We start from the raw sequence: 230,686 nt of genomic DNA, 5'->3' as shown, positions 1-230,686 counted from the left end.
AAACAAAATTTCTAAGGAACAACAATAAATTTTAAAGTTCTATTTGAAAGCACGCGGATACAGAAAGCAGAACGTAATCACTCTATAGACAAGGGGCTAGGAAAAAACTCCCAGCCCCTTGTCTATACGCGAACAATGCAACATAAGTGTGCTCAAAAAAGCAGCCCCGCCGCCTACTGAAACAATCTTCTCAAATGTTTTTCCAGCATATTTCTCCAATCGAATAGAACGCGTCTGGCAATACATGGGTGAAGTAATGCAAATCTCCGCCGTATTCTTTCCCTGCTTCTTCATAAGATAGAAAAACTCCAGAAGTGCCGATACTTACCATTTCCATTTCCATGGAAACAATTCCAGCACCTAGAGCAGCGCAGGCATTGTCTGCCCCACCAGCATAGATATTAATAGTATTTTTAAAACCTAGTTCTTCTGTCAACTCTGTTTTCAACATACCGATTTTATCTGCAGATTCTACCAATTTTGGACAGAGCTCTTCTGGTAAATCAAACTTTCCAAGGATTTCTTTGCTCCATTCAAAAATTCAAAAGCTGCTTCTACACGATTTTTGGCAGTTTCCATCGGATCATCCGTAATTATGTACGTTCATTTACTCCTAAGCCAAACGGATCATTTCCTTCATTTACAAATGAATGCCAATAAGCGACAGCAAAACGCAGATGATCTTTCATCGTTTTTCCTAATACCGTCTCTTCAGGGTTATACTGTCGAAAAGCAAATAGATTTTCAGTGTCTTTACTTTCAGAGTTTATTTCCCTTACTAACTAACTGCAGAAAAGAGGATTTACCTTTTGTTGTTAATCGTTTTCATTTTGGGTTTAAAAAGACTCTTGTTATCGAGATACCTTTACAAATAATTACTTGATGTGCTATTTTTAAGTAGATTATTCATTTTGAAAACAAACTACTCACACTATCTTGATTTAAAGGAGAGTTTTTATGGTTACCGATAAATTTTCAATTCGAGGACAAAATGAAACACTCGTATTAAATACCATCATTCACCACCCTGCTATATCACGAGCAGCTATTTCACAAATGACAGGATTAAATAAAGCTTCTACTTCTGAAATTGTTAAAAAATTATTAGAAGACTCGCTCGTGTTGGAAACTGGCGCTGGAAATAGCACTTCTTCAGGCGGAAGAAAACCCATCTTACTTGAATTGAATCGTGAAGCAGGATGTTCGTTAAGTATTGATTTAGGATATGATTATATTTCTAGTATTCTCACTAATTTAAACGGCGAGATTATCGCTGAATTTACAGAAACAGGTATCACAAATAGAAAAGAAACAGTTGTTACAAAAATCGAGGAAATTGTTAAAAAGTTTGAGCACCACTATTCAAAACGTATTTTCCAATTAATCGGAATAACCATTGGGATACATGGTATTATTCACGAAAATAACATTATTTTTACTCCCTACTCCAATTTAGATGAAATTGACTTATCGAATGAATTAGAAAAAGTATTACAAATTCCTGTTTTTTTGGAAAACGAAGCGAATTTAAGCGCACTGGGAGAAAAAGCTTTTTCTACAACGAAACAAAATATCGTGAGCCTCAGTATCCATAGCGGAGTCGGTGCAGGTGTTTTGATTGATGGAGAATTGTATCATGGTAATCGTGGACAAGGTGGCGAGATTGGTCATATGATTCTTCAACCGTTTGGAAAACAATGTCCTTGTGGAAATCAAGGCTGCATGGAACAATATTGTTCAGAACTGGCAATCCTAAAAAACTACCGCGAAAAAATCAAACAACCTCAGGCAACTTTAAAAGATCTTACAATCGGATATGAACAAAACCATTCTACTGAAATAGAAGTTATTAAAGAGGCAGCGAATTATTTAGCAGTAGGTATGAATAATTTAATTGTTCACTTTGATCCAGAGGTCGTTATTTTTAATTCTACTCTTTTTGAAGAACTGCCTTTATTACTCCCACTTATTCAAGAAAATATGGTAAGTACATTCGCAAAAAATGTCCCACTAGAATTATCTCATATGGGAAAACAAGCTACTTTACTAGGAGGAACAGTCGTAAATCTACAAGAATTTTTCAATATTTCTAATTTAAATTTTTCAAACCTTGACTATTAAGTAGAAAAACGTAACGAACTCTTTCATAAAGATTTACGAAGCGCAGGGCATTTAAAAAGTTTGTTCTTTTGACCCTTTTATACGGATATGCTATGATTATTTCGAAGTCGAGATAATCGAATGTGCATTGATTTAGGAGGATACTAGATGAACTACCATCATATATTTATTAAAGGCGAAGAAAATCAACCCGTGTTTTTATTATTGCATGGAACAGGCGGAAATGAAGAGGACTTAATTCCTTTAGCAAGAATGATTAATCCAAAAGCGAGTATTTTAAGCCCACGAGGAAACGTATCTGAAAATGGAATGAACCGCTTTTTCCGGAGACTTGAAATGGGTGTTCTTGATGAAGTGGATTTAGAAAAAAGAACTCATGATCTGTATGAATTTGTAAGCGAAGCAGCATATGAGTATAATTTTAATCGTAAGGAAGTTGTTGCTTTAGGATATTCAAATGGTGCAAACATTGCAGCAAGTATGTTATACTTTTTTAACGATGCATTTAAGGGCGCGCTTTTGCACCATCCAATGGTTCCATTTCGCAATAAAAAAATGGTAGAATTAAATCAGCTTCCGATTTTTATTGGTGCTGGATCAAATGATCCAATCTGTCTCCCTGATGAGACAAATGCATTGATTAATGAGTTAGAAAATAAAAATAGCGATGTGACAACTTACTGGGGAAATGCTGGTCATTCTTTATCACAAGAAGAACTGCGGCATGCCGCTAATTGGTATAAAAAGTACTTTTCCTAGTATTTTTCATATTGAATGTTTTAGTAAGAAAGGAATGTGCATAAATGGATAAAACATTAGCACGTATCAATGAGCTCGCAAGAAAAGCAAAAACAGCCGAAGGATTGACAACAGAAGAAAAAACAGAACAAAAAGAACTACGTGAAAAATATATTAAAAACTTTCGTAGTTCATTAAATGAAGTTTTGTTAAATTCAACTGTCTATGACCCGGAAGGAACAGACGTTACTCCTGAAAAACTGAAACAAGCTCAAAGAGACATGCATTTAAAGAATGCACAAGAGCTGTTAAAAGAAAAGAATATTGTTTTTCTAGATGCTGATGATAAAAAAATGTAAGCAAAAAGGAGTTGAGACTTTCTCAACTCTTTTTTGTTGTCCAGCTTTTTTAGGTTGTTCTGTTAGGAGTTACTTACCAGCAAGCCTACGGGTGGCTTAGCACGTTTTCTCGCACTCTATTTAAATGTGTTCGAAAACGTAGCAACCCTATGACTTCAGAAATTCCTACAAGGTGTTTACACCTCTTCGGTATTTCTTCCAGCCTACGGGTGGCTTAGCACGTTTTCTCGCACTCTATTTTACCATGGCATTTTTATGGTTATGTTTTTATCGAATTCAGCTTGTAATTTACGTGTTTCAATGCGGGCTATTCTTCTTTTTTCGTAATCCCGACAAATAAATTTCTCTTCATTTGTTTCTGCTACAATACTAGGCAAGGAAAATTCATTTCCATCAAAGTTCTTTATCGCTACAAACGTCATAAAACAAGTCGCTGCCAAGTACCGTTCTCCACTGCGAAGATTTTCTCCAATGACTTTTGCAAAAATCTCTATCGATGATTTCCCTGCACCAGATACAAATGTTTCAATACATACAGAATCATCTACTAGCAATGGCTTCAGAAAGTTCAATGAATCTACTGATGCAGTAACATTTCCCACTCGACTAAAACGCTGTGCAGAAATTGATGCACAATCGTCTAATTGCTTCATTAATTCTCCGCCAAATAAACTTCCATGAGAATTAGCATGAAAGGGAAATATGCGGTGTGTTTGAATGACTCTCGTTTCGCGACAAAAACGGAAGTCTTTTTTGGTTCCTTCTGTCATTTTTGGATGCCCCTTTTGATAATAATAAAAAGCATATAGCTATTTTCTGCTATATGCCTTAACGCACTTCCTCGCACTCTATTTTAAATGTGTTCAGAAGTGCAGATTCCCTACCGCTTCCCAATCTCCTCCGGGGGACTTCATCCCTCTGCGGTGCTTGGTCCAGCGTACGGGAACCTGTGCGCACTTCTTCGCACTCTGTTTTAAATGTGTGCAGAAGTGCAGATTCCCTACCGCTTCCCAATCTCCTCCGGGGGACTTCATCCCTCTTCGGTGCTTGGTCCAGCGTACGGGAACCTGTGCGCACTTCTTCGCACTCTGTTTTAATATGCGCGTGCTAACCAAACTGTGTGTTTGGCAGGCTTACCACTTACAATACAGCTTTCTTTTTCCACTGAAGGATGGAACGGAATATTACGTGTTGTAAAACCTGTTTCTTCTTTAATTTTTGCTTCCGTTTCTAATTCGCCATCCCAACCAGCTAATACAAAGCCTGGCAATTCTCCAACAGCCCGCTTCTCTTCAATGTGCTGTTTCAATTCTTCTAAAGTGTTGATATGTGTATACTCATGCATTTGACGATTCTTGCGAGCTGTCTCAAGTAAACGAGTCTGCATCTCATCTAGCGCATTCTCAACATAATCAGTAATCCCTTCAAGCGAAACGGCTTCTTTCCCTTCAATATCACGCATTTTTATCATTACTTGGTTGTTTTCCATGTCACGGGGACCAAATTCAATACGCATTGGCACTCCACGCAGCTCCCATTCGTTAAACTTAAACCCTGGAGAATTATCGCTATCATCAATAATTGCACGAATTCCTTGCGCTTTTAAATCACGCAACAGTTCTTCAAGTCTCTCAACAATTTCAGGTTTCTTCTTCCATGGTCCTACGGGTACTAAAACAACCTGTCTTGAAGCAACTTTTGGAGGTAAAACAAGACCTTGTTCATCACCGTGTACCATGATTGTTGCACCAATTAAACGAGTAGATACTCCCCAAGAAGTTGTATGTGCATAAACATGTTCATTATTACGATTCAAATACTTGATATCAAATGCTTCTGCAAATTTTGTCCCCATATAGTGAGAGGTTCCTGCTTGAACTGCTTTCCCATCTTTCATCATTGCTTCTACGGAAAATGTATCAACTGCTCCCGCAAAACGTTCCGATGGTGTTTTTTGTCCTTCATAAACCGGAATAGCTAGTAATTCTTCAATTACTTCTTTATATACCGTCAACATTCTCATTGTACGTTTTCGAGCTGACTCTTCATCTTCGTGAGCTGTATGCCCTTCTTGCCATAAAAACTCAGATGTACGTAAAAACGGTAAAGTTTTCTTTTCCCAACGGAAGACGTTTGCCCATTGGTTGATTTCATATGGCAAATCACGATAAGAATTAATCCAGTCGCTAAAAGCAGTCCCAATCATTGTTTCAGATGTTGGCCGCAACGCTAATCGCTCTTCTAATTTTTCACCCGCTGCCTCTGTTACCCATGGCAATTCTGGACTAAAACCTTCGATATGATCTTTTTCTTTTGTAAAGAATGATTCAGGAATTAACATTGGGAAATAGGCATTACGAATCCCTTCTTCTTTAAAGCGTTTGTTAAATTCTTCTTGAATGTGTTCCCAAATTTCATATCCATCTGGCTTAAAAATCATGCATCCTCTAACTGGTGAATAATCCATTAAATCTGCTTGCTTAATGGTTTGGATATACCATGCTGAAAAGTCTTCTTTTTGTAAATTGCTCATCATCTTACTCCTTTATTTTAAATTTCTTTATTTGGTCAAAAAAAATAAGCACACTTCATCCTTATTTAAGGACGAAACATACTTTATTCCGCGGTACCACCTTGGTTGGCTTCATTAACAAGCCCTGCTTTATCTTGATAACGGCAGACAGCCGGTCATACTACGAATAATTTCTTCTAGGCAGGTTCTTTATAGCAGCGGGGGCTTTTCTTCCAGCCTTGGAAAAGCTCTCTTTACCCATTCTATACGTACTATTCCTAAATGTATGCATACATATTGTAAGGGAAATGACATTAGAATTCAATTGTTTCTTTTTCCAATGTCACTTCCTCATTAAATCAGACTAGTATATCTCCTTATTGCGGAAATACTCTTCTCTTAAAATACCATAGATGGCTGTATCGATACTTTTCCCTTTATGGATTCGGTGGCGGCGTAATACTCCTTCTTTTTGCATGCCAAGTCGAAGCATTACTTTTCCAGAAGCAGGATTTTCCACATCGTGTATTGCATATACTTTTTCAAGTTCGAGCATTTCAAAAGCCAATTGTAAAAGTGCGTTTGCTGCTTCTGTCATATAGCCTTGTCCCCAAAAATCTTTATTCAAAGTATAACCAATTTCAGCAGTTTTATGTTCAAAAAATACGCGAATATCAATGGTACCAATCATCTTACCTAATTTTTTATGTTCAATTGCAAACTTCCCAATTGGAGCTTTCATAAAGTATTCTGCAATGGAATTTTTTGTATGTTCTAAGCTTTGATGTTTATCAAATACATAACGCACTGTCTCTTCATCTGATGCATATTCATACATATCTTCTGCATCTTCTAAACGAATAGGCCTTAAAACGAGTCTTTCACAGTCTATCCATCGATTGCTTGCAAGCGCAAAATGATTATTCACCTGTACCAACTACCTTTTGTAATTTTTCTAATTCACGCATGGTATTATTCAGGTTCTCTTTGTGCCACTTCATTCCGATACCATTTTTAGCAAACTTCAAAGTCAACTCTTGCTCTTTTCCTAAAAATGTTGCAGAGTGCATCATCATGCCATTTTTAAGAATAATCCCTTCCAATTCTTCATGTGGAATAAAAATTGGTTCTGCTTTTTTATCAATTTTTCCAGAAATTTTGCTCAGCGGAATTAAAATAATGCGATTTTCTTCTAGGCTCATTACAAAATAAGCGCCTTTTACTAGTTGAGCGTAAGCTCCAAAAAGAAAAAAATGTCCGGCATTAGGCATCACCTGTCCATATACTAATGTTCGTTTCGTTTGTGGATTCAACAACCCTAGTTGCTCCATATGTTCATTTATTTCATCTATATTTAATATTAAGCCCATCACAGCCATCTCCTTGTACTTTTAATTTCGTGTTGAAATTTAAGTTTACTAAATCAATATAAAAAAAGCTAAAAATATCTCTTTATAGTTCTTCTATTTTCATCGTCTTCAAAGTAAATGCTTTTATTTGTTTCTAATTTGAGCTAAAATAAAATTAGGAGATAGTAATAATAGCACGGATATGTAAAAGGAGATGGAAAATATGTTAGGTGACTATACAAATATTTTAGTAGCAGTTGACGGCTCAGAGCAGTCAGAACACTCTTTTAAAAAAGCTGTTGCAATTGCCCAACGTAACAAAGCCAAACTCAAAGCTGTTTTTATTATGGACACACGTAATGTAGCCACTTCATCGCAATTTACATCTGGGATTAACCAAGATTTTTTTAACGATGTCGATACTTCTTTTGTTGACGAGTTAGTCAGATTTGCAAAAGATGCTGGTGTTGATGCAGACAAAACGATTACTAATGGAAACCCAATGACTTTAATTGCAGAAGCTTTTCCAGAAGAATTCGGTTCTGATTTGATTGTTATTGGTGCTACTGGGAAAGGTGCAATTACAAGAGCTTTAGTAGGATCAGTATCAAACTATGTAGTAAAACATGCTCCATGTGATGTTTTAGTTGTAAGATAATTTCGACTCTTTATTTTTAGTGTTGGTAGAATTGTATAACTACTTTTTTGAAATCTCTGTTGGAATAGAGAGTAAGTAGAACTTAAATTTCTCAATAATATAGGAAGAAACAAAAAACCGTTCCACTACATTAGTAGAGCGGCTTTTTGTTGTTAAAATCGCTAATTTTTTATATTTCAACACCATTTACTGTTTCTTGATCCAGCCATGCTCCATCGAAGAAGTGAACTTGATAAGGACCTTCGTCCGTTACATCATAATAAATTGTTTCGGTAAAGCTTTTACCTGGCTCGACTTCATTTAGCCAGAAATGACGATAACGCAGGGGAAGAAAATGCCCCTCGCCATCTGTCGCAGTAAAATAATTTGGGGCAATAAAAGTGGTAGCTGTTCCTTCGTTCACATAAAGTACTTCAACTTTCAAAACACTTTCTCCCAAAGCCTGCAAGTCTTCCTCTGGTTCAGTAACTTCTATGTTTGTTACCGTAACAACTTCCACGATGCCAGAATCTTCGTTTCTAAATGTTTGGGATTCCCCTTCATTTACTGATACAGCTGGATTTTCTATTATGGGCTCTTCATTTGGAATGAATGTAACCGTAACATAACTATTTTGTTCCAAGTCAGCTAAATCAATTCCCGTTTGGCCGTACTCAACGCGATCATCCGTTGTAAAAGTAATTTCTGTTTTCACATTTGGTCCCGGATATGGATAAGTAAAATACCACTGATTGTCTGTTGTTCGGATATCAACGGCAGTTCCTTCGATAATAGCAGTAACTTGATTTATCCCTTCTGCTTGACCTTCTAGTGCGTAATAATTATATTTGTCACCTTTTGTCTCGTTCTCTAAGACGCCCGAAACAAATTGTATGGTTTTATCTTCACTGACTTCTACTACAGCGCTGCTTTCATTCGTTTCATTATTTTTGCTTGAATCTCCATCGGCATCTGTACCAACACATGCTGATAATAAAAACAGAGTGCTCAGCAACAACCACGCGTATTTCCCCCTCATAACAAACTCCTCCTATTATACACATCGAATTAGCTGGTTCCTTACAGTAATTTTAGCAAATCCTTTCATGATTTCCTAATCATTCGAGACTAAACATATGAAATATCAAATATTTCAATTTCATACATCTCTTCTATTTCTTTTATTATTTGATCCACCGTTTGTTGCGCAACGAGTGTAGAGCTGCTGACAACTGAAATACCAACACACCCTATATTAAGGACATCTTGCTTAGCTACTTCCGCCAAGCTAGCGTTATGTCGTTGGTGCATACGTTTTGCAATACTTTTCACAGTACTTCGTTTATCTTTTAAAGAAAAAGAGTCTTGTATCAAAAATGAGATTTCTACATTAATAAATGGCATCTTTATTTCCTCCTTTGCATCCCTTAACTTTTCTTAAGAAATATTTTCATTGAATTATTTTATGTTTCCTGTTACATTTTACTAGTAACGAAAAACATTTCAACTGATAATGAAAACTAGATAGGTTCTTTGTTTTTATAAAATGAGGTGAAACTTTTGCATGAGAATGAAGTCTTGCATTATCAACAAGATTTAACGAACTTAAAATTGATTCGTTGGAACGAACTGCCAAACTTCGGTGTATATAGCGATCAAGTCTTGACTATTATAGAAAGTCAATTATCTTTCTTGTCTTCGGACGATCAGGAAAGAATTATTACCCCGGCAATGATAAATAATTATGTGAAATTAGGCCTGATTGAAAGGCCAATTAAAAAGAAATATTATCAGCTGCATATTGCTAAACTCATTGTCATTACTTTACTCAAACAAGTGCTACCTTTAACAGACGTTCAAAAAGGAATGTCTCTGCAAATATCGGTTAAAGGCAAAAAAGTGGCCTATGATTCTTTCTGCGACGAACTCGAACAGTCCTTTCATAATTTATTTAGTTGCTTAGGAAAAGAAATTGATTTCTCTTTTACAATTAATCAGATCCGGAACGAAAATATTGCCTTGAAAATGGTCACATTATCTTTAGCATCTAAGTTACTTACCCAAAAAATCATTGAATTTAATGGGCTCAATCAGTCCAATACAGAACGAATATATGTAGAAGAAAAAGGAGCGGTTTCATTTGAAAAATAATCGTGTAGCAATTTTAGTAGACTCATGTAATGATATCCCAGCTAATCTAACAGAGAAGTATGGCTTCTATACTATGCCTTTAATGATTAACTATACTGATCGATCTTACAAAGATGGCGTAGATATCTCTCCACAAGAAGTATATGATTCATTTAAAAAAGAAGTTCCTAAAACCAGCTTACCTTTAGGAAGCGAAATTGAAGAGCTCTTGAATCAAATAAAAGCGGATGGCTATACAGATGTACTAGCTTCTATCATCTCCAGCGGATTAAGTGGTACTTACCAAACGATGAAATTAACTGCAGAAGCTCGTGAAGATATGAATATACAAGTAATCGATACCCGAAACATTGGAATCGGATCTGGCTTTATTGCACTTTATGCTGCAGAGCAATTAGAAAAAGGCTACGATTTTGAAACAGTCGTTGAAAAAGCACGAGAAGCAATAAGCAAGTCCAGTGTATTTTTTGGTTTAGAAACCTTGGAATACTTGATTAAAGGCGGCCGAATTGGAAAGGTGCAAGGTATTTTAGGTAGTGCTTTAAAAATTAAACCAATCATCTCCTGTAATCCAGAAGGTATTTACGATACAGTTGCAAAAGTCCGTGGACGTAAGCAAAATATTGCAAAAATGCTTGAAATTGCAAAAGAAAAAGTTGCTGGTCATAAAGATTATTACATTGCTCTTTGCCATGGCGCTGCAGAAAAAGAGATGCTCCAAATGAAAGATAGCATTCAAGATTTAATCGCAAATGCTAAAATTTATTGCGAAGGCCAAATTTCCCCTGTTCTTGGTGTTCATACCGGTCCGGGATTGCTGGGAATTGGTGTTATGATTTTAGAATGAATTTTCTTTGGGGCTGGGAAAAAACTCCCGACCCCTCTAGTATTAACGAATAATAGTGGTGTAAACGTGCTCAAAAAGGCAGATCCGACATCCACTTCACGAATAATGCGCGGATGGTCTTCGTCCATCCTGTGCTGATTCGTTCCAGTGATTCGGATCTAAACGCCTTTTTTCCCACTCTCTTTTTTATTATAATTTTTTTCCTCAAATAGACAGTAAAATGCTTTCCTTCCTAGTAGCTTATATGGTGAAATTGGTATAAGATGAACGTATATAGAAAACCCTTTCAAAATTTAGTGAATGTGTTTAAGGAGGAGATGTTATTTATGAAGTATCGGAATTTAGGATCAAGCGGTTTGCGTGTGAGTGAGATTGCTCTGGGAAGTTGGCTTACCTACGGGAAATCAGTAGAAGATGATACAGCCCAAAAGTGTATCCAAACTGCATATGAAGCAGGAATCAATTTTTTTGATACTGCTAATGTATATGAACAAGGGGAAGCAGAAATTGTATTGGGAAAAGCTCTTGCAGAATACGATCGATCTAGCCTTGTAGTAGCAAGCAAAGTGTATTTCCCAATGGGTGACGGACCAAATGATCGCGGTTTATCACGCAAACATATTTTTGAGCAATGTGATGCAAGCTTAAAAAGACTAGGCATGGATTATATTGACCTTTATCAATGTCATCGATATGACCCTCATGTACCTCTAGAAGAAACATTATGGGCATTGGATGATTTACAGCGACAAGGTAAGATTCTCTACGCTGGGGTAAGTGAATGGCCTGCTGACAAAATTCAAGAAGCACATAAGATTGCAAAAGAACGTAACTTCCGTCCTCTTGTATCGAATCAACCTGCTTATAATATGATTGAACGTTTCATTGAACGTGATATTCTTCCTGTTTCTCAAGCAAATGGTATGGGACAAGTTGTCTTTTCACCTTTAGCCCAAGGAATCCTTACCGGAAAATATAAACCAGGCCAAGAAGCCCCATCCGATAGTCGGGCATCTAACTCAGAAATCGGCAGTGGTTTAAAGAAATATTTAGAAAATGAGCGTCTTTTAGAAGCAGTCCAAGAGCTTTCAAAATTTGCTCAACAACTGGATATAAACCTGACGCAATTAGCTTTAGCTTGGATTTTACGTCATCCAGGAGTTAGTTCAGCAATTATTGGAGCAAGTAAACCTGAACAAATTGAAGATAACATTAAAGCAGTGGACTTTGAACTGACCAAAGAAATTTTAGTTGGAATCAATGAATTACTACAGCCCATTAGTAATTTCGGACCACGAAATTAATCCTTTTATAAAAAGAAAAAAGCCTGTAAAATTTCCATTGTGGGAGTTTTACAGGCTTCTATTGCTTTTCAACAGACTAAGTTGTTAGAGCTTCTTAAAAAAATTTAATGAGAAAACACCAATTCCTGCAATTAGAAATCCTAAGCCTAGATAGCTAATCCAAATAGTCTTAGATCCTGCGTTAGGAAGAGTTTCTTGTTTTTCTTTTTCAGAAACTTGTTCTTTTGTTTTTGATGGTTCTATTTCTATGACATTGTCTATTTTATCCGGCTCTATTTCAACTGGTACTTCTGGTTTCACTATCTCAACTGGCTCTTCAGGGTCTACTGAATCTTCCGGTTCAACAGGCTGAACTGGTTCTATCGGCACTGTCGGTTCTTCTGGGTTGATAGGTTCCTCTGGATTTACTGGCTGTTCCAGGTCTTCCCCTTCTGTAAGTTGAATACCAGACACAGAATCACCATCTACCAATAATCGATACTCTACTGTTTCCCCATTGTAAAAAGTGAAGTGAAGACTATAAACTCCATCGCTCAATACATTCAAATAACTGCTGGTTAAGAAGATGCTACCTTCTGCGGGATTTTGATAAAATTCAAAGCCATTTTCTAAGTAATCCCACCAATCATTATGGGAAGCAATTGCTCCATCCTGATCTTTCGAAACAACTTTTTCTAATTGATTGCCATTAAATTCAGTCGGAATAGAAAGTCCAGTTGTTTTCTCTCCACTTGCTTCAGACATGACGGGAGTTTCGCTTTTCACAAGATATTGATGCCAGTCTGCTCCGTTCGTAAAGCTAAGTTGTAATGCCGCTACAACACCCGTATAGTTTTCCTCATATTGCTGAGTAATTTCATCTAAGAATGATTGTGACAGTATAATGCTTCCATCTTCATAAAAATAATCAGTACCACGCACAAGTTCTCTTTCTTCGAGATAGATGGCAACCAACTCTTGCCCATTTAATGTCAATTCAATTCCAACTTGTTCATCTTCCGTTTTATTACCTAAGAAAGTCGTATTCAATCCTGTTGCATAGGCTGAACGTGTATGCATGGATACCTCAATCATTTCTCCAAATAAGGGATTGTTCCACTCATAAGTATAACGATTTAAGTGTTGTCCGTTATCCCAAAGCATAGTGTTAAATCCCTTTTCTTGAGCATAGTGATTTAACATCTCTATGTATTTCAATGTTTCTCCTAGTTGATTCACATCATCACCTTTGTCATAACCCAATAAGCCGTATTCTCCTATGACAACACCGATACCATTTTGGGTAAATGTTTCATGGACGCGATCAAAAACAGAAATCATACTTGTCCGCGAAGTAACTTCATCCCATAATATTTCATCAAAACGAGTAATACCTACGTTGGCACTGTAGACCCACTCACTATAATAATGAATCGTTGCAATTAGATTCGGATCTTCTAGTGATAAAATATGTTGTTGTAAAGCATCCAAACGGTTTTGTGCATTGTCAGTCAGTAACGTTGGCAAGACGAGCATCCGGTCTGCATTATTTCCGTCTGAATTTCTGATAATATTATAGAAACTCTGATTCAGAGCAGTAAGTCGTTCAATGGCGACAGCATCGTCTACTCCATAAAATTGCGGTTCGTTAATAGATTCAAACATCACGCGATCGTCATAATCTTTAAAACGTTCAGCTAGCTGTTCCCAAATATTATTAAACTTCTTAAATTCCTCTGCCTCTGTATCCCCATTCCAATTTGCCAGCCAACTCCAGGAATCATGATGAACATTAACCATAATTAATAAATCTTCTTCCAGAGCATAATTCACAACTTTTTCATAACGATCAAGAAATTCTGAATCTATCACATTATTCTCATCGATTCTCATCTCTGTCGTAAATGGCAGTCGAATACTATCGAAACCTTTTGCCTTTACAGCTTGAATCAATTCACGCGTTACAATAGGATTTCCCCATGACTCTTCTCCCAGGTCTCCCCCTGTATCAAATCCATCAAAGGAATTTCCTAAGTTCCAACCGCTGCCCATTCGATCCACATATTTCTGAGAGGCTGTTTTTTCAGCTGCTTGAGTCTTTATACTATTATTTCCAAGTGCGACAAAAAACATACTAATAAAAATGGCAATAAATAAAGATTTCTTTTTCATCAAAGAATTCCACCTTTTCAGAGTTTTATTAGAAGAACGTACTAATTACTGAAATTTAAGGGTACAAAATAAAGGAGATGGGCGCAGAAAGAACTTCTACTACCCTATTAAAATGCGCCGAATTACTAATCCGACGCATTCCTATGACATTTCTGCATCATTTCATCTAGTAGGGAGTTTTTCAGCGTTTACTGAATGAGAATAATAGTGAATCTCATCCAGTGGGCCATGCTAAAGTTTCCACTAGAAGAGAATCGGTATTTATCTCATCTAGCCAGGCCAGTTCCCATTGTTCACTAGATGAGATTAGGGAAATAGCTGCGTGTGTTTGGTTGCTTCCATTAAATTCTGGTGAATTCATCTTGCCCCATAAAAGACGGGCAAAGAACTGTTCTTATGCGTTCAACATTTGACTAAGGGAAGGAAACTAGTCTATGCTTAATATTTTAACGTCAAAAGGACTTAATTTTGTTACAGCCTCAATCTTTTCTCCCGTTAAAATATCTTTATAACCAACGAAACTTGTCTCGATTTCTACCGTGTCATCGTAATGATTCAAAACAAAAATATATTCTTTCTCATCTTTCATTCGTTTCGTAATTTCAATACCTTCTGGATAATCTCCGAATCCCTTTATGTTCTTTTCATCAAGAATCAAGTTTACAATATCATCCAGTAATTCTGCTTCTGGAACAGTCCCTACATACCAAGCACTTCCTTCACCAAATGAATTTCGAGTAACAACTGGCATACCAGCATAGAAATTACTGTCATACACAGCGTACGCCTCTGCTCCTTCGAGATGGATTAAATCACTGACAAGTGAACCAGTATAATTTTCTTTTGTTAACTTTTCGTCTACGCGACGAATTTCATTGGTTGCTCCTGGAGCTAAGGCATCGATTTCTTCTACCCACACTCCCATTAATTTTCGTAAAGGACCGGGATATCCACCCAGATGAACATTGTCGCTTTGATCCACAATTCCACTCATAAAGGTTGTTAAAAAACTACCGCCTTTCGATACAAACGATTCGATTTTTTCTGTAATCCCCTCTTTTACCATGTAAAGAACAGGGGCAATCACGACATCGTATTTTTCAAAATCCGAATCCATATGAAGGATATCCACTGCTACATTTTTCTTGTAGAAAGCATGGTAATACTTTTGAATCTGCTCCACATAATATAAATCAACATTTGGTCCACTTGTATATTCAAGGGCCCAATAGTTATCCCAATCAAATAAAATTCCTACTTGAGCTGGTGTAGTTGCACCAATGAGCTTGTCCTCAAGTTGTTCTAATTCCGCTCCCAGTTGAGCAACTTCTCTAAACACTCGGGTATTTTCATGCCCCACGTGTCCAATGACAGCCCCATGAAACTTCTCACAACCGCCTTTTGAACGACGCAATTGGAAAAATTGGATACTGTCTGCCCCACGAGCAATTGCATGATAACTTTGCACACGCATCCGTCCGGGCGGCTTCAGAGCATTATAGGGCTGCCAGTTTTGTTGACTTGGCGTTTGTTCCATTAACATAAAGCTTTGTCCGTCTTTCATACCACGCATCAAATCATGATTAAATGATGTATGAGCCCAATCCGGTTCATAGCTAGGGTAATTATCCCAAGAAACGATATCCATTTCTTTTGCCCATTTAAAATAATCTAATCCCTTATAGGCTCCCATCATATTAGTAGTAACAGGTGTTTCCGGATCGAATTTTCGAATAGCATCTCGTTCCATTTTAAAATTATCTAATAGACTATCTGATTGAAAACGACGATAGTCAACCGCAATCCCGGCAAATGCCGTCATCGTATCACTGATTCCGTCTCCTAAATAACTGGGAGGAACGATATCATCAAAATCATACAAGGTATGACCCCAAAACTCCATGTTCCAAGCCTCATTCACGGCTTCAATTGTTGTGTATTTCTTTTGCAGCCAAACTCGAAACTCTTTTGCGCAGTTATCGCAATAGCATTCTCCACTGTATTCATTCGAGATATGCCATACTTTTAAGTTGGAATGATTGCCGTAACGTTCTGCTATTCGAAGAACCAAATCCCTTGCAAATCTTTGGAAACTAGGGCTATTTGGACAATGATTGTGACGATGACCAAATTTATGCTCTCGTCCGTAAAAATCGGTCCGGTTGACATCTGGATATTTACGAGACAACCAAGCGGGCAGAGCTGCAGTCGAAGTTCCCATAACAATATCGTAGTTTTCTTTTTCCAGCATGTTCATAATTTTATCTAATTCAGTAAAGTCATAGACCGCTTCTGAAGGCTGCAATCTTGCCCAAGAAAAAACATTAATGGTTGCAGAATTAATGTAGCCTTTACGGAAAATACGCATATCTTCCTTCCACATTTCTTCTGGCCATTGTCCAGGATTGTAATCCCCTCCGTAAATCATGCGGTCAAAAAATTGTTTTGCCATACGCTCCTCCTCAGATCGTTAATGAAATTACTACTTTTTCTTCTGATAGCAAAACTTTCGTGCCCCATTCATGATTTTCTGCATTTCCTGAATCCACAGAAACATTTGAGATGTTTCTAAGCACGACAGAATAAGTTGCTAATCCTTTGCTTTCAAGGGTTATTTTTTCTCCCTGACGACTTGCTTTTATATTTGCAGCTTCTCTTCCTGATAGGTCGTAAATCGATGTTGCGACTGTTTTTCCAGCTTCCAATTCAAATAAATGAATAGTTACATCTTTTGTATAATCGTACTCTGCTTGATCATCACGGAATCCTTCCACGATCAGACTGTTCGGACGAGCTAATAACGGTAAATGTAAGTAGTCGTATTGTTGATGGTACCATTGCTCTCCTTCTAACACTTCGTTGGTCAAATAGTTTGTCCAACGTCCTTTTGGAACATAGAAATCAGCCGTGCCTTCTTCGTTAAAAATTGGCGCTACCAATAAATCATTCCCTAACATATACTGTCTATCCAAGGTATGAGTACTTAAGTCTTCTGGGAATTCTAATACCATTGAACGCATCATGGGCACGCCTGTTTGATGAGTGTAAACAGATTCTTTCATAAAATATGGCATTAAGCGTAATTTTAGTTTCGTAAATTTGCGTGAAACATCCACTGCCTCTTCGCCATATAACCAAGGAACTTTGTATTCCCAGCTTCCATGATAACGACTATGGGAAGAAAGTAAGCCAAATTGCGTCCAGCGTTTATAAATATCCGGTGTACAACCCGTTTCAAATCCGCCGATATCATGACTCCAATAACCAAAACCGCTCATCCCAAATGACAATCCAGCTCTTAAAGACTCTGCCATTGATGGATAATCAGAGGTACAATCTCCTCCCCAATGCACAGGGAATTTTTGGCCGCCGACAGTTGCCGATCTTGCAAACAGTACCGCTTGATCTTCCCCTTTTTTCTCTTTCAATAAATCAAAGACAACTTCATTGTAAATTTGCGCATAATAATTATGCATGCGATGTGGGTCGGAACCATCATGATAAACACAATCAGTCGGAATACGCTCACCGAAGTCGGTCTTAAAAGAATCTACGCCCATATCTAATAATCTTTCTAGCTCACTTCGGTACCACTGAACAGCCTCGGGATTCGTAAAATCAACAATCGCAAGTCCCGCTTGCCATTTATCCCATTGCCATACATCTCCATTAGCGCGTTTGATAAAGTAACCTTCTTCCATACCAATATCAAATAACGGCGACTTTTGGCCGACATATGGATTGATCCATACACAAATCTTTAAGCCTTTTTCTTTCAATCGTGCCAACATTTTTTCTGGCTCCGGGAACATTCTTTTGTCCCAAGTGAAATTGCACCATTCGAATTCTTCCATCCATAGACAGTCAAAATGGAACACTTCTAACGGGATGTCTCGTTCACTCATACCATCAACGAATTGATTCACCGTTTCTTCGTCATAGTCGGTTAAGAAGGATGTACTCAACCATAGTCCGTACGACCAAGCTGGCGGTAAGGCAGGTTTACCAGTAAAATCTGTATAGTTTTCTACGACTTCTTTCAGATTGTCTCCTGCAATGATGTAGTATTGCATAATCTCGCCTGGAACACTGAATTGTACTTTCGAAACTTTTTCGCTGGCTACTTCAAAACTCACTTTATCGGGTGAATCAACAAATATTCCATATCCACGATTACTTAGATAAAACGGAATGTTTTTATACGCTTGCTCTGTTCCTGTCCCACCATCTTCGTTCCAAATATCGACGGTTTGTCCATTTTTTACAAACGGAGAAAACCGTTCACCCAATCCATATATTAATTCGCCGACTCCCAAGCCGAGCTGTTCACTGATGAAGGGTTCTTTTTGATCATTGATAACATAAGCCTGGCCGCGTGATCTACTTTCTGTTAACAATTCTCCTTTATAATAAAATTTCAAATGAAATTGCTCACCTTTTGCTGCTTCAACTGCTAGATCGCCATTACGGAATCGATATGCCTCTTCGCTTTCTATAATTTCAGGCTGTACATAATCTTTCTGTAATTCAAAATCTGGACCAAGATGGCGCATTCCTTTATAATGGTATACTTTCACGCCGACAATTCCTGAACGTGGTGCCGTTAATTCAATGGTCATCATTCCACCGTCTAATGACATCCCCTTGTGCCCTGTGTAACGGAATGGTGCATATAAAATTAACGTGTCTTCGGTTGATTTTGTTGTGTAAATATGAGCTGGATAGTTTACTTCGTATCCGTCTTTCACAAGCCAGCCGCCATTTGAATACTTCATTTATTTATCCTCTTTTCTACATTTGAATATTTTCGCCATTTTGTTGGATAACATGTTGGTACCAATAAAAACTTTCCTTCTTCAGTCGTTTCAAATCTTTTTCACCGTGTTCGTCTCGGTTCACGTATACAAAGCCGTAACGTTTCTTGTAACCATTCAACCAGCTGAGTAAATCGGTAAAGGACCACGCACAGTAGCCGATCATCTCCACCCCATCCGAGATGGCTTTTTTCATTTCGAGCAGGTGTTTTTCCAAATATTCAATGCGGACATTGTCCTGAATCGTCCCGTCTTCTTCCAGAACATCAATGGCACCCAGTCCGTTTTCCGTTACGAAAATTGGTAAACCGTATTGAGCATAAACACGACGCAGTGCTAGTCGGAATCCGACCGGATCGATTTCCCATCCCCACTCGGTTGTTTCCAAATACGGATTCGACACTGATTCAAACATCGGTACTTCCGGTGATTGCGCCTGCTCGTTTTTTGGCTGCATTAAGTACGGATCTGTCGCGGAAAATTCTTTTGTTTCTACATCCGTTTCTACTGTATTTTCCAGACGATTTTCACGAACAGTTCCCCCATGGTAATAATTGATTCCCATAAAATTCGGTTTTGCTGACAGCAATAATTTTTGGTCTTCCTCTGTTACTTCGGGTGCGATTCCTAACTTTTCTAGCTGCTTCATGACAAAAACAGGATATTCTCCCTTACAATAGACATCCAACCACCACTGATTATTGAAGGCATCATTATTTTCAGCCGCCAAAACATTCTCAGGACGTGCATTCAGCGGATAGCTGGGACCATATCCAAAACTTGGTCCAATCTGCCCTTGGGGAACCAATTCGTGGAAGAGATTGATTGCTTCTGCATTAGCCAAATTAATGACATGGTTGGCTTGGTACATCCGCTTCAAGTCCGATACATTCGGCGGATGACTCTGCCAGCGGTAGCCCATGGCTGTAAAAACATTTTGCTCGTTAAAGGTTACCCAATATTTTACTTTTTTACCGAACCGCTCAAACAAGGCACGGCAATATTTCTTAAATGCTGGGATGGTTTCACGAGATTCCCAACCGCCATATTTGTCTTGCAATGTTTGTGGCAGATCCCAGTGATACAGTGTCAGAACCGGCTCCACATTATGAGTGATTAATTCCTCAACCAAATTATCATAAAACTGCAGCCCCTTCTCATTCACTTCTCCTTCTCCATCCGGAATAATGCGGGACCAAGCTACCGAGAATCGGTAAGCTTTCAAGCCCATTTCTGCCATCAGGGACACATCTTCTTTATAGCGATTGTAGTGATCAACGGCCACATCGCCGTTCGTTCCGAGATAAGTTTTTCCAGGAATTTTGGTGAAGCCATCCCAGATAGAAGGTCCTTTTCCATCTGCATCATAACCGCCTTCTACTTGATAAGCCGCCGATGCTGCTCCCCATAGAAACTCATTTGGAAAGGAATCTAATTTTGTGTGTAACATGTCATTCTCCTCTCTCAAGCTTCGTGATTGCGCTTTACTTTTTCTGAAATCAAAACACAAGCTCCTCGCAATCCAGCTTCGTTATAATATTTACAATTTTGAATGATTGTTTTCATCTCTTGCCAACTATTATCCTTCTCCAGCTGTTTTATTAAGGTAGGTGTCAATGTTTCATCTGCGCTAATTCCTCCACCTAATAAAATTTTCTCCGGATTAAAAAAAGTCGACGAATTAAAAATAAGAGCAGCTAAATAGGTAATCCATTGTTCAAATAATTCCTGTACACCGCTATCGATTTCTTTTTCTTGCATAATGACTCGTGCATCCACAACTGTTTCTGGTGTGAGTCCTTTGTATTCCTTATAGTTACGAACAAGGGCACTTGTAGACGCTAATTCGTGGGCAGTCATAAATGGGTGATTTGCTACGTCAATGTGCATCAAACCGAACTCTCCTGCACGAAAAGTATTTCCACGGAATAACTCATTGTTTAAGACAATCGCTCCGCCGATTCCTGTTCCAATCGTAATGAGTAAAAAGTTGGCTGTTTCCTGGGCGTGTCCTGTTGCCTGTTCAGCCAAAGCTGCACAGTTCGCATCATTTTCTATTGCGATTGGATAAGATATATTTTGTTGCAGCACTTCAACAATTTTTTCTTCGTACAATGTATAAAGCGCTCCAGCCGTTATCGCTTTTCCTTCATTTGGATCAATGAACCCTGGCATACTCAGCCCAATTCCCTGTATTTCATAAGTGCGTTCGTATTCCTCTATCACATTTAGGATGGATTGATAAAAAGACTCTTTATCATTATGCGGCGTTGGAAACTCGTCCTTTTCCAGCAACTCTCCTTCTACTGAAAAAATACCCTGTTTAATAGCTGTTCCGCCAACATCAAAACAAATGAATGCCATATATTTTCCACCTTTCAAAAAATGAGAAGCGATATTCTTTTCCCAACACATAGGATGGTATGAAACTCTCCATCACTTCACATTCGGTCCAGTACACCGCTTCAAATTTTTATTTCTTTCCGTTTAGAATTGTATTAATTATTTCCCCACAACTCTAAGCGCTTATGTGTTAATTCAGTCATTTCCACTTCGGCATCTTTAATTCCCATGTTTTCTAGCTCTGTAATCATGCCATCCCAGATAGAATCAAAGTTCGCTGGATTTGCTAAGATTGCCTCTGTGATTTTTTGTGTAGTAAAGTCATCTGCTTTTTGTTGAATAATCGCAACATCACTGTTAGACGGAAGAACATATTCATACGCACGACCATGAGCCGGAATTCCTAATGTTTCTGTTGCAGGGAAGGTCTCTACCCACAAATCTACTCCATATGCTGCTAATGTTTCTTTTTCTGCTTCTGTATAATTAACCATGATGTCTTCTTTTGTATCGCGGCTAATTGATTGTCCGTTAGAGTCTACAGCACCGTTACCCCATTGTGGGAATGGATAAATATAAGCGCCGATACCTGCTTCAATACCATAATTAGGATTTGTTTGATTGTTTTTACGATCTTCATCTGTTTGCACACGCAAACCATCTACAACTTCGTAATGCTCTCCTTCGACTCCCCAGTTCACAAGAATCTGTGCTTCTTCAGAAGCCATCCAGTCAAGGAATTCAAATGCTTCCTCTTGTTTTTCTGAAGTTGAACTGATCGATATACCTGTTGCTCCTGTGAATCCATAGTCACGTGTACTTTGAGAAATGTATTCTTCTCCTAAAGTTACAGGAAGTGGTGCCCACAAACGGTTGTCTTTTTCATCTTGTTTTAAAACTGCGACAGCTTCTTGAACATCCCAGTCTTGGTCAGCCGTTCCTAATACACGACCAGAAGAAAGTTTTGCAATATACGTATCATATGTTTGTGTAAATGATTCAGGGTCTAATAGACCAATATCATTCATGTGGTTTAACCATTTAAAGTATTCTTTGAATTCCGGTAACAAGAATTTGTATACGGTATCGCCCGTTTCTTCATCAACATGCCATTGTCCATCATCTTGCAAACCTGCTGCAAAACCAGCTGGGTTTCCAACCGTGATTAACCAACGCCAGTCACTACCCAATAAACTCAATCCAATCGTTGATTGACCATCGATCTCTGGATAAGTTTCTACATAGCTCTTGATTGCTTCTTCATATTCTTCCAATGTTCTTATTTCCGGATAACCCAATTCCTTTAATACATCAAATTGAATTTGGAATGTTCCGCTTGTGGTTAAATATCTATTCTCTACGCCACCTGTTCCTAAGTGGTAGATTTGTGGATCATCTAAGCTGTTACGCAAGCGATCTAATTGATCGCCGTACATTGCTTTTATGTTCTCTCCTTTTTCTTCAATCAAGTCATCTAATGGAATGACAGCACCCGCATCAATTAATTTATTTATGTCCCCCTTACCGAAAATCATGTCCGGGTAATCACCACTTGCAATCATCAAAGGAACTGCTTGCTCATCCCCGCCGACAGGATGGGTGATTTCTAATTGTATGCCTGTTCTCTTGGTAATCTCTTGCGCTACTGGATTCGTAAAAGGATCATCCGTCGCTAAATCTGCACTAAAAAAAGTTAGTGTTGTTACTTCTTCGGTGTCTCCATCACTCGTTCCGATATCATCCGTTCCGGTATTCCCTGAACCTCCGTCACTTGCACATGCAGCCAGTAATAATGAACTTGAAAGAAGTAACGAAGTAAGCCAATGTTTCTTTTTCATGAATAAATCCTCCTAATAATTTTTTTATATTTGAGGCAATTAACTTTTCACTGCCCCTAATGTTAAGCCCGAAACAAAGTATTTTTGTAAAAATGGATAGACAATTAATATCGGCACTGTCGCAATAATCGTAATCGCCATCTTGATTGACTCTGGCGTTGTTCGTGCTGTCAGATTTGGATTCTGATTCATACCACTCACATCTGCAGCAGTCAGAGAATTTGCGTTATCCATTATTTTCATTAACTCATATTGCAGCGTTGTTAGATTATTATTACTTCTAGCATATAAATAAGTGTCAAACCAACTGTTCCATTGACCAACTGCCACAAAAAGCGCAACAGTAGCAAGTACCGGCATACAAAGCGGCATAATGATTTTCAGAAAAATCGTGAATTCACTCGCCCCATCAATTTTAGCAGATTCTTCTAAGGCATCTGGAAGCCCCTCTATAAAGGAACGAATCACAATCACATTGAATGCACTGATTAAAGCAGGAACAATATATACTGCGAAATTATTTATTAATCCCAATTCACGTATTAACAAATAGGATGGGATAAGTCCCCCACTCACATACATGGTCATTGTTAACATTATATTAATCTGCTTTCTGAAAACAAAATTCTTTCTACTTAAAACATAAGCTAAAACTGCACAAGAAAAGGTAGCAGTCAATGTCCCAATCAACGTCCGTAAAACAGAATTTCGAAAAGCAATTAAAAGACGATTATTGGATGAAAAAATCTCTTGATAATTTTTTAAGGTAAATTCTCTTGGGAAAATATGTAATCCACCGCGAGCTGTATCTGTTGCATCATTTAGCGAAACTGCTAGAACATTCAAGAAAGGATAAAGCGTTAATACGATAACGACTAGCATTATAATCGCTAAAATGAAATCTGTTTTTCCTGCTCGAGTAACAAGACTTTTCTTTTTTTTCGTTTTTGATTTTATTAAAGCAGCCATTCTACCTCTCCTTTCTACATGAGTTGGCCTTCACCGGTTCTTTTAGCAATGTTATTAAAAATAAAGATCAATACAATACTTACTACAGATTTAAAAATACCAATTGCAGTACCAAATGAATAGCGGAACATGCCGATTCCATAATCTAATGCATATTTCTCAATAACGAGTGCTTCATTTGCTACAATGTTATTTCCTAAAAGCATTTGCTTTTCAAATCCGATATTCACTAAATTTCCAATGCTCATGATCAGTAAAATAATGATAATCGGTCGAATGGAGGGGAGTGTGATATTCCACATTTGCTGCCAGCGATTCGCACCATCCACGCGGGCTGCCTCATACATTTCTTGATCAATACTAGTCATTGCTGCAAGATAGATAATCGCATTCCATCCAGTTTCTTTCCACACATCAGCTACAGTTACAATTCCCCAGAAGTAACCAGGCTGCGCCATAAAATTAATTGGTTTGTCAACGAGGTGAAGCGCTTGCAAAACTTCGTTAACAACACCTGTTGTGGATAAGGTTTGAATAACAATATTCGCTACTACTACCCATGAAACAAAGTGGGGTAAGTATGAAATTGTTTGTGTTAATTTTTTAAACTTAGAGAAACGAACTTCATTTAATATTAGAGCAAAACCAATGGACGATAGAGTACCAAAAAGCAAACCAAGAGAGCCCATTCCTAATGTGTTTTTCATTGCTGTATAAAATAGCGGTTCACTGAATAAGACTTGAAAATGTTTAAACCCTACCCATTCAGAACCAAAGAAACCATTTTGTGGTAAATAATCTTGAAAAGCGACTACCCAGCCAATTAATGGAGCATATGCAAATATCAATAGCCAAATCACAAAAGGAAGCGCCATGAAGATGAGTCCTTTTTGTTCTTTGATTTTCTTCCAAGTAATCTTCCTTTGTCGATTATTCCTCTTTTTCTTTTCAACGATGACCGCTTCTTCTATGATTTTCATACCTTCCATTCGTCTCCTCCTCCTTCTATTGTTATGCCTATACATATCATAGTTGTTATCGCTTACATAATAAACATGAAAAAACAGACATCAAACCAGTAAAAAATAGCTTTCCCATTTTTTAATGCTAATAATGACTTAAAAACATACTGCTATTTGACAATAAAATAAAAAAGGCTCTCTATTTTTTAGTGTTGTTAGAAGCGGAGCTGAACATCGGAAGCAGAATTTAAAATAACGACTTTCAAGCTCGATTTTCAGCCTGAAGGTCGTTATTTTAAGAAAATAAAGATGTTCAGCATTGAAATTTCTCTCGAATGTAGTTATTTTAAAAAAATAAAGATGTTCAGTCTCATAAATCGGTTTGAACGTCTTAAAAAAATTAACTCTCTACGAAAAAAGAGAGTGGGGAAAAAGGTATTACCATGATCATGTCCCGAAAAGGTACGCCCGCTGATAGTGCCCCCTAGAATCGGTCTACTTCTCACTAAAGTCGGAAACGTTCTATCTAGATGGAAAGATTCCAAAAAATCTTTTCACTACTATAACGAAAAACGTGTTCAAGCGAAATTAAACTACCGATTCCACGTAGTGTACAGGAAATCGGTAGTTTAGAGAGTGTTTTATGTTATCTCATTTTAGTAAATCAGTTTTATCTAGCTTATTTTTTGCTTATTCAAATACTTCTAACATCTCATAAAGCTGTTCTTTTTTCGCTGTGAACTCACGAATGCCATTTTTTTCAACGAGGTATTCTTCTTCATTTAAATCATAAAAATCAATGGTGTGAAGCAAGACTTCCCCTTCTGATTGAAATTGGTAAGTAATCGTTAGACTTGCTTCATCTTTGATTGGCTCTGAGCCATCATATGGATTTAAGTATTTAAGAGCAGCTAAATATTGGTAATTCTTACGAAAGGCTGCTTCATCCAGCTGGTCGCCGTTTAAAAAGAAGTCGGAGCTGATACTTACTTCGTCTTCATCATTGGTCGTTACCTCATGCTCTGCTTCAATTAACAAGGTCTTATCTGTTGTTTTTAATTTTACTTGCCGCAAGGAATCAAGTGGAATAATACTAATAAAATTATCCGTTATATCAAAGGGTGTTAATTGGAAGGTTCCGGCAAATAAGAGCGGAATACGGTAGCTTTCATTGGCTTCTTCCAGATGGACCAGTACGCTGTCTTCATCAGGTTCACCAAATACGAGAGTTTCCTGTCCGTCACTGCCGTTTAGTCTTAATGTAAAAAAGGTTTCAGCTTCGGACGGGATTGCTTCTTCCGTCGCCTCTCCTCTAAAGTTTTCTAAGCGTTCTAGAATAGCATCCATCGTTTGATATTCTATTGAAAATGGTGTGTCATAGACATCATGTAAAAACCAGCCACTAATAAAAGGTGCTGCTTCAACTTTAGAAAAATCGCTCGTTTGATTTAGTTCAAATGATTGACTTGGATCTTCAAATTGGATGGTTTCTAACATGCCAACTTTTAAATCAATAGCATCTTGCAAATAAACCTTCGAAAATTCTTCTAACTCCATTGGTAGTTTTGAAAATAACAGCCAATCTGTTGTCCCTGACATTTTCCCATAGTAGTTGCCTTCTGCGTCATGGTATAGGGACATCTCCACTTTTTCATCTTCTGAAGGATATAAGTCCAATTGTAAGAGTGTCTTTTCTTTAACGACAATGTCTGCTTCATCAACAATCGTGGCTTTCAAACTAACTACTTTCTCCAAGAAATTTGAAATAGCCATTTGGTCGAGCTGATCAATATCATCACTCACCCATTCATCATCGTTTGATTCAACACGATAAGAATCATTATTTTTTGTTGTGATTTCAAACGCGCTCAGCTGGGTAATCGCTTGAAATGGTTGAACTACTTTTTCTTCTGACGACTCAGCATCCTTGCTACAGCCTGCTACAAGACCTAAGATGAGTAGAAAGAGGCTTAACTTTTTAATCATCATGAGTTCCCCTTTCATAAGAACCGTTAATTTGAGAAAATTGCGATTCTAAATCAATAAACATCGTTTGATTCGATCGCATAATATAAAAGGCAATCAATGAAAAGAAAAATAAAAACATTTCACTAGGAAAGGCATAGAAAATAACCGCAAAGGCAATAATCGTCAACAAATTGCCTAGCTGTTTTCTAAAGTAACGCCACATAATAACCACAGCTGATCGATAGATATTGGCTACCGTAATTTCAAAAATTGCCAACATCGGAAAGCCAATCATCGAAAAGATAGCTAGGAGTACAAATACTAAGGCAAATATAATCGCAACTAGCACACTTCCCTTAGTGTAAAAATAAAAGGCATCGACTAAAACAATGACACTTAAGGTCAGCTGAATAACCCAAAAAACGAGACTGACCTTCAGATTATCCTTATAGCCCCTGAAAAAATCTTTGAGCGGTACTAAAGATTTTTGACGAACCAATACCCCCATGGAAAAAAAGAGTGCTGCCAGAGCTGGTCCAGTCGGGATGAGCGCTAAACTATAAATCAAGACATTCTCTACTAGCAATGGCACTGAAAAAAACACCACAAAAAACAACATATTCACTAATAGAAATAATAAATTGGTTGTTAGAAAATAGTAAAGGTAACGAAGTGCAGTATACAAATTACTATTTAAGATATTTTTATTTTTCAATCGTTACCCTCCCTTAAGTCTTTTTGAAATGATCGCGGGCTTTTCCCCACAATTTTTTTGAATTTTTTGTAAAAATAATCGCTATTTGTATAGCCTACTCGCTCCGCTATCTCATACACTAAAAATTGATTTTCCTTTAATAGTCGTTTCGCTTCTTCAATACGAATTAAATCCAAATAAGTTCGATAACTCATATTTTCTTGTAATCGGAATTTTTTTCCTAAGTAAGAATGACTGTAATTTAATTCTTTTCCTAATTCTTGTAAAGTCAAATTTTGATGATAATTCTTGCGAGTATAATCTTTCATTTCAGTAACGATGTCCCGATTATCATAAGCCGTATCAAAGAATCGACTAAAATCTATGAAAATTTCATTTAAGAAAATAAAGGTCTGATTTAATGATTGCTCACTTAGTATAATGGAAATAATATAACGCTTCTCCCTTTCCTTTAAAGGTAACGCTACTGTTTCTTCCATCTCATCACAATAATAATTAAATAAAGCAGCTAAATCTGCTTTGATGTCTCTTTCCATCCAGTCATTTTGCTTATAATAATATCCGATTGCTTGCAAATACGAATAAATTTTGTCTTTTTCATCATTTTTTATTGCCCATAACAACTGTTCTTTCCAGTCAGCTTTGTCAAAACCATCTGCTTGGTTATTTTTTTGTTCTTTCTTTTCCGCAATCGTCTGTTCAGAAAGTAGTTTGAGATCAGGATATAAATACCTTTTCTTCTTCAACCTGCGTACTTCTTGGTAAAGAATTGGCAGCTGCTCATACTGGTCGATTCCAGAGCTAACGATTAAATAGAGATTTTGATCCAATTGTGACAATTCTTCGCTCAGTTTCACAGCTACTTTCCGTACTTCTCGATTCGTTTGATTTACTACTAATGCGAAAAAAGTTGTCCCATGGTTAAATAAAAACCCCTCGCCAATCAGTAAGTTCTTGAACACTTCTGAGATGCTGCGACGATTAACTTTTCCGTTTTCATAATCACACCCAATTAATTGATAGTAGTCGTACGACAGCAAGGATACCAACTCATCATTTAACTGTCCGCTCAAGAGATACTCTTTTATTTTCGAGGAATGGGAATATTTTTCATAGAAAGCAAGTGTCTGCTTCTGCTTTTCTTTCTCCAGAATCCTTTGAGATATCTTTCGTAACTCTTCAATTAACTCATCTTCATCAATCGGCTTCAATAAATAAGATGAAACTCCTAGACGAATTGCTTCTTTCGCATAACTGAAATCAGAATAACCTGATAAAATTAAAAACTCTTTGTTCAGCCCCCTATCTTTCGCTTCTTCTACCATGCCGATTCCATCTAATACCGGCATCCGAACATCGGTCAATACCAAGTCAGGTTGAAGCTCGAGTATTTTTTCCATACCTTCCCTGCCATTCCTTGCATCACCGACTATTTTAAATCCCTCTTTCTCCCACTCGATAATATAAGCAAGCCCTTCGCGGACAATAGGCTCGTCATCCACAATTAAAACAGTATGCATGTTAAGAAGCTCCTTTCGTTATTATTCTTTGAGGAATCCGCATTTGTACGATCGTTCCCTCTCCTTCCATGCTGTCAATCGTCAGACCATATTCATTTCCATAAAAATGTTTGATACGTTGTTGAACATTATTAATCCCAATTCGATGACTTTCTGTATCTCCCTTTAAGACTTTCTGCAGCTCTTTTAATTTTTCAGGATGAATTCCCACACCGTTATCACGAATGATTATTTCCAGAAAGTCGGCTATTTCATTTACTTCAATTTCTAAGTTCCCGCATCCTGCTATTTTTTCCAATCCATGCACAAAAGCATTTTCAACTACCGGCTGAATGAGAAGAGGTAGTATAAAGTAGTCCGTTGCTGTATTTTGATGAATAACGTAATTAATTCGGTCGCCAAAACGAAGCTTTTGAATTTGTAGGTACATTTCAATAAATGCTAAATCTTCGCTTAGCGGCAGTTCCTCTCTTTGACGTTCCAAAGCTTTTCTCATCAGTTTGCTAAGAATTTTCACGATATCCGCTACTTCTTTATCGTGATTGCGCAGTGCTTTCATGCGAATCATTTCCAAAGTGTTGTATAAAAAATGGGGATTGATTTGACTGGAAAGAAGCTTAAATTCTGCCTCTTTTCGATCAAGTTCCCAGTTTTTTTGATCAATTTCATATTGGTATCTTTCCAACAACAGGAGCTGCAAACTCTCCATGGTTACATAAAGCTGCTCATATACCTCGGTTATTTCATCCTCTCCTGAAATTTCTTTCGGTATATCAAAATCACCATGAGCCACTTTTGTCATACTATCTTGCAGTTGAATAACACGGTTATTAAATGTACGAATAAAGGCAGCCAACATGAGTAACGTTATCATAAATACAAACCCGATTGCCAGATAAGCGATAATCAAGACACGATTTGCTTCTGCAACGATACTAGATGTCGGAACCGTTCCAACTGCTTTGAAGTCAGAATAAAGAGATTTTGGTATGGTTAATTGTTGAATGGTAAAGGTAATGTTCTTTGTTGTGCCTTTTATACTTTCATCTATTTCTTGATTGTTTAATAGTAAACGATATTGTTCGTATTCCGATTGAATATTTTCTACATGAGGGTGACTAAAAACTAATTCATCATCTAGTGTCAAGAAAAACGTGTTTCCAGAGTTTCGCAAAATCTCTTCAATTTTATCGTTGGAAACAGCGATATTTAATACACCCGTCAGTTGACCATTTTGAAAAAGGGAGCGTGTTAAATTCAAATAGCGGATTCCCGTCACAGAATCTTCTATATAACGCCAGACAATATGTCCCCTTTTTTCAATCGCATCTTGATACCAAACTGATTCAGATACTTCATCTGTAACAGGGTACAAACCAACACTGCTCATTAAGGAAGGATTATCCACGTATAAACGAATATGCTGAATTTCTTGATAGTACTTTAGATAGTCCGCAAATTGCTGGTAGTTTTGATATGCCTCAAAAACTTCATATGGATTTTCAAAGGTTGTACGAACGAGTTCCGCTAAACGTTCATCTTGATAGACCCAGTCAGAAACACGAATGATTGACTCCAAGGTTCCTGTTAATTCATTGGCTGTCCGTATCGTGTCTTGTTCAATTTCCTCCGTTTTTGTACGAATTTGATTTGCTCGAATTTCTACACTTAAATAGTATCCGACCAAAAGAATAGGTACAAATAAAATCCCGATATAGATCAAAAAAAGCTTTTGTTTGATTGTTTTTGGCCGAAACTTTTTTAACCATGTTCCCATTCCATCATTCCTTTTTTGTATCTTACCATTGTAACCTTATCTTCTTGTAATGAAATGCAAAGTTGTTTATTTTGCGAACGATTCTTTTCAGGCACTTCAATTACGATCTCCGTTTCCTTCTCCGTTACCAAATGAAGTTCAAACTCTTCTGTTTCCCGATTCCATTCAAATAATTCAACCCGAATCGCATCCGGCAGCCAAACTCCTTTTAGCTTCCCTTCTGAAAGCCAGTAAGGCACTGATTGAAAAACAACCAACTTCCCTTTTGCTTTTGGATATAAAAGAGCATCCTGGTAGATTCTAGGAATACTACCGTTTGCATCCACATTAAAAACATTTTGATTATTATAGTGTGCCGAAATCAATGAATCATAAAAAGCACGGTTCATAATAAATTGTTCCATACTTTCTTCCAAAGCTTTGTTTTTTTGAAGAGAAATGGCACACATTGCTGCGTGCATTCTGCCGTGTGACGATGTATTCCCACTATCTTCGTTATTTACCCATGCCTCCATCTTCCGTTGAAAGGCCTTGTTTGCTGCTTCCCACAAGATTGGTTCTGTCTCTGGAAGGATTTCTTTACTTTCAAATATCGGATAAAATTGAGAAAAATGACGATGGTTTTCATTCTCGTCTTTATGCCAATCAATCCATTCTTTCAATACGCCGTCATCATTCATCGCGTAGTTTGGAAGTTTTTCTAACAAAGATTGATAGTTTTCAGGCATTTTCTTTCCTGATTTTTGATAAATTTCCCAAGCATGGTATAGCGTCTCTTTTAATGCCGCAACGTCAAAAGTTGCATTATCTCCCATTCCATTCTCAGGAGAATAAGAGGGACGGAATAATACCTTATCATTTTCATCGATCATCTTGAAATCATCGTAAAATTGAATCACTTTTTTATAAAAAGGCAAGGCCTTTTCTCTGGCGAAAGCAAAATCATTCGTGTAATTTGTATACTCCGCGTAAAAATGTGCCAGCCAAGCAGCCCCACCAGTCCAAGTCACTAATGGCCATTCGTGATTCCAATGGACATGCTTGGCTGTTGTACTTGCATGTGCGGGAACCATATAACCTTGACAACCATAGTACTCCCTTGCATTCGCTTCAAAATCACTAAAATAATCTTCCAACCGTTTAAAGACAGCAGTTAATTCAGCAAACATTCCTAATCTTGCAAAAGAAGAAATAGCGAGTTGAACATTCGTATCAAAAGTATAATCGCCACTCCAAGCGGGTTCAAATGTCCCGGTCCAAATCCCTTGTAGATTCGGAATCGACTTTCCACTGCAAGAGAGCATGACATAGCGGCTCGCATCGTACAGTTTTTCAAATAATACTGGGGGGATTTTTTTCGTTTGTTTCATCTCTTCTAACAGATTATCGATACTGATAAGTCGGTTTTCTGAACAAACTAAGTCTAACTGAACTTTTTCAAAACGATTCCGGTGTTTTTTACAGCTTTCTTCAAACAAACTTTCTGATTTTTTTTCTGTATTCGCATGTTCATTCAACGAAATCCGACATATAATTTTTGTTGCTTGCTTCATTTCATATAGATTATTCCGATTGCTTATTTCACCATCCGTTTCAATTAAGCCGCTAGTGAAATAAGTAGTTCCGTCTCCATATTGATTTGTTTGTATCCAGCTGTTTTCTTTAATTGCTAGTTCTTGGAAGAGTTTTTCTTGTTGAAAGTCAACAATTGCTATTGTCGTAGAAAACGGCTGCTCTCCTTCCAGTTCAATGATTAATTCATTGGCAGTGGAAACATAGATCTTTCTTTGGATGTTATTTCCATCTTGATTTTGAAATAGATCAAATACAAATCCATTTGCATAATCCGTCCCTCTGCGATAGGAGCCATTTTTCATTTCTATATTTTGATGTTCCAGTTGAATTTGTAAAAGAGGATGAATTGGATCACTCATCGTTAAGCCTTGATAGCCTTCTTTGAGCGCTTGTTCTTCATACCATTTTATCGCGTTTTCATACCCTTCTTTTTGTATGCGCTTACGGAATTCTGCTAAATAAGGAGCCATGTGTGGCAAGTTTTCCATTTGATTCCCTTTTAAAAAGAAATCAGGCGCATTTAAAATCATTTGCGTCTGCAATGGTTGTCCATATAACATTCCACCAATTGTACCATTTCCTACAACAAATGCTTCCTCCCAACGTTTCCCATATTTTTCACTCCACACGCCGCGCTCTGGTAATGTAAGTTTCTGCATCTCATTTCTCCTTTAATAATTATACTTATTTTTATCATATCGATTTTTGCTTATAAATTCCATGTATGGATTGGCTTTTTTACAGTAAAAAATAGGAGTCCAGTATCGGATTACTCCCAAGAACCGGTCTCCTATTAATTTGTTTATTTTTCTATCCTCTTCAGCCATTCTTCTGCAATAACACCATGTCCTGCAACAGTAGGATGGACACCGTCATCTCCTGTTAAATAAGTATAACCTGTCTTCATTCCAAGAGAATTTAAAATGCCATCTAACGGGATGAATTCTACCGCAAATTCATTTGCTAATTTACGTACAATTTGGATACGCGGATCCAAGTCTTTCCGCCATTCTAAGCGATCGATGGGTTCGCTTAATACAAAAGGCTCTAAAATAATGATTTGTGCTTGTAGCTTTTCTTTTACTTCTGTCAATAATGCACGATATTTCGTTTCAAAACTGTTTAGATATTCTGATGTACCGAATGCATTACTGCCAATGGTATGCCAGGTATCGTTAATCCCAATCAAGATCGATACCACATCCGGCTTTAAATCTAAACAGTCTTCTTGCCACCGTTCTTCTAAATCAGTGATTTTATTTCCGCCTATCCCTTTATTTAAAAATTGGAGATTTAACTCCGGATAACGGGCGCTTAAAGCCCCCGCCACCATCAATGGGTAGCCAGAACCCAAGCTGTATAAATTAGAACGATCTCTTCCCACATCAGTAATGCTGTCTCCAATAAACAAAATTAAATCATCTTTTTTTAATTTCATAAATACATCACATCTCCTTGTTTGCGTTTACATACGAACGTATCTATTATAGCAAATTATAAAAGAAAAAAAACGGACAATCCACCTTGTACTATAAGGAAAGAGGATTTTCTTATTGTCACGCTGAAGATAAATACTTTTCACAAACAACTGATTCCATCCAATAAAATGTGCAAGCTTCAGATGTATTTTACCATTTCAAGCTTGCAGTTTTTTCAAAAGAGACACCTTCACAATGTTTTTTGAGGATGAAGCTTGCACTTTATCTAATTTCTGAGAGGCTGGCTTGCCGCTAGACATTGAGGGCAGAAAAAACTATACCACTCTACAAGAAAAGCGGACAAGTCCGCCTTGGCCTATGAAAAAATAGGAAATTTGACCCTGAATGAGCAGCGAAGCGCGCAATGGGGCAAATTTATCTTTTTTTCACTAGGTCAGGACTTGGAAGCTAGACATTGATGGCTGAACTTATAATCCCCTACTCTACAAGAAAAAGCCTCACAAATAAGTTGCGGGGCTTTTCTTGTATTTCTCTTATTTGCGGGCCTTACGAACTTTCAAAGTTTTCCCTTTGATGGTCCGATCTTGCATTTGGGAAATGACATAAGCGCCCTTCCCGTTCAAGATTTCTATGTATGTTACATTTTCCTGGATAGTGATGATGCCGATGTCTTCAGCTGCCACATCCTTGATACTAGTCAGCGTACCGACAAAATCAACAGCGCGCAGTTTTTTCTTCTTGCCACCGTTGAAATAAATTTTGGTGATATCCTTATTCAACTCTTTATTGCGGGCGGTTCTCGGTATAATTCGCGCCTGTATTTTCTTTTCAAAAGCAGTCTTCGCGCGAGTAACCATACGTTCATTGGGGGCAAATATTTCCGTTAGATCGCCATTTTCTTCAAAGGCATAGTCGCGGACTTCCTGCCACCGCCTCCTGTCATTCTCACTCACCATCGTCAACGCCAGTCCTGTTTTCCCTGCGCGGCCTGTCCGTCCTGTACGATGGGTGAAACTTTCCTTTTCAAAAGGAACATCATAGTTGATGACATGGGTAACATTTTCAATATCAATACCACGAGAAGCCACATCCGTCGCCACCAAGTAGCGGAGTTTGCCAGAGCGGAAATCATCCATGACAGCCAGACGATCGTCTTGATCCATGCCTCCATGCAACTTATCAATCGGTAAGCCTGCTTTACCTAAGTAAGCATCAACAGTATCAACAGCATCTTTAGTGTTACAAAAAATGATACAGGCATCCGGATTCTCAATAGTTAACCAATCTAACAGCAACTTATCCTTTGACGCATCCTGTGCTTTGATATAGGATTGCAAAATTTTCGGAGTATTCTCCACCGTTTTTTCCATCCTGATAGCAACACGATCGTTTCTCATGTGAAAACTAGCCAAACGATCCACTTCTGGAGGCATCGTCGCAGAGAACAACATTGTTTGGCGTTCTTTCGGTAAATAGTCGATAACAGCTTCCACTTGCTCTATGAAACCCATATTGAGCATTTCATCTGCTTCATCCAGAACCAAGGTGCGAATTTGCCCTACAACCAATGTCCCTTCTTGGAGATGCTCTAGTATCCGGCCAGGAGTACCCACGACGATGTGGCTTTTCTGTTTCAGTTCGGACTTCTGTATTTTAAAGGGAGACTTACCAAATACGGCAGTTGCTTTGATACGCTTCAACCGACCAATATTCATAATATCAGCCTTAATTTGCAAAGCTAGTTCCCGAGTCGGAACAAGGATCAGTGCTTGGGGTTTATTTTCTTCCCAAATCACCTGCTCGCAAATAGGTATTCCAAATGCCGCCGTCTTTCCACTGCCCGTTTGGGATTCGACAATAATGTCCTGCTTTTCCAAAGCCAACGGAATGACTTCTTCCTGTACCTTTGTCGGACTATAATAACGCAAACTCATAAGAGCTTTCAATATTTCAGGACTTGTCCCAAATGATTCAAATGTTTTCTTTTCCATATTTTCCTACTTTCTTTTTCTTCGCTGAACCAGTATAGCAGGATTGGAGGCGAAATAGTACTTTTTAATGAATCTGTTTATTAATTTTCTAGATTACGAAGCCTTTTTAAACATGATGGACGAGTTACAGTAGAAATCAGGAAGCTTTTAGGGTTTTTAGATGCGAATGATTCTAGCGCCAAATGGCATCAGGGCGAGCTTTGCGTGTTTAAAGTGTTGCAACCCAAAAGGAATTCCGATAATCGTTATACAGAAAATTATCCCCATTATCACTTCTTCCACTGCCATCACCAATCCACCTAAAAACAGCCAAACAATATTAATTAAAAGCGACATTCCGCTATCACTGTACTGAATATCTTTCCCAAATGGGGCAGCGGACATTTTCGCAAATTTAAAACATTGCACGCCCACCGGAATTCCTACAATTGTTATACACCAAAGAACCCCAATGATCGACCATGATAGAAAACTGATAAAACCACCTAAAACAAACCAAACGATATTTCCTAAAAATGACATAATTGATTCTCCTCCATTTAATGAACTTTTCTCTACATTAACCATTTTAAAGGAAATTTCCTTAGAGGACATCCGACTTCGTACTGATTTTTTTATGCCTTAAAGTTATAAATCGGCTTGAGAATCGCTTTTATTTCAAAAGAATCCTCTGTACGTTCTAAGATTTCTTTCATTGGTTTATATGCAAATGGTGCTTCATCCAAAGTATTTTTGCGGACAGATGTTGTATAGATATCTTTCATCGTTTTAACAAAATCACGCATTTCTAACTGTTTGCGCGCTTGCGTTCGGGATAGTAATCGGCCAGCCCCATGAGGAGCTGAGTAATTCCATTCTGGATTCCCTTTTCCCTTTGCTAGAATACTGCCATCCCTCATGTTAATTGGAATGACGATTTCTTCCCCTTTTCGAGCAGAAATCGAACCTTTCCGGAGAATCCTATTTTCGATATCAACGTAATTATGGATCACATCAAAGGATCTGCTGATATCCCAATTCATTGCTTCGATAATTTTCAAACTCATCGCTTTTCGATTTAGATATGCGAAGCGTTGTACAATCGCTATATCATGCAAGTAATCTTGAAGATCCTCACCAATTAAATAGGCAAATTCGGGATCTACATAATGATTTTCATCATTCTTATTATCTCGTTCGGCCCAATATTCTACTGCTTTTTGCTGATAATAGCTTGCAACGGAATGACCGAATGAACGCGAACCGGAATGAATGATCAAGAAATGGTTTCCTTCTTCGTCAATGTTCAACTCAATAAAATGATTTCCACCACCTAGCGTTCCCAGAGAAAGTGCTGCTCGTTCTTTATTTACATTTTCAGCTCGAATTTCATCTAAAGGAACGGAATCTATAAATCGATGAGGTTTCTGTCGAATTCCCGTCCCGCTTGGCACGTATTTGCGAATCATCTCATCCAAACGCTGCAAGTCTTTTCTTTTCAAATTTTTCTCAGTTAACTGTGCTACAAACATGCCACAGCCAATATCGACTCCCACTACATCGGGAACAATTTTATCTGAAAAAGTCATCGTTGTTCCGACTACAGCACCTTTCCCAATATGAGCATCTGGCATAATGCGAATTTGACTTCCTTTTGAAAAAGGATGATTTAATAAACGTTCAATTTGAGCAATTGTTTCTTCGTCAATATTTGTCGTAAAAACTTTTGCATCTGTAAACTGACCTGACAAGTGTAACTCATCTTTTTTCATGGTGTTTTTGTTCTCCTTTCCACTTTTATAACTGGCTTTCGTATACCCTCACTTCATGCAGGCGGTAACAGATTTTAGCAAGTTCCTCTTTTCGTTCAATCGGAGCTTCAAAATTAAAATTACGGATTCCATAAATTTCACCAATCTTAGGAAGATTGACATATTTTTGGATCACTTTGTCCTGAGCTGTTCCTTTTATAAATGCATTTAAATATGCTTCTCTGAATTTAAAGTTATTTTTTCGATACCAAGCAGTCGCGGCTGCATCATCTTGTGTCCAAACCTCAACCCTAGCAATTCCCACTGCACTCAACTTTTCTTTCGTTGCTTCCCATAATTGATTTGCAATTCCTTGTTTGCGGTAGGCAGGCAACACTCCTAAATGCCAGATAACTCCCCCGCGCTCTCCTTTAAAATAACAGACATCCCCTGCAATTTTCTCATACTCGCAGTCCAAAAAACCCACTACTTTTCCATCGTCTACTGCAACCATCTGAATCACTGGATTGTCATACTCTTCTCGAAAATTTTGCACATCATCAAAATACGAACTATCCAAAAAAGATAACACACGGCATTCAATCCAAGATTGCTTATCAGATCCGCTATATTCTCGAATTTTCATTTAAAATCCTCCTAAAAATACACTTTGATTCTCTTTAAAGTGTATCAAAATTCACAGAATAAAGAAATTTTCTAGCCATACGAGCTTTCCGTTTTCTCTCACTTCCATGGGTATTAAAATAGGCGGAAAAGCATGGTATAAAACGAAAAGACCAGAGCAGTTTCCCGCTCTGGTCTATCGTTTAGTATATTTTATTTAAATTTATCCAAATAAGCATTTACTACTTTTTCTGGTGTGAAGCCAAGTTCTGAAGTAACAGTGTTACCTTCACCACTTGCTCCCCAACGATCGATTCCGTATGCTAGTCCATCAAGACCTACATAACGTTCCCAACCAAGTGTTGCTCCCATTTCAATAGACATACGATTACGAACATCGTTTGGCAATACAGTTTCCTTGTATGCTACATCTTGTTTTTCAAATAGGAATGTACTTGGCATAGATACTACCGATACGTCTACTCCTTCATCTCTCAAAGCAGCTTGTGCATTAATCGCTAAGCTTACTTCTGAACCAGTCGCAATCAAGATACCATCTGGCTTTTCGCCTTCTTGAGGTGAAAGAACATAACCACCTTTACTTACGCCCTCTTTTGCATTCTCTTTCGTTCCTTCCAATACTGGAAGTCCTTGACGAGTTAATACAAGTAGAGTTGGTGTTGAATGAGACTCCATAGCAATTGCCCAAGCAGCACTCACTTCATTTCCATCAGCTGGACGAATTAAGTTCATATTTGGCATTCCACGGAAGCTGGAAATATGTTCCACTGGCTCATGTGTCGGTCCGTCTTCCCCAACTGCAACAGAGTCATGTGTCATTACATACGTTGCACCTAGTTGAGACAAAGCTGCCAACCGCATAGCTGGACGCAGGTAGTCAGTAAATACGAAGAATGTTCCGGCGTATGTTTTTGAACCACCGTGTAGCAAAATTCCATTCATCATTGCGCCCATTGCAAATTCACGAACCCCATACCAAATATTACGACCAGCATAATTATCTGCACTGAAATCTGAATCAGCTTGGTTCATTGTATTATTTGAACTTGATAAGTCAGCAGAACCACCCCAGAAATAAGGAATCGCTTCTCCTAAAGCTTGAATTGCTTCGCTGCTTGTTACACGAGTCGCCTTATCAGCATCACCAACTTCATAAACAGGAAGTTTTTCTTCCCATCCTTCTGGAAGCTTCCCAGCAAATGCGTCTTCAAATTGTTGTGCTAATTCTGGATATTCCTCTTTGTATGCTGCAAAAAGTTCATTCCATTCTTCTTCGGACTTTTGTCCTTTTTCAGTGATTGCTTCGTTAAAACGAGTCTGTACTTCTTCAGGCACATGGAAGTTGTCAAATTCCCATGCATAACTTTTCTTCGCGAAAGTTACACCTTCGTCTCCGAGCGGAGCACCGTGAACTTTATGCGTACCAGCGTTTGAGGCACCAAAACCAATAACTGTTTTAATTTCAATTAACGTTGGTTTGTCCGTTTCAGCTTTTGCTTCTTCAATGGCACGAGAAATCTCTTCTAAATCGTTTCCATCTTTTACAAGAATATGTTGCCATCCATAGGCTTCAAAACGTTTTGCAACATCTTCTGTAAATGCTTTTGAAGTTGGTCCATCCAATGAAATGTCATTTGAATCATATAATCCAATTAATTTACCTAATTTTAAATGCCCTGCCAAGCTTGCAGCTTCGTGGGAAATTCCTTCCATCAAGTCGCCGTCGCCACATAAGAAATAAGTAAAGTGATCAACAATTGGAAAGCTATCTTTATTATAAGTTGCAGCTAGATGTGCTTCTGCCATTGCCATACCAACAGAGTTTGCAATCCCTTGCCCTAATGGACCAGTAGTTGCTTCAACTCCATCCGTGTAATGTACTTCTGGATGTCCAGGAGTTTTACTTTCATATTGGCGGAAGTTCTTTAAGTCATCAATACTTACATCGTATCCTGATAAGTGCAATAAACTGTATAAGAGCGCAGATCCATGTCCTGCAGAAAGTACGAAACGATCGCGATCTGCCCACGAACTATTTTTAGGATTTACCTTTAAAAATTTTGTCCATAAAGAGTAAGCCATTGGAGCTGCTCCCATTGGTAATCCTGGATGTCCAGAATTTGCTTTTTGGACTGCGTCAATACTAAGTGTACGGACGGTATTTACTGCTAATGCATCAATTTGATCAAACATTGTTTTCCCCCTTGATACTCATTTGATTCTTATTTTAGCCTAAATAGCGATGAAAAGAAACTTATTCTTTATAATTTATCATATTTTCACAGATATGATGAACTTCAAGAGAGCTATTCAAGGAAACCGGATTCACTTTTGTCGAAATTGCTTCAATAAATCCACGGATGACTCCATCAAATCCTCGTTTGACCAAAGTGTTCTCCCAATCATTGAAACGAATATGTTGTTCCCCTTTTTGGCTCTTTATATACAGATCATTTAAATCAACCACTCTTTGGATACCGTCTAAACTTTGGACTTCCATCACTTCTTGATTTGCTCCGGCTTCGTAATTCATGGAGACAAAACAAGTTGTTTGTTTGGTTTGAATAGTTAAGGTCACTCGTTTTAAAATGTCTCCCTCTTCCACGATTGCAGAATGAACTGTCTCAATTGGATTATCCAATAAATATAAAGCAGCATCTGCAATATGAATAAACAAATCATAGATAGCAAAGCGTACATCTTCAACATTATGGACGCGATCTTTTTGAATCAGAATCATGGTTTTGTTGGGAATTTCTTTTAATTTTTGAACGTGTGGAGCAAAACGCCGATTGAACCCACATGTCAATAAAACATCTTTTTCTTTTGCTAAAGCAACCAACTCTTCTGTTTCATAGATTTGATCACTGATCGGTTTGTCCACATATACGTGAATGCCCGCTTCTATCAATTGTTTAATTGTATCGTAATGAACGGATGTGGGCGCATGGACAAATGCTGCTTCAATCCCTGCTTCCATCAAGCTTTCCATGGAATCGTGTAAATGCGAAAAGCCATATTGCTTTCCAATCGAAGTTAATTTTTCTTGGTTACGTGTAAAAAGATGCCACTCAGTATTTTCACGTAATCCTGCAATAACTGGCAAATACGCTTTTTGAGCGATGTTTCCAATTCCGATGATGCCGATTTTTAACATAATTTCCCCTCAATTCTTTAAAAATCTTCCACTTTCTTATTGTAACGTTTTTTAAACAATCATCCAATGAAAATATAGCGCTATCAGTAAAGAAAACTGTTACAATATAATCAGTACACTACGAAAGGCAGGAATTTTGATGAAGATTGAAGAAAAATTGTTTGGACGGTTTGAGAACAAAGAAGTGAAGGCGATTACTCTTACGAATAGTAAAGGAGTCTCAATCACAGCGATCCCTTATGGGGCGCATATTATCGATTGGACCGTTCCAGATAAAGACGGTAACTTTGACAACATTGTTTTAGGCTTATCGAATTTAGATGATTATGTGGCTCACAGACCATTTTACGGTGCTACGGTTGGGCGAGTAGCGGGAAGAATTGCAGATGGACGTTTTTCTTTAGACGGAAAAGAATATAATTTGCCTGCAAATAATAGCGGCAACCATCTTCACGGTGGTCCAAAAGGTTTGGATGCTGTTTTATGGGACTACAAAACAGCAAAGACGGAGGATGAAGCGACCATTACGTTCTCATATGTTGATGAAGCGGGTTCGAACAACTATCCTGGAACGCTGACTGTGGAAGTTCAGTATACATTGACTGAAGAGAACGAGTGGAAAATTACTTATTTCGCTGAAACGGATGAAGCGACTCTCTTTAATCCAACGAACCATGTCTACTTTAATTTACACGGGGACGCTGAGAAGGATATTTTAGATCATTCTTTATATGTCAATGCCGATTCATTTATAGAATTAAATGATAATACGATTCCTACTGGCAATCTCCAGCCTGTTGATGGAACACCGTTTGATTTCAGGGATGCAGCACCATTGGCACAGGCAACCGAATCAGATCATCCACAGACGGTAGCGGTAAAGGGTTTGGATCATCCATTTGTATTGAACCATGAAGGCAATGAACCTGATGCGATCCTTCTAGACAAGGATAACGGCAGAAGAATTATTATGAAGACAGATCAACCTTCTATAGTCGTCTTTATGCATAACGGAGCGTCTGACACTGTTAAAATCAACAACCAGCCTATACAAGCATATGCTGGAGTTACATTAGAGACACAAGGATTCCCAGATGCGATTAACCAAAAGAACTTCGGCAATACGGTATTGAGACCAGGAGAAAAATACTTCTCTGAAACGACTTATCAGTTTCATTTAGATACAAAATAACACAGAAACAATCATTAAAATAATAGAAGATCGTAACCTTCTATGTAGATTCCTACATAGAAGGTTACGATTTTTTTCGTTGCCCTACTGCTTTTCCGAAAAACGCAGCTTTCTTTTCTATTTCAGTATTTCCAATTCAAATCTATTGCATAAACAAGATTGGAAATTTATGATGTATAAAAGAATATTTATAAACAAAGGAGTAAGACATTGATTCAAATTGGGCTCACTGGGTGGTCAGATCATGATTTAATCTGCCCTAACCCCAAAAGAAAATTAGAAGATTATGCTGCTCACTTCCCCGTGGTTGAATTGGATACCAGTTTTTATGCAATTCCTTCCGAGAAAAATATAAATAGTTGGATTCAAAAAACACCGGATGTCTTTCAGTTCATTCCTAAGGCATATGCTGCTCTTACGAAGCACAAAGATTGGCATCAGGAGTTCGATTCAATAAAAAAAATGTTTGAAATTTACAAAAAAGCTTTTGAACCAATGATTATGAGCGGAAAAGTAAAAGCCTTCCTTTTTCAATTCCCTCCAAATTTCACCTGCAATAGAGAGCATGTAGAATATATGAGACTTATCCGCAGGTTAATGAGAGATTTACCAATTGCTGTTGAATTCCGCCACCGAAGTTGGTACAGTGAGGAATTCAAAGAAGGAACATTAAATTTCCTTAGAGAAATGGCATTTATTCACGTTGTCGTTGATCAGCCGCAGACACCGAATAATTCTGTACCTTTTACACCCATAGCAACAAATTCAGATAAAACGATCATCCGCTTACATGGACGTAACTATGAAGGTTGGTTAGGTGAAGACGCAGAAAACTGGAGAGCGGTTAGGACTTTGTACAATTACCGAGATGATGAACTGGAAGAATTCAAACAAACGGCACTTGCTCTAGTGAATGATTCAAAAGAAGTGACCGTTATTTTTAACAATAATTCTGGAGGGCATGCTGCTCAAAATGCGAAAGATCTACAAAAAATGCTTGGGATTGATTTTGAAGGCTTAGGTCCCAGACAGCTAGGTTTATTCTAGTCCCCTTTTTCAATAAATGCGCAACGTCAATCTTATAAAGCTGCTGGCGTAAAATCTATGAATTTTTCACACGTTTAATATAATCAGCAGGAGATTCATCGGTAAGCTTTTTGAATATCTTGCTAAAATAAGAACTGCTATTAAAGCCCATCATGGAAGCTACATTTGTCACTGATGAATGTCCACGAGAAAATAACAATTTCGCTGCATCAACTTTTTGACGATTAATATATTCACTTATGGTATACCCTGTCTCTTTTTTAAATTTTCTGGATAGATGAGAAGCATTTACATGGAATATGCCGGCTAACTCGGAGACTGAAAGTTCTTGTTGTAAGTGATTGCTGATATATACAACAAGATCTTTAATCAGTGATGAATAATGGGAGGCAGAAAAATTCGCAACGAGATCGCAATATTCATCGAACATTTCTTCCGATAAATAGTCTACCAAATAATCAATCGAATTCGCCTGCGCAATCAGCATTCCATACTTTTCAGAAATTAGATGCAGGTATAATGGAGGAACACCACCTAAGCCAGCAGCAACACGACAAATTGTATTTCGAATAATCATACCGTTCTTTCTTGTTCGAAGCATATCAGATGCGATAATTGGGTTTCCATAATAGTATAAGCGGTCTTCTTCTTTAGTAATCAAGGCAGATGCTTCCTTTAGGAGATCTTTGTTTCCTGTCTGAACTGCTCGAAGAAGAAGATTATCTCGTTCCCAGGATTTTTCAATATATTCTGTGGATAAAATCTCACTTGTTCCTGTATCTAAAGACAGAATGCTATACACGTTTTCAGATGGAGCCATTGTTTCACTTCCTTTTCGTTTACCGATTCATTCTTTCCAATAATCATAATGATTTTTATAAAAATAGTCAAAAAAATATCCACTATGGAGAATAAACTTCATAGTGGATATTAGATCCATCGTCGCAGCTAGAAAACTTATACTAGTCTCTTCTAAAATAAAGATGTTCAAGCTTCTTTTACAAGCTGAATGTCTTTATTTCTTTAGAATAACGATGTTCCACGGTAAACTTCCTACTGAACATCGTTATTTTTTTAAAATAAAGATGTTCAGTCTCCAAATTCCATTTGAACATCTGTTTCTATGAAAGTATTCATATCCATAAACAAAAACTCTCATAAAAAAAAACGGCAGTATAATTCCCTTGAGGGATATACTGCCGGAAAAATTTAAAGTAGACTACTCGTATAAATCTTCTCTTTTCTTCTCTGCGATTGCAATTTGTACTTTTTCCATTGCTTCTCTATTAAGTGGATATTTGCGAATCAATACGAATACAAGGAAGTAAAGAACAAGCGGAATCCCTAATAGGATCAATACACCATTTAATATATTACCCGTTAAAGGCTCAGACGCATCAGGATAAGCGTTTTTATATCCAATACCCGCAACTACAAAACCGATAAAGATCGGTGCTAAAGATGAAGCAATTGAGTCTGTTAGTGAAAACACGGTTCCGATTAATCCTGAAACGAAACGACCTGAACGTGATGTTTCAAAGTCAGAAATATCTGCAGACATTGTTAGTACAATAGAGGAGGGATAAGTAGCTGTTACTTTCATAGCAACATATGCTACACCAAACAAAATAGCTATAAAACCGCCATTTGTAAAGATTTGAGTTGTGTCTCCGGAAGTCCACAAAATGAGAAGCATCGTTAAAGTAGAAAGCATTGCGACTACGATAGACACTGTATAAGACGCTTTCAAATCTTTGCGAGTTGCTAAACGAGTGAACAAAATAACAATTAGTAAGTTAGGAATGATTTGCCATAATGATAATTGTCCTGACAAACGATAGTTACCTAAAACAATACCGAACAGGATAACTAAAAAGGCTTGGTCACTTAATAATTGAGCAATAAACTTCATTAAGCCACCACATAATGCAAGTGTAATTAAAGGAGTATTTCCCTTAATTACTGACCAATAATCTTGCAATGATTTTGTTGCAACTGTAATTTCACCTAAACCAAAGTATTCCGTACGATCTTTACGTCTAATACCAATAATAGCAAGTGTTGTTAAAACAGCAGAAATAATCATGACACCTAGTAAGAATTCAGTAAAGAATGCTTGATTAAATTCTCCACCATGTCTTGGTGCCAAAAAGTTAGAAACAATCACTTGCCCCATTGCAAACACACCGATTGAACTGAAAACCGTATCATAAATCGAGAACAATGGACGTTGACTTGGATCGTTTGTTAAAGCTGGTTGAGCAGCTTTAGTAACTGTTTGCTGAACAGAGTAAACAATTTTATGGAACACGAGTGCAATTAAGAAAACTGCAACTTGTAAAACACCACTAAAGTAATGTGTACTAAATAAAAGAATGAAAGAAAGAACCAAACCGATATTAGAGAAAAGCATTAGTGGTCGGAACTTACCCCATCGTGTATTGAATTTGTCCATAATGATACCGATTGTTGGGTCAATAATACCGTCGAAAAGACGAGCAGCACCTAACAGGTTACCTACTAACAATGTTGCAAACCCAGCGATACCTGTTGCATAATAAGTTAAAAATCCAAAAGCAAATAAATATAAGTTCGTTGCAGAGTTGTTTAATGAGAAAAAAGCAATCTCCCATTGTTTGGCTTTGTGATACTTGTTTTCTTGTAAATTTGGTGAATCCATGTAAAAAAACCTCCTAATGTTGTTGACTCATATAATGAATGGGATAAAATCTTTGAAGACTCACTTTGAAAAATGAAATATGAGATCGATTACAAAGTCACGTTTGAATGATGCTCGTTTTCACTCGGGATGTTACCAATGATTACGTGACCTTACAGCGCTTCCATCAAAGATTTATGGACTTAGTATACGTTCTCTAGGGATTCCTTTCATTAACTTTTTATGCATCTGTATGTACTTTTATTGCATTCTTAAGCGTTTTCCTTCTAAAGAAAGAAAAAATGGAACACTCCGCTCTAGCTCGAAAGGAATTCAGGTAGTTGCTCCAACTACACCAGCCACCATACTTACTTCCTAGTCTGAATGACTGCTGCCATTGAAAGCATTTGAAAGGGACTCATTCACCTTCCACAGCCATTTAAAAATCTCAATCCAAAACTTTTTATTGACTTCATTAGATCAACGCTATAACATTACGATGGAAAAAGAGATAGATTGTAGTGCAATGAGAGGTTTGTCTCTAACAAATCAGAAAAAGAGGTATGAAATGAATTCAAAAAAAATTGTTCGAGTTTTTCTTTCCTTTATCGGGGTCCTTTTTATTGGATTGGCTGTGGGGTTCATGCGACTTGGAAACCTTGGAGCGGATTCTTTTTCAACATTTAATTTAGGTTTAAGTAGTTTTTTCGGTGTTCAGTTCGGCACCTATATGATTTTTTCCAATGCTATTGGATTAATTTTAGTTTTTTTGACAGCTCGCCACTTAATCGGAATTGGAACATTATTTAATATTGTATTAGTAGGATATATTTCAGATTTTTTAGTTCATCTGATAACTAGTTACTTTGGTGAAGCAAATTCATTCTGGCTTCGTCTTCTTATCTCAGCTCTTGGCATTTTGGTATTGGCATTTGGAGCGTCCGTATATATTGTTGCTGGGCAAGGAGTTGCTCCTTACGATGCTTTGCCAATTATTATTGAAGAAAAATCTAAGGGACGCGTTTCGTTCCAAACGGCTCGTGTTGTTTCTGATATTCTATGTATCTCGATTGGATTCTTTTTCGGTGCAACAGTAGGAATTACTACCATCGTTGCGGGGTTCTTTATGGGGCCGATCATGCAATTTTTCCGTACAAAGTTCACAAGTTTGTTAAAGGAATTTGAAACAAAAAAGGATAATCATACTAGCAAGATGGACAGTGTAAAAATTTAATATATATCAAAAGGGGCCGGGAAAAAATTCCCGGCCCTCTAGTATTAACGAATAATAGTGGTGTAAACGTGCTCAAAAAGGCAGATCCGACATCCACTTCACGAATAATGCGCGGATGGTCTTCGTCCATCCTGTGCTTATTCGTTCCAGTGATTCGGATCTAAACGCCTTTTTTCCCACTCTCTTTTTACTCTTTAATGGAGTTCATTTATTCTTGTATATCTATGGAAGGAGTTTCTTCTTCCTCCGTTGATAGTTGCCATTCTACCCAAAATTTATCAGTCAAATTCCCGTATAAAGGGCTCCAGAAAGTTTCTTGAAGTTCCATTTGAATTTCTCCACCCTCTGCCAATTTATCAAATGTTGCTTTCGTTTCTTCCAATGTATCATACACCAGTGTAATCGACACGTTATTGCCTTTTGAATAAGGCATTACGGGAAATGTATCTGAAAACATTAAATAACTGCCATTTGGTAATTGCAACGTAGCATTCATTACTAAATTCTGTGCTTCATCAGATAGTGGCTGACTATCGGGAACTGCAGGCATGTCTTTGAATTTGGTTAAACCCAGATTTTCAGCGTTTAAAACTTCTGCATAGAAATCGAACGCTTCTTGAGCTTCCCCGTCAAAAATTAAATATGGATAAGCATCTAACAACATGTGAAGACCTTCTTTCCTATTTATTTTGCACTTTCATTTTATTATGAATAAGGATGAAGGTCAAAAAAAACCTTCCAAACTTATTCATAATAAAGTAAGTGCGCCCTCTCAGTCCCCTTTTTCAATTGAATTCTCTTCATAAGAAATCCAATCACTATAACTACCTGCATACAACTTAACGTCTGAAAACCCAAGCCACTTCAAAACTAAATAATTAACAGTTGCCGTTACGCCAGAACCACAGTAGACAACAATCGGTTCTTCTTTTTTGATATCTGAAAAACGATCTTTCAACACTTCCAGCTTTTTAAAGGAGCCTTCCCGAATATTCTCTTCCCAATCAAAATTAATGGATCCTGGTATTCGCCCAGCTATTTTATCAATCGGTTCTTCCTTACCTAGGTAACGTTCTTTTGATCGTGAATCAATTAATACAGCAAGTTTATCGTTTGATTCTGCAATTTTCTTAACATCTTCGTGAGTTACTAACATATCTTCTTGAATGTCTACTGGAAAGGAGGTTGATTCTTTTTTGGGCAGTTCATTATCAGTTGGATAATCGGCCTCTTTCCATCCATGAAAACCTTCATCCAAGACAAATACTCGATCATGTCCTAGATAGGAAGCTAACCACCAAAAACGCGCCGCATATTGCCCCTCACCCTCATCATAGGCTACAATCGTAGTCTCCTTGTTGATCCCCACTTTTTCAAGCTCTTTACGGAATTCTTCTACATCCGGCAAAGGATGTCTCCCACCGTGTTCTTCGACAGCATTTGACATCTGCTCTTCCAAGTCAAAATAATATGCTCCAGGAATATGGCTCTCTCTATACATTTCTCTGCCTCTATCAGGCTCTCCCATTACAAAACGACAATCTACAATCTTCACGAGTTTGTTTTCCAATTGTTGAACGAGCCACTCTTTATTTACGATAAATTCCATTTTATCAGCTCCAGTCATTGTAAATTTCATTCAATAAGCATATAATTATCCAGTACCTATATTATATAGGATATTTTTATTTATGCATTCTTTTTAACATGTAGATGTAGTAGAATAAAATGTGACTTGATAATTTAAGGAGAGATTGATTTGGAAAGAGTAGTTGGAACTGTTGTTAGAGGTCTTCGTAGCCCCATCATCCACAACGGAGATAATATTGAAGAAATTGTGGTGGACACAGTATTAAATGCTTCTGAAATAGAAGGTTTCTCATTCCGAGACAGAGATATCGTTTCTATCACAGAATCAATTGTCGCTCGTGCACAAGGAAACTATGCAACAGTTGATCAAATTGCAATAGACGTTCAAGCAAAATTCGGTGATGATACGATAGGCGTTATCTTCCCTATTCTAAGCCGAAATCGCTTTTCGATTTGCTTACGCGGCATCGCAAAAGGAGCAAAAAAAGTTGTTCTCATGCTCAGTTATCCTTCTGATGAAGTAGGAAATCACTTAGTAAGTCTTGATTCATTAGATGAAAAAGGCGTAAATCCTTGGACAGATGTTTTATCCGAAAAAGAATTCCGTGAACATTTTGGTTATAAAAAACATACCTTTACAGGTGTCGATTACATCGAATACTATAAATCCATTGTTGAAGAATCTGGTGCTGAATGCGAAGTGATTTTCTCAAATAATGCTAAATCAATTTTAGATTATACAAAAAGTGTATTGACGTGTGATATTCACAGTCGCTTCCGTTCAAAGAAAATATTAAAAGAAAATGGCGCTGAAAAAGTATTTAGTTTAGATAATATTTTATCTGAACCTGTAAACGGCGGCGGTTATAACGAGATGTATGGATTACTTGGTTCAAATAAAGCAACAGAAGACAGCGTAAAATTGTTCCCACGTAACTCTCAGCCAATCGTTGATAATATTCAAAGAATGTTAAAGGAAAAAACCGGAAAAAGTATTGAAGTAATGGTATATGGAGACGGAGCGTTTAAAGATCCAGTTGGTAAAATTTGGGAACTGGCTGATCCAGTTGTTTCTCCTGCATACACTCCAGGACTTGACGGCATTCCAAACGAAATCAAATTAAAATATTTAGCAGATAATAATTTTGCTGATTTACAAGGCGAGGAATTAAAACAAGCAATCTCACAATTTATTATCAATAAAGATGAAAACTTAATGGGCTCAATGGAAGCTCAAGGAACAACACCACGTCAATTAACAGACCTAATTGGTTCCCTGTCAGATTTAACGTCTGGTAGTGGTGACAAAGGAACTCCAATTGTGTTTATCCAAGGATACTTTGATAATTATACGAAGTAAAGTATTAGAAAAGCGGACAAGTCCGCCTTGGCCTATGAAAAAATAGGAAATTTGACCTTGAATTGTCAGGAGACTTCACGCTTCAGCGGGTTAGTCGAATGATATGCGTTAGCGAGCAGCGAAGCGCGCAATGGGGCAAATTTATCTTTTTTTCATTAGGTCAGGACTTGGGAGCTAGACATTGATGGCTGAACTTATAATCCCCTAGTCTATAAAAAAAGAAAGTGCGCCATAATTAAATTATGCTGCACTTTCTTTTTGTTTTCTTTTTAATGTAAAGTACCCAAAAACCACTACTACCAATGCACCGAGGACATCTACGATAATATCCTTCATCGTATCCACCAAAGCTGCTCTACCAATCATTACTTCCCCATGCGCGGTTATAAACTTCTGCATATTTGTATTCAATATCCCATCTGCTAAAAATTCATATATTTCCCAAATAATTCCGCAAGTCACTGAAAAACAGAAAGCAAAAAACGAAACAAAAAAAGGACTTAACCGTAGATTTAAATTTTCAATTCCCGTTAAATAATCCACTAATATAAAACCTAGGGCGCCTAGCATAGCCGCACTGAAAGCATGCAGAATGACGTCCCAATAAGGAACTCGAAAATAAAAATTGCGAACTTCCCCTAAATAAATCGCGCAGAATAAAAAAATAAAATACGTTATTTCGATTGCGTTCGGAATCCTGACCTCAAAGTGATCTTCTACTTTTTTAGGCAAAAAAATCACAATTGCTCCGACCAAACATTGCAAGACCATTAAAACGTAATCTGTTTTAACACGTTCTCCTTCATTCTGGGCAACTCCGCTTGGCGCTTGAAACAGCATATAAATTGCATAAAAAACCGAAATAATTAACAACGTTAGTACAATAGCAAAAACAACTTTCTTACGTGTTTCAAACTTTTCACTTGTCTTCAATTTTTCCCCTTCTCCACATTTATTTCGACCTCTATCAATATACCTTATTTCATATATAGAAACAACGAAAGGAAACAGGAAGAGCCTAAACGGATTCAGACCATTCCTGCTTCTTTTATTTATCAACTTGGCTTGTACCAGTAATATTGGCTCCTTGAATAAAGTATTTTTGGAAAAAGAAAAATAAAATCAAGACGGGAAGCATCGCTAACAACGATCCTGCCATTAAGTAATTCCACTGGCTGCTGCTTTGTTCCTTAAATGATTGCAGTCCAATCTGGATGGTATACAAGTTCTCGTTATTAACATAGAGCAATGGTCCTAAAAAGTCGTTCCAAGCGCCATTAAAGGCACCTATCGCTACAGTAGCCAACGCCGGACGCACCATTGGTATGGCAATTTTACGCCAAATATAAAAATGTGTTGCTCCTTCAATTTTAGCGGCTTCCAACAATTCTTCTGGGATTCCACGGTAAAATTGTCTTAAAAGAAAGATATTAAAAGCATTTCCGAAAAATTGGGGAACGACCAACGGCAAATAAGTATTCACCCATCTTAATCGTGCAAACAAAATATACTGTGGAATCAAAGTAACAAAGCCAGGAATCATCATGGTTGATAGTACCAAGCCAAACAATAACCCTTTTCCTCTGAAACGAATACGGGCAAACCCGTAGGCTACAAAAGAATTCACTATAACATTCCCAACTACAGAAAGAAGTGTGATGAGCAATGTATTCATTGTATAGCGATCAAATGGCACCGCGTTCCACGTATTGACATAATTTTCAAAATGCCATTCCTTTGGGAAGAAAGTAGAATCTCCAGCCATAATCTCCATCATCGATTTCAGCGAGGTAGAAATCATCCACCATAGAGGAGAGATAAGCATCAAGGACCCCGCCAACAACAGCACAATATTAATCATTTTTATAACGGTTGGCGTTTGATTCGGCGTATGTTTACGTTTCAATACTCTCGCCATTACTCCTCACCTCCCGTGTAGTGCACCCATCTTGGCCCTAAACGGAGATTGATAACCGTAAGCACCATAATAATCGCAAAGAGTATCCAGGACATGGCCATTGCATAACCCATATTGAAGCTTTCAAATGCTTGATTCCACATATACAGATTGTAAAAAAGCATAGAATTTGCTGGGCCGCCGTCGCCGCCCACCGACATTACATAAGCTTCTTGGAAAATTTGGAATCCACCGATCGTACTCGTTATTACATCAAAGAAAATAACTGGTGAAATCATGGGAATGGTGATCTTGAAAAACTTTTGAAAAGTAGTTGCCCCATCAATATCTGCAGCTTCATACAACGTTTTGCTAATTCCTTGCATACTTGATAAGTACATCAGCATCCCGCCGCCCACGCCCCAAACTTTCATTAAAATAAGAGCGTTTTTTGTCCAGCTTGGATCTGTAAGCCAATTGGGGCCATTTATCCCAAACCAGCCTAATACAAGATTAACCATCCCAGTAGAGGGATCCAAAAGTTGCATCCATAGAATATAAACTCCTACCCCCGACAAAACAGCTGGTAAATAGTACGCTGTTCTGAAAAACCGCATGCCGGGAATATCTTGGTTTAATAGTACCGATACAAAAATTGCTCCAACAGTCGTAATGGGTACAGTGAAAATAACATAGTAGATGGTATTATATAACGAAGTTTTAAATAGCTGATCAAAAGAAAATAGTCGTTCATAGTTTGCAAATCCTACAAAGTCCATTCTGGAAGTAATATCATAATTGGTAAAACTGCCATATAGTGAAAATAACAGAGGACCAGCCGTAAAAATAATAAAACCAATAATCCAAGGAAGAATAAATAAATAACCTTGTCTTTCTTCCGCTCGGTCCTTTTTACTAATTCTTCTTTTTTTCTTTTTATTCACGTACACTCCTTCTTTACTCATTTCAACTACCTCCTTCTTGAAAGAATAGATATGCCCAAACAAAACGGAATTTGTTTGGGCTCTTTAAACTGTAATGGCTGAGCCATTTTTATTGGTTGCTCTCTACAAGTCTTTCTAGTGCTTCCTGCGCTTCTCGTAATCCATCTTCTACGGATGTACGTCCCAAAATAATATTGTCTAAGATTGGATTCAATGTATCACCAAAATCTGGAACCGTAAGAGGAACAGGCGTCAAAATTGTATGCTCCATGTTTTCAACAGCAATTTGATAAACGGAGCTATCCTTTTCATCAAAAATTTCATTCGTAACTGATTTTTCCGCTGCTTCGATATTCGCTACGTTATCAAAGTTCTCCGTTGCCCAAATCTCTTGAGCATGGACATCACCTAGATATTTCAAGAATTCCCATGAAGCTTCTGGATTTTTCGCTCCTTTAGGAATCTCAGCAACGAACCCGCCGCCCCAACTTGTATGTCCACTTCCCTCTTCTCTTTCAGGTAAATAAGCGACACCTAAATTCAGATCAGGCGCGTACTGCTTGATCTGTGCGTAGAAAGTCCCGGTTTGAGCAATCATAGCCAAGTCCTCAGTGAAGAAAGGATTTGCTTGTCCAGAATCGATCTGAGCTTGATAACGATTCACTGTATTTTCCCCATAATGCTCTTTCCAAGTAAGAATCCATTCCAGCGCAGCAGCATTCTCTTCATTATCAACGTTTGGATTACCATCTTCATCAAAGAAGTTATGTCCGGCAGAGTTCATCATCCAAACATCTGTCCCAATTCCGTATAGCGGATAGAAGCCCATGCGACTTGTCTCACCATTTTCTTGGATATCTAGTTTACGCGCATATTCTTCTAATTCATCCCATGTAGTTGGAGGCGCTTCTGGATCAAGCCCTACTTCCTCGAACATATCTTTATTGTAATAGAGAATCCTTGTATCTGTTGTGAATGGAATACCATAAGAATCTCCTTCGTAAAGAGTTGCATCCCACAATTCAGGATAGAACCAATCCGAAATATCTTCTTTTTCTAAGAATGGGGTTAGACTTTCAGCCTGTTGTTTTTGTCCGCGGAGTGCTGTTGCATTAATATCATTAATAACAACATCGGGTGGATTTCCTGCAGCGATTTGTGCTAATTCTTTTGTCCAAATATCGCCGAAAGGATTATAACTATGTTTTACAAAAATTTCATCTTGTGATTCATTAAAATCATTGATGATTTTTTCAATAATAGGCCTTCTTACTTCCGAACCCCAGAATGTCCAAAAATCCAATTCGATACGGTCTCCTGTATCTACCGTTTCTCCTGAAGTATCTGTGCCGGTTGTCGATGTGTCTACAGAACCCTCATCTCCTCCGCCTGGTGTAAACGCCGCGCAAGCCGAGAGAAATGTAAGGGTCGCCAACGTACCCAAAACTTTACCCTTCTTCATAAAGAAAAACCTCCTCCATAAAATATTTAACCATTAAGTTAGACTCATCATAGAAAAAATAATCACCATAAGCAAATGATAACCCTTTCTAAATATAGCAACTTTATTACCCAACTTTGTTATTCTGTTTTTCAAATAATTAGAAAGAGTCACTATATTGAAACAGCTATATACCTTTTTGTTTTAAAAAAACAACTTTAGAAAGAAACACTTGAAAATGTGGTGTTCCTAAAAGGCAGAAGAACAATATTCCAGAAGACTTTTAATAAAATATCCCTTCAGACTTGTAAAAAAATGAAACTTTATTTCTTGCCTAACTGTATCAAAAAACAGCACCCTCAAACGAATGCTGTTCCTATCTTTTACTCATCAAATTCTACTGTCTCGTTTGTTCCCAAATCTTTATGATCCTTACCCAGCATGTTGGTGACAAAACGGAATGCTGTCTTCAGCGTACTGCCTGATTCCCAAAACTCCGCAGATTCTACCTGTACTTTAATTAAGACAAGTTTGGGATCATCGTAATGTGTATCAAAGACTGCTTCATAGGCTTTATTCCATAGCGCCTCTTTTTTTGCATCATCCTTAACTACTTCAGCAGTACCACGAATAGAAACAAATGTATCTTTCTTATCTGCATAGGCAATATTTACATTAGAATTTTCGCGAATTTCTTCAATTTTAGCAGTGTCTTCAAAAGTAAAAAACCATAAAACGCCATCAAACTCCGTCTGTTGAGTCACCATTGGACGAGTGACAATTCCTTCAGGAGCGATCGTGGTAAACAAGGCGATTTTGATGTCTTTTGTGAGAGCTATAATTTTTTTGATTTTTTCTTTTTGTGTCCATTTTTCTTCCTTCATTATCCTCATTACTCCTTTTAAAGCGTTTTCATAATCGTAGCACAATTAAGTTAGTACTTCAAAAGAAAAGCCCTCCTTCTCTTTTTAAAAGAGAAGGTCAGGCCTATAGCGCTTTTTTGAATAGTTTCGCTAATACCGGCTCCAATAATAAATAAAAGCCTGCAGTTCCCAATGCATGAGCAAAATCAAAAGGCAGTCCATAAAAATAATATCCCCAAAAACTGGCAATCCCATAAAACTGGACATTCATAAGCGAGATAACAAAGCCATACAACATTCCAGATAAGAATGAAAAAATTACAAAAATCCATCGAGAATGTTGTGGATACAATGGCTTCATGACTATACCCGTCAATAAGATCAAGACAGAAAAACTTGCCAACTGCATAAATGTCCACGGACCCATCCCTAATAAAAAATTAGAAAGAACAAGGGACAAAGATGCCACTATTAAACCATCCACAATACTGAGATGCAGTGTGAGAATAATTAGAATGGCTGTCATGGGCTGGACATTCGGCAAGAACTGAAAAATAATTCTTCCTACATAACACATCGCGGTCAGCAAGCTGAGAAGCGCTACCCGCTTTGCATCAAATCGCTGCTTCGCCACAATTAGATTCCAGACAAGTTAAATTCAACTAGATCGCCGGCATCCAATTCTTGTTCTTGTGCTCCAACAAGTCCCATTTCCCCGTTCACGTCAAACAACCAATATTTTCCAGCATCTTCGTCTTGTTGGTGACCATTTATAGAAGTAATGAAACCATTCTCTTCAACGATTTCATAATTTTCTTTCAATACATCAAGTAAAATTGCACCTGATTCAATTTCAATCGTCTTGCTGCCATCTTCAATTTCTTCCCCATCTACGGCAATACTTATCGTAACGGTAGAAGCTTCTGGATCTTCTTGCACGACAGCTGACTCGGAAACGCTGCTTGTGTCCACGTCATCGGTTGCAGTGGTGCCACAGGCAGCCAAAGTAATACTTGCAAAGAATAATAATAACCACTTTTTCATCATGGTAAACCCTCCCTTTATATGTGCGATAGAGAACCCATCCTCATGCAGGCAGGGACTGTTTTTTTTTAGAATAAGAAAAGCGGACAAGTCCGCCTTGACCTATGAAAAAATAGGAAATTTGACCCTGAATGAGCAGCGAAGCGCGCAATGGGGCAAATTTATCTTTTTTTCACTAGGTCAGGACTTGGAAGCTAGACATTGATGGCTGAACTTATAATCCCCTAGTCTATAAAAAAACTATGCGTTCGCACACATAGACTCTATGTAACTCCTGCTTTTCCTCGAAACAGTGTACATGCATTTGAGCATTCTAGGATAAAAATCTGACTTGAACATCATTGATGCTCTCACAGTGGCGGGACCGTGTTGGATTTACACCAACTTCCATATCCGAGAAGTCTTTGTATTGGAACTCTATCACTCATTATTGTAGCGGACGCTTGTTTTATTAGCAAGTTGAAACAGAGCTTAATAAGGGTTATTATTTTCTCTCTTCGCAAAAATAATCTATACTTAACATAGAATAAATGCCGTTACTTTAGTCACTCGTGTTGTATTTCCAGCTAAAAATTGAAAGGAGAAATAAAAATGGGACAATTCAAAAGTTTTGTAAAAGGATTAATGATCGGAGGAGGATTAGCCTTATTGTTTGCTCCTAAACCAGGGAAAGATTTACGAAAAGATTTGATGCGTAAAGCAGATGACACTCGTGAAAAAGCAGAAGATTATGCGGATGATTTAGCAGAAAAAGGGAAAACGGTAGCAGAAAATGTAAAAGATACTGCTAAAACAGTAGGTAAAGATGCTAAAAACACTGCGAAAGAAAATTTTACAAATATGAAAGATCTTGCCGAAAAATCGGCAGAGACCATTGAAAGAAGCTTGGAAGACACTGCGAACGAAGTAGATACAGACCACGAAGCTAATGAAGGATATAAAAAACCATTTCCCAAAACACAGCTAGATCCTAAAATCCCAACTACTGATACTACTGGAACAACAGGTACAACAGATACGCCTATTTACCCAGAAAAATAGTGAGATAAGCTGAATCACTTCTTTACATAGTCGAGAGGAGTTTTCCTATGACAGTCATTGCTTTTCTTTTGTTAGTGCTATTAGCAGCTATTGCTTTTTTGAACATGGAAACCATTGCTCTTAATCTCTTCTTTATAAGTGTGTCTCTTCCACTTTGGGCACTCATTTTAGCGGTGGCTCTCGCAGGGATGCTTATTGCTGCACTCTTCTCAGGAGCTACAAGAGGAAATGCCCGCGCACGTCAGGAAGAGGATAAAGAAGAGCTTCGTTTAGAACTGGAACAAAAAGAAAAAGAGCTAGAAACAGCAAACAAGGAAAAAGAAACCATCGCTAATAAAGTACGCCAGGAAACTGAGATGGAGTTCCAAATGCAGCAAAAAGAGGAAGAAATTGACAATTTATACAGGCGGATTGCATTAATGGAAGAACAAAATCAAAACTATGATGAAAAAAATTCTAATGAGTCTAATCCAACTGATGATGAAGTTATTATTATTCCTGCAACTGATCAATCGGATGATTACAATGAAAGTTATCCAAACAGTCCAACGGTAGAACCAGAAACTTTAGATCTTAAAGAAGATGCTGATTTAAGAGACCGTAAAATATAGGCTCTATCATTTCTGGTGTTGGTGCTTCAAAAAGGTGACGAAAGTATTCTACCAACACGAAAAAAACCAGCAGAAGCTGGTTTTTTCGTGTTGGTAAAATTTTCTGCCATCGATATCCAGCGTGCCAGATCAGACTTGTCCCGCTTTCTCATTCATTCAGGATTACTATACTCATTAAATAAGTGAAGTAAGTCCGTTGTTGCTTTTCTTGAACGTTCTAAACTCTTAATATTTTCATCGTACCGCTTCGTCATAAATCGATAAAATACAATATCTACTGCATACAGTTGGCTTAGTAAGGAAATCGTCGCTCCACTTCGTAAAGGGGCTTCGACCACATTGGCAGTCTTCAATGCAAGTTTAGACAGTTTACTTAATGGATTGTTTGTTTCTTTTGTAAGAGAAATCGTATGCAGCCCCAACTCATTTGCTAAGTGCATTAAAACGAGTCCCTCTTTTTTCTCCCCACTATTAGAAACCCCTATATATACAGATCCTTGTGGAGCAATTGCCATCGATGCTGCTAGTTCATGTTGATCTTGCGAACAAGTCACTTGCTTACCTAAACGAGTAAATTTCTGTTTAATATCCATTGCCACTATATAAGAAGCTCCCAGTCCATAAACATATATGGCGGGGCATTCTGCAAGTAAATCCGCAACGCTCTCAATTAATCCATCCTCAAGAGATGTGTTGGTTTTTTCCAACATATAATTTGTATTCATGAGTAGTTTTTTCTTAATTTGTTCCAGCTCTTCGCCCGGAAGAATATCAGTATGTAAATCTTCTTGCAGCATATTCGTTTGTGCAGAGAGTTGTAATTTCAATTCAGTAAACCCTTTTACATGGATTGAACGACAGAAACGAATAACCGCTGCAGCACTCGAATCAGCTCTTTTTGCAAGTTGCGCTGCATTCATCTGAATAACATTCAAAGGGTCTGATATGATAACCTCTGCAATTTTTCTTTCTGACTCAGGAAGTTCAGAATATTTATCTTTAATGGTTAATAAAATATTCTGTTGTATCATCAGATTGGCCCCTTTCTTATTAATGAACAAAAGGGCTGACTTCTCAATCAACCCTTTTTCTATTTTAGTTACAATTTCTGAACGTTTTATTCAGCAAAACCATTTTACTATAAATTAGCTAACAAGTCCTCTGTATTTGTAGTCGATCCATCTAATTCTGTTGGCTCCATTGCTTCTTTTGGAACACCAAAGAAATACGTTACGATGAATCCGCCGATATAAGCTGCAACTAATCCCAGCACATATCCCCACCACATTCCATCTGGAATTAGTGGAATCAATGCAACTCCGCTTGGTCCGATTGCAGTAGCACCAATGTTTCCAATTGCACCAATCACAGCACCACCGATACCACCACCAATACACGCTGTAATGAATGGTCGGCCTAACGGCAAGCTCACTGCGTAAATCAATGGCTCGCCTATCCCTAAGATACCTACCGGAAGAGAACCTTTAATAATATTTGTTAGCTGTTTGTTTTTACGGCATCTTACCCAAAGCGCAATTGCCGCACCGACTTGTCCTGCACCTGCCATCGCTAAAATTGGCAATAACAGAGTTTTTCCTGCTGGAGAAGCAATCATTTCAATATGGATTGGTGTTAAGATTTGGTGTAAACCAAACATAACCATTGGCAAGAACAGCGCTCCTAAAACAAATCCGGCAAATGCTCCACCAACATCCAATACCCATGTAATTCCGCCAACTAGACTTGTTGAGACAACTCCTGCGATCGGCATGATGATAAAGATTGTCAATAATCCTACTACTAACAAAGTAAGGGTTGGCGTAACAATAATGTCAACAGCATTGGGAACTACTTTTCGAAGGTTTTTCTCCACTACTGACAGCAAAAACACTGCAACGATTACGCCAATAATACCACCTTGATTCGCCGCGAGTGGATCACCGGTAAAGATATTTTGTAAGGGTGCTTCTGGATTCATACCATTTAATAGAACCACTCCCCCAATAATTCCTCCGAGTCCTTCTGTCGCACCAAATACTTTAGCTGCATTAATACCTACATAAATATTCAAATAAGCAAATAGTCCATTTTGAAGAATTTTTAAAACACTGAAAATTGCATTCCATGCTTCTGCATCGATGGTACCAGCGGTCATTAAATTCTGAATAATGGAAGCAATCCCACCGATAATTCCTGCACCGACAAATGCCGGAATCAATGGCACGAAAATACTTGCAATGATTTTTAAGGCACGTTTAAATGGAGTGTTATTTTTTTGCTTTTGTTGGCTTTTTACTTCTTGCGCTCTTCTCTCTGCTTCTGCACGTCCAGAGGTCAGTTCTTTATCCAGGTTCTCTGGAACCGTGTCTCCTTTTTCTTTACCAGCCATGTCTGCCATTTCTACGGCTACTTTATTAGCAGTCCCCGGTCCAACAACTACCTGAAGATTATTTCCATCTTCTACGACCCCCATAACTCCGGTTACTTTTTTAAGAGCATCCACATCTACTTGATTCTCATCACGAAGATCAATTCGAACACGCGTCATACAATTATAAACTTTACTGACATTTCCAGATCCGCCAATTTTACTGTAAATATCTTTTGCTAATTGTTGTTCTTTTGAAGCCATCTTTATTTCCTCCTCTTATTAGAAAAATCCGTTGATAGCGGGCTAAAAAATCATAATTTCTATTGCTCTACGGTATGATGAATAAATCCTTTTGCTCGAACCAGTCTTTCCTCAGCCTCCTTTTTATTTGTGCCTGTTAACAGCATGACAATTGCCAATTTCACTTGCTTGCCAGAAGATTCAAATGCTTTCTCAGCAGTTTCATAATCACAATCTGTCGCTTGCATAATAATTCTTTTTGATCGTTCTTCCAGCTTTTCGTTGGTTGGTTGCACATCGACCATTAGGTTTTGGTAGACTTTTCCGATTCCGATCATGGAGCAAGTCGATAACATGTTTAATATTAACTTTTGAGCGGTACCTGCTTTTAACCTTGTTGAACCAGTCAAAACTTCTGGTCCTGCATCCACTTCTATAGGGATTTCGCTGTATTTACTAATTTCTGAATTTTTATTACATGCAATCGTTGCAGTCTTTGCACCTACAGAAGCCGCATATTCCAATCCGCCGATTACGTAAGGTGTTCTACCGCTCGCTGCAATCCCCACAACCGTGTCTTTTTCTGTTAAACCTAGTGCCTTCAAATCTTCTTTTCCTAATTCTTTCGAATCTTCCGCACCTTCTACTGCTTTTGTCATCGCTTTGTCTCCGCCAGCAATTAAGCCAATTACCATTGACGGCGAAACACCAAATGTCGGTACACATTCAGCAGCATCCAAAATACCTAATCGTCCGCTTGTCCCAGCACCCATGTAAATCAAGCGCCCATCTGATTCAAAAGACTCAACAATGGACAAGACTGCTCTCTCAATTTGTGGCAAGGCTTCTGAAATAGCAGCGGGTACTTTTGCGTCCTCTTCATTCATTTGCTTTAACACTTCTGAAACGCTCATTTCGTCCAGTCGTAATGTCTTTGGATTCCTTGTTTCAGTTGTTAATTTATCTAGATTCATTTGTTACTCCTCCCAAACAATCTCAAATTTTTGGCCCGGACCACAATACTCTAACAAAGATAATTCATCTTCAGATATTCTGCCTACTACATTTACTCGTTCGTCTTCCGGTAAACTCCGTTTGGTGATTTGCACTTCTCCGGCATACCTGCCGTACTCATCATTATCGATTGTAATTGATCCAATTGACCGTTTCATGATTGTTCCTTTTTCCATGGGTCCGCTGCTTTTTAGCCGTGATTCTTGGCTACGAATAACATCCCTCGCAGCATCCATCCGATTCGTATGCTTGCCAAATATCCGTTCTTTTCCAACTGCATCCGTCAAAGCTACCGCATGAAACAAAATCGTTTGATTTTTTAAATAAGAAGAGAATTTTTCCAACGTTTCTTCCTTAACCTTCGGATCTCCAATATAAACTTTATCTACAAAACAATCTTGTTCTAATTCTAAAGCTGCCCCCAATGGATGACTTTCACGATGTTTTTCGAGAGTAGGCAGCCCTTCGTGCAAAGGTCCTCTTTTTTCTTCATCACCAGGAACAAATGCCATTACTTTTAATCCAGCTTTTTTCAGCCATTTATTCTGCTTGCAAAAATCCTGCTTTCCTAAACCAGTCTCTGGTCGCGGATAGTAATTATGCCATGCTTCCATGCGAGAAAAATCAGCATCACACTTTTTTAATTCTTGAATGTCGTTTTCTGAAATTGTACTTGCATTCAAAACTACATTCATCTGCTTACTAAGCTTAGCGACATCTTCCATTGCCACACCATAATCAATTCGAATACCCGTCAACCCCATATCCATCAGCGGAGTGACATCATCCAGTGACACATTTAATTTCTCTAACGCTGAACCGGAAATATCTACTACGAGTTCGATTTGTTTTTCTTTTGTAAATTCCCCTAGCTTTTGTAAACGAGCAAGATATTTGCTATCATCATCTTCAGGGATATGAATGGATGTAAAAACACCTCGAAAGCCGTTTTGGTATAGCTGATTCATATAGCTGATGGTATCGGAATTTATTTCTTCATTTAGAAAAACTGAAAAACCATACATACAAGCCCTCCTCCTTGAAAACGTTTTATTTCACTTTCATTATAACAACTTGAAATTATATTTCAAGTTAAACGTTTAAATTAATCCGTTTTGTATGTATGAAAATAAAAAAGAGATTATTTTTGGGATTTTTTTCATTTTTTGTAAAATAAAATTTTAAGGTGGTTATTATGCAACGTTTATACTTTGTTCGTCACGGTCAAACAGAATTGAATGCAGCAGATCATGTTCAAGGAGGTGATATCGATTCTCCTTTACTTGAACAGAGTAAAGAAGATGCCATCAAGACAGGAAAATATTTAAGCGATAAAGCTATTTCTCATATCATTAGCAGCCCTCAGTTACGAGCGCTGCATACAGCTCGTTTAATTCGAAGCCAATTTAAGCAAGCCATTCCATTAGAAGAAGATTCATTGTTAAAAGAATTTGGTTATGGGAAATGGGAAGGGTTATATATCCCAGATTTAGCAGAAAAGTATCAAGAAATCTTTTATCATTTAAGAAATGAACCACACCTCTATGATCCCTCTTCTTTTGAAGGAGAGACATACACAAGTTTGATTACAAGAGGAACAAAATCGATCCTACACCATGCTAAAAAATATCCAGATTCTGATTTACTATTTGTCGGCCACAGCATTACCTTAACATCAACAGTATTATCACTAGCAGGATATGATCTAAAAGATATCCGTTCTCAAACTCCCATGGCAAATACAAGCATTACTCGTTTAATCAGAGATGGCGATACATTTTCATTGGATTCATGGAATTATATCGACCATTTAAACGAATAAAACAAAATAAAAGTCACTGACTGACCTATAGTAAGGGAATCAGTGACTTTTATTCATTTAAGTAAGAAACATAATCCAGCTCTTCTTTCTTTTAATACTATTGAAGAAAAACGCTTTGTATCGTATAATAGAAGTTGTTTCTTATAAAGAAACTGCATTTCTTATTTATAAAAAAATGGAGGAATAACTTTGAAAAATGAATCATTTTATACACGTTTGAATGCTGACGAGAAATATATCATGAAATGCGTTTATTATGTATTCGCTGTAAACGGTTTATACGGAATGATTATGGGCTCCCTTTTACCTTACATCAGTGAAGCTTATAATTTAAGTGACACAGTAAGTGGTTCCTTGTTATCTTCTCACTATGTTGGAAATTTACTAGCTAGTTTCATTGCTGGAATTCTCCCTATTTATTTGGGCAGAAAAAAAGCCATTATCTTTTTAAGTAGTTTTGTAACAGCTGGATTTTTACTGATGATTACGACCGGAAATCCCTTCTTACTTATCCTGTCTTTCTTCTTTACAGGTTTGAGTCGTGGAAGTATTTCAAACTTTAACAACTCCATTGTAAATGAAATTTCTAATAGTAGTTCTGCAGCTTTGAGTTTCTTGCATAGTATTTTTGCAATTGGTGCTTTGTTGGCTCCTTACTTAGTCATTGGAGCTGTTCACCTAATCGGCGTAAATGGCTGGCGTCTAGCTGGGGTGGTTATTATTATTCTTACAGCACTCTCTATCTTCTTTTTCTCCCGCATGAAAATGCCTGAAGAACCTGTTGAAAGAAAGAAAAAAGTAGTTTCCTATGATTTTATGAAGAAAAAGACTTTCTGGATTTTAGCTGGTACGCTATTTTTCTATCTTTGTGGGGAATCAACCATTAATGGCTGGCTTGTTAAATATTTTGTGGATTCGGGAATTCTCACGATTGGGTACTCTCAATTCTTGGCATCCCTCTTGTGGGTTGGTGTATTGCTAGGGCGTTTAGCAGTTTCCGCTATAGGTGATCGTTTTCCAAGAATCTACGTACTATATGCTTTAACATTAACAACTACCCTATTCTTCGTTGTTTTATTAGCTTCAAGAAATCAAATGATGATTACATTTGCTATTCTCGGGCTTGGGCTTTCTATGGCGGGTATTTATCCAACTACGATTGCAGCTACCGGTGGATTTATCAAAGATTACCCCATGGCTATGGGAATTTTACTGGTATTAGGTGGTATCGGATCCATTGTGATGCCAACAATAACGGGAGCTTTATCTGATCAATTCGGAATTTTCTATGGAATGGCAGCAATCGGAGTAGCTCTAGGCCTTATGATTCTTTGTGTTTTTCTATATGACCGCGACCAAAAAGCCAAAGCTTCTTGAGTCAAAAACTTCTATACATACTTTTCAAAAAGAAGCCAAAGCGCGCTACTCATCACGCTCTTTGGCTTCTTTTTCTTACTCAAATTCATAAAGCGCTCGGTTTACATAAGAGATTGGCAATCCAACAATATTAGGATAATCACCAGAAATCTCTTTGACCCATAAACTAGGCATCTCTTGGATACCATACGCTCCTGCTTTATCCATGGGATTTCCCGTTTTAATATAATCAAAAACTTCTTGTTCCATCTGTTTGTTCCAATCCCAAAACGTCACTTTGCTTTCGACTGAAAAAGTTATTTCCTTTTCCGAGTTTTTGATACTCACTCCCGTAACAACGGAATGAGTTTTCCCTGCGTAGGAACGAAGCATTTCATATGCTTGTGATTCATCGAGAGGTTTACCTAAAATACGGTTTTCATGCACGACCACTGTATCGGCTCCAATGACAATACTCATCGGTTGTTTTTTGAAAATTACACGGGCTTTCTCAGCTGCCAACATTTCTACTAAACGACTTGCAGTTAGAAGAAAAGGCTCTTCGTTGTTCGTTTTTAGTATTTGCTTCTCGATGGACTTTTCATCAATATCCGCTGAAATAACAGAAAAATCGCTGACACAAAGTGATAACCATTCTTTGCGGCGCGGAGATTGGCTGGCTAAAACAATCGATTGCTTCATTCACTTTTTCTCCCGGCTCGTTTTTTCTTTTAAAGCTTTTTCAAAATCCTGTTTATTTTCTTCTAGCTGAAAAGGTGCGTATTCTGGCCATGCCTCATCCAACTCTAACTCATCTTCTTTGCTTATAATCAGAAATTCGGCATTTCGCTTAAACATTCCTTCTAGTTCAGGAATATAGGATAGAAAATCCGATACCTGCTCCAATAAAATCGCTGCACTGCCTTTCTTCTTAAATGTTTTCGCAACTAAATATTTCTTTGTCATAAATCCTCCACTTATTTTAATAATTTGTAACGATTTGTCTTAATTGATGTTCTAATTCACCCATAACTACAAAACGAGCTTTGCGTATCATTTCTTTTCCATTTACGAAAAGAAGGATAGCAGGGACCGTAAATACACTGAATTCACCGGCTACAGTAGGAATTTGATCAGCGTCTGCTTTTATCATTTGAATTTCAGGAAAATCTGCTAAAAGATTTTGCACTTGCGGAAGCACGGCATGGCAGACACTACAATTAATACGGGAAATATAAACAAGCGCAAAATGATGGTTCTTTATAAAACTTTGTACTTCTTCCATTGTTTTTGCTTCTTTATAGGATATCATTTTGCATTCACTTTCCTTTCCAATATTCTACTCTTCCATTATAACATGATATATAATAGGAGAGATGACAGTTTCTAAAGGAGTAATCATAATGCAACTGAAAAAATGGTTTAGCTGGGGAATGGTTATTGCTTGGATGGCAGTAATTTTTTCTTTTTCTGCTCAACAAGCTACCGATTCTGGAAATTTGAGCGGAAGTATTTTAATTTTTATCATGAAAGTCATAAATTTTCTCTTACCTACTATCGAAGTTAATCAGTCCTTTCTTCATCTCCTGATTCGTAAAGGCGCCCATTTTAGTGTGTATCTCATTCTTGGAATCTTAACATCTAATGCCTTACGTCTAAATGGAGTGTCCGGCATAAAACAATTTGGTTTTTCTTTACTTATTTGTGCACTTTACGCTATGAGTGATGAATTTCATCAATCTTTTGTACCTGGCCGCGGCCCAAGTTTACAAGATGTCCTGATTGATAGTTCTGGAGCAACTGTTGGAATTCTTCTTTACCAAGCTTTTACTCAAAAATTTAAACGTTTATAAAGCCTTATTATCTCTTGCTTACTACCCTTTCGCTTAAAGAATCAATAAGCCGATTGATAAAAGCAATAGAGTACGTTACTATGTAGATAATATATGCAGGGGGACGCTTAGCGTTGAGAAGGTTAAAACCTGACCCTTTGAACCTGTTGGTTAAGACCGACGTAGGGAGCAGTCAAACTACGATATTGTTTGAAGTCTTCCTTTTTTAGGGAAGACTTTTTCTATTTTTATACAACAATTGAATCGAGTATGTTGCGGGGGGACGTTTCGGCGTTGAGAAGGTTAAAACCTGACCCTTTGAACCTGTTGGTTAAGACCGACGTAGGGAAGCAAGTCATCCAAGGGATTATTAGGGGTGCTTTCTTTCAGAAAGCGCTCCTTTTGCGTATATGACCAAAAAATATCGGAGGTTATATCATGAAGAAAGTATTAAGTATTGCTGGATCAGATTGTAGCGGAGGAGCTGGTATTCAGGCTGATTTAAAAACGTTCTCTGCGCATGGCGTTTTTGGAATGTCTGTCATTACCTCAGTGGTTGCTGAGAACACCTTTCGTGTAATTGAAACACAAGATGTAAAACCAGACATCATTGAGAAACAGATTGAGGCTGTATTTGAAGACCTTCCGCCCGAAGCAGTTAAAATTGGGATGCTGGCTTGTCGAGAAGGCATGCTGGCAGTTGCGAAAAAATTAAAAGAATGGCAGCCGTCGAATATCGTCATCGATCCTGTTATGTATGCTAAAAACGGGGCTGCATTAATGGATCCAGATTCCATCGATACATTGATTGCCGATGTAATCCCACTAGCAGATATGGTGACTCCTAATATTCCTGAAGCAGAAAAAATGGCGGGTTTTGAAATCCGCAATGAAGAAGATATCAAAAAAGCTGCCGAAATTATTCACGAAATGGGATGTCAATCTGTATTAATGAAAGGCGGACACAGCGAAAATACAAACGAAGCGACTGATATTCTATTTGATGGTACTGATTTTTACTATTTCAGTTCACCAAGAATTCAAACAAAAAACACTCACGGGACAGGTTGTACTTACTCTTCGGCGATTGCGGCCAACCTTGCCAATGGCCTGCCTGTCCAAAAAGCCGTTGAGCAAGCAAAAGCGTATATCACTACTGCCATTACTCATTCTTTGGACATTGGAAAAGGTAATGGTCCAACCCATCATTTCTATGATGTATATAAAAATGGATTACAGGAGGCACTATAATGGTAGAAAAATATATGCAACTAATTAATCAAGTACGGGAACAAAGTCCATTGGTTCATCACATAACCAATTACGTGACAGTAAACGATTGTGCCAATATTACACTTGCGATTGGAGCATCTCCCATCATGGCTGATGCTTTAGAAGAAGCCGCAGAAATTACTCAAATCGCTTCAGGATTAGTGTTGAACATGGGAACCCTCAATAAAAGGACCGTAGCATCCATGATTGAATCCGGAAAAATGGCAAATAAAATAGGTATTCCCGTTATCCTGGATCCAGTAGGTGCAGGCGCTTCTTCTTTTCGGAATGAAACGGCCGCTAAACTTCTAAAAGAAATAAAAGTTAATGTTCTTCGTGGAAATATTTCCGAGATTAAATTCCTAGCTGGCTTAGATTCGGAAACAAAAGGAGTCGATGCTTCAGAAAATGATTGGACAAATTCTACAGATGCTCAAAAAATAGCTCAGGATTTAGCTATTCGACTGGATTGTATTGTAGCAATTACTGGGAAAGTTGACTTTGTCTCAGATGGTAATCGAACCGTCGCTATCGAAAATGGTCATTCCATGTTATCCCAGCTTACTGGAACAGGTTGCATGTGTTCTTCTCTTATTGGCTCTTACTGTGGTGCAGCAGCCGAAAAAACATTTGAAGCAACTGTTACAGCTTTAGTAACCATGGGAGTTGCAGGCGAACTTTCTTTTGAGAAAGCTGGGGAAGTAGGAAATGGCAGCTTCCGAGTATCGTTGCAAGACGCAATCAGTAAAATGAATGAGGAAATGTTAACAAGGAGAGCACTGTTTTATGAAATCTAATATTGATTACAGTTTATATGTCATAACAAACCAACAAGCGATGTCTTCCGAGACAGTTGAGGAGTCCGTTAAACAAGCCATTTTAGGTGGATGTACCATTGTTCAACTACGTGAAAAAGAACTTTCTTCTGGTGACTTTTATGATGTAGCCGTTAGGGTACGGAAAGTCACTTCTGAATTAGGTGTTCCTTTCATTATCAATGACCGAGTCGACATCGCTCTTTCTGCTGATGCAGATGGGGTCCATGTCGGCCAAAGTGATCTCCCGGCCGATGTCGTACGACAGCTGATTGGTCCTGAAAAAATCATGGGCGTGTCGGCTAGCAATTTGGAAGAAGCATTAACTGCTGTAGAAATGGGCGCAGATTATCTAGGTGTAGGGGCTATATTTCCTACCAATACCAAAAACGATGCTCAGTATACTTCGTTAGAAGAACTACAAGAAATTTGTGAGGCAGTACCCATTCCCGTTGTAGCAATTGGCGGAATCGATAAAAAAACAATTCCCGCTTTACAAAATATTCCAATTAAAGGGATAGCCGTTGTTTCAGCAATTGTAAGTCGTCCCGATGTGTCTCTAGCAGCTCAAGAATTGAAAGAACAATTCATCAGATAAGGCCAGTTTATTATATTTGAAGAATCCTAGATTTTATCAGGGAAAACCGAGCATTTAAATACAAACTTTCCTTGATATATGTTCGTTATCAAGGAAAGAAGGCTGTAAGAACCGAGACTTTAGCTGATAAGCTGTTTTTATCAAGGAAAGTGCACATATTAATGGATGCTTTTGTCTGATAAACCCCAAAAAAGGAAATCCGTAACAAAAAATCGTCGAAGGAATACTATTTCCTTCGACGATTTTTTCTATTTTTAAGAATCCATTCCCAATGCAGCAATCATTTCATCTGTCGCATTTTCAATCGCCACTTCTTCTACTAAGTCTCCTTGGCTAACCCATCGCATGGTTAAATCAAGGCTGCAAGTAATCAATGTAATCATTTTTCTATCAGGAATTTCTTCTATTAAATCTACCCGATCAGGTGTTACCATTTTCAAATAATTCATTTCATATACATAAACTTTTTTCAAATCAGTTATGTACACTAAATCTCCTATGGATGTATTGGGAATATCGCTAAATAAAATACCTGTTCGTGCATAATTATGTCCGGCTAAAGAATAATTTCCTGTTCCCATCTTTTGGTCAGGAGTCATAGTTCCTACTCCCGCCACAAGATTGCTTTCCGAAAGACCTTTTAAAATCGGTAATTGAAGTTGAATCGATGGAATTCCTAAACCGCCGATCACCGGTAGATTATCTCTCGATTGATATCCCGCAAGTATATGTTCGAAATTTAAGTTAGTAGTTTGATCAAAATCAAACTCTCCTTCTACTTCTTCATTCTTTTGGACTTCTTCAACAGTCACTGAGGTGAATTGATTATCATTCGTCATTTTTTTTATTAAAAAGCTTTCGAAATATCCCCTCATTAGAAAAACTACTCCCACTATAATCAACAAAATTGCAAAAACATTTATCCATTTACGAGATTTCATTACATCCTCCGCCTTACTTATACATGCTTGAACGGATCTCAGAAGATCCCTTTTTTGAATAGCTGCACCGATTTTCATTTCTAATTAAAATAATACCACAACAAAAGGACAGTTTGATGATAGAATAGAGAAAATGCTTCATAGAAAATTCGGGAGGTACATATGAAATATAAAACTTTGCTTTTTGACATAGATGATACCCTGCTTGACTTTAAAGCAGCTGAAAAATATGCGTTTACAAAATTATTAGAAAAAATGGATGTGGAACCATCTGAGGACGCGATTCTCAAATATTCGGAAATAAATCTTGGTCTCTGGGAACAATTTGAAAAAGGACAGATTGAGCGAAATATTTTACTTGGGAAACGTTTTGAAGATTTTTTCAACTTGTATCAAAAAGATGTCATTGGCAGCGAAATGGATAAGGAATTCCGTGCTGCACTTGAAGAAGGGCATTTTCTTATTGATGGAAGCATTAAAATTCTGGATCAATTAAAACACACGCATGAGCTCTATGCAGTAACAAATGGTGTTTCAAAAACTCAAAAACGCCGCTTAACAGACTCTGGTTTATTACCTTATTTTAAAAAGGTGTTTGTATCAGAAGACACTGGTTTTCAAAAACCAATGCAAGAGTACTTTGATTATGTCTTTCACCGCATTCCTCAATTTTCGCTGAATGATGCTTTAATCATAGGAGACTCACTTACTTCTGACATTAAAGGTGGAAACATTGCCGGGATTGATTCATGCTGGTTCAATCCTCATAAAAAACCGAATCCGTCGTCCATTGAACCGACCTATCAAATAGAGCATCTACAAGATTTACATGCGATTTTGGCTTAATTAGAGAAGCGGATAAGTCCGCCTTGGCAGCTCGACATAGAAAGCAGAACTCATAATACTCTAGTCTATAATAAAAAGATGAAGCACTCCGCTTAAGAGTCCTTCATCTTTTTTGCTGTTAAGTTATTCTTGTGCTTTTCTTTTTTGGGTGAAGAATAAAGTACCCAGTCCAATTACTAGGAATGCCAAGCCAATTGCTTTCAATGGGCTTTGAGCCAAACCTGCGTATGGAAGTTTTTCATTTTTTGCTTCTTCCATTTGGTCATCTTGTTCTTTTGCGGTATTCTTATCAGTTATTTCATTCGTTTCTTCTGAATTCGTTTCATCTGGTTGTTCCGTCGAGTCAGTAGAGTCAGTTGGTTGTCCTGCTTCATCTTCTTCGATTGGATCTGAACCTTCTGGGTCTTCTGAACCCTCTGGTGTCTCCCCTTCTTCTGGATTTTCGGGCTCTTCAGGGTTGTCAGTAACTGGAGGAACAAAAGATAAGAACGTTCCCCAAACAATATTTCCTTCTTCATCACGCTCATAAGGAACAAATTCCAAACTTTCAAAGTTCTCGTCCGATAGCTGCACGCCGCTACTATTTCTTGATACTTCTCCATCAAAGAAGTAATTATTTACCGCTTCAAGGTCAGCTGGATAGTTATCTTTCTCAGTAAAATCTTTTTGATAAGAAACGAAACCATCGATAGTGAAGTCAGTTGGTATATGCGGATACGTTGTAAAACTGATATTACCACTACCGTTGTTAAAGCCGATATTATTCTCCGCGATTACTCCTGGATTACTATTGCTAGTAAATCCATAAGCCAAGTTCCCAAAGGCATAACTATTTCGAATGGTATGTTCTACATGGATTCCTTCACCGCCAAGTTTAAATCCGTTCCCGTCTCCTCTTCCATCATATTCATAAGATACAAAGCCATTATTGAACGCAATACTATCTTCAATGAGCACGGCACCAATTTCTCCGCTTCCTGATTTCGTATAAAGGTCCCAGCCATCATCGATATTATTGTAGGCAATTGCACCACGGAAAACATTTCCTACACCTGAGGTCAACTTCGCAGCAAAACCATCTGCATTATTATCGGATGGGTCTCGATTATCGAAGGAAGTAACATTCAACATTAAGTTATAGGAAGGCCAATCCTCAATGTTAGTAGAATTATCTGTTCGGCTAATCTGCAATCCTGTATCTCCATTTTCATAAAATTGAGCAAGCTCAATAATATTGTGGCTTCCACCAATAACAAAGCCCTTTGTATTTCCAGCGCTGCGACGGAAATCAATTCCTTTTATGTGCCAATAATCCCCGCTTAATATACCCCCCTCAGTCTTTTGATCAAAGTCAAAGACTGGATTCGCGCCTTTTGCAGCAAAGAGATACTTCATAGCTTCTTCTGTTCCGTCATTATATTTTTTGATTTCTAGTGGTGCATTCCGTAAATACACACCGTCTTGGACAATGATTTTTTGTCCCGGATTTACAAAATCAATCGCTGTGTCAATATCAAGTGGATCTTCTATTGTTCCACTTCCATTCGCATCTCCTTCTGGTGAAACGATGATATCTCCTTCATACGTACGTTTTTCAACAGTAAAATTTTTAACGATTTTTTCATAGGACGTAAGAAACTGTGTATCATCAGGCAAGAATGTTACACTAAAATTCGTATAATCATCAGTTAAAGTAGTTGCAAAGGCTGGTTCTTCTCCTGCTTGTATTTCTATGTCTGATGCAATGGTTTCTTGCCCTTGTTTTACAGTTAAAATTCCATCTACATTTGCTTTTAATCGTAGCTCATAATCCTCTACAGATGTTCTCTGTAACGATGTGAATGTGAATCCTGGTTCAATCGCTATTGCGGGAGGATCAACTTTTGGTGCATCTGTTGACATTTTTGTGACTGTAAAATCAATATCACTTACTTGAATGGTTGCCAAACGTGCTGTATAAAAACCAATATACATCTTAGAATCTTGAACATTTAAAATTTCTGGTTCAAAAATCATTTCTTCAGTTCCATTATTCACACTTCCAATAAAACCACTGTTTGTCTTTTCCAATGTTAATTGGTAGGTTCCAAGGGGACGATGTTCATCCAGCATCACACTATGAATCCCTTGGCTTCCTGCACCATCAAAAGATTCAACACCAGTACGTGTGAATAGTTGAATGCCATTTGTTTCTCGTGTTCCGCCGCTATATCCGCCAATCGCTGCTATATTTGATGCAAATACGCTTGAATCATTTGCGTTTCCGATAGCATCTCGAGCCATAATACCAAATGATTCTTGACCATCGTGGGGATTTTTAGCATATTCAATCACTTCGATGGTGGCACTTATTTCAAAGTTGTCTTCGGCTGCATCAATCTCCGTATAATAGAAGGAGATACCATCATGATCACCTGTGACTTTCCCTCCGCCTTCTAAAGCAACAATATCTACCGTACCATCTTCGTTTACTGTAACAGTATTTTTTTCATTAGAAGTTGATTGCCCAAATCGCATTGCGTGCCACTCATAACTAACTTCATCAATTATAGTAACAGGCAAAGTTACCGGTGTAATACTTGGATCACTTGGCTGGATTTCAATCCGATAGGTCCCTGCTTCGCTGAAAGAAGGAACAACCAATTGATATTCCTCTTCGCTTACCAGTTCAGTATCCCCATTGTCATATTGCTTTACAACAGTCAGCCCATCAGGAATAAATACTTCCCCTACAGTATAAGTCGTTTTTGGATAATCCTGAACGGCAATTCCAATAAATTCTTTCTCTTTTACTAGCAATTCGAAAGAAGCCTCCATTCCTTTATGTGTTACTGTTAGGTTTTTTATTCCAGGCGTTGTTGTATCCAGTTCTGCAACCGTATATTCATTTCTCATTAAGCGTAAAGCAGTTCCATCTTGGTAATGAGCATAAACAATCATGCCATCCAAGTCTAACGTCTCACCGAGAAAATAACGTTCTTTTTGAGGCTTTTTAGTAATTTCTATTTGAACCAACTCGGCTTCATTTACATGGATTGTAAAATGAGCAGTTTCAGTTGGTGTTTCCTTTGAAATGACCGTTACAATCTGCTCACCCGGCACTTCTAATAGACTAGCTACTTCAATATCATATTGTTCACGAGATAAGCGAGCAATCTCACCATTGTTATACTCAGCTTCTACAATCAAGCCCTTTTCTTCAAATGAGTCTCCTAAATAATATTCTGTTCTGGCTGGAAGATAAACGATACGTAAATCTGTGACCATTAAAGCTTCAATGTTGAGGTTTAGTTCTGTTGATATTCCTCCGTAATGAATCTTTATTGTATTTGTTCCTGCAACGCTACTATCAAAACCTGTAACAAGATAATCTCCTGCAGCTATAACTTCCGTTGTTCCATCAGAATAATGTGCTGCTACTTCCAAAGCAGACAGATCTAATTCTTCATTCACTAAGTACGTGGTTTTTACTTCACTGCTATCGACTTCTAGCTCCGTTATGTAACGACTTTCGTCTGATTCTTGAACATTCAGAACTAGGTTACTATAAATAATTTCTGTATTTCGAGAGGTAAACAGTCCTGCATATTGAACTGCTCCTGTATAATCCTCCATAATTTTTTCCTCACCGTTCACTTGCAAAACAAACAAACTACCCATTTTCTTGACACTTAAATCAAAACTTTGTCCAGAATTAGGAGAATGACTTCCTCCAGCGAATGTATGTAATTTATTTAAACTTCCATCCTCTCTTGTAAAAGCCTTCATCGTTTGATCTAAGGCTCCAACCGAAAGATGATTACCACTTGCGTATTCCGTTCCATTTACATAATCATAAACTTCATCTCGCAACATAATCCCAAAAGAAACTTGATTATTGGCATCGAAGTTTTCTACATAGGCGGTTGCATGAAATTCAAAATCTGCATTCGTAGGTATTTCTTGAAAATAATAGGCGATTCCATCGGTGCTTCCAGAAATCTTACCACGGTTATTAGCACTTTTTACTTTGACAGTGCCATCCATATTTTCCGTTATTTCAAAGTTTTCACGGACAATCTTGTCTTGTCCGCCTACATCACCAAATACCGTTCCGCTCCAATCACTCGTAATCGTGGCAATTGGTAGTTCTCTTTCATAGCTTGATATGACATCGGTTACATTTTCCTCCATTAAGCCTTCCGTTTCCGAAATGTTTTCTGAACTCTCCAATTCAACTGCTTGCACAATAGTTGGTAACAATGCTTGAGAAATAAGCAGCAACGACAAAGAAACCTTAGAACAATTTATCAAAGATTTAATTCTCAATCCGTTTCCTCCTTCTATTTCACGCCTGTCTTATCCTTTTCCTGAAAAAACCATTACACCTCCTTTTCAATTTCAATAGCTCGAGATTTGTAAGCCCTTACTATCCTTAGTATTAATCTTAAAAGAAGATGATGATTACACCTATAATCACTTTGTTAGGCTTATTAGTTATCTGGGTGTTTTTACAAGTATTTCAGGTGGATTCTCTCTGTTTCTATATTCACAACTCTTTATTTCAGATACAATATAACTAGATTGATTAAAGAGAAAGCTTTTTTGGAGGGGTTTTATGAAGTTATATATCAAGCAAAAGGTATTTTCTTGGCGTGATCGGTTTGCTGTGAAAGATGAATTCGGCAATGATGTTTATTTTATTGAAGGTGAATTATTTTCTTGGGGTAAAAAACTCTACGTAACAGATGTAAATGGCAATGAAGTTTTATATATTCAGCAAAACTTGTGGAATTGGATGCCAAATTATTCTCTGTTTATCTATGAAAAAGAAGTTGCAGTTGTGAAAAAAGAATTTACTTTCTTCCGTCCACAGTATTCGATTATTGGCCCCAATTGGGAAGTAGAAGGCAACTTTTGGGGGCATGATTACGATATCTGGGAATTTGAAAATCATATCGCATCAATTAATAAAGAATGGTTTACTTGGGGAGACTCCTATGAACTAAATATTTTGGATGAAAGTCAATCATTACTGGCCCTCGGTGTCATTATCGTCATCGACTGTGTTATAGCCGAACAACAAAATAATAGCGCTAATTAAATAAAAATAGAGAGCTTCAGCCTTTTTTTATTGGGCGAAGCTCTCTATTTTGTGAAAGGAGACACCTTCAGAAGGTTATTTTAGCTTGAAGGTGTCTCATCTATTCCTTTCAATGTGCGGCTGACTTCACGATTTATTTTTCTAAATATTCGTATACCGCCATTGCTGCCAGAAGGAACGCTCCTACACCGTGCAGATCATCTTCGGATGTCGGGCGACCTACATAATACTCGTAAGTGCCGGCTGATGTGCCAATGCAAATACCGTTTACATGAAGCCCGTCTGCATCCTCTCTTGTCATATGTTCTAATAAACCAGAGAAACCACGCAATAGGTTCTCTTCGTATTCTTTACCAACAAATCCGTAATGCAGAGCTTTTGCCATGGTATATAAGTATAAAGAAGAGCTTGATGATTCTAACCAGTTATCTTCTTGGTCACCTTTATCAACAACTTGATACCATAACCCTGTCTTTTCATCTTGGAACTTCACTACGTTTTCAATGTATTTGGCTACTTCAACTGGCAATTCCTCTTGTCCTTGGTATTCATCACCGATTGCTTCCAAAATATCGATCAATGCCGTACCATACCAGCCTACCGAACGTCCCCAGAATTCTGGTGAACAACCTGTATCTTTGTTTGCCCAAGGTTGTACTCTTTTCTCATCCCATGCATGGAACAGCAATCCTGTTTTTGGATCAGTCATGTGCTTACGCATCAATCTTTCTTGATACAGAACAACTTGAATCAAATCTTTTTCATGGAATTGATTTGCGTATTTCACTAAATATGGTCCTGCCATAAACAAACCGTCTAACCACATTTGATAAGGATATTTATCTTTGTGCCAAAATCCATTTTCAGTTGTCCGATTAATTGTATCGATAATATGACGAAGCTTACGAGCCGCAATCATATATTTTTTGTGTCCCGTCTCTTCATGAAGTTTAAATAGTAAAATACCTACTTGGATCGCATCTAATTGATCACGATCATATTCAAAATTTCCTTCATCATCGATTAGTGCATCATAGTACCCTTTAATGTATTGGAAATATTCATCATTTCCAGTCTCTTCCCACACGCGAAGCATTCCTAATAAAAATACACTTTGGTGATAGTGGAATCGCATTGCTGGCGGCAATTCGGGTGGTGTAAACTTATTCATTAACGTACGACAAGATTTTTCTGCAATTTTAAGAATTTGTGTTTTGGTTACTGTATATGTTTTTTCCACGGATTAATCTCTCCTCTACTTTCGTAAAACACAGATGACTGGAACAATTGCCCCAGCCTCTGTTTTTTATTAATTAAATGCTTCTGCGTATTTAGCAGCTGAAGCTTCGATTGCTTCTGCCCATTCATTTAAAAAGTCTTCTACAGATTTTTCTCCAGCCATTACAGATTGGATCGCAGGATCCACTTTGTTATCTAAAATAGAACGATAGTCCGGCAAGTAGAATGGCGGCTCATACAAGGCTGTATTTTCATCGTCATATACAGAGAAGGCAACGCTAAGATGTTGAGCATCTTGAATCCATTCTTCTTCCATAACGTCACTGTTGGTTGGGATTTGGCCAATTGCTTGGTTCCAATTACTTTGACTTTCTGCATTATTGACAAATTCCAAGAATTTAAAAGCTTCTTCTGGATGTTCTGAAGCTGCAAAGATTGAAATTCCGATTGTATTTCCGCCTTCTGCAACATAGTTTCCTTCTTCAGAAACTGGCAATGGAATTGCTTCGAACTGTTCTGGCTCCAAAGCTTTACTATGTTCACCATATGAACCAATATTGTGGTGAACCATTGCTGCTTTACCAGTATCAAATGTCGCTACCATTTCTTTGTAGCCATTCGTAATATCACTTTGAGGTGTATTATTTAAATACAATGCAAAGTATTTTTCTAAAAATTCTTTATGCGCAGGATCGTTTACCGTTGCTTTTCCATCTTCTGTCACATACTCAGTAATACCAGAATATGCATACATCAACCGTTGAAGTTGTAACGAGCCACCTGCTCCACCACGAATGGTGTAACCGTACATATCATCCGTTGTCATCGTATCTACTGCACTGAAGAAATCATCCCAACTTTCAGGTGCTTCAATCCCAGCTTCCGCAAATAAATCTGGACGAATCCAAATGACATCTAAGTTTTGTGTATAAGGAATTCCATATAAATTTCCATCATTTACAATTTTTTTGTTAAAATCGATAGTTCCTTGATTAATTTTTCCATTCAATTCAGAATCTGCAAAATAATCATCCAATGGCAAGAATGCTTCACGGATGGAATATTCTGGCAACCAACTTGTTTGGATAGAAGCTACATCTGGAACATCTTCTGCAGCAATTGCAGCATCAATTTTTGATTTTGCATCATCTTTTGGTAGTCCGAAATACTCAACTTTGATATTTTCATTTTCTTCTTCGAAACGTTCAATAATATTCTCCCAGATTGGGGTTCTCTCTGGTCCTGCATTTTCATCCCAGAATGAAATCGTAACTACTTCTGAACTGTCTCCGCCAGTATTTCCGGCACTTGAGTCAGAACTGGAATCTGCAGTTGAATTTCCACAAGCTGCTAATAAAATCGCACTCGCTAAAGTAATCCCTAACCCTTTTGTTTTCCTTGATAACATGATGTTACCTCCTTATATTTTTAGCCTTTTACAGCTCCGCCCATACCATTTACTAAATGCTTTTGAGCGATTGAGAACAAGATAATTGATGGGATTAATGCAATAATACTTCCGGCTGCCAATGCACCGTAATTCACATTAAACTCACCCATCATAAAACTTAATCCAACTGGCAGAGTAAACTTCGCTTGATTATTTGTCAGCATCAGCGCCAGTAAAAATTCATTCCATGCATAAACAAAAACGTTTACACTTGTTGCAACAATTCCTGGAATTAGTAATGGCAAAATCACTTTTACAAGCGTTTGGAGTCTGGTTGCTCCATCTATAGAAGCTGCTTCTTCCAATTCTTTTGGAATACCTGCAATAAATCCACTCATTAGTATTGCATTAAACGGAACTTGAACCGCTGAATAAATAAGGATCAAAGATAGAGGATTACTGATTAAGCCAAGATTGTTAAAAATAACAAACAGTGGAATAATCAGCATTGATCTAGGAATAAACTGTGTCATTAATAATAACAACATAAATGTTCTTTTTCCTTTAAACTCATAGCGTCCTAAGGCATATCCGGCTAAAATAGATAAAGTAACTGTTAGTAATACCGTGAAAAGCCCTACGTAAATACTATTTCCGAAATAAGTATCAAAACCAACATCTTTCCAAGCGTTCACGAAGTTATCTAATGTGAAGCTACTCGGGAAATATTCAATTGGAGATCTTACAATATCTCCTTCAGGTTTAAAAGCTGTGTTAAGAGTCCAGTAAATCGGGAAGACTGTCCACATTAACATCAAAGCCATCGGTAAGTAAAAAGTTAAAATTCGATCGACTTTTTGATTTTTAGTAAACATCCATTATTCCTCCTCAAATTTAGAAATCTTCAAGTATACTGCTGCCACAATAGATAGGATGACAAAGGCAACGACTGTTAATGCAGAACCGTAACCAAAGTTTGTTCCATTTACCGCAGTATTAGCAATATACATGGCATAGGTCATTGTTGAATTTGCTGGACCTCCGCCGGTTAAGTTGTAAAGTAAGTCCACATTATTGAACTCCCATACAGAACGCAGCAGTGTTGTTAACACGATTGTCCGTTTTAATTGAGGAAGTGTAATATAAAATAATTGCTGGAAGCGAGAAGCGCCATCTACCCTTGCTGCTTCATACATATCTTCAGGAATCGTTTGTAAGGATGCTAATAAAGTTACTGCAAAAAACGGAATTCCTCTCCATAATTCTGCGATAACCACTGCGAAAAACGCACTTCCTGTACTTGCCAAGAAAGCAGCTGGTTTATCAATAATTCCAAGACGCATCAAGATATCATTAAATACTCCCATATGCTCGTTATACATCAACATCCAGATTACGGATGTCAGAACTCCTGATATTGCCCAAGGCACAAATACGACTGCACGAATCGCGCCTCTCCCTTTAAATTTTTGATTTAATAACAATGCAACCCCTAAACCAAACACTAATTGCAAGGATACTTGCGAGATCACCCATTTCACACTATTCCAAAGGCTTGGCAAGAACAACGAGTCTTTCGTAAAGATGTCAATGTAGTTTTGTAATCCTGCAAATCCATCATAGAATGGTGCAGAAATATCATAGTGCTGAAAACTATAGTAAAAGACCGTTAACATTGGGTAAAAAAGAAATGCAAAAATCATAATAAAAGCAGGTGCTAATAATGCATAAGGAACCCAATTTTTTTTAATATTCCGTTTTTTCTTAGGATTTGAAGCAACTTTTGTATTACTGATTGTATTCTCCATGATTTCCCCTCCTGTTAAAAGAGTAACAGAAAGCGTTTTACATAAAAATCCAATTTCTTTTGCTTTTCCTACAATAATTTAAGATGATTTGAAATCGATAACACTTTTGATTCTTCAGCGATGTTCGCGCTTACTTATTTTTTATTTTAAAGGATTAAAAATGAAAGCAGCACCGCATAGAGGGGTATTCCGAAAGAGTATTTTTTTGTGTAAAGGACGGAGAGTTTTACCAAGGAAAAGAGGACAATTCTTTACCCCCTTTCCTTGATATATAGTAGTTATCAAGGAAAGAGGGCTGTATAAATCGAGACTTTACCTGATAAACTATTTTTATCAAGGAAAGCCTCTACTTTAACGAGTACTTTTGCCTGATAAAAATCAAGAAAACAAAAAACTAATCCTATCATTACTCTCGCCAAGTAATTTTACTCATTTATTCCAAAAGAATTTCCCCCAGGTACCCACATCATAAATTATTGAGCCTTTCGTCCGTGACCTTTGCGAAATGCCATAGGTGTTTGACCCGCATATTTCTTGAAGGAGCTACTAAAATAATGAGGATTTGTGTAGCCTACTGCTTCCGCAATTTCATAGGTTTTAAGTGAGCTTGTCCGCAGCAATTCTTTCGACTTTTCCATTCGCAATTCAAGTAAATATTCTGTGAAATTCATACTCGTTTGTTCCTTAAATAAGTTACTCAAATATGGAGAAGTAACATGAATTTCCTCTGATAATTTCACTAATGATAAATCTGGATTTGAAAAATGTTCTTTCATATATTGAACAGCTTTATCTACTAATGAATCTGACTTGTTCGCCACTTGTTGGCGCTCAAAAGCTGTTTCCCATTTAGCGACCATCGGCTCTAGCAAAATAATTAGCTGTTCCAAGTTTTCAACTGCCAATATATCTTGACTTAATTGATAAATATCCAGATGTTCCGTCTCATCCTCAATAATATGATTCAATTGAACGATTAAAAAAACAACAAAATTAAAGGCAATTTTTTTAGCTTCGATAAGTCTTAACGTTCCTTCTGTTAGAAAATCAAAAAATGATTTTATTTTATCATGACTGCTTTGGGCTGGATTTAGTTCGGCAAAAACCCTTGCCGTTCCTTTTTCAACTCCAAATAATGCATCAAACTCCGGATCTTTTTCTGCCAGCTCTGCAATTTTCTGAATTTCCATATTAATTTTTGCTTCTACAATTGCTGTTTTTATATCAGCTAGTTCTTCAAAAACTGAAGACATGGTTACAAACACCGGCTCCTCTAAACTTTGCCCAACTTCATTCCGAATTTTTTCACGAAACGCAGGTAATTGCTCTTGTCGACCCTCTTCGACTGAATGGAATAAAAAAGCTTCGTCTCCTTGATAAGAAACTAATTCTGTATAATTTTTTTTAGAAAAAGGAATCAGCTGATTGATGATCGGTTCTTCCCTCGTATAGTTTGGAGCAAAAACATTCATGACAAGGTATGAAGGACCTTTTAAATGAATAGCCATTTCTTTGAGTGCTGCTTCGATATTCATTTCTTCCATAGAATCTGATGAAAATAGTAAATCTGATATGAATTTCTCTTGCAAAAGAGGGATTGTTTTTTCTAATTGCTCTGTCTTTTGATAATCCAGCTTCCATGCTTCTAACGCTGCTTTTGCTTTGTCTAACAAATCGTTCATATGAACGGGCTTTAATAGATAGTCATCAGACTTTAGCAAAATCGCTTCATGTAAATACTCAAAATCATCATAACCGGTTAAAAAAATAATACGTGTATGAAGCTGTTCTTTTCTGATCCGCTTTGCCAATTCAATACCATTCATAAATGGCATATTTATATCTGTAACAATGAGTTGCGGATGCTCCGCTTGGATGATTTCCCATGCTTCTTGTCCATCTGCCGCCTCACCGGCAACTTCAAATCCTATCTTATTCCAGTCTGCTTGGACGATTGCCTTTCGAATAATTCGGTCATCTTCAACAATAACAACCTTATGCATAATCCTCCCCCTTTATTTTAGGAATTCGAATGAGTACCTTGGTATATTCCCCAGCCTCACTCTCTATTTGAAGTCCGTACTGATCGCCATAACGATTTTTGATACGAATATGGACACTTCGAAGCCCCACACCTGTTTCTTCTCGTGCTCCTGTAACAAATGGTGTATGGATTTCTGCTTGAATGATCTGCAGGGTTTCCCGTGTAATTCCTTGTCCATTGTCCTTTACAATTAATGTAATGGAATCTTCTGTTTCTGAGCTAGAGATTTGAATGCGTCCACGTTTACGATCATTCATCACACCATGATAGATAGCATTTTCTACAATTGGCTGTAACGATAATTTAACGATTTGATAGGAATATAGCGATTCAGGAATTGAAAGCTCGTAAGTGAAAAAGTCACCGTAGCGCATTTCCATCATGTACAAATAGCTTTTTATATTCTTTACTTCTTCTTCAATGGTAATCATTTCTTTTCCTCTGCTCAAACTAGTTCGGAAGAAATCTGAAAGATTACTAATCATTTGGCTTGCCTCTTCATTCATTCCTAAATCACAAAGGCCTTTAATTGAAAATAGAGTATTGTAAAGAAAATGTGGATTAATTTGGGCATGCAGCAATGCTACTTCTAATGCCATTTTCTCTTCTTGTTGTGCTGTTGTCTGCTCCATCAGCTCCACATTTCGGTCCGTTAAATCATTATAAGTTTGGTATAAAATTACTAATTCTTGAGGAATTTCATCTGTCCATGTTAGTTTTTCATGGTACGTTTTCGTCGTCAACATACTATCCGCCATTTTTTTAATCGGAGTCGAGATATATCGGCGGACCATTCTCAAAAATAAAACAGCAATAAGAGCGAGCAACAATGCTAAAATAATAAAAAGTAAAAAAATTGTAGCATTCGAATCAAATAATTTTGTTTCAGGCGTCACTAAAACGACCCGCCACTTATTCGTTCCCAAAGTAGCAAAGCGAATATTATAGGATTTACCATCTGGTGCATCCAATTTTTCAATATCATTTGTCAATTCATGATTTCGGTATAGTCTATAAATTTCCCTATCCAATCCTTCGTTGTTTGGTGCATCCTCCGATACATAGTAAGTCTCATTCGACATCAGCAGCATATAACTGTTATCCAAAGATATTTCTCTTAATGTCCGTTCGACAGATGATGTTTTCAAATTCATGATGATAATCCCAAGCGGTTCATTATCTTTTCCTCTTAAAATGTGAAAAAGGGATTGTACATCTTGTTCTCGATCAAAAACATAGTCGGTATGATTATTCAGCCAATAATAGTCTTCATTTCCAACTGCATCCAATTCATAAAAACCATAGTGATTAAATTGTTCGTTTAAACTTTGCTGATCACTTTGAGTTAGTACATAGCCATGAATATTTACATAGATTGAGTCAATAAATGCAGCATTTCGCGTGTAGAGCGATTCAATATTTTCCGATAATTCTAAATAGTTATTTGGAGAAGATGCTCCTGCCTCTAAGAGTTGTTGAACAGAGTCGTCTTTTGTCAAAATATAAAACTGCTCAAAAACCTCCCGATATAGGGATGATAAATATTCCATTTTTTGATTCAACACACTCTCCATCGTTGTTTCCGTGTTTCGTGATACTTGGCTGTTGGCAACATAGTAGATAATCGAGCCTGTTAAAAGCGTAAATAAAACAATAAGGATAATGTAAAATGCATTAATCGTAGAACTTAAAGAATGAAAAAGATCTTTTTTTAATTTCATAGTAGCCCCTCTTAAAAACTTGCGTTTATTATCTTATTTACACTTTCGCTTTGTACTTTCCTCTATGTAGAAAAGAAACCATCGCAACGGATGTCGCAACAGTCTCTTCTAAACGCTTTTTGTCACACTCTTTATTTTTTAAAGTAATTTACTGCGTTGTTATAGCAAACATTTTCAATTAGACGTTGTAACAGTGTTTCTTCGTTTGGAAACTTGCCTGATTCTACTTGCTCTCCAACGTAATTACACAAAATGCGGCGGAAATATTCGTGGCGTGGATAAGATACAAAGCTGCGAGAATCGGTCAGCATACCTACGAAGTTCATTAACAAGCCATGATCTGCTAATGCTTCCATTTGACGTAACATTCCTTGTTCCGTATCGTTAAACCACCATCCAGCACCAAACTGAACCTTGCTCTTAATCCCCTCGTTATTCACTTGGAAGTTTGCAACAGCACTTGCTACTACATGATTTTGAGTTGGATTTAAATTATAGATAATCATTTTCGGTAATTTTTGCTTACGTTCCATCGCATTTAATAGAAGGTTTAGATTACGCCCATCATTTACTGAATCATGAATCGAATCGAAGCCAACATCGGGACCTAAACGATCATACCAATATTCGTTGTTGTTCCGTAATGCCCCAAAATGAATTTGCATTGCCCATCCGCGATCTGCATACATTTCACCTAAATCAATTAAAATTCTCGTTAAATATTTTTCTTTTTCATCTTTCGAAATCGCTTCTTGTTTTAACGCTTTTTGGAAAATTTGTTCAATTTCGTTATCACTTGCATCGCTATAAACCATATTTTCCAAAGCGTGATCCGAAGCTAACGTTCCATGTTTGTCAAAGAAATCAACACGTTTTTCTAATTGTTCCACCAATTCTTTATAAGAGGTTGGATGATTTCCAAAAATGGCTTCCATACGTTCCAAAAAACCAGCAAAACGATTGTCGTCTATATGGAAAGCTTCATCCGGACGGAAAGAAGGTGCTACTTTAATATCAAATTTTTTATCTTTCAAAATTTTGTCATGTGCTTTTAGAGAATCTGTTGGGTTATCTGTTGTACCAACAAATGTTACATTGGACATTTCTATTAACTTACGAGCAGTTAATTTTTTTTCTTTTAAAACTTTATTTGCTTGTTCGTAAATTTCTTTCCAATTGTCTTTCGTTAATAGTTCATCAATATCAAAATACCGTTTCAATTCTAATTGAGTCCAGTGAAATAACGGATTACCAATTGTATTCTCTGCCGTTTCTGCCCAAGCAGAAAATTTTTCTTCCGGTGATGCGTCTCCCGTAATCATGTTCTCTGGAACACCATTTGCACGCATCGCGCGCCACTTATAATGATCCCCTGCAAGCCACAGTTCTGTAATATCAGAGAACTCGTGATCATCTGCAATCCAGTCTGGGATTAAATGACAATGATAATCAAAAATCGGCATCTTTTCTGCATAAGTATGATATAAGTGTTTCGCTGTTTCGTTTGTTAACATAAAATCATCATGAATAAAAGCCATTTATAATTCCGCCTCCATTTTTCTAAGAAAAGACGAGGAACTCCCGTCGTATATTTTATTTGAATGAGTCTAGAAAGACCTTCAAAGTCATTTTGATGGTTGAACGTCTTTATTTTTCCAAAATAAAGATATTCGAGCACCTTTTTCTGCCTGAACCTTCCTGTTTTCATAAAATCGAGAGGTTCAGCAACAAAAATTGACGGGAAAGTCTCTCTGACAATCATTTCAATTTATTAAACCTTTGGAATTTGTAATGTTTCTAGATGTTTACCAATATGTCCTACCAAGGATTCACGGTATTCCTCTTCAAACTCATCCATATTCGCAAAGAAGTCTGGTTTGAACAATCGATTTCCTTCTTCGTCAACTGCCGTTAACAGAACCCCATAAGTCACATGCCATACTTGACGCGCATTGCGATCATTCATATATTCTGGTAATTCTTCATCAGATACTTCATCTAACGCTTTGATTGAGTCTAAGTCAGGGGTGATATGGTAATATGCTTGCGCTTCTGGGAAATGATCAAATGCATATTTATGCATTTCACGGAATAACTTTGGATTATGATTTGCCAGTACGCGTACTGCTTCTAACCAGTTTGTTCCCGCTGTTTTCAAATGGAACAAACCATCTGTGTGTTTCGCTACAATTGGGAAAGCAGAAAACTTATCGCTTCCTGAGTGAATACTTAATTTATAGTCAAAATATTTCGCAATATTCGCGTGTTTTGCTAAATCAATTTCAAACTCCTCTAAATTCCCCATATAGTCTACGCCTTTTTGGAATTCTCCAATAAAACGAGGAGCCAAACTGTTCACTTTTACACCTTCGTTAATTAATTCTTGTGCAACAAAGAAATGAGATTCTGGTTTTGTAACCGTTGCTGTCTCATCAATGGATACTTCGAAATCAATCTCACGATCTGCTTTTTTAATGTATTCGTTATAGATATGTACCATGTAATTTAATGCATCGGAATATAGGAGGACATTATAAATTAATTCTTCTCTATCAAATGTAATTGACATTCCTGCTGCTTCAAATGTTTTGTCTAAATAAGCTTTTTCATAATGTTTGCGAAGTTCTTCTGGCAATTTATTGTATTCTGCTTCTTGCTCTTCTACAGACATTTCTGGTACTTCATTGCGAATATAATCCGAGCAATCTAGAGTCAACATAGACATTCCTGCATCCAAAGCCAATTTAATATCTTCTTCCAATTTCAAGTGGTCGCCGTCTGCTCCAAAGCCGCCTGTATATCCTTCTTGAATTACCGCATAACTCGCTGCATCAAGCACATCATAAATACTGCGTTCCATGAGGGATAATTCACGAATACTTTGTTGCGCCAAAATTGGTTTCACCTGATATTGACGCATAATATCAATATGTCCTGGGGAAGCTAAACCTAAGCGGTCGCCCACTCCCATTGTCGTAATCTTATTTCCAAAAGCACGCGGATTTGTATAATCAAAATAACGATTTAGTACAAGGCGGTTTGCATGATTTGCAGGCGCAATTTTAGTGTCTTCTGAAAGTGTTTCTCCTTCTAATTCATCAAACAAAGGACCCGATCCTTTTACAAATAAGTACTTTTCAGCATCTTTTTTAAACATCACAAAGCTTGTCTTGTCATTTTTTGTATAAGACTTCGGATAAACTTTATAGCCACCGCTTACTAAATATTTTTCGTTCAATAATGGGTTAGTCACTGTTTGTGTTTCGTGCATATCTTTTTTCTCCTGTTCTATAGAAATTTATTCATTGCTTTCATAGTTAAAAAATTCAAAATCAGCGTAACAGCCTTTGTATTGATTCATATCATGGCAGGCAATCGCTATAAAATTACCTGTAAAACCACCTGACAAGAATGTTAAGTCCTTTTCTGCATAGAGTAACTGAGTTTCTTTTTGTTGGGGTAAATGATAGTAAATATTCGCTTCTTGTCCCGCAGCAACAATTGATAACTCAATACCTTCTTCACTATTTTGCGGAAGTTCTACCTTTGTATCGATTAAATGCACGTCTCCTCGTTCAGCTTTTATAACACGAAGGAGACGTTTTCCATCTTCATTCGTAATATAGGCATAGAGGTAGTTTTCTGGATTTAAAAACAACAATAATCCTGCCATTTGTAAGAATTGTTTTGGTTCAAATAGAAGTTTTGTAGATGCCGTAAAATGAAAATCAGTTTGACGAATTCCCAATAAATGATGGTTGAAAAAGCTGTGTAATGACTCGCCGCCATAAATGCGGAGATGATTTTTTCGCTCTGTTAACGAACACCATTCTTCATTCGGCAACATCCGTAAGCTATTCCAATTAGAATGTAGTTCTGGACCAGAAAAATCATCAGAGAAATCATGAGAGAATTCTTTTATTTCTCCTTCAAACCCTTTTGGCGCAGGAACTTCCAGTGCTGGAGCTACTCCACCATGGGCGAGACGCAGCCAACCATCTTCATCCCAAATTACTTTTTGTAAAGCTGTTTCGCGACCTAAAATAGCATGTTGGTTTCGTAGAGGCCGAGTGGTTAAATGAGCGATGTACCACTCACCTTCTGGCGTTTCTACCAGGCTTGCATGTCCGGCACACTGCAATGGAGACTCAGGATGATTGCTTGATGTCATCATTGGGTAGTGTGGATCAACTTCATAAGGCCCCGTCACACTCTTCGATCGAGCAATGGTTACAGCATGTCCACTGCCAGTCCCGCCTTCTGCCATAATTAAATAATAATAACCATCTTTTTTATAAATATGCGGTGCTTCTGTTTTACCCAATTCCGTACAATCAAATATTTTTACTGGTTCACCAATCAAGCTTTTAGTAACCGCGTCGTACTCTTGAATAACAATTCCGGATGACTTATTCGGTGTAGCTAAGCGGTAATCCCACAGTGCATTGGAAAGCCACTTTCTACCATCTTCATCATGGAATAAGGAAGGATCGAAGCCACTGCTATTTAAATAAACTGGTTTCGACCAAGGACCCTTCATACTTGGGGCAGAAATAATATAATTATGAGTATCTTTGAACGGACGAACGGAACTCTTTACATCCGTATACAATAAATGAAATTCCCCATCTGCATAACTGATTTGTGGTGCCCAGATACTACAGTTAATCGCATTCCCTTTTAAATCAACTTGATCCGTTAAAATATCCGTACAATATTCCCAGTTAGCTAAGTCTTGTGACTCATAAACTCGCACTCCCGGAAGCCATTCAAATGACGAAACCGCGATATAATAGGTATTTTCCACTCGAAGCAAACAAGGATCCGGATTAAAACCTGGTAAAATAGGATTCTTAATCATTTTCTCCATTATGACGATTCACTATCCTTCTTTTATTACTTTTTATAAAAATCACTCTTCGGAAAGACAAGCTCTATATTATATTCAGAGTTAGCTGTATGTGACTGTCTACTCCATAAAACTCTTTGATTGAATTGATATTTTCCCTTTAAAATTTCTACATAATCAGTTGTTTCTTGGTTCTGACTGTTTGACCAATCATTCCAACCAGCTGGCAGAATGTGTTGACCGTATTCGCAATGAATAAAAGCTGTCTTCGCGTAAGCACGCCAAGGTCTTCCTAAAAAGACCCCTTCGACATCCTCTTCCGCACTCAAAAAACATTCTCGAAAAATAAACCCTGACTTTTGATCTTTAGGAGTACTAGCGGCTGTGATATAGCCGCCCTTACGCGTTCTTTCTCTTCGGCTATTTATTTCACATTGATAAAAATAAGCAGTGGCACCGCCAAAGATAAAATCGATTGTTCCTGAAATGAAGCAAGATTCATAATATTGACGATATTCTTTCTGATCTTGGCTTTGTTCCAACAAGATAAAATCCGTACCATCTTTTTGTTTTCCTGGTAAACGCCCTGTAAACAAAGTATCTTGATAACCGATCATTCTACAATGACGAAAAACCGTTTCATCGCAATCAGCATAAACTGCAAGGGCTTGACCAACATCTTCTCCGTAGCCCGAGGAATTAATAATCGTAACGTTTTCAATTTTGTTATTTTGACCACCTACATACAAAGTAGGTGTTCGGAACGTTCCTAATTCATTTCCTAAAGGATCTTTTTCTCTCGCACTTAAACCATATTGGATCGTTACATCGCCAATTCCTTTTAAAGTTAACTGCGAGCGAGAAATAACTACTTGCTCTTCATATAAACCGCTTAAAACTTGGATGGTCACTGCTTCTGACTGTTTATGATTTTCACAGTAATCAACGGCTTGCTGGATACTTTGGAAATCACAAAAGGTTTCTTTTCCTACTAAAAACATGGTTTCACCCGATTTCTATAAATGTTCAGTAAAGAATTGCTGCCAGTTCCAGCGCATTTCCGCTGTCTCTTTATGACCGCAGCTAAATAGTAATGAATGCCAGTTACTTGGAACCCCGGCTTCTTGGTATGCTTTTGATAATTCCTTGTCGAGCAATTGCACGCCTTCCAGAGGACAATTTAAATCATAAGAGCCATTTAAGGTAAGACGTTTACGTGGAATAATTCGTTTCTGAATATCAACCGTTTGAAAATGTTTCAATAAACCTGGTACATATGAATAGAATCCATGTTTGTCTAAATAACGATTCTTCATTAAGGTATGTGCATCCACTTGCCCGCCTATATCGACAACAACTTTGACGCGGTCATCTAATGCAGCGAGCCACCAAGCTTGCATAGCTCCCATTGACATGCCGATCGTTCCCACTCGGTTCGAATCTACATCTTCGCGCTGTAATAAGAAGTCGAGAAAACGCATATTGTCGTATAACATCATTCCCCAGACGACCTGTCCTTTCCAAAGCATTTCTTTAACCATTTCACTTTCCTTACGACCAGAACGTTCGCCAAAGCCCCACATATCAATACAAGCTGCTATGTATCCCATGTCCGTTAATGTTTTTGCATAGGACGGAGACTGCAGATAATGAGAAGGCTGAAGCATTTCTTTTTTGCCATTCTCATACATACCGCCATGTGAATGATTAACAACGACAAGCGGTAATCGCCCTGATGCTTCTAACGGCCGTGCGATATATGCGGGAACTCGCTCCTCACCGTTTAAATCAATACTCCATGTTTCTAAGTAATAACCATCTGGATGAACTTCTTCCGAAATTTTTTTCGCATCCATTGATGGATTACTCGGTAAATCACCTAATAATTGCCACAGTTGATCTTTCTCCAAAAAATCTCCTCCTTACTGTAAAACACACTTATTAGTTAGGAAAAATGCACAACTTTCTCCTCGATCAATTTTTCTACTTGTTCTGTATTTTTTGAAACACAGTTTTCTGTTTGAATATTTCGGCAATTCTCCAAATAAATCATTGGTCCTTCATGATTTTCTACTGATACATGATTGAACAGGATATCTTCGCCATTCCCAACATAAAAACCGCGGTTGTTCATGTAATCCAACCCTGTCATCATAGCCACTTGACCAGGTTCCGCATCTTCTGCCATTGAAATATCAATATTATTAAAAGTAATTTCTTTGATATAGTTTTCTGCAAGTCCATAAATAAAGCCAGCTGCTCCTTGAACGTTACGAGCAGTGATGTGATTAAAATGAATACGACGGAAAGTTGGTGTTTCTTCTGTAACTGGATACGGATTTTTATCCCATACATATTTTTCTTTTCCTCTTGGTCCACAGAAGTAATATAAATTTAATATAAAGGGACAAATGACTTCATCCATCACAATATTATCGATTCTGATATCTTCAATCGTACCGCCACGTCCACGGCGAGTTTTCAAGCGGATTCCCCGATCTGTTTGTTTAAAAATACAATTGGAAATCACCACATTACGAATATCACCACTCATTTCACTGCCAAGTACCACGCCACCATGTCCATGAATCATCGTGCAGTTTGTGATTGTGATATTTTCGCAAGCTACCTTTTCTGCTGCATCTTCTGTACCAGATTTAATTGCGATACAGTCATCTCCTACGTCGATGTTACAGTTTGAAATTCTTACATTGGAACATGACTCAGGATCAATCCCATCTGTATTCGGTGAATCAGCTGGATTTAAGATAGACACATTATCGACCGTGATATTGTGACTTAAAATTGGATTAATCGTCCATGCTGGTGAATTCCGTAATTGAACATCTTGAATTGTGATTCGATTTGATTTTTCAAAACTAATTAGTTTTGGTCTAGGATATTTCAACTCTTCACGACGATTACGGAATAAATCCCACCAATCGGCTCCATTTCCGTCGATGACTCCTCCACCACATATTTTGATATTTTCTACGTTTTCTGCATAAATACAAGATTGGTAGACATCTTGCGTCCAACCTTCCCAACGTGAATGAACAACGGGATAAGTCTCTTGCTCTGTCACAAAAGAAATGGTCGCTCCAGGACTAACTTCTAAAGTAATATTGCTTTCTAAGCGAATGGAAGTAGTCCGAAAAACACCGCTCGGAACATATACCGTCCCTCCCCCAACTTCATTTGCAGCAGCAATTGCTTTTTGGAAGCTTTTTGATACATCTGTTTGGCCATCACCAATCGCGCCATAATCAACAACATTGAAAATAGTCATGAATGAATCTTCTCCTTATTTTGGATTAACCAGCCTACTGGTCACTTAACTTATTAACCTTGTTACCCCTTTCATAGTAAGCAGATAAAGCGGTTACGTATATAATCTTTTAAGGATGGTCATAAGAGAAATTACGCATTCTAGATTATTATCATTAGAAATGATTACTTCTGAGCAAATGATTATCCAGCATTTTTAGAAAAATACACGGGAGTTCGATATGCGCATTAAATCCTTCTTTCAGAAGCATATATCAGGGCTGTTTATCAAACAGATAAATCTAAAATGTTACTTCTTATTATAGAATTGCTCATTATTCTAAAAAACAGAAATACTAATTCCAAAAATTTATGGTATACTAAAGCAAATAAACCGCTATCATTTTTTGATAATGGTTTTTTATATCGTTAACGAAAGGAGGTTCATCATGAGCAAAAACCCTTCTAAATTAAGTAAAAAATCAAATTTATTAGGAAGACATGGAAGTTCTTTTACACAGATTTTTATTATACTTGCTGTGATTTGTACTACTTTAGTGATTATTTTTATTTCGGCATTATACGTCTCTACTCGTGATTCTGTTAAAAGTAATATCGAAGATAGTAAAATCATGACAACGAATCAAATAAAAAATACTTTTGAACGTGAAATACAAACTATCGAAAAATTATTCAATGCATATAGCACGACAAATGATTTTCATGAAATGGTTCAAGAGCCTTTAGGGATACAAGATTTTCAAAAATACCGCATGATTACTTCCCAATTAAATTATTTCGCAACCTTCAGTTTACCGAGCACCGTATACTCAGTAGTCAGTTTAGATCAAAATTGGTTGATTAGAGATGGAAGACTCACTCAAATGACGGAAGAAGAAATCGAAAATATTGAGGAACGTTACGTTGAGGGAAGGAAAGAAAATCTGTATTGGATTCAAGGAGAAAATCATATTCGTTCTATTAGCTTGTTGCCTGTTTTCTCAAATACTAAACTAGCAATTGGTATGGCTGAGATACCAAACAGCAGTATTCAATCACTGTTGGATGTATCTAACGAGTCCACACCCTTTTTCATTGTCAATCGTAATGATGAACTCCTCTTCTCAGCAAATATCGAGGAAAATGATGAAGATCGTAATTTGTCTATCGAACTGATTCACGAGATTCGAACGTTGGCTGAAGAGAAATCTGCTGGAATCATAGAATTGTCTTCATCAAAAAACAATTCTTCTACATTAATTTATACAAAGTCTGACTACAACAACTGGCTTTATGTCACTTATTTAAATACTTCAGAAATCGATGAAGCGCTCAAGTTCGCACGTTATGGACTGGTTATCTTAGCACTCATTATTATTAGCGCAATCATTGTTGGTGCTTATATTATTGCTGGCAGAATTACGAGACCAATTGAAAAATTAAAAACAAGCCTGAACTTTACAACCACTGAAGATAAAAAAGTCAATGATTGGGATTTTATTACCGGTCAGGTTGATGCTATCGTATCTGAGAAGAAAACATTAGAAGGTCTTTATGAACGAGAACAACCTGAACTCGAAAAACAATTCATGCGTAATCTTTATCGAAACCGAGTGACAAAGAGCGAATTATCAACAAAAATGGATCTATACAATTATCCTGATCAAAAAAATAAACACTACAGTATCATGCTCATTCAAATTGATGATTACGGCTCTCGAGAAGTAAACAATCAAGATGTCTTCTTAGTTGGGATCAATCAAATTGTCAACGAATTAATTCCGATCGAAAATCGATTGACTCCAGTAGTCTTAAATGACAAAATCCAAGTTACTTTATTGGCTTTTGATAAAGATAATCCAGAAGAAAATAAAAAAGAGTGTACAGAATATGCTAATTTAATCATCGATACTTTACGGACTTATATGAGAATTTCAGTAAGTATTGCATTTTCTCCTTTCTACACAGATTTACTTTCTTCAAAAGAAAATTTGGATAAAGGGAAACAAACATTAGCTTATCACCTTCTTTTAGGAAACCAGGCAATTATCTTCCATGATGAAGTCGAGAAAATGATTGCTGTGCCTGAAATTTCGGGATATCCAGAAGATTTAGAAGCACAATTATTCCAATCTATTCGGCTTGGTGAAAGGGAACAAGTTCGAGAAATTGCACCAGCCATACTGAAAGAGATTTTAACTTCCAGTAATAACCCAATTAACGTTCAGGTAGCATTGCTGCGTTTTGCACTTAATTTGGTTCAACTATCCCAAACTGTAAATGCATCTGTTCTGAATCAAGAAAAAGGCGTAGAGCTATATGAATTAATCTTACAAGTAAATCATCCAAGTGAATTAGAAGCTACTTTACTTAATGATATTATTTTACCTTTTGTTCAAGAAATGAATGAAAAAACTTCTGAACAGTTCCAAGGTCTTTCTGAACAAATCATTAAGATTATTGAAAATGAGTATACAGAAGATATCTCCTTGGAATCAATTGGAGACAGAATCCATTACAATCCAAACTATTTGAGTAATATCTTTAAAAAGGAAACAGGAATAACCTTTAGTGATTATTTAACAGGGTATCGGTTTGATATTGCAAAACAATGGTTACGAGAAACGAATGTTACGATTAAAGAGATTTCGCAACGTCTACAATATCGGAATCCACAAAATTTTATCCGTTCTTTCAAGAAAAAAGAAAATATGACTCCTGGTGAGTATCGAAAGATGCATACTCCAGAGTGAAAAATAACCTAGTGCGCTGCACTAGGTTATTTTTACTCTCCACTATTCTTCTAAATTTACTTCTTTCTGAATAAGCTCATTGCTGTTACTACAAAAAAGATAAATGCTAATGGGTATGCGATCAGTTGACTTCCAAAAAGAACGGCTATACCCGTAAGCCCAAAACAAATAGCAGCTCGATATGGATATCGATTATTTGAAATAAACAAATTTCCTAAAGCGACAAAAACAAGTGTAATAAACGCAGTTGCACTAAACCAAGCCCCTAATGTTCGCATATTTTGAAATCCTTCTTCAGATGCTAAATCGGAAAAATTGCCTTCAAAAATGGGTACAATCACTTCTCGATACTTCTCAATATCCATGTTAAGGACGGTTAAAGCGAAACCTCCCAAAAATAATAAAACGAGGCAGGCTCCAATGATTGCAATTACTTTTTCTGGTTTACGACTCATACTTGTCCCTCTTTCATTCTTTTACTTATATCTTCTCTAAATAGACCGCTGCCTGTAAAAATGCACCATAGCCTTTGAAGTCATTTGTGATGACTGGCTCACTAATATAATATACAAAGGTACCATCTCGTTTATCGTCTCCGCCTAATCCAGCAACCTCACAGCATCTAGTCAAGTTTACCCAACCTTCTTTGGTATAAAAGACGAATTCTTCCTGCAAGCCTTCATAGCTTTCCTTAATAAAAGTATACCAAGACTCATCTAAAATGCCTAGATGATACCCCTTCGCTGCAGCATAAACAATCATACTTGTTCCAGAAGCTTCCAAATAATTGCCTCTTTCATTACCTTTATCTAGTACTTGATACCAAACTTTCGCTTCCGGATCTTGAACTTTTTTCAATGCTGATAAAATGTTTTTCAACTGCTCTACAAGTACAGCACGTTTTTCATACATTTCTGGCAGTAACTCAATGACATCTACTAGAGCCATTACGTACCAGCCTATGGAACGTCCCCAAAAATTCAAGGATAAGCCTGTTTCGGGATCTGCCCACTCTTGTTCACGTTTCTCGTCCCATGCATGATAAAGCAAACCTGTTTTTTCATCTACTGTATGCTTATAACAAAGTTCGAATTGCTTCACCACATCGTCTAATCCTTCACCATTTTTAAATGTGAGCAAATACTCAGCATAAAAAGGAGAACCCATATACAATCCATCTAGCCACATTTGATAAGGATAGATTTTTTTATGCCAAAAACCTCCTTCTGAAGTACGTGGCATCTGTTGTAATTGTTCAAATAACCGGTCCATTGCAACCTTATATTTTTCTTCTTTTGTTTCTTCATATAAGAAAAACAATAACTTTCCATTATTCACATAATCGATATTCATGGAATCAAAATGGTAATTTTTTATCGTACCATCTTCTTGAATAAAGTAATCCATATTATCTTTTATGTATTGATAGTAGACAGGATTGTTACTAGCTTTATAAGCGGCTTTCACACCTTGTAATATTACCCCAAAGTCATATGACCATTTTCCTTTATATAGCTTGTTCTCTGGAAGCGTTGGATAGCGTTCTAGTAATGTGTCTATTATTCTTTTTGATAAAGTCATTTGTTCTTGTCCCCCTACGGATTACTTGTTATATAAAAACTTCCCTTCCAATATTTGGAAAGGAAGCCCATTTGAACTACTTTTTACTAATTGCTTTTTGCATAACTTGCAGTAAATTCATCAATTATGTCTTGTCCACCATTTTTTAGGAATGTGTCAATCGCTGCATCGAAGTCATCCATGTCAATATCACCCATCATATATTTGTAGTAACCATCTTGAATCCCTTCAACGAGTGTACTCCATTGAGATGTATACGTTTCAGAGTCCAAGGATTGAGCTGGATTAATAACAGCAAACTCTGCATTTTCTGCAATCTTCTCATTACCTTCGTTTGCTAACTCAGATGCAGATTTAAAAATTATTACACTTTGTGAAGGTCTTGAGCTAACATAAGGCTGGACTTCTTGTTGAGAGATAGTGTCATCTAGTTTATTATAAACGCCATCTTCAGTTACTTCATAGTGAACTCCTTCTACTCCCATTGTCATGAGTGTATAAGGTTCTTCATCCATTAAATCATTAATAAATTTTAAAACAACTCTCAAGTCATCCTCTGTTTCAACGTTTGTTTTGGGAATAGCTAACCAGCCTCCCATTCCTCCATTTGTATCTGACAACATACGACGAGGAACATCTTTATAGGTCATATCATTAATAATTTCCCAGTCCATTACTTCTTCTTGGTCCGTTCCTACAGCTGCCGTTTTATAATTATTTGCATCAAATGCACCGCTAAGAACGATTCCTCCTTTACCAGTAGCAATATAATCCTTTTGATCATTCTTTGCCATAACTGCAAAATCAGAATTCATCCAACCATTTGCATAGATATCACGATACCATTCCATTGCTTCTTTAAACTCTGGTTGCATGAATGATGGAATTACTTCGCCATCTTCAGATACGTGGAAGAAATTATCTGCGCCAAAGTAACCAGTCAAGTTACGGAAGCCAACCATATAAGACTCTGAACGTTCAACAAAACCAACTGTGTCATCGATTCCATTTCCATCCGGATCATCTTCTGTAAATGCACGAGCAACTTCACGCAGTTCGTCAATTGTATGCGGAACCTCTAATCCTAAATTTTCTAACCAATCTTTACGTACTAGAACGCTATAACGAGCAATAGAAGTTTGCATAGGAACTCCATAAATATGTCCTTCGAGACGAGAAGCATCTAATGTAGTTTCTGGAATAGCAGCTAAATTTTCAAATTCAGATAGATATGGTTCTACGTCCCAAAACATTCCAGAAGTGAGAGCTTGTCGTACAGTTGTATTGTCTATTTGTGATAAAGTAACAATATCTGCTAAGGTATTCGATGCTAATGCTGCATTAATTCTTTCTTCCTTCGATGCATCCGGCACCCAATTAAATTCAACATCGATTCCTGTATATTCTTCTAATAAACCTTCAATGTCACCACTTGGCGGTGTCGGTGTATGAAGCATTGCCATCCAAGTTACGCTGTCTTTTGAACTTGTATTTTCAGTTGAAGAACCTTCTGTATTTTGTGAGCTATTATTTCCTCCAGCCGCTGAATCTGTATCAGCTCCAGCTCCTCCGCCACATGCTGCTAATAATAAACTAGCTGTAAATACTCCTGCAAATAATTTACTTCTTTTGATCTTATTCATTCTAACTCTCCTTTGAGTAAATTTTTTTTATTTCTTCATCCTCTTGAGGCTCCTCCTCGAAATCTTTTACAATTACATTCCCGACAAAGGTAATCAAAAAGATCGTGAATCCGGTTCCAAAAAGGAATAAAAGACTTGGATAAATGCTAGACAATACATAATAAGTTCCAATAAGTATTGTCCATAAAATAATCGTATAATGCAAGTAGCCGATTCCCATCATTAGTGATGCACGAGTAATCTCTCGCAAATTCTTGAATCTCAGCGCTACCATCACATTATAAATATGTGTGCCTCCTACAATCGCCATTACAAACATAAAGATATTCGCGACTTGGAAATACCATTCAGTTACATTAAAAAGATTAACAATTAAAATAGTAAATATAGCGATTAAAACCCAACTCACAAGCACAGACTGCTTAAAGGCCTCTTTATAATATTTCCAAATGCTCTGAAAAACAGCTGGTTCTTCTTTAAAGTGCAACCAACGGAAACAATATTTTGTTACTGCATAGGTCGCAGGCCCGACACCAAAAATTCCTAATCCTAAGAGGGAAAAAACGAGCCACAGTCCATTTAAATAAATAATCTTCCAAAAACCAATTAGATAATCATTAACTTTATTCATTTTATCCAACGACTTCATTTCTTCCCTCCTAAAAATTACCATAGACAGTTTTAATAAACGCCGTCTTCTCCAAATTTCTTCGCTAATTTATTTGCACCTACTACTAAAACCAGTCCTACAAGGCCCTTGAAAAGCCCTACAGCTGTAGAATAACTTAACTGCCCATTCTGTATACCAGCAGTATAGACAAAGGTATCAAAGATCTGTGCGACTCCTTTATTCATGGAGTTCATTAAAAGGAACATATGCTCAAACCCAAGCTCCAGAACATCTCCGATTTTTAGAATTAACAATGTAATAATCGTTGGTCTAATCGCCGGAAGAGTAATGTGCCAAATTTTTCGGAATCGGTTTGCTCCGTCCATATCTGCTGCTTCATAAAGTTGTTCGTCAACATTTGTAATTGCTGCTAGATATACAATGGTTCCCCAGCCTGCCCCTTTCCATATTTGTTGGAAAATATACATGGGCCTTAGCCAGTCAGGATCAGTCAAGAATGAAATTCTCTCTCCGCCATTCGCAACAATAATATTATTCATTACGCCACCTTCTGTTGTCAGTAATACATAGAAGATTGATACTACAATTACCCATGACATAAAATGAGGAAGATAAATCACGGTCTGGATGCTTTTTTTAAGTTTATCGCTTCTTAACTCATTTAATAATAAAGCCAATAAAATTGGGAATGGAAACGAGAAGAATATATTGTAAGCAAAAATTGCTAGTGTATTCTTCATTAACATCATGAAAGTGTCTTCTGTAAAGAGACGAATGAAATGTTTTAGTCCAACAAACGGACTTCCTACTATTCCTGCCCATGGTTGATAATCTTGAAAAGCAATGACTAATCCTCCCATTGGGAAATATTTAAATGTAATAAAATATAAAACACCAGGCAACAACATTAGATATAAAAATTTATTTGTTTTTATTTGCGCCCATTTCTTTTTTCGCTCACGAGCTTTTATTTCTTGTTTAGTCCGTTGAAAAGGATGAGATGTTACGGTCGCTTTTTCCAAAACGGATTCCTCCTATCGATAATTTAAAACATAGTCGTTTAAAATTTGAATAATAATCTGTGAATCGTTTGTTTCATTTCGGCTACATTCATATTACCTAATTAAAGCGATTACAGAAATAATCATTTCATGAGTAGTGAAATCGCCATCACTTTATACCAGAAAACTCTATATCCTGTGCACCAGCGAGAGTAAGCGTTATCATTTCCTTATGTATTTTTATCCTTTTAAAAAATGATTATTCTTTTTTTCAGAACGGGCTCTGGTTATTTAATCTTTATTCGCAGGGACTTTTAAGCTTATGTTCTTTTGATTATTTACGTCATTCCTGCCTCATGGTACATTTGTTTTGTAAACGTTTTGTATTTTTATTTCGGCAAAAATAAATATAAATTAACGTACAAAAAAAGAATCTATATTCAAATGAATAATATGGAGGTATAAAATAATGAGCAAGAAATCGAATGGCATTAGTTTGAAAGACGCAAACAAATGGAAATATGCATCAAAAGGAGAAAAAACATTTGATATTTTAAATATTGTCTTTTTATCTGTTTTTTCACTAATGTGTCTCATTCCTTTTATTAATATTCTAGCAACTTCATTCGCAACTCCGGGAGAAATTACAACCCGCACATTTATTCTCTTACCAAGAACTTTCACGACAGATGCGTATAAGTATATTTTATCAACACCTACAATATTCCGAAGCATCGGTGTATCTTTATTTGTAACCATTGTAGGTACCTTTATCAGTATGGTTTTAACTTCTTTCATGGCTTATGCACTATCTCGTAGATACTTACATGGTCGCGGGTTCTTTAATTTCCTTGTTGTCTTCACTATGTTATTTAGTGGTGGGATGATTCCTACGTTCTTAGTTGTAAACAACTTAGGTTTGATCGATTCAGTATGGTCCTTAATTTTGCCCGGTGCAATTAGTGCTTATAACATGATTATCATGCGTAACTTCTTCCAAGGAATTCCGGATAGTTTGGAAGAGTCTGCAAAAATGGATGGCTGTACGGATTTTGGCGTCTTTTTCAGAATTATTTTGCCACTTTCCTTACCGTCTATCGCAACAATTTCTCTATTCTATGCCGTAAATTATTGGAATACTTACCAATCAGCGATTCTATATATTAACGATTCGGCAAAATGGCCTGTTCAAGTACTATTACGTCAAATCGTTCTTGTGTCTAGTGGATTAAATGCAGATGCTTCGGTAGTAGATGTTGTTCCACCAGCACAATCAGTAAAAATGGCTGTAATCATTATCGCGACCTTGCCAATGCTAATTGCTTATCCATTCGTCCAAAAATACTTTGTAAAAGGTGCTATGGTCGGATCAGTAAAAGGCTGATAGACCCACTTATATTTTTTTAAACACTAATCTATAAAAAAGAACTGTGATTCCTAAAAAAATGGAATCACAGTTCTTTTTTTGTTCTTACACTTTATCATATATTCTTTTGATTAATGCAATGCTCTCTTCTAAGTGGGGTTCTGTAGTTGCTTCAAGTGAGGTAAAGATATGAGGACTTTCGTATTTCGCATAATGCATGATCGCTTCATACTTCATCCAACCCTGACCAACCGGAACGATTTTTATTTTATTATCTTCGACGATAAAATCTTTAATATGCAGGGCAATAATGTAATCGTCCAGTAGGCGAAAGGCTTCTTCTATCACCTCTTCTTGCTTTTGATAGTTTGTAACAGACATTAAATTTGCACAATCAAGGATGACTTTAATATTTGGAGAATTCACTTCATCCACCAGTCTTCTAAGCAAAGGCGCTGTATAGATGGGGTGATTGATTCCTGATTCAATTGCAACCACTACTCCAAACTTTTCTGCCTCAGCGACGATTTCTCTTACAGATTCCAAGGCTATTTGATAGGCTTCCTCCGTAAAGTTTTCTTCTGTATATCCGTTTCCTACTGATCCCGTCTCTGTCGCTACCATTGAAGCGCCAAAATCTTTCGCTAGATAGATATGTTTCTTAAAATCAGCAATTGCTTGTTTTCTAACAGATAAATCCAGCGAAGACAGATTTACGTAACTTCCAAGAATAGAAATTTTTATACCCGCTTTGCTAAAATGGCTATGGATATAGTTGGCAGTTCCCGGGGTCATTTTTTGAACAGAACGAAGACTATCTGGAAATGATTTCTTGATAGCAAAGTGTGCATGCGTAAAATGATAATCATTCATTTTTTGCGTTAATTTTTCAATTGGTAGTTGTCCTAAATCGTGGGCACGAATTCCTAATTGTAATGGTACAGTTGTCATTGAATATAAATTCCCTTCTTTAAATAAGTTATAAAATATGAACCAATTCTTCAGCAATCAAGCGAGCAACCAATCTGGCACCGGTTACATTCAAGTGTGTATTATCGTTGCTTCCTTCCGGATAGTTTTCATGTTCACCGGCATTCAGATGCAAAAATAATTTTTGAGATTGTTCTTCTCCGGTTTCCGTTAAGTATTTTTGTGTTTTCGAAAAAATATCGACAGCAGCCACATTTAATTGTTCTGCAATTTCAAGAGCCGCTTTCGGGTAATCTCCCAATGTTTGCGGGTTCAATACGCCAGCTTCAAAATCACGGCGAGAAATAGAGGAAAGAAGAATTGGAAACGCACCTTTTTTATGAGCTGCGTCAACATAAAAAGCGATATTCTTCTGATATTCTCCAAATGGTTCTGTATATCGCAACGGATCTTCTTCTTTTTGATCGTTGTGTCCGAACTGAATAATTAAATAATCTCCCAGCTGCATAGCTTCATCAACAGATTCAAATAAACCTTCTTCTAGAAATGATTTAGTGCTCCTGCCATTTACTGCATGATTTCGTACAGTGAACTTTTCACTTAAGTATTCACTTAAATATTCTCCCCAACCAGATTCCGGACGTTTTTCTGGTAATTTTTCTGCAGCAGTTGAATCTCCAATAATAAAAATCGATTTCTTCTGTTTCATTATCTTTTTTCTCCCTGAGGTGTCAATTGATTTTTCTCGAGCCATTTTTCTAAAAGAAGTGACCATGCTTGCGTATACGGTTCTTCCTTAGCAAGCCCCAATCCATGTCTGCCAGCTTCAAAAATATGCAGCTCAAAGGGAATCTGATGTGTACCTAGTTGTTGGGCGTATAATAATACATTTTCTACAGGAACCCTTTTGTCTTCTGCTGTATGCCATATAAATGTTTTTGGCGTTGTCTCAGTAATCAAATAGTCAGGAGAATACTGTTTGCTTAATTCTTCATCGGGCTCTGCCCCTAAAACTTGTGTTAACATATCCAAATGTAAATGCGGCCTTGAGACAGATATAACGGGATAAGACAATATACTAAAATCAGGTTTATACTCGTTCTTCGTACTACATAAAGCAGCAAGATGGCCTCCCGCGGAAAAACCGATTACGCCGATAGAATCTGGTGACAATTGCCAAGCAGCAGCATGTTCTCGCAACTCTTGAACCAAGTCGTTTACTTGTTTTAATAATCGATCTAGATTTAGATTTTTTAGCTGATAATAAAAGATTCCTGCATGAATCCCTCTTTGATTAAACCATTCAGCAATATCTTTCCCTTCATGCCCCGCAAGGTGATGATAGCCGCCGCCTGGAAAGACAATGACGAAAGGTCGCTCTTCCTCACCAGGGACGCGGTATACTTCTAAAAAGGACTCTTCTGGCATATATTTGTCCCCGAGCGCCTTTCCTTTTTCAAAAATATTAATCAAAAAAATCCCTCCTTCCTTTTCTTTACCATAACTCAAATCCGTAATTCCGTACATAATCATTTGGAACGTTATTTCGGGCGATCTTTGCGATAAATCTCATCTAAGGTTGCATAATATGGCCCAGCCAAACGTGCAACAGGCTTTAGTTCTTGAACACTGATATACTCTCTTTCTACATCAAAGATACTCTCATCAAAATGAAAATCCGTTACTTCTAAAAAGAAAAAGTCTGTCACGATATTTCCTTCTCGGTCTTTGACAGGATGATAGTCATATAACTTTACTTCCATTCGTATTTTAGCTTCTTTAATACCAGGAGTCTTTACGGTTTTACTCGGAATTAAATGAAGATTCGTCCGATCAATTTCACTTTCACTTTCTTTGAGATCAGCAGCTGTTTCGTTCATATCGTCAACAATATCTGAACTGACAATATGAACCACTCCGTTTTTATAGGCTAATAAATTTCGTGCCGAATCTTTTGGTTCACCATTTTTCCTTAAAATCGCCATTGAGATTAATGGCACTTCATTCGAAACTCCGCTCGTAAAGCTAAAAGGGGCTGCGTTGACAACTTCACTTTCTTCATTAAGAGTCGTAATCCATCCAATTGCTCGAGGTATAATGCTTCCTGAAATCATTTTGTACATTCTATTTTTATCTAATTCTTCTACAGAATAATGGTACATTTTTTCACTCCACTCTCTATTTGTTCTTTTCCCATTATTATAACGATTTTTTGTTAAATAGATAGAAAGTCTCCTTATCATCAAACAAATATTGCTATTCGAACTACTTACTTTTTTAAGCCGTTAACGTGGAATTTTTCATTTAAATCTGTATAATCAGGGTATCGAATACAGAAAAGGAAGAAGGAAATTTTTTGAATTATATCGCTCTTGACTTTGAAACGGCCAATAACCGAGGCGACAGCATCTGTTCTATCGGAATGAGTCGTTTTGTAGATGGAAAAGAAGTCGAACGTTATTACAACCTAATTAATCCAGTCCAATCCTTCAGTTCTTCCAATATATCTGTTCATGGTATTTATCCTGAAGATGTGAGGGGTGCTCAGCGTTTTGATCAACTCTACTCAGAGATTCGTTCTTTTATCGGAGATGATCCGTTGGTTGCACATTTTGCGCCATTTGATATGAATTGTTTACAAAAAACGATTGAAACTTACCGATTGCCCCAAATGGAAAACGAGTATTTCTGTACATGTGCTATGGCCAAACGTTTATTGGACTTACGCAGCAACAGCCTAGTCAGTGTTCTTGATTATTATGGATTGTCGATTGACCATCACCATCACGCGTTGGATGATGCCTCCGCATGCGGCACAATCGCCAGCAAATTACTTCGACCATATGACTTTGAAATTGATGGCTTTTTACAAGAACATAACTATCGAATGGGAAAACTATTTTCTCATCGCTTTGGACCTATTCACTCAACAGCAAAATCAAAAAGCAAAAATACAACGGAGCTGAAAGCTCGAACAACTGAGTTTGATCCGGCTCATCCTTTCTATAAAAAACATGTTTGTTTTACCGGTCGTTTGAAAGGAATGAAGCGCAATGACGCTGCACAAATCGTTGTCGATGCAGGCGGACATTTTGATTCTCAATTAACTTACGAAACGACCTACGTCGTGGTATCTAACTCGGATTGGCAAAAAATCGGTACTCCATCTGAAAGCCGAAAAATTCAACAAGTTCGTGAACTTCAAGGAAACGGTAGAAATATTCACATTCTTTCAGAAAATGACTTTCGCATGTTATTTTAATTGCTAAAGTTCTATATTCCCCTCATGAATTTGCTTGAATAGAAACTGCTTATAGCTGTCTCTCTAAATGAAAAACGGATGAATCCAATTGCTGGATTCATCCGTTTTTCACTTAATCCTCTTGGAATAGTAAGCATACTCACTCTGTTCATATACACTACCAAAAGCATAACCCCCAGAAACTTTTCCTTCATGGATATAACTAGACGTCGCCTTTATTTTACGTTTGTTGTATTCTTCCATCAGCGAATATACCAGTGCAGAGCCGAGTCCCTCGTGCCCTTCTTTCACTGCCATATAAAGAATAATGTATTCACGACTGGTGTATTTTTTAAATAGAAATTGTACAATCGCTCTTAGATTCAGCTTTTCCTGATTAAAAAGAGTGCTATAGTCAGGAACAGAAATCAGAAAGCCCGCAAGTTCTCCATTGGGACTATAAGCTATTTTTACATACTTTCGATTCAGTATCGCCTTCAAATCAGAAAACAACTGCAAAAATTCATCGATTTGAATGGTTTTAAAAACCGGAAATGTCTGAAATCGATCTTGAATTAATTCTGCTACAGCCAGGAAATCTTGGTTCAAAGTTTTTCCAGCAGGACTCACAATTTGATAACCTTGCCCTTTAAATTGCTTATAGCGTTTCAAATATTTATTTCTATCCATCTGCCCATCTACGGGATTATAATGATTGGAATAATAAGTGGCTTCTCTATCGAAACCATTTTTCTCCCAGAGTTTTTCATAATAATCAAGGTGATATAGCTCTGAGAAATAAGGTCGGCGATTAAAATGATTTACTTTTAATCGGTATCCAAGCCAAAAACTCGCGTTTAATGGTCCTGCTATTTTTTTCTTCCCATGATCCAAGCTTTCTTTTTCCGCAAAATCTAATAAAAGGCGCGCCGCCTCATCATTATCCAAACTTTCAAAATATCCTAAGTAAGCAGTGGAATCTTCCGGATAGAAAGTCAAAACTGCTCGAGCTAAGATCCGACCGTGCTCTTCCACAAGAAAAGGTATCGCTTGAAAATAATGACTTAGTGGATGTTCTCCTCGGATAATTTGAGCAAGTTCTTTTTTATTCTCCGTTCGGAACTCAGGTCGATACAAGGTATCAGGAAAAGATAAGAAATTCTGAATCTCAGTTTCTTCAATTAATAAGTACTCAGCTTTCATTCCTCCCTGCCTCTCTTTCAAGAATTGTGACGTTTCCGGTATTCGCATCCAGTTCAATTTGATCGCCTGTATGTAACACTTCTGTTGCATTCTTAATTCCAACTACTGCCGGAATGCCCAGCTCTCTGGAAATAATGGCAGTATGAGATAACAAAGATCCTTTTTCTGCGATAATCCCTTTTGCTTGTGTTAACAAGAATACCCAGCCAGGATCCGTCATTTTCGTTACTAAAATCTTGCCCTCTACACTTTCTTTTACTTCACTTGGATTGGTAACGACAATAATTTCTCCGCTTACTTTGCCGTTAGATGTTGCAATTCCTTGCAGTTCGTCTACCAGGCTGTCATGAATTACCTTTTCTGCTTGCTGAACCACTTTATTGAAGGACTCTTCCTGAAATACTAGGTAGCCGTATGCTGGCAACAATTCATAGCCTTTGTATTCTTTTATTCTTCTTGCAACGATTTTTTGAGGATCAAACGTCCCATCCAACTGATCAAGTTGCTTTACTTCTTCCATTGTTAACCAAAAAATATCTTCTTTTTCTTCGAGCCAGCCTTGTTCAACCGCAATCTCTCCCATGCGAAGCATCATTGTTCGGACCATCCCATAAATTCTGCTCCGATTTAAACGAGAAGTTTCTCGGTGTTGGATGCCCAGACGAGCACGTTTACTTAAATAATGGAAAATTTGTTTTTTCCAAGCTGAAACATCTATCTGATTTTCTATTTCTTCTAGTTTTTTAAATGAATCTGCTGCTTTTGTCTCTTTATTATTTGTGTTTTCGGCAAAAATAATGAGCTGGTTAAGAGCTTTCAACGGATGGCTGCGAAAAGTCGCAGTTTCAAGTTTTAGTTCTTCCAACGAACGATCGCCGTATTGGTCAATGTACATTAAAAATCTTTCTTTGAATCCAGAATGATCTTTTTCCATAAAGCGAGCAAAATCCTCATCCGATGTAATTCGTTTGATGGAAGATAGCAAGTTCTGTTTATTAACAAAATCTGCTAGTTTTTGTAATGAGATAACTGGTTCCATACTCGTAATTGCTGGTATACCAGAAAACCATTGATTCCATTCTTTTTCTGCTTCTGAGTTTCCCCACTTCTTCAATGCTTTTTTCAGTATCCCGGTATAAACAAATGCATACAAATCATTTACCAATGTCACATCCCAATTAGACAGTACACGATCCGCTAAATTTTGATACAATTCTTTAATCTGATTTTGATTCATTTCATCTGTATATTGTTGTTTGAAGTATCTTTCTACTTTAATAAAGTCTTCATTTAATCGTTTCATATTCTTAGACGCCGAGAAAAACTCTCGTATAATTCTTCCAGAAATACGTAAGCTTTCCAAAAAGGTTGTTTTCTTTTTTAATTCCGGAGTTGTAACAACATCTTTCTGAGAAAAGCCCATCATTTCTTGCCAAATAGGCAGAATTTGGTTTGGAAAAGGTAGAAATTGCAACAGACTATATAAATGATTCATATTATAATACATTCGGCCGTTAATTCGAACAACAATCTTAGCAAACACGTCTTCATAAGCAGCCAATAACTCCTTGGAGCGAGAAAAACGCCAAGCAACTCCTTTAAAAACTTCCTGATAAGCAAACTGAATAAAAGTATCGGTTAAAGGCAATGTCAATCCGGGATAACTCTCCACTAGATTACTATTATTAAATACAACCGGTACCGATTCCTCTCGAACCGTTTTTAAAGTAGTGATTGGACGTGACTGTAAATAGTAGACTTTTTCTTCTAGGACAGCAAATTCACAATCTAAATAAAATTCTGAATTTTTCCTCAACAAGTCTGCCTGTTCCAATAAACTTTTCATTTCTTTTTGAGACAATAACGGACTGTCTTCCTGCCTTTCAAAATAGGACAAGTCCTCATCACGTTTTAAATAATAAGTCGTAACGGGAACAAGCCCCTCCACTACACCGTCTCCTAATCCATTTCCAACAACAAGCACGGTTTCATTCAATAAACCTTTTGGATTAGCGGTAAAAAGGACGCCTGCTTTTTCAGCCGTTACCATTCCTTGGATCACTACCGCCATTTTTACATCTTTTATATCCAATTGATGATGGTACATATAATCTTTGATATGTTGGTAGTCAGCAGAGCGAAGACAGTCAAGAATTTTATCCGCCAACTCTTCCTTTGAAACATTCAAATAGGTATCAAATAATCCTGCAAACGATACTTCCTCACTATCTTCTTTCCCAGCTGAGGAACGAACAGAGAAACATTCGAAACCGCTGCACTCTTGTTCTACCATTTGAAATAAATACTCTTTTTCTTCGTTCGTTAAAGCCCCTTCTTTACGCAAACGCAATGCAGTTGCCCCTTCAATAGAAAGAACAAAAAAGGCTGGAACTTGAATTCCTATTTTTTTCATTCTTGCAAGTTCGTTGGCTTTACCACCGCCATTTTCTAATGTAATTTGATCGTACGGCAGCCACATTCTATTCATCTGCATTTGATTAACCCCTAACCTTTAGAAATAGATAAAACACACTAAAACAAGAAAAATGACTAGATGAATCATTAAATATGCTGGAACAGCCACTTTTAAATTTTTTCCTTGTGGTGCTTTATAATAATGAATAATTGCATACACCAGGCCGCCATAGGCAAACAATAATAAAAAAGAGCCCATTTGTTTATAGACGAGCACTAAAGCAAACAGCACACCAATAGCAGCTACAGCTAAGATTACTTGCAGAGATCCTTTAAATCCCCATACTTGTGAATAAGTAACATACTGATTTTCATCTTCCGGAGCTTTTATTTTTCGAGAAACTTCCCATAATAAAGCAGGGATATATAAAGTAAGAGCTAAACAGACATTTTGCCAAGTCCAGATTGGCAACTCATATTGATTGCATACATAATGGATCACATAATAACTTAATAGTAACTGAACGGGATTATGGGTGATTAAAGCCAAGACGAGACTTGGTTCGATTTTATCCCGTTGAAAAAACCATACAGTCATTAAAAATCCATAGAAAATCACTAATAAAAAGGGGCTGATTGCCTGTGGCAAAATTAAATTCATAATTACCATACTGATAAACAAAACAATCCCTAGTACCCATAAGTCTTTTTTAAAAACTCGTCCAGAAGGGAGCGCTCGCTCTGGATAATTAATTAAGTCCTTTTCGTAATCTTTAAACTCATCCGCAATACGTAACAAAAACAAAAAAGCAAAAACAGTATAGACAACTCCCAAATCAGCCCAAGAAAAATGATAAGAGGGCTGTGTGCTCGCAAATGCAATCACACCAAAATACTGTACAGCGACCATCAGCAGACTAACAATAAATCTCGGTATAATCGGATACATTTCTTCAATATAAACGTTCAACCTATTCAACATATCTTTCCCCCACTTTCTCTCCAAGTCGTACTTGCACTTCTCTACCATTTTGATTTTGTAAAAGAATATCTGAATCGATTGTTACTTGATTCTTTTGATAGCACACAATAATGCTTGAAGCGCCATATTCAAAAAAACCCTTTTCCTGTCCCTTTAAAAATCTTTCGTGACCATGATTGTGAATTTTCCCAACCAACATGGCACCAATTTCAATATATAATATTTTTCCAAATTCTTTGGTATCCAGTAATTGCCATGTCCGTGTATTTTCACTAAAGACTTTTGTATATTGGTGGGCGATTGGTCGAATTGTATGCAGCTTTCCTTTGATTTTTTTTTCAGCAAGTTTCTCCCCATCAGCCGGATAGCAGTAGCGATGATAGTCATCCATTGCTAAACGATACACCAAGCAAGTCCCCCCTTCAAATAATTCTGCCGCAGTCTTATCTTGCAACAAATCAGCTAATGTATAAAGACTGTTTTTTATTTGAAACTCGGCTTTTTCCGTTATAGAGTAATGAAATACCTTTCCATCAGAAACTGCAATGACCGCTGAACGATTTTCATTAATAGGACGAGCTGATGGCGTTAACGTTCTTGTGAAAAAGTCATTAAAAGAGGTAAATTCTTGCCTTGTTGCTTCTGTTAAGTCAATTTGGTATTTTTCGATAAAAGGAGCGATTTTTTTAATCGAAGCCGTTCGATTGTTTCTACTTGCTTTCCAATTAGAAAAACCAGGTCGAACAAGTTGTTTTAACAGCAACCTGCCAAAGGCTGTCTTATACAAAAAGTGCAGTGCCTTTCCGCCTACCTCTTGCTCTTCAATGTATTCTTGTGTCTTTCGATGATAATAAACAGTCATGTGCTCACCTACTTCCTAAAATAAAAAGCACCAGTAAGGCAAGAAGTACAAAAAATACATACATTTTTCCTCTTGGTTTTGGAATCGGATGATTCCATACAAACATCAATGCCATTATTATATAAATCATTTGTAATAGCACTTGAAAAAATAAGGTGTGGGTTGCTTGAAAAAGAATACAAACTGTGTAAATAATGGGAATAATTAATGAAATATAAGCAACCGGAACACCAATAAAATAGAAATAATTCCCTTCAGAATCTAACTGCTCTTCTTTTGTGATATGGAAGTAGCCCAATCGGTGAATCCCCATAACAGCATAAAAAATACTGATAAAAAGAGCAAATATGGAATAATCTGTAATAGATAAAAGTAGCACGATCGGCAAGGCTATAAAAGAAATCATATCAACGAAAGAGTCAACATATTCTCCCATTTGTTTTTCTTCTAGCGTCCGCTCATATTGATTCGCAAACTTTCCATCAAATAAATCACAGATAACAGAAACAACCATCAGCATGATCGCTCTGGAAATATTACCCGTCATGATTGTGTAAATACTCAAAATAGAAAAAAATAGTCCAATGAAGCTGAGACTATTTGAAATATGAAAAACTGGAATAAATTGAAACATAGGCCCCTCCAAAAAATTATATTGATTTTTTCCAACCTGCTTTTACAAGCAGCCAATTAATCAACAGATGTGTTGCTGCACCAAGAAAAACATAAGCAAAGTACTTGGAAATACTCATAGAATCATAATACGCTACAACCAAGGTACAACCAAATAAAGAGTCCATCTGATCAAGCCACATATATTTCCATGGTTTATTTAATTCCGATGCTTTTCCAGGTTCAATATCTTTGCGTCGTTTCCAGAAGCTATTGGGTAGTTCAAATATGATGTAAGAAAGCCCTAACCAAAAACCAATACTTATGTTAAACCAAATAGTATTTGGATGACTTTGATAAAATTGATTGAATGCTTTTAGCGAAGGAAACAGCCCGCACAACCATCCCCAGACCATGGTTGCAATGATGGAACAAATAATCATGCCTAACGCGCCCCGCCAAGTCTTATTTTTTCCAAATAATGGGTTGTTATCTCGCCATATCTTTCCACCGTCAATTGGTTGATTCCATTTTTCCAACCACGAAGATTTTAATAATTTCATATTTGCTACACCAGCAAGAATCACTGGCATTAATGTGATATACATCGATAAAATAGTTGTTTTCAAAGTATTACAATGCTCCTTAGATTTATAAACATATTTTCTGCATTATAGCATAGGTCGTTTAGAAATCCTCTTCAAATGGCATGATGAAAAACAATCCTATTTTTTCTGCTCACAATCGCTTAAATCCAGTAATAATCGAAGTGGGCTCTCACTAGGCAAAATCAACGCTCAGCTGCAGCCAGGGCAAGTAAGAAAAGCGGACAAGTCCGCCTTGGCCTATGAAAAAATAGGAAATTTGACCCTGAATGAGCAGCGAAGCGCGCAATGGGGCAAATTTATCTTTTTTTCACTAGGTCAGGACTTGGGAGCTAGACATTGATGGCTGAACTTATAATCCCCTAGTCTATAAAAAAGGACTGGAAATTACTCCAATCCTTTTGCTAATTCATTCAATTTTTGTTGTATTTCTTTTGCGATTTTTTGTTTTTCGAGAAAGAATGCTTCTTTTCCGGAGAAAAGAATAGGTGTGCCTATTCTAATTTCTTTTTCCTTCTTTTCTGCTATCATCGGCACAAATGGTATATGCTCACCAGTTTTACGATAATAATACTTTTCAATATATAAAAATCCCTCGTAGATTTCCTTTACTTGAGCACTTGGGTCGTCATAGCTAATATCAGGAAACAGTAAGATGCTTTCGCCGTTTTCAAGAGCATCCACCGTTTGCTTCATCGTGACAACAATAGAACGAGATTGCCGATAAACAGGAATTCCTTTACCAGACTTCGTCAGTGCTGTAACGAATAGCGCAGTCGGATAAGCAATGATTTTTGAAACAAGGTGTGGCCACCCTAAACGCTTGGTAAAAGTAAACTCAAGATAATGGTGATAACAACTGGAAAAATCTAAAAATACATGTAAGACCCAAATTCGTAAAAATTCCGGATGCCAACATAATACACTGATAGGCCCAAACATATTTTGGTGATGCGCAACGTACACAACTGGCCCTTCCTTTTTAATGCGACTATCCTTAATCGAAAATTCAGGAGAAAAAAAACGTAGAATACCTCTGATTTTTTTATAAAATAAACCATAGTCTTTCTGCATAGGCTCAATCCTTATTGTCTAGTAATTAGTCAACCAAAGAATTTTTCATTACAAAACCACGAAACATGAGTTTGGCGATTCGAATAGAGTCGTGAAAGGCTTTATAATGAGATACAGTTTTTTCACCAAAATAGATTGTTTGTATGGGTTGCTCATAAATAGGGATGCTTTTATAAATCGCGTAAATCAGCATGTTCATTTCATATTCGAATCGCTCGCCTTTTAATACAAGGAGCCAATCTAATTCTGAAATAGAAAAACTCCGTAAGCCCGTTTGCGTATCAGATAAGTATTTTCCAAAGAAAATTTTAAAGGCCTTGCTCGTTAGTTTGTTTCCAAAAGCATTTTTTGAAGGAACCTGAGCTTGGTCGAAATCCCTTACTCCAAGAATAATACCGGATTTTCTTTCTTTTGAAACTTTTAACAATTGCAACACGTCATCAACTGCATGCTGCCCATCTGCATCAGCCATTACTAAGTATTTCATCGTAGCTTTTCGGTCTCTTACATATTGAAAGGCCGTTTTAAGAGCCCTGCCTTTACCTTGATTATTCCCATGAGTTAAAACGGTACAAGACTCCATTTGATCGAGACTTTCAAATAGAGATAGACTGGCTGATTCACTACCATCATTGATGATAATAACATTCTGAACGCCTTTCTCTACTAATTCTTCTACATATTGAATAAGGGTGGGTTCTGGATTATACGATGGGATGATAACTACACATTGATGCAATATTGCCTACCTCTTTTCCATTGTTGATTGAAGTTTATGACAATATTATACCATGCAACAAACATTTATATACTTTTTAGCTTTAGGCAAATAATACAAAATAGCCAATAACGAGTATTCCTAATACAATCCGATACCAGCCAAAAAGTTTAAAATCATTGGTTTGAATATAGCTCATCAAGAACTTGATAGCGATAATAGACACTGCAAAAGCAACAGCCATCCCTACCAGCAAAATAGTTAATTCTTGTCCTGTAAAATCAAAACCAAATTTCACTAACTTTAACGCACTAGCACCAAACATAACCGGAATAGAAAGGAAGAAAGAATATTCTGCAGCGACAAAACGCGACGCCCCTAAAACAATTGCTCCGAGAATCGTTGCTCCGGAACGGGAAGTACCCGGAATCAATGATAAACATTGAAATAAACCAATGAAGAGTGCTGTTTGATAAGATAGATCCTGGAAGGTGTGAATCTTCCCCGTTTTCCCTTCGTTGCGATTCTCGACCAAGATAAAGAGAACCCCATACACAATTAACATAATAGCAACTACCCAGTAATTATAAAAATGTTCATTCAGCCAATCATCCAATAACAGTCCAAGAACTCCCGCCGGTAATACTCCTACAACTACCTTATACCAAATTTCCATCGTCTCTTTTTTCTCTATTGATGATTTTTTCGGTGAGAAAGGATTTAACTTGTGAAAATAAAGTACTACCACCGCTAAAATTGCTCCTAATTGAATCACAACAAAAAACATTTCTTTAAATGCATCAGTCATATTCAACTGAATAAATTCCTCTACTAAAATCATATGTCCTGTACTTGATATGGGTAACCATTCCGTTATCCCCTCAACGATTCCAAGTATGATTGCCTTTAATATTTCTATCATGGATTACATTTCCTCCTTAAACTCAATAGCTCTATTCTACTAAATCATTTGTTGTTAAGAAACAACTTTAACTAAATTTATACTATTTCTTACTTTTTCCATCTAGATTAGAAAAGAAGGAGAAATGATTATTTTTTAAAATAAAGAAAGAATTGTACTTCTTCCCTATGATTTTTAAAGTACAGAGCTATTTATCTTCCTGTACTTTAATTTTTCTACTAAACATCGCTCGCAAGACAATAAATAAGAGCAATTTGCTTTTTATCTACATAGCTAATGAAGGAAAAGATTTTTATACAATCTCATTTCACTAAAAAAGCCGAGACACTTTGTCCCAGCTCAATCTATCGTAACAATATCTACTATTTATAATCCACAAACAAATGACCTTCGCCATTTACTCTATTTCCATATTCATCTAAACTAATCATCACAATTGTTACTTTTGCAGCATCATTTTCAACTACAAACAGCATATCTTCTATTTCTAGTGGTTCTCTGACATCTGATTGTTCAAAAGCATGCTCGATCGCTTCTGACATATTTCCATTGATGATTTCAGTACCATTTTGATCTGTTAATTGTAAAGTAAAATAATCATCCTCTTGATAAATTATCTTCAAGATATTTCCTTGACCAACTTCCCATTCTTTTTCTTCCTCGCTTGAAAAGAATACGTATCCCCAATAATCTACTCCTTCAACATTCATCACTGTTTCTTCAGATAGATTTAAGTAGGCATAGTTCCCGGGAGAACCGGGTATTTGAGTGGAATAAGTCATAGGGAAGCCAAACACCTCTTCGAAATCAGCATAAACATCAAAGTCTTGCGGCAAATAGTTCACTCTTTCAATTTCACCAAACATCTCAAGATTGTCAACGCTTCGCGTAACCACGATTTTATCTTCGACGGAAATAGACGCATCAGCTTGAACCATGCCATTCTCAATCATGTTGTTTTCCACCAGTGTCTTTTCTAAACGAGACATCTGACTATTTCTTGCTACAGTAAAGGCATCGATAGGTGGTGTTACAGAAATCATCCCTAATACTAATAGCACGATCGCAATCCACCCATTTCGATTTGGCGGAAAGAAACTAAAAATGACGCCTGAAATAACCGCAAATATCCCAAACAAAATGACATAGTATCTTCCATAAGTAATTCCCATTTCCTGTATCTTTAAAATACTGGAAATTGTTTGAAAAGCTACAATCGGAAGCATAATCTTAGGAAATATTTTTCGAAACAGATCAGCAAAACGATGATCAATATTACATGATAATAAGTATACAACGATTACAACAATCGCATATGCGACAAGGAGCGGCTCCAACAAGTTATCTGTCCAAAATTGTCCACCAATGTTAAGCAGTACATACATCAGTAAGATAATCGTGTAAATCGCTACGATTGGAATAACAATGTACGTTAGCAAGATTTCTAAAAAACGCGGTACTAGATACGCATCTTCTCTAGCTCCTTCTTGGCTCCCTTGTTCATGGTAAACAGGAACCATTCCCAGAAAATAAACCGGGGCAAACAAACACCAAATAATATTTGCTGCATGGATTGTTGAATCGGCGGGCATTGTAAAAAGCAAGGTATCAATACTTACAATAATCGCAAAAATACCGATTGTTAAAACTCCAGAGAATAGCAAAATCGTTAATAAAGCTTTGAATATCGCTAAAAAGTTTTGGTGAAAATAAACTTGTTTATTACTAATTGACGGTATCCATATAAATGCTATTAGAAGCGAAAACAAGAACACACTTGTACGAATAAAATAAACATACTCAAAAATATCTCCACTAGTGAGGGTAAAATAATAAAGAATCGTTAAAAGAACTGATCCTCCTAGAATAAGCCATCGATGAGTAGTTTTTTTATAGAAACGTTCATAAATATGTTGGCCGACCATACTGAGCATAGCTCCAATAACAAAAGTAAAAATAAATTGACTATATCGACTAAACGATGATTCAATCTCTATCATATTTAAAATTGCTATCCCCATTAACCATAAAATAGTGACCGGGTAACGAGCTAGTGCCTGTCCTATACCTGATAGACTGTCTTTGAGACGGCTCCAAAACTTCATTTTAATCCCTCCTAATCGTTTGTATTTCTCTATTACATTATACTATGAAGGAATTTTGATAGATAGCATAGAACCCCTCAGCAGAAAAAGAAACTTTTGTTTGTTTTTCTAGACAGTAGTTTTGCTATATCTTTATTATTTATGCTTTTTAATTTGGTATATTTATAAAAAAAGTCTATCATCTTATTTGATTATCTATAGGCGTTTTTTTTTGAACAAGCTTTGTCTATCACGCTTTATTCACTTTTTTATACCAATGTCCCTCTATAAAATTTGCTTATACTAGAAAATATCGTTATTATAATGACAAGAATACAGAAGATGATTTTTTGTTTGTTTATCTATAATTTTATGGTAGACTGATTTCTGGCGAAATTTTCTCTTATGCTTAAATTTTAGGGAATTATTCTTGTTAATCAATTTTATTCATTTTTTTTGTATTATTAATAACAAATTACTAGACATTTCCTTATTTTATTATATGATAGTGAGTAGGTTAACTTAATACTAGGTCAATTTAAGCCAAATGTTTATATTCATTTAGTTTTACAATAAATTTAGTCATTTAAATGAAGGAGGACTAACATGTATACGATGTCTAACATCAAAAACTTATCCTTGAAAATTGTTTCTGCAGAAAAAAATACAATTACTGCTAATCAAACGACCGCTTTCCAAAAATATCCTTATGTTAAAATTGTTTTTATAAACAGCGGGGAAGGATTATTAACATTCAAAGACACTTCTGAAAAGATTGGTCCGAATCAAATTGTTTTACTAAATCCAAATATTGATTATTACTGGGAGTTATCTAGCAACCAGTCCTTAGAGATCACAGAAATTGGTGTGCACGGTTTAGAGTTTTCTCACATCGGGGAAGCAGAGCATGAATTTACTTATTATAAGTATGATAAAACCGACACAGATAGTTCATTGTTCACAGAGCTATTATTAAAAGAACTTACTGCTAAAAAGCCTGGTTCTGAGGAAATTGCCAAACGTTACATTGAAATCATCTTGATTCAATTGTTACGTAACGAAGAATTCTCAATCCGTAATTCCTTGAACAAGAAAAATCATAAAGAAATCCAAACAGTCAAAAATTTCATGAAAGTAAACTACCACAAAAACATTACGTTAGATGATTTAGTAGAATTAGTACACATTAATAAATTCTATTTGATCCGTATTTTCAAACAAGAAGTTGGCATGTCTCCGATTGATTACTTAATTCATATTCGAATTGATGAAGCACAAAAAATGTTGCGCAATACAAACATTGCGATTGCAGACATTGCTCATCTCGTTGGATTCCAGTCGCCTTCTCATTTCTCCAAGACGTTCCGTGAGTTATCAAACATAACTCCATCTCAATACCGTCGCCAAGGCAATATGCCTCCGACACCACCTCAAGGTTAATAACGAACAGCGGACAAGGCCGCCTTGACCTATGAAAAATAGAAAATCCCTCATTTTGCTTTTATGTAAAATGAGGGATTTTTTCTATCTCTTTTCTTCTAGAAATTCTTGCAGTACTTTCGCATGGTTCCGTTGCTCGTCTTTTGCAGCAAAAATCAGTGTGACATCATCCTCTTGTAAATTTTCTAATACTTCTGTTACAGCAGAACTCGTCTCTTCATTATTTGCTAATTCTTTTCGGTAACGTTCCTTAAACTCATAAAAACGTTCGATATCTTTGTGGAACCATTTCCGCAATTCAGGAGTCGGGGCAATTTCCTTTATCCATTTATCAATTTTTGCATCTTCTTTTTTTACACCGCGCGGCCACAAACGATCAATCAAGATTCGGGTTCCATCTTCTTTTTCATAATCTTCGTACACACGCTTTATCTTTAAATCACCCATAAATATCACACCTTTCCAAAAAACAACATTGATTCATGTTATAATCATTTCGAATAATTGATTGAAATGAGAGGAAGAACGTTATGATTCGTCACGCTTTGCCTGCAGATTCTGCTATCTTATTTGATTTACTGCTAGAGATATTCCAAGATATGGAACTAGATATCCTAACAATCGTCCCACCTCAAAAATTTAAAAAGATAATGGTGGAATGTATGCAGCAAGATTTTTTCCGTTACAGTTACAAAAACGGCATTATTTTCGAAGAGGATGGTGAAATCCAAGGTTGTTGCTTCGGATACAAAGGAGAATTGGAAAAAGAGCTGAATGAGCCTTTCCAACGTCTTTTAGTAGACTATGGAATTACCTCTTCTACAGCGCTTTTCCCGGATGCTGAAACCTTTGCTGGTGAATGGTATCTCGACTCGCTTGTTACTTCAAAACACTACCGCGGCAAAGGAATTGCCAGCCAATTGCTCCAAGCAATTCCTGCATTTGCTTTGCAAACTGGGGAAACGATTATTGGCCTGAACTGTGATCAAAATAATAGCGGCGCTCGAAAGCTTTATGAAAAAAATGGTTTTAAAAAGATTTCCGAAATGACCTTAAGCGGCCATGTTTATGACCACATGCAAAAAAATACTTAACAATCATAAATCAAAAGAGAACTGGGATACTCAGTTCTTTTTTGTTCTAGACTAGGGGATTATAAGTTCAGCCATCAATGTCTAGCTCCCAAGTCCTGACCTAGTGAAAAAAAGATAAATTTGCCCCATTGTGCGCTTCGCTGCTCGCTAACGCATATCATTCGACTAACCCGCTGAAGCGTGAAGTCTCCTGACAATTCAGGGTCAAATTTCCTATTTTTTCATAGGTCAAGGCGGACTTGTCCGCTTTTCTTATACTATTTTTGTCACTACTTCATGAGCGTGCTTCACCAGCATGCCTGCAGTATTATTGCCATATTGGATTCCCTGAATGAGTTGGCCGTGAACAAATAAGTTTTCGAATACACCATGGCGTTGACTAATCGCTTCTGAACTAGGCCACAACACTTGGACTCCCCCAAACGTTTCTGGCTGTAAAATACGTTGGTTTATTAATTGGTTGAGTAATTTTGATTGATAACGGGATTGTTCTACTTTTTTATTTTGTCCTGTAGCATTAATTAAGTAATCTACTTCAACTGTTTCTTTCGTTTCGAAAACCACTTCAAACGAATCAGCTAATTCAACGACCTCTTGCATCCCACCTCGAACAGTCAACTCGCCCTTCTCCCACCAATTAACTAATTCTTGTACCGTTTCTCTTGGTATGGGACTGCGAATGATCTCAAACGAATCCCGGTATTTCTCAAGAAACTGTTGTTTATCACCTTCATTTAATGCTAACCAAAATTCAGGAAGTAAATCATCTAAATGATGGAGCAATGATTGCAATCTCCCTAAATCTCCTTCATTCGTTAGCTGTTTTTTCAACTGGTCCTTTGTTCCCTCCCCGAAGGCTTCCAATACATCAGCCCAGTTAATCTCCTTATCCGCACACTCTTGTTTAAACCATTGGAAAATTTTTTCCAAAGAAACAAAGCCATTGTTGTTTTCTTTCTCTTTGTTTAAACGTTCCAAGGTAAGATAATGTAAGTTAAATTTTGGCTCATTTCCTCGTAAAGTAGAGAACCGCCCTGTATCCGAAAAAAAGTGTAATTCTATTTCTTCTTTTTCGTGTTTCAAAAATCGCATCATATCAATGGCAGTCAAGCTAGTCCCAACCACCCCTACGCGCAGACCTTTTTCAATATTTGCGAGCTTTTCTTGAGCCGGATAGGGATGATAAATGAAACAAGGGTTATCTATCAACTGATACGGATCTTGATAAGGTAGATGTCCGATACACAAATGAATTAGATCGAAATTTTTTTCTCCTGTATTGGATTGAACGAGAAAAGTTCCCCCCTCCTTTTTTTCAAGTGAAGTCACTTCTTCTTTTACAATGATAGGATTGAGTTCTTTTACAGCTTCCTCTAATTTTTCTTGCATATATTGCCCATACCAGGAACGAGGTAGATGTTTTTTTGCACTATCATTACATCCTTTTTTCTTTTCTACCCATTTTACAAATCCCATTTCATCCTCATAATCTAAACTCATCGTATCTGCTGTTTGATTTAATAATAACAATTCGGAATCTGGCTGATAAGGCAAACCTGTTCCAAATGTATCAGGCTTATCATAAATCACAATTTCATGTTCCTTATACTCACGGTGCTTGGCCATCGCGATTACTACGCTGACGCCTGCCACTCCCATACCAACTACAGCAATTCTCATACATCCACCTCCAAATCTTGCTGGTATATTTTTTTAATATACACACTTACTTTTTCATCATAATCAAGGTATTGGTAACGATGGAACGAAGCTAATTCGTTTGAATATTTGCGAAATAATTTATGGCAAAGAAACAGTGCTTGCCAACATTCCTCGTAACCGTCACAACGGAAGGTCTTGATCAGGTCCTCCCAATCTTCTTCAGGAAGAAATTTTTTAATGAACTTGTAATTCTTTCCTAAGCTAAATTGATATCCTTTTTCAAATCCAATTTTCCAAGACATCATCAATAATAATGACGGGCGGATGATTTGATTCAAATGGTCTACAGCAAACAAGAATTCTTTTCGTGCCAGTCCTTTCGCAACATAAGTACTTACCCACCAAAACTCATTACAGCAATCATCAAATTTAGCTGCACTAGGCTTCTGAATCCAATATTGCCTATCCGTTGGGATGGGATTCGTTAGAATCCGTTCATCTTTATCAATTAGCACTTCTACCAATCCATCATGATTCTCAAAATATTCGTCCGTTTTTTCTAAAGGAATGAGAGATAAATCAACTTTATTCCCATCTTCGAATAACATCAAATAAGAATACCAATTCCCTAATTCCGGTGGATAAAGTTCCATATCTTCGGGTTTTTGTAAAATCAGCCGCTTGCCAAAAATATCAAGCCATTCGTCATTTTGTTGGTATGGTTTCATATCTGTCACAAAATATGATAAATCATAATCTTTAAAGCCATCATCCGGAATCGTAGGATTTGTTCTTGATCCTTCCAGCGTTACAATGCGGATTCGTTCATCTTCTTGAGCGAAGTTAAGAAAGAGTTCGAATATTTCTTTTTCACTACGCATTTTTAACGCCCACTTTCCCAATGCATGCGATATTCAATTTCATTAGTTGCTGCATCCAATGACTTTTCAACAATTTGAAAATCTTGAGACTGATAGAATGCTTTTGCTCTTTCGTTTTGAGCGTATACATTCAAATAGATTTCATTATTTTTTTCCTGAGCATATTGCATTAACGCTTTTCCGAAACCAATTCCCTGTTCACTTGGCAGGATAAAAAGCGCTGCTATTTCCTTTCCCATCATCGAAAGAAAACCTTTGATCGTACCTTCTATCACTACAAAGTTTTCCGATAATGGTAAATATAGATTCCGCATCACTTCACGGTTCTCTTCCCAATATTCTTGATCAATAAAATCATGTGCTTGAAAGGAGCTCTCTAACCAGATTTCTATTAAACGGTCAAGCTCAGCTTCTTTGGCCTTCCTTATCTTCATTCTGTTATTTCCCTTCTAAATTGGATATACTTTTTCAAACTCTTCACATACTACAAGCATTTTTTCAGAAAAAGATAGGCCGTAGACCGTAAATTCATTGGAAAAAAATTCTTCATGGACCTCTCGCCAGTATGCTAAGGTTCGATTCCCTTCCCCTTCTTTATAGGCAATCTCTTCCGGTACATCTTGAAAAGAATAAATAGCTACTGTTTTAGTTTGAATAATACAAACTGCTTCATCTTTAGAATTTAAAATGATACTGAACTCCCCAACATAGGGAAGTGGTTCATTTTCAATCTCATAGAGACGATGATTAGATGAAGTTGCTGTTTTTACCCCTTCCAAAGTTAACTGTGCTAACTTATCAACTGCTGCGCCATATTGCCACGCAGTATAAACTTCCTTTTCGTGTTGAGGGCTTTGAACGATAAATTTTGACCACATTTCTTTTGCATTCATTGATTTTCTCCTAGTTCATATAGATTCCATGCACTTTCTTTAATTTCGGCTGCTTTCCTAATGAAAATTCTAAAAATAAAGCTACATCATACTTCGTCTGCTTTGTGATTACTTGACCTCGAATGGCACCTTGTCGACCATGAATAAAAGCAGTTTCTATCCGGATTTCTTCTATGTCTTTTGGTAATAACCCTTCAACAAGAGGGAAGGTTTTTGATTGGATAATCATTTTTGTTTCATCAGTCAAGAAATCTGAGCAGTCCTCAGCATTTCCGTACGCGACCACCCAATCGACAATCATCTTCGTTTTGGGCGAATTACCACAAGATGTATGAATCTTCCATTTCATCCATATTCACCTACTTCAATATCTTTGTTATGGAAAGATTTCATTCAACTATCAACATATCATTTTCATCGAATTCCCAATCTTCACCATATGCTACTTCCCAGTATATCCCATTTGGATCTTGAAAATAACCACAATAGCCTCCCCAAAAAACTTTCTGAGGCGTTTTTGCGATTATAGCTCCCGCTTTTTCAGCTCTCATCATTATTTCATCTACTTCTTCTTTTGATTTTCCATTATAAGCAAGAGCAATTCCATTGAATCCTTCTGCTAAAGACGGTGGATTTTCTGCGTTAATATCTTTTGCCAGCTCTTCGATTGGAAACAAAGAAATCTTGGTACCCGCATTATTGAAAAATACAACATCTGGATTTGTTTCATCTCCGTGAACGACTACTTCAAATCCCAAACCATCACGATAGAAGTGCAATGATTTACTCATATTCTTGACACCTAATGTGATTAAATTTAAACGATTCATGCATTCTCCTCCTTGCTTTTTTCTTGCTTGTCCGTCCATTACTTCCTTTCCATCACTGCAAAATAATTATTTTCCGTATCAGCAAAATTAAAAACAGTACCTAATTGTATATCTACTTTTTCTCCTACGGTAATTCCCGCATCTTGGAATTTTTGATACAGTTCGTCTATATCATTGGTATAAAACATCAAAGAAGGTGTTTCAAAATTCAGCTCCGGTTCAGTTTCTTCAATAACATTTCTGTCAAACAATACAAAACGAGTTTGTGCTGTAAAATTAGGGGCAATCTCGATTGAATGAACATTTGTATCATGAAGTTCTTTGGTAACAACAAAACCAACTTTTTCAATCCAAAAGCTTTTTATCTTTTCTACATCGTTAACATACAACATCACTTGTCCTAATTGGTTGATCATTTTTTACACCTCTTCGTTCGATAGTCTTTTCCATACTTTTTCTAGAAACTGACCACTTTTCTCTTGAATAAACAGATTAAACCGACTCATATCAGCAACTTCCGTTTGATTAATAAGGACGGCATTTTCACCCCTAAAATCATCAATTAGATAAGAAGCAGGAACGACATTCAGACTTGTCCCGATGACAAACAATAAATCTGCTTTACTGACTGCTCGAGCCGATTCCATCATCACTTGCTGATCCAGTTGATCTCCATAAAGAACAATATTCGGACGAAGGGATTCACCTTTACTGTCTACTGCAAGCCCATTTTCATCCCAACATAATTCGTTGTTAGATACAACTTGATTCGTTCGAACCGTTTTCCATTGAGTAGCATTTCCATGAACAGTCCACACGGTCGAATTCCCAGCAGCTTCATGTAAATTGTCGATGTTTTGTGTAACAATCGTCACTTTCTTTCCCATGTCTTCTATCCTTTTGAAAAATAAATGCCCACTGTTTGGCTTAGCTTCGGGAAAATCCAATGTATTACGGTAGTTTTCAAAAAACAGCTCTGGGTGCTGTTCAAAAAAAGGAACACTCAGCGCTTCCTCGCCGGTAAAACGTCTGCCGGTCAATTGATCAAACAAACCGCCCGAGGATCTAAAATCTGGTATTCCGCTTTCCGTGCTGATTCCAGCGCCTGTAAAAGCAACAATTCGATGGGCTTTTTGTACCATTTCTGCAACTTGTTTCACTTGGTCTTGCACGTAATCACCTTCCTATTTTTCTTCTATCATTTCTGCGAGATTTTCTAATGTGGAGGCCAAACCTTTCTCGTGGTCTCCCGGATCGATTCCTTCCGGTACATTGGTACATTCGACAGTAACCTTTGTACCTTTGGGAACAGCATCCAAATACCACGTCATCCTCATCGTTCCTTCAAAAATAGGATCTTCTGATAAAAATGTCAAATCTTGAATAATTCGCTGATTACGAATCAACTCAATAAACGTTCCACGCAACACATCGGTCCCTTCTGACGTTTTTGCTGATATAACGTCACTCGAATCAAGATAAAAGAGGGTAATTTGAAACCTCCCATTTTCCCAAGGTTCAAAAAAATCAACCTGTCCACTCATCCCCTTTGGCGGCAACCAAGTAATTAATTGTTTCGGTTCCAAAAGAGCTTGGTAGATTTTTTTAGGCTCCACAGAAATGACTCTGACAGCAGTATCTGTTCGTTCATTATCGATTCTATACTTATCCATTTTACCTCTCCTATTATAATATACCTACAGTTCAGTTAGGAATTGATCCACCTCTTTAGAAGTATGAAGAACCAATACTTCTTTTTCTACTGCTAACTGATTTAATCGCTGCAGAAGTGCCGGTCTTTTTTTCTTTGGAAAATTCCAAATCCATCTATAAAAAACAAAGTCGAATTTTTCTTTATTTCCTTCTTGCATATCCGGTCTTGACCCGTCCCGATACTTTATCATTCTTTTAAAAGCTCGATAGAGACAAATCTGGCGTGGCACATCAAGAAAAATGATTGTATCCGCTTCTTGCAGCCGTATTTCCATCGTTCCATCATAATTTCCATCAATAATCCAAGCTTCATTTTGAACCAATTCGTTTTGGATCTTGATTTGTTCTTCTCGAGTCGTCATAACCCAATTTGGCTTCCAAAGATAAACATCCAAATGATGGACTGGAATATTCAGCTTCTCGCTAATCTGTCTCGCTAGCGTAGACTTTCCAGCTCCACCGGAACCAATAATCATAATTTTATTCATTCTTTTTTCTCCTGTTGCAAGCAATTTGTCTTAATCAACCAAAAAGAGAGTGGGAAAAAAGACGTTTAGATCCGAATCACTGGAACGAATAAGCACAGGATGAACGAAGACCATCCGCGCATTATTCGTGAAGTGGATGTCGGATCTGCCTTTTTGAGCACGTTTACGCCACTATTATTCGTTAATACTAGAGGGGCTGGGAGTTTTTTCCCGGCCCCTTTTGGCTGAACTTATTCCGATAGTCGATTTTTCGACGCTTCTTCTTTTGTTTGATGAATGGTTCCTTCTGCGTATTCAGGAACGGAGTAAATCGTATACAACTTTAGCGGCTTGCCTCCTGTGTTGATAATGTTATGCCACATATTTCCAGGAATAAAGATTGCATCATCTTTTGTTATTGCTCTTTCAAAATCAAATTCATCTTTATTCGGACCCATTCGACAAACGCCTTGCCCCTCTTCTATTCGAATAAACTGATCAATGTTTTTATGGACTTCAACGCCAGCTTCATCATTCTCCGCAATCGACATTACGATTCCCTGCAAATGATTACCTGTCCAAATAACCGTCCGATAGGAGTCATTTTTGATTACTAAGTCTTCTAGATTCGTCACATAAGGTTGCTTTCCATAATCTTTTTGTACTTCAGTCATTATTATTCCTCCTTAAGCTTTGCCTTCATATTTATTATATATGAAAACGGACACAAAATGAAATTCAACGTTGATTACAGACATAGAACAGCCAGAGTTATTGTTGTCAACAACTCTGGCTGTTCTATGTTCTAAACTCGTTTTTCAATCTCAGCTTGTAGGTTTTCTGCATCAATTTCAACCGGAAATTGGAACTCGCTATTATTAATAAAAACAGTTGGAACCATTTTTACTTTCCGCTTTATTGCCTCTTCAGTAATTTTTAAACTTAATTCAATGGTGTCGGGTTCCTCTTCCAAGTCATATTTTTCCGTTAATAACTTTTTAATTGAATTGCTATCAGACTCACTCCATTGTTTTTGGTTTTTAAAAAGGTCTTTCATGATTCCATAAACTTTATCCGGCTTTTGATAATCAAAAAATAAATTGACCAGAGTACCATATAAAAGCATTTCTCGTGGTTTGTCATAGTGCTTAATTAGATATTGTACTTGCCCTTTTTCAATAAAAGCTGGTAGTATTTGATCTGCTGCTTCAAAAAAAGTAGCGCAGTATGGACAAGCAAGATTTAAAAATACTTCTACCTTTACAGGAGCATTTTTATCTCCATAACTCAAAAATGCATGTTCTACCATTTTCCACCTGCTCTTTCTAGTCTATATTGCTTGGAATAATTGCTTCGTCTATCGATACTGCATCCTGGATACTGATCTCAGTTTCCAGTAATTCTGCTTGGTAGAACGTATCTGCTAATTGTTGTTGGCTAGCAACGATTTCTTCGTCGATTTTTTCTACACCAAACGTACGGCGATTGTTTGCTTCTTGAAGAGGTGCAACTTCTAACCCCAACTCTGCTGCTAGGATATCTGCAACTTCATCCTTATTGTCATTTGCCCACTGGTCAGCATTTTGTAATTCTTCCAAGATAACGGCTGTCGCTTCCGATCCCTCAGCCAAAAATTTCTCTGTTGCAAAATAAAATGTCCGGTTCTCTGTCAAATCAGTTCCATTTACAATAGTACGTGTTGCCACCTTATCTTCTACAATCGCTAAGTAAGGATCCCAGCTCCCATAAACATCAAATTCTCCTTTAGTAAATGCAGCTAACCCTTCTGCCGCATCTTTATAAAATTTGATTTCCACTTCATCTAAGGAAATACCTTCTTGTTCTAATGCAACCAGTAACAAATAGTGCTGATTCCCACCTTTTGTTACACCGATCGTCTTCCCTCTAAAATCTGCTACTGTTTCAATATCTGATTCTTCTTTTGTAACTAGGGCAACCCCTTCCGGATAAGGTGCTTCTGAAGCAATATAATGGAGATCATGTCCACCCGCTTGCATAAAAACAGCATTTCCGTCTGATGCATGGCCAAAATCAATGTTATTCGTGTTCAGTGCTTCTAACAAAACAGTTCCGGTCGGAAACACTTTCCACTCAACAGAGTACCCAGCTTCATTTAGCGCTTCCTCCAGATTCCCCTTTTCTTTCAAAATGTTGATGGTGTTTCCTTTTTGATAACCAATTCTCACAATTTCTGAAGCAGCATCATTATTTCCTGTACTTGTCTCATTTACAGCTCCACTCGATTCATTTCCACATGCTGCAAGTGTTAACGTAGATATAATCGTCAATAATGACAAAAAAGTTTTTTTCATCGTTCATCCTCCTAATATTTGCTCTAATATTTTCTTTTCATATTTTGTAAATTTTTCATCCCTCTCACGAGGTCGTGGAAGATTTATTTTTTCGTCTAACTGAATCATTCCTTGGTCAATTACAATTACTCGATCAGCTAACCGCACTGCTTCCGCTACATCATGGGTAACCAAAAGTGATGTGAATTTTTGTTGCAGCCATAACTCTTCTATCAAGTTCTGCATTTCAATTCTTGTTAAAGCATCCAAGGCTCCTAACGGTTCATCAAAAAGCAAAATATCTGGATTGGTCGCAAGTGCCCGCGCCAACGATACACGTTGTTTTTGTCCACCCGACAATTCATCTGGTAAACTTTGTTTCTTTTCGCTCAAGCCAACATTTTCTAAAGACTTTTGTGCAATTACTCTATCAGTTGACCCCAATTGCACGTTGCTAATGACATTTTTCCAAGGAAGAAGACGATCATCCTGAAACATGATCCGGATTTTAGGATTTGACTCTCCTGCATTTAAAAATTCCACAATCCCACTTGAAGCATCTTCTAGTAAAGCAACCATTCGTAAAAGAGTACTTTTCCCACTGCCGCTTCTTCCCACTATGACGGTGAAGCTGCCCGCTTCAATGGACAAGTTAATATCATGTAACACATTGTTTTTGCCATAATTTTTCTCTATATTTTTTAAGTCAATTCCAAACAATCAAGTCACCTCTTCATAAACTACTATTCCTTATCTACAAATGCTGGATTCCATCTTAATAGACGTCTTTCAAATAATTTTGCTATATAATCAGATAACTTGCCCAGAATCGCATATAAGACAATTGTTAGAACCACAATATCCATCTGCATGAATTCTCGAGCACTTGTAGCCATAAAGCCAATTCCCGAATCTGCTCCAATCGTTTCAGCTACAATCAGAGACGTCCACATAACACCCAAAGCATAACGAATGCCTACCAATATAGAAGGTAATGCACCCGGCAGAACAATATCATGAAATAATTCCCACTTTGAAAGACCGTACACACTACCCATCTCGATTAATTTATGATCAACATTTTTAATACCATTGAAGGTATTAATATAAATGGGAAACATGACTCCTAGAGCGACTAAAAAAATCTTTGCACTTTCCCCAATACCAAACCATAAAATAACTAATGGAATTAAGGCTAAATGAGGAATGGTGCGAACCATTTGAATGCTTGAATCAATAGTTTTTTCAAAAACTGAAATTGTACCACTGAGCAATCCAAGAATAAAGCCAATACCTCCACCAATTAAAAATCCAATTAAAGCTCGTTGTGTACTAATTAATACGTTCGCTTGCAAATTTCCAGCCTTGAACAAACGAATACCTGCTTCTACTACTGCCAGTGGTGTAGGCAAAATTGTAGAAGAAATTATATTGTAATGTCCCAATACCTGCCAAAGTACAATAATTAAAATCGGTACTATCCAGGGGACAAAACGATTGTGATACCATTTTTTATTTTTATTCAACTCTCCACCTGCTCCATCGAAACTATCATAAAAGCCTCATTATTTCCTCTTTAAAATTTAATTTATTATAGCCATTCCCTTACTTTATGTAAACGTGCGTTTTTTTATGAAATAAATTATTGAAGTATCATCTCCACCTTTAACAATATCAATATAAAGATGTATTATCTCTTTTAAAACCTTTTGTGACGACATTTTTAATATAGTTGTTCTTTATTGACTTCAAATCTCCGACCGCTTAAACAAACGCTTACATAGGTAGTTTTTATGGGAAGAGATAAGAAAAATATATAGATGAGCATAAAAAAAGCACCTAAAATAGATGCTCATTTCTATTATTTCTATAATAATTCTTTACGTAATTCTGCTCCTGTTTTCGGGGATAAATAAGCTGGGGCAATATCAAATACTGTTTTTGCGCCATAATTCCCTTCTTGATACAAACGATGCGCTGCTCTTGCATACGCAATGGATACTGCGGCAGTGAACTGCGGATTGCTTCCCAACTCTAAACCAAATTCATATACCGCCATTGTCTCTTCATCCGTATAACCACGACGAATCACGCGCCCCCCATGCGGCATGCCTGTGTGATTTTTCTCATATTCATCTTCATCAATGAAGTGAACTTCCGTTTCATATCCGACAAAATAGTCTTTCATTGTTTTAATACTTTCAACAATGGCAGCTTGATCCGCATCTGTTTCTGCTACGACATAACAAACGCGTTTGTGTGAAGAAGTTTTTGTATAAGCAACTTCTTTACCCTCTTTAATATCTTCTATCAATGTTTCATTTGGGATTGTGTATTGCGTACCCAACTTAACGCCTTCAATCCGTCTAATCGCATCACTATGTCCTTGGCTAACACCGCTGCCCCAGAAAGTATAAGTATCTCCTTTTGGCAATACGGCTTCCGCTACTAAACGATTTAACGAAAATAAACCTGGATCCCAGCCAGTTGCTATGACTCCTACATTGTTGTTTTGTAGAGCAACTTCATTAATAATATCGAAATGCGCAGGAATTTCTGCATGATTATCATAAGCATTCACAGTAGTGAAATCTTTCTGCAATTCTGGTGCTTGTTCTGGAATATCAGTAGCTGATCCGCCACAGAGAACCAATACGTCAATCCGATCTTTCATTTGTTCCAAATCGGTCATACGATAAACAGGTGATTTACTTGGTACATCCTCTGGATTTCTTCTCGTAAATACTCCAATCAATTCCATATCTGGATGAAGAGTTAATCCTGTTTCAACGCCTTTTCCTAAATTGCCATATCCGACGATACCTATTCTGATTGGATGTTCTATTCGATTCGTCATTTGTATCCCCCTCATCTTTATTCTCTTTCTCATTAAAATATAATTTTACCAATTAAATTATAACTTAGCAATAAAAATTTATTTTATTGCTATAGAGAAATATTATCCTTGCTTTGACCAAACAATTCGATAAACTGGATATAACAATTTTATAAGGAGATAATTCCATGCTTATACGTGAAATAAAAAAAGAAGACAACGCACGAGTAAAACAAATTATTCAAGAATCTCTGAAATCTCGTGGTCTGAATCTTCCAGGGACAGCTTATTTCGACCCCCAACTGAGCAATCTTCATGATTACTATGCGAAGTTAACGAATGCAAATTATTGGGTAGCGATAATAGATGGAATGATTGTAGGCGGAGTGGGAGTTGCTCCATTTATTGCAGAAAGTGGCATTTGTGAACTACAAAAACTCTATTTAATTCCAGACGTTCAAGGACAGGGTTTATCAAATAAACTTATGGAGACAGCATTATTTTTTGCATCCACGCATTATCGAAGCTGTTACTTAGAGACCTTGCACGAACTAGAAACAGCTTGTCGGCTATATGAGAAACATGGCTTTCGCCTATTAGATATACCCTTAGAGGGTTCAGAACATTCAGCAATGGATGCTTGGTTCTTGAAAGTATTGAGCTAATCCATAAAAAACAGGACTGGAAATGAATCCCAGTCCTGTTTTTACTTTAACTCTCTGCCGCAAATTGTGCTTTGTAAAGTTTCTTGTAATAGCCATCTTGTGCCAATAACTCTTCATGGCTACCGATTTCTAAAATATTTCCTTGATCTAATACTAATATTTTATCAGCATTTCGAATAGTTGAAAGCCGATGAGCGATCACAAAGCTCGTACGTCCTGTCATCATTTGCAAGAAAGCTGATTGAATTTTTTGTTCTGTCAACGTATCTACTGAACTTGTCGCTTCATCTAAAATCAACATATCAGGATTCGATATCATTGTGCGCGCAATCGTTAATAATTGACGTTGCCCATCTGATATTTTGATTCCGCTATCGCCTATGCGAGTATCCAAGCCTTCAGGCAGACGCGATACATATTCATACATATAGGTCTTTTTCAATGCATCATAAATTTCTTCATCAGTTGCATCTTTACGCCCATATCGTAGATTGGCACGCAGTGATCCCTCAAATAACCATGTTTCTTGTAAAACCATTCCGAAACTTTTCCGTAAACTATCACGGCGAATGTGGCGAATATCCGTACCATCAATCAAAATACTTCCAGCGTTCACATCGTAAAAACGCATCAGTAAATTAATTAGTGTTGATTTTCCTGCTCCTGTTTTTCCAACGATCGCAATGGTCTCTCCTGGTTTTACTTCTAGATTAAAGTCAGTAATCAATGTTTGTCCTTCTCGATAAGCAAAATCAACCTCTTGGAAAGAGACAGCTCCTCTTGCTTCAGTCAGCACACGTGCATTGGGTTCATCGGGTTCTTCAATAGGTTGTTGGATAATTTCATAGGCACGATCCAAACCCGCCAAAGCTAGCTGAATCTGTGTGGTAATGCCAGAAATTTCAATAAATGGTTTGGTAAATTGACTTGAATAAATAGTGAAACTCGAAATAACACCAATCGTTACACCGTAATTTCCATTTAACGCTAACACGCCACCTACTAACCCCACTGCAATATAAGCGAGGTGATCAACTACTCTTGAAAGAGGATTTGTTAGAGAAGATGAAAATTGTGCTTTTTGCCCATCAACATATAAACGCTGATTGATCTCTTCAAATTTTTCTTGAGAAACATCTTCTTGCTGAAAAGCTTTCACAATTTTTTGATTTCGAATCCGTTCATTGATAAAACCAGATAATTCTCCCGTTATTTTTTGTTGACTGCTGAAGTTATGCTGAGATGCTCTTGCTACTAACCACATTACCGTGAAAATAATCGGCGTAGCAACCAGTACAACCAATGTTAACCACGGACTTAAATACAACATAAAAATCAAGGCTAATAGCAAGGTTGAAACACCTGAAAATAATTGGATAAACACAGCGGAAATCGCAACAGAAACATTATCCATGTCATTCGTAAAACGACTTACGACATCTCCATGCGCCGTTTGGTCATAGTACCGTAGTGGAAGACGATTCAAGTGTTTAAAGGTATTTTTTCTAAGCTCCGCAACGGATCGATAAGCAATCCGATTTCCCAAAATTTGAATAACCCACTGGCTGACCACTGTCATAAGGAGGATTCCAGCAAACAAAGCCAACACACGAAACAGACCTGTAAAATTAACTTGGTCAACTCCCATTAATAAATCCACTGAGACACCAATATAATAAGTCATTAACACAACTGCCGCACCGCTCACAATACCAAATAAACTAGCCGCAATTAATTCTTTTGGATAGGCTAGTAAGTAAGGCCAGAAATAACGAAATCCCTTGGAAGATAATTTTTTCATACTAATTCTCCTCCTGTGATGCAACTAATTCTTGATAGGCAGTTGATTTTTCCAGTAGCTCTTCATGAGTTCCTTTAGCTACTAGTCGCCCACTATCCATTAACAGAATTTCTTCTGCTTTTTGTAATGACCGAATTCTCTGCGAAATAATCATTACCGTACAATCTAAATCTCGTTTTAAAGCTTCCCGCAAATTCAAGTCTGTTTGATAATCCAAGGCAGATAAAGAATCATCCAGTATCAACAATTTCGGCTTGGCAATTAACGCCCTAGCAATCGTTAACCGCTGGCGCTGACCACCTGAAAAATTCTTTCCATTTTCCATTACAAGGGAATTCAATTGTTCAGGAAGACTTTTCACAAAATCAAGAGCTTGAGCAGTTTCTAATGCCTGCCAACATTCTGCATCAGTTGCATCCCTTTTTCCCCACTGTAAGTTTTCACGTATTGTTCCGCTAAACAGAACGGCCGTTTGTGGAACCATCGCAATTTTTTCGCGCAACTCTACTAAATCCCATTCTTGGACATCCAAGCCAAGAAAACGGACACTTCCCCCACTTACATCATAAAAACGAGGAATCAACTGGGTCATGGTAGACTTCCCGCTTCCGGTAGGGCCGGTTATTCCAATCATTGCCTTGTCAGAAACGGAAAAGTCAATGTTTTTTAGAGACAATCCAGCTTCTTTACTGTATCGGAAATCCACATTTGAAAATTCAACTAATGGAGAAGCCGTTTGGCCACTGACTTTTCCTTTTACAGGAGAAACTAAACTTGGCGTGGTATCCAGCACTTCGTTCACCCGTTGTGCCGAAGCAGCAGCACGGGTAAAAATAATCACTAAGTTCGAAACAACAATTAAGGCTAATAGCATTTGATTCATATAATTAATAAGTGCCAAAACTTGTCCCTGTTGCAAAGATCCATCATTTACGGAATATCCACCTAAATATAACAGAGCTAGCACACCCAAATTCATAATAAGCGTTGTACTAGGGGAGAGTAAAGCTGAAACATTCGCCACTTTTTCATTTACACGCGCTAAATCATCCGTATTTTTTTCAAAATGTTTGGTGTCGCTTTTCGTTCTTGCAAAAGCACGAATCACTCGAACCCCGCTTAAATTTTGAGTAACCAGTTCGTTCAAATTGTCTAATCTTTGTTGCACTTTTTTATACAAAGGTACCGTATAACGAATAATTAAATATAGGACGATACAAAAAATCGGTAATAAAAGTAAATAAAGAAAACCTAGTTGCACATCGATAATAAATGCCATCAACACTGCACCGATACTTAAAAATGGTGCTCGAACTACTAGACGAATTAACATTGCTAAAGCCAATTGCAACTGATTAATGTCATTCGTCATACGAGTAATTAATGTATCTGTACCAAACATATTTAAATCGTCGTGCGAAAGTGTATTGATTTTTTTCATCAATTGATTGCGTAACTCCGTACCAAACCCTTGAGAAGCAATCGAAGCAAAATATTGACAAATAAGCGCGCATATAGCGCCTATTGCTGACATCAAGATCATTAATCCAGCCATTTGCCAAACTTTCGTAATATTTCCTTGCACAATTCCTTCATCAATTAGCTTTGCCATCAATAAGGGCAAAATCAATTCAAAAACCGCTTCTAAAAATTTAAAGACAGGACCCAAGATAACTTGGCGTCTATATTTTTTCGCATATCGCAATAATCGTACCATTGATTCACTTCCTTTACTGTACTTCTACTTATTATAGCTTAAAAAAAGACTGAATCAATGAACGACTCAGTCTCTGCTTTCATCTTCTAAATAAAAGTATATATCTGCTTTGCCTTCTTGTTGCGTATGATTGTAGTCATGCGTATTCAGGCCGCCTATGACAAAGCCTTGTTTCAAATAAAACTTGCACGCTGCTAAATTGTTATCCTGTCCGATTGTATAAATTCCTTGGTAACCTAATTCCTTCGCGAATTTTTGTCCTTCTGTAATCAGTGCACTTGCGATTCCATTTTTTCGATATTCTCGATTCACTTTCAAATCATATAAAAATAAGTATTTGTTCCAATTATTCTCATAAATAGCCAGCCCTATACAAGTGTCATTCTCATATGCACCGATCGCAAACCCTCTTTTATTTATCTCTTCAAATTGGTAATTTTCTTCTGGAAAGGTCATTGATTCAGCTTGATCGAACAGCTCAACATCCTGCAACCATTTATTCTTGATACGGCTGACATTCATTCTCCCAAACAGCTCAAAGGGTTCATTCGCCAAACGAATATCTGATGCAGTATCTTTAATAATTTTTCGGTAATCTATGACATTCTACCTCCTTCTCTATATCATTCTTCCATTTATATCAATACTATAAACATAATTTTCATCTTATAGAAGAAAAAACTCCTAAAAGACATATTTCCTTTGCCTTTCAGGAGTAATCTTTCGTAAGCAGAAAAATCGATTCATTTAATCTATTAATCAGCTTATTTTTCCAATACGGTTTTAAGTTTTTTAGCAAACTCAGTCCAGCTATAAACAGCTCCATCGATTGCTCCTGGAGTTGCTTTTGTTTCTTCACTAAATCCAGTCATCTCAAAATGTAAATCTGTCTTCCCTTCCGAGACTTCTGTTAATGTCCAAACGACAGTTGTTGTTTCTCCAGCGCTTGCCCAAATATAAGATAATTTGTGCGGCTCATCTACTTCCAATACTTCTCCATCAATAATCCCGTCCCAATATTCGTTTGGTTCAGATTTAAATTGGAATGTATGCCCCACAACCGGCTTAAAGTCGTTTGCCAAAATCCACTGTTCCAGAATATCTGACTCAGTTAGTGCTTTCCATACTTGTTCAATGGAACTTGTGTATTGAAAATCTAGTATGACATCTGCATTCATTATTTTCCCCTCCAGGGTAGACATTTTTTGTTTTTCCAATAGAACTGCTAATTGAGCTAATCTTCCTTGCCAGAAATCTTCGTAGAAAGATACCCAATTACGTACTTCTCTTAATGGCTTAGGATTCAACTGATACCTTGTTTCCCTACCGACTTTTCTGCTAGTGACAAGTTTCGCTTCTTTTAAAATCGCTAAATGTTTCGAAACTGCAGTACGTCCCATTTCAAAATGAGCGGTCAACTCATGCAGCGGCATTTCATCCACATCTGCTAATAAGCGAAGAATCTTCCGACGATTGACATCCGCAATGGCTGTAAAAACATCTCTTTCTGCTTCCATTTTCTCACCATCACATTCTCTCTAGACCTAACCCAACAAGACACTAAAAGGTGTCCTATTCACCTTCATTATAAGACACCTTTTAGTGTCTTATCAATTATTTATAATCCATTACCGCTAGAAAATCATATGAGATCTTATTTTTTCTGGAATCATTAAGACTTTCGTTTCCAAATCAACTGAGCCATATGTTTCATCTATACACTCAGTCCAATACTCTAGATGTTTCACATCGATCCAATGCGTAGATTCCTCCACAATGGTGCCACCTTCACCATACACAGAGTACCAATAAAGATACTCTGCTCCAGCTATTTTTTCTCGAAAAATCGTTTCGACATACATTTTCTCCCCTTCAAGAGTCACTAATACATCAGTCATATTATCATTTAAAAAAGCGAGCCATTCATCGACTTTTTTCGATTTCCCTTCTTTTACGCGATATCTCGTTAATTCTACCTTCATTTATTTTCTTCTCACCCATCTCTATTGATTTACTCGATAAGCTGTACCATCATCGTTTCTTTTCATAAAGCCGTATTCAACCAGATAACGTCGTAAAGAAACATAATCCGTATGAACATTCTTCAAAATTTCATTTACTTCTTTTTCGCTATATTCTTTTTTTGAATCAAATCGGCTAATTATATGTTGTAAAATAATAATTTTTTTCTTTTCTTTCCGCGGTATCGTATCAATGGTTCCATTCAATCCATATTTGAAATAAGTCTTCAGCGTTTTCTCGCGTTCGCTTTCTTCAATTCCATATCGTTCGTCCACTTGCCTCGCTCCTTTGTGAATCATATATTTATCAGAATTTTTAATTAATTGCATCAGCGCTAAGAAAAGTTTTGCTTGTCTTTCTTTTTCCCTTAATCGGAATCGATGCTGCCTTACCGTAGAAACACTATTTACGCTGCTGTTATTCACGATTTCTTGGTCTGGGGTTTCTTCATAGAAATGTTGCATCATTTCCAGCTGCACTTCTGAAAGACCGGTTATTTTTTTATCCAGTTGCGTCAAAGCATGGAAAGGAGACTGGTGAACAGCTAAAATATGTTGTCTCACCATTCCTTTTGCGGTTAAAAATTTCTCCTCATATGGATAAATTTCCTCATCATGATATTTTTCATCGCAGAATAAACAACAGTATTCTAGGTTTGATAATTGGTATCCTTGTATCAGCTCTTCAACGGTTGCATCCTTATCATTCATTTCGGCACCTTCTTTGCATATGTTTACTTATATTTAAACATATCGTTCATTCGTTTACAATAACCCTTTTGGAATATTAGTTGTTTTTTATGCTATACTAATCGTTATTAACAACGATTGATTGAAAGAAGGTATGAAATGAAAATTAACAGTCCTAAAATTTCAGGAGTATTAACGGAGAAAAATTTCCAGGATGTTTTCGATGAAGAAGATTTTGTTCTAGAAGATTGTGAAATTATCGGATCAGAATTTGTGAATGAAGCGATTGGAAGAGTACAAATTTATAATGCAAATATTCAAAATTGTAAGTTCACTAATACTGACTTCAGTAATAGTGATATAACAGATGTTCGATTTATTAACTGTGATTTTTCCAATGTGAATATGACTCAATCTTCTATTCATAGGGTCGAATTTGAGAATTGTAAGCTGCTTGGAGCGAACTTCCCAGAATCTAGTCTTGGAAATGTTCGATTTAATCATTCGATTTTAAACTTAGCCACATTCGGTTCCAGCAAACTTGAAAAAGTCATCTTCAACGAATGTTCCTTGGAAGGAACAGACTTTTATGACTGCAAATTAAAGCAGCTTACTTTTGAGAAATGCTCTCTTGATGGCGGAAGCTTTGAACAAACGCCTTTAAAGGGGATCGATCTCAGCTCTTCAACTTTCGATTCTCTTTCCGTCACTCTCTCTGATTTAAAAGGATGTAAAGTTTCCAGAGAACAAGCTGTTCAGCTGTCCACCTTGATGGGTTTGCTGATTGTTGATTAAGAAAAATAGAAGGAGCGGCTTCCCTTTAATCGAGAAACCACTCCTTCTATATGATTAGGCAATTAATGGATACTTAACTTTAAGGATTCTAAATTTTCATGCATCGCCTCTATATATCCGAACCCTTCTGATTGCAATTCCCTAGAAACCGTTTCTAAATCATGTAACACGGCTACTTCCGTATTGGTTTCATTTGCAACAGTCTGAGCGATGGAAGAATTTGCTCCTTGTTGATAATAAATAACAGGAACAGCATATTCCTTAACGAGTTGCGTTATTTCTGCAATTCGGGATGGACTTGGCTCTACTTCTGCAGACAGCCCTCCAATAGCAATTTGATTTAAATTATATCTGCTCGCAATATAACCAAAAGCTTGATGTTGTACAATAAAGGTCCGATTCTCTGCTTCAGCAAAAGCTGCTTCATATTCCTTATGGAGTTCTTGCAGTGACGCAATAAATTCTTCTGCATTCTCCTGATACTCTGCTTCTCCTTCAGGGTCTGCTTCAATCAAAGCATCTCGTATAATTCTCACTTGTTCTTGTGCCAAAACAGGGTCCAACCATATATGAGGATCTTGTTCTTCATGGTCGTCAATGTGGATGAGCGCTGCTTCCGACTGAGCAAGCTCGTTTCCGTTACCATCTAGAGCTACTGCCTGTACATAGAAATCTTGTCCTGTTGTTTCATACTCAAAACGGTCTTCTGTTAAATCGGCAACCAATTCCCACTCCCTGTTCACTGCTTTTACAAACCATTGCCAATGATCGGCACCTTTAAACTGAACGCGTAACGTTACTACATCCCCAGTGTGATAATGTCCGGCCACGCCAATTAAGTTCGCAGTTACTTCTACATCAGATACAGAATTTACGGTTTCTCCTTCAGAGCTTTCAACGGGAGACTGTTCATAGTGATCTTCATTTTCTAAAGCATCCCCTGTCCGAGCAACGATTAACTCTTCATTATCAATGGAATTTAAAACGCCTGATACCCAGTATTCCATTACCTCGCTGGTGTAAACAAACAGATCTGCATGAGTAAGTTTTGCGATGTCTTGTGCACTGGGCTCATAACTATGCGGGTCCATTCCACCATCAATCATCATTGTAACATCCGCTTGGTCTCCTGCTATTTCTTTTGTGAAGTCGTAAACTGGAAAGAACGAAGTGATAACTGTCATTTTTTCTTCCGGTTCTTCCGCATCTTTTACCTGACATGCCCCTAAGAAAAAAATGGCAAGTAGTGACAGCAGCGAGGAAAATATTCTCTTTTTTTTCATCTTATTCTCCTTGAAAAAATCTCAAACGATATTTTTAATGATTATCAACAATCACTTCTACAGCTGCTGATTGAGCGTAGGCTTCATGATCGTCACTATATAAAATAGCTCTTACTTCAAAACTTTCTCCAGGAGCTTCATAAACAAATTCACTCGTGCTCTGATCAGCTACTGTTTCCCATTCACTCGATTCATCTTTTCGGATAAACCAATGCCAATGATCATGTTCTACTTCTTCGTCCATGACAGCCACAAGTTCAATTAATCCACCTGTATGGTAATGGTCTTCTACTCCCTCAATCTCGATGGTTTCTGGAGCTTCTTCGTTACCTTCGTTGTCATGGTCATGTGAATCGTGGTCAAGCTCCGAACTGCTTGATTCTTCTGCTGCAATTTCAGGATTACTTTCCCCACTATCCGTCTGAGTACTTTGGCAAGCTACCAAAAAGAACCCCAATGATAAAATACTTAATTGTTTGATTAGATTTATTTTCATGATTCATCTTCCTTTTCTAGTAATTGTCGTAGTTAACAGCCCTGCACAATTCGTTTAGTGAGCAAGCATATCTCTGATAATTCCTTCTATATCTAAATCATTTGGATAATAGGTTGGCCAATTCATCACTTCACTCAATAGTTCATTACGATCATTTTCCCAATAAAGATGATAGTGGCTAGATTCTTTAGGAGCGATTAAATGATCACTAAATTGGATGTATTGAGGCATCTCTTCCGATTCTTCTACTCGTGAATACACAAATCGAACACCCCTATTTCCCTTTTCGTATTCTAAAATTTCATAACCATCATACTCATATTCGGCCGTACTTTCTTGTCCATCCTCATAAAAGAAAGTAAAACGATTGTCTTCAATTGTAATCCGATTTACATTCGTCTCATATCCTGCTGCATAATATTCCTTATACTCTTCAAACGTCATCGAATCACTTTGAGCAGCTTTTTCTTCAAATACTTCGTCTAGATCTCCTGATAAAAGATATGGATAAACCGACTGCCAGTCGCCTTCCCAATCTGATAATTCGCGATCTTTTATTTCAGTATTGTAAAAGAAACCATTATAAATTCGACGAGTTTCTTCATCGTTTCCATGGTGATCATCAATAGTCGCCTGGACAGGTTCGGATTCAGCAACAACTTGTCCTTTATCATCTACTAATGCTGCTTTGATTTGTAAACCATCTCTCGTGGCTTCTCTAGAAAAAATTTCTGTCTGTAATCCATTGACTGCTTTCCACTCATTCTCATCACTCTCTCTCGTGTACCAACTCCAGTCAGCATTATCGATCTTACTATCCACAGACACTGACAATTCGATTTCATCTCCCGTGTGATAATGATCCGCCAATCCATTAATCTTGATGTTTCCATATACAGAATTGTCAGAACGAATTGCTTGTTCAGATGATTCTTGCTGAACAGCACTTCCAGATTTTTGAGTTTCTCCTTATTGACAAGCAGCCAACAATAAACATATTGAAAGACTGCTGGTCCATTTCACTAACCGATTCATCCATTCCCCTTCTTCCTTTTCTTAAATCGTAATAATTACGTTTTATAAGATTACCGATTTTTATTTGTTCTGTCAAGAAATTTTTTAATCTTTTTGTTTCGTAAAGGAGTTAGTCATAAGGAAAAGGAAAGTTGACTTGAAGAACAATGCCTATTGAATCGCCTTGTACTAAAAAAATTTCTAAGAGTAGCAGTGAATTGAGCAGAGAAGAAAATCGTTTTACAGTTTCTACTCTACTTTGGTACGATCTATCTAATTTCTGAGAGATAAACTTGGACCGTTAGACATTAACACTAGTGATAGAAAAAGCGTACTGCTCATAAATGAACAGTACGCTTTTTTCTTATTTTTATAGATATTTTTCGATTTCGTCCTCAAATGAAAGAGGTGCTGCAGTGGGAGCGAAGCGTTTAATGATTTCACCATTTTTATCTACTAAAAATTTTGTAAAGTTCCATTTAACTGCTTTCCCGGCAATCCCTTTTGTTTCTCCTGTCAATAATTTGAAAAGCGGATGAGCTTCCTTACCATTTACTTGAATAATTTCATGCATGGGGAAGGTGACACCGTATGTTAAACGACAAGATTCCGCTGCTTCACTTGCGGAATCAATTTCTTGCTTGAATTGATTAGATGGGAAACCCAGAATAACAAAATCACGATCCTTGTATTTATCATATAAAGCTTGAAATTCATCGAATTGGGGCGCCAATCCACATTTTGTGGCTGTATTAACGATTAACAATGTCTTGCCTTTGTATTTGTCTAATTTATACGTTTCGCCGTTTTCTAGAGCAACTTCTACATCGTAAATATTCATTTGACTAACCTCCATTTTTAGCTAGCAAGTTGTACTCTACTTATATCACTCATACGAGCTAAAAGGTAGTATTTTGTTTCTTTGAGTGAGAGGAAACTCTCGGAAAAACAATAGAAATGCTCAATCCCTCTTCTCTTGATTCTGCTGCTAGATCAATCGCCAACTCGTTCCCCACTCTTTTTACTAAGTATAAGCCCATTCCTGTCGCTCTCCTACCATAATCAGTTTTCGCCCCGGTAAAGCCTTTGTCAAAAATAAAAGGCAAATCTTCGGGAGCTACTCCTGGTCCATTATCTTGTATTTTCAATACAATTTGATCAGATTCTTTCTTTTCTTCGAGCTGAAATTGAATCGAAGGCTTTTGTTTCGTTTTTCCCGTATATTTCACACTGTTACTAATGATTTGACTGAGAATAAAAAGTAAATTTCTTTGATCCGATATCACTTCTTTAGTATTCCCAATAAAATCAATCTCAAAGGAAAATTCTTCCAAAAGAGGTCGCTGCTCATTTACCGCTTCCCGACAAACATCCCACAAATCCACTGGACGAAAGAGATAGTCTTTATGAACGGCATCTAACCTTGCGAAATACAGAATTTTCTCAACGTCATCGTGAATTTCATTTTTTACATGCAGCATTCTTTGCTTCACTAATGGAGACATTTCCTCTTCACGATTGTCCAAAACCAAAGTCAAAACAGACAACGGTTTTTTTATTTCATGAACCCACTCTTCGATGTATGTCTGATAATCCTTTAATTGTATCAACTGATTATTGAGTTCATCTTGGTTCTCTCTTAATAATAATCCTATTTTTCGTATATAAGGCCGATTCGTCTTCGGAATAAATTGACATAGTCGCTCTTCATGCTCCTGGTCCGGTTGAGTCAGAAATTCTTGAAAAGAAGTTTCAATCCTCTGCTCCCTTAGAATCAAAAATAATAATGGAACAATGGCTGCTGCTATTGAAAGGAGAAGCATCAAGCCCAATAATGTCCAAAATTCTTCTGGATAAGCAAGCCATGCTAAAAAAATAAAAATAAACTCCATTAGTAAGATTACCAGCAGCCATTGCTTTGAATCTTGAATCTGAAACCAAATTTTTCTAATTTTTTTCATTTAGCCGATACCCTTCTCCCCTAACTGTCTCCAATGAAGATGCCAATCCGATCTTTCGCAATGATTTTCGTAAACGTGTCACGTTTACCTGGAGTGCATTCTCGTCTATGTAGTCCGTTGTTCCCCATAATACCTGGCATAGCAGTTCTTTGCTTACACTGTTTGGACTGTGCTGCAACAGCGTTAGCAACAATAGACCTTCCTTTTGCGATAGAACAATGGATTCTTGATTGGTGAAAATTGTAAAGGTATTTGGATCCATTTTAAAAGTTCCACCATCCAAAAATTTGGGACTTTCTTGAAATCTTCGTAAAAGATTCCGAACACGGGCTAATAATTTTTCCTTGTGAAATGGTTTTGTTAAATAATCATCCGCACCTAAATTCAAAGCGTGAAGTTCATCCGATAAACGATCGCGCGAGGTGAGTACTAAAATAGGCAATGTACTTTTTGCTTTTAATTTTTTACAAATTTCAAATCCAGATTGGCCCGGCAAATTAATATCTAACAAAACGAGGTCAGGCGCTAGCGAAACAATTGTGCGAACGATATTATCAGAGAAATCCGTTACTGGAAAAGGAGCATAATCAGCCTTTTCCAGTAAATGAATCAACTCTTCTCGCAGCCATCTATCATCTTCTACAATGACAACCCGTTTCATTCCAACACCTGCTTTCTGTTTGTTTATTCTCCAGTTGGTTTCCAACGTAACTGATCCATTTCTCCAACCGCTGTTCGATAGACTGCGAAAGCATACACAAGTAAAATGAATAAAAATACCATCACCATTGCCAGAACAAAGGGAATGAATACTCCGGGATTACTAATGTAGGGAACAAGGAAAAGTTGCATAGCTCTTATTCCAACTATGCCACTGATGCATGCTGGAATCAATGGAAATAAAAAATACCAGCTAACTTGTTTGCGAATGGATGCTTTCATTTGTTCTCTGCCAGCTCCTAAATAAGTAAGAGTCTGATATCTTTTTCTTGTCTGACTCATCTGCGTTAAGAATTGCAAGGCAAGTACTGTACAACCAATCACGAGAAATAAAAAGCCAAGATACAATAAGGTATAACTTCCGGCAACAACATAAAATAGTTGCCTGCCGAAATTTTGCAAATAACTCTCAAATTGGAAACTTGTCGTACTAATCAAATCGCTCGCTTCTTTCATGGGAGCCATCAACCCTTCTTTCTCCACCAGTACATCAGGAATTGTGAAATTCCAGTAAGTTTCTTGATTAACTGGGTCAACAAGCTCTTCAAAAAGAGCATCCGGAATAATCAAAGCAGCTGTAATCGTAATACTTCGGTCTGTAACGAGTCCCTTCATTGGCAACAATGGCGTAAGCTGATAGGCCTTATCATTTATTTGAATAAGTGGCTCTTCGTCGAAGCGAGCCTTATCAATGATACTTTCTAAAACAGGCAATTTTCCATCTTGATCAGTTGTCATGAATCTCGTGTTTAAGTAGAGAGACACTTCATCCTCGTTCATCATCGCTTTTTCTTCACCAGCTGCTCCCAATAAGCGATTATAAGCAGAAAGAGGGATCGTATAGGGATGATCTAAACGATAATCCAGTGCTCCTAATAAATTTAACGCTTCTGGATAATCGCCGCTCATAGAAGTACTTCCGGTATTTCCGGGATCTTCAACGTCTTCTGGCAAAGCAGAAACAATTTGAGCACGTAACTTCGACCAATCCACAGGCCCTTCTTCAATATCTTCGATTGTCTTTAAATACCCCATTGCTAAGGGATTTAAATTTTCTACATAAGGTACCATTACATCAGAAGTAAGGAAGGCTTCGACTTCATCGTTTTCCCCGAGAACTGTAAAATCATATACTTGCTGATCATTTTCCAAATCTTCGCTCGAACTGAGAATGATGGAAGAACCATTCGCCAGCATTAACATTGCTAACATTAATAAAATGGATGCAATCGCAACAGAGGTAGATCGATTCGCGATGGTTTCTTGAAGTTGACGGATTGTAAAAACATACAGTCCTTTTGTTTCATTCTTTTTCGTCCGAAGTGCCATTGCGTTCAATAGCCTAGCTACTCCTCGAATGACTAAAATTGTTCCGATAATCCCTAAAACCACTGCAAGCAGGAGCATCATTAAATGGAACAATTTAAAGTAAATTAAGACAATCCAGTATGCGACTCCTAAAGAGACAGACCCCGAGAGCAGCATCAGCCAATTTCCACCTGCGTTACCCATTTGCTGTATTGCTTCCACTCCGCCATACAACAAGGAATGAAGCTCTTCTTTAAATAGTTTATTTCCTAAAATAAATAGTGCTGCTATTTGAATCACCAAAAAACCAACGGCAGTGTATAACACTGCTTGAAAGGAAAAACTAATTTGATGACCTATGATACCTTGACCAATCAGCCTAGATGTAGTCAAGCTGATAATTTCTGCTAATAAGCCGCCAGTTACAATCCCCATAAACAAAGCAAATAAAGAAGTCAGAACCCCCTCCATCATCAATAGCCAAAACAATCTTTTCTGCTGCATTCCCAATAATAAATACACACCGAATTCCTTACTCCTTCGCTCCAATTGATAGCGATTGGCAAACAAGACTAAAAAGAATAACAAAAAAAGTGCAAAAACATACAAAAGCGGCATCAACCCAAGCAATCGGTTGATTGCATCACTTTCAAATTCTTTTAAGTACAAGACTACATCCTGCTTTTCAAGCGAAAGAATAATGTAGAAAGAGGCAACCGCTGTCACGAGTGTAAAAAAATAAATGAGATTTTCTTTTCGACTCCGTTGAGCATTTCGATATACAAGATTAAAGAACATTCGCGCTCCCTCCTCCTAATTGCGCCATTACCTGTAAAATTCGGTCATAAAACTCATCTTGTGATTCATCATTGGTTTGACGACGTAATTCATGAAAGATGATTCCATCCTGAATAAACAAAATTCGGGAACAAAAACTGGCGGCATTTGCATCATGGGTCACCATTAATACGGTTCGTTCGTCTTTTTGATTCATTCCTTTTAGCTTCTCCATCAACGTCCGAGCTGAACGAGTATCCAGCGCACCGGTTGGCTCATCAGCTAATATAATATCAGGATTTGCAATCAGGCATCTTGCTGCCGCAACTCTTTGTTTCTGACCTCCGGACATTTGTGAAGGAAATTTCTGTAAAACATTGGTAATTTCAAAATATTCAGAAAGCTCATTCAACCTTTTGTCAGCCTCTTGACTATTGATTCCATGAATCGAAATCGGCAAGATAATATTCTCTTTTCCCGTCAAGTTATCCAATAACTCAAAATCTTGAAATAAATATCCAATACGACTTCCCCTATATTGGGCCAAGTCTTTGCTGTTAAAAGCGCTGATATTCTCTCCCGAAAGCAACACTTGTCCAGCAGTCGGTTTAATAATCGTGGCGATACAATTTAACAAAGTCGTCTTTCCTGATCCGCTCGGTCCCATAATCCCTAGAAATTCCCCGGGCAATACATCAAAACTAATTCCGTCCAAAGCGTTTGTCGGACTTTCCTTTTTTCCATAAACTTTTTGCAATTCAATTACTTCTAGTAGTTTATTCTCCATGATCCAGTCTCCCTCGTAATGTTTTCTTACTGTTACTTTACGATACTTCCGCTTTAAAAAACACTTACAGATTTTGTAAGGTTTCTGTATACGAAAAGAGAAATGTCATCTATCCAGCTAAAAAGCCGACCCCAATCTTAATTGGGACCGACTTTTTAACAAATTTTTTATTTAGTGTTTTTCAGCCTGAACTTGCTCCAAGGCTGAATGTAATCCAATAACATCAATTCTTGCTCTTTAATACGGCCAACAAGATTTTTACGTAAATCTTTATGGGGTTTGAGGACAATTTGTAATTCATTTTGATATTTACCAAACTGTTCATTTCCTAAAACGATGTCACCTCGTTGGAACTCGCCCTCATGCTCTCTTGGCGGATTTGATTGATCAGCGTACTTCACCCGTACTTGAGTGGAGCGTATCATTTCATCAGTAATGTCGCCTCGACGATAATGCTGTTCTTCTTCAAGGATTGCCTTCTCAAGTGGCGTAGCTTCCTCCATATACTCGAAATCAAACTCTACTTGGATGCGATTAATTGCTGCTACTGCTTCAAGTTCTTCTTCAGAAGCATAGGCATTTCCAATAATTACCGTGTCAATAAGATTGGTTGCAAATAGATGCTTTACTTGCGTTACAATTGGTAAGCGTCGATGCATTTCAAGTGTAGGCAAACCATCATTCACATCCCAAGGACCTTGATGACCTGTCCCGCTGGTTACAAAAGCTGCTGTTCGCAGACCTTGTTGCTTGAATCGCTTGCTGCACTCCATGAAAAAGTCATAGGGCAATGCAGTACCGACTTGCGGGTAAAAGTTATGGCAGCCATACAAAGCAGACCGATTAGCTTGGTAACTCAAGATATTATCAAGATAGGCCACATTATTACTCATGTTCAATTCAATTGTCAATCCGTACTCATTATACGTTAACAATGACTCTTTGAATCCATCAAAACCTACATCCAAGCGAATTCCATGGGCACCTAATTCATGAAAAAAGGATAGATCATCGTAGGACACTTCTAGGTCACTAAAGATATTTGGAGCCACATCTAAAATAACTTCAAAGCCAAGGTCACTGCTATACTGAATAATCTGCTGGAATTTCTTTTTAACTGCTTCTTTTCCTTCGCTCACTTCCAACATACTTATAAACAAGCGTTGAAATCCTAGTGATGCTGCTTTTTTTAAATATTTTTTATCCTCTTCCGGATCACTTTGATCTGGGTAAATGGAAATACCAATTTCTCTCTTCATTGCTAACTCCTTTTGCTTGTCATTGTTTATCTTATATTACTGTTCTTGGTATTCTTTTTCAATTGCATGAAACAGTAATGACAAGCGTTTCTTTTTCGATCGCTGCATAAACCAGCTCATTACTAAATCATTTATTTGTTGGATTTTCCGTTCACTTGTTAATTCTTCTTGATAGACGACACGGCATTTATCATTCATTTCTTCTAGTTGGTACAAAGTATGAAACGTCCTTTTAGGAGTCACTGTCTGAAATCCATACGAGCGATTCGCTATTTGATCGGTAATCGTTATTTCAGCTGAAGCACTCTGATTAAATGATTTTTCATAAGTTATTCCTTTTAACTCAGTATCATCTATTTCCTGACTTGAATGTTGTTGAATATCATATGCAGCTGATTGAATCAGTACTTTATATAAATGTGCTACTGGAACACGCACTGTTTGTTTAAATTCCACTACTATTCACCAACTTTCATTCTACAAATTATTCAACTGCTACCTCTACTTCTGTTTCTGATTTTATTTCTGTTCTGTTCGCTCCAATAACAAACGGAGCCCAAATCAAAATACCTACTGCTAAGTTAATCAGTGACAGGATAATTGCTCGCCAGTCACCTGCTGTTGCTAAAAATCCGCTCAATACAGGAGGCATTACCCAGAGGACACCTGCCACCCATTTATAAGGAACTTCCAGGCCGCTTTGAAATGCATTTGAATTAGTTGTCATCGCTACTCCGTAAACCGACTGTAATACCGCTCCCATAATGTTCGTTCCATGTAAACCAAACACCCAGAGAACATGCACTAGTAAAGTAATGAGAATTACTGCTGCATATCCTTGCGACAAGTTGAGAAGTGGTGCTTGAATGGATTCAGAAATCCAGTCTATCAAGCTTTGTCCAAAAACATTCTCAAAAACTGAATAGATAATTCCGCAGGCATACAATGCAAGTGTCCCAGGGATGATATTTGAAAACGCTTTCAAAATTGCTGGAGGAACAGAATCTGGTAACTTGATGATAATATTCTTTTTCATTAAGAAAGCATAAATTAATACGGAAATAAAGCCAAAAATCATAGCTGCGAAAAGGCCGGTACCACCAAAATATTGACTAAAAGAGAAGTAACCCCAACCACTTGATCCAATGGTAGTTACGCCATCCACTGTAGAAACTAGACCACCAGCATCTGTAATCATTGTGGAAGCTGCTTCTGGTAACTCTCCTGATAGAACAAGACTTGTGTTGGCCGTTTGAGGAACGCCCATTATAAAGCGGCAAGTGAAATGAACATACCACCTGTCTCATTCACTTGATAAGCTTTTGATAAATGGTAGCCGAGAGAGGCTGCAAATATCAGTGACATCACAGCGATTGTTCCTGTCCAAACTAAACCATTAACAGTAATGACCGGTGTAAAAGTGGTGGTGATCCAGTTTTCTGGTCCGCCTAAATATTGTGTGGGAAAATCTCTTAAGAAGGCATTTAGCAAAACAGCAATTGCTCCCGCCATTGTCACTGGCATCATCGTAATAAAAGAGTCACGTACCGCTACTAAATGTTTTTCATTCCCTATTCTTGATGCAGTAGGTAAAATGTAACGCTCTAACCAATTAACTAATCCATCCATTTTATTAATCCTCTTATATCTATTTTTATTCACCTATCAATTCTAAAGCAGTGTTCAATACTTTTAACCCATCAATTAATCCATAATCACGCATGTCAATTACTTCTACTGGTATATTCTTACTTGCTGTCTCTTTTTCAAACTGAGCTTTCATAAAGCGAACTTGAGGACCTAACAATAGAACATCGGTTGATTTTTTATTTAATAATTCCGTTGCTTCTGAACTGGAAATAGCAAAAATATCTGCCTCCACTCCTTTTTCATCTGCTGCAGCTTTCATTTTTGAAACCAACAAACTGGTGCTCATTCCTGCCGAATAAACTAACATAATCGTCTTCATTTTTCTTCCATCCTTTTCTTCGATGACTTTTTGTTTGCGCTTTCTTATCTTCATATTAAGCCATTCATTCAGCAGATACAATATCATCAAACTCAATCTAGACTAGTACAGATAATAGCTTTTTATGAGGAAATTAGGTACACTAAAGTTAATAAAAATTGACGATTATTATTGTGAAAGGAATAAATCCATGAAAAAGTACGAACGTATTGCTCAAGATATCGAAGAACTTATCCAAGTTGCACAGTACAAAACTGGTGATAAGCTTCCCTCTATTATTGAGCAAGCCAGAAAATATGAGTGCAGTCGAGGAACCGTCATTCGAGCCTACTAACATTTGCTGGATCGGAATTTTATTTATGTTAAACATAAAAGCGGCTACTATGTTGCAGTGGCTCCAGCTATGGAAACAACAAATGATTCCTTTCATATGGAGTCAGGTAATCCCATGGTTGGCTCTTTTCCACTGTCCTATGCGAAACAGAGCCTTGCTTTGGATGAATATCATTTCGAATCGTTAGATATCGGCTACAAAGGAGTTTCATCAGTTACTCAATTATTAAGCGATTGTCTCAAAGATTCTTATATTTATGCACAAGCAAACCGCATTCATTTGACCATGGGAATCCAAGGCGTTGTTCATGCTTTATGTGAAATGTCTTTCCCAAATCAACGAAAAAACATTTTAATTGAAGAACCAAGTTACGCTTTTATAGTGGATTTATTCAAAAGTCATACAGAATCAAAAGTTTTTACGATTCAACGTACGATTGAGGGATTCGATTTGAAGGAATTGGAGGAAATTTTTCAAACACAAGAAATTAAATTCTTCTATCTAGTTCCACGCAATCATAATCCACTAGGGACCTCCCTTTCTTACCAGCAACGCAAAAAAATAATCGCCTTGGCCCAAGAGTATGATGTTTACTTAGCCGAGGACGATTATTTCATGGATACATTTCATATTCGAAACTATGAACCGCTGCATTATCTATCTGGCGGCGACCATTGTATCTTTTTAGGCAGTTTCACAAAAATTCTACCTTATCTTTGTATCGGTTTTACAATCATGCCCGCTGAACTACGGCAAATTTATATCGATAAAGTAGATGATCTTATGAAATTTGGATATTATACACCACCACTTATTTCTCAAACCATGTTGGCAGTTCTTTTAAGCAACAACTCTCTTGAAATAAGTAAAAACTTACTCAAACGTGACTTACAAGACAAAATCTCTGCTTTACAAAAATATACAAAATACTGGCCAGCCTCTATTTTATCCTACAGCGGTTATCATGGTTATTATGCAAGCATAAAGTTACATCCGAAAATATCAGTTGATTGCTATATAAGAGAACTGGAACAACGGAACATTTACATCCGATCGAATTTGGAAAGTTTCTATCATGAAGAACATTTCGATAATTCGGTGCGAGTATCATTAGCGAAAATATCAGCAGAGGATATCCATAAAACCTATCCGATCTTAAGAGAACTTGCGGAAAGTCTGTACGCAGAATAATTTGTAAAGCTAATTTCCTTTGGAAGTCGATTTTTTCGTTATCAAATTCCACTTTTTCTAAAAATGCAAAAAACACGGTCTACAGAATATTTCTGTAAGGCCGTGCTTTACTAAATAAATACTTCTGCCAATAATTCAATTGCTTTTTTACGAGCCTCTAAGCCTGGCATAAGCGGCACTAACAAAACTTCATCCGCTTTGAATTGATCGATCAATTCATTTAATTGTCTACGAACATTTTGGACATCACCAATAACCATCCGGGTTCGATTTGCTTGAATGATTGCTTTTTCTTTTTCACTATATGCATAACTTCTGGCCGTTTCAACAGAGGGAAATTCTCGTAACTGTCCAAAATTGTCTGTACCTAATAACCAAAAGTCCAACGCTTCTGCATATTCTTTTGCCAGCTTATTCGTTTCAGCAACGACAACAAACGGAGCAACGGATACTTTTGGTTCTAGCATAAAGGCAGACGGTTTAAATTCTTCTCGATATATTTTCGCAGCCTGGATTCCAATATTCAGCTTATCAATCCCAGCAATTGGAAAAAGACCAAATGTATAACCGACTCCTTGTTTCGCGGCCATTTTTGCATTTCGGACACTTGTTGACAATACCCACATTTGTGGAATAGTGGAGATGACTGGATTTGCTGTAATAGCGGCAAAACGGTGCTCTGCATCCTCTTCATCACTCAAATACTTCTTTAAATCAATCACGCTCTGCTCATAATTGAGTTTGCTTTTCTTATTTTCATTCAAGGTACGGTTCACAAGAGCCGTACCGACTGTATTCCCCATACCTAAATCGATCCGCCCCGGATGAAACGCCTCAAGGACGCGGAAGTTTTCAGCGACCTTATAAGGACTGTAATGCGGAATCATCACTCCGCCTGATCCGATGCGGATTCGTTCGGTCGCATCTGCCAAGCGCATCATGACTAGCTCGGGAGAACTGCTGGCAAAAGCAGGAACATTGTGATGCTCTGCCATCCAGAAACGCTCATAACCAAGAGATTCTGCTAGTTGAGCAAGCTCAACTGTATTTTTTAAGGCAGTCTGTGCATTACTTCCTTCATCAATTTGAGCATAATCCAAAATTCCAAGTTTCACCAAATTTACCCTTCTTTCTAACTCCTGCAGCTACACTTTTTCACTCAGAACAAAGCTTACAAATTCTTCCTTTGTCAGATTTCCAAAGTAACTAGTTAAATCCAATGAATCTAGCGCCTCTAACAGCTCTTCTTTTTTCAAACGAATACCCAATAAAGCAGATTCCACCTCATTTATATCTTTTGTGCCAAAGAAATCACCTGTAATTTGTATCATCGCAATTTTTGCATGTTCAATCGTTAAGCCAATACTGATTGTTCCTATTGAAAACCGATCTGTTAAGCGGTACTCAAACTTCTTAAAACGACCGTAGTTCCAGTCCCAATTATTGTATTTTTCAGAAGCAATTTTATCGACTCCGGCCCAATCTTTCGGTGTTAATTCATATCGTTTCGCTTGACTGATATCCTCAATTCCAAGTAATTCACAAATCATATAGTCAGTAAAATCCCAGACCGTCATTTCTTGATGTTCCGCTGCTAAATAAGGACGTATTGATCCTACCCGGCTGCGGACAGATTGAATCCCATGCGACTCAATTTTCTTTTGATTTGGATTTAAAACGGAAACCATTGCTTCATAATTTGGATCCAACAACAGGGAATAACCGGCATAAACACGGCCCTTCTGCAGTGTCATCGCGGCTCCTGATATTTTCTTGCCATCCAATACCAAATCATTTCGGCCTTTTTGTTCTAATTGCTTTACACCTAATTTTTCCAGTGCATGAATGGCAGGCTCATACAAGCGAGCGTAATTGCCATAAATATCAGTGCTCCCATCAAACAAAAAGCAGAAACTCATGTTCCGGTCATCAAGATAAATCGCTCCTCCGCCCGTTTCGCGGCGAACAATCTTGATATCGTGCTCTTCCATGTAAGGTTGATTGACTTCCTCATAGGCGTTTTGGAACTTACCAATTTGAACAGCTGGTTGCATCATATATGGAAATAAAACATCATCATCTAAGAAAACATGATCTTTTACATATTCTTGTAAAGCCATTGCCAGACCTGGATTGTAAATCCATTCCCCATTTCGTTTCGACTCAATTAAGTACATTCGTCTACCTACCTCCGTTACTTATTCGCTATTGTATGCAATACTTCCGCGATATCTTCAGAAATCCGAATTGTCTGCGGTCGAATTTCATGGGGAATAAAATAATCCTTTTGATTCATGGTCACAAACAAAGCTTGCGGATTTTCTTCAGTCATCTTTTGGAAAGGCTGTTTGATAAATTGCGGTGTAGTATGCCCGACCCCAATTTCTAAGAAGAGAACTTTTTTATTTTTATTTTCTTCCAGGAACTCTTCATATTGTTCCTTTTGTTCATGGAAATGACTGTCTTCCACCATTCCCTTTTCTTCGTTACGCTTATTCACTTCCAGCGGAGCTCCGCACTTTGGACAATGCGGCACTAGGTTTTCAGCTACCTTCATATTCGTTTGTTCTGCAGCCATTTGGCGAATCAAGGCTTCGTCATGGTAAGTTTGTTGGTGACAATGTTCGGAACATTGCCACAAGCCATATTCTCCTTGAATACGGAACACTTTATTCATATCAAATTCCGAAGCATAAAATGCATTATCAGCATTCGTTGTAATTACATGATAATTTTTATCGTTTAATGTATTACGCAAATCAACATATGCTTGACCAACTGGCTGATCAAAGAAATTCAATAAACTGAAACGACTTTGAAAAGCCCAATATTCTTGTTCATCTTCAAAATCAAACAAGCTCGCTTGTAACATATCAAAAAACCGATACTTGGCGATAAAATCAGGAAATGCCTCTGTAAACCGGCTACCAACATAGGTGAAGCCGGTTGCTGCAGACATCCCTGCTCCAATCCCGATTACAATGGCTTCTGCTTCTGTGATCAATCCATTTAATAAATCGGCTTGTGAAAAACTTGATTCCGCTGATAGTGTTTGCCACTGATTTTTTAGTTGCTGCATAGCAATCCCCTATTCTTTTGCTTTAATAACCTCTGGTAGATTTGTAAGTCCTCATCTTTAAACACGTTAAAGATGACATTCAATGTCGATTGAGTATTTTGAAAATATTCTTTTACTGTTTGAATCGCAATTTCTGCTGCTTGTCGGTTTGGAAAGTTAAATTCACCTGTTGAAATGCAGCAAAATGCAATCGTATGAATTTCTTGTTTATCTGCCAACGCAAGACAAGAATAATAGGATGACGACAATAATTGCTCTTTTAAAGCTGTTATCCCGCGTTCATCAATATAAGGTCCAACTGTATGAATTACATACTTCGATGGTAAATTGTATGCTTCTGTCAGCTTCGCTTTCCCCACTGCTTCTTTGCGCCCTTGCTTTTTCATCATTTCATCACAATCCAAGCGCAACTGCACACCTGCTCGGGTATGAATAAGGTTGTCAATGCAATCATGGTTTGCTTGAGTGCAGCCCAATAATTCACTGTTGGCAGCATTCACAATCGCATCTACCGCAAGCCTTGTAATATCCCCTTGCCACAAATAGAGCTGCGGCTGAACATTTTCTAAATCACTCAAAGAAATATTTTTTCTTTCATTGTTCCATTCTGTCAAAAAGGCATCTTGAATTTTCAAAAACTCTTCGGAAACTAGCTCAGGCTTTCGAACATTACACAAAGCTCGAAACAATGCCGTTTTTTCTTCTACAGAAGCTGATTTATCGTGAATCCACAGATTTTTTACGTTTGGGTTCTCATTCAATAAATATTCAATCAGGTAATCCAACCTTGTCTCTTGGTTCATTTTTTGCTCCTTCTTATAAAATCAAAAATAGACCTATTTTATCATCTTGTAAATGAGCAGGCCTATCATATAATCATTCTTAAGCTTCTTCTAGTTTGTTAAAGGCTTCTTCATCCACATTGGTTAATCTCACTACCCAGTTTTCTTCTGCTTTCGCTGAATTTAAAAGTGTTGGTTCACTTGTTGCTGCCTCATTCCGTTCCACAACTTTCCCAGCAAGAGGAGAAGCCAATTCAAGAACTGTTTTTGAAGCTTCTAAGTTTAAAATTGCATCGTCAGTTTTAAGCTCATCAACATCTGTATACTCTACAAATCCAACTGTACCAATATCATCTTGTAATTCTGGTGTCATACTCAATGTATAGATTCCATTATTCTTTTCTATGAATAAGAAATTTGCACGTTTTTTCATTTCAATTCCTTCTTTCTCAGTTAGTTTTCATCTTCACTCTTTTCAGTATATCATTCATTTCCATAACTTCCAATAGAGTGTCTCGTTTCATTAAAAGTTTATTAATATGGAAAAGACGACCAATATATGATAAGTTTATTGGGAACAACCAGACTAAGACAGGTTGTAAAACTGTATTAGTACATAAATTTATAATTTATTTTTAGAATCAAGAACAAGAAGAATGGGAGAATAGATAGATGAAGACAACTGACCAATACAAACCTTTATTTCAACCAATCACACTTCCGAACGGGATTCAGTTAGCGAATCGTTTTGTCCTTTCGCCAATGATCACCAACTCTTCCACCGTAGAAGGATATGTAACGAAAGAAGACTTGGATTACGCGAAACGACGTGCGAGTTCTGCTCCCCTGCAAATTACTGGCGCGGCATATATTGAGGAATATGCACAATTATTTGAGTATGGTTTCAGTATCGACGATGACCGCAGCATTGAAGGTCTGAAAAAATTAGCACAAGCAATGAAAAAAGAAGGCGCTAAAGCAGTCATTCAACTAACACACGCTGGCCGTTTCGCCAAAATTGCTCTGAAAGACTTTGGCGTTGTCTATGGTCCCAGTGAAATGCAGCTAAAAAGTCCTGTTGAACACACAGTCTTGCCGATGAGCAAACGTAAAATCCAACACGTTATTACGCAATATGCGGATGCCACAAGACGTGCTATTCAGGCTGGCTTCGATGGGATTGAAATTTCAAGTGCTCAGCGTTTATTAATCCAGACATTTTTTTCTACTTTTTCAAACCAACGGGATGATGAATATGGCAATCAAAATGTTGAAAATCGTTCCCGATTCGGGATAGAAGTAATGGCAGCTGTCCAAAAAGTGATTGATGAAGAAGCTCCTGCTGATTTTATTCTTGGATTTCGCGGAACACCAGAAGAAACACGTGGCAAGGAAATTGGTTATAGCGTAGAAGATTTCCTTTATTTTGTAGACCGGATTATGGAAGTATCCAATGTTCATTATCTAGCTACTGCCAGTTGGGGGAAAAACATTTACAAACAAACCATCCGACAAGGAAAATATAAGGATGAATTCATGAATCAAGTTGTTTATAACCATATTGCAGGCCGAGTACCACTCATGGCAACGGGCGGCATCAATTCTCCAGAAAAAGCACTCGAAGCCCTGCAATACTCAGATATGGTCGGAGCTTCTACTCCTTTTGTCACAGAACCGGATTTTGTGGCAAAATTAAGAGATGGCCGGGAAAATGAAATTGACTTGGGATTTACTCCAGATGAATTAGCGGACTTAGCCATTCCAGAAAGAGCTTTTAAAGATATTGTCGAATTAATGGATATGGGTGGATCTCTTTCCGAAGAAGCTCGTCAAGAATTCAGAAAATTGTATAAATAGAAAGCTCGATTACGACTCCATGACTTTGTTTGATAGATAGGTTTTATTCACCACCCCTTTCTAAATTCCTTCCATTTTGAGAGATTTTTTTAATAGTAGACACATATTTCTGATATCCTTCAATTTATTTTATATAATGGAGAAGAGAAAAGGTTACGACTGTTGCCTATTTCAAAAAGTCTCTATTACAAAGCTGCAGCAGTCAGTAAGCTACCATAATAAACTTTGAATATCGGAGGGGAAACCATGTCAAAAGTTATTGAAATAAACAATCTCACGAAAACATTCGGAAATGTTACGGCGCTGAATAATATTTCATTTTCTTTAGGTAAGGGGAAAGTTTTAGGATTCATCGGACCAAATGGAGCAGGCAAGTCTACCGCTATTCGTATTTTACTTGGATTATTAAAAGCGAATTCGGGAAATGCGACAATATTTGGAAAGGATGTATGGAAAGATTCAGTTGCCATCCATGAACGAATCGCCTATGTTCCAGGTGATGTTCATCTTTGGCCGAATCTAACCGGCGGAGAAATAATCGATTTATTCCTCAGTTTCAGGGGTGTGAACGTTGATAAACAACGAAAAGAAACTTTGATGCGCCGGTTCGATTTTGACCCCACAAAAAAGGCACGTACCTATTCAAAAGGTAACCGTCAAAAAGTAGCTTTGATTTCTGCTTTTGCAGCTGACGCTGATCTGTATATTTTGGATGAGCCAACTTCGGGTCTAGATCCTCTACAAGAAAAAGTCTTTCAAGAATGTATTGATGAAGTGAAGACAAAAGGTGCGAGTGTACTTTTGTCCAGCCACATTTTATCTGAAGTAGAACAGTTGTGTGATTATGTTGCCATTATCCGGCAAGGTGAAATCGTGGAATCTGGAACATTAGATGAATTGCGCCATTTAACTCGAATACAAATTTCATTAAAAACAAATAAAGAGGTACCCGAATTAGCTGAACAGAAATGGGTTCATAATCTTACTTTTGAGAAAAATGAAGCTGTTTTTCAACTAGATAGCGAGTATATGGATGAACTTATTTCTTACGTTCAACCATATGGCGTAATTAAATTTGAAAGTGCTCCTCCTAAATTAGAAGACCTCTTCATGCGTCATTATCAAACGGAGGAGGATTCATAAAAATGAAAAATCAATTTGTACGAACAAATCGGTTATTCCTTTTTTCATTGAAAAAAGATCGGCTGAAAATTTTAAGCTGGATATTTGGCTCGCTGACCTTTATATTTATTGCGATATACGCTTATGTAGAACTATACAGTGATGCATCTGAACGTCAGTTAATGGCTTTTGCGATGTCGAATCCCGCTATGGAAGCCATTTTTGGGCCTGTTATTGGTGGAGATAACTATACAATCGGTGCAATGTATTCTCATACGATGACAATATTGACCCTTTGTCTATTTGCGATTATGTCAATCTTACTAGTTGTTCGTAATACCAGAGCCGAGGAAGAAGATGGCATTTTAGAATTATTGCGGGCTCTTCCTGTCGGTCAATTGTCTCATACCAGTGCAGCACTTTTATTGTTACTCCTATCGAATGTATCGCTCTCTCTTTTAACTATTGGTGTAATCTACCCATTAGGAGACATCAGCATCACTCTTGAGGGAAGCATCCTTACTGGCGTTATTTATGGAACTATTGGTCTCTTTTTTGGTGTAGTAGCCTTACTAATGGGCCAATTGACCAGTAATAGCCGCAATGCGATGATTTGGTCATTTGGTCTATTAGGCATTGCCTATATTCTGCGTATTATCGGTGATTCTAACCAGAGTTTCCTTAGTTGGCTGTCTCCGCTCGGTCTCCTTTACCGAACGGAACCATTTGTAAAAAACAATTGGGAGCCGGTTATTAGTTTACTAATCGCCACTTGTTTACTTCTTGCTTTGGCCTTGTTTTTACAACAAAAACGTGATGTGGGAGCCGGATTATTGGCTGAAAAACCTGGAAAGCGTCATGCCACTCCTTCTTTAAAAACAACATTCGGTTTCGCTATGCGGCTGCTTTCCACCCCTTTGCTCATTTGGTTAGTCGGATTAGTTATTTTGGGAATATCCTACGGCTCTGTTATTGGGGATGTTGAAGGAATGCTAAAAGATAACGACTTAATAAAAGAAATGCTCGCCTTGCAATCTGGTGCCAATTTGGTTGATCAATTTCTAACTATCATTATCGGTCTGCTTTCAATTTTTGTAACAATTCCTGCCACACAAACTCTATTACGTCTAAAGACAGAAGAAAATAAAGGTCGCATGGATGAATTGCTAGCTGGAAACCGAACAAGAAGAGGGATTTTAGGTACTTTCTTATGGATTGCCTTCTTAACAAGTATCGTTATGCAGACTGGCCAATTACTTGCGATTGGAGTTTCAGCAGTAGTGATGAACTTTGATGTATCTATTTTATCTGTTTTTAAAGCAGGAATAGCCTATTTACCCGCTATTTGGTTAGTCCTTGGTCTAACAGTGTTTTTATACGGCTGCTTTCCCAAGTTTACAAATATGGTGTGGGGATATTTAGGTTTTGCCTTTATCGTCCTCTATTTTTCAGGTTTATTCGATATGCCTGAATGGTTAATGGGCCTTTCGTCCTTTTACCATATTCCGCAAATCTCGCAAGAACCCTATCATTGGGGAACTGCTCTTGTCTTATCAGGAATTGCTGCTGGATTTTCTATCCTTGGTTTCCTTGGATTCAAACAAAGAGATACCAATGGATAAAACCATTTTTCTATAAAAAATTATCAAAATTCCTCAGTTCGATAATTCTTGGTGTTAGTAGAATACAAATGAACTTCGTTGAAATTTCTTTTGAAGCTCCAGCACTATTTATCGAAATGCGATAAATATAGAACTATAAGAAAAGCGGACAAGTCCGCCTTGACCTATGAAAAAATAGGAAATTTGACCCTGAATTGTCAGGAGACTTCACGCTTCAGCGGGTTAGTCGAATGATATGCGTTAGCGAGCAGCGAAGCGCGCAATGGGGCAAATTTATCTTTTTTTCACTAGGTCAGGACTTGGAAGCTAGACATTGATGGCTGAACTTATAATCCCCTAGTCTATAAAAAAGACTGATTCTCTAATCAGCCCTGTTCGAACATTAGTCATTGATTGCCTCAATCCCTTGCTGTTTAAGCTTTTCAAGATGATCGTGCATATGCTGAAGCTCTTGCGCGGAATGTCCTTGCCAATCCAGAACCTTCCCCACTACTTTTAATGGTTGTTGAGTACGATAAGACCTTGTGGGATTCCCTGGAAACTTTTTATCAGTCAAATTGGGATCATCCTCAAAGCTTCCCATGGGTTCTACAATATAGATACTTTCTGGTCCGTCTCCCACTGCAAGTTCAGCCCCCCACTTAGCTGCATCTAATGTGGCAGTCATATAGATATAATTCGCTTTTTTACCGCTGCCATAATTAGAATTATATTGAGTTGTCAATAAGTCACCCGTTTCTAAAATCGCTTTAGTTCCATGATAAAACGGTCCCTCATCCAAAGGCAGAGAATCTTTTTTATTCATTTGAACTCCTCCTATTGTTTACTTGATTTATTATATTATAGCAAAAAGGACCCAAGGAGAGACAACGTGGAAACTTCCTTTCAGGAATAAACAGCGGAATGCTAGTTTAAAAATTAGACTTTTTTCGCTTCTACCGATATGCTGTATGCGAGGTGTTAGAAACATGAAAATCACGATTCGCAAGCGAACACTCGGAACCATTCCACTATTAGAAGTCGTTCCAAATGAACTGAAAAACCAAAAATTACCAATAATCATTTATTATCATGGTTGGCAGTCAGCGAAAGAATTGAACTTGACTCAAGCGCGCTCCTTAGCAAGGAAAGGATTTCGGGTGATCCTGCCCGATGCGATGAACCATGGAGAGCGGAAACAAGCCAGGTCAAAAGTTCCTTCCCTAACATTTTGGCAAAGTATCCACACAAACTTAATGGAGTTTGGTTACATCTTGAATCATTTCCAAAGGATGAATTTGGCTGGGGAAAATATTGGAGTAGGAGGACTTTCAATGGGTGGAATAACTACTTGTGCCCTGCTTACCCACCATCCAGAAATTAAAGCAGCAGCCTGTGTGATGGGTTCTCCCAAACCAACCGAATACCGGGATAGGATTTCCCGTCACGCTACTCAGCTCGGCTGGTACTTCCCAGCAGATTACAAAGATTTACTTAGCTGGATTCCAAAGTATGACCTCTCCTTAAATCCCAATACAATTAATGGGCGGCCCTTACTTTTCTGGCACGGCCAGCAAGACCGAGTGGTTCCCTATGAAGATGTTGTTTCGTTTATGAAAGAGAACAAGGGTCTATCAAATGTTCAATTTATGGATGAGGACGAAGGGCATTTAGTTAAAGTGGAGACGATGGATAAGGTAACCGATTTTTTTGTGAAAGAAATGTTGTAAACTGAGAAGTAAATCTTTTGTTAATCCAAAATAAAGACATTCAAGCTCATTTTACAGCCTGAATGTCTTTATTTTTTTAGAATAACGATGTTCAGCGCTGATTTCCCTGCTGAACATCGTTATTTTTTGAAAATGAAGATGTTCAGCAGGAAAATTCCATTTGAACGTCTGTTTCTGTAAATGGATTAATATTTATAAAGTAAACCTCGTCTCTAAATGACTTTAGTCCCACTCATCTTTGTACAAAATACTTCGATTTATTCAACCACTTCTGTGTGGAAACAACGTACCATATGATTCACCATTATTTCTCCTAGATCCGTAAAAGTTGCAATACCTCGTTTATGTATAACGGTCTGGAATCCTTCTGCATCTGCACCGGCTATCGTTAAAAAATCACAAATATCCGTTGTCACTCCTGCCACATGAACTTTTTTTACATCCAACTTTCTTAGTTTTTCTGCAAGCTCTGTTTGAAAAAAGGCATTATAGTTTGCTTTAGGTTGGTAAAGAAGATGTTCATGGTCTTTGTGACCTTGAAACCAATCATACAAATCGCCATAAAGCTGCTGTCCCTTTGTTCCTTCTATGTTATGCGGTGGCCATAAATCAAAATGAGGATCATTTGGCTGGTGGGCATCCATCGAAACAACAACGATATCTCCATTCGCTAAAAATTGGGTTGCCAATTCCTCGATATATGGAACAATATCCTGCCCAGGCTTTCCTACTGTCAGGGTCCCCTCATCTGCTACAAAATCATTACTCATATCTACAATCACCAATGCCTCTTTTGACACATTCATTCCTCCCTATTCTGTTGAATCATTTTATTTTATTTCATATATCGAAAAGTCGACAGATACCTTCAAATCTTTCACCGGTAAATTACTAGCATTCGCTTTCTCCAGTGTCATCTATTTTTTCTAAATTAAGTTAAGTCTTCTTTTCTGCTGAAATCATTAAAAACATCGGTCTTCTATTTTCATTCTCCATTTCCGGATTGATCTTTATCATCTCTTCTGATGCCATTGATTCCCGAACAGCATTTATTTCAAAACCAGCGCCAATCAAATCGTTTATATAGGTTGAAAAGGTACGGTGATACTTCATCACATGCTCGGTTAAGAACGTTGTTTCCCGTATACCTTCCCTTTGGTAATGGTCCACCGGCCAATGGAGTAGTCTTCCTTCTTCGTCATAATACCAATCTTGTTGATTACGAGAAGTAAAAATAGGATGTTCCACCGAAAAGACAAAGGAACCGCCTGGCTTTAAATATTGACTTACTTTTTCGCAAATTCCACCAAAAGATTCAATGTAATGAAAAGCTAAAGAACTGATTACAACATCAAATTGTGCATCTGAAAAATTAATTTCTTCAATCGGTATTTTCAGATACGTGATCATCGGATCATCTGTTTTTTCTTGAGCAGTTTGTAGCATTTTTTCGGAAATATCTACGCCAATTACTGATTTCGCCTGATTCTCTCGCGCATACCGACAATGCCAACCGAAACCGCATCCTAAGTCAAGCACATCTTTATTTTTGAATTCCGGCAATAACGTTTTAAAAATTGCCCATTCTCCTGCACCTTCAAGGCCGTCAACTGAGCGAGCCATCTTTTTGTATTCAGAAAAGAAATGGCTATCATCATACTTATTTTGTTTCACTACATGAAAACCTCCTTTATCTAAAACGAATAGAAGACACTGAAATTGCATTTGGGATATCCTCTATCTATTTCCTCAATGCAGGCAATTCTTTCCCCTCCACAAATGCTTTTAAATTTTCTAAAGATTCATTGTATCCTTCTGAACTCATGAATACGCGAATGCCCTTCTCTTCTTTTAGTCTAAAAGAGAGAAATTTTGGTTGTGAATCGGCCGAAAGCGAAAATTCCATAAAAGGAATAATATTTTCAATGGTTAGAGACATTGGCTCTTTTTCTTCCAGTCCATCATGAGCATTGGGCATCAAAGTAAAGGTTACCTTTTCCCCAACTTCAAAACAAGGAATTTCCCAAGTTGAATCAGGAACAAACCATTGTGTAAGTTTAAGGGGGTCCGTTATAGCATTCCAAACTTTCCTCATATCCCCATCTATCAACACAGAACTCTCTTTTACTGCACACATTTCGTGTTTCCTCCTTAAAAACCTGTTTAATATCTATATAGTAGCACTTCCATTTTGAATTACTAAATAAGAAATGAATTTCTGCTAGCTTCCCTTCGTTTCCCTCATCACATTGTAATTGATTTCTTTATTTTATTTTTACATATACAAAAAGAGGTGTCAGCGAATCAAATGAATCCACCAACACCATAAAATATTTTATGGAGATTATTTACTTAATAGACTCGCTGCATCTTTATCCAAAATAACAATTACGTTCTCATGTTTTTGTAGAGCACTTGCAGGTACTTCACTGGTCACTGGACCTTCGATCATGTTTTTCACTGCTTCGGCTTTACTTTCACCAAAAGCAAGAAGTAGAATTTTTTTAGAGTTAAGAATAGAAGCGATTCCCATACTATAAGCTCTTGTCGGCACTTCTTCTACTGAATCGAAGAATCGTTTATTTGCTTCTATTGTGGAAGGAGCCAAATCCGCCAATTGTGTTTTCCCATCAAGATCTGCTCCTGGTTCGTTAAATCCGATATGTCCATTATTTCCAATTCCTAATAGTTGTAAATCAATTGGATTTTCTGCAAGTATCTGGTTATAGCGGGCAGTTTCTTCTTCCGTATTTTCGTTTAATCCATCAGGTAAGTAATTTGTTTTGAATGGTTTTTTATCAAATAAACGTTGTTTCATAAAGTAATGATAACTTTGTGGATGATCACCACTTAAACCATAATATTCATCTAAATTGATTGACGTTGATTCTGTAAAATCAATATCAGATTGAACCATTAACTCATAAAGCTTTTCTGGAGTTGAGCCAGTTGCTAACCCAAATACTTTTGCTCCCTTATCTACAGCATCTTTGAAAATTGTTAAAGCTTGGGCTGATGCTTCTTCGATTGTATCAAATACTAAAACTTCCATTGTATAACCTCCACTATAGTTGTAGTGAGTTAATTTTATCACAATATTTGAGCTATATACACTTTTTAATCTATCCTTTGAATTTATTATTTTAAATTACCATAAAAGTTCATACTTATAGATAGTTGTATGAATTCAAGAAATTGTAAATAAGTTATTCGATACCCTTTAGCATGTCAAAAACTCCCTTGGACATGATATCCAAAGGAGAAAATCATACATTTTTTAGAGCAATGTATCTTTATTTCAAATGCTCATTAATGTTGGTTTGGAATAAAGTTTGATTAAAAGGAAGCTACAAACTTTGATTTTATAATAGAAGAGACTCACGCGTTTTGAACAAAAATCGATCAAAACATACGGGTTTCATAGTTAAGCAGATTTACTTTTTATAAAAAAGTTTGATTATTTACATATATCTGTTCAGAATTGAGTCAAAATCCGAAACTAGACAATTTAAAATTAAACATTTTAGCCTACATTTTATAAACTATCAATCTTAATTCAAAAATTCCATTACGGTCTTACCAAACCACTCGTTATGGCTTTTTTTAAACTTCCTGAAATACTAATAGCGCAGAATTCATTACGAACCATCTACTCATATTTCTTTTGAGCTACAACTGTCAGCATCTTAAAGTGTTCTAATGAATGTGAATTAAGTTTGATTGCTTTGAATTCTTGAAAAGAAGAGAAAGTATTAAGATATTCTAAAAAAGTTTTGAAAACTTCTGTATCATCAATATATAAATCATTTGTATAACTATATTGAAACCCCGTATTAAATAAGTAACCATTAATCTTTGTAAGTAATTCGAATTATTTTTTTTGAATTGAAAAAATTCTACAGGTAAGGATCGGCTCTAAAAAGGTTGTTCTTTGTTATACATTATTTTTCCGAACATTTTAGAAATATAACCACCAATAAATACAATCAAGAAGTCAGTAATCCTTACTCTAATCCCTTTATATACTCACCAGATATTTTTACAACAGATGAAATGAAAGTTTTCATGTTGTCAGTGCCTATTGAATTTTCTACGAATCACTATACAATTCTTTATCATCTAGAGCTTTTATTATGTTTTGTGTTCCTTTTACATCTAAAAATAAATATTCCATACTACATCTTCCTCTTATATATGTTATTTTTAAATCATGCACTGTGTTTTTCTAATAGCTTAAACGGATTTTCAATATCTTCTGTAATACACTTATCAAGCATCATTCTTAAATGCCCTTCATTGCCACTTTTGATAAAAAGTTCACTAAAAATATTGAAATATTTTTCATTCATATCTGATTGTTGTTGTATATATAAATCTTCTTGTATATGATGTGATCCATCATGTGTCCATTTAATTAATGAAGATACAATTATTTTTTCATCTTCATCAAAGTATTTTATGAGACTATCCAATTCAATCCCACCAAGAAATTTAAAATAGTTCTCTAGAATTCTTCTCATAACATTTTGAATGATATTTGCACTTGAATCTTTTAGTTCTATAAGTTCTTTCCATAAAGCTTCATATGAAGTTGTAATTGGATTTTTTTCATACCTTTTCACATATGAACCATCTTTTGCATTTTTTCTTATAATAAAATAACAACAATTATTTACTTTGTAAGTTATCTCTTTAAAAAAATAAGTATTATGAGTTGATATAAATAATTGTTCAATTTTATATTCATCACTATTTTCAATCAAATCTTTAACTAATGTGGAAACAATATATAATATCGTGCTATCCAAACTAGAAATTGGATCATCAATAAAAAGTAGTTTTTTATTTTCTACACTTTTAACTCTGTGGTAATAATAAAGAAAAGTAATGAATGTTTTTTCTCCCTCACTCAAAGTTTTATTAGCATCTTCTCCATTTTCTCTAACAATTTTGTACTTACCCTCGTCTTCTGCAGCTCTTAATTTAAAATTTTTAAAACCGTATAAATGTAATTGTTTATTAATCGCAATTACTGTAGAGGAAATCCCAAATATGCTTTCCTTAATTTTTTCATACTTTTCTTGGTTTTCTATGATATATTCATCCTTTGTATCAACAGCTTCTTTTAGCCCCTCTAACCTACCATTCAACTTTTTTTGCTCTTTCTTAAAGTTTTTATACTCCACTTCAGTTGAACTTAAAAACACTCTCCAAATATTTCTTAATATTCTTTCTTTTTCCTCCCCCAGTTTCCGTACTGTATTATTATGAACTTCTATTTTTTCATTATCGATAGTTAATTGTTCATTTAACTCTGCTAATTCTTGTTCAAATAATTTTAATTCAATTTTATTTGAAGGTGCTTTTTCTTTTTCGGAAAGATATTTTAAATTTTCTTGGTTCTTAGCTTTTATTTTTAATAAAATTTTTTCTACCATGATTTTTTCAAGATATTTATTGTCTAAAGCTTGTAATTCCTCTAAGTATAAGATTACATTCTCTGCATATTCTTTATATTTAATAATCTCTTTATTTAATTCTACTATTTCTTTTTCAAATTTTTCATTAAAATATTCTGTAAGGTAATTAGTTATTTCTTCTTTTAACTCACTTCTACAAAAAGGACAATAATCTAAATCATTCTCTTGAATAGTTTTATATCCTTCATGAACCCATGTATGTATATTTAGTTTTTCAACTAAGTGGGCATACTCTAAATCCTCTTTACCGATAATCGACTTACTGAATATTTTACTACCCGACTCATACTTTATTTCCAAAGCCGGTATTTTACTTAATGCACTTTGCTCTTCAGAGAATACTACTTCCGCACTCTTAAAAAGCTCATCAATATTTATTAATTCAGATCCATTTGAAACCACTTGATTACAGTACTCATTGTAAAAGCGTTGTTTACTTCCATGCAACCCGATAAATGCATGTTGATATAGTGCACTTATTCTATTTGTTTTATCACTCTTTTTACTCCATATGAGATCGTTAAAGTTTTGCTGATTTTCCTCTATTTTTCCCTGAGTGATAGTTATATTATCTTGGGCTTTAATTTTGTCCTCTTTATTTTTTTCTATATTTTTTTGAATTTCATCCAACTCTATCTGTTTCTCTACATCATCCCTACCTAAAGTAAATATTCCTGGAATATCATTATCAGATTTAAAATTTTCATCAATAAAGTTCTTATTATAAACTAATCTTTCTCCTATTATATTTCCCTCATAAATACAATCTGAGTAGACTACATCTTCTATATTAAGAAAACCTCTAGATAAAGTTGATTTACCTGTTCCATTATTACCATAAATAAAATTAACCTTCTTTAAATCTTTAAATTTTGTCCCTACTTCATTGTAGCTAGCTACATTTCTCAAAAAAATGTTAGATAACATAAAGTTTATCCCCGTCCTATTCTATGAATTTAAAAAATAAGAGGATTCCAAACCAAATTAGAATCCTCTTAACTATTTTATAATTCCAACGCCAACTGCTCTGACATCAGCTCTGCTTGTTCAATTACGGTGTCTATTGCTTGTTTACTGATTTCTGGTGGGTAACCGTGTTTTTTAAGTAATCGTTTGACCATCACACGCATTTTTGCACGTGCAGAATCACGTAAATTCCAATCAATACTCATGTTTTCTTTGATGGACTGCGTTAATTCATGAGCAATGATTTTTAACGTATCGTCTCCTAAAACTTGTTCGGCTGTATCATGTGAAGCTAATGCGTCATAGAATGCGACTTCTTCCCTGACCATACCATTATCTTCTCCGCGTTTATAAGCTCCGTCCATTTCTTTTGCTAATTCAATTAGTTCTTCGATAACTTTTGACGTTTCAATGGTTCGTTTATTGTATTTATTCAGTGAGTTAGCTAGCATTTCAGAGAACTTGCGCGCCTTGATTAAGTTACTGCGCTGCACATTTTTCACTTTGCCATTCAATAAACGATTTAGTAATTCTACTGCTAAGTTCTTTTGTGGTAATGCTCGAACATCTTCTAAAAATTGATCGGATAAAATCGAAATATCAGGATTCTCTAATCCAAGCTCTTTATAAATATCAATCACATCTTCCGAGATAACCGACTTTGAAATTAATTGATTAATTTGTGCATCCATTTGTGTTGCTGTTTTCTTTTTACTACCATCACCAATTGTTTTCACAATACTCGCTTTGACAGCTTTAAAAAAGCCAATTTCATCGTTTAATTCCTCTGCCTCTCGTGTCGTTGCACATAAAGCATATGCTTTTGATAATTCCGTTACAGTGTCTAAAAAGCGTTTCTTTTCTTCTTCACCCAGTCCGATGACATAATCCATCGTATTCACAATTGCTTTAATACGTTGCGACGATTTTTCGGATTTAAAGCCTGAATAATCATGACCGTATAACAATTCTAAAATAAGTTGATATTTTTCTAACATGACATCTACTGCAAGAGCTGTATCAACACCTGCTGTTTCACGGTCACTATCTGTATACTGCTTTAATGCCTGTTTTAAATTATCTGCAATACCAATGTAATCAACTACTAAGCCGCCTGGTTTATCTTTAAATACACGGTTTACACGTGCGATAGCTTGCATTAAGTTATGGCCTTTCATCGGTTTATCAATATACATCGTATTCATTGAAGGCACATCAAATCCAGTTAGCCACATATCTCGCACAATAACGATTTTTAATGAATCATCGTTATCTTTCATACGACGTGCTAAAAATTCACGGCGTTTTTTTGTTCCAATGAATGGCTGCCATTCGACTGGATCACTCGATGAGCCTGTCATAACGATTTTAATAACACCTTTATCATCGTCATCTGAATGCCATTCTGGACGAAGTTTAATAATTTCTTTGTATAAATCAATCGCAATTCGACGGGACATCACAACAATCATTGATTTACCGAACATTGCTTTTCCACGTTCTTCATAGTGATGGACCAAATCTTGGGCCATTTTTTCGACACGTGAACTTGCACCTGCGACTGCTTCTAAACGTGACCATTTTGACTTCAGTTTTTCTTTTATCGATAGTTCTTGGTCTTCTGTAATATCTTCATAGTCATCATCAATTGCTAATCCCTCTGGTAACTCTAGAGGAATAACACGAGACTCATAAAAAATCTTAACTGTCGCACCATCTTCTACTGCCTGTGACATATCATACACATCAATGTATTCACCAAATACTGCTGGTGTATTGCGGTCTGTTGATTCTACAGGTGTGCCGGTGAATCCGATGAATGAAGCATTCGGCAACGCATCACGAACATATTTTGCGTAGCCATACTTCAATTCACCTTCGCTTTCTTTCTTTTGCGATAATGCTGCACCAAAACCATATTGTGAACGATGGGCTTCATCTGCCATGACAATAACATTTGTACGGTCTGTTAGACACGGCATTTCACCTACTTCTTCATCAGGTGAGAATTTTTGTAGTGTCGTAAAGATGATGCCACCTGATTCTACATTTAATAATTCACGTAAAGAATCACTAGACTGTGCTTGATTTGGTGACTGCCGTAAAATATCCTTCGACATTGAGAATGTTTTATACAGCTGATCATCTAAATCATTACGGTCTGTTAAAACGACTAAAGTCGGATTATTCATCGCTTTAATCAATTTACCTGCATAAAACACCATGGAGAGACTTTTACCAGAACCTTGTGTATGCCAAATAACACCAATCTTATGGTCACCGTTTTCTGCCGTTGCTATTTGTGCTTTTTCAACTGCTTTATTTACTGCATGGTATTGGTGATAGGCAGCTAAGATTTTAAATGTATTTTCACCATCTGTTTGGAATAAAATAAAATTTTGAATAATATCCATTAAACGACGAGGCTCTAACATCCCATTAATCATGACTTCAAGCTGAGGTTCAGCTGGACTGGCTAATGAAATGCCATCAACCGTACGCCACTTCATAAAGCGTTCTTCATTTGCAGTAAGAGAACCTACACGTGCATTAATACCGTCACTCGTAATTAAGAACGCATTGTAACGGAATAATGTCGGAATCGCTTGTTTATATGTTTGAATTTGATTGTATGCATCTGAAATATCAACATCTTCATTCGTCGCATTTTTGAGTTCCATCACGACAACAGGTAAGCCATTAACAAAGACAAGTACATCAGGACGTTTATTTGATTGACCTTCAATAATCGTAAACTGGTTAACTGCCATAAAATCATTGTTTTGTGGATTTTCAAAATCAAATACATACACAGAAACAGTCGGATTATACCCATCTGTTCCTTGTACTTGAATCTCAATCCCATCTGTCGCAAGTTTATGGAATTGTTTATTATTTAAAATTAAATTTGGCGAAGCATTTGCTGCTATTTTTTGAACAGCTTCTTCAATGACTTTCGTATCAATTGTTGGGTTTATCTTTCGCAAAGCGTCACGCAAACGATCAACTAACACAACATCTTGAAAGCTATCGCGCTCTGGGCTGTCGCCATCTGGTGCAATATCTGGACCTTCAACAATGTCATAACCTAGTTCTTCTAACCATTCGAGTGCTGCGACTTCTAACTCTGATTCATTGTATTTAAACATATGTTACACCTCCAATTCATCAGGGATTTCGATTTCACCTGAAAGTAGCCTTGGTAGGAGTGTATCACGGAGTTGAGTTAAATTCTCATTTTCTTTTAATAGTAAGAATTGTTTATTTAATAACGGCATTAAGATTTTTTCGAATTTTTCTATTATAGTTAGATCTTCAGGAACAATAATGGTTTGATTTTTTATATCTGTTTGAGTTATTAATGGCTGCGTTGACCCTCGATTCAAAGACTTATAATCAATTACCTTTAAAAATTCAAAAACAAAGTTATAAAATTCACTTTGAATAACTAAAGTATTATCAGAAGGCCAACATCTATCTACTATTTTTTGAACTACACCATGTGTACCTACTCTACCTATAACTAATATTGGAGAGTCAAATAGCGTGTCTCTAGTATATCCCATTATTTTACTGGCTCCTATTATCGGTATTGAATTCTCAAAGCTATAATTATCCGCTTTTATCTTTGGACGCTTACCACTAGAGATTTTCATAATACTATTAAATTTTTTAGAGCACCATTTTTTAGGTATCTCCCCTAAATCACTTTCCACCATTTCTCCACCACTTGATTTGTACGGTTTTCCTTCTTCATTTGGAAATTCAAAGTCGATGAACCACTGTTTGAAAAGGGTTTGAGAGAGTTTTTCGAGATTGGATATAATATTGTTATTTAATTCGATTTTTTCATCAATTGACCATAAGAAATCACCTATCGAACTTTGTATGTTTTCTTCTGGAATAGCGAATTCTAAATTTTCTAATGTACTTTTATTTATTGAACTAAATATTGTACCGGTCGAATGACCTTCATAATTATTAAAAGCCTTTAATAAATAAAATAAGAATTTCTGATTATTTGTTTTTGAACGAACAGCTGCTAATCCCCGTCCGATACATAAAGGTTTGGTAGCAATATTTATGTTTCCTACAGGTGCTCTAACACTGAATAAAATATCACCTTCCATAGCCCATTTGGTTACTTTTGTTGTATAAGTATCAATAATAGGATATAGTAATCCAAAAGTTCTTGTTCCTTGCAAAAATGGCGTCCCCTCTTGTTCATTATAAAATTCTGATTTAGGTGATTGTCCCATTTCAACTTCAGCAATATCTTTTAATCTTACAATTTTATTAAACTCCATATCCAATACCACCTAACGCTTTACGAATCTGTTCTTATAACTCTTTCGATTGCGCAAACTGCTCTGATAACTCTCTTGTTAAACGGGTCATTTTTTCTTCGAATGGTTCACCATCATCTTCTTGTTCGGCTAAACCTACATAACGTCCTGGTGTTAAAATATGGTCGTTTTCACGCACCTCTTCAATTGTTGCTTCTTTACAAAAACCTAATTCATCTGTATATTCTTGCTCATTCTTACCACGCCATGCATGGAAGGTATCGGCAACTTTTTGAATATCTTCATCATTAAATTCTTTTAAAGTACGCGTTGCCATAACTCCTAAATTACGCGCATCAATAAAGAGAATTTTATTATTTCGTTCACGTTTACCTGTCTTCATTTTATTTTTCGAGACGAACCATAAACATACAGGAATTTGCGTTGAATAAAATAGCTGACCTGGTAGTGTCACAATACATTCAACTAAGTCATTTTCAATTAAGTTTTTACGAATTTCGCCTTCACCACCTGTATTAGATGACATTGAGCCATTCGCTAATACAAAACCAGCTGTTCCTGCTGGTGCTAATTTTGAAATCATATGCTGAATCCAAGCATAGTTGGCATTGCCTTCTGGAGGAATACCGTATTGCCAACGCACATCATCTTGTAGCTTATCGCCACCCCAATCTTTAATATTGAATGGTGGATTAGCTATAATATAATCTGCTTTTAAGCCTTTATGTAAATCGTTTAAAAACGTATCTGCATTATGGGGCCCAATATTACCATCAATGCCACGGATCGCTAAGTTCATCTTACAAAGCTTCCATGTTGTTGGATTAGATTCTTGACCGTATACAGATAAATTATCAATACGACCTTGATGTTCTTTAATGAATTTAGAAGATTGTACGAACATACCACCAGAGCCACATGCAGGGTCATATACACGGCCTTTGTATGGTTCTAGCATTTCAACTAGTAAGCGAACGACTGAAGATGGTGTGTAGAACTCGCCACCATTTTTGCCTTCTGCGCTTGCAAAGTTACTTAAGAAATATTCGTAAACACGACCGATAACATCTTTTTCACGGCTCTCTTCATCACCGACTTTGAATGAGAACAAGTCGATTGTTTCACCAAGACGTGTTTTATCTAATTCTGGGCGTGCAAAGGATTTAGGTAATACGCCCACTAATGATGGATTTTCTTTTTCAATTGCAACCATTGCTGCATCAATTAACTGACCGACTTCGGGTTTCTTTGCATTGTCTTTAATAAATGACCAACGCGCTTCTTTTGGTACAAAGAAGATATTCTCCGCAACATATTCATCACGGTCTTCTTCGTCTGCCCATTCATCTGCTTTTAACTCCGCATATTTTTCTTCAAAGGCATCAGATACATATTTTAAAAATAATAAGCCTAATACCACATTTTTATATTCACCAGAATCCATTGATCCTCGTAATTTATCTGCCATTTTCCATAACTTTTCTTCAAAACCTAAGTTCGCTGTTGCCATGTTGTTTCCTCCTGTAGCCATGCATAATCTATCTCTATTATATCAATTTTGTATTATAAAAAATTAAAAATAACAATATATTCTTTTTTATTCATTTGGTTTATATAGTCTGAAAGATTAACTGACTTTCATCTTTCTACAATCCCGTTTATCATTTCAGAGGCTCTATTTCTTTTAAACATAAAAACACCCCTTTGAATTAGTTTAATCCAAAGGGGTGAAATAGTACAACTTATTTTTAATTGAAGTGATTTTATTTAAATAAAATTTTATTATAAAATCTTATTCCACGGTTACTGATTTCGCTAAGTTTCTTGGCTTATCAACGTCATAGCCTCTTTGCAAGGTTGCATAGTAAGCTAGTAATTGAGTAGGGACAACTGCGACAAGTGGTGCAAGTTCTTCATGGACATGCGGCAAGATAAACTGGTCGCCTTCTTGTTCCAATCCTTCCATGGCAATCACACACGTATTAGCTCCGCGAGAGCGTACTTCCTCAACATTACCGCGAGTGTGGCTGGCATTACTTGCTTGCGTCACCAAAGCTAAGACTGGTGTGCCTTCTTCGATTAGGGCAATGGTACCATGCTTCAATTCGCCGGCAGCGAATCCTTCTGTTTGGATATAAGAAATTTCTTTTAGTTTTAGAGCTGCTTCCATTGCCACATAGTAGTCAAGGCCACGTCCGATGTAAAAGGCATTTCTTGTATCTGTAAAGTAAGCTTGAGCGAGTTCCTCTAATTGCGCTTTTTCATCAATGACAGTATCCATCGCTCTTGCGACTAGTCCTAATTCGTGAGCTAAGTCCCACTGGCTGTCGTGGCCTTTTTGGCGGCCCAACACATCAGCTAATATCGCCATAACAGTCATTTGAGCGGTATAGGCTTTTGATGAGGCTACAGCGATTTCTGGGCCTGCATAAAGTAATAAGGTATGGTCTGCTTCGCGCGACAAAGTTGACCCTTGGACATTTGTAATCGTTAATGCTGGGTAACCGAGTTCTTTTACTTTAACTAACACTTGGCGGCTGTCTGCTGTTTCGCCAGATTGAGAGATAAAAATAAAGAATGGCTTGCCTGTCAATAAAGGCTGATTGTATGAAAACTCACTTGCAATGTGAACTTCCGTTGGTATTTTAGCCAATGTTTCCAAATAATGCTTACCAATCCAACCCGCATGATAACTTGTTCCACAAGCGACAATATGAATCCGATCGGCTTCCATCATGGCAGCCAATAACGCTTCATCCACTTCTAATTGGTTGTCTTCTCCTTGGTACTCTTGAATGATATGACGTAAAACAGCTGGCTGCTCGTCAATCTCCTTCAACATATAGTAAGGGTACGTTCCTTTTTCTAAATCAGACGCATCCACTGTTGCACGATAAGAGGCACGCTCAATCACTTCACCAGTGAGTGTTTCAATTAAAACCTCATTTTTAGTTAGCATCACAATTTCGCCATCATGAATCTCAATATATTCGTTCGTTAGTTGCACACCTGCCATGGCGTCACTGACAACCATATTAAAGTCGTCACCTAAGCCGATCAACAATGGGCTTTTATTTTTAGCTGCATACAGAACACTTGGGTCTTCTGCATCAATCATCGCAAAGGCATAAGACCCTTTAACAACTTGCAAGGTTTTTTGCAAGGCTTCTTTAGCCCCTAATCCTTCTTTTTCAGCCATTGCTGCAATAACATTGACAACAATTTCCGTATCGGTTTCCCCATACAAATGAACATCAGATAAATAATTCTCTTTCAGCTCACGGAAGTTTTCAATGACACCGTTATGAACTAATGTAAACCGGTTATTAGCTGATTGATGAGGGTGAGCATTGTCCACACTTGGGACACCATGCGTTGCCCAACGTGTATGACCAATTCCCACACTTGCTTCAATCTCAAAATCCACTTGTTCTGACAAAGCCGCAATACGGCCTTTTTCTTTAAATAAATGGCCGTTTCCTGCTGGATCTACCACATAAATCCCAGCTGAATCATAACCACGGTACTCTAATTTTTCTAATCCATTAACTAACGCATTTTGAACGGCTCCTTGACCGATATATCCAACAATTCCACACATAACAAAAAAACCTCATTTTCTATTCGATTTTTCTTCTGGGTGTGGGAATGCATCTTTGTAAGAAGGCACCTTATGCGATCTCTTTTAAATGACATTCTGTAGACTACACAAACCTTGGGCTACCCGCCGAAACTTTCGATAAACCCAATCCTCGTCACTCAGTTTTTACTGAGCCTGGCGCTATCCATTATTAAACCAACGATCCTCCTTTTTCTTATCTATTTTCCAGAAGCACTGTGAATTATATCCTAAATGCAGTCAATTAGTCAACAATCTATGAAAATCTTATGAAAAAAAAGAAAAGTAGCGAGAGGATTTCCTCTTACTACTCTTCTCCTATTTCTTATCCTTTATAAGCGACAACGCGCGCCTCGTATGGTGCCAACGTCATATCGCCCAATAGTTCTTCTTTCGTTCGAACATCTGTGACCAATTCTTGAACAGTAATGGTTTGCTCTTCTTCCGTGAAATTCATAATAAAAACATAGTGAGTATCTTCCGAAATTTGACGAGATTGAACAGAAACGCCGCGTCCATGATCAACAGATAGAACGGCCTTCAATTCTAATTCTTCAATCAGGTCTGCATAGAAATCGCGTTGGAAGTCTGCCTCCATACGAGCACCAATATAATAAGCTGTTCCTTCACCAAATTGGTTTTTCGTCACAGCTGGTGTGCCTTTATAGAAATCAGCTTCATAGTGAGCTAATACGTCTGCAGAATCGACAGATAGGACCGTTGCATAATCGGTAATTTCATAATGCTTACCTTGATACGCCAATTGGTTACGATCACTTGGATAGAATGTATCTGTTTCAAGTGGTTGGACACCAAAAACTTCCTGTAAGTCTTTCGGCCAGCCACCTAGATACGTTAAATCGTGCTCATTCACGATGCCACTAATATAAGTCGTTACCAGTTTTCCACCTGCTTGAACAAATGCTTTCAGGCGACTGATTGTCTCTTCACTCATCATGTAGAGCATTGGTACGACTAATAGTTTGTAGGCAGAAAAATCTTGTTCTTTTGTAATAACGTCAACCGGTATATCATTCTCCCAAAAAGCGCGATAATGTTCTTGTACTGTTTGTGGGTAACGCTTTGTTTGCAGGCCGTATCCTTGTGCATCTCCTAACGCCCAGTGGTTTTCCCAATCGTATACAAAAGCTACTTCTGATTGGCGCATCGAACCGGCAATAGCAGGCATATCCTTCAAAGCTTGACCAACCTCTTTAACATCTTGGAAGACGCGGTTATCAGTCGAACCATCGTGATCGACAACAGCTCCGTGGAATTTCTCAGATGAACCACGTGATTTACGCCACTGGAAATACATAATACTGTCTGATCCATGAGCAAGCATCTGCATGGCTGATAAATAATGCATGCCTGGACGCTTAGCCTTATTGACGTTATGCCAGTTAACCCCGCTTGGTGTTGATTCTAATAATAAGAATGGTTGGTCTTTCAACGAGCGATAAAGATCATCTACAAAAGCAACCTTCATTGCTAAGTCAGCCGTTGTATCCCAATCATTATGCCATGCTGGATAAGCATCCCAACTCATCACGTCAACTTCCTTAGCAAACTTACTGTAATCCAAACCTTGGAATGGAATTAAGTCGTTGCCGTCCGCCATAAAGTTAGTTGTAATTGGAATTCCCGGTGTTAATTCTCTCAGGGGTGCGATTTCATTTTTATAGAAATCGATCGTTTGATCACTAACAAAACGTCTCCAGTCCAAGTTCATACCATGAACAGCGTCTTCGCCAATGGGAGATGGCGATTCGATTTGTGTCCAATCTGTAATCGTATGACTCCAAAATGGTCCCCACCAAGCATGGTTCAATTCATCCAAATTATTATTATAACGGTCTTTCAACCAACTACGGAATGCCTGCTGACAGTAGTCACAATGACATTCGCCACCGTACTCATTAGAAACATGCCACATAACAATAGCTGGATTATCACCGTAGCGCTCTGCTAACAGACGGTTGATTTTTTGAGTTTTCTCGCGGTAGACTGGCGAAGAAAAACAGTGGTTATGGCGAGCACCATGCAGTAACTTTTGGCGACTAGCATTCACACGCAATACTTCCGGATATTTTTGTGACATCCATGCCGGACGAGCACCACTTGGTGTTGAAAGTAAGACTTTACCACCAATTGAAGCAATATTATTAATAATGTCATCCAACCATTCGAAGTTATAAACCCCCTCTTCGGGTTCTAAACTAGCCCAAGCAAACATACCAATTGAAAAAGCATTGGCATTCGCTTCTTTCATCAATTCAATATCTTGCGCCAAGACTTCTGGGTAATCCAACCATTGATCAGGGTTATAGTCTCCTCCGTGAAGTAAAAAATTAGCAGATGTTTGATACTTTTTTTCCATGTTATTCAATGTCCTTTCTGTCAATTACATTATTAGCCCTTTGTTCCTCCAGACGTTAGTCCAGAAACAAAGTTCTTTTGAAGCAATAAGAATATAAATGCTACAGGAATACTAATTAAGATAGCTCCTGCTGCAAATTTCGTGTAACTAGCTCCTTGCACTTGGTTGACCAAGTTATACAAACCGATTGGCAAGGTATAGTATTCTGCTGATCGTAAAATAGTTGATGAAAGAATGAAGTCTCCCAAAGGCCCTGTAAAACCATTCATAGCTACTACTGCTAACATAGGTCTAGATAAAGGCATAATAATTTGGAAGAAAATCCTTGTATTACTTGCTCCATCAATGCGGGCACTCTCATCTAATTCCATCGAAATGGAATCCATATAACCTTTCATCAAGTAGGTATTCATCGGAATTTGCCCACCGATATATAACATGATTAACAACCAGTGACTGTTCATCATACCAAGCATCTGTGCTAGCACATACAGCGCTACTAAGGCAGAAAACTGTGGAATCATTTGTAAGAGTAAGAATAAGGTTAACCCATTCTTTCTTCCCTTAAAACGAAAACGAGAAAAGGCATATGCGGTAAAGGATACGCTCACTAAAGTTCCTATCATTGTAAAAATGCTGACCTTAATAGAGTTTTTATACCATTGCACATATTGTAGGTTCCCTTCACCTGAAAATAGTGCTTTATAATGCTCGAATGTTGGGTTTTCTGGAAACATAGTTGTACTAACTAAACTATTCCCCGGATTAAAACTTGCACCGACTGTCCAAAGCAGTGGGTAGATAATCGCTATCATAACAATAATCAAAATAAGATAAGTAACAAATAAGCGGGTAAACCGACTTTTCTTTGACGTGACCATTATGAATCACTTCCTTTAAACGAATTTGTTCTTCTAAACTGCCATAGTGCAATTCCGATAACGAATACGGAAAGCAGTATAGTCAAAGCTGCTGCTAATGAGTATTGGCTGGATTGCATGGTTAATTTGTAAATCCAAGAAACCAAGATATCGGTTCCGCCAGCCGTTGAGCCTGGAACAGCAGGTCCACCGCCGTTGAAGAGATAAATAATATTAAAGTTATTAAAGTTAAAGGTGTACTGAGTAATAATAATTGGTGCCATAGCCGTCAGAATCAATGGAAAAGTGATACGACGGAACTTATCAAGAGCGGTCGCTCCATCAATGGTTGCAGCTTCATATAAATCTTCAGGTATCGACTGCAAGACTCCAGTCGTTACAATAAAGACATAAGGGAAACCTAACCAGCCTTGCATTAATAGCAAAGCAATTCGTGTCCAACTAGCATTGGTCATCCAAGGTATGGGACTCATTCCAATGAAACTAAGAATATCATTATTAATCGCACCAAAACTGTCGTTAAACAAACCTGCAAAAATCAAAATCGTAACAAAACCAGGAACCGCCCAAGGTAACACAAGGATCGTTCGAATAACACGCTTGAATTTTATGTCTTTTTGGTCAACTAGAACTGCTAGAAAAATACCTAAACCAACTTGTAAGGTTGAAGCAATTAACGTCCAAATGACTGTCCAACCTAATACATCGAAAAAGGTTGAGCGCCAAATATCAACTGTAAATATTTTTCCGAAAGTCTCCAAACCAACCCAGCTAAACAAGTTGGCCGGCGGAGAATGATAAAGGTCATAGTTAGTAAATGCTAATGAAAAACTGAATAAAATTGGAAAGACAACTGAAAATATTAACAATAACAGTGATGGTCCACTAATAAGGTAAGGATAACCTTGTTCAATCAAGTTGTGGTATCGATCTTTTAAAGTATCTAAGGCCATACCTTTGTCTCTTTTTTCACCATTACGATAAGCATCTTTAATATTTAAGTAATAAAAGCCGATTCCAAATGCAATAACGAGAATCGCAATAATACCTTCTGCTAATAAGAATACAGAATTATCACGCGGAACCTCTGTCCCTAATGTCACAATTCCCCATAATCCCATGTTCAATAAATCTGCAAAAACAATAAAAAAAGCAATAAATAATCCTAAAAATAGCAAACCTTTTGCCTTTTGCTTGTTATAAAATTGTCCAATTCCAGGAATAATTGATAAGAGTGCTGCTTTTTGTCTATGTTGCATGATACTATCCTCCTGTAGCTGTGTAGCTTTTTATTGAAAAGGTGCCAACTGCTTTATCAGTTGACACCTATTTTTTTACCGGTCAGCTCGCTACTGGCCGCCGTGGTTCGCTTCAATTTGTCCTTTAATTTGTTCCACTGCTTGGTCTAATGCAGTTTGTGGATCAGCTTGTCCCGTTGCAATTGTTTGTAGAGCAGAGTCGACTGGCAACCAAACCTCATTCATTTCTGGGACGTTTGGTGTTAAAACAGAAACAATGGATTGTTCCGCAACAGCTTGAGCTACTTCATTTTCCACAATAACTGGATCGTCTGCTAGAGATGTTACAGCTGGAACTTCCTGAGTTAATTCATAACGGCTACGTGAGTTGTCCTCATTGGAGATAAATTCAACAAATTCTTGAGCTAGTTCAGCATTTTTTGAATATGAACTAACATTGTATGATTTCACTCCGATAAACGAACTCATTGGCTCGCCGTTAGGTAGCGTTGGTAAAGTTTTAACACCAAAGTTTACTCCCGCTGAAGTAAATGGCTCTACGTTCCAAGGTCCCGAAACAATAGCTGCTGCTTTCCCTTCAAGGAATAGAGAGTCTAAAACATTGATGCCCTGTTCACCGATAATTCCAGATGGAAAAACACCCTCTGAGTAGAATTTTTGGATGGTTTCTGCAGCTTCAACTGCTCCAGCATTGTTTAAACCAATATCCGTTACATCATAATTACCATCAGCATCTTGACCAAAAACATAACTGCCGTAGCCTGAGAACACGCTGTTTGCATAATAAATCTGATCCCACAAAGCTAGAAAACCAAAGTTCGTTCCATCTGTTACTTCTTGTGAATAGGCGAACCATTCGTCTAACGTTTCAGGTAAATCCTCTTCAGCAATAATATCTTTATTATAGTAAAGAACTGTTGTTTCAACTGCTTTTGGTAAACCATAAACTTTTCCATCTACCTGTTGAGACTGCATAGAAGCTTCAGAATAAATAGATGTTACTGACTCATCCACTTGCAGTTCACGAAGCAACCCTTCTGTCACAGCAGTTCCAATTTGGTCTGCTGGAATCGTTAAAACATCCGGACCAGTTCCACCAGGTCCATCCAAACGTAAGTCTTCAATTTGATTGGCGTATTCCTTTTCAATCACTTCAACGCTTACATTATGTAGTTCTTCGAATTTTTTTACTGCTTCTTCAATTCCGATAGATTTGTCTATATCTTCCCAAACTACTAATTTTGTAGTCCCTTCATTAGCAGTTTGATCGGCATCACTTGCATCACTTTCTCCAGGACCACACGCTGTCAATGCTAAAGTAAGAGCGATACCGCCAAATACACTGAATATTTTTTTCTTATTAACCATGTTCATTCTCCTTTTCTACTTTCCTACTTTCCTACTTTCCTACCTTTTGAAAACGTTTTATAAAAGAAGTATATCACTGAAAATAGTAAAAGTAAATAATACATTTAACTCTTTTAGATAAAATATTTTACTAACCGTTAAAAAAAGAGTCTCAGCAAACAATAAATGCGCTGAAACTCTCTTATTTATAACTTTATTCTTCTGTTGTCTTCCGCTTAATCAGTTCTGCTTCAATAAATAGCTTCTTGCGAACTTTTCGATTTTCCAGAATCTGTTCTTTTAGCATTTGTATGCCATTTTTCACCATTTCTTTCATGTCAATATCAAATGTTGTAAGTGGTGGTGATAAATACTTCGTCATGTTCAAGTTGTTGATGCTAATGATACTGACTTGATTCGGGATAAGAATACCTTTCTCATTTAATACTTGTAAGCAGCCAATTGCAATCGGATCTGCGGCGATAAAGAAGGCTGATGGCAATTGATCGCCTAGCGTATTGATTGCCTTCTCCATCAATTCAATCCCCGTATTAAAAGAAAAGCCTCTTTGAACAAAAATATATTCTTCTTTTAGTAAACCAATTTCATTCATATAAAAGCGAAATTGCCTCTCACGAAAGTCCATTTTCTCTGTATCGTCATTTCGGTCGTGGAACGTTCCACCGATGAAACCAATGTTTTTGTGTCCTTTTGATGTAAAGAAATTAATGGCTGTCTCAGTCATCTCATCTAAATCAGGCCGAACGGAATCGTAGTAAATAGAATCTGGTGATGTATCCAGAAAAACACCATTTTCAGTAATTGTATGAAGATGGGTTAATTCTTTTTTAGTGAACGCTCCAACTGCTATAAATCCACGAATCGTGGTAGGAACTTTCTCGATTCCCTCTTCCATTGTATACATCTTTAATTCAATATTATTCTCTAGTGCCTGCTTCTCAAGTTCTAATCGCATGCCACGAAAATAAACATCTTTTAATTCATCTTTTTCTGTTATCCAGTATAAAAAAGCAACATTTTTTATTAATGGTTTCAAAACTTTTTTTTGATATCCTACTTTTAATGCCGAATCATGAATTTTACTTCTTGTTTCTTCTGTTACTGAAAGACTCGGATCGTTATTTAATACGCGGGAAACAGTTGCGATTGAATAACCGGAATCTTTAGCAACGTCGTGAATAGTCGCCATTTCCTCACCTACTTCTGTTATCTAAGTAAAACATTTTACTTAATGATAGCGGTTTTAATTTCAGGAGTCAAATCCTATTTTTATTCTGAAAAGACTTTTTCCTCACTTATTCTCTATTTTTTTGATATAGTTGGCATAAAGGGGACGATACAGATGTACCAGCAATAAGTAAGGAGGAAATAGTGTGGATATTCAAGATTTCTCGATGGAATTTTTTAATTTAAAAGGAAAAGTAGCGATTGTAACAGGCGGGAACAAAGGAATTGGTCAAGGTTATGTGCTGGCACTTACAAAAGCAGGAGCAGATATCTTTGCGACAGCTCGTTCAGGTGAATTGGAAGAAACCATTGAAATGGTGGAAGCTTGCGGATGTAAGATTGAATTTTTGCGAATCGACTTGACCGAAAAGGAAGCAGAAAAAAGAATTGTTGATGGTGCGATTAAAGCATTTGGTCATATCGATATTCTAGTAAATAATGCAGGAACGATTCGGCGCACACCTCTTTTGGAATACAGTGAGAAAGATTGGAACGATGTCATGGATGTAAACCTTAATTCAGTCTTTAAACTGAGTCAAGAAGCTGCAAAATATTTCGCAGTACAAAAAAGCGGGAAAATTATTAATGTTGCTTCAATGTTATCTTTCCAAGGCGGAAAATTTGTACCTCCTTATGCAGCAAGCAAGCATGGCGTTGTCGGCTTAACCAAAGCTTTTGCAAATGAACTTAGTGAGCACAATGTCCAAGTGAATGCCATTGCGCCTGGCTATGTTCGTACAGAAAATACTGAACCGATTCTTGAAGATGATGAAAGAAAAGACGAGATTACTTCACGTATTCCGGCAGGACGTTGGGCAGATCCAATTGATTTGATGGGAACCGTTGTCTTTTTAGCAAGTCATGCTTCAGATTATGTAACAGGACATGTCTTACCAGTCGATGGTGGTTGGCTGAGTAACTGATTGTTAATCGATACTGGATCTAAAAAAAGCTAGGCAATAACCTTTAAAAGTTACTGTCTAGCTTTTACATATCTAGATTAATCTATTCCAATTTCACTACGAACAACATCCGCGATACGTGTTACATATTCATGTGTTTTTTCGTCTGTTTCAGCTTCTGCCATGATACGTAGTAATGGCTCTGTTCCGCTTGGTCTTACTAGAATTCGTCCATTTCCACCCATATCGGCTTCTACTTGTTCAATCACTTCTTTTACTGCTGGAATATCCATTACACCGTTTTTATTTGTTACACGTATGTTCACCAGCTCTTGAGGATAAATGGTAACTTCTGAAGCAAGTTCAGATAATTTTTTACCGGTTGCTTTCATCACATGCATCAATTGAATCGCAGTCAGCAAGCCATCTCCTGTTGTGTTGTAATCTAAAAATACAACATGTCCAGATTGCTCCCCACCAAAGTTATAGCCATTTTTACGCATTTCTTCAACAACATAACGGTCTCCAACTTGTGTCTTTAGTGCAACCATATCTTCTGCTTCCACAGCCTTGTGGAAACCAAGGTTACTCATTACAGTTGATACAATTGTATTTTTATTCAGCTCACTCTTTGATTTTAAGTATTTACCGCAGATGTACATAATTTTGTCTCCATCTACGATTTCTCCGTTTTCATCTACAGCGATACAACGATCTCCGTCGCCATCAAAAGCAACCCCGATGTCTGCCCCTTTTTCACGAACAAATTCCTGCAATTGTTCTGGATGAGTGGATCCTACACCATCATTGATATTAATGCCATTCGGTTTTGTACCCATTGTATAAAAATCTGTTTCCAAATCCGCAAACAATCGGTTCACAATTGGTGAAGCTGCTCCATTCGCTCCATCTAAACAAACTGTTAGACCAGAAAGATCATTTGAAATTGTTGTTTGTAAATATTGAATATATTTAAGAATTCCTTCGTTATATTCATCAACTGTTCCTAGGCCGTCTGAGGAAGGACGCGGAAGATTGTCTTCTTCTTGATCCAAGTATGCTTCAATTTCCAATTCTTGATCGTCAGATAATTTAAAGCCGTCTGCACCGAAGAATTTTATTCCGTTATCCTCTGCCGGATTATGAGAAGCTGAAATCATGACTCCTGCTACTGCCCCTTGGATGCGTGTTAAATACGCTACCCCAGGAGTTGTGATAACACCTAACTGCAACACTTCAATCCCAACTGAAAGCAGACCCGCAACAAGTGCGTGCTCTAATAATTGTCCAGAAATACGTGTATCACGAGCTACTAACACAAGAGGCTTTTCAATCTCTGGTGCATGTTCTTTTAAAACATGTCCGCCATAACGTCCTAATTTAAATGCCAATTCAGGCGTAAGTTCACTATTTGCCTGTCCTCTTACTCCATCAGTTCCAAAATACTTACCCATTCTTTATAATCTCCTTTATTTCAAATAGTATCGTAGTTTCTTATTAGCTATGATTATCAATCGTCTTCTTCTTTTTTATTGATGGTTTGAACACTCGTTGATGATCGATTCGCTGCAGATTCTGTCTGCGTGGTTTCTACTTTTACATTTACTTGAACCTCAATCGGTGAAACGGTAACAGTTGGAAGCGGCGATGTGATCGGTACGGTAACAACTGTATCCGTACGAATATTGCTGATATCTATTTCGATCGGTACTTCATCCACCTCTGCTAACAAATTTCGATTACCGATTAAATCTACTTCTCCATCCCCAATAACGCTTAATTCGTATGTCCGCCCTGATGCAGGAGTTCCTGTCTGCGTGACTTTCAACGGAACTTTTTTCTGATATGGTTCTATGGGGATTTTTACATCAATTTCTTGTGGCTCAACAGAAACATTTAACTTGTTGCCATTTCCATCCTCTACTTGAACAACAGTAGTTATATCAACATCACTTGTCAAGTTTATATCGGTAGGAACTTTTACATAAATCCGTTCGATTCGATCAATTGTCGAAGAAGGACCTGTTACGATAACCGTATCATCGTTTAAAACAGCTTCCCCCGAAACATATTCTTCATCTACGAGTGATGTATCAAATGATACTTCAACGGGACTCTCTATCGAAACTTTCTCTTCAATTTCTACATTTACTCGTGAAGGAGTTATCTGATAATTCAATTCATCTGATAAATTTACCACTTTTATTTCAATTGTATGCCTGCCAGAACCTAATAGATTCAAGTCCTCTGTAACAATCGAAAAATCATTTGCAGAAAGAGTTTGTACAATAACACTTTCCGGTCCAGATAAACTTAAAACAACTGTCTCCGGCAAACCAGAAATAAAATAGCGATCTGTGTCCATGTTTACTTGAATTGGAAGATTTGAAATAGTTTCATTTCGCGTTGTACTAATCGCGTTATTCCGATTCGTTGTCGTCAGTCCATAGTTCTCAGAAAAAACATAACTGAATAAGAGGATTGAGGCAAGTAATGAAATGATTCGAATAAACCAACGATTTTCAAATAGGTTTTGCTTTTTTTTATTCATTCTGAATTCCCCCACTTCAGATTATCGAAAAATTCCTGGAGTAAATTCGGTTTGTTGTCTTCATCGTCATCTTCTTCCTCAATAACAAATTGTTCTGTCAAATAAGCAACAAAGTCTTCTCGGCTCATATCCCGATGCAACTTGTTTTGATGGGCAATACTAACTCCACCTGTTTCTTCAGATACGATGATGGTAACAGCATCCGTCACCTCGCTCAGTCCAATTGCTGCTCGATGCCGGGTCCCTAAGTCTTTTGAAATAAGTGGATTCTCAGACAGCGGTAAGTAACTAGCTGCTGACGTAATTTTAAAATCTTGAATAATAACGGCTCCATCATGCAATGGTGTATTTGGAATGAAAATATTAATGAGTAACTGATTTGATATACTTCCGTTTACTGCTATCCCAGTACGGGCATATTCTTCTAATGAATCGTTAAGTTCTACAGAAATAAGTGCTCCAATTTTTCGTCGGGCCATGTACTGGATCGCTTTGTCAATTTCTTGTACAAACATTTCGCCTGTTCGCATAAGTGTTTTTGAACGATTACGGAAGCCTGCTTTTCCTAGATGCTCTAGTCCGCGACGAATTTCTGGCTGGAAGATGATAATAACAGCTACCACTCCCCATCGAACAACTTGATTGATAATCCAATCAATAGTCCCTAATTGCAAAAATACCGCAATCAGCTTCATCAAAACAACAATCAATACTCCTTGCAGCAATTGAATCGCACGTGTTCCTTTTAAAATGAAAATTAATTTATAGACCAGATACCAAACCAACACAATATCTAATAGATTCGCAGCGTTCCGCCAGCTGATTAAATTTTCTAAATCAAAACTCATTTCACATAGCCACCCCCTTCAAGTTTTGTCCAGTATATTATATCATAAGGGTTCTTTCAGATGTTTCAATATCTACGAGAAAGTTTCAGATAGTAACTTTATTAATACTTTATTAATATATCAGTAACAAACATACACTTATTTGGTTTTATAAAACGAAAAAAGCGAACGAGTCACTCACAGCTATGACTCATTCGCCGCCTTATTAACCCAGTATTTCTTCTGCCAACGTACGTGCAATCGCGTGTATGTTGTCGCGATTGCGGCCAAGCTCAAGGCTCACAACCGGATCTTGTGAATTGGAAATATATAAGTCAATCTCTGAATCTATATCCCCAGTTCCAGCCGTTTCAATTGTAAAACGGCTAATAGAGCGATAAGGCACACTTTGAATTTCTTTTTTTGTTCCTATACCTTGAATATCGATAAGAATCAGCCGTTTATTCGTAAAAATAATATAGTCACGAATTAACTTATATGTAGATACGATTTCTTCTGTTGAGGTTAACAGTCCCTCAACAACTTTTAGTGCATTTTCATTGTCAACCTTACCAGCATTGCCTGTTAATCGATCAAACATTGACATCTTTCGTTCCTCTTTTCTTATTCATGATAATTCAATTATATCAAAGCTCATCCTTTCTCCCAAAATATAGAGAGTTTTTCAAAGAAATTTTAGATAGCAACATCACTATTAGTTTGTTACGATAGTGATAAAATAGATTGGCAATAGAGAGGAGCAAAAAAATGAACCGTAAACATTTTAAAAGCATTGCTCGAGAAAACATTCGAATAAATTACTTACCTTGGCTCATTGTAGCAATTATTTCAATTTTCATTTCTTACCAACAAACAAGCAATGACTTCGGGCATCAAGTTCACTTCCGTTGGCTTCACATATTGGAGTTAGTTTTTTCGGTAGGTTTAGCACGAGTTGCAATCGATTTATCGTTACATACATTTGAAGATATAAAAAGCAGTCTATTTTGGAACCGCCAATGGTTGAAAGAAATCTGTGCTATCTTCTTGATTAATCTTTATGCTGCGTTATGGGGAATTTTATTAATTATTCCAGGTATTATGAAATCTTATGCTTATTCATTTGTTCCATACATATTAGCAGAGGATGAAGAAATTTCGATCTCAGATGCCATTGCGGTCAGTCAAGACCTGACAGAAGGTTATAAATGGGAATTGTTTGTATTAGATTTATCATTTATCTTATGGGATATATTAGCTGCTTTTACTTTTGGACTTGCTGCTTTCTACTCCGAGCCTTACAAGAAAGCAACTTGGGCACAATACTATTTAAATTTATCGAGATAAAAAAGAGAGTGGGAAAAAAGGCGTTTAGATCCGAATCACTGGAACGAATCATGCGCGGATGGTCTTCGTCCATCTGCGCATGATTCGTGAAGTGGATATCGGATCTGCCTTTTTGAGCGCGTTTACACCACTATTATTCGTTAATACTAGAGAGGGACCGGGAATTTTTCCCGCCCCCTTTTTTCCTAATTCTATAGTCTTTTTGCCGATTGTCTTACTTTTTCTAGTCCTTCTTGTATAATGGTTTCCGCTTGTTCAGGTGCTTTGTTGTGTCCTTCAATAATAATTTCATCGATGATTTCATTTTGGAAAATACCAACAAATACATTACGCAAATAATTTACGCTCATCTCCATTGCTTGTGTTTCAATAGTTGAATACACTCCGCCGCGAGCATTTAGTAGAATGATTTTTTTATCAGGTAATAAAGCAATCATTTTTCCTGTTTCATCATATTTAAATGCATACCCAGAAGCAAAAATATAGTCAATAAATGTTTGTAATTTAGCAGGAATTGTTAGATTCCATAACGGGAATGCAATGACTACTACATCTGCTTCGCTAAAAGCATCGCGTGCTTTTTGGTTTGCAGCAATTACTCTTTGTTCTGCTTCATTCAGCTCTTCATTTGCTGCCATTTTTCCAAATGCTCCGAATAGATCTTGCCCGATATAAGGCATATCCTCCTTATAGATGTCATATACATTTACATTCAAATTAGCATTATCTTTTACTTCCTCAAAGAATGTTTCGAACATGCGGCTAGAAATACTCTCTGCTGCCGGGCGATCGTTTGCTTTAACCATTAAAATATTCTTCATAATAGCCTCCATTTTCTGTTTTTCTTTACTTAAAATATAGTACCTGATTCACGAATGTTTCACAATGCGTGTACGGAGATTATTCCTAATTTGCCAATTTTTTATTACAATTCGAGGGGTTTTCTTGATAAATATATTTTTTTGTACTCAGCACAATACAAGTATGCAAAAAGACATCCATACAAAAAAAGCCAGGATATCTCCTGACTTGGTGCTTCTTAGACGTTTCTTCCTTTCAGAAACGCTCTCTTTTTTACTGGGGTAGCTGGATTCGAACCAACGAATGACGGAGTCAAAGTCCGTTGCCTTACCGCTTGGCTATACCCCAAAAGCTGAAATGGAGGGGGGCAGATTCGAACTGCCGAACCCGAAGGAGCGGATTTACAGTCCGCCGCGTTTAGCCACTTCGCTACCCCTCCAAAAGTCCTAGAAATTTCGGACCTATTTATAATAAAATAGATGACTCTTTTTTTCAACTTACTCGGATATTTTTTAATCTTTTTCTCATTTTAATCCTGTTTAGCTATAAGTTTCCCGAACGATAAATCGATATTAGTAACCAAATACCAAATAATCCAGAAACAATAAACCCTGCTTGCCCTAAATACTGTCCGCTTTCTGTCCCTGTCATAATTGCAGAAGACAATAATAAGCCCACAATGATGAGCGACATAACCACTCGATTTGACATTTTCTTTAAATCTGACCACTTCTCGTCTAGATTATCCATATCAATATTCAATCGTAGACGTCCACTAACAATTTGTTTTAGCAGCTTTGTCAGGTTGTTGGGGAGCTCGCTGGCATCTTTTAAGAAAGCATACCCCTGCAGAGCTAACTTTTCTTTATTTATTCTCTCCATCAAGGTTCCTAAAGTCATACTCTCGCGCAAATAATCTTTTGCGATTCGAATTAAATTCAAATCAGGCGATAAATCTTGGAAAACACCCTCCAGAATCGAAAGTGCTTTTGCTAGAATCGTTAATTCACTTGGAATGATCAAGTTGTGCCTTTTGAACATGCGAATAAAATCCGTAATAAACTCTGTCATTCGAACATTCTTCATATCGGTACTAAGGTAAACATCAAACATATGCTCCAGATCATCATAAAGAACACGTTTGTCTAACGGGTTTCGTGGTGTTGCTAAATCTAAACAAACTTTCACCATTAAATCAATGTCCTTACTAGCTAAACTTTCGATTAATTGGTTCAAAGACCTTCTTCTTTCATCTGAAAGTCTTCCCATGATTCCAAAATCAATAAAATAAATTTTACTATCTTTAATCAAAAAATTCCCTGGATGAGGGTCTCCATGAAAAAAACCATCTTTAAAAATTTGTTTCAAATAGGACATCATCAGCTTCTGACTAATATCTTCCATGTCATAACCAAGCAATTCTAACTCTTCTTGATTTGTAATCTTCGTGCCTTCGATGTATTCCTCTACCAGTATCCGTCTTTTTGTGAGTCCTTTGTATACTTTTGGAACACTCACACAAGCAACATTTTTATTCAATTCTTGAAACTCAACCAACATATTTGCTTCATTACGAAAATCCAGTTCCACAAGCGTATTTTCCTTTACTTGTTCAAGAGCTTCTTTAGGATCTATCACGTCAATGATTCCCGGCGGCATCCATTCGCTTAAACGAATTAAAATATCCAAATCACGAATCAATAACTCATCAATAACAGGACGCTGCACTTTCAAGATTACTTCTTCTCCGGTTCTCAAAGTTCCTTTGTGCACTTGAGCAACAGACGCACTTGCAAGTGGCTTTTCGTCAATAGTTAAAAAGACTTCTCCTAAAGACAAAGCTGTTTCTTCAAAAAAAATACGCTCAACTTCAGAAAAAGGAAATTCCGGTGCCCTGTCTTGTAAAAGAGACAATTCGTCAACAAAAGGTTTTGGGAGAATATCCAGACGAGTCGATAAAATTTGACCGATTTTAATAAAGCTCGGTCCTAACTTTTCAAAAGCACGGCGTAAGTTTACCGCATCAATTTCCACAGCATCTGGTTTGTTTTGAATCTTGTGATGGTAAACGAACCGTAGTCCATACGAAGATAATACGCGCACAATTTCTCGTAATCGTTTATCGTCTGCCATAGCATTCTCCCCTTACCCATTTCTGCACTATTTTTTCAGTAATAAATCTAATTTTTTATTTAATTCATCTAATTTTTCTTCTAAGACCGCTACTTCTGCTTTCGTTGCATAGTCCATTTCATCCATTTCCGCTTTTTGAATCGGACGTTTGTCTGCTATTTTTCTCGTCAACTCACTTTGTAATTCTTTTCCTTCTTGAACGGTTACCCGGCCTTTTTCGACCATTTCGTTAATTAGTTTCTCTGCTTTTTCAACAGAGGTAGAGGTCAGACCAACACCAGCTAAGAAAATCTTTTTTAATTCTTCCATCATGTGATTCCTCTCCTTTTTAAACCAGCTAACTTACTATTCAAACTAATTATATTTTAACGCAAATACAAATTAATTACATCTAAAACTAGTAATTTGAATTTGCCCTTTTTACGTCAGGGCAGCCTCTAAATCGAGCATGTAGGAGGAAGGCAATGGAACACTGGTATGAATTTCTTTGAAACACTGTAAGAAGACACACAAATAGAACGCCCTTTTCAGCGCGTTAAAAAAATAGTTAAGTTCGCCATTCACTACAAAGACAGTTGACTTGATCGCTGTTCAATCCGATGGAAGTATTTGATACCTGCGGTATCATAGGAAAGAATCTTGCTGACCCCTCGGATGAATCGATAAAGATAGAACTTTATTTTTGCCAACGCATTGGAGGGGCGGGCACGTGCAAGGACGACCTGTGTGTGGCAGGTGTTTTTTTCGATGGAAAGGGAATAATGACCAATGATGCAGTTCATGATGGTATACAAGATTCGCATCGAGCTTAACGTCATCGTTCGGGTTTTCTCCAAATGAAATTCTTCTTTTTGGACGCGGAACAGCTCTTCAATTCGCCAACGGGTGATGTAGCCTTTCAGAATGCGAAGGACATCCTCCTTGCTTTTGACGGCATGGTTGGTTAACAGCTTCATCGGTTTTTCACCGTAGCCATAAACAACAATCATATTGAGGGGCGTGCCTTTTAAGACCGGCAGTTCGACCTTTATATGGCTAACCTTCAGGTTATACTCTTTTCCCTGGATTTCGGTTCTGAAATTGATTTTTCCTTTGCGGCGTTTCGCTAGGTCAGGCACCTTTATCCGTCGATTTCGGTGAAGCAGGTACCGCGTGTCCATCAATCGGGTCACGAAGAAATGACCGATGTTGTGCACATACTGGAACATCGCGTTACTGTCATACCCTCGGTCCATGACAAAAGTGGCTTTCTTTCCTCCCAGAAAAGAATGGACGGTATTAAAGCCTTTAGCTATTTCGAAATTCTGGCTCTGGAAGAGTTCTTCCCGAGAAGAATAGAGATGATTATAGAGTGGGATGGGGTGTTTCGTTTTCGGGGTAGCCATCGAGAAATTGATGGTGGTATACCCTTTTTCAATGACATTTTTGGAGCCGTCCCGCACGAGGGACAAATGTTCCATTTTCTCGGCATACGGCTTAATGATATCGGATTCGTCCACAATGATTAAAGGATCATCCGGGATCGCTGTTTTGACGGTATGTAAATAGTTTTGATGGACCTGGTTCAAATCGTCGCTCTCAAACCCATTGCGGGATAACCGTTTGATGGTGTAGATCAAATCAATGTCCTCCTCCAATGAACGAGCGATGTTTGATAACAACGTACTTTGAGATTTAGACATCCCAAATAAAATATCGCTGTAGAATTTCTTTCTTGGTTTTGGGAGACCTTTGGTCAACTTATCCGCATAAGTAAATATATTTCGTTTTGTTTGGTAGATTTCTGTAGAATTCATGGTAAAATAACCTCAGTTCCTGTTCTGTTTTTTTGTTTTGTGGTGAATCAATTATAACACGCAACAGGGTGCATTTTGTCCACAGATTTTTGCTGTGGACAGTCAAAAAGCTCGAGGCTTCCATGTTTTCCACATGTGAATTCCTCGAGCTTTTGGTATATAAAGTGTTGTTATAAATTTTGGGCAAATTCAAAAAAACTAGTAAACAGTGCTTTCTATGCAAATATCTGCTAAAATGATACTTACTAAATTAGAGTACCCTTAGAAGGAGAACTGATTATGAAAGATTCTAAAAATAAAACCTATCGAATTGCAATTCTAGGTATCTTAACGGCTATTATTATTATTCAAAATTTCGTGCCTTTTTTAGGAAACATTCCTATTCCGCCTTTGAACCCAACGATTATCCAAATCACGGTTATCGTGGCAACTTTTGTATTAGGAACAAAAGAAGGATTGATTGTGGGAGGCGTATGGGGAATCGTGCGTTTGATTAAGGCATATACGTTACCGGCTACTCCTCTTGATTTTCTTTTATTTACTAATCCGCTGATTTCTCTTGTGCCCCGTATTTTGATTGGTTTAAGTGCAGGACTCGTTTACCAAGCTTTCCGAAAAAGAAACAAGGAAAAAACGGGTATGATTGTTGGTGCCGTTGCAGGTTCTCTTACGAATACCGTTCTTGTGCTGGGATTTATTGCTTTGCTCTATGGAAGTGAATACTCAGCAGCCTTGGAAGTTGATCCATCTAATTTGATGGCTGCCTTAGCAGTTGTCGTAGCAACAAATGGTGTCGCAGAAGCAATCGCCTCTGCTATATTGGCGCCGATCATCAGCCGCGCTCTGCTGAAAGTTAGAAGATAATAAACATAATAAGATTAGTAGGTAGAAACCCCGACGGGGGATTCTACCTACTATTTTCTTTTTTTGGAATATAGTAGTGGTGAAAGGAAGCTCGACCGTAGCCCCTAGGACCCAGAGTCCGAAACATAAACAGAGCTCCTTCACTGTCATTTCAGAATCAGGTTTAAGTATGTTGGACTTCGAGTCCGTGTAAAGGAAATGGGAATCGGAATGAATCAGTGAGGGTCTTTCAAACCAAACGAGAAAGTGAGGAGAAAGTGATGTTTGTAGTCGCACTAGACGTTTCCATGAAGAAAAGCTATGCCGTCATCTATGAAGGCACTATGTGCCTATGGGAGGGCAACGTTACACACACGAGAACAGGTTTTGCTGGTCTGTTGAATGAAATACAGATTCTGCCGCAAGCTCCGGAAGTAGTTTTCGAGGCCACGGGCGTCTATTCCCGGCCTGTGGAAGCCTTCTGCCAAAAAAACGGCTTGTCCTATACCCTGCTGAACCCGCTTCAAGCAAAAAAACAACTGGAAGAAGATACGCTGAGAAGTTGGAAGACCGACAAACAGGATGCCCACAAGCTGGCGCAAACCCATGCCGGGAAAAGACGGATACCGAAGGTGGTACAGGAAGATATCTATCAAGACCTGCGCGATTTATCCCGCTTCTACCAAGAGGTGGAGGAAGAAATCAAACGCACGCGCATGCACTTGCACAACTGTCTCCAGCTGGTATTTCCAGAGTTGGAACAGTTCTTTTCGAACCAAATCAACCTCTACGCCCTCACCGTGATCAGTCTGTTCCCGCACCCCGACCTGGTCTTGCGGCCCACACCGACTAAAATCAAAAACTTGCTCATCAAATCAACCAGGAAGAACATCTCCGAAAACCGGGCCCGCAAGAAGGCGGAAGAATTAACCGCTCTGGCACAGGAGGCTTATCCAGCCATTGCTGAAAACAGTGTTCACTGTCAAAAAACGAGCTACTATGCGGAAAGGCTCCAAGACCTGCTCCTCAAAAGGAGGCACTCAAAAGCCAGATGATAGCAATGGCGTGGGAACTACCGGAACACGATTTATACCTCACAATCCCAGGAATCGGTGAGCTGTCCTCGGCCTTATTAATCGGGGAACTGGGGGACATTCGACGATTCGAAACGTCCAACCAACTGAACGCTTTTGTGGGCATTGATATCCGTAGGTACCAATCAGGAAACTATATTGGCAAGGACCACATCAATAAACGCGGCAATCCGAAAGGAAGGAAAATATTGTTTTTTTGCGTACGAAACATGGTTCGCCAACAGAAAGCTGCCCCGAACCATATCGTGGATTATTACTACAAATTAAAAAAGCAACCCATCCCCAAAAAGGATAAGGTTGCAGTCGTAGCCTGCATGAACAAACTACTAAAATGTATGATTCCATGGTCAGGAACCATACTAAGTACGACTATGCGTACACGGCCTCTAAGGGCCCATCAATAGTTTTAATATAACATAACACCCCGCAAAAAAATAGAAAAAGGGATGTTTATTTGGCATACCTATCTTCGCATCAAGCATAGCCCCAAACCTACTCTCCAAGGGAGAGTTTAAGAAATTCATACGGATAGATAATTATTAGGCAGAAATCACTTGACTAAACGTAGGAAAGGGGCTGGGAAAAAACTCCCAGCCTCTTTCCTATACCCGAATAATGTAGCGTAAATGTGCTCAAAAAGGCAGCCCCGACGTCCACTTCACGAATCATGCTCAGATGCTCTGCAACCATCTTGCGCTTATTCGCTCCAGTGATTCGGGGCTGAACGCCTTTTTTCCCACTCTCTTCTCTTATAATCCAAATGGAATGAATCTTCTTAATAACCAATCTGTAGCACTTGCTCCGCCAAAACCATAAATGTACAAGGTAATCGGTTTAAAAATGAAATAAATGAACATGAAACGTTTAAACGTCATATTCGTTAATCCCGCAATCATACACAAAAAATCATCTGGAAAACCAGGAAGAGCAAAAGCTGTTCCTAACATAATTTCGAATCGTTTTCCTTTTGTAATCCATGCATAATATTTTTCGTAAGTTTCTTCCAGCACAAATGCACGGACGAATGTTTTTCCGAATTTTCTAGCTAAATAAAAATTAATCATTGATCCAAGCGTCACACCGATAAAACTGTACAAGAATCCCCAAGCATGACCAAAAATCAATTGGCCGACTACCAGGGATAGTCCTCCAGGTATTACAGGGTACATGACTTGTCCTAATTGGATGACGATGAAAATGAGCGGCCCCCAAGGACCTACTTTAACTAAAAACTCTTGAATATTCTCCATTATGACAGAATAGCCAATTCGATAAATATAAACAGCAAGAAAAATAGTTAGAATCAAGCCAACAACTGTCAGGCCCCGAATGATATTCCGGTTAATTTGGATGATTTGTCTCTCTTTGTCACTCATGGGTCCCAGTATCTCCTTTAATGCACTTATTACATCTATTATACAAAAGATGTTCATTTGTGCACTCAGACAAAAGTCTGATTATAAGGAAATGCCTGATTTCACAGCTCTATTTATTAATAATACGCATCGCATTCAGTACTGCCAAGACCGTTACACCAACATCTGCGAAGACAGCTTCCCACATTGTTGCGACTCCAAATGCTCCTAATAGTAAAAACATTATTTTTACTGCCATTGCAAAAATAATGTTTTGCCAAACGATTTTTCTTGTTTCTTTGGCTACTTTCATGGATACAGCAATTTTGGAAGGTTGATCGTCCATAATCACAATGTCCGCAGCCTCAATAGCTGCATCGGAACCGAGCCCTCCCATCGCAAAACCAATATCAGAACGAGCTAATACCGGAGTATCATTAATTCCATCACCCACAAAAGCTACTTTTTCTGAAGGTTGCTTGCGCTGCATGATTTCTTCTAGTTTTGCTACTTTATCTTGTGGCAGTAATTCTGCATACACTTCTTTAATACCGATTTCTTTTGCAACTGATTCCGCTACTGCTTTCGAATCTCCTGTTAACATGACGATATGTTCCACGCCAGCTTGATGTAGTTGAGTAATCGTTTCTTTTGCATCCTCTTTTATCTGATCCCCAATCACCATTGAACCAATAAAACTGCCATCCACAGCAACATAGATAATCGTACCCAGTTCATTGTTCTCTTTAAATGAAATCTGTTTTCCAATTAGCAGCTTACTATTTCCCACCAATACTTCTCTTGCGTCAATTGTTGCTTGAACGCCATGCCCAGCTACTTCTTCATAATCCGAAAGACGTGCAGGATCAATTTTTTTGCCATATGCTTCTTTGATCGAGCTGGCAATCGGATGGGTCGAGTACTGTTCTGCTAGTGCTGCAATTTCTAATATTTCTTCTTTCGCATACCCTTCTACCGCATAAATCGAACCGACTTCAAATTTTCCTTTTGTAACGGTTCCCGTCTTATCCATTACCACATATTTCAAATCATTGAGACCTTCTAAGAAATTACTTCCTTTTACTAAAATCCCTTTACGCGAAGCCGAGCCAATTCCTCCAAAGAATCCTACCGGAATAGAGACCACCAACGCGCATGGGCAGGAAATAACTAAAAAGATACTTGCTCGATACAACCATTCATTAAATGTTGCTCCATCAATCAAAAGTGGCGGTACTACCGCTAATAGCACAGCTAATACGACGACAATCGGTGTATAGTAGCGAGCAAACTTTGTAATAAAGTTCTCAGTTGGAGCTTTTCTGCCGCTTGCATTTTCTACTAAATCTAAAATTTTCACAACCGTTGATTCTTTAAAAATCTTCTCTACTTCCACTTCTAAGAGGCCGCCTTGATTAATAAAGCCACTCAAAACTTGCTCTCCTGCAGCTACTTTTCGGGGGATAGATTCTCCAGTAAGGGCTGCTGTATCAACGGTGGAGCTACCAACGACAACCTTCCCATCCAGCGGAACTTTTTCTCCTGGCTGAACAATGATCGTATCACCAATTTCGATGGACTCTGGATCCACTTTTTTTGTTGATCCATCTTCATTTTTCAAATTCGCATAATCCGGTCGAATATCCATCAATTCTGCAATGGATCGCCTTGATTTGTCTACGGCAATATCTTGGAAGAGTTCACCGACTTGATAAAATAACATAACCGCTACCGCTTCAGGATATTGTTGAATATAAAAAGCACTCATTGTGGCAATTGTCATCAAGAAATTCTCATCAAATACTTGCCCGTTCATTATGTTTTTTACAGCAGTCATAACAACGTCATAACCTGCAGCTATATAGGCAAGTACATATAAAACGAACGTTATCTTCTCTGAAAAAGGAGAAAAAATCGCGGTAAACAATAAAACAATCGTAAGTACTAACCGAATAACTGCTTTCTTAATATTTGCGTCTCCATGTGAATGTCCATGACTATGACTGTGGTCATGATGGGAACTCTCTTCCTTTTTCTCTTCATAGCCTTCCATTTCTACTCCGTCTTTACTAACAGGTTGCAATGTTTGTTTTGTTAAAGGAATAACTCCAGGTTCCAATTGTGCAATTCTTTTTTTAACTTTCGGTAATGTTTCATTTTCATGATTTCTATCTACTTCAAATTGAAGTGTCTTCGTCATAAAATTCACACTACTATTCGTTACTCCTTCTATTTTACCAACTGCCTGTTCAATTTTAGCAGCACAATTCGCGCAGTCGATTCCTTCTAGAAGCCATTCATGGTTTTTTTTATTGTTAGTCATTTTAAGCCCTCCATCCATCTACATATGATAATCCGTTCATATAAAAACTAAAAACAAGGATGTAAATCGAAACTATTTCGACTTACACATGAACAACCATTCATATGTTATCTTTATTTTAGCACGCATATAAAAATAGTCAACTAATATTGATTGAGATGATTTTTTTCATTCAGTGAGATTTGATTTAAAGACCACTGAATGAGATAAACTAAGAATCTCGTTCAGTCAAGCTATAAAAATCGTCACTAGATGAGATTAGAAGTTATTTTCATCCAGTGACGATTAGAACTGACACTCACTAGACAAAATTAAAATGAGTACACAAAAAGGACGTGACTCTCGTCCGTCCTTTTTTCTAATTGATTATAACCATTGTTTGTTTATCTTAATATAAATGTTTTTTACGATTTGCGTTAAGATAATATAAGCAACAATAATTAAGAAAGCCCATTTCCAATAAGAACTTGGCAATGCTACTAAATCAATGTAGGTACCAAATTTGCTTCCTGGAATCGCAATGGCTGCAATTACTACCACAATGGTCGATAGAGTTACGCCAATACTAGCGTTACTTTGAATAAATGGAATTTTCTTGGTACGAATCACATGAACAACAACTGTTTGAGTAATTAATCCAATAACAAACCATCCAGTATGGAATAATGCTGCATCTTGTACCGTATTTGCATGGAATACAAACCACATTAACAAGAATGCTACAATATCAAAGATGGAACTGATTGGTCCAATACTAAAGGTAAATTTCAATAGATCTGAAGTTCCCCATTTCGTAGGTTTCATCAAATCTTCTTCATCCATATGGTCCCATGGAATCGTCAACTGTGCAATATCATAGATTAAATTCTGTACTAGTAGTTGGATTGAAAGCATTGGTAAGAATGGTAAGAAGGCACTTGCTACTAATACGCTAAATACGTTCCCGAAATTGGAACTGATCGTCATCTTAATGTATTTCATCATATTACCAAAAACATTGCGTCCTTCTAAAACGCCATCCTCTAACACGAGTAAACTTTTTTCCAACAAGATAATGGAGCTTGCTTCTTTCGTAATATCAGCTGCATTATCTACAGAAATCCCTACATCAGCGGTACGAAGAGCTGGAGCATCATTAATTCCGTCTCCCATGAAACCAACCGTATGCCCTTTTTCCTGTAGCATTTCGATAATCCGAGATTTTTGAGCAGGATTTAGCTTAGCAAATAGATTTACTTCTTCTACCACTTCCGCTAACTCTTCATCACTCATTTTGTCCAATTCCGTTCCTAAAATTGCACGATTTACTTCAATGCCCACATCTTTACAAATCTTTTGTGCAACAATTTCATTATCCCCAGTTAGCACTTTTACATTTACACCGTGCTCATGGAGAGATTCAATCGCTGTGATCGAGGATTGCTTTGGAGGATCCAAGAAGCCCATGAACCCTGCGATAATCATATCTTTTTCATCTTTCACTGAATAAATAGCTGAATCATGTACATTTTTCTTGTAAGCAACAGTCAATACACGCATTCCTTGTGCATTCATCTTTGTGCTGATTTCTTCCATATTTTGTCGCAATTCATCGGTTAAAGGAAGCACTTCTCCGTTGATTTCTACATGACTACAAATATCAAGCATTTCTTCCGCAGCGCCTTTTGTAATCATGAGTTGTTGTTGATCAATTTTTACTGCAACGGTTAAACGGCGTCTCGTAAAATCAAATGGAATTTCATCGATTTTCTCGGCTTTCTCAAAGCTTGCTTCTTCCCGATTCTCTTGAACGTATTCAATTACAGCGTGGTCCATAACATTTTTCCAACCCGTTTGATAATGGGAATTCATGTATGTCAGTTGTAAAACACTGTCACTTTCATTCCCCAGCGGATCCAGATGCTGAACCAAAACTACTTTATCTTCGGTAATTGTTCCAGTTTTATCCGTACATAATACGTCCATTGCTCCTAGGTTTTGAATCGCATTTAATTCTTTTACGATTACTTTCTTCTTGGACATGGTAATAGCACCTTTTGCCAAGTTGCTTGTTACAATCATCGGTAACATTTCCGGTGTCAAGCCGACTGCGATGGCAATGGAGAAGAAAAACGCCTCTGCCCAATCACCTTTTGATATGCCATTAATAAGAAATACGATTGGAACCATTACTGCCATAAAGCGAAGCAGTAATTTACTCACGTTTTTCACACCACGGTCAAAGCTCGTTTCACCTCTTGCTTTGGAAGATTGGGTTGCAATGTCTCCAAAAAATGTATCTTCTCCCGTCTTCAAAACCAATACTTTCCCTTGGCCACTTAGTACGTCCGTGCCCATAAAGGTCAAATTCGCAAAGTCTAATGCAGTGACACTGCTTGGATCTTTCTCATGTAAGTCAGTTGGAATAAATTTTTCAATAGGAAGTGATTCTCCTGTCAGAGACGATTGATTGACGAATAAATCTTTCGCCCAAACCAGACGTGCATCTGCTGGAATCATATCGCCAGTGGATAAATTGACAATATCTCCCGGAACCACCTCGTCAATCGGAATTTCTTTCGTAATACCCTCTCTCGTTACCGAACAGGTTGTTTCGATCAATTCTTTCAAGGCAAGACTTGCTTGCTGTGAACGATACTCTTGGAAAAAATGGAGGCCAGCGCTAAATACAATCATCAAGGCCATAATAATACTTGCATCATAATCTCCTGTCGCTGCAGAGACAATCATTAAAAGTGCTAATACATAAATAAATGGATCGTTAAATCCTTGTAATAATAATTTGTACCAAGGAATGGGCTTTTGAGCAGCTACTTCATTTAAGCCGTATTTTTCTAACCGTTGCTCTGCTTCATTTTGAGTAATACCGGTTAGGTCTGTCTGTAATTCTTTGAATACTTCTTCTTTTGATAAGCGTCCTAATTTTACTAGTTCACTGTTCTTTGATTTCTTTTCTACATAAATATGTTTTTTCTTGTTTGCCATTTTCTATCTCTCCCCCGTGAAGTGACAGGTCATCATCCTGCTCTTCATTATTTTTTATTTCTGTGTACCTCTGATTAGGATCCATCCTGACCACCCCCTGAACGAATAGCAAAAATTTTATTAGTATGAATGAGAAAAATGGGACAACGAAGGCAACTTTTTTTATAAATCCTTCCCAAGGAAAAGAAAAAAAGCCCTACTCAAAGAAGCAGGACTTTTCCATAGAACAAAAAATGGTATCTAATCTGTTAACTACCTCTTCATCGAGTTTTAGCACTGTACAGCATAGGGATTCCCCAGCTACATTAAAAACTCCCTTAATTCGAAAGTTCCTGGTAACCCATTGGTGTCTTTCGACATTTCTGGGCAGTAGCGTATCTCTTGTACAGACGCCTCACCTAACAAGGCTATTCAATTTTCATACTTATTCAGTATATAACTTAACTCTTCCTATAGCAAATATTCTGTTTGCTAGACTATAAGAAAAGCGGACAAGTCCGCCTTGGCCTATGAAAAAATAGGAAATTTGACCCTGAATTGTCAGGAGACTTCACGCTTCAGCGGGTTAGTCGAATGATATGCGTTAGCGAGCAGCGAAGCGCGCAATGGGGCAAATTTATCTTTTTTTCACTAGGTCAGGACTTGGGAGCTAGACATTGATGGCTGAACTTATAATCCCCTAGTCTATTAAAAAAGAATGGCAAAAACCTTCCCTTTCATAAATTTAATTCTTGCATTTAAAAATAACTACCGTATAATCAGTTTAAATAGAATCCTTTAATTAGCGTCCTGTGAGACGAAGAAGGTGAGTTTCTATCAAACTCAATCATAAAATTGTTGTGTTATTTATGATGACCTCTTCTTTTTGCATGCAAAAAAGAAGAGGTCTTTTTTTAGGAGGAGAATAATATGCCAAAAGTAATCATGAATGAAATGGAAATGATGAGAGCAATAACCCGTTTGTCCTATGAAATCATTGAGCGTAACAAAGGTATTGAGAACATTATTTTAGTGGGAATTGAAAGAAGAGGCGTTCATTTAGCACACCGAATTGCTAAAAAAATTGAAGAAATTGAAGGTATTATCGATGTCGAAAGTCTAAATATCAAACCTTATCGTGATGATATGGACGAGGACTACGATTTGCCTAAAGACGCTAAAAGTCTATTTGAAAAAAAAGTAGTTTTAGTCGACGATGTTCTCTTCACTGGACGCTCCATCCGGGCAGCAATGGATGCTTGCGTGGATCGTGGCAGACCATCGGAAATTTCACTAGCTGTTTTAGTTGATCGTGGTCATCGTGAATTACCGATTCGTCCAGATTACATCGGAAAAAACATCCCTACTTCAAGGAAAGAACGTGTAAGTGTCCAAGTTGTAGAAGTAGATGGAAAAGATGCTGTCATAATTGAATAAATTTTTGTAATGATTTCACTTTAATTGAATCCGAGAGATTCAAAAGCGAGACCATCTTCTTAGGTGCGCTTTGTCTCTCGACAAGCGCACCTTTTTTACTAAAAAAGCTCTCAAGTCCGCTATGGCCTATGAAAAAATAGGAAATTTGGCCCGATGAGCAGCAAAGCGCGTAATCGGACAAATTTATCTTTTTTTCACAAGGACAGGGCTTGAGTGCTAGACATAGAAAAGCGGGACAAGTCCTAAAGTATATTTTTCAAGGAGGAACGATATGAGGAACTTTTTATCAGTAGAACAATTTACCAATGAAGAGGTTATGCATCTTTTAGACCGATCTCTAGCATTTAAAACAGGAAAAGACCAATTCAAGAGCAATGCAACCATCGTCAACATGTTCTTTGAAAATAGCACACGGACAAAGCATAGCTTCGAAATGGCCGAACACAAAATAGGCATGCAACAGTTTAATTTTGATGTAGGGAGTTCCTCTGTCAATAAAGGCGAAAGTCTTTATGATTCTGTTTTAACGATGCAGGCTTTAGGTGTTGATATTGCCGTTATTAGACACCAAGATCGCAATTACATGGATCAATTAATAAATTTGGATATCCAAATCGTCAATGGCGGAAGTGGGAATGGCCAACATCCCTCTCAATCATTGCTGGATATCATGACGATTTACGAGGAGTTCGGGTCCTTTGAAGGATTGAAGGTAGCCATCATTGGTGACATCGTTCATTCACGCGTAGCAATGAGTAATATGACCTTGCTAAACCAACTGGGCGCCCACGTTATCTTTGCAGGACCAATGGACTATTTCGATACCACTTTTGAACAATACGGAACGTTAATGACCGTAGATGAAGCAGTAAAAGAAGCAGACGTAGTGATGATGTTACGTGTACAGTTAGAACGTCATGAAACGGAAGAACAAGAACGTTTTTCAAAAGAAGCCTATCATAAAAAATTTGGTCTCAGTCGAGCACGTTATCGTACCATGAAAGACCATGCCATCATCATGCATCCAGCTCCTGTCAATCGAGATGTTGAGCTGGCAAGCCAACTGGTTGAATGCGAAAAAAGTAGAATCGTTCAACAAATGAGTAATGGTGTTTACGCACGAATCGCTATATTAGAATGGGTTTTGGAGGGAAGATACGAATGAGAGTTGTTTTAAAAAATGGAAAAAGAGTCGTAAAAGATAATCAATTAGAACAAGTCGACATTGCCATTGAAAAGGGTCTTATTTCTGAAGTTGGTACTGATTTGACGGGAGATAAAATAATCGATATCGAGGGAAAATTACTTAGTCCCGGCCTTGTCGATATCCACGTTCACTTCAGAGAGCCGGGTTTTACTGATAAAGAAACGATTTACACTGGTTCGCAGGCGGCAGCTCGCGGCGGGTTTACAACGGTTTGCGCAATGCCAAATACCAATCCTGTCCCAGATACCGCTGCAAAATTTGAAGAGATCCAGCGACTAATTGAAAAGGACGCTTGTATCAACGTTCATCAATATGCTCCCATTACTGAAGAATTGCGCAGCGATAAATTAGTGGATATGAAAAGTATCGATACGTTCGCCTATACCAATGATGGGGTCGGCGTTCAAACAGCAGGCGTGATGTATGAAGCGATGAAATTAGCTGCCAGCATCAACAAACCAATCGTTGCCCATACTGAAGATGACAGCCTGCTTTATGGCGGTGTCATGCATGAAGGCATAAGGAATAAAGAACTAGGGCTTCCAGGAATTATGGGGATCGTCGAAAGCTCTCAAATTGCTCGTGATATCTTACTTGCAAAAGAAACGGGTGTTCATTACCATGTCTGTCACGTTTCTTCCAAAGAATCAGTGGATGCCATTCGTGAAGGAAAGCGTCAAGGCGTTAACGTCACAGCTGAAGTAACCCCTCATCATTTAATCCTGAATGAGATGGATATTCCAAGCGATGATGCTACTTACAAAATGAATCCACCTCTACGAGGGATAAATGATCAAAAAGCATTGCTTGAGGGTTTGCTGGATGGAACCATCGATTTTATCGCAACAGATCACGCACCACACACAAAAAAAGAAAAAACGCAGGGATTTGTTGGTTCTCCATTTGGCATTGTAGGCATAGAAACCTCTTTTGCGATGATGTACACACATTTTGTCAAGACTGGCATTTTTACGTTGGAATTCTTGATTGAGAGAATGAGCACCCTCCCTGCTAATCTGTTTCATTTGCAAACGTCGGATTTGACGGTAGGTACTGTTGCGGATATTTCTGTTTTTGATTTAGAAACAGCGTATACGGTTGATGCGGCAGACTATTTGTCGAAATCTTCGAACACACCCTTTAACGGCGAAACAGTCTATGGAATGTGTACATTGACTGTACACAACGGAGAAGTTGTCTGGTCACAAAATGAAGGTGATAAATCATGCAGGTAGAGTTACTGGAAATAGTATCCAATAAAGAGATTGCTCATAATATCTACGAAATGGTATTGAAAGGAGAAATGGTTTCATCCATGAATCGTAGCGGTCAATTTCTACATTTAAGAATGAATGACCCCAATCTGTTATTGCGAAGACCCATTTCAATTGCATCCATTGACGAAGACACCTGTACACTACTTTATCGAATCGTTGGTAAAGGCACAAAAGATATGAGTCGCTATCAAGTTGGCGATTTCGTCGACACTTTAGGTCCTTTGGGAAATGGATTCCACTTCGATTTCTTATCAGAAGAAGACCAGGTCTGTGTAATCGGTGGTGGAATTGGTGTGGCACCTCTTTACGAATTGGGAAAAGAGTTGGTCGCAAACGGAAATCACGTAACGTTTATCCTAGGATTTGCCAACCAAGATGACATTTATTATTACGAACAATTTCAAGAATTAGGCAAGGTGATTCTTTGTACAGATGATGGTTCTGCCGGTTTGCAAGGGCATGTAGGTGTTGCACTCGATCAAGTAGATCCTACTGCGGTATTTGCTTGCGGTCCCACGCCGCTTCTTCGCTTGGTTCAAAGCTCCTACAGCCATCTGGAGCATGTCTATTTATCTCTTGAAGAACGAATGGCGTGTGGCATCGGCGCTTGCTATGGCTGCGACACTAAAAAGAAAGATAAACGAACTTGTAAAGATGGTCCCGTATTCCAAAGAAAAGAGGTAGTATTATGAATCGTTTAAAAGTAAATTTACCAGGTTTAGAATTAAGAAATCCCATTATGCCAGCATCAGGATGTTTTGGTTTTGGAGAGGAATACGCTGAGTTTTATGATTTTAGTAAATTAGGTGCCATAATGGCCAAAAGTGCAACTTTAAACGAGCGAGTTGGAAATTCACTGCCGAGAGTCGCAGAAACGCCAAACGGAATTTTAAACGCCATCGGTTTGAAAAATCCTGGACTTGAAGTAATTCTAGCTGAAAAGTATCCCTTCTTAGCTCAATTCGATGTGCCAATTATTGCGAATGTAGCAGGTTCATCAGAAGAAGAATACGTGGCAGTTTGCAGTCGTATTGCAGAAGCTCCGAATGTAAAAGCGATTGAATTAAATATCTCTTGCCCGAATGTGAAAGAAGGTGGGGTTGCATTTGGGACAGATCCAGAGGTTGCTGCACGTCTGACTCGAATTTGTAAAGAAGTTACCAACTTACCGATCTATGTAAAATTAAGCCCGAATGTCACTGATATTGTTGCAATTGCCAAAGCCGTTGAAGCGGCAGGAGCGGACGCTATTTCCATGATTAATACTTTTACAGGAATGGCCATTAATGTAAAATCTAGAAAACCGGTTCTAGGAAACATCACTGGAGGTTTGTCTGGACCTGGAATTAAGCCGATTGCTTTGCGAATGGTATACCAAGTATCGCGTGCAGTTGATATTCCCATTATCGGTATCGGTGGTGTGGCAACTGTAGATGATGCTCTAGAAATGATTATGGCTGGTGCAACAGCGGTTGCCGTCGGAACAGCAAACTTTGTCGATCCTTATGCTTGTCCGAAAATTATCGATGGCTTAGAGCCTCGCATGGATGAATTAGGAATTGAATCCATTCAAGCCTTGATTGATGAAGTAAGAGAAAATCGATTTAAGTAACTTTATTCAACAATCTCAAGATTTCAAAAAGCATAGAAAAAGCACTTAGTCTTTATCCGGACTAAGTGCTTTTTCTATCGATTATTTATTTCCGTGCATACTTTCCCATTCTTCTCGTAAGACACCCATGCGAATCGAGTCATAGTATTGCCCATTATAATACCGCACTTTTCTAATACGGGCTTCCAATTGCATTCCCAACTTTTCACCTACTCGAATCATACGATGATTGCCGGACCAAGTTGTATAACCAACTCGAACAAGGGGCATATTTTGAAACAAATAGCTAATCCATTTTTTTAAAATTTCAGTCCCTATTCCTTTTCCCCAATTATGAGATTCAAACAAGATAATTCCTGCTTCTAGCCACATGGATGGTTCATGTTCCCAATAATAAGAGACCATGCCGATTACCTCTCCATTTAACTCAACCGCCATGCGATAAGGTTGACGAACCCATTCATCAGCGCGTTTAGCAAATTCTTCATACGACATGGATTTATGTGGGTAATAAGGTGCATCCCACTTTTTCCATTCAGGTGCTTCTTCTTTAAAAATCAACTCCCAGAGCCTTGGTAAATCTTTTTCTTCGATTGGACGGATAATGATATCTTGATTGTTATGCATGTAATTCTCCTTCTATAAAGCCATTAGTTAACAGACACCTTTGTTCTTCTATTCTTTTTCATCTCTATCCCGCCTCTCAATTAGTAATTTTATTTTAACCTTCTCTCTATAAAACTGCAATTTGTTGTAATTCTCCCAAAAAAAGTGGGAAATCTAGTATAATATTATTAAAAATGAGGTGATGAAATGGAAATGAGATATGGAAGAGATTCTTTTTTTGACGGCGGGCTTTTTCATCTAATTTTGTTAAGCATATTAGGTGCTATTATTACTATCCTAACATTGGGAGTTTGTTACCCTTGGGCTTTGTGCATGATTTATGGATGGAAGATTAATCACACAGTCATTGAAGGAAAACGGATGAAATTTTATGGATCTGCCATTGGTCTGTTTGGAAATTGGATTAAGTGGCTCGCATTAACAATAATCACTTTCGGTATTTACGGATTCTGGGTGTCGATTAAATTAGAAGATTGGAAAGCAAAGCACACTCGATTTATTAGTTAGGAGAGCAAGATATGCAATCAAGCGATACAAGTAGAGAATTAAGATTAACGACTTACAGTGCCCCTTTAGAAACAAGTTGGGTTCGATGCAAAGCTCTTGCTTACTTGTATAGCAAGTTTAACGATCAAATAACTTGTCAAAAAGATACATATTCAGAAGATGATGGTTATTTGGAAGCAATCGAACTAGTTATGCTTAATAATCAGGAAGAGGTAGTTGGTATTCTAGATATTGGAATTTTTAATGAAGAAAGAAATCGCTATGATTCTTATGTAAAAGAATTAGATAGAGGATCCTATATGGACATAATTGCCGTACATCCTAATTATCAAAAACAGGGCATTGCACAAAAACTGCTCAATGAAGGATTTCGCCTGCTTCGAAAAAAAGGGATTGAATATGTGTCGATATTTACACGCGATGATACCCCAGCCAACAATTTATACATAAAAAATGGCGCCATTCTGCGGGCAAAAAATTATCGTATAAAAGGAACGCTGAAAGATCAAATGACTGATATTTCTTTATTTCAAGTGCATACAGATACGAATACTATCGAAGTAAGAGATTCTAAAAACAAGGAAGTACCTTATATGATAGACACCAGCTATTTTTGGGTCTATAAAAAAGAATACTTGGAATTATTTTATATAGAAGAGTGCATCGCCGAGCACTCCTACTTCATAAAATTATAAACAGAAAAAAAGATTGCAAGGAGACAACTCTCGCTGCAATCTTTTCTATTTAGTAACTTAGTCCAAAATCCAATTTATATTCATTTCCTGTCGAATCTTTGTATGCATAAGTCATGTCTTCGCGTAGATATTTATCTTTATCGTATCCTGGGACATCATTTCTTGATACACATACACCGTATTCATTAACAGCAATTACTGCTGAATTTTTCGGCAAGGTGATTGGCAGACGGCCGACCGGCTTGTGATTACCAATCAAGACTTCCAATTGAGCCTTTTCAAAAGTATCATAACCAGCAATCAACACATCTGCTTTTGGTTCCACATTTCCTAGAATCCATGGCAAAGTTATGTTCACACTCGCTACAACTTTTTGGCCTTTTTCATGCATATAATCAGCGATACGATTAAAACGAGCAAGATTACTCAGTGTAGTCTCTTTATAGGCATCGCCATTCATCGCAATATTTGTTTTATCTGCACAAAGTTCTAACTCTAACAAACCGGGCGTTGCGTTAAAATAGTCTCCGCTTTCAGGATGCAAGAACAGGACTGCCACTTTTGCAGCTTTATCTGCTCGAATCCCTTTTGCTTTTTCAACATCAACATAGGTCTTATCATTAAACCTTAATAAATGGATGGAGTAATTTTAGTGAAATCCATCAGATTGTTTGAAGTGAGAAAGTGACCAATATAAGAGCAATAATCAGAAGTATCACTGGTACTAAAAAGGCTGATAACACTTGCAGCACACCATCCAAACGACGATAGATGGTTTGAAATGCATCTTCAAAAAAGACTGATAATAAATATAGAACAATCAGAGGCAAAGAATACAAAACATTATAAATAAACAAAATCCCTAAAAAACTCCACGTATTCAATTGATATTGTTGAATAAGCGCTAGATAAGCAATGTAAGGCGCAGCTGTTGTTAATTCCATAATGGTTGTCAATAAGCCGATTCCAAATAAATAGGACTTTGTCATTTCTTTTGTTGCAAACTTCTCTTCTAATCCTTTTGCATCTTCGTCTCCTCTTTTTATTAATAACTTACGTGCTCTCCAACTAATCAAGATAGACCGGATGCTTTTCCAAGCCAAAAACAACGCTACTACGATAGCACTGATACTAAGCGGCCTTTCTAATACCTCCCAATACTGCGTCAGCACACGACTATTTAAAGTAGCCATTCCCCAATAAAACAATATTCCCGCACTAAAATTTGTGGCAAACATCGCAATAATATAAAACCAGATATGTTCGCTTTTCTTTATCAATCCTTGCAAGGTAAACTGCTGTGCAATCCCAAAAGGATTCAGGGAATCTGTCAGACCCGTAATAAATGTCAAGCTAATTAATGAACCCATGAATAAAACCTCCTCATATATAAACAAAAAAGTATCCCCTCCCACTCCTACTTTTGGCCTAACGGAATGAAAGGTGAATACTTTGTGATTTACTCGGCAGCAAATCGATTTGTTATTTAGTTAGCCTCATACTAGCAAATCTTTTCTTTAAAGGCAAGGCTGATTAGTTCATTGCTTTTAAAATGACAATATGAAATAATAAATCATTAAAAAGAAAAGGTGATGAAATGGAACTTATCGTAATTATGGGTCCTCAAGCCGTTGGTAAAATGACGGTCGGCAGAGAACTAGAAAAATTAGTAGATGCGAAACTTCTGTACAACCATGAAACCATCGATTTGTATGCAAATTTTCTTGGATATGGAAAAGAGACCTTCCGGCTTTCCAACGAAACGCGCTTTAATCTCTTTCGGGCTTTTGTCCAAAACGAATACAATGTCGCAAATGGTATTATTTTTACGGTGGTGGTTGGTTTTGATCTGGAAGAAGATAGAGTTTTTCTCCAAGAAATCAGTGATATCTTCACAGATGCCGGCGGGAAAGTTTACCTTATCGAACTAGAAGCTGATCTCGAAACGAGATTGGAACGAAACGTAGGAGAAAGCCGTCTGCAGGCAAAGCCATCCAAACGAAATCTTGAATTTTCTCGAAATGAATTACTTGCTAGTCATGAAAAACATCGGTTAAACTCTCTTCCAGGAGAAGTAGCAGAAATCGTACCAAAAGCGCACTATTTGAGAATCAACAACTGTGAGTTGGAAGCGGATGAGACAGCCAAGAGAATTCAGGAGTTTTTAAGTAAAAAATGACTGTAGAGATAGGCAGACGTCACATTTACCCATCATCTGATTTCATTGTTGCTAGCAGTCTTTCGGAAAAACTCACTGACACAAATAGGAGTGATTAGAATGATAAGAATTGCAGTAGAAGAAGCTCTCCAGGATATTCAGCAAGCACTTCAGCAAAAAGGGCATGAAATTGATGAGAAGGACAACACATATGATATCGTAGTAGTCCGTAGCTTGGAGGAATACAGCGACCTTCCTGTAAAAGCTTCCTTGGTTGGAGTAGATGGTATGTCAACAGATGAGGTTTTCAAGATGGTTGAAGAACGCATAAATCTTGAAAAATAATCAAAATTTTCCACATAAAAAAGGAAAGCTCTGCACAAGTTGGCTGAGCTTTCCTCTTTATTTACTCTGAATTAAATCTCGTTACTCAAATCTTCCCCGTTTGTTTCAATCACTTTCTTATACCAGTGAAATGATTTTTTCTTAGAGCGTTTTAGCGTTCCGTTTCCTTCATTATCACGGTCAACATAAATAAATCCATAACGCTTTTTCATTTCTCCTGTACCCGCACTTACTAAATCAATACATCCCCAACTTGTGTAACCCATTAGGTCAACGCCATCTAACTCTACAGCATCTTTCATCGCTTGGATATGCTGTGCTAAATAGTCAATACGGTAATCGTCTTCCACATAGCCATTCTCATCCGGAACATCCACTGCACCCAATCCATTTTCAACAATGAATAATGGTTTTTGATAACGATCATAAATGGTGTTCATCGTTGTTCGCAACCCTAGTGGATCAATTTGCCAACCCCATTCACTCGTTTGCAAGTATGGATTTTTTACAGTTGCAAACAGATTCCCAGCAGTCTTCTTCACATCTGGATCAGCAGATGCAACACGAGACGAGTAATAAGAGAAAGAAATAAAGTCTACCGTATGTTCTTTCAGGACTTCTGCATCTCCATCTTCCATTGGAATTTCAATCCCTTTACGCTCCAATTCTTTTAATGCATACGCAGGATATTCACCACGAGATTGTACATCAATAAAGAAGTAACTTTCACGGTCTTTTTCTAGCGCCAGCAATACATCTTCTGGATTTGGTGTATAGGGATAGTACTGACCAGCCGCCAACATACAGCCTACATGGTTTTCAGGATCTACTTCATGCGCAATCTTTGTCGCAATCGCGCTCGCAACTAACTCATGATGTGCTGCTTGGTATTTTACTTGTTCTTCATTTTCACCTTCTTCAAAATAAAGACCCGCACCCATGAAAGGTGCATGAAGAATCATATTGATTTCATTAAAGGTCAACCAGTATTTTACAAGGCCTTTATAACGACGGAAAATGACATTACACAAGTTCTCGTAAAATCCAATCATTTTTCGATTACGCCAGCCACCGTACTCTTTAATTAAATGCATCGGACAATCAAAATGCGTAATCGTTACTAATGGCTCAATTCCATACTTTTTACATTCCTTAAAGAGGTCTTCATAAAATTGTAAACCTTCTTCATTTGGTTCTTGTTCATCTCCATTTGGAAAAATACGAGACCAGCCGATTGATAAGCGGTATACTTTAAAGCCCATTTCAGCAAAGAGTGCGATATCTTCTTTATAACGATGGTACATATCAATCGCTTCTTTTGCCGGGTAAAAATGCTCATCGTCAAAATCAAACATTTTTTTCTTACCCGTAAGAATTGGTCGACGATCTTCTCCCACTGGAATCACGTCTACATTCGCAAGACCACGGCCACCTGCATCGTATCCACCTTCACATTGATTAGCAGCTGTTGCGCCGCCCCATAAGAAATCTTCTCTTAGTCCCATTATTATTCCTCCTATTTGATTACTTGGATAATTTTATCGCCTAAGCTTACCTCAGTTTGATTTACCGAAATAATGTCACCATAATCATTTGAATTTGTCACAACCACGGGTGTGATGGTAGCGTAGCCTTTTGCAGCGATTGCTTCCAAATCAAATTCAATCAATGTATCGCCTGCTTCAATTCTTTGATCTTTTTCAATAGCATAACGATATCCTTCACCATTCAACTGAACGGTATCAATTCCAACATGAATCAACAATTCTACGCCATTATCGCTGGTAATTCCTACTGCGTGTTGAGAGTCGAATGTTGCTGTTACTGTTCCTGAAATGGGTGCTACGACAATCCCTTCCGTCGGTTGAATCGCCACTCCTTTTCCAAGAATCTCTGCTGAGAACATTTCATCCGGTACCTCTGATAAAGAAACCGCAGTCCCAACCATTGGCGATACAACTGTTTCACTGTTTACAGCATCAGACGTTTTCAATTCCTTAACAGGCTCTGTTGCTCTTTCTTCTACTGTTTCTTCCACTGGATCTTTGTAAATGATCAATGTAATCACAAATGTTACGACGATTGCAATCGCAGCTCCGATACTAGCCATCGTCAAATGACGAAGAGTATCATCTCCGATGTAGCTTGGTAAAGTTAACAAACCTGGAGAGCCGCCAGAGAAGTTACGAACCCCAACGATTCCCATAAATAATCCCGAAACTCCCCCACCGATCATTGCTGCATAAAGTGGTGTTTTATAACGTAAGTTTACTCCGTACAATGCTGGTTCAGTAATACCAAATAAAGCTGTCAACCCTGCCGAAGAAGCAAGCTGTTTGATTTTTGCATTTTTACTCTTAATCCCGACAGCCAATGCAGCCGCACCTTGTGCCACATTCGAAGCCAACATTCCAGGATAAACAATCGAATCATAGCCATTTGCCATACGGTTATTAATCCCAATCGGCACAATACCGTAATGCGTTCCTGTCGCAACTAATAAAGGTGTTAAGGCACCCAATAAAGTTGGTACGAGCCAACTGCTATAACTCTCTAAAGCCAATACTCCGGTAGAAATCAAATCACTAATATAGAAACCGACTGGTCCTAAAATAGTTAACGCAACCGTTCCAACAACCGCAATCGTTATTAACGGTTTACTGAAAAATTTAATTGCTTTTGGTGAAATGCGGTCTGCGATTGGTTCCACATATGACATAAACCAAACCGTCAAGATAATCGGAACAACTGTTGAAGAATAACTTACAGCTGTTATTGGTAAACCGAATAAACGAATCGCTTCGCCTGTTTCATTGGATGTGTTTACCATTTGAACAAATGCAGGGTGTAACAATACTCCCCCTACCATTGCTGCTAAGTATGTATTTGTACGGAATTTATTTGCTGAAGAAATTGCTAGTAATATCGGCAAGAAATAAAATGCTGAATCTGCCATGAAATTAATCACTTGGTAAGATTGACTCTCTGAACTTAAGACATTAAATACAACCAACAAAGATAATACTGCTTTTAACATCCCGGAAGCAGTAATGGCAGGTAAAATCGGTGTGAAAATACCGGTAATCACATCAATTACTTTCGCTACCGCCTTACGATCATCTTCCTCTTCCTGACTATTGCTGTCGCCTGACTCAATAGATGTTGTTTGCTTCATAATCTCTTTATGAACACTACCAACATCGCTTCCAATAATCACTTGATACTGCCCGCCGCTTTGGGTAACACCCATAACACCAGCAGTATTCTTAATTTCTTCCGTTTTTGCCTTTTTGTCATCCTTCAAATTAAAACGTAGGCGCGTAGCACAATGCGTTAGATTTTGAACATTCTCTTCTCCACCGATGTTTTCCAAAATTTCTTTTGCTAAATCTGAATAATTCATCATTTTCCTCCTTTTAGATAAAAAAATACCTAAATAAACCCCTTGTTAGAGTTCACTTAGGTATAGCCTGCTTTACCAGTAACAATCCAATTTTTATTTACTTGTAATTCGTTTAATATGTATGGTCAAATAGATAATTTCGTCTTCTTTTAAGTCTCGTTGAAATTCATTCATGATATACTGTCTGATTTTCAGAGCACACAGATATTCTTCCCGGTACTTTTCTTTAATTAAAAATAATAAACTGGAATCATTTTCTTCTGTTAGATCAGTACCCGTAAACAAACGCTGTACAAAAAACTTCAGATGAACGATGAAACGCTCATAATTCAAAGAATATTCGTCTAAGTCCATTTTGAAATAGAGGCGGACGATATTAGTAATATTCTGAATGATTTTTGTCATCTCCGAAACTTGACTAACTTGAGCCATATCCAATTCAGCATTCACGATGTGCAAGGCAATAAAACCTGCTTCATCTTCTGGCAAGTCTATACCTAATTTGTTTTTAATCATGTTTAAGGATTCTTTTCCGATTAAAAATTCGTGGTTATAAAATCGTTTAATCTCCCAAAGAAGTGCATTTTTAATGGGAATACCATTATTATAACGCTCAATCGCATAGCTAATATGATCCGTTAACGTAAGAAATATATTGTCATTTAACTTTTTGCCAAGCGATGCTTTCGCAAAGCTAATAATCTCATTCGCAATTTGCACATGTTCAATTGGCACGTCTGCAAGCAATTGTGCGAGCTTATTGGAATTCAATTCTTGACTGCTTACGTAAACTTTTTCTATTAAATCGGTGTCTACTTCATCCCCGGGTTTCTTCTGGAAGCCGAGTCCTTTTCCCATTACTAAAACTTCATTATTTTCTTGATCAAAAGACTTTATGATATTATTATTAATAACCTTTACGACTTTCAAAATACTCAATCTCCTTGAGAAGGCATCTAGATACGTTTTTTATGTTAGTATAGCCTGCACAACCAGTAACAATCTAACATACCTACCTATTACATCATAAATATAAAACGTTGTCAATGAAGCAATTTGCTGCTATCACAAATAATTCACAGAAACTGTCCCCATATGATTTTTGCTGAGATAAAATAGTCATATAATAAATTTTTTCTATCAAATATAACGCCCTACAAAGCTATGAACCTTTTCCCAATATAAATCAGGAGCTACTTTCACACATTCTCCATGTCCTGCTCCAGGAATGGTCAGCTGTTCTTTTTCTACCTTGGCTGCCGAATAAACCTCATTAAGCATTTCAAATGGAACAAAGGAGTCTCGGTTCCCATGGATAAATAGCATGGGTGTTTTGCTTTTGGAAACCTGCTTCACTGAAGAAGCCTGATACAAATCATAATCAGCACGTAACTTAGTAACCGAATTGGCCGCATTCATTACCGGAAATGGCGGTAACCCAAAAAGATCCTGCAATTGATGAGTAAATACACCACGGACTGTACTATAGCCGCAATCTTCCACAATGACTTTCACATTATCCGGCAACTCTTCTCCCGCAGTCATCATGACCGTAGCAGCACCCATGGAAAGACCGAACAAAGCGATTTCCGCCTGACCATCTTTATAAAGAATAAAATCAAGCCAAGAAAGAATGTCTTTTCGGTCGTGCCACCCCATACCAATATAATTGCCTTCACTTTTTCCGTGTCCACGTAAATCGGGAGCTAGCACATGAAATCCTTGTTCATGAAAACCACGTATCCATCGCACCATCTCCGCTGATTGGCCAGTATAGCCATGCAAAACGACTGCCCATTTGGAGATCGATTCTTCACTTGGATAGTAATCAGCATGCAGCAGCAAGCCTAAATCATCGTTTGAAACAATCACCTTATCGACAGGAGGATGCTTGGCTAAAAATATCTGATCCTCTTTCTTTGCCGCAGCTTCAACCTGAGGATCAATTGCCGCGCTTTGTGCTAAATGTGGATTATCTTGTAAGAAAGTTTTTTTCTTTTTTGCGTTCAATGCATAATTATAAAAATAATTACCTACTCCAAAATAGGCACCCGCCAAAATTACACCAGCTCCTAAAAGACCTTTTCGCTTCATCTCTTGCTTTCACCTACTCTTCTCTAATATTTTCTTCGATCTCATCTCTTCGTTCTTCACCAAAATTCATCGTCAGAAGTTGAGAGTAGATAAGCTTCTCCCATTTGAAGCCCTGCTTCAATAAATTCGTTGGCATCAGAACGTTGATCTTGTGTTATTTCTCCTGCTTCATATAAAAATTGATAAAATTTTTTAAGAGCTGAAGCATTTTTTTTGAGTGAGGTTACTGAACTCATTAAGTATTTATGTGGGTAGAAATAGCCTAAATAATCAAGCGGCGACTCTTCCATTTTTAACGGCGTAGCGTACATATACCCTGCCAAATAGCCGTTCAAATAAAAATCAAGCTGATCGATATGACGTTTGACCGTCTTTTCGCCTAACCCTTTCCCAGTCGTCAAGTAGGCCTTAAAAGCCCTTAACAGTTCTTGATTGTTTTTAAGCAATGCTGATTGATATTCTTCCTCTTGTTGCTCAGACAGTTCAGATACATTCACTTGAGAAAGAGCACGGTAATCCCACTTTTTTTCAATGATATATGCTTCTGCTTCAACAGGCTCTTCCCATTTCAACGTCCCACCTAAAGCAGCCTGTAACGCCTCTGCGCTATTTCTATAACCTTGTTTTGATAATCTCATATGAATATAATCGCTATAATAAACCATTACATCTCTATTTATTGTTTGGTGGATATTTAATCGAAATGTGCTCAATTCTTCCGCTACCAAATTGACGCTGCCAAGTACCGAACGATTTGAAGTATTTGTTACTTGAATACCCCCAGAAACTTTTAGATACTCTGCCGTTTTTTCGTTTGAAATGCCTGCAATCTCAAATGCAGCCCTAATAGCTTCAGGAATCAGCTCAGCTAGTTGCTTTTTCTTTTGTGCATTGATATCTTGAAGGATGATAATTGTATAGGTTAAATCATTGAGCAAAATTAGAACCTTTTTTCGATTAACATTGATGTAATTCGCATGCCATGAAAACAATGGATTTGCTTGTGCAAACTGTCTCCCGTATTCTTTATCCTCCATAATAGGTAAAGCCGAAAATAAAGGTTGTGCTTTCTTAGTAGCTCCGATGATCATATGCATTCCTCTTTTCTCTCTATTATGCATCTACCATACCATAATGATAAAACAACCCGCTATATAAATTGCATTCATTTTTTCTCATTCTCTATAAAAGCTCTCCACTAGTGGAGACTTTGGGAGAAAAATCAACAAAAATAGATATATCCAAATTTTTGCGAACCTGGATATATCTATTTTTGTTGTATAATGCCGGATGCAGGACTTGAACCTGTGACCCCCGCGTTACGAGTGCGATGCTCTACCAACTGAGCTAAACCGGCCTATTTACTTTTAGTGCAATAACACACAAAGAATATTATAAAACAGGATTCTAGAATTGTAAAGAGGACTTCCTTTTTTTAGGAAGTCCTCAACTTTTTATCTTTTTGCTGCGATATTGCCATATTTTTCAGGTTTACGTTTAAATTGAGTCACTACATATGGGCATAGTGGGATAATTTTCTTTCCTTCTTTTCTCATTTCTCCAACCATATGATCTAAGATTTTTTCAGCCATTCCTTGGCCACGTAATGATGGATCTACAAAAGTATGGTCCGCAATCACTTTGTCTTCTCCAGCAGGGACGTAGGTAATTTCTGCAATCATATTACCATTCTCATCTTGCTTTTGATAGCCATTTCCAACCTTGACAAATTCATCTGTCATGTCGAGCACCTCTTTCAGATAATAGTAATTCTATTTTTAGTGTAACATGCTTTATTTTAAAATACACTTTAAAGAACTTTATCTTTTTATCTAAATAAAAAGGCATCTCAGATAAATTCTGAGATGCCTTTTTCATTTGCGCGGCAGCGTCCTACTCTCACAAAGGGAAACCCTTCACTACAATCGGCGCTAAGAAGCTTAACTTCTGTGTTCGGGATGGGAACAGGTGTGACCTTCTTGCCATCGCCACCGCACATATCTTGTTTTCAAAGGAACTTCGTTCCCTCAAAACTGAATAGCCAACATGATCTACCGGAAAGAAACCATTCTTCCGCCTTACCGTCTGTTTCTTGGTTAAGTCCTCGACCGATTAGTACTGGTCCGCTCCACACATCGCTGCGCGTCCACTTCCAGCCTATCTACCTGATCGTCTCTCAGGGGTCTTACTCATTTAAAATGATGGGAAATCTCATCTTGAGGGGGGCTTCACGCTTAGATGCTTTCAGCGTTTATCCCTTCCACACATAGCTACCCAGCGATGCTCTTGGCAGAACAACTGGTACACCAGCGGTGTGTCCATCCCGGTCCTCTCGTACTAAGGACAGCTCCTCTCAAATTTCCAACGCCCGCGACGGATAGGGACCGAACTGTCTCACGACGTTCTGAACCCAGCTCGCGTGCCGCTTTAATGGGCGAACAGCCCAACCCTTGGGACCGACTACAGCCCCAGGATGCGACGAGCCGACATCGAGGTGCCAAACCTCCCCGTCGATGTGAACTCTTGGGGGAGATAAGCCTGTTATCCCCAGGGTAGCTTTTATCCGTTGAGCGATGGCCCTTCCATGCGGTACCACCGGATCACTAAGCCCGACTTTCGTCCCTGCTCGACTTGTCTGTCTCGCAGTCAAGCTCCCTTCTGCCTTTGCACTCTGCGAATGATTTCCAACCATTCTGAGGGAACCTTTGGGCGCCTCCGTTACATTTTAGGAGGCGACCGCCCCAGTCAAACTGCCCGACTGACACTGTCTCCCTGCCCGATAAGGGCAGCGGGTTAGAGTGTTCCTGCCACAAGGGTAGTATCCCAATGGCGCCTCCATCGAGACTAGCGTCCCGACTTCTACGGCTCCTACCTATCCTGTACATGTGGCAGAAACAATCAATATCAACCTGCAGTAAAGCTCCATGGGGTCTTTCCGTCCTGTCGCGGGTAACCAGCATCTTCACTGGTACTATAATTTCACCGAGTCTCTCGTTGAGACAGTGCCCAAATCGTTACGCCTTTCGTGCGGGTCGGAACTTACCCGACAAGGAATTTCGCTACCTTAGGACCGTTATAGTTACGGCCGCCGTTTACTGGGGCTTCAATTCGAAGCTTCGCCTTGCGGCTAACCTCTCCTCTTAACCTTCCAGCACCGGGCAGGCGTCAGCCCCTATACGTCATCTTTCGATTTTGCAGAGACCTGTGTTTTTGATAAACAGTCGCTTGGGCCTATTCACTGCGGCTGACCTTGCGGTCAGCACCCCTTCTCCCGAAGTTACGGGGTCATTTTGCCGAGTTCCTTAACGAGAGTTCGCTCGCTCACCTTAGGATACTCTCCTCGACTACCTGTGTCGGTTTGCGGTACGGGCAGTTGGTTTCTAACTAGAAGCTTTTCTTGGCAGTGTGGCATCGGGAACTTCGGTACTCAATTTCCCTCCCCGTCACAGCTCATCCGTGCGGGGGAAAGCATTTGACTCTCCCCCGGACTCACTGCTTGGGCGTGCTCTTCCAATCGCACGCTTTCCTTAGCCTCCTGCGTCCCTCCATCGTTCAAACAAAAACAACTGGTACAGGAATATCAACCTGTTGTCCATCGCCTACGCCTGTCGGCCTCGGCTTAGGTCCCGACTAACCCTGGGAGGACGAGCCTTCCCCAGGAAACCTTAGTCATTCGGTGGACGGGATTCTCACCCGTCTTTCGCTACTCATACCGGCATTCTCACTTCTAAGCGCTCCACCGGTCCTCACGGTCCGGCTTCTCTGCCCTTAGAACGCTCTCCTACCACGGAACCCCAATGGGTTCCATCCACAGCTTCGGTGATCTGTTTAGCCCCGGTAAATTTTCGGCGCAGGGTCACTCGACTAGTGAGCTATTACGCACTCTTTAAATGATGGCTGCTTCTGAGCCAACATCCTAGTTGTCTGTGCAACCCCACATCCTTTTCCACTTAACAGATACTTGGGGACCTTAGCTGGTGGGCTGGGTTGTTTCCCTTTCGACTACGGATCTTATCACTCGCAGTCTGACTCCCGGACTTGAATCCATGGCATTCGGAGTTTATCTGAATTCGGTAACCCGAGAAGGGCCCCTAGTCCAAACAGTGCTCTACCTCCACGATTCGTTGATCCGAGGCTAGCCCTAAAGCTATTTCGGAGAGAACCAGCTATCTCCAGGTTCGATTGGAATTTCTCCGCTACCCACACCTCATCCCCGCACTTTTCAACGTACGTGGGTTCGGTCCTCCAGTGCGTATTACCGCACCTTCAACCTGGACATGGGTAGGTCACCTGGTTTCGGGTCTACGACCACATACTCATTCGCCCTGTTCAGACTCGCTTTCGCTGCGGCTCCGCCTTTTCGGCTTAACCTCGCATGGGATCGTAACTCGCCGGTCCATTCTACAAAAGGTACGCCATCACCCCTTAACGGGCTCTGACTACTTGTAAGCACACGGTTTCAGGTACTATTTCACTCCCCTTCCGGGGTGCTTTTCACCTTTCCCTCACGGTACTGGTTCACTATCGGTCACTAGGGAGTATTTAGCCTTGGGAGATGGTCCTCCCGGATTCCGACGGAATTTCTCGTGTTCCGCCGTACTCAGGATCCTGGTAGAGCTGCGCTGGATTTCGCATACGGGGCTGTTACCCTGTCTTGCGCGGCTTTCCAGCCGGCTTCTGCTATCCATTGCAGTCTCACGTCCCAGTCCTACAACCCCAGAGAGCAAGCTCTCTGGTTTGGGCTTTTCCCGTTTCGCTCGCCGCTACTCAGGGAATCGATTTTTCTTTCTCTTCCTGCAGGTAATGAGATGTTTCAGTTCCCTGCGTCTACCTCAAACACGCTATGTATTCACGTGTTTGTAATATCCTATCAAAGATATTGGGTTGCCCCATTCGGAAATCTCCGGATCAATGCTTACTTACAGCTCCCCGGAGCATATCGGCGTTCGTCCCGTCCTTCATCGGCTCCTAGTGCCAAGGCATCCACCGTGCGCCCTTATTCACTTAACCTGTGGTCAAGCTTCGGCCATTGCTGGCCTTTACTATCGAACGTTTTCTAAAAAATCGTCCAACGTGTAACGCGGTAAAATGTTTTGGTTTCTTACTTTGTATTTCATGTTATGCTATTCAGTTTTCAAGGAACAAATAAGTAACCTTTCGGTTACAATGGAGACTAGCGGGATCGAACCGCTGACCTCCTGCGTGCAAGGCAGGCGCTCTCCCAGCTGAGCTAAGCCCCCGTATGGGTTTTATGTAATTTTTCAGGAAATCCAAAAGGATTATGGGCCTAAATGGACTCGAACCATCGACCTCACGCTTATCAGGCGTGCGCTCTAACCAGCTGAGCTATAGGCCCAAGAGATTCCGGCAAGATGGTTCTCCTGTATGAGTGATCATTGACCTCTCAAAACTGAACAAGAATGATGAACTTCGGCAGGTTCCGTTAAATTCCTTAGAAAGGAGGTGATCCAGCCGCACCTTCCGATACGGCTACCTTGTTACGACTTCACCCCAATCATCTATCCCACCTTAGGCGGCTGGCTCCCCTAAGGGTTACCCCACCGACTTCGGGTGTTACAAACTCTCGTGGTGTGACGGGCGGTGTGTACAAGACCCGGGAACGTATTCACCGCGGCGTGCTGATCCGCGATTACTAGCGATTCCGGCTTCATGCAGGCGAGTTGCAGCCTGCAATCCGAACTGAGAATGGCTTTCAGAGATTCGCTTGCCCTCGCGGGTTCGCTGCTCGTTGTACCATCCATTGTAGCACGTGTGTAGCCCAGGTCATAAGGGGCATGATGATTTGACGTCATCCCCACCTTCCTCCGGTTTGTCACCGGCAGTCTCACTAGAGTGCCCAACTGAATGCTGGCAACTAGCAATAAGGGTTGCGCTCGTTGCGGGACTTAACCCAACATCTCACGACACGAGCTGACGACAACCATGCACCACCTGTCACCTTGTCCCCGAAGGGAACCTCCCATCTCTGGGAATGGCAAGGGATGTCAAGACCTGGTAAGGTTCTTCGCGTTGCTTCGAATTAAACCACATGCTCCACCGCTTGTGCGGGTCCCCGTCAATTCCTTTGAGTTTCAGCCTTGCGGCCGTACTCCCCAGGCGGAGTGCTTAATGCGTTAACTGCAGCACTGAAGGGTGGAAACCCTCCAACACTTAGCACTCATCGTTTACGGCGTGGACTACCAGGGTATCTAATCCTGTTTGCTCCCCACGCTTTCGAGCCTCAGCGTCAATTACAGACCAGAGAGTCGCCTTCGCCACTGGTGTTCCTCCATATATCTACGCATTTCACCGCTACACATGGAATTCCACTCTCCTCTTCTGCATTCAAGTTCCCCAGTTTCCAATGACCTTCCACGGTTGAGCCGTGGGCTTTCACATCAGACTTAAGGAACCGCCTGCGCTCGCTTTACGCCCAATAAATCCGGACAACGCTTGCCACCTACGTATTACCGCGGCTGCTGGCACGTAGTTAGCCGTGGCTTTCTGGTCGGGTACCGTCAAGGCAGGAACAGTTCCTTTCCTGCTTGTTCTTCTCCGACAACAGAGTTTTACGATCCGAAAACCTTCTTCACTCACGCGGCGTTGCTCCGTCAGACTTTCGTCCATTGCGGAAGATTCCCTACTGCTGCCTCCCGTAGGAGTTTGGGCCGTGTCTCAGTCCCAATGTGGCCGATCACCCTCTCAGGTCGGCTACGTATCATCGCCTTGGTAGGCCGTTACCCTACCAACTAACTAATACGCCGCGGGTCCATCCCTAAGCGACAGCACAAAGGCCGTCTTTCCTTCCCCCTCCATGTGAAGAGGGAAACTATGCGGTATTAGCACCCGTTTCCGGATGTTATCCCCCGCTTAAGGGCAGGTTACCCACGTGTTACTCACCCGTTCGCCACTAACGTCCAGGGAGCAAGCTCCCCTTCGGTTCGTACGACTTGCATGTATTAGGCACGCCGCCAGCGTTCGTCCTGAGCCAGGATCAAACTCTCATGTTAAATGTGGACTCTTGTACAGAAATCCGACATGATAAGCTGAATAGCTCTTTTTTTGCTGACTTAATGTTTGCGGTACAAAGTACCGGCTTTATTGTGTGCATCTTCGAAAAGATGCCCTGCACGTTTGGTTCGTTCATTCTTTGTTCAGTTTTCAAAGGTCAAATCCGCTATCACGTATTAGGTGTAACTCTCTTCGTGACAACTTCTTAATATTACCATCTATCTTTATCAATGTCAACACTTTTTAAAAAGTTTTTTTATTTTTTTAAAACCAACAAATGGCTTCTTTTTTTAAAATGTCTTTTTTGTGAAGCGGCAACTTTTATATAATAGCATCTGAAAATAATGTAGTCAACTCTTTTTTCATAAATTATAAAAATAAATTTTTCGTCCTGCCTTGACATGACAGGACGATTTTTTATTTTATGGCAATGGATATGAACCAGCTCTATATATTTCGTACCATTCTTCACGTGAAAGCTTGACGGAGGAAGCTTTACACACAGCTGCAATTCTTTCCGGATTCATTGAACCAATAATCGGTTGCATGTTCGCAGGGTGTCGTAACAACCAGGCAATCGCGATTGCTTCTCTTGACACACCTCTATCATTTGCGTAATTTTGCAACAGCTCATTAAGTTCTTGGTAATCCGGGTGGTCGAATAGGATTCCTTGTTTATTATTGCCCACCTGGAAGGGAGACCATGGTTGGATCGTCATATGATGAATCCGACTATATTCCAAGATGGAACCATCCCTTGTTATAGCTAAGTCATTTACACGATTTACATTAAATCCAGCATCGATCATCGGATGGTGAGTAACGCTCATTTGCAATTGATTAATAATAAGTGGTTGTTGAACAGCAGTTTTTAGTAAATCAATTTGCATAGGGTTTTGATTACTTACTCCAAAATATCGTACTTTACCAGTTTTTTCTAACTCATCAAACGCTTCCGCAACTTCTTCCGGTTCTACCAATGTATCGGGTCTATGCAATAGAAAGGCATCTAAATAATCCGTTTGAAGTCTTTTCAAGCTACTTTCCACAGCACCAATAATATGTTTTTTTGAAAAATCATACATTTTTCCTGGTACAATTCCTGCTTTTGACTGAATATAAACGGAGTCACGGGGGATTTCCAACTCTTTGATAGCCCTTCCAAAAACCTCCTCTGAACTTCCAGCTCCGTAAATATCCGCATGGTCAAAATAGTCGATTTCTGATGAAAGCGCGGTAGTAATTACTTTTTTTGCCTCTTCATTAGACAGACTGCTCATTCTCATAATTCCTAATGAAATTTCAGAAGCTTCAAAACCATCATTAGCTAGTTTTACTTTTTTCAATTGCAACACCTCTTTTTTATTTTACTGTTAGTATAGCATTCTTTTCGAATAGTTTATTATAATACATATAGGATTATATAGGTTTTAAGGAGGAGCGATATGTGGTATATAGATATTTTTGAACAATTAGAAGAATTACGTAATCCAGCTCGCGCTGTACAGATGGAAGCTTATATGCGGAATCAATTTTCTTTTTTAGGGATTTCTGCTGCTCCCCGAAAAGCCGTTTATCAAAAACTGTTTCGGCAAGCTTCAAAAGATGATATAGTTGACTTTCATTTTGTAGAAGCATGTTTTTCGCGATTAGAAAGAGAATTTCATTATGCTGGGGTTGATTACTTGCTTGCAATTCAATCGAATCTTTCACAGGAACATCTACCAAAAGTCAAAGAATGTATTATGAAAAAATCTTGGTGGGATACTGTTGATGGATTGGATGGGGTAGTAGGGTGCCTCGTGCAGCGTTATCCAGAACTAAAGAATACAATGATTGATTGGAGTTTAGAAGATAATATTTGGATTCGTAGAGTAGCAATTGATCACCAGTTATTATTTAAGGAAAGAACGGACACAGACTTGTTAGGAAAAATTATAAAGAACAATTTGAATAACACAGAATTTTTCATCAATAAAGCAATCGGTTGGAGCTTGCGTGATTACAGTAAGACTGATCCACAATGGGTAGCAAAATTTATTGAGGAAAATAGGGCTTCGATGTCTCCGTTGAGCATTCGTGAGGGAAGTAAATATCTATAGGAATGATGGTGGTTTATTTAGTTTATTGAAGAGTAAAAGGATGGATAATTATAAAGCACAAATAATAGAGGACGCTTTCCAGATCTGTCTTAGTCAGTAAAAACAAGCTCGCATGCCCAGGAAGATAGTTTCATGACAGCCTGTTGATTTTTTTGTTGATCATCGCATGAATTGTATATATGATTTAGAAAGATATAAAAAAGGTATGAGCTGTTCAACTCATACCTTTTTTATGTAGCAACTTTTAAAAAGAAACTCCGCAAGTAGGACTCGAACCTACGACATCTTGATTAACAGTCAAGCGCTACTACCAACTGAGCTATTGCGGAATAAATATATTCAAAAAATATATGCGCGGCAGCGTCCTACTCTCACAAAGGGAAACCCTTCACTACAATCGGCGCTAAGAAGCTTAACTTCTGTGTTCGGGATGGGAACAGGTGTGACCTTCTTGCCATCGCCACCGCACATATTGTCATGACTGTTATTGCTTTAGCAACGTACAAATTTGATACACTGGGGAATTGCCACAGTATGACATTTTGAAAGGAATAACTCCTAAGCCACCTGTCGGATTCGAACCGACGACCCCCACCTTACCATGGTGGTGCTCTACCTACTGAGCTAAGGCGGCAGAAATGTAACACAAAATATAGAATACCTAATATAGCAGTCTTTGTCAATGATATTTCCGATTTTTATCGTATTTTATCTTTCCGTTTTTAAGAGCTTCTTTGGAGATGCATTAAAAATTTAGAACTCAGCTTTGCTTTTATCAGGTAAAAGCACCCATTCAAGCAGACGCTTTCCTTGATAAAAATAACTTATCAGCTAAAGTCTTCTTTTTTACTCCTCTCTTTCCTTGATAATTACGATTTATCAAGGAAAGGGGGGTTAAATTCTCTATTTCCCCTGATATACAATTCCCATCTTCTTATTTTCCTTCAGAAAATAATGTTCTATATATGTCGCTTTCTTTTAACTTACCAACACCATAAAATTATAGAACCCATATAATACTCTAGACGATAAGAAAAGCGGACAAGTCCGCCTTGGCCTATGAAAAAATAGGGAATTTGACCCTGAATTGTCAGGAGACTTCACGCTTCAGCGGGTTAGTCGAATGATATGCGTTAGCGAGCAGCGAAGCGCGCAATGGGGCAAATTTATCTTTTTTTCACTAGGTCAGGACTTGGGAGCTAGACATTGATGGCTGAACTTATAATCCCCTAGTCTACAAAAAAAGGTATAAATTGAATTTCTTCAATTTATACCTTTTAAACTCAATTGATTTACCATTTTTAGGAAAACGGAAAATTAAAAACTCCGCAAGTAGGACTCGAACCTACGACATCTTGATTAACAGTCAAGCGCTACTACCAACTGAGCTATTGCGGAATAAATATATTCAAAAAATATATGCGCGGCAGCGTCCTACTCTCACAAAGGGAAACCCTTCACTACAATCGGCGCTAAGAAGCTTAACTTCTGTGTTCGGGATGGGAACAGGTGTGACCTTCTTGCCATCGCCACCGCACATTGTCATGGCTGTTGCTGCTTCAGCTGCTTACAGACATGATACACTTGGGCTTCGCCCACAGTGATCCCTCTTTATTTCAGGAACTTCGTTCCCTCAAAACTGAATAGCCACATGATCTACCGGAAAGAAACCATTCTTCCGCCTTACCGTCTGTTTCTTGGTTAAGTCCTCGACCGATTAGTACTGGTCCGCTCCACACATCGCTGCGCGTCCACTTCCAGCCTATCTACCTGATCGTCTCTCAGGGGTCTTACTCATTTAAAATGATGGGAAATCTCATCTTGAGGGGGGCTTCACGCTTAGATGCTTTCAGCGTTTATCCCTTCCACACATAGCTACCCAGCGATGCTCTTGGCAGAACAACTGGTACACCAGCGGTGTGTCCATCCCGGTCCTCTCGTACTAAGGACAGCTCCTCTCAAATTTCCAACGCCCGCGACGGATAGGGACCGAACTGTCTCACGACGTTCTGAACCCAGCTCGCGTGCCGCTTTAATGGGCGAACAGCCCAACCCTTGGGACCGACTACAGCCCCAGGATGCGACGAGCCGACATCGAGGTGCCAAACCTCCCCGTCGATGTGAACTCTTGGGGGAGATAAGCCTGTTATCCCCAGGGTAGCTTTTATCCGTTGAGCGATGGCCCTTCCATGCGGTACCACCGGATCACTAAGCCCGACTTTCGTCCCTGCTCGACTTGTCTGTCTCGCAGTCAAGCTCCCTTCTGCCTTTGCACTCTGCGAATGATTTCCAACCATTCTGAGGGAACCTTTGGGCGCCTCCGTTACATTTTAGGAGGCGACCGCCCCAGTCAAACTGCCCGACTGACACTGTCTCCCTGCCCGATAAGGGCAGCGGGTTAGAGTGTTCCTGCCACAAGGGTAGTATCCCAATGGCGCCTCCATCGAGACTAGCGTCCCGACTTCTACGGCTCCTACCTATCCTGTACATGTGGCAGAAACAATCAATATCAACCTGCAGTAAAGCTCCATGGGGTCTTTCCGTCCTGTCGCGGGTAACCAGCATCTTCACTGGTACTATAATTTCACCGAGTCTCTCGTTGAGACAGTGCCCAAATCGTTACGCCTTTCGTGCGGGTCGGAACTTACCCGACAAGGAATTTCGCTACCTTAGGACCGTTATAGTTACGGCCGCCGTTTACTGGGGCTTCAATTCGAAGCTTCGCCTTGCGGCTAACCTCTCCTCTTAACCTTCCAGCACCGGGCAGGCGTCAGCCCCTATACGTCATCTTTCGATTTTGCAGAGACCTGTGTTTTTGATAAACAGTCGCTTGGGCCTATTCACTGCGGCTGACCTTGCGGTCAGCACCCCTTCTCCCGAAGTTACGGGGTCATTTTGCCGAGTTCCTTAACGAGAGTTCGCTCGCTCACCTTAGGATACTCTCCTCGACTACCTGTGTCGGTTTGCGGTACGGGCAGTTGGTTTCTAACTAGAAGCTTTTCTTGGCAGTGTGGCATCGGGAACTTCGGTACTCA

The 230,686-nt window shown here is 37.8% G+C and carries 200 protein-coding genes, 8 tRNA genes, 6 rRNA genes, 3 pseudogenes and 4 riboswitches (1 of these 221 only partly in view); of the genes and pseudogenes, 48 read left to right on the top strand and 169 right to left on the bottom strand.

Features of this window, described 5'->3' with window-relative positions:
• Positions 1–190: 190 nt before the first annotated feature.
• Together EJN90_RS07810 and EJN90_RS07805 are read right to left on the bottom strand one after the other, a co-directional pair.
• On the bottom strand, positions 191–478 hold the full coding sequence (locus EJN90_RS07810) for a hypothetical protein (RefSeq protein ID WP_265415832.1): 288 nt from the start codon (positions 476–478) through the stop codon (positions 191–193).
• A 62-nt stretch (positions 479–540) separates the two neighbouring features.
• Positions 541–770 (bottom strand): annotated as a pseudogene (locus tag EJN90_RS07805) (xylose isomerase); the annotation flags it as partial.
• A gap of 187 nt (positions 771–957) precedes the next feature.
• Here EJN90_RS07805 and EJN90_RS07800 point away from each other — a divergent pair.
• From EJN90_RS07800 to EJN90_RS07790, 3 genes are all read left to right on the top strand, one after another.
• Complete coding sequence (locus tag EJN90_RS07800; protein ID WP_126110068.1) at positions 958–2,121, top strand: ROK family transcriptional regulator; 1,164 nt, start codon at positions 958–960, stop codon at positions 2,119–2,121.
• Positions 2,122–2,268: 147 nt separating this feature from the next.
• The gene (locus tag EJN90_RS07795; RefSeq protein ID WP_126110066.1) at positions 2,269–2,880 is read left to right on the top strand and encodes an alpha/beta hydrolase; all 612 of its coding nucleotides are present in this window, start codon (positions 2,269–2,271) and stop codon (positions 2,878–2,880) included.
• 44 nt (positions 2,881–2,924) lie between these two features.
• Positions 2,925–3,218 carry a DUF896 domain-containing protein gene (locus tag EJN90_RS07790; protein ID WP_126110063.1) on the top strand — a complete coding sequence of 98 codons (294 nt, stop codon included), beginning with the start codon at positions 2,925–2,927 and terminating at the stop codon, positions 3,216–3,218.
• Between the two features lie 239 nt (positions 3,219–3,457).
• On the opposite strand, the gene EJN90_RS07785 is transcribed toward EJN90_RS07790, so the two are convergent.
• From EJN90_RS07785 to EJN90_RS07770, 4 genes are all read right to left on the bottom strand, one after another.
• Positions 3,458–3,988: an acyl-CoA thioesterase gene (locus tag EJN90_RS07785; protein WP_126110061.1), complete on the bottom strand. Its 531-nt coding sequence runs from the start codon at positions 3,986–3,988 to the stop codon at positions 3,458–3,460.
• A gap of 323 nt (positions 3,989–4,311) precedes the next feature.
• Positions 4,312–5,751 (bottom strand): proline--tRNA ligase, encoded by a 1,440-nt coding sequence (gene proS / locus EJN90_RS07780; RefSeq protein ID WP_126110059.1) that lies wholly within the window; start codon positions 5,749–5,751, stop codon positions 4,312–4,314.
• A gap of 343 nt (positions 5,752–6,094) precedes the next feature.
• Complete coding sequence (locus EJN90_RS07775) at positions 6,095–6,658, bottom strand: GNAT family N-acetyltransferase (RefSeq protein ID WP_227872470.1); 564 nt, start codon at positions 6,656–6,658, stop codon at positions 6,095–6,097.
• Entirely contained in the window at positions 6,651–7,100 is a 450-nt protein-coding gene (locus EJN90_RS07770) for a hypothetical protein (RefSeq protein WP_126110057.1), read from the bottom strand. The genes EJN90_RS07775 and EJN90_RS07770 overlap by 8 nt, the downstream gene beginning before the upstream one ends.
• 202 nt (positions 7,101–7,302) lie before the next feature.
• On the opposite strand from EJN90_RS07770, the gene EJN90_RS07765 reads away from it, so the two are divergent.
• Positions 7,303–7,737 carry a universal stress protein gene (locus tag EJN90_RS07765; RefSeq protein ID WP_164544037.1) on the top strand — a complete coding sequence of 145 codons (435 nt, stop codon included), beginning with the start codon at positions 7,303–7,305 and terminating at the stop codon, positions 7,735–7,737.
• Between the two features lie 169 nt (positions 7,738–7,906).
• Here EJN90_RS07765 and EJN90_RS07760 read toward each other — a convergent pair whose 3' ends face one another.
• Together EJN90_RS07760 and EJN90_RS07755 are read right to left on the bottom strand one after the other, a co-directional pair.
• A complete protein-coding gene (locus EJN90_RS07760; RefSeq protein WP_126110053.1) occupies positions 7,907–8,755 on the bottom strand; it encodes a DUF4352 domain-containing protein in 849 nt (282 codons plus the stop codon).
• An 89-nt stretch (positions 8,756–8,844) separates the two neighbouring features.
• Positions 8,845–9,120 (bottom strand): DUF503 family protein, encoded by a 276-nt coding sequence (locus tag EJN90_RS07755; RefSeq protein ID WP_126110051.1) that lies wholly within the window; start codon positions 9,118–9,120, stop codon positions 8,845–8,847.
• Between the two features lie 156 nt (positions 9,121–9,276).
• Here EJN90_RS07755 and EJN90_RS07750 point away from each other — a divergent pair, with 156 nt between their 5' ends.
• The 3 genes from EJN90_RS07750 to EJN90_RS07740 all read left to right on the top strand — a co-directional run bounded on the left by EJN90_RS07750 (position 9,277) and on the right by EJN90_RS07740 (position 12,018).
• Positions 9,277–9,867 (top strand): DUF1836 domain-containing protein, encoded by a 591-nt coding sequence (locus EJN90_RS07750; protein WP_164544036.1) that lies wholly within the window; start codon positions 9,277–9,279, stop codon positions 9,865–9,867.
• The gene (locus tag EJN90_RS07745) at positions 9,857–10,714 is read left to right on the top strand and encodes a DegV family protein (protein WP_126110047.1); all 858 of its coding nucleotides are present in this window, start codon (positions 9,857–9,859) and stop codon (positions 10,712–10,714) included. The genes EJN90_RS07750 and EJN90_RS07745 overlap by 11 nt, the downstream gene beginning before the upstream one ends.
• A gap of 326 nt (positions 10,715–11,040) precedes the next feature.
• Entirely contained in the window at positions 11,041–12,018 is a 978-nt protein-coding gene (locus tag EJN90_RS07740; RefSeq protein WP_126110045.1) for an aldo/keto reductase family protein, read from the top strand.
• A gap of 84 nt (positions 12,019–12,102) precedes the next feature.
• On the opposite strand, the gene EJN90_RS07735 is transcribed toward EJN90_RS07740, so the two are convergent.
• The 20 genes from EJN90_RS07735 to EJN90_RS07640 form a co-directional block, all read right to left on the bottom strand.
• Positions 12,103–14,169: a cellulase family glycosylhydrolase gene (locus tag EJN90_RS07735; protein WP_126110043.1), complete on the bottom strand. Its 2,067-nt coding sequence runs from the start codon at positions 14,167–14,169 to the stop codon at positions 12,103–12,105.
• A 427-nt stretch (positions 14,170–14,596) separates the two neighbouring features.
• On the bottom strand, positions 14,597–16,621 hold the full coding sequence (locus tag EJN90_RS07730; RefSeq protein WP_126110041.1) for a beta-galactosidase: 2,025 nt from the start codon (positions 16,619–16,621) through the stop codon (positions 14,597–14,599).
• 10 nt (positions 16,622–16,631) lie between these two features.
• Positions 16,632–18,944, bottom strand: coding sequence for an alpha-xylosidase (yicI, locus tag EJN90_RS07725; RefSeq protein WP_126110039.1), 2,313 nt, complete (start codon positions 18,942–18,944; stop codon positions 16,632–16,634).
• A 16-nt stretch (positions 18,945–18,960) separates the two neighbouring features.
• Positions 18,961–20,433 (bottom strand): glycoside hydrolase family 1 protein, encoded by a 1,473-nt coding sequence (locus EJN90_RS07720; protein ID WP_126110037.1) that lies wholly within the window; start codon positions 20,431–20,433, stop codon positions 18,961–18,963.
• Positions 20,434–20,447: 14 nt separating this feature from the next.
• Positions 20,448–21,347: an ROK family protein gene (locus tag EJN90_RS07715; RefSeq protein WP_164544035.1), complete on the bottom strand. Its 900-nt coding sequence runs from the start codon at positions 21,345–21,347 to the stop codon at positions 20,448–20,450.
• A gap of 134 nt (positions 21,348–21,481) precedes the next feature.
• Positions 21,482–23,164 carry an ABC transporter substrate-binding protein gene (locus EJN90_RS07710; protein WP_126110033.1) on the bottom strand — a complete coding sequence of 561 codons (1,683 nt, stop codon included), beginning with the start codon at positions 23,162–23,164 and terminating at the stop codon, positions 21,482–21,484.
• 39 nt (positions 23,165–23,203) lie between these two features.
• Positions 23,204–24,133 carry a carbohydrate ABC transporter permease gene (locus tag EJN90_RS07705; RefSeq protein WP_126110031.1) on the bottom strand — a complete coding sequence of 310 codons (930 nt, stop codon included), beginning with the start codon at positions 24,131–24,133 and terminating at the stop codon, positions 23,204–23,206.
• A gap of 14 nt (positions 24,134–24,147) precedes the next feature.
• Positions 24,148–25,122 carry an ABC transporter permease gene (locus EJN90_RS07700; RefSeq protein ID WP_126110029.1) on the bottom strand — a complete coding sequence of 325 codons (975 nt, stop codon included), beginning with the start codon at positions 25,120–25,122 and terminating at the stop codon, positions 24,148–24,150.
• A 663-nt stretch (positions 25,123–25,785) separates the two neighbouring features.
• Positions 25,786–27,081, bottom strand: coding sequence for a hypothetical protein (locus EJN90_RS07695; RefSeq protein ID WP_126110027.1), 1,296 nt, complete (start codon positions 27,079–27,081; stop codon positions 25,786–25,788).
• A complete protein-coding gene (locus EJN90_RS07690) occupies positions 27,074–27,778 on the bottom strand; it encodes a DUF624 domain-containing protein (RefSeq protein WP_126110025.1) in 705 nt (234 codons plus the stop codon). The genes EJN90_RS07695 and EJN90_RS07690 overlap by 8 nt, the downstream gene beginning before the upstream one ends.
• Positions 27,775–29,298, bottom strand: coding sequence for a response regulator transcription factor (locus tag EJN90_RS07685; protein ID WP_126110023.1), 1,524 nt, complete (start codon positions 29,296–29,298; stop codon positions 27,775–27,777). The genes EJN90_RS07690 and EJN90_RS07685 overlap by 4 nt, the downstream gene beginning before the upstream one ends.
• A 1-nt stretch (position 29,299) precedes the next feature.
• The gene (locus EJN90_RS07680; protein ID WP_126110021.1) at positions 29,300–31,075 is read right to left on the bottom strand and encodes a sensor histidine kinase; all 1,776 of its coding nucleotides are present in this window, start codon (positions 31,073–31,075) and stop codon (positions 29,300–29,302) included.
• On the bottom strand, positions 31,060–33,309 hold the full coding sequence (locus tag EJN90_RS07675) for a glycosyl hydrolase family 95 catalytic domain-containing protein (protein ID WP_126110019.1): 2,250 nt from the start codon (positions 33,307–33,309) through the stop codon (positions 31,060–31,062). Before EJN90_RS07675 ends, EJN90_RS07680 begins: the two co-directional genes overlap by 16 nt.
• A 143-nt stretch (positions 33,310–33,452) precedes the next feature.
• Positions 33,453–34,088, bottom strand: coding sequence for an SGNH/GDSL hydrolase family protein (locus EJN90_RS07670; protein WP_126110017.1), 636 nt, complete (start codon positions 34,086–34,088; stop codon positions 33,453–33,455).
• A 534-nt stretch (positions 34,089–34,622) separates the two neighbouring features.
• A complete protein-coding gene (locus EJN90_RS07665) occupies positions 34,623–36,080 on the bottom strand; it encodes a DEAD/DEAH box helicase (RefSeq protein ID WP_126110015.1) in 1,458 nt (485 codons plus the stop codon).
• Between the two features lie 156 nt (positions 36,081–36,236).
• Positions 36,237–36,602, bottom strand: coding sequence for a YccF domain-containing protein (locus EJN90_RS07660; RefSeq protein ID WP_126110013.1), 366 nt, complete (start codon positions 36,600–36,602; stop codon positions 36,237–36,239).
• A 92-nt stretch (positions 36,603–36,694) separates the two neighbouring features.
• Positions 36,695–37,831: an RtcB family protein gene (locus EJN90_RS07655; RefSeq protein WP_126110010.1), complete on the bottom strand. Its 1,137-nt coding sequence runs from the start codon at positions 37,829–37,831 to the stop codon at positions 36,695–36,697.
• A 25-nt stretch (positions 37,832–37,856) separates the two neighbouring features.
• Entirely contained in the window at positions 37,857–38,456 is a 600-nt protein-coding gene (locus EJN90_RS07650; protein WP_126110009.1) for a GNAT family N-acetyltransferase, read from the bottom strand.
• Positions 38,457–38,647: 191 nt separating this feature from the next.
• A complete protein-coding gene (tkt, locus tag EJN90_RS07645) occupies positions 38,648–40,648 on the bottom strand; it encodes a transketolase (protein WP_126110007.1) in 2,001 nt (666 codons plus the stop codon).
• A 61-nt stretch (positions 40,649–40,709) separates the two neighbouring features.
• On the bottom strand, positions 40,710–41,612 hold the full coding sequence (locus tag EJN90_RS07640; protein WP_126110005.1) for a Gfo/Idh/MocA family protein: 903 nt from the start codon (positions 41,610–41,612) through the stop codon (positions 40,710–40,712).
• A 139-nt stretch (positions 41,613–41,751) separates the two neighbouring features.
• On the opposite strand from EJN90_RS07640, the gene EJN90_RS07635 reads away from it, so the two are divergent.
• A complete protein-coding gene (locus EJN90_RS07635) occupies positions 41,752–42,804 on the top strand; it encodes an aldose epimerase family protein (RefSeq protein ID WP_126110003.1) in 1,053 nt (350 codons plus the stop codon).
• Positions 42,805–43,014: 210 nt separating this feature from the next.
• Positions 43,015–43,851 carry a DUF72 domain-containing protein gene (locus EJN90_RS07630; protein ID WP_126110001.1) on the top strand — a complete coding sequence of 279 codons (837 nt, stop codon included), beginning with the start codon at positions 43,015–43,017 and terminating at the stop codon, positions 43,849–43,851.
• A 55-nt stretch (positions 43,852–43,906) separates the two neighbouring features.
• Here the strand turns inward: EJN90_RS07630 and EJN90_RS07625 are convergent, their stop codons facing one another.
• Together EJN90_RS07625 and EJN90_RS07620 are read right to left on the bottom strand one after the other, a co-directional pair.
• Complete coding sequence (locus tag EJN90_RS07625; protein ID WP_126109999.1) at positions 43,907–44,671, bottom strand: AraC family transcriptional regulator; 765 nt, start codon at positions 44,669–44,671, stop codon at positions 43,907–43,909.
• A gap of 399 nt (positions 44,672–45,070) precedes the next feature.
• Positions 45,071–46,531, bottom strand: coding sequence for an MFS transporter (locus EJN90_RS07620; RefSeq protein ID WP_126109997.1), 1,461 nt, complete (start codon positions 46,529–46,531; stop codon positions 45,071–45,073).
• A 547-nt stretch (positions 46,532–47,078) separates the two neighbouring features.
• Between EJN90_RS07620 and EJN90_RS07615 the strand changes: the two genes are divergently transcribed.
• The gene (locus EJN90_RS07615; protein ID WP_126109995.1) at positions 47,079–47,744 is read left to right on the top strand and encodes a YczE/YyaS/YitT family protein; all 666 of its coding nucleotides are present in this window, start codon (positions 47,079–47,081) and stop codon (positions 47,742–47,744) included.
• A 208-nt stretch (positions 47,745–47,952) separates the two neighbouring features.
• On the opposite strand, the gene EJN90_RS07610 is transcribed toward EJN90_RS07615, so the two are convergent.
• Positions 47,953–48,408 carry a VOC family protein gene (locus EJN90_RS07610; RefSeq protein ID WP_126109993.1) on the bottom strand — a complete coding sequence of 152 codons (456 nt, stop codon included), beginning with the start codon at positions 48,406–48,408 and terminating at the stop codon, positions 47,953–47,955.
• Positions 48,409–48,516: 108 nt separating this feature from the next.
• Positions 48,517–49,353: a sulfurtransferase gene (locus EJN90_RS07605; protein WP_126109991.1), complete on the bottom strand. Its 837-nt coding sequence runs from the start codon at positions 49,351–49,353 to the stop codon at positions 48,517–48,519.
• 150 nt (positions 49,354–49,503) lie between these two features.
• Here EJN90_RS07605 and EJN90_RS07600 point away from each other — a divergent pair, with 150 nt between their 5' ends.
• Positions 49,504–50,694, top strand: coding sequence for a coenzyme F420-0:L-glutamate ligase (locus EJN90_RS07600; protein WP_126109989.1), 1,191 nt, complete (start codon positions 49,504–49,506; stop codon positions 50,692–50,694).
• A gap of 240 nt (positions 50,695–50,934) precedes the next feature.
• On the opposite strand, the gene EJN90_RS07595 is transcribed toward EJN90_RS07600, so the two are convergent.
• From EJN90_RS07595 to EJN90_RS07565, 7 genes are all read right to left on the bottom strand, one after another.
• The gene (locus EJN90_RS07595) at positions 50,935–51,627 is read right to left on the bottom strand and encodes a hypothetical protein (RefSeq protein WP_126109987.1); all 693 of its coding nucleotides are present in this window, start codon (positions 51,625–51,627) and stop codon (positions 50,935–50,937) included.
• Between the two features lie 115 nt (positions 51,628–51,742).
• Positions 51,743–52,612 carry a carbohydrate ABC transporter permease gene (locus EJN90_RS07590; protein WP_126109985.1) on the bottom strand — a complete coding sequence of 290 codons (870 nt, stop codon included), beginning with the start codon at positions 52,610–52,612 and terminating at the stop codon, positions 51,743–51,745.
• On the bottom strand, positions 52,612–53,556 hold the full coding sequence (locus EJN90_RS07585; RefSeq protein ID WP_126109983.1) for a carbohydrate ABC transporter permease: 945 nt from the start codon (positions 53,554–53,556) through the stop codon (positions 52,612–52,614). The genes EJN90_RS07590 and EJN90_RS07585 overlap by 1 nt, the downstream gene beginning before the upstream one ends.
• A gap of 88 nt (positions 53,557–53,644) precedes the next feature.
• Entirely contained in the window at positions 53,645–54,997 is a 1,353-nt protein-coding gene (locus EJN90_RS07580; protein ID WP_126109981.1) for an ABC transporter substrate-binding protein, read from the bottom strand.
• Positions 54,998–55,359: 362 nt separating this feature from the next.
• Positions 55,360–55,860 carry a pyridoxamine 5'-phosphate oxidase family protein gene (locus EJN90_RS07575; RefSeq protein WP_126109979.1) on the bottom strand — a complete coding sequence of 167 codons (501 nt, stop codon included), beginning with the start codon at positions 55,858–55,860 and terminating at the stop codon, positions 55,360–55,362.
• A gap of 103 nt (positions 55,861–55,963) precedes the next feature.
• Positions 55,964–56,473, bottom strand: coding sequence for an ECF transporter S component (locus EJN90_RS07570; protein WP_227872469.1), 510 nt, complete (start codon positions 56,471–56,473; stop codon positions 55,964–55,966).
• Between the two features lie 2 nt (positions 56,474–56,475).
• Entirely contained in the window at positions 56,476–56,886 is a 411-nt protein-coding gene (locus tag EJN90_RS07565; protein ID WP_126109975.1) for a DUF4430 domain-containing protein, read from the bottom strand.
• A 261-nt stretch (positions 56,887–57,147) separates the two neighbouring features.
• A riboswitch (adenosylcobalamin (AdoCbl) riboswitch) is annotated at positions 57,148–57,299 on the bottom strand.
• A 175-nt stretch (positions 57,300–57,474) separates the two neighbouring features.
• On the opposite strand from EJN90_RS07565, the gene EJN90_RS07560 reads away from it, so the two are divergent.
• On the top strand, positions 57,475–57,924 hold the full coding sequence (locus EJN90_RS07560) for a YtxH domain-containing protein (RefSeq protein ID WP_126109973.1): 450 nt from the start codon (positions 57,475–57,477) through the stop codon (positions 57,922–57,924).
• 47 nt (positions 57,925–57,971) lie between these two features.
• Positions 57,972–58,535, top strand: a complete 564-nt coding sequence (locus EJN90_RS07555) for a LapA family protein (RefSeq protein ID WP_126109971.1) — start codon at positions 57,972–57,974, stop codon at positions 58,533–58,535.
• 152 nt (positions 58,536–58,687) lie between these two features.
• Here the strand turns inward: EJN90_RS07555 and EJN90_RS07550 are convergent, their stop codons facing one another.
• The 4 genes from EJN90_RS07550 to EJN90_RS07535 form a co-directional block, all read right to left on the bottom strand.
• Positions 58,688–59,566, bottom strand: a complete 879-nt coding sequence (locus tag EJN90_RS07550) for a MurR/RpiR family transcriptional regulator (protein ID WP_227872468.1) — start codon at positions 59,564–59,566, stop codon at positions 58,688–58,690.
• Positions 59,567–59,673: 107 nt separating this feature from the next.
• Complete coding sequence (locus tag EJN90_RS07545; RefSeq protein ID WP_126109969.1) at positions 59,674–61,167, bottom strand: PTS transporter subunit EIIC; 1,494 nt, start codon at positions 61,165–61,167, stop codon at positions 59,674–59,676.
• A 59-nt stretch (positions 61,168–61,226) separates the two neighbouring features.
• On the bottom strand, positions 61,227–62,120 hold the full coding sequence (gene murQ, locus EJN90_RS07540; RefSeq protein WP_126109967.1) for an N-acetylmuramic acid 6-phosphate etherase: 894 nt from the start codon (positions 62,118–62,120) through the stop codon (positions 61,227–61,229).
• Positions 62,121–62,123: 3 nt separating this feature from the next.
• Positions 62,124–63,185 carry a DUF871 domain-containing protein gene (locus tag EJN90_RS07535; RefSeq protein WP_126109964.1) on the bottom strand — a complete coding sequence of 354 codons (1,062 nt, stop codon included), beginning with the start codon at positions 63,183–63,185 and terminating at the stop codon, positions 62,124–62,126.
• Between the two features lie 170 nt (positions 63,186–63,355).
• Here EJN90_RS07535 and EJN90_RS07530 point away from each other — a divergent pair, with 170 nt between their 5' ends.
• Positions 63,356–63,982, top strand: a complete 627-nt coding sequence (locus EJN90_RS07530) for a histidine phosphatase family protein (RefSeq protein ID WP_126109962.1) — start codon at positions 63,356–63,358, stop codon at positions 63,980–63,982.
• A 189-nt stretch (positions 63,983–64,171) separates the two neighbouring features.
• A complete protein-coding gene (locus EJN90_RS07525; protein WP_126109960.1) occupies positions 64,172–65,359 on the top strand; it encodes an MFS transporter in 1,188 nt (395 codons plus the stop codon).
• 75 nt (positions 65,360–65,434) lie between these two features.
• Here EJN90_RS07525 and EJN90_RS07520 read toward each other — a convergent pair whose 3' ends face one another.
• From EJN90_RS07520 to EJN90_RS07510, 3 genes are read right to left on the bottom strand one after another with little or no spacing between them, the layout of a single operon-like run.
• A complete protein-coding gene (locus EJN90_RS07520; protein ID WP_126109958.1) occupies positions 65,435–66,040 on the bottom strand; it encodes a Maf family protein in 606 nt (201 codons plus the stop codon).
• Positions 66,041–66,304: a DUF6718 family protein gene (locus EJN90_RS07515; protein ID WP_126109956.1), complete on the bottom strand. Its 264-nt coding sequence runs from the start codon at positions 66,302–66,304 to the stop codon at positions 66,041–66,043.
• Positions 66,305–66,320: 16 nt separating this feature from the next.
• Entirely contained in the window at positions 66,321–66,623 is a 303-nt protein-coding gene (locus tag EJN90_RS07510) for a thioredoxin family protein (RefSeq protein ID WP_227872467.1), read from the bottom strand.
• A 118-nt stretch (positions 66,624–66,741) separates the two neighbouring features.
• Between EJN90_RS07510 and EJN90_RS07505 the strand changes: the two genes are divergently transcribed.
• The 4 genes from EJN90_RS07505 (at position 66,742) to thiE (ending at position 69,855) form a co-directional block, all read left to right on the top strand.
• The gene (locus tag EJN90_RS07505) at positions 66,742–67,191 is read left to right on the top strand and encodes a VanZ family protein (protein ID WP_126109952.1); all 450 of its coding nucleotides are present in this window, start codon (positions 66,742–66,744) and stop codon (positions 67,189–67,191) included.
• A gap of 87 nt (positions 67,192–67,278) precedes the next feature.
• Positions 67,279–67,376: riboswitch (TPP riboswitch) on the top strand.
• A 61-nt stretch (positions 67,377–67,437) separates the two neighbouring features.
• A riboswitch (TPP riboswitch) is annotated at positions 67,438–67,537 on the top strand.
• A gap of 71 nt (positions 67,538–67,608) precedes the next feature.
• Complete coding sequence (gene thiD, locus EJN90_RS07500; RefSeq protein ID WP_126109950.1) at positions 67,609–68,421, top strand: bifunctional hydroxymethylpyrimidine kinase/phosphomethylpyrimidine kinase; 813 nt, start codon at positions 67,609–67,611, stop codon at positions 68,419–68,421.
• Positions 68,421–69,239, top strand: coding sequence for a hydroxyethylthiazole kinase (gene thiM, locus EJN90_RS07495; protein ID WP_227872466.1), 819 nt, complete (start codon positions 68,421–68,423; stop codon positions 69,237–69,239). Before thiD ends, thiM begins: the two co-directional genes overlap by 1 nt.
• The gene (gene thiE / locus EJN90_RS07490) at positions 69,229–69,855 is read left to right on the top strand and encodes a thiamine phosphate synthase (protein WP_126109949.1); all 627 of its coding nucleotides are present in this window, start codon (positions 69,229–69,231) and stop codon (positions 69,853–69,855) included. The genes thiM and thiE overlap by 11 nt, the downstream gene beginning before the upstream one ends.
• A 254-nt stretch (positions 69,856–70,109) precedes the next feature.
• Here thiE and EJN90_RS07485 read toward each other — a convergent pair whose 3' ends face one another.
• Positions 70,110–70,796, bottom strand: a complete 687-nt coding sequence (locus EJN90_RS07485) for a class A sortase (protein ID WP_164544034.1) — start codon at positions 70,794–70,796, stop codon at positions 70,110–70,112.
• 162 nt (positions 70,797–70,958) lie between these two features.
• Between EJN90_RS07485 and EJN90_RS07480 the strand changes: the two genes are divergently transcribed.
• Positions 70,959–71,642, top strand: a complete 684-nt coding sequence (locus EJN90_RS07480) for a YjjG family noncanonical pyrimidine nucleotidase (RefSeq protein WP_126109945.1) — start codon at positions 70,959–70,961, stop codon at positions 71,640–71,642.
• Positions 71,643–71,765: 123 nt separating this feature from the next.
• Here EJN90_RS07480 and EJN90_RS07475 read toward each other — a convergent pair whose 3' ends face one another.
• On the bottom strand, positions 71,766–75,950 hold the full coding sequence (locus tag EJN90_RS07475; protein ID WP_126109943.1) for a bacterial Ig-like domain-containing protein: 4,185 nt from the start codon (positions 75,948–75,950) through the stop codon (positions 71,766–71,768).
• A 289-nt stretch (positions 75,951–76,239) separates the two neighbouring features.
• Between EJN90_RS07475 and EJN90_RS07470 the strand changes: the two genes are divergently transcribed.
• Positions 76,240–76,725, top strand: coding sequence for an LURP-one-related/scramblase family protein (locus EJN90_RS07470; RefSeq protein ID WP_126109942.1), 486 nt, complete (start codon positions 76,240–76,242; stop codon positions 76,723–76,725).
• Between the two features lie 133 nt (positions 76,726–76,858).
• On the opposite strand, the gene EJN90_RS07465 is transcribed toward EJN90_RS07470, so the two are convergent.
• The 12 genes from EJN90_RS07465 to EJN90_RS07410 all read right to left on the bottom strand — a co-directional run bounded on the left by EJN90_RS07465 (position 76,859) and on the right by EJN90_RS07410 (position 93,059).
• Complete coding sequence (locus EJN90_RS07465) at positions 76,859–77,965, bottom strand: glycoside hydrolase family 88/105 protein (RefSeq protein WP_227872465.1); 1,107 nt, start codon at positions 77,963–77,965, stop codon at positions 76,859–76,861.
• 69 nt (positions 77,966–78,034) lie between these two features.
• Complete coding sequence (locus EJN90_RS07460; protein ID WP_227872464.1) at positions 78,035–79,372, bottom strand: ABC transporter substrate-binding protein; 1,338 nt, start codon at positions 79,370–79,372, stop codon at positions 78,035–78,037.
• 20 nt (positions 79,373–79,392) lie between these two features.
• Positions 79,393–80,229: a carbohydrate ABC transporter permease gene (locus EJN90_RS07455; protein ID WP_126109938.1), complete on the bottom strand. Its 837-nt coding sequence runs from the start codon at positions 80,227–80,229 to the stop codon at positions 79,393–79,395.
• A 3-nt stretch (positions 80,230–80,232) separates the two neighbouring features.
• Positions 80,233–81,162, bottom strand: coding sequence for a carbohydrate ABC transporter permease (locus tag EJN90_RS07450; RefSeq protein ID WP_126109937.1), 930 nt, complete (start codon positions 81,160–81,162; stop codon positions 80,233–80,235).
• Positions 81,163–81,635: 473 nt separating this feature from the next.
• Positions 81,636–83,165 (bottom strand): response regulator transcription factor, encoded by a 1,530-nt coding sequence (locus EJN90_RS07445; protein WP_126109935.1) that lies wholly within the window; start codon positions 83,163–83,165, stop codon positions 81,636–81,638.
• Positions 83,158–84,927: a cache domain-containing sensor histidine kinase gene (locus EJN90_RS07440; protein WP_126109933.1), complete on the bottom strand. Its 1,770-nt coding sequence runs from the start codon at positions 84,925–84,927 to the stop codon at positions 83,158–83,160. Before EJN90_RS07440 ends, EJN90_RS07445 begins: the two co-directional genes overlap by 8 nt.
• A gap of 131 nt (positions 84,928–85,058) precedes the next feature.
• The gene (gene uxaC / locus EJN90_RS07435) at positions 85,059–86,465 is read right to left on the bottom strand and encodes a glucuronate isomerase (RefSeq protein WP_126109931.1); all 1,407 of its coding nucleotides are present in this window, start codon (positions 86,463–86,465) and stop codon (positions 85,059–85,061) included.
• A gap of 233 nt (positions 86,466–86,698) precedes the next feature.
• On the bottom strand, positions 86,699–88,198 hold the full coding sequence (locus EJN90_RS07430) for a tagaturonate epimerase family protein (protein WP_126109929.1): 1,500 nt from the start codon (positions 88,196–88,198) through the stop codon (positions 86,699–86,701).
• A 27-nt stretch (positions 88,199–88,225) separates the two neighbouring features.
• Positions 88,226–89,797, bottom strand: a complete 1,572-nt coding sequence (locus EJN90_RS07425; RefSeq protein ID WP_227872463.1) for a glycoside hydrolase family 43 protein — start codon at positions 89,795–89,797, stop codon at positions 88,226–88,228.
• 26 nt (positions 89,798–89,823) lie between these two features.
• Entirely contained in the window at positions 89,824–90,777 is a 954-nt protein-coding gene (locus tag EJN90_RS07420) for a pectinesterase family protein (protein ID WP_126109927.1), read from the bottom strand.
• Between the two features lie 15 nt (positions 90,778–90,792).
• A complete protein-coding gene (locus EJN90_RS07415; protein WP_227872462.1) occupies positions 90,793–91,686 on the bottom strand; it encodes a dienelactone hydrolase family protein in 894 nt (297 codons plus the stop codon).
• 35 nt (positions 91,687–91,721) lie between these two features.
• A complete protein-coding gene (locus EJN90_RS07410; protein WP_227872613.1) occupies positions 91,722–93,059 on the bottom strand; it encodes a glycoside hydrolase family 28 protein in 1,338 nt (445 codons plus the stop codon).
• Between the two features lie 433 nt (positions 93,060–93,492).
• Between EJN90_RS07410 and EJN90_RS07405 the strand changes: the two genes are divergently transcribed.
• The gene (locus tag EJN90_RS07405) at positions 93,493–95,796 is read left to right on the top strand and encodes a helix-turn-helix transcriptional regulator (protein ID WP_164544033.1); all 2,304 of its coding nucleotides are present in this window, start codon (positions 93,493–93,495) and stop codon (positions 95,794–95,796) included.
• 56 nt (positions 95,797–95,852) lie between these two features.
• Here EJN90_RS07405 and EJN90_RS07400 read toward each other — a convergent pair whose 3' ends face one another.
• From EJN90_RS07400 to EJN90_RS07380, 5 genes are all read right to left on the bottom strand, one after another.
• Entirely contained in the window at positions 95,853–96,251 is a 399-nt protein-coding gene (locus EJN90_RS07400; RefSeq protein ID WP_126109921.1) for a DUF4064 domain-containing protein, read from the bottom strand.
• Between the two features lie 25 nt (positions 96,252–96,276).
• Positions 96,277–97,377, bottom strand: coding sequence for a glycoside hydrolase family 88/105 protein (locus EJN90_RS07395; protein WP_126109919.1), 1,101 nt, complete (start codon positions 97,375–97,377; stop codon positions 96,277–96,279).
• 86 nt (positions 97,378–97,463) lie between these two features.
• Entirely contained in the window at positions 97,464–99,011 is a 1,548-nt protein-coding gene (locus tag EJN90_RS07390) for an extracellular solute-binding protein (protein ID WP_126112353.1), read from the bottom strand.
• A gap of 10 nt (positions 99,012–99,021) precedes the next feature.
• Positions 99,022–99,669 carry a YesL family protein gene (locus EJN90_RS07385; RefSeq protein ID WP_164544032.1) on the bottom strand — a complete coding sequence of 216 codons (648 nt, stop codon included), beginning with the start codon at positions 99,667–99,669 and terminating at the stop codon, positions 99,022–99,024.
• Positions 99,670–99,701: 32 nt separating this feature from the next.
• Positions 99,702–100,673, bottom strand: a complete 972-nt coding sequence (locus EJN90_RS07380; protein WP_174919276.1) for an ABC transporter permease — start codon at positions 100,671–100,673, stop codon at positions 99,702–99,704.
• 448 nt (positions 100,674–101,121) lie between these two features.
• Here EJN90_RS07380 and EJN90_RS07375 point away from each other — a divergent pair, with 448 nt between their 5' ends.
• Entirely contained in the window at positions 101,122–102,036 is a 915-nt protein-coding gene (locus EJN90_RS07375) for a carbohydrate ABC transporter permease (RefSeq protein WP_126109915.1), read from the top strand.
• An 87-nt stretch (positions 102,037–102,123) separates the two neighbouring features.
• Here the strand turns inward: EJN90_RS07375 and EJN90_RS07370 are convergent, their stop codons facing one another.
• From EJN90_RS07370 to EJN90_RS07355, 4 genes are all read right to left on the bottom strand, one after another.
• Positions 102,124–102,969: a sugar phosphate isomerase/epimerase family protein gene (locus tag EJN90_RS07370; RefSeq protein WP_126109913.1), complete on the bottom strand. Its 846-nt coding sequence runs from the start codon at positions 102,967–102,969 to the stop codon at positions 102,124–102,126.
• A gap of 28 nt (positions 102,970–102,997) precedes the next feature.
• Positions 102,998–103,657: a rhamnogalacturonan acetylesterase gene (locus EJN90_RS07365; protein WP_126109911.1), complete on the bottom strand. Its 660-nt coding sequence runs from the start codon at positions 103,655–103,657 to the stop codon at positions 102,998–103,000.
• A complete protein-coding gene (locus EJN90_RS07360) occupies positions 103,657–104,421 on the bottom strand; it encodes an alpha/beta hydrolase (RefSeq protein WP_164544031.1) in 765 nt (254 codons plus the stop codon). Before EJN90_RS07360 ends, EJN90_RS07365 begins: the two co-directional genes overlap by 1 nt.
• 68 nt (positions 104,422–104,489) lie before the next feature.
• Positions 104,490–105,110 carry a flavin reductase family protein gene (locus EJN90_RS07355; RefSeq protein ID WP_126109907.1) on the bottom strand — a complete coding sequence of 207 codons (621 nt, stop codon included), beginning with the start codon at positions 105,108–105,110 and terminating at the stop codon, positions 104,490–104,492.
• Between the two features lie 194 nt (positions 105,111–105,304).
• On the opposite strand from EJN90_RS07355, the gene EJN90_RS07350 reads away from it, so the two are divergent.
• On the top strand, positions 105,305–106,210 hold the full coding sequence (locus tag EJN90_RS07350) for an exonuclease domain-containing protein (protein ID WP_126109904.1): 906 nt from the start codon (positions 105,305–105,307) through the stop codon (positions 106,208–106,210).
• Positions 106,211–106,318: 108 nt separating this feature from the next.
• Here the strand turns inward: EJN90_RS07350 and EJN90_RS07345 are convergent, their stop codons facing one another.
• The 10 genes from EJN90_RS07345 to EJN90_RS07300 all read right to left on the bottom strand — a co-directional run bounded on the left by EJN90_RS07345 (position 106,319) and on the right by EJN90_RS07300 (position 117,687).
• Positions 106,319–107,392, bottom strand: coding sequence for a hypothetical protein (locus EJN90_RS07345; protein ID WP_126109901.1), 1,074 nt, complete (start codon positions 107,390–107,392; stop codon positions 106,319–106,321).
• Entirely contained in the window at positions 107,382–109,886 is a 2,505-nt protein-coding gene (locus EJN90_RS07340; RefSeq protein ID WP_126109899.1) for a PEP/pyruvate-binding domain-containing protein, read from the bottom strand. The genes EJN90_RS07345 and EJN90_RS07340 overlap by 11 nt, the downstream gene beginning before the upstream one ends.
• An 18-nt stretch (positions 109,887–109,904) precedes the next feature.
• The gene (locus EJN90_RS07335) at positions 109,905–110,789 is read right to left on the bottom strand and encodes a UbiA family prenyltransferase (protein WP_164544030.1); all 885 of its coding nucleotides are present in this window, start codon (positions 110,787–110,789) and stop codon (positions 109,905–109,907) included.
• Positions 110,779–111,651 (bottom strand): phosphatidylserine decarboxylase, encoded by an 873-nt coding sequence (locus EJN90_RS07330; RefSeq protein ID WP_126109895.1) that lies wholly within the window; start codon positions 111,649–111,651, stop codon positions 110,779–110,781. Before EJN90_RS07330 ends, EJN90_RS07335 begins: the two co-directional genes overlap by 11 nt.
• Positions 111,652–111,655: 4 nt before the next feature.
• Positions 111,656–112,285, bottom strand: coding sequence for a CDP-alcohol phosphatidyltransferase family protein (locus EJN90_RS07325; protein ID WP_126109893.1), 630 nt, complete (start codon positions 112,283–112,285; stop codon positions 111,656–111,658).
• 16 nt (positions 112,286–112,301) lie between these two features.
• On the bottom strand, positions 112,302–112,892 hold the full coding sequence (locus tag EJN90_RS07320) for a CDP-archaeol synthase (protein ID WP_126109891.1): 591 nt from the start codon (positions 112,890–112,892) through the stop codon (positions 112,302–112,304).
• Positions 112,893–113,255: 363 nt separating this feature from the next.
• The gene (locus EJN90_RS07315) at positions 113,256–113,942 is read right to left on the bottom strand and encodes a lysophospholipid acyltransferase family protein (protein ID WP_126109889.1); all 687 of its coding nucleotides are present in this window, start codon (positions 113,940–113,942) and stop codon (positions 113,256–113,258) included.
• Positions 113,943–113,967: 25 nt separating this feature from the next.
• On the bottom strand, positions 113,968–114,681 hold the full coding sequence (locus EJN90_RS07310; protein WP_164544029.1) for a glycosyltransferase family 2 protein: 714 nt from the start codon (positions 114,679–114,681) through the stop codon (positions 113,968–113,970).
• An 82-nt stretch (positions 114,682–114,763) separates the two neighbouring features.
• Positions 114,764–115,582, bottom strand: a complete 819-nt coding sequence (locus EJN90_RS07305) for an undecaprenyl-diphosphate phosphatase (protein ID WP_126109885.1) — start codon at positions 115,580–115,582, stop codon at positions 114,764–114,766.
• Between the two features lie 362 nt (positions 115,583–115,944).
• Complete coding sequence (locus tag EJN90_RS07300; RefSeq protein ID WP_126109882.1) at positions 115,945–117,687, bottom strand: DUF4153 domain-containing protein; 1,743 nt, start codon at positions 117,685–117,687, stop codon at positions 115,945–115,947.
• A 585-nt stretch (positions 117,688–118,272) separates the two neighbouring features.
• Here EJN90_RS07300 and EJN90_RS07295 point away from each other — a divergent pair.
• Positions 118,273–119,106, top strand: a complete 834-nt coding sequence (locus tag EJN90_RS07295; protein ID WP_126109880.1) for an AraC family transcriptional regulator — start codon at positions 118,273–118,275, stop codon at positions 119,104–119,106.
• A gap of 84 nt (positions 119,107–119,190) precedes the next feature.
• Here the strand turns inward: EJN90_RS07295 and EJN90_RS07290 are convergent, their stop codons facing one another.
• Positions 119,191–119,553: a DUF488 domain-containing protein gene (locus tag EJN90_RS07290; protein WP_126109878.1), complete on the bottom strand. Its 363-nt coding sequence runs from the start codon at positions 119,551–119,553 to the stop codon at positions 119,191–119,193.
• 83 nt (positions 119,554–119,636) lie between these two features.
• Between EJN90_RS07290 and EJN90_RS07285 the strand changes: the two genes are divergently transcribed.
• Positions 119,637–120,200, top strand: a complete 564-nt coding sequence (locus EJN90_RS07285; protein WP_126109876.1) for a GNAT family N-acetyltransferase — start codon at positions 119,637–119,639, stop codon at positions 120,198–120,200.
• Positions 120,201–120,452: 252 nt separating this feature from the next.
• Here EJN90_RS07285 and EJN90_RS07280 read toward each other — a convergent pair whose 3' ends face one another.
• From EJN90_RS07280 to EJN90_RS07205, 16 genes are all read right to left on the bottom strand, one after another.
• Positions 120,453–121,880, bottom strand: a complete 1,428-nt coding sequence (locus EJN90_RS07280; protein ID WP_126109874.1) for an FAD/NAD(P)-binding protein — start codon at positions 121,878–121,880, stop codon at positions 120,453–120,455.
• Positions 121,877–122,743 carry an aminoglycoside 6-adenylyltransferase gene (gene ant(6), locus EJN90_RS07275; RefSeq protein ID WP_126109872.1) on the bottom strand — a complete coding sequence of 289 codons (867 nt, stop codon included), beginning with the start codon at positions 122,741–122,743 and terminating at the stop codon, positions 121,877–121,879. The genes EJN90_RS07280 and ant(6) overlap by 4 nt, the downstream gene beginning before the upstream one ends.
• Positions 122,744–122,745: 2 nt before the next feature.
• On the bottom strand, positions 122,746–123,177 hold the full coding sequence (locus tag EJN90_RS07270; RefSeq protein WP_126109870.1) for an N-acetyltransferase: 432 nt from the start codon (positions 123,175–123,177) through the stop codon (positions 122,746–122,748).
• A 15-nt stretch (positions 123,178–123,192) separates the two neighbouring features.
• Positions 123,193–123,636 (bottom strand): ASCH domain-containing protein, encoded by a 444-nt coding sequence (locus EJN90_RS07265; protein WP_126109868.1) that lies wholly within the window; start codon positions 123,634–123,636, stop codon positions 123,193–123,195.
• A gap of 10 nt (positions 123,637–123,646) precedes the next feature.
• Positions 123,647–123,985: a hypothetical protein gene (locus tag EJN90_RS07260; RefSeq protein WP_126109866.1), complete on the bottom strand. Its 339-nt coding sequence runs from the start codon at positions 123,983–123,985 to the stop codon at positions 123,647–123,649.
• Between the two features lie 40 nt (positions 123,986–124,025).
• A complete protein-coding gene (locus EJN90_RS07255) occupies positions 124,026–124,466 on the bottom strand; it encodes a VOC family protein (protein ID WP_126109864.1) in 441 nt (146 codons plus the stop codon).
• 38 nt (positions 124,467–124,504) lie between these two features.
• Positions 124,505–124,882, bottom strand: coding sequence for a VOC family protein (locus EJN90_RS07250; RefSeq protein WP_126109862.1), 378 nt, complete (start codon positions 124,880–124,882; stop codon positions 124,505–124,507).
• Between the two features lie 3 nt (positions 124,883–124,885).
• Positions 124,886–125,638, bottom strand: coding sequence for an NAD-dependent protein deacylase (locus EJN90_RS07245; protein ID WP_126109860.1), 753 nt, complete (start codon positions 125,636–125,638; stop codon positions 124,886–124,888).
• Positions 125,639–125,650: 12 nt separating this feature from the next.
• The gene (locus EJN90_RS07240; protein WP_126109858.1) at positions 125,651–126,139 is read right to left on the bottom strand and encodes an SRPBCC domain-containing protein; all 489 of its coding nucleotides are present in this window, start codon (positions 126,137–126,139) and stop codon (positions 125,651–125,653) included.
• 24 nt (positions 126,140–126,163) lie between these two features.
• On the bottom strand, positions 126,164–126,667 hold the full coding sequence (locus tag EJN90_RS07235) for a DNA topology modulation protein (protein WP_126109856.1): 504 nt from the start codon (positions 126,665–126,667) through the stop codon (positions 126,164–126,166).
• A gap of 230 nt (positions 126,668–126,897) precedes the next feature.
• Positions 126,898–127,320, bottom strand: coding sequence for a cupin domain-containing protein (locus EJN90_RS07230; protein ID WP_126109854.1), 423 nt, complete (start codon positions 127,318–127,320; stop codon positions 126,898–126,900).
• A 131-nt stretch (positions 127,321–127,451) separates the two neighbouring features.
• The gene (locus EJN90_RS07225; RefSeq protein ID WP_126109852.1) at positions 127,452–127,955 is read right to left on the bottom strand and encodes a thioredoxin domain-containing protein; all 504 of its coding nucleotides are present in this window, start codon (positions 127,953–127,955) and stop codon (positions 127,452–127,454) included.
• 16 nt (positions 127,956–127,971) lie between these two features.
• Positions 127,972–128,979, bottom strand: coding sequence for an aliphatic sulfonate ABC transporter substrate-binding protein (locus EJN90_RS07220; protein ID WP_126109849.1), 1,008 nt, complete (start codon positions 128,977–128,979; stop codon positions 127,972–127,974).
• 3 nt (positions 128,980–128,982) lie between these two features.
• The gene (locus EJN90_RS07215) at positions 128,983–129,678 is read right to left on the bottom strand and encodes an ABC transporter ATP-binding protein (protein ID WP_126109847.1); all 696 of its coding nucleotides are present in this window, start codon (positions 129,676–129,678) and stop codon (positions 128,983–128,985) included.
• A gap of 23 nt (positions 129,679–129,701) precedes the next feature.
• Positions 129,702–130,484, bottom strand: coding sequence for an ABC transporter permease subunit (locus EJN90_RS07210; RefSeq protein WP_126109845.1), 783 nt, complete (start codon positions 130,482–130,484; stop codon positions 129,702–129,704).
• Positions 130,485–130,825: 341 nt separating this feature from the next.
• A complete protein-coding gene (locus EJN90_RS07205; RefSeq protein ID WP_126109843.1) occupies positions 130,826–131,815 on the bottom strand; it encodes a diaminopimelate dehydrogenase in 990 nt (329 codons plus the stop codon).
• Positions 131,816–131,982: 167 nt separating this feature from the next.
• Here EJN90_RS07205 and EJN90_RS07200 point away from each other — a divergent pair, with 167 nt between their 5' ends.
• Entirely contained in the window at positions 131,983–132,459 is a 477-nt protein-coding gene (locus EJN90_RS07200; RefSeq protein ID WP_126109841.1) for a GNAT family N-acetyltransferase, read from the top strand.
• 46 nt (positions 132,460–132,505) lie between these two features.
• Here the strand turns inward: EJN90_RS07200 and EJN90_RS07195 are convergent, their stop codons facing one another.
• The 6 genes from EJN90_RS07195 to EJN90_RS07170 all read right to left on the bottom strand — a co-directional run bounded on the left by EJN90_RS07195 (position 132,506) and on the right by EJN90_RS07170 (position 138,709).
• Positions 132,506–134,260, bottom strand: a complete 1,755-nt coding sequence (locus EJN90_RS07195) for an ABC transporter ATP-binding protein (protein WP_174919275.1) — start codon at positions 134,258–134,260, stop codon at positions 132,506–132,508.
• Between the two features lies 1 nt (position 134,261).
• Positions 134,262–135,977: an ABC transporter ATP-binding protein gene (locus EJN90_RS07190; protein WP_126109839.1), complete on the bottom strand. Its 1,716-nt coding sequence runs from the start codon at positions 135,975–135,977 to the stop codon at positions 134,262–134,264.
• A gap of 66 nt (positions 135,978–136,043) precedes the next feature.
• Positions 136,044–136,532, bottom strand: coding sequence for a GNAT family N-acetyltransferase (locus EJN90_RS07185; RefSeq protein ID WP_227872459.1), 489 nt, complete (start codon positions 136,530–136,532; stop codon positions 136,044–136,046).
• Between the two features lie 209 nt (positions 136,533–136,741).
• Positions 136,742–137,494, bottom strand: a complete 753-nt coding sequence (locus EJN90_RS07180; protein ID WP_126109837.1) for a metalloregulator ArsR/SmtB family transcription factor — start codon at positions 137,492–137,494, stop codon at positions 136,742–136,744.
• Positions 137,495–137,611: 117 nt separating this feature from the next.
• The gene (locus EJN90_RS07175) at positions 137,612–137,959 is read right to left on the bottom strand and encodes a DUF6176 family protein (protein WP_126109835.1); all 348 of its coding nucleotides are present in this window, start codon (positions 137,957–137,959) and stop codon (positions 137,612–137,614) included.
• Positions 137,960–137,980: 21 nt separating this feature from the next.
• The gene (locus EJN90_RS07170; protein WP_126109833.1) at positions 137,981–138,709 is read right to left on the bottom strand and encodes a DUF2087 domain-containing protein; all 729 of its coding nucleotides are present in this window, start codon (positions 138,707–138,709) and stop codon (positions 137,981–137,983) included.
• 138 nt (positions 138,710–138,847) lie between these two features.
• Here EJN90_RS07170 and EJN90_RS07165 point away from each other — a divergent pair, with 138 nt between their 5' ends.
• Complete coding sequence (locus tag EJN90_RS07165; RefSeq protein ID WP_126109831.1) at positions 138,848–139,483, top strand: pentapeptide repeat-containing protein; 636 nt, start codon at positions 138,848–138,850, stop codon at positions 139,481–139,483.
• Between the two features lie 62 nt (positions 139,484–139,545).
• Here EJN90_RS07165 and EJN90_RS07160 read toward each other — a convergent pair whose 3' ends face one another.
• From EJN90_RS07160 to EJN90_RS07105, 12 genes and pseudogenes are all read right to left on the bottom strand, one after another.
• A complete protein-coding gene (locus tag EJN90_RS07160; RefSeq protein ID WP_126109829.1) occupies positions 139,546–140,766 on the bottom strand; it encodes a metal ABC transporter solute-binding protein, Zn/Mn family in 1,221 nt (406 codons plus the stop codon).
• Between the two features lie 34 nt (positions 140,767–140,800).
• A complete protein-coding gene (locus EJN90_RS07155) occupies positions 140,801–141,262 on the bottom strand; it encodes a hypothetical protein (protein ID WP_126109827.1) in 462 nt (153 codons plus the stop codon).
• Positions 141,263–141,316: 54 nt separating this feature from the next.
• Positions 141,317–142,132 carry a ZinT family metal-binding protein gene (locus tag EJN90_RS07150; protein ID WP_227872458.1) on the bottom strand — a complete coding sequence of 272 codons (816 nt, stop codon included), beginning with the start codon at positions 142,130–142,132 and terminating at the stop codon, positions 141,317–141,319.
• Between the two features lie 514 nt (positions 142,133–142,646).
• Positions 142,647–143,117: a glutathione peroxidase gene (locus tag EJN90_RS07145; RefSeq protein ID WP_126109823.1), complete on the bottom strand. Its 471-nt coding sequence runs from the start codon at positions 143,115–143,117 to the stop codon at positions 142,647–142,649.
• A gap of 58 nt (positions 143,118–143,175) precedes the next feature.
• A complete protein-coding gene (locus EJN90_RS07140) occupies positions 143,176–144,237 on the bottom strand; it encodes a sensor histidine kinase (RefSeq protein ID WP_126109821.1) in 1,062 nt (353 codons plus the stop codon).
• Positions 144,224–144,898 carry a response regulator transcription factor gene (locus EJN90_RS07135; protein WP_126109819.1) on the bottom strand — a complete coding sequence of 225 codons (675 nt, stop codon included), beginning with the start codon at positions 144,896–144,898 and terminating at the stop codon, positions 144,224–144,226. Before EJN90_RS07135 ends, EJN90_RS07140 begins: the two co-directional genes overlap by 14 nt.
• A gap of 23 nt (positions 144,899–144,921) precedes the next feature.
• Entirely contained in the window at positions 144,922–147,063 is a 2,142-nt protein-coding gene (locus EJN90_RS07130; RefSeq protein WP_126109817.1) for an ABC transporter permease, read from the bottom strand.
• Positions 147,053–147,829 (bottom strand): ABC transporter ATP-binding protein, encoded by a 777-nt coding sequence (locus EJN90_RS07125; RefSeq protein ID WP_126109815.1) that lies wholly within the window; start codon positions 147,827–147,829, stop codon positions 147,053–147,055. Before EJN90_RS07125 ends, EJN90_RS07130 begins: the two co-directional genes overlap by 11 nt.
• Before the next feature lie 167 nt (positions 147,830–147,996).
• Positions 147,997–149,088, bottom strand: coding sequence for a DUF871 domain-containing protein (locus tag EJN90_RS07120; protein ID WP_126109813.1), 1,092 nt, complete (start codon positions 149,086–149,088; stop codon positions 147,997–147,999).
• A 36-nt stretch (positions 149,089–149,124) separates the two neighbouring features.
• Positions 149,125–149,544 carry a DUF3284 domain-containing protein gene (locus EJN90_RS07115; protein ID WP_164544028.1) on the bottom strand — a complete coding sequence of 140 codons (420 nt, stop codon included), beginning with the start codon at positions 149,542–149,544 and terminating at the stop codon, positions 149,125–149,127.
• 28 nt (positions 149,545–149,572) lie between these two features.
• Positions 149,573–150,717, bottom strand: a pseudogene (locus EJN90_RS07110) (PTS sugar transporter subunit IIC).
• Positions 150,718–150,742: 25 nt separating this feature from the next.
• Entirely contained in the window at positions 150,743–151,057 is a 315-nt protein-coding gene (locus EJN90_RS07105) for a PTS sugar transporter subunit IIB (protein WP_126112345.1), read from the bottom strand.
• A 190-nt stretch (positions 151,058–151,247) separates the two neighbouring features.
• Here EJN90_RS07105 and EJN90_RS14020 point away from each other — a divergent pair, with 190 nt between their 5' ends.
• Both EJN90_RS14020 and EJN90_RS07100 read left to right on the top strand, forming a co-directional pair.
• Positions 151,248–151,391: a GntR family transcriptional regulator gene (locus tag EJN90_RS14020; protein ID WP_227872457.1), complete on the top strand. Its 144-nt coding sequence runs from the start codon at positions 151,248–151,250 to the stop codon at positions 151,389–151,391.
• A gap of 69 nt (positions 151,392–151,460) precedes the next feature.
• Entirely contained in the window at positions 151,461–152,582 is a 1,122-nt protein-coding gene (locus tag EJN90_RS07100) for an aminotransferase class I/II-fold pyridoxal phosphate-dependent enzyme (protein WP_227872456.1), read from the top strand.
• Positions 152,583–152,692: 110 nt separating this feature from the next.
• On the opposite strand, the gene EJN90_RS07095 is transcribed toward EJN90_RS07100, so the two are convergent.
• The 5 genes from EJN90_RS07095 to EJN90_RS07075 all read right to left on the bottom strand — a co-directional run bounded on the left by EJN90_RS07095 (position 152,693) and on the right by EJN90_RS07075 (position 156,876).
• A complete protein-coding gene (locus EJN90_RS07095; RefSeq protein WP_227872455.1) occupies positions 152,693–153,697 on the bottom strand; it encodes an LLM class flavin-dependent oxidoreductase in 1,005 nt (334 codons plus the stop codon).
• A 30-nt stretch (positions 153,698–153,727) separates the two neighbouring features.
• The gene (locus EJN90_RS07090) at positions 153,728–154,759 is read right to left on the bottom strand and encodes a lipoate--protein ligase (RefSeq protein ID WP_126109809.1); all 1,032 of its coding nucleotides are present in this window, start codon (positions 154,757–154,759) and stop codon (positions 153,728–153,730) included.
• Between the two features lie 17 nt (positions 154,760–154,776).
• The gene (locus tag EJN90_RS07085) at positions 154,777–155,661 is read right to left on the bottom strand and encodes an SIR2 family NAD-dependent protein deacylase (RefSeq protein WP_126109807.1); all 885 of its coding nucleotides are present in this window, start codon (positions 155,659–155,661) and stop codon (positions 154,777–154,779) included.
• Positions 155,649–156,464, bottom strand: a complete 816-nt coding sequence (locus EJN90_RS07080; protein ID WP_126109806.1) for a protein-ADP-ribose hydrolase — start codon at positions 156,462–156,464, stop codon at positions 155,649–155,651. The genes EJN90_RS07085 and EJN90_RS07080 overlap by 13 nt, the downstream gene beginning before the upstream one ends.
• A gap of 79 nt (positions 156,465–156,543) precedes the next feature.
• Positions 156,544–156,876 (bottom strand): glycine cleavage system protein H, encoded by a 333-nt coding sequence (locus EJN90_RS07075; RefSeq protein WP_126109804.1) that lies wholly within the window; start codon positions 156,874–156,876, stop codon positions 156,544–156,546.
• A gap of 239 nt (positions 156,877–157,115) precedes the next feature.
• Between EJN90_RS07075 and EJN90_RS07070 the strand changes: the two genes are divergently transcribed.
• From EJN90_RS07070 to EJN90_RS07060, 3 genes are all read left to right on the top strand, one after another.
• Positions 157,116–158,300, top strand: coding sequence for an NADH-dependent flavin oxidoreductase (locus EJN90_RS07070; protein ID WP_126109802.1), 1,185 nt, complete (start codon positions 157,116–157,118; stop codon positions 158,298–158,300).
• Positions 158,301–158,546: 246 nt separating this feature from the next.
• A complete protein-coding gene (locus tag EJN90_RS07065; RefSeq protein WP_126109800.1) occupies positions 158,547–159,443 on the top strand; it encodes an ABC transporter ATP-binding protein in 897 nt (298 codons plus the stop codon).
• A 2-nt stretch (positions 159,444–159,445) separates the two neighbouring features.
• Positions 159,446–161,044, top strand: a complete 1,599-nt coding sequence (locus EJN90_RS07060) for an ABC transporter permease (RefSeq protein ID WP_126109798.1) — start codon at positions 159,446–159,448, stop codon at positions 161,042–161,044.
• Positions 161,045–161,426: 382 nt separating this feature from the next.
• On the opposite strand, the gene arr is transcribed toward EJN90_RS07060, so the two are convergent.
• Positions 161,427–161,849 (bottom strand): NAD(+)--rifampin ADP-ribosyltransferase, encoded by a 423-nt coding sequence (arr, locus tag EJN90_RS07055; RefSeq protein WP_126109796.1) that lies wholly within the window; start codon positions 161,847–161,849, stop codon positions 161,427–161,429.
• Between the two features lie 163 nt (positions 161,850–162,012).
• Between arr and EJN90_RS07050 the strand changes: the two genes are divergently transcribed.
• Complete coding sequence (locus EJN90_RS07050) at positions 162,013–162,753, top strand: alpha/beta fold hydrolase (protein WP_126109794.1); 741 nt, start codon at positions 162,013–162,015, stop codon at positions 162,751–162,753.
• Positions 162,754–163,010: 257 nt separating this feature from the next.
• Here EJN90_RS07050 and EJN90_RS07045 read toward each other — a convergent pair whose 3' ends face one another.
• The 14 genes from EJN90_RS07045 to EJN90_RS06980 all read right to left on the bottom strand — a co-directional run bounded on the left by EJN90_RS07045 (position 163,011) and on the right by EJN90_RS06980 (position 184,202).
• Positions 163,011–163,559 (bottom strand): cysteine hydrolase family protein, encoded by a 549-nt coding sequence (locus tag EJN90_RS07045; RefSeq protein WP_126109792.1) that lies wholly within the window; start codon positions 163,557–163,559, stop codon positions 163,011–163,013.
• Between the two features lie 130 nt (positions 163,560–163,689).
• The gene (locus EJN90_RS07040; RefSeq protein WP_126109790.1) at positions 163,690–164,427 is read right to left on the bottom strand and encodes a class I SAM-dependent methyltransferase; all 738 of its coding nucleotides are present in this window, start codon (positions 164,425–164,427) and stop codon (positions 163,690–163,692) included.
• 67 nt (positions 164,428–164,494) lie between these two features.
• Entirely contained in the window at positions 164,495–164,890 is a 396-nt protein-coding gene (locus EJN90_RS07035) for an SRPBCC family protein (RefSeq protein ID WP_126109788.1), read from the bottom strand.
• 207 nt (positions 164,891–165,097) lie between these two features.
• Positions 165,098–165,805 (bottom strand): glucosamine-6-phosphate deaminase, encoded by a 708-nt coding sequence (locus EJN90_RS07030; RefSeq protein ID WP_126109786.1) that lies wholly within the window; start codon positions 165,803–165,805, stop codon positions 165,098–165,100.
• Positions 165,806–166,961: 1,156 nt separating this feature from the next.
• Complete coding sequence (locus EJN90_RS07025; RefSeq protein ID WP_126109784.1) at positions 166,962–169,160, bottom strand: AAA family ATPase; 2,199 nt, start codon at positions 169,158–169,160, stop codon at positions 166,962–166,964.
• A gap of 77 nt (positions 169,161–169,237) precedes the next feature.
• On the bottom strand, positions 169,238–172,348 hold the full coding sequence (locus tag EJN90_RS07020) for a type I restriction endonuclease subunit R (protein ID WP_126109782.1): 3,111 nt from the start codon (positions 172,346–172,348) through the stop codon (positions 169,238–169,240).
• A gap of 3 nt (positions 172,349–172,351) precedes the next feature.
• Complete coding sequence (locus EJN90_RS07015; protein WP_126109780.1) at positions 172,352–173,506, bottom strand: restriction endonuclease subunit S; 1,155 nt, start codon at positions 173,504–173,506, stop codon at positions 172,352–172,354.
• A 34-nt stretch (positions 173,507–173,540) separates the two neighbouring features.
• Entirely contained in the window at positions 173,541–175,016 is a 1,476-nt protein-coding gene (locus EJN90_RS07010) for a class I SAM-dependent DNA methyltransferase (RefSeq protein ID WP_126109778.1), read from the bottom strand.
• Between the two features lie 282 nt (positions 175,017–175,298).
• Positions 175,299–177,107, bottom strand: coding sequence for a glutamine--fructose-6-phosphate transaminase (isomerizing) (gene glmS, locus EJN90_RS07005; RefSeq protein ID WP_126109776.1), 1,809 nt, complete (start codon positions 177,105–177,107; stop codon positions 175,299–175,301).
• Between the two features lie 343 nt (positions 177,108–177,450).
• On the bottom strand, positions 177,451–179,505 hold the full coding sequence (locus EJN90_RS07000) for a beta-galactosidase (RefSeq protein WP_126109774.1): 2,055 nt from the start codon (positions 179,503–179,505) through the stop codon (positions 177,451–177,453).
• A gap of 32 nt (positions 179,506–179,537) precedes the next feature.
• Positions 179,538–180,386 carry a sugar ABC transporter permease gene (locus tag EJN90_RS06995; RefSeq protein ID WP_126109772.1) on the bottom strand — a complete coding sequence of 283 codons (849 nt, stop codon included), beginning with the start codon at positions 180,384–180,386 and terminating at the stop codon, positions 179,538–179,540.
• Positions 180,386–181,645 carry a sugar ABC transporter permease gene (locus tag EJN90_RS06990; protein WP_126109770.1) on the bottom strand — a complete coding sequence of 420 codons (1,260 nt, stop codon included), beginning with the start codon at positions 181,643–181,645 and terminating at the stop codon, positions 180,386–180,388. The genes EJN90_RS06995 and EJN90_RS06990 overlap by 1 nt, the downstream gene beginning before the upstream one ends.
• Positions 181,646–181,735: 90 nt before the next feature.
• Positions 181,736–183,013, bottom strand: a complete 1,278-nt coding sequence (locus tag EJN90_RS06985) for an extracellular solute-binding protein (protein ID WP_126109767.1) — start codon at positions 183,011–183,013, stop codon at positions 181,736–181,738.
• A gap of 193 nt (positions 183,014–183,206) precedes the next feature.
• A complete protein-coding gene (locus tag EJN90_RS06980) occupies positions 183,207–184,202 on the bottom strand; it encodes a LacI family DNA-binding transcriptional regulator (protein ID WP_126109765.1) in 996 nt (331 codons plus the stop codon).
• A gap of 184 nt (positions 184,203–184,386) precedes the next feature.
• On the opposite strand from EJN90_RS06980, the gene kduD reads away from it, so the two are divergent.
• A complete protein-coding gene (gene kduD / locus EJN90_RS06975; protein ID WP_174919273.1) occupies positions 184,387–185,163 on the top strand; it encodes a 2-dehydro-3-deoxy-D-gluconate 5-dehydrogenase KduD in 777 nt (258 codons plus the stop codon).
• A gap of 77 nt (positions 185,164–185,240) precedes the next feature.
• Here the strand turns inward: kduD and glmM are convergent, their stop codons facing one another.
• The 4 genes from glmM to EJN90_RS06955 form a co-directional block, all read right to left on the bottom strand.
• Entirely contained in the window at positions 185,241–186,596 is a 1,356-nt protein-coding gene (gene glmM / locus EJN90_RS06970) for a phosphoglucosamine mutase (protein WP_126109763.1), read from the bottom strand.
• 56 nt (positions 186,597–186,652) lie between these two features.
• Positions 186,653–187,693, bottom strand: coding sequence for a CdaR family protein (locus EJN90_RS06965; RefSeq protein ID WP_126109761.1), 1,041 nt, complete (start codon positions 187,691–187,693; stop codon positions 186,653–186,655).
• A complete protein-coding gene (gene cdaA / locus EJN90_RS06960) occupies positions 187,690–188,541 on the bottom strand; it encodes a diadenylate cyclase CdaA (protein WP_126109759.1) in 852 nt (283 codons plus the stop codon). Before cdaA ends, EJN90_RS06965 begins: the two co-directional genes overlap by 4 nt.
• A 205-nt stretch (positions 188,542–188,746) precedes the next feature.
• Positions 188,747–189,127, bottom strand: a complete 381-nt coding sequence (locus EJN90_RS06955) for a PH domain-containing protein (RefSeq protein WP_126109757.1) — start codon at positions 189,125–189,127, stop codon at positions 188,747–188,749.
• Positions 189,128–189,288: 161 nt separating this feature from the next.
• Between EJN90_RS06955 and EJN90_RS06950 the strand changes: the two genes are divergently transcribed.
• Positions 189,289–189,867, top strand: a complete 579-nt coding sequence (locus EJN90_RS06950; protein WP_126109755.1) for a DUF975 family protein — start codon at positions 189,289–189,291, stop codon at positions 189,865–189,867.
• Between the two features lie 191 nt (positions 189,868–190,058).
• On the opposite strand, the gene EJN90_RS06945 is transcribed toward EJN90_RS06950, so the two are convergent.
• The 6 genes from EJN90_RS06945 to EJN90_RS06920 form a co-directional block, all read right to left on the bottom strand.
• Positions 190,059–190,688 carry an FMN-dependent NADH-azoreductase gene (locus tag EJN90_RS06945; protein ID WP_126109753.1) on the bottom strand — a complete coding sequence of 210 codons (630 nt, stop codon included), beginning with the start codon at positions 190,686–190,688 and terminating at the stop codon, positions 190,059–190,061.
• Positions 190,689–190,944: 256 nt separating this feature from the next.
• A tRNA-Gln gene (locus tag EJN90_RS06940) sits at positions 190,945–191,016 on the bottom strand.
• Between the two features lie 10 nt (positions 191,017–191,026).
• A tRNA-Tyr gene (locus tag EJN90_RS06935) sits at positions 191,027–191,107 on the bottom strand.
• A 104-nt stretch (positions 191,108–191,211) separates the two neighbouring features.
• Positions 191,212–192,801 (bottom strand): ABC1 kinase family protein, encoded by a 1,590-nt coding sequence (locus tag EJN90_RS06930; protein WP_126109751.1) that lies wholly within the window; start codon positions 192,799–192,801, stop codon positions 191,212–191,214.
• Positions 192,802–192,828: 27 nt separating this feature from the next.
• Positions 192,829–193,110, bottom strand: coding sequence for a phasin family protein (locus EJN90_RS06925; protein WP_126112340.1), 282 nt, complete (start codon positions 193,108–193,110; stop codon positions 192,829–192,831).
• Between the two features lie 254 nt (positions 193,111–193,364).
• The gene (locus EJN90_RS06920) at positions 193,365–194,597 is read right to left on the bottom strand and encodes a transposase (RefSeq protein ID WP_126109749.1); all 1,233 of its coding nucleotides are present in this window, start codon (positions 194,595–194,597) and stop codon (positions 193,365–193,367) included.
• Between the two features lie 279 nt (positions 194,598–194,876).
• On the opposite strand from EJN90_RS06920, the gene EJN90_RS06915 reads away from it, so the two are divergent.
• Together EJN90_RS06915 and EJN90_RS06910 are read left to right on the top strand one after the other, a co-directional pair.
• Positions 194,877–195,461 carry an ECF transporter S component gene (locus EJN90_RS06915; RefSeq protein ID WP_126109747.1) on the top strand — a complete coding sequence of 195 codons (585 nt, stop codon included), beginning with the start codon at positions 194,877–194,879 and terminating at the stop codon, positions 195,459–195,461.
• 257 nt (positions 195,462–195,718) lie between these two features.
• A pseudogene (locus EJN90_RS06910) lies at positions 195,719–196,949 on the top strand (IS110 family RNA-guided transposase).
• Positions 196,950–197,283: 334 nt separating this feature from the next.
• Here EJN90_RS06910 and EJN90_RS06905 read toward each other — a convergent pair.
• From EJN90_RS06905 to mgtA, 3 genes are all read right to left on the bottom strand, one after another.
• On the bottom strand, positions 197,284–197,910 hold the full coding sequence (locus EJN90_RS06905) for a TVP38/TMEM64 family protein (protein WP_126109745.1): 627 nt from the start codon (positions 197,908–197,910) through the stop codon (positions 197,284–197,286).
• Positions 197,911–198,019: 109 nt separating this feature from the next.
• On the bottom strand, positions 198,020–200,212 hold the full coding sequence (locus EJN90_RS06900; protein WP_126109743.1) for a heavy metal translocating P-type ATPase: 2,193 nt from the start codon (positions 200,210–200,212) through the stop codon (positions 198,020–198,022).
• A 366-nt stretch (positions 200,213–200,578) separates the two neighbouring features.
• Entirely contained in the window at positions 200,579–203,197 is a 2,619-nt protein-coding gene (gene mgtA / locus EJN90_RS06895) for a magnesium-translocating P-type ATPase (RefSeq protein ID WP_126109742.1), read from the bottom strand.
• A 249-nt stretch (positions 203,198–203,446) separates the two neighbouring features.
• A riboswitch (M-box (ykoK) riboswitch) is annotated at positions 203,447–203,610 on the bottom strand.
• Positions 203,611–204,106: 496 nt separating this feature from the next.
• Between mgtA and pyrR the strand changes: the two genes are divergently transcribed.
• The 5 genes from pyrR to EJN90_RS06870 all read left to right on the top strand — a co-directional run bounded on the left by pyrR (position 204,107) and on the right by EJN90_RS06870 (position 208,709).
• On the top strand, positions 204,107–204,613 hold the full coding sequence (gene pyrR, locus EJN90_RS06890; RefSeq protein ID WP_126109740.1) for a bifunctional pyr operon transcriptional regulator/uracil phosphoribosyltransferase PyrR: 507 nt from the start codon (positions 204,107–204,109) through the stop codon (positions 204,611–204,613).
• A gap of 271 nt (positions 204,614–204,884) precedes the next feature.
• Positions 204,885–205,778, top strand: coding sequence for an aspartate carbamoyltransferase catalytic subunit (locus EJN90_RS06885; RefSeq protein ID WP_126109738.1), 894 nt, complete (start codon positions 204,885–204,887; stop codon positions 205,776–205,778).
• Entirely contained in the window at positions 205,775–207,055 is a 1,281-nt protein-coding gene (locus EJN90_RS06880; protein WP_126109736.1) for a dihydroorotase, read from the top strand. Before EJN90_RS06885 ends, EJN90_RS06880 begins: the two co-directional genes overlap by 4 nt.
• Positions 207,046–207,789, top strand: coding sequence for a dihydroorotate dehydrogenase electron transfer subunit (locus tag EJN90_RS06875; protein ID WP_126109734.1), 744 nt, complete (start codon positions 207,046–207,048; stop codon positions 207,787–207,789). Before EJN90_RS06880 ends, EJN90_RS06875 begins: the two co-directional genes overlap by 10 nt.
• Positions 207,786–208,709 (top strand): dihydroorotate dehydrogenase, encoded by a 924-nt coding sequence (locus EJN90_RS06870; RefSeq protein WP_126109732.1) that lies wholly within the window; start codon positions 207,786–207,788, stop codon positions 208,707–208,709. Before EJN90_RS06875 ends, EJN90_RS06870 begins: the two co-directional genes overlap by 4 nt.
• 81 nt (positions 208,710–208,790) lie before the next feature.
• On the opposite strand, the gene EJN90_RS06865 is transcribed toward EJN90_RS06870, so the two are convergent.
• Positions 208,791–209,336, bottom strand: a complete 546-nt coding sequence (locus tag EJN90_RS06865; protein WP_126109730.1) for a GNAT family N-acetyltransferase — start codon at positions 209,334–209,336, stop codon at positions 208,791–208,793.
• Positions 209,337–209,522: 186 nt separating this feature from the next.
• Here EJN90_RS06865 and EJN90_RS06860 point away from each other — a divergent pair, with 186 nt between their 5' ends.
• Positions 209,523–209,843, top strand: a complete 321-nt coding sequence (locus EJN90_RS06860; protein WP_126109728.1) for a YjgN family protein — start codon at positions 209,523–209,525, stop codon at positions 209,841–209,843.
• 11 nt (positions 209,844–209,854) lie between these two features.
• Positions 209,855–210,538 carry a GNAT family N-acetyltransferase gene (locus EJN90_RS06855; RefSeq protein ID WP_126109726.1) on the top strand — a complete coding sequence of 228 codons (684 nt, stop codon included), beginning with the start codon at positions 209,855–209,857 and terminating at the stop codon, positions 210,536–210,538.
• 49 nt (positions 210,539–210,587) lie between these two features.
• On the opposite strand, the gene EJN90_RS06850 is transcribed toward EJN90_RS06855, so the two are convergent.
• Together EJN90_RS06850 and EJN90_RS06845 are read right to left on the bottom strand one after the other, a co-directional pair.
• On the bottom strand, positions 210,588–211,121 hold the full coding sequence (locus EJN90_RS06850; protein WP_227872611.1) for a glycoside hydrolase family 3 C-terminal domain-containing protein: 534 nt from the start codon (positions 211,119–211,121) through the stop codon (positions 210,588–210,590).
• A gap of 79 nt (positions 211,122–211,200) precedes the next feature.
• Positions 211,201–211,908, bottom strand: a complete 708-nt coding sequence (locus tag EJN90_RS06845) for a GAP family protein (protein ID WP_126109722.1) — start codon at positions 211,906–211,908, stop codon at positions 211,201–211,203.
• A 227-nt stretch (positions 211,909–212,135) separates the two neighbouring features.
• Between EJN90_RS06845 and EJN90_RS06840 the strand changes: the two genes are divergently transcribed.
• Positions 212,136–212,717, top strand: coding sequence for a DEAD/DEAH box helicase family protein (locus EJN90_RS06840; RefSeq protein WP_126109720.1), 582 nt, complete (start codon positions 212,136–212,138; stop codon positions 212,715–212,717).
• Between the two features lie 99 nt (positions 212,718–212,816).
• On the top strand, positions 212,817–213,041 hold the full coding sequence (locus tag EJN90_RS06835) for a YkuS family protein (RefSeq protein ID WP_126109718.1): 225 nt from the start codon (positions 212,817–212,819) through the stop codon (positions 213,039–213,041).
• Positions 213,042–213,112: 71 nt separating this feature from the next.
• On the opposite strand, the gene EJN90_RS06830 is transcribed toward EJN90_RS06835, so the two are convergent.
• The 13 genes from EJN90_RS06830 to EJN90_RS06770 all read right to left on the bottom strand — a co-directional run bounded on the left by EJN90_RS06830 (position 213,113) and on the right by EJN90_RS06770 (position 226,895).
• Entirely contained in the window at positions 213,113–214,546 is a 1,434-nt protein-coding gene (locus EJN90_RS06830; protein ID WP_126109716.1) for a 6-phospho-beta-glucosidase, read from the bottom strand.
• An 11-nt stretch (positions 214,547–214,557) separates the two neighbouring features.
• The gene (locus tag EJN90_RS06825; protein ID WP_126109713.1) at positions 214,558–216,444 is read right to left on the bottom strand and encodes a beta-glucoside-specific PTS transporter subunit IIABC; all 1,887 of its coding nucleotides are present in this window, start codon (positions 216,442–216,444) and stop codon (positions 214,558–214,560) included.
• A 93-nt stretch (positions 216,445–216,537) separates the two neighbouring features.
• Positions 216,538–217,374, bottom strand: coding sequence for a BglG family transcription antiterminator LicT (gene licT / locus EJN90_RS06820; RefSeq protein ID WP_126109711.1), 837 nt, complete (start codon positions 217,372–217,374; stop codon positions 216,538–216,540).
• Between the two features lie 210 nt (positions 217,375–217,584).
• Positions 217,585–218,538, bottom strand: coding sequence for an alpha/beta hydrolase (locus tag EJN90_RS06815; protein ID WP_126109709.1), 954 nt, complete (start codon positions 218,536–218,538; stop codon positions 217,585–217,587).
• Between the two features lie 56 nt (positions 218,539–218,594).
• The gene (locus EJN90_RS06810; protein ID WP_126109707.1) at positions 218,595–219,629 is read right to left on the bottom strand and encodes a DUF6933 domain-containing protein; all 1,035 of its coding nucleotides are present in this window, start codon (positions 219,627–219,629) and stop codon (positions 218,595–218,597) included.
• Between the two features lie 193 nt (positions 219,630–219,822).
• Positions 219,823–219,895 (bottom strand) — tRNA-Thr (locus EJN90_RS06805).
• A gap of 97 nt (positions 219,896–219,992) precedes the next feature.
• A complete protein-coding gene (locus tag EJN90_RS06800) occupies positions 219,993–220,280 on the bottom strand; it encodes a GNAT family N-acetyltransferase (protein ID WP_126109705.1) in 288 nt (95 codons plus the stop codon).
• Between the two features lie 138 nt (positions 220,281–220,418).
• Positions 220,419–220,534, bottom strand: a 5S ribosomal RNA gene (rrf, locus tag EJN90_RS06795).
• A gap of 96 nt (positions 220,535–220,630) precedes the next feature.
• A 23S ribosomal RNA gene (locus tag EJN90_RS06790) occupies positions 220,631–223,548 on the bottom strand.
• Between the two features lie 157 nt (positions 223,549–223,705).
• A tRNA-Ala gene (locus EJN90_RS06785) sits at positions 223,706–223,778 on the bottom strand.
• 42 nt (positions 223,779–223,820) lie between these two features.
• Positions 223,821–223,894 (bottom strand) — tRNA-Ile (locus EJN90_RS06780).
• Positions 223,895–223,994: 100 nt separating this feature from the next.
• Positions 223,995–225,548 (bottom strand): 16S ribosomal RNA (locus tag EJN90_RS06775).
• Together the 16S, 23S and 5S rRNA genes with 2 tRNA genes alongside form the textbook arrangement of a ribosomal RNA operon.
• Positions 225,549–225,971: 423 nt before the next feature.
• A complete protein-coding gene (locus EJN90_RS06770; protein WP_126109703.1) occupies positions 225,972–226,895 on the bottom strand; it encodes an aldo/keto reductase in 924 nt (307 codons plus the stop codon).
• Between the two features lie 99 nt (positions 226,896–226,994).
• On the opposite strand from EJN90_RS06770, the gene EJN90_RS06765 reads away from it, so the two are divergent.
• Positions 226,995–227,651 carry a DNA alkylation repair protein gene (locus EJN90_RS06765; protein ID WP_126109701.1) on the top strand — a complete coding sequence of 219 codons (657 nt, stop codon included), beginning with the start codon at positions 226,995–226,997 and terminating at the stop codon, positions 227,649–227,651.
• Between the two features lie 255 nt (positions 227,652–227,906).
• Here the strand turns inward: EJN90_RS06765 and EJN90_RS06760 are convergent.
• From EJN90_RS06760 to EJN90_RS06735, 6 genes are all read right to left on the bottom strand, one after another.
• Positions 227,907–227,980: transfer RNA gene (locus EJN90_RS06760), tRNA-Asn, on the bottom strand.
• A 23-nt stretch (positions 227,981–228,003) separates the two neighbouring features.
• Positions 228,004–228,119: ribosomal RNA gene (rrf, locus tag EJN90_RS06755) — 5S ribosomal RNA — on the bottom strand.
• 93 nt (positions 228,120–228,212) lie between these two features.
• Positions 228,213–228,285, bottom strand: a tRNA-Thr gene (locus tag EJN90_RS06750).
• A gap of 690 nt (positions 228,286–228,975) precedes the next feature.
• A tRNA-Asn gene (locus EJN90_RS06745) sits at positions 228,976–229,049 on the bottom strand.
• 23 nt (positions 229,050–229,072) lie between these two features.
• Positions 229,073–229,188 (bottom strand): 5S ribosomal RNA (gene rrf, locus EJN90_RS06740).
• A gap of 160 nt (positions 229,189–229,348) precedes the next feature.
• Positions 229,349–230,686 (bottom strand): 23S ribosomal RNA (locus EJN90_RS06735) (it continues 1,580 nt past the right edge of the window).

This window comes from Jeotgalibaca ciconiae, assembly GCF_003955755.1.
GTDB classification, from domain to species: Bacteria; Bacillota; Bacilli; order Lactobacillales; family Aerococcaceae; genus Jeotgalibaca; species Jeotgalibaca ciconiae.
Note: the sequence above shows the minus strand (reverse complement) of the source record. Positions and strands in the feature narration are given on the sequence as shown.

Bases quoted from the DNA above. Each gene is read 5' to 3' on its own strand.
- EJN90_RS07800 (WP_126110068.1), top strand. From the start codon at position 958: ATGGTTACCGATAAATTTTCAATTCGAGGACAAAATGAAACACTCGTA.
- EJN90_RS07795 (WP_126110066.1), top strand. From the start codon at position 2,269: ATGAACTACCATCATATATTTATTAAAGGCGAAGAAAATCAACCCGTG.
- EJN90_RS07790 (WP_126110063.1), top strand. From the start codon at position 2,925: ATGGATAAAACATTAGCACGTATCAATGAGCTCGCAAGAAAAGCAAAA.
- EJN90_RS07785 (WP_126110061.1), bottom strand. From the start codon at position 3,988: ATGACAGAAGGAACCAAAAAAGACTTCCGTTTTTGTCGCGAAACGAGA.
- proS (WP_126110059.1), bottom strand. From the start codon at position 5,751: ATGAGCAATTTACAAAAAGAAGACTTTTCAGCATGGTATATCCAAACC.
- EJN90_RS07770 (WP_126110057.1), bottom strand. From the start codon at position 7,100: ATGGGCTTAATATTAAATATAGATGAAATAAATGAACATATGGAGCAA.
- EJN90_RS07765 (WP_164544037.1), top strand. From the start codon at position 7,303: ATGTTAGGTGACTATACAAATATTTTAGTAGCAGTTGACGGCTCAGAG.
- EJN90_RS07760 (WP_126110053.1), bottom strand. From the start codon at position 8,755: ATGAGGGGGAAATACGCGTGGTTGTTGCTGAGCACTCTGTTTTTATTA.
- EJN90_RS07755 (WP_126110051.1), bottom strand. From the start codon at position 9,120: ATGCCATTTATTAATGTAGAAATCTCATTTTTGATACAAGACTCTTTT.
- EJN90_RS07740 (WP_126110045.1), top strand. From the start codon at position 11,041: ATGAAGTATCGGAATTTAGGATCAAGCGGTTTGCGTGTGAGTGAGATT.
- EJN90_RS07735 (WP_126110043.1), bottom strand. From the start codon at position 14,169: ATGAAAAAGAAATCTTTATTTATTGCCATTTTTATTAGTATGTTTTTT.
- EJN90_RS07730 (WP_126110041.1), bottom strand. From the start codon at position 16,621: ATGGCAAAACAATTTTTTGACCGCATGATTTACGGAGGGGATTACAAT.
- yicI (WP_126110039.1), bottom strand. From the start codon at position 18,944: ATGAAGTATTCAAATGGCGGCTGGCTTGTGAAAGACGGATACGAAGTA.
- EJN90_RS07720 (WP_126110037.1), bottom strand. From the start codon at position 20,433: ATGTTACACACAAAATTAGATTCCTTTCCAAATGAGTTTCTATGGGGA.
- EJN90_RS07715 (WP_164544035.1), bottom strand. From the start codon at position 21,347: ATGGCATTCATTTGTTTTGATGTTGGCGGAACAGCTATTAAACAGGGT.
- EJN90_RS07710 (WP_126110033.1), bottom strand. From the start codon at position 23,164: ATGAAAAAGAAACATTGGCTTACTTCGTTACTTCTTTCAAGTTCATTA.
- EJN90_RS07705 (WP_126110031.1), bottom strand. From the start codon at position 24,133: ATGGCTGCTTTAATAAAATCAAAAACGAAAAAAAAGAAAAGTCTTGTT.
- EJN90_RS07700 (WP_126110029.1), bottom strand. From the start codon at position 25,122: ATGGAAGGTATGAAAATCATAGAAGAAGCGGTCATCGTTGAAAAGAAA.
- EJN90_RS07695 (WP_126110027.1), bottom strand. From the start codon at position 27,081: ATGATTAAAAAGTTAAGCCTCTTTCTACTCATCTTAGGTCTTGTAGCA.
- EJN90_RS07685 (WP_126110023.1), bottom strand. From the start codon at position 29,298: ATGCATACTGTTTTAATTGTGGATGACGAGCCTATTGTCCGCGAAGGG.
- EJN90_RS07680 (WP_126110021.1), bottom strand. From the start codon at position 31,075: ATGGGAACATGGTTAAAAAAGTTTCGGCCAAAAACAATCAAACAAAAG.
- EJN90_RS07675 (WP_126110019.1), bottom strand. From the start codon at position 33,309: ATGCAGAAACTTACATTACCAGAGCGCGGCGTGTGGAGTGAAAAATAT.
- EJN90_RS07670 (WP_126110017.1), bottom strand. From the start codon at position 34,088: ATGAAATTAAAAAAAGATGATTTAATTTTGTTTATTGGAGACAGCATT.
- EJN90_RS07665 (WP_126110015.1), bottom strand. From the start codon at position 36,080: ATGGAAAAGAAAACATTTGAATCATTTGGGACAAGTCCTGAAATATTG.
- EJN90_RS07660 (WP_126110013.1), bottom strand. From the start codon at position 36,602: ATGTCATTTTTAGGAAATATCGTTTGGTTTGTTTTAGGTGGTTTTATC.
- EJN90_RS07655 (WP_126110010.1), bottom strand. From the start codon at position 37,831: ATGAAAAAAGATGAGTTACACTTGTCAGGTCAGTTTACAGATGCAAAA.
- EJN90_RS07650 (WP_126110009.1), bottom strand. From the start codon at position 38,456: ATGAAAATTCGAGAATATAGCGGATCTGATAAGCAATCTTGGATTGAA.
- tkt (WP_126110007.1), bottom strand. From the start codon at position 40,648: ATGTTTGATCAAATTGATGCATTAGCAGTAAATACCGTCCGTACACTT.
- EJN90_RS07640 (WP_126110005.1), bottom strand. From the start codon at position 41,612: ATGTTAAAAATCGGCATCATCGGAATTGGAAACATCGCTCAAAAAGCG.
- EJN90_RS07635 (WP_126110003.1), top strand. From the start codon at position 41,752: ATGAAGATTGAAGAAAAATTGTTTGGACGGTTTGAGAACAAAGAAGTG.
- EJN90_RS07625 (WP_126109999.1), bottom strand. From the start codon at position 44,671: ATGGCTCCATCTGAAAACGTGTATAGCATTCTGTCTTTAGATACAGGA.
- EJN90_RS07620 (WP_126109997.1), bottom strand. From the start codon at position 46,531: ATGGATTCACCAAATTTACAAGAAAACAAGTATCACAAAGCCAAACAA.
- EJN90_RS07615 (WP_126109995.1), top strand. From the start codon at position 47,079: ATGAATTCAAAAAAAATTGTTCGAGTTTTTCTTTCCTTTATCGGGGTC.
- EJN90_RS07610 (WP_126109993.1), bottom strand. From the start codon at position 48,408: ATGTTGTTAGATGCTTATCCATATTTAATTTTTGACGGGGAAGCTCAA.
- EJN90_RS07605 (WP_126109991.1), bottom strand. From the start codon at position 49,353: ATGGAATTTATCGTAAATAAAGAGTGGCTCGTTCAACAATTGGAAAAC.
- EJN90_RS07590 (WP_126109985.1), bottom strand. From the start codon at position 52,612: ATGGCGAGAGTATTGAAACGTAAACATACGCCGAATCAAACGCCAACC.
- EJN90_RS07585 (WP_126109983.1), bottom strand. From the start codon at position 53,556: ATGAGTAAAGAAGGAGTGTACGTGAATAAAAAGAAAAAAAGAAGAATT.
- EJN90_RS07580 (WP_126109981.1), bottom strand. From the start codon at position 54,997: ATGAAGAAGGGTAAAGTTTTGGGTACGTTGGCGACCCTTACATTTCTC.
- EJN90_RS07575 (WP_126109979.1), bottom strand. From the start codon at position 55,860: ATGAAGGAAGAAAAATGGACACAAAAAGAAAAAATCAAAAAAATTATA.
- EJN90_RS07565 (WP_126109975.1), bottom strand. From the start codon at position 56,886: ATGATGAAAAAGTGGTTATTATTATTCTTTGCAAGTATTACTTTGGCT.
- EJN90_RS07560 (WP_126109973.1), top strand. From the start codon at position 57,475: ATGGGACAATTCAAAAGTTTTGTAAAAGGATTAATGATCGGAGGAGGA.
- EJN90_RS07555 (WP_126109971.1), top strand. From the start codon at position 57,972: ATGACAGTCATTGCTTTTCTTTTGTTAGTGCTATTAGCAGCTATTGCT.
- EJN90_RS07550 (WP_227872468.1), bottom strand. From the start codon at position 59,566: ATGATACAACAGAATATTTTATTAACCATTAAAGATAAATATTCTGAA.
- EJN90_RS07545 (WP_126109969.1), bottom strand. From the start codon at position 61,167: ATGGCTTCAAAAGAACAACAATTAGCAAAAGATATTTACAGTAAAATT.
- murQ (WP_126109967.1), bottom strand. From the start codon at position 62,120: ATGAATCTAGATAAATTAACAACTGAAACAAGGAATCCAAAGACATTA.
- EJN90_RS07535 (WP_126109964.1), bottom strand. From the start codon at position 63,185: ATGTATGGTTTTTCAGTTTTTCTAAATGAAGAAATAAATTCCGATACC.
- EJN90_RS07530 (WP_126109962.1), top strand. From the start codon at position 63,356: ATGCAACGTTTATACTTTGTTCGTCACGGTCAAACAGAATTGAATGCA.
- EJN90_RS07520 (WP_126109958.1), bottom strand. From the start codon at position 66,040: ATGAAGCAATCGATTGTTTTAGCCAGCCAATCTCCGCGCCGCAAAGAA.
- EJN90_RS07515 (WP_126109956.1), bottom strand. From the start codon at position 66,304: ATGACAAAGAAATATTTAGTTGCGAAAACATTTAAGAAGAAAGGCAGT.
- EJN90_RS07510 (WP_227872467.1), bottom strand. From the start codon at position 66,623: ATGGAAGAAGTACAAAGTTTTATAAAGAACCATCATTTTGCGCTTGTT.
- EJN90_RS07505 (WP_126109952.1), top strand. From the start codon at position 66,742: ATGCAACTGAAAAAATGGTTTAGCTGGGGAATGGTTATTGCTTGGATG.
- thiD (WP_126109950.1), top strand. From the start codon at position 67,609: ATGAAGAAAGTATTAAGTATTGCTGGATCAGATTGTAGCGGAGGAGCT.
- thiM (WP_227872466.1), top strand. From the start codon at position 68,421: ATGGTAGAAAAATATATGCAACTAATTAATCAAGTACGGGAACAAAGT.
- thiE (WP_126109949.1), top strand. From the start codon at position 69,229: ATGAAATCTAATATTGATTACAGTTTATATGTCATAACAAACCAACAA.
- EJN90_RS07485 (WP_164544034.1), bottom strand. From the start codon at position 70,796: ATGAAATCTCGTAAATGGATAAATGTTTTTGCAATTTTGTTGATTATA.
- EJN90_RS07480 (WP_126109945.1), top strand. From the start codon at position 70,959: ATGAAATATAAAACTTTGCTTTTTGACATAGATGATACCCTGCTTGAC.
- EJN90_RS07470 (WP_126109942.1), top strand. From the start codon at position 76,240: ATGAAGTTATATATCAAGCAAAAGGTATTTTCTTGGCGTGATCGGTTT.
- EJN90_RS07460 (WP_227872464.1), bottom strand. From the start codon at position 79,372: ATGTTATCAAGGAAAACAAAAGGGTTAGGGATTACTTTAGCGAGTGCG.
- EJN90_RS07455 (WP_126109938.1), bottom strand. From the start codon at position 80,229: ATGTTTACTAAAAATCAAAAAGTCGATCGAATTTTAACTTTTTACTTA.
- EJN90_RS07450 (WP_126109937.1), bottom strand. From the start codon at position 81,162: ATGGAGAATACAATCAGTAATACAAAAGTTGCTTCAAATCCTAAGAAA.
- EJN90_RS07445 (WP_126109935.1), bottom strand. From the start codon at position 83,165: ATGCATAAGGTTGTTATTGTTGAAGATGACCGAATTATTCGAAAGGCA.
- EJN90_RS07440 (WP_126109933.1), bottom strand. From the start codon at position 84,927: ATGAAATTAAAAAAAGATCTTTTTCATTCTTTAAGTTCTACGATTAAT.
- uxaC (WP_126109931.1), bottom strand. From the start codon at position 86,465: ATGGCTTTTATTCATGATGATTTTATGTTAACAAACGAAACAGCGAAA.
- EJN90_RS07430 (WP_126109929.1), bottom strand. From the start codon at position 88,198: ATGCACGAAACACAAACAGTGACTAACCCATTATTGAACGAAAAATAT.
- EJN90_RS07425 (WP_227872463.1), bottom strand. From the start codon at position 89,797: ATGGAGAAAATGATTAAGAATCCTATTTTACCAGGTTTTAATCCGGAT.
- EJN90_RS07420 (WP_126109927.1), bottom strand. From the start codon at position 90,777: ATGTTTTTAGTAGGAAAAGAAACCTTTTGTGATTTCCAAAGTATCCAG.
- EJN90_RS07405 (WP_164544033.1), top strand. From the start codon at position 93,493: ATGAGCAAAAACCCTTCTAAATTAAGTAAAAAATCAAATTTATTAGGA.
- EJN90_RS07400 (WP_126109921.1), bottom strand. From the start codon at position 96,251: ATGAGTCGTAAACCAGAAAAAGTAATTGCAATCATTGGAGCCTGCCTC.
- EJN90_RS07395 (WP_126109919.1), bottom strand. From the start codon at position 97,377: ATGACTTTATCAAAAAGAATAATAGACACATTACTAGAACGCTATCCA.
- EJN90_RS07385 (WP_164544032.1), bottom strand. From the start codon at position 99,669: ATGAAGTCGTTGGATAAAATGAATAAAGTTAATGATTATCTAATTGGT.
- EJN90_RS07375 (WP_126109915.1), top strand. From the start codon at position 101,122: ATGAGCAAGAAATCGAATGGCATTAGTTTGAAAGACGCAAACAAATGG.
- EJN90_RS07370 (WP_126109913.1), bottom strand. From the start codon at position 102,969: ATGACAACTGTACCATTACAATTAGGAATTCGTGCCCACGATTTAGGA.
- EJN90_RS07365 (WP_126109911.1), bottom strand. From the start codon at position 103,657: ATGAAACAGAAGAAATCGATTTTTATTATTGGAGATTCAACTGCTGCA.
- EJN90_RS07355 (WP_126109907.1), bottom strand. From the start codon at position 105,110: ATGTACCATTATTCTGTAGAAGAATTAGATAAAAATAGAATGTACAAA.
- EJN90_RS07345 (WP_126109901.1), bottom strand. From the start codon at position 107,392: ATGAAAGCTGAGTACTTATTAATTGAAGAAACTGAGATTCAGAATTTC.
- EJN90_RS07340 (WP_126109899.1), bottom strand. From the start codon at position 109,886: ATGCAGATGAATAGAATGTGGCTGCCGTACGATCAAATTACATTAGAA.
- EJN90_RS07335 (WP_164544030.1), bottom strand. From the start codon at position 110,789: ATGTTGAATAGGTTGAACGTTTATATTGAAGAAATGTATCCGATTATA.
- EJN90_RS07330 (WP_126109895.1), bottom strand. From the start codon at position 111,651: ATGACTGTTTATTATCATCGAAAGACACAAGAATACATTGAAGAGCAA.
- EJN90_RS07325 (WP_126109893.1), bottom strand. From the start codon at position 112,285: ATGTTTCAATTTATTCCAGTTTTTCATATTTCAAATAGTCTCAGCTTC.
- EJN90_RS07315 (WP_126109889.1), bottom strand. From the start codon at position 113,942: ATGCAGAAAGACTATGGTTTATTTTATAAAAAAATCAGAGGTATTCTA.
- EJN90_RS07305 (WP_126109885.1), bottom strand. From the start codon at position 115,582: ATGATAGAAATATTAAAGGCAATCATACTTGGAATCGTTGAGGGGATA.
- EJN90_RS07300 (WP_126109882.1), bottom strand. From the start codon at position 117,687: ATGAAGTTTTGGAGCCGTCTCAAAGACAGTCTATCAGGTATAGGACAG.
- EJN90_RS07295 (WP_126109880.1), top strand. From the start codon at position 118,273: ATGTATACGATGTCTAACATCAAAAACTTATCCTTGAAAATTGTTTCT.
- EJN90_RS07290 (WP_126109878.1), bottom strand. From the start codon at position 119,553: ATGGGTGATTTAAAGATAAAGCGTGTGTACGAAGATTATGAAAAAGAA.
- EJN90_RS07285 (WP_126109876.1), top strand. From the start codon at position 119,637: ATGATTCGTCACGCTTTGCCTGCAGATTCTGCTATCTTATTTGATTTA.
- EJN90_RS07280 (WP_126109874.1), bottom strand. From the start codon at position 121,880: ATGAGAATTGCTGTAGTTGGTATGGGAGTGGCAGGCGTCAGCGTAGTA.
- EJN90_RS07270 (WP_126109870.1), bottom strand. From the start codon at position 123,177: ATGAAGATAAGGAAGGCCAAAGAAGCTGAGCTTGACCGTTTAATAGAA.
- EJN90_RS07265 (WP_126109868.1), bottom strand. From the start codon at position 123,636: ATGAATGCAAAAGAAATGTGGTCAAAATTTATCGTTCAAAGCCCTCAA.
- EJN90_RS07260 (WP_126109866.1), bottom strand. From the start codon at position 123,985: ATGAAATGGAAGATTCATACATCTTGTGGTAATTCGCCCAAAACGAAG.
- EJN90_RS07255 (WP_126109864.1), bottom strand. From the start codon at position 124,466: ATGAATCGTTTAAATTTAATCACATTAGGTGTCAAGAATATGAGTAAA.
- EJN90_RS07250 (WP_126109862.1), bottom strand. From the start codon at position 124,882: ATGATCAACCAATTAGGACAAGTGATGTTGTATGTTAACGATGTAGAA.
- EJN90_RS07240 (WP_126109858.1), bottom strand. From the start codon at position 126,139: ATGGATAAGTATAGAATCGATAATGAACGAACAGATACTGCTGTCAGA.
- EJN90_RS07235 (WP_126109856.1), bottom strand. From the start codon at position 126,667: ATGAATAAAATTATGATTATTGGTTCCGGTGGAGCTGGAAAGTCTACG.
- EJN90_RS07230 (WP_126109854.1), bottom strand. From the start codon at position 127,320: ATGACTGAAGTACAAAAAGATTATGGAAAGCAACCTTATGTGACGAAT.
- EJN90_RS07225 (WP_126109852.1), bottom strand. From the start codon at position 127,955: ATGGTAGAACATGCATTTTTGAGTTATGGAGATAAAAATGCTCCTGTA.
- EJN90_RS07220 (WP_126109849.1), bottom strand. From the start codon at position 128,979: ATGAAAAAAACTTTTTTGTCATTATTGACGATTATATCTACGTTAACA.
- EJN90_RS07205 (WP_126109843.1), bottom strand. From the start codon at position 131,815: ATGACGAATCGAATAGAACATCCAATCAGAATAGGTATCGTCGGATAT.
- EJN90_RS07200 (WP_126109841.1), top strand. From the start codon at position 131,983: ATGCTTATACGTGAAATAAAAAAAGAAGACAACGCACGAGTAAAACAA.
- EJN90_RS07195 (WP_174919275.1), bottom strand. From the start codon at position 134,260: ATGAAAAAATTATCTTCCAAGGGATTTCGTTATTTCTGGCCTTACTTA.
- EJN90_RS07190 (WP_126109839.1), bottom strand. From the start codon at position 135,977: ATGGTACGATTATTGCGATATGCGAAAAAATATAGACGCCAAGTTATC.
- EJN90_RS07180 (WP_126109837.1), bottom strand. From the start codon at position 137,494: ATGGAAGCAGAAAGAGATGTTTTTACAGCCATTGCGGATGTCAATCGT.
- EJN90_RS07175 (WP_126109835.1), bottom strand. From the start codon at position 137,959: ATGAAGGTAGAATTAACGAGATATCGCGTAAAAGAAGGGAAATCGAAA.
- EJN90_RS07170 (WP_126109833.1), bottom strand. From the start codon at position 138,709: ATGAATGATAAGGATGCAACCGTTGAAGAGCTGATACAAGGATACCAA.
- EJN90_RS07165 (WP_126109831.1), top strand. From the start codon at position 138,848: ATGAAAATTAACAGTCCTAAAATTTCAGGAGTATTAACGGAGAAAAAT.
- EJN90_RS07160 (WP_126109829.1), bottom strand. From the start codon at position 140,766: ATGAAAAAAAAGAGAATATTTTCCTCGCTGCTGTCACTACTTGCCATT.
- EJN90_RS07155 (WP_126109827.1), bottom strand. From the start codon at position 141,262: ATGAAAATAAATCTAATCAAACAATTAAGTATTTTATCATTGGGGTTC.
- EJN90_RS07145 (WP_126109823.1), bottom strand. From the start codon at position 143,117: ATGAATATTTACGATGTAGAAGTTGCTCTAGAAAACGGCGAAACGTAT.
- EJN90_RS07140 (WP_126109821.1), bottom strand. From the start codon at position 144,237: ATGAAAAAAATTAGAAAAATTTGGTTTCAGATTCAAGATTCAAAGCAA.
- EJN90_RS07135 (WP_126109819.1), bottom strand. From the start codon at position 144,898: ATGAAACGGGTTGTCATTGTAGAAGATGATAGATGGCTGCGAGAAGAG.
- EJN90_RS07130 (WP_126109817.1), bottom strand. From the start codon at position 147,063: ATGTTCTTTAATCTTGTATATCGAAATGCTCAACGGAGTCGAAAAGAA.
- EJN90_RS07125 (WP_126109815.1), bottom strand. From the start codon at position 147,829: ATGGAGAATAAACTACTAGAAGTAATTGAATTGCAAAAAGTTTATGGA.
- EJN90_RS07120 (WP_126109813.1), bottom strand. From the start codon at position 149,088: ATGAAGAGAGAAATTGGTATTTCCATTTACCCAGATCAAAGTGATCCG.
- EJN90_RS07105 (WP_126112345.1), bottom strand. From the start codon at position 151,057: ATGAAGACGATTATGTTAGTTTATTCGGCAGGAATGAGCACCAGTTTG.
- EJN90_RS14020 (WP_227872457.1), top strand. From the start codon at position 151,248: ATGAAAAAGTACGAACGTATTGCTCAAGATATCGAAGAACTTATCCAA.
- EJN90_RS07100 (WP_227872456.1), top strand. From the start codon at position 151,461: ATGGAAACAACAAATGATTCCTTTCATATGGAGTCAGGTAATCCCATG.
- EJN90_RS07090 (WP_126109809.1), bottom strand. From the start codon at position 154,759: ATGTACTTAATTGAGTCGAAACGAAATGGGGAATGGATTTACAATCCA.
- EJN90_RS07085 (WP_126109807.1), bottom strand. From the start codon at position 155,661: ATGCAGCAACTAAAAAATCAGTGGCAAACACTATCAGCGGAATCAAGT.
- EJN90_RS07080 (WP_126109806.1), bottom strand. From the start codon at position 156,464: ATGAACCAAGAGACAAGGTTGGATTACCTGATTGAATATTTATTGAAT.
- EJN90_RS07075 (WP_126109804.1), bottom strand. From the start codon at position 156,876: ATGAAAAAACGTGCAAATTTCTTATTCATAGAAAAGAATAATGGAATC.
- EJN90_RS07070 (WP_126109802.1), top strand. From the start codon at position 157,116: ATGAAGACAACTGACCAATACAAACCTTTATTTCAACCAATCACACTT.
- EJN90_RS07065 (WP_126109800.1), top strand. From the start codon at position 158,547: ATGTCAAAAGTTATTGAAATAAACAATCTCACGAAAACATTCGGAAAT.
- EJN90_RS07060 (WP_126109798.1), top strand. From the start codon at position 159,446: ATGAAAAATCAATTTGTACGAACAAATCGGTTATTCCTTTTTTCATTG.
- arr (WP_126109796.1), bottom strand. From the start codon at position 161,849: ATGAATAAAAAAGATTCTCTGCCTTTGGATGAGGGACCGTTTTATCAT.
- EJN90_RS07050 (WP_126109794.1), top strand. From the start codon at position 162,013: ATGAAAATCACGATTCGCAAGCGAACACTCGGAACCATTCCACTATTA.
- EJN90_RS07045 (WP_126109792.1), bottom strand. From the start codon at position 163,559: ATGAATGTGTCAAAAGAGGCATTGGTGATTGTAGATATGAGTAATGAT.
- EJN90_RS07035 (WP_126109788.1), bottom strand. From the start codon at position 164,890: ATGTGTGCAGTAAAAGAGAGTTCTGTGTTGATAGATGGGGATATGAGG.
- EJN90_RS07030 (WP_126109786.1), bottom strand. From the start codon at position 165,805: ATGGAAGTTTTAGTATTTGATACAATCGAAGAAGCATCAGCCCAAGCT.
- EJN90_RS07025 (WP_126109784.1), bottom strand. From the start codon at position 169,160: ATGTTATCTAACATTTTTTTGAGAAATGTAGCTAGCTACAATGAAGTA.
- EJN90_RS07020 (WP_126109782.1), bottom strand. From the start codon at position 172,348: ATGTTTAAATACAATGAATCAGAGTTAGAAGTCGCAGCACTCGAATGG.
- EJN90_RS07015 (WP_126109780.1), bottom strand. From the start codon at position 173,506: ATGGAGTTTAATAAAATTGTAAGATTAAAAGATATTGCTGAAGTTGAA.
- EJN90_RS07010 (WP_126109778.1), bottom strand. From the start codon at position 175,016: ATGGCAACAGCGAACTTAGGTTTTGAAGAAAAGTTATGGAAAATGGCA.
- glmS (WP_126109776.1), bottom strand. From the start codon at position 177,107: ATGTGTGGAATTGTTGGATATATCGGTCAAGGAGCCGTTCAAAATGCG.
- EJN90_RS07000 (WP_126109774.1), bottom strand. From the start codon at position 179,505: ATGGAAAAAAAGTATCAAACATCTGCTAATTTTTTACTTCACGGAGGA.
- EJN90_RS06995 (WP_126109772.1), bottom strand. From the start codon at position 180,386: ATGGTCACGTCAAAGAAAAGTCGGTTTACCCGCTTATTTGTTACTTAT.
- EJN90_RS06990 (WP_126109770.1), bottom strand. From the start codon at position 181,645: ATGCAACATAGACAAAAAGCAGCACTCTTATCAATTATTCCTGGAATT.
- EJN90_RS06985 (WP_126109767.1), bottom strand. From the start codon at position 183,013: ATGGTTAATAAGAAAAAAATATTCAGTGTATTTGGCGGTATCGCTCTT.
- EJN90_RS06980 (WP_126109765.1), bottom strand. From the start codon at position 184,202: ATGGCGACTATTCACGACGTTGCTAAAGATTCCGGTTATTCAATCGCA.
- glmM (WP_126109763.1), bottom strand. From the start codon at position 186,596: ATGGGTAAGTATTTTGGAACTGATGGAGTAAGAGGACAGGCAAATAGT.
- EJN90_RS06965 (WP_126109761.1), bottom strand. From the start codon at position 187,693: ATGAATAAAAAAAAGCAAAACCTATTTGAAAATCGTTGGTTTATTCGA.
- cdaA (WP_126109759.1), bottom strand. From the start codon at position 188,541: ATGAGTTTTGATTTAGAAAATTTAATCAGCTGGCGGAACGCTGCGAAT.
- EJN90_RS06955 (WP_126109757.1), bottom strand. From the start codon at position 189,127: ATGTCAATGTTTGATCGATTAACAGGCAATGCTGGTAAGGTTGACAAT.
- EJN90_RS06950 (WP_126109755.1), top strand. From the start codon at position 189,289: ATGAACCGTAAACATTTTAAAAGCATTGCTCGAGAAAACATTCGAATA.
- EJN90_RS06945 (WP_126109753.1), bottom strand. From the start codon at position 190,688: ATGAAGAATATTTTAATGGTTAAAGCAAACGATCGCCCGGCAGCAGAG.
- EJN90_RS06930 (WP_126109751.1), bottom strand. From the start codon at position 192,801: ATGGCAGACGATAAACGATTACGAGAAATTGTGCGCGTATTATCTTCG.
- EJN90_RS06925 (WP_126112340.1), bottom strand. From the start codon at position 193,110: ATGGAAGAATTAAAAAAGATTTTCTTAGCTGGTGTTGGTCTGACCTCT.
- EJN90_RS06920 (WP_126109749.1), bottom strand. From the start codon at position 194,597: ATGAATTCTACAGAAATCTACCAAACAAAACGAAATATATTTACTTAT.
- EJN90_RS06915 (WP_126109747.1), top strand. From the start codon at position 194,877: ATGAAAGATTCTAAAAATAAAACCTATCGAATTGCAATTCTAGGTATC.
- EJN90_RS06905 (WP_126109745.1), bottom strand. From the start codon at position 197,910: ATGAGTGACAAAGAGAGACAAATCATCCAAATTAACCGGAATATCATT.
- EJN90_RS06900 (WP_126109743.1), bottom strand. From the start codon at position 200,212: ATGACTAACAATAAAAAAAACCATGAATGGCTTCTAGAAGGAATCGAC.
- mgtA (WP_126109742.1), bottom strand. From the start codon at position 203,197: ATGGCAAACAAGAAAAAACATATTTATGTAGAAAAGAAATCAAAGAAC.
- pyrR (WP_126109740.1), top strand. From the start codon at position 204,107: ATGCCAAAAGTAATCATGAATGAAATGGAAATGATGAGAGCAATAACC.
- EJN90_RS06885 (WP_126109738.1), top strand. From the start codon at position 204,885: ATGAGGAACTTTTTATCAGTAGAACAATTTACCAATGAAGAGGTTATG.
- EJN90_RS06880 (WP_126109736.1), top strand. From the start codon at position 205,775: ATGAGAGTTGTTTTAAAAAATGGAAAAAGAGTCGTAAAAGATAATCAA.
- EJN90_RS06875 (WP_126109734.1), top strand. From the start codon at position 207,046: ATGCAGGTAGAGTTACTGGAAATAGTATCCAATAAAGAGATTGCTCAT.
- EJN90_RS06870 (WP_126109732.1), top strand. From the start codon at position 207,786: ATGAATCGTTTAAAAGTAAATTTACCAGGTTTAGAATTAAGAAATCCC.
- EJN90_RS06865 (WP_126109730.1), bottom strand. From the start codon at position 209,336: ATGCATAACAATCAAGATATCATTATCCGTCCAATCGAAGAAAAAGAT.
- EJN90_RS06860 (WP_126109728.1), top strand. From the start codon at position 209,523: ATGGAAATGAGATATGGAAGAGATTCTTTTTTTGACGGCGGGCTTTTT.
- EJN90_RS06855 (WP_126109726.1), top strand. From the start codon at position 209,855: ATGCAATCAAGCGATACAAGTAGAGAATTAAGATTAACGACTTACAGT.
- EJN90_RS06845 (WP_126109722.1), bottom strand. From the start codon at position 211,908: ATGGGTTCATTAATTAGCTTGACATTTATTACGGGTCTGACAGATTCC.
- EJN90_RS06840 (WP_126109720.1), top strand. From the start codon at position 212,136: ATGGAACTTATCGTAATTATGGGTCCTCAAGCCGTTGGTAAAATGACG.
- EJN90_RS06835 (WP_126109718.1), top strand. From the start codon at position 212,817: ATGATAAGAATTGCAGTAGAAGAAGCTCTCCAGGATATTCAGCAAGCA.
- EJN90_RS06830 (WP_126109716.1), bottom strand. From the start codon at position 214,546: ATGGGACTAAGAGAAGATTTCTTATGGGGCGGCGCAACAGCTGCTAAT.
- EJN90_RS06825 (WP_126109713.1), bottom strand. From the start codon at position 216,444: ATGAATTATTCAGATTTAGCAAAAGAAATTTTGGAAAACATCGGTGGA.
- EJN90_RS06815 (WP_126109709.1), bottom strand. From the start codon at position 218,538: ATGAAGCGAAAAGGTCTTTTAGGAGCTGGTGTAATTTTGGCGGGTGCC.
- EJN90_RS06810 (WP_126109707.1), bottom strand. From the start codon at position 219,629: ATGATCATCGGAGCTACTAAGAAAGCACAACCTTTATTTTCGGCTTTA.
- EJN90_RS06800 (WP_126109705.1), bottom strand. From the start codon at position 220,280: ATGACAGATGAATTTGTCAAGGTTGGAAATGGCTATCAAAAGCAAGAT.
- EJN90_RS06765 (WP_126109701.1), top strand. From the start codon at position 226,995: ATGTGGTATATAGATATTTTTGAACAATTAGAAGAATTACGTAATCCA.